Origin of the sequence: Gilliamella sp. wkB171 (genome assembly GCF_001693755.1) — a bacterium.
Taxonomy (GTDB): Bacteria; Pseudomonadota; Gammaproteobacteria; order Enterobacterales; family Orbaceae; genus Gilliamella; species Gilliamella apicola_F.
Genome location: NZ_LYST01000043.1, coordinates 403700 through 634385, shown reverse-complemented (window position 1 = coordinate 634385; position 230686 = coordinate 403700). Strand labels below are relative to the sequence as shown.

199 protein-coding genes, 6 tRNA genes, 3 other RNA genes and 4 pseudogenes (1 of these 212 only partly in view) are annotated in these 230686 nt (G+C 35.6%); 107 read left to right on the top strand and 105 right to left on the bottom strand.

The genetic code is table 11. The features are described 5' to 3' along the window. The first annotated feature begins 206 nt into the window (after window positions 1-206). The 3 genes from A9G03_RS08940 to argA all read left to right on the top strand — a co-directional run bounded on the left by A9G03_RS08940 (window position 207) and on the right by argA (window position 4455). Window positions 207-1406, top strand: a complete 1200-nt coding sequence (locus A9G03_RS08940) for an MFS transporter (protein WP_065798976.1) — start codon at window positions 207-209, stop codon at window positions 1404-1406. Window positions 1407-1489: 83 nt separating this feature from the next. Further along, window positions 1490-2785, top strand: coding sequence for an MFS transporter (locus tag A9G03_RS08935; protein WP_065798975.1), 1296 nt, complete (start codon window positions 1490-1492; stop codon window positions 2783-2785). Window positions 2786-3126: 341 nt separating this feature from the next. Beyond that, window positions 3127-4455, top strand: coding sequence for an amino-acid N-acetyltransferase (gene argA / locus A9G03_RS08930; RefSeq protein ID WP_065798974.1), 1329 nt, complete (start codon window positions 3127-3129; stop codon window positions 4453-4455). Window positions 4456-5283: 828 nt separating this feature from the next. Here the strand turns inward: argA and mutH are convergent. The 3 genes from mutH to A9G03_RS08915 form a co-directional block, all read right to left on the bottom strand. Next, window positions 5284-5952 (bottom strand): DNA mismatch repair endonuclease MutH, encoded by a 669-nt coding sequence (gene mutH / locus A9G03_RS08925; RefSeq protein ID WP_065633988.1) that lies wholly within the window; start codon window positions 5950-5952, stop codon window positions 5284-5286. A gap of 73 nt (window positions 5953-6025) precedes the next feature. Continuing rightward, the gene (locus A9G03_RS08920) at window positions 6026-6574 is read right to left on the bottom strand and encodes an NADPH-dependent FMN reductase (RefSeq protein WP_065633989.1); all 549 of its coding nucleotides are present in this window, start codon (window positions 6572-6574) and stop codon (window positions 6026-6028) included. A gap of 87 nt (window positions 6575-6661) precedes the next feature. Continuing rightward, window positions 6662-7207 (bottom strand): Dps family protein, encoded by a 546-nt coding sequence (locus A9G03_RS08915; RefSeq protein WP_065633990.1) that lies wholly within the window; start codon window positions 7205-7207, stop codon window positions 6662-6664. A 267-nt stretch (window positions 7208-7474) separates the two neighbouring features. Between A9G03_RS08915 and srlA the strand changes: the two genes are divergently transcribed. From srlA to srlR, 6 genes are all read left to right on the top strand, one after another. Further along, window positions 7475-8023 carry a PTS glucitol/sorbitol transporter subunit IIC gene (gene srlA, locus A9G03_RS08910; protein ID WP_065633991.1) on the top strand — a complete coding sequence of 183 codons (549 nt, stop codon included), beginning with the start codon at window positions 7475-7477 and terminating at the stop codon, window positions 8021-8023. Window positions 8024-8055: 32 nt separating this feature from the next. Continuing rightward, window positions 8056-9063: a PTS glucitol/sorbitol transporter subunit IIB gene (srlE, locus tag A9G03_RS08905; RefSeq protein WP_065798973.1), complete on the top strand. Its 1008-nt coding sequence runs from the start codon at window positions 8056-8058 to the stop codon at window positions 9061-9063. Window positions 9064-9151: 88 nt separating this feature from the next. After that, a complete protein-coding gene (srlB, locus tag A9G03_RS08900) occupies window positions 9152-9520 on the top strand; it encodes a PTS glucitol/sorbitol transporter subunit IIA (RefSeq protein ID WP_065798972.1) in 369 nt (122 codons plus the stop codon). An 11-nt stretch (window positions 9521-9531) separates the two neighbouring features. Continuing rightward, window positions 9532-10311, top strand: a complete 780-nt coding sequence (srlD, locus tag A9G03_RS08895; protein ID WP_065633994.1) for a sorbitol-6-phosphate dehydrogenase — start codon at window positions 9532-9534, stop codon at window positions 10309-10311. A gap of 73 nt (window positions 10312-10384) precedes the next feature. After that, window positions 10385-10750: a transcriptional regulator GutM gene (locus A9G03_RS08890; RefSeq protein WP_065633995.1), complete on the top strand. Its 366-nt coding sequence runs from the start codon at window positions 10385-10387 to the stop codon at window positions 10748-10750. A gap of 99 nt (window positions 10751-10849) precedes the next feature. Next, the gene (gene srlR / locus A9G03_RS08885) at window positions 10850-11629 is read left to right on the top strand and encodes a glucitol operon DNA-binding transcriptional repressor SrlR (RefSeq protein ID WP_065633996.1); all 780 of its coding nucleotides are present in this window, start codon (window positions 10850-10852) and stop codon (window positions 11627-11629) included. 285 nt (window positions 11630-11914) lie between these two features. Here the strand turns inward: srlR and serA are convergent, their stop codons facing one another. Together serA and rpiA are read right to left on the bottom strand one after the other, a co-directional pair. Further along, entirely contained in the window at window positions 11915-13156 is a 1242-nt protein-coding gene (serA, locus tag A9G03_RS08880; RefSeq protein ID WP_065633997.1) for a phosphoglycerate dehydrogenase, read from the bottom strand. A gap of 86 nt (window positions 13157-13242) precedes the next feature. Next, window positions 13243-13908 (bottom strand): ribose-5-phosphate isomerase RpiA, encoded by a 666-nt coding sequence (gene rpiA, locus A9G03_RS08875; protein ID WP_065633998.1) that lies wholly within the window; start codon window positions 13906-13908, stop codon window positions 13243-13245. Window positions 13909-14115: 207 nt separating this feature from the next. Between rpiA and A9G03_RS08870 the strand changes: the two genes are divergently transcribed. The 4 genes from A9G03_RS08870 (at window position 14116) to A9G03_RS08855 (ending at window position 17210) form a co-directional block, all read left to right on the top strand. Next, window positions 14116-15021 (top strand): LysR family transcriptional regulator ArgP, encoded by a 906-nt coding sequence (locus tag A9G03_RS08870; protein ID WP_065633999.1) that lies wholly within the window; start codon window positions 14116-14118, stop codon window positions 15019-15021. An 81-nt stretch (window positions 15022-15102) separates the two neighbouring features. Then, complete coding sequence (gene hemE, locus A9G03_RS08865) at window positions 15103-16176, top strand: uroporphyrinogen decarboxylase (protein ID WP_065634000.1); 1074 nt, start codon at window positions 15103-15105, stop codon at window positions 16174-16176. Next, window positions 16169-16762 carry a YjaG family protein gene (locus A9G03_RS08860; RefSeq protein WP_065798971.1) on the top strand — a complete coding sequence of 198 codons (594 nt, stop codon included), beginning with the start codon at window positions 16169-16171 and terminating at the stop codon, window positions 16760-16762. The genes hemE and A9G03_RS08860 overlap by 8 nt, the downstream gene beginning before the upstream one ends. Window positions 16763-16937: 175 nt before the next feature. Next, window positions 16938-17210 carry an HU family DNA-binding protein gene (locus A9G03_RS08855; RefSeq protein ID WP_065634002.1) on the top strand — a complete coding sequence of 91 codons (273 nt, stop codon included), beginning with the start codon at window positions 16938-16940 and terminating at the stop codon, window positions 17208-17210. Window positions 17211-17356: 146 nt separating this feature from the next. Here the strand turns inward: A9G03_RS08855 and ybaK are convergent, their stop codons facing one another. The 4 genes from ybaK to glyQ form a co-directional block, all read right to left on the bottom strand. After that, on the bottom strand, window positions 17357-17842 hold the full coding sequence (ybaK, locus tag A9G03_RS08850; protein ID WP_065634003.1) for a Cys-tRNA(Pro) deacylase: 486 nt from the start codon (window positions 17840-17842) through the stop codon (window positions 17357-17359). A gap of 100 nt (window positions 17843-17942) precedes the next feature. After that, window positions 17943-18752: a hypothetical protein gene (locus A9G03_RS08845; protein WP_065634004.1), complete on the bottom strand. Its 810-nt coding sequence runs from the start codon at window positions 18750-18752 to the stop codon at window positions 17943-17945. 66 nt (window positions 18753-18818) lie between these two features. Continuing rightward, window positions 18819-20891 carry a glycine--tRNA ligase subunit beta gene (gene glyS, locus A9G03_RS08840; RefSeq protein WP_065798970.1) on the bottom strand — a complete coding sequence of 691 codons (2073 nt, stop codon included), beginning with the start codon at window positions 20889-20891 and terminating at the stop codon, window positions 18819-18821. Window positions 20892-20900: 9 nt separating this feature from the next. Next, window positions 20901-21833, bottom strand: coding sequence for a glycine--tRNA ligase subunit alpha (gene glyQ / locus A9G03_RS08835; RefSeq protein WP_065634006.1), 933 nt, complete (start codon window positions 21831-21833; stop codon window positions 20901-20903). 209 nt (window positions 21834-22042) lie between these two features. Between glyQ and envC the strand changes: the two genes are divergently transcribed. Next, on the top strand, window positions 22043-23254 hold the full coding sequence (envC, locus tag A9G03_RS08830; protein ID WP_143425839.1) for a murein hydrolase activator EnvC: 1212 nt from the start codon (window positions 22043-22045) through the stop codon (window positions 23252-23254). After that, window positions 23254-24075: a divergent polysaccharide deacetylase family protein gene (locus A9G03_RS08825; RefSeq protein ID WP_065798968.1), complete on the top strand. Its 822-nt coding sequence runs from the start codon at window positions 23254-23256 to the stop codon at window positions 24073-24075. Before envC ends, A9G03_RS08825 begins: the two co-directional genes overlap by 1 nt. On the opposite strand, the gene rapZ is transcribed toward A9G03_RS08825, so the two are convergent. The 4 genes from rapZ to dsbB all read right to left on the bottom strand — a co-directional run bounded on the left by rapZ (window position 24076) and on the right by dsbB (window position 26941). Further along, window positions 24076-24924, bottom strand: a complete 849-nt coding sequence (rapZ, locus tag A9G03_RS08820; protein ID WP_065634009.1) for an RNase adapter RapZ — start codon at window positions 24922-24924, stop codon at window positions 24076-24078. It abuts the gene before it with no gap. Between the two features lie 84 nt (window positions 24925-25008). Beyond that, window positions 25009-25605, bottom strand: coding sequence for an XTP/dITP diphosphatase (locus A9G03_RS08815; protein WP_065634010.1), 597 nt, complete (start codon window positions 25603-25605; stop codon window positions 25009-25011). Between the two features lie 67 nt (window positions 25606-25672). Beyond that, entirely contained in the window at window positions 25673-26329 is a 657-nt protein-coding gene (rluA, locus tag A9G03_RS08810; protein ID WP_065634011.1) for a bifunctional tRNA pseudouridine(32) synthase/23S rRNA pseudouridine(746) synthase RluA, read from the bottom strand. Between the two features lie 78 nt (window positions 26330-26407). After that, window positions 26408-26941 (bottom strand): disulfide bond formation protein DsbB, encoded by a 534-nt coding sequence (gene dsbB / locus A9G03_RS08805; RefSeq protein WP_065798967.1) that lies wholly within the window; start codon window positions 26939-26941, stop codon window positions 26408-26410. A 149-nt stretch (window positions 26942-27090) separates the two neighbouring features. Between dsbB and rluC the strand changes: the two genes are divergently transcribed. Together rluC and A9G03_RS08795 are read left to right on the top strand one after the other, a co-directional pair. Continuing rightward, a complete protein-coding gene (rluC, locus tag A9G03_RS08800; RefSeq protein WP_065798966.1) occupies window positions 27091-28074 on the top strand; it encodes a 23S rRNA pseudouridine(955/2504/2580) synthase RluC in 984 nt (327 codons plus the stop codon). Window positions 28075-28098: 24 nt separating this feature from the next. Further along, window positions 28099-28761 (top strand): histidine phosphatase family protein, encoded by a 663-nt coding sequence (locus A9G03_RS08795; protein WP_065634014.1) that lies wholly within the window; start codon window positions 28099-28101, stop codon window positions 28759-28761. A gap of 81 nt (window positions 28762-28842) precedes the next feature. Here the strand turns inward: A9G03_RS08795 and A9G03_RS08790 are convergent, their stop codons facing one another. Beyond that, window positions 28843-30300: a beta-barrel assembly-enhancing protease gene (locus A9G03_RS08790; RefSeq protein ID WP_065798965.1), complete on the bottom strand. Its 1458-nt coding sequence runs from the start codon at window positions 30298-30300 to the stop codon at window positions 28843-28845. A gap of 752 nt (window positions 30301-31052) precedes the next feature. After that, the gene (proS, locus tag A9G03_RS08785; protein WP_065798964.1) at window positions 31053-32774 is read right to left on the bottom strand and encodes a proline--tRNA ligase; all 1722 of its coding nucleotides are present in this window, start codon (window positions 32772-32774) and stop codon (window positions 31053-31055) included. A gap of 356 nt (window positions 32775-33130) precedes the next feature. Between proS and A9G03_RS08780 the strand changes: the two genes are divergently transcribed. Together A9G03_RS08780 and A9G03_RS08775 are read left to right on the top strand one after the other, a co-directional pair. After that, the gene (locus tag A9G03_RS08780) at window positions 33131-34435 is read left to right on the top strand and encodes a serine/threonine transporter (RefSeq protein WP_065798963.1); all 1305 of its coding nucleotides are present in this window, start codon (window positions 33131-33133) and stop codon (window positions 34433-34435) included. Between the two features lie 254 nt (window positions 34436-34689). Continuing rightward, window positions 34690-36057: an L-serine ammonia-lyase gene (locus A9G03_RS08775; RefSeq protein ID WP_065634018.1), complete on the top strand. Its 1368-nt coding sequence runs from the start codon at window positions 34690-34692 to the stop codon at window positions 36055-36057. A 72-nt stretch (window positions 36058-36129) separates the two neighbouring features. On the opposite strand, the gene A9G03_RS08770 is transcribed toward A9G03_RS08775, so the two are convergent. The 6 genes from A9G03_RS08770 to xerD all read right to left on the bottom strand — a co-directional run bounded on the left by A9G03_RS08770 (window position 36130) and on the right by xerD (window position 43080). Next, complete coding sequence (locus tag A9G03_RS08770; RefSeq protein ID WP_065634019.1) at window positions 36130-36489, bottom strand: helix-turn-helix domain-containing protein; 360 nt, start codon at window positions 36487-36489, stop codon at window positions 36130-36132. Between the two features lie 55 nt (window positions 36490-36544). Further along, on the bottom strand, window positions 36545-38029 hold the full coding sequence (locus A9G03_RS08765) for an NAD(P)H-hydrate dehydratase (protein ID WP_065798962.1): 1485 nt from the start codon (window positions 38027-38029) through the stop codon (window positions 36545-36547). A gap of 76 nt (window positions 38030-38105) precedes the next feature. Then, window positions 38106-39500, bottom strand: a complete 1395-nt coding sequence (mpl, locus tag A9G03_RS08760) for a UDP-N-acetylmuramate:L-alanyl-gamma-D-glutamyl-meso-diaminopimelate ligase (protein ID WP_065798961.1) — start codon at window positions 39498-39500, stop codon at window positions 38106-38108. Window positions 39501-39623: 123 nt separating this feature from the next. Continuing rightward, window positions 39624-41360 carry a single-stranded-DNA-specific exonuclease RecJ gene (gene recJ / locus A9G03_RS08755; protein WP_065798960.1) on the bottom strand — a complete coding sequence of 579 codons (1737 nt, stop codon included), beginning with the start codon at window positions 41358-41360 and terminating at the stop codon, window positions 39624-39626. Window positions 41361-41442: 82 nt separating this feature from the next. Beyond that, window positions 41443-42141 (bottom strand): bifunctional protein-disulfide isomerase/oxidoreductase DsbC, encoded by a 699-nt coding sequence (dsbC, locus tag A9G03_RS08750; RefSeq protein WP_065634023.1) that lies wholly within the window; start codon window positions 42139-42141, stop codon window positions 41443-41445. 24 nt (window positions 42142-42165) lie between these two features. Then, window positions 42166-43080: a site-specific tyrosine recombinase XerD gene (xerD, locus tag A9G03_RS08745; protein WP_065634024.1), complete on the bottom strand. Its 915-nt coding sequence runs from the start codon at window positions 43078-43080 to the stop codon at window positions 42166-42168. A gap of 243 nt (window positions 43081-43323) precedes the next feature. On the opposite strand from xerD, the gene A9G03_RS08740 reads away from it, so the two are divergent. Further along, window positions 43324-43950: a Pr6Pr family membrane protein gene (locus A9G03_RS08740; RefSeq protein ID WP_065634025.1), complete on the top strand. Its 627-nt coding sequence runs from the start codon at window positions 43324-43326 to the stop codon at window positions 43948-43950. After that, window positions 43947-44597: a glutaredoxin 2 gene (grxB, locus tag A9G03_RS08735; RefSeq protein ID WP_065798959.1), complete on the top strand. Its 651-nt coding sequence runs from the start codon at window positions 43947-43949 to the stop codon at window positions 44595-44597. The genes A9G03_RS08740 and grxB overlap by 4 nt, the downstream gene beginning before the upstream one ends. 130 nt (window positions 44598-44727) lie before the next feature. Here the strand turns inward: grxB and A9G03_RS08730 are convergent, their stop codons facing one another. After that, window positions 44728-45762, bottom strand: coding sequence for a tagatose 1,6-diphosphate aldolase (locus A9G03_RS08730; protein ID WP_176700959.1), 1035 nt, complete (start codon window positions 45760-45762; stop codon window positions 44728-44730). 290 nt (window positions 45763-46052) lie between these two features. On the opposite strand from A9G03_RS08730, the gene A9G03_RS08725 reads away from it, so the two are divergent. The 3 genes from A9G03_RS08725 to A9G03_RS08715 all read left to right on the top strand — a co-directional run bounded on the left by A9G03_RS08725 (window position 46053) and on the right by A9G03_RS08715 (window position 50296). Further along, window positions 46053-47372: an MFS transporter gene (locus A9G03_RS08725; RefSeq protein ID WP_065798958.1), complete on the top strand. Its 1320-nt coding sequence runs from the start codon at window positions 46053-46055 to the stop codon at window positions 47370-47372. Window positions 47373-47645: 273 nt separating this feature from the next. Continuing rightward, window positions 47646-48680, top strand: coding sequence for an alcohol dehydrogenase AdhP (gene adhP, locus A9G03_RS08720; RefSeq protein WP_065798957.1), 1035 nt, complete (start codon window positions 47646-47648; stop codon window positions 48678-48680). A 167-nt stretch (window positions 48681-48847) separates the two neighbouring features. Then, window positions 48848-50296, top strand: a complete 1449-nt coding sequence (locus tag A9G03_RS08715) for an APC family permease (protein WP_081297499.1) — start codon at window positions 48848-48850, stop codon at window positions 50294-50296. Window positions 50297-50420: 124 nt separating this feature from the next. Here the strand turns inward: A9G03_RS08715 and rimL are convergent, their stop codons facing one another. The 4 genes from rimL to A9G03_RS08695 form a co-directional block, all read right to left on the bottom strand. Further along, entirely contained in the window at window positions 50421-50972 is a 552-nt protein-coding gene (gene rimL, locus A9G03_RS08710) for a 50S ribosomal protein L7/L12-serine acetyltransferase (RefSeq protein ID WP_065798956.1), read from the bottom strand. Window positions 50973-51218: 246 nt separating this feature from the next. Further along, window positions 51219-52586 (bottom strand): PTS ascorbate transporter subunit IIC, encoded by a 1368-nt coding sequence (locus A9G03_RS08705; protein ID WP_065798955.1) that lies wholly within the window; start codon window positions 52584-52586, stop codon window positions 51219-51221. A 20-nt stretch (window positions 52587-52606) separates the two neighbouring features. Next, complete coding sequence (locus A9G03_RS08700) at window positions 52607-52879, bottom strand: PTS sugar transporter subunit IIB (RefSeq protein ID WP_065634032.1); 273 nt, start codon at window positions 52877-52879, stop codon at window positions 52607-52609. Window positions 52880-52909: 30 nt separating this feature from the next. After that, window positions 52910-53353, bottom strand: coding sequence for a PTS sugar transporter subunit IIA (locus tag A9G03_RS08695; protein ID WP_065634033.1), 444 nt, complete (start codon window positions 53351-53353; stop codon window positions 52910-52912). Window positions 53354-53635: 282 nt separating this feature from the next. Here A9G03_RS08695 and A9G03_RS08690 point away from each other — a divergent pair, with 282 nt between their 5' ends. Beyond that, window positions 53636-54667 (top strand): LacI family DNA-binding transcriptional regulator, encoded by a 1032-nt coding sequence (locus tag A9G03_RS08690; RefSeq protein ID WP_065798954.1) that lies wholly within the window; start codon window positions 53636-53638, stop codon window positions 54665-54667. Window positions 54668-54688: 21 nt separating this feature from the next. Here the strand turns inward: A9G03_RS08690 and A9G03_RS08685 are convergent. The 4 genes from A9G03_RS08685 to tgt all read right to left on the bottom strand — a co-directional run bounded on the left by A9G03_RS08685 (window position 54689) and on the right by tgt (window position 56307). Next, a non-coding RNA gene (locus A9G03_RS08685) (RtT sRNA) lies at window positions 54689-54813 on the bottom strand. A gap of 41 nt (window positions 54814-54854) precedes the next feature. Beyond that, a non-coding RNA gene (locus A9G03_RS08680) (RtT sRNA) lies at window positions 54855-54979 on the bottom strand. A gap of 41 nt (window positions 54980-55020) precedes the next feature. Then, window positions 55021-55097 (bottom strand) — tRNA-Pro (locus tag A9G03_RS08675). A 73-nt stretch (window positions 55098-55170) separates the two neighbouring features. Further along, window positions 55171-56307, bottom strand: a complete 1137-nt coding sequence (tgt, locus tag A9G03_RS08670; RefSeq protein ID WP_065798953.1) for a tRNA guanosine(34) transglycosylase Tgt — start codon at window positions 56305-56307, stop codon at window positions 55171-55173. A gap of 140 nt (window positions 56308-56447) precedes the next feature. Here tgt and A9G03_RS08665 point away from each other — a divergent pair, with 140 nt between their 5' ends. After that, the gene (locus A9G03_RS08665) at window positions 56448-57134 is read left to right on the top strand and encodes a M48 family metalloprotease (protein WP_065798952.1); all 687 of its coding nucleotides are present in this window, start codon (window positions 56448-56450) and stop codon (window positions 57132-57134) included. 86 nt (window positions 57135-57220) lie between these two features. Here the strand turns inward: A9G03_RS08665 and queA are convergent, their stop codons facing one another. Then, on the bottom strand, window positions 57221-58258 hold the full coding sequence (gene queA, locus A9G03_RS08660) for a tRNA preQ1(34) S-adenosylmethionine ribosyltransferase-isomerase QueA (protein WP_065798951.1): 1038 nt from the start codon (window positions 58256-58258) through the stop codon (window positions 57221-57223). Between the two features lie 190 nt (window positions 58259-58448). Here queA and A9G03_RS08655 point away from each other — a divergent pair, with 190 nt between their 5' ends. Continuing rightward, window positions 58449-59210 carry a M48 family metallopeptidase gene (locus tag A9G03_RS08655; RefSeq protein ID WP_065798950.1) on the top strand — a complete coding sequence of 254 codons (762 nt, stop codon included), beginning with the start codon at window positions 58449-58451 and terminating at the stop codon, window positions 59208-59210. A gap of 497 nt (window positions 59211-59707) precedes the next feature. Here A9G03_RS08655 and A9G03_RS08650 read toward each other — a convergent pair whose 3' ends face one another. After that, window positions 59708-60922: a pyridoxal phosphate-dependent aminotransferase gene (locus A9G03_RS08650; protein WP_065798949.1), complete on the bottom strand. Its 1215-nt coding sequence runs from the start codon at window positions 60920-60922 to the stop codon at window positions 59708-59710. 144 nt (window positions 60923-61066) lie between these two features. Between A9G03_RS08650 and A9G03_RS08645 the strand changes: the two genes are divergently transcribed. The 13 genes from A9G03_RS08645 to nusG all read left to right on the top strand — a co-directional run bounded on the left by A9G03_RS08645 (window position 61067) and on the right by nusG (window position 71704). Further along, a complete protein-coding gene (locus A9G03_RS08645; RefSeq protein ID WP_065634040.1) occupies window positions 61067-61336 on the top strand; it encodes an ACT domain-containing protein in 270 nt (89 codons plus the stop codon). Between the two features lie 36 nt (window positions 61337-61372). Further along, entirely contained in the window at window positions 61373-62728 is a 1356-nt protein-coding gene (locus A9G03_RS08640) for a PFL family protein (protein ID WP_065634041.1), read from the top strand. An 832-nt stretch (window positions 62729-63560) separates the two neighbouring features. Beyond that, complete coding sequence (locus A9G03_RS08630; RefSeq protein ID WP_065798947.1) at window positions 63561-64127, top strand: hypothetical protein; 567 nt, start codon at window positions 63561-63563, stop codon at window positions 64125-64127. Window positions 64128-64215: 88 nt separating this feature from the next. Next, window positions 64216-64791 (top strand): hypothetical protein, encoded by a 576-nt coding sequence (locus tag A9G03_RS08625; RefSeq protein ID WP_065798946.1) that lies wholly within the window; start codon window positions 64216-64218, stop codon window positions 64789-64791. Window positions 64792-64902: 111 nt separating this feature from the next. Further along, entirely contained in the window at window positions 64903-65706 is an 804-nt protein-coding gene (gene tcdA / locus A9G03_RS08620) for a tRNA cyclic N6-threonylcarbamoyladenosine(37) synthase TcdA (protein ID WP_065634045.1), read from the top strand. 289 nt (window positions 65707-65995) lie between these two features. Further along, entirely contained in the window at window positions 65996-68695 is a 2700-nt protein-coding gene (gene adhE, locus A9G03_RS08615; RefSeq protein ID WP_065798945.1) for a bifunctional acetaldehyde-CoA/alcohol dehydrogenase, read from the top strand. A 153-nt stretch (window positions 68696-68848) separates the two neighbouring features. Continuing rightward, window positions 68849-68924, top strand: a tRNA-Thr gene (locus A9G03_RS08610). Window positions 68925-68957: 33 nt separating this feature from the next. Beyond that, window positions 68958-69042: transfer RNA gene (locus A9G03_RS08605), tRNA-Tyr, on the top strand. A 56-nt stretch (window positions 69043-69098) separates the two neighbouring features. Next, a tRNA-Gly gene (locus A9G03_RS08600) sits at window positions 69099-69173 on the top strand. A gap of 3 nt (window positions 69174-69176) precedes the next feature. After that, a tRNA-Thr gene (locus A9G03_RS08595) sits at window positions 69177-69252 on the top strand. 183 nt (window positions 69253-69435) lie between these two features. After that, complete coding sequence (gene tuf / locus A9G03_RS08590; RefSeq protein WP_065633263.1) at window positions 69436-70620, top strand: elongation factor Tu; 1185 nt, start codon at window positions 69436-69438, stop codon at window positions 70618-70620. A gap of 135 nt (window positions 70621-70755) precedes the next feature. Further along, window positions 70756-71157 (top strand): preprotein translocase subunit SecE, encoded by a 402-nt coding sequence (gene secE / locus A9G03_RS08585; RefSeq protein WP_065633262.1) that lies wholly within the window; start codon window positions 70756-70758, stop codon window positions 71155-71157. A 1-nt stretch (window position 71158) separates the two neighbouring features. Then, window positions 71159-71704 carry a transcription termination/antitermination protein NusG gene (gene nusG / locus A9G03_RS08580; protein WP_065633261.1) on the top strand — a complete coding sequence of 182 codons (546 nt, stop codon included), beginning with the start codon at window positions 71159-71161 and terminating at the stop codon, window positions 71702-71704. 1575 nt (window positions 71705-73279) lie between these two features. On the opposite strand, the gene A9G03_RS08575 is transcribed toward nusG, so the two are convergent. After that, on the bottom strand, window positions 73280-75205 hold the full coding sequence (locus tag A9G03_RS08575) for an ABC transporter ATP-binding protein (RefSeq protein WP_065798944.1): 1926 nt from the start codon (window positions 75203-75205) through the stop codon (window positions 73280-73282). An 84-nt stretch (window positions 75206-75289) separates the two neighbouring features. On the opposite strand from A9G03_RS08575, the gene A9G03_RS12460 reads away from it, so the two are divergent. Next, the gene (locus A9G03_RS12460) at window positions 75290-75391 is read left to right on the top strand and encodes a sugar diacid recognition domain-containing protein (RefSeq protein ID WP_218056795.1); all 102 of its coding nucleotides are present in this window, start codon (window positions 75290-75292) and stop codon (window positions 75389-75391) included. A 65-nt stretch (window positions 75392-75456) separates the two neighbouring features. Here A9G03_RS12460 and A9G03_RS08570 read toward each other — a convergent pair whose 3' ends face one another. Beyond that, complete coding sequence (locus A9G03_RS08570; protein ID WP_065633259.1) at window positions 75457-77463, bottom strand: OPT family oligopeptide transporter; 2007 nt, start codon at window positions 77461-77463, stop codon at window positions 75457-75459. Between the two features lie 237 nt (window positions 77464-77700). On the opposite strand from A9G03_RS08570, the gene mazG reads away from it, so the two are divergent. From mazG to A9G03_RS08555, 3 genes are all read left to right on the top strand, one after another. After that, window positions 77701-78507: a nucleoside triphosphate pyrophosphohydrolase gene (mazG, locus tag A9G03_RS08565; RefSeq protein WP_065633258.1), complete on the top strand. Its 807-nt coding sequence runs from the start codon at window positions 77701-77703 to the stop codon at window positions 78505-78507. Beyond that, the gene (locus A9G03_RS08560) at window positions 78500-78940 is read left to right on the top strand and encodes a hypothetical protein (protein ID WP_065633257.1); all 441 of its coding nucleotides are present in this window, start codon (window positions 78500-78502) and stop codon (window positions 78938-78940) included. Before mazG ends, A9G03_RS08560 begins: the two co-directional genes overlap by 8 nt. A 97-nt stretch (window positions 78941-79037) precedes the next feature. Further along, window positions 79038-79730, top strand: a complete 693-nt coding sequence (locus A9G03_RS08555) for a glutathione S-transferase family protein (protein WP_065798943.1) — start codon at window positions 79038-79040, stop codon at window positions 79728-79730. A 79-nt stretch (window positions 79731-79809) separates the two neighbouring features. Here A9G03_RS08555 and A9G03_RS08550 read toward each other — a convergent pair whose 3' ends face one another. Together A9G03_RS08550 and gltB are read right to left on the bottom strand one after the other, a co-directional pair. Then, the gene (locus tag A9G03_RS08550; RefSeq protein ID WP_065633255.1) at window positions 79810-81222 is read right to left on the bottom strand and encodes an FAD-dependent oxidoreductase; all 1413 of its coding nucleotides are present in this window, start codon (window positions 81220-81222) and stop codon (window positions 79810-79812) included. 13 nt (window positions 81223-81235) lie between these two features. Next, a complete protein-coding gene (gene gltB / locus A9G03_RS08545; RefSeq protein ID WP_065798942.1) occupies window positions 81236-85693 on the bottom strand; it encodes a glutamate synthase large subunit in 4458 nt (1485 codons plus the stop codon). Window positions 85694-86072: 379 nt separating this feature from the next. On the opposite strand from gltB, the gene A9G03_RS08540 reads away from it, so the two are divergent. Then, complete coding sequence (locus tag A9G03_RS08540; RefSeq protein ID WP_065798941.1) at window positions 86073-87254, top strand: NAD(P)/FAD-dependent oxidoreductase; 1182 nt, start codon at window positions 86073-86075, stop codon at window positions 87252-87254. Between the two features lie 14 nt (window positions 87255-87268). On the opposite strand, the gene A9G03_RS08535 is transcribed toward A9G03_RS08540, so the two are convergent. Beyond that, complete coding sequence (locus A9G03_RS08535) at window positions 87269-88705, bottom strand: sigma-54 interaction domain-containing protein (protein WP_065633709.1); 1437 nt, start codon at window positions 88703-88705, stop codon at window positions 87269-87271. 256 nt (window positions 88706-88961) lie between these two features. Here A9G03_RS08535 and A9G03_RS08530 point away from each other — a divergent pair, with 256 nt between their 5' ends. Genes A9G03_RS08530 through A9G03_RS08515 form a run of 4 tightly spaced genes read left to right on the top strand, consistent with a single transcriptional unit; the run spans window position 88962 to window position 94401 of the window. Continuing rightward, complete coding sequence (locus A9G03_RS08530; RefSeq protein ID WP_065798940.1) at window positions 88962-90359, top strand: diaminopimelate decarboxylase family protein; 1398 nt, start codon at window positions 88962-88964, stop codon at window positions 90357-90359. Window positions 90360-90414: 55 nt separating this feature from the next. After that, a complete protein-coding gene (locus tag A9G03_RS08525; RefSeq protein WP_065633707.1) occupies window positions 90415-91827 on the top strand; it encodes an APC family permease in 1413 nt (470 codons plus the stop codon). A 17-nt stretch (window positions 91828-91844) separates the two neighbouring features. Continuing rightward, window positions 91845-92951, top strand: coding sequence for an alanine/ornithine racemase family PLP-dependent enzyme (locus A9G03_RS08520; RefSeq protein ID WP_065633706.1), 1107 nt, complete (start codon window positions 91845-91847; stop codon window positions 92949-92951). A 55-nt stretch (window positions 92952-93006) separates the two neighbouring features. Further along, window positions 93007-94401, top strand: coding sequence for an amino acid permease (locus A9G03_RS08515; protein WP_065798939.1), 1395 nt, complete (start codon window positions 93007-93009; stop codon window positions 94399-94401). A 134-nt stretch (window positions 94402-94535) separates the two neighbouring features. Here the strand turns inward: A9G03_RS08515 and A9G03_RS08510 are convergent, their stop codons facing one another. The 5 genes from A9G03_RS08510 to rpsP form a co-directional block, all read right to left on the bottom strand. After that, window positions 94536-95138, bottom strand: coding sequence for a MarC family protein (locus A9G03_RS08510; RefSeq protein ID WP_065633704.1), 603 nt, complete (start codon window positions 95136-95138; stop codon window positions 94536-94538). 164 nt (window positions 95139-95302) lie between these two features. Next, entirely contained in the window at window positions 95303-95653 is a 351-nt protein-coding gene (gene rplS / locus A9G03_RS08505; protein ID WP_065633703.1) for a 50S ribosomal protein L19, read from the bottom strand. Window positions 95654-95684: 31 nt separating this feature from the next. Next, the gene (gene trmD, locus A9G03_RS08500) at window positions 95685-96437 is read right to left on the bottom strand and encodes a tRNA (guanosine(37)-N1)-methyltransferase TrmD (RefSeq protein ID WP_065633702.1); all 753 of its coding nucleotides are present in this window, start codon (window positions 96435-96437) and stop codon (window positions 95685-95687) included. A 16-nt stretch (window positions 96438-96453) separates the two neighbouring features. Next, window positions 96454-96984 (bottom strand): ribosome maturation factor RimM, encoded by a 531-nt coding sequence (gene rimM, locus A9G03_RS08495; protein ID WP_141671527.1) that lies wholly within the window; start codon window positions 96982-96984, stop codon window positions 96454-96456. 24 nt (window positions 96985-97008) lie between these two features. After that, a complete protein-coding gene (rpsP, locus tag A9G03_RS08490) occupies window positions 97009-97257 on the bottom strand; it encodes a 30S ribosomal protein S16 (RefSeq protein ID WP_025314644.1) in 249 nt (82 codons plus the stop codon). A 429-nt stretch (window positions 97258-97686) separates the two neighbouring features. On the opposite strand from rpsP, the gene A9G03_RS08485 reads away from it, so the two are divergent. Further along, the gene (locus A9G03_RS08485; protein WP_065798938.1) at window positions 97687-97938 is read left to right on the top strand and encodes a hypothetical protein; all 252 of its coding nucleotides are present in this window, start codon (window positions 97687-97689) and stop codon (window positions 97936-97938) included. A gap of 267 nt (window positions 97939-98205) precedes the next feature. Here the strand turns inward: A9G03_RS08485 and A9G03_RS08480 are convergent, their stop codons facing one another. The 8 genes and pseudogenes from A9G03_RS08480 to aas form a co-directional block, all read right to left on the bottom strand. Then, window positions 98206-98580 (bottom strand): DUF956 family protein, encoded by a 375-nt coding sequence (locus A9G03_RS08480; RefSeq protein ID WP_065633699.1) that lies wholly within the window; start codon window positions 98578-98580, stop codon window positions 98206-98208. A 148-nt stretch (window positions 98581-98728) separates the two neighbouring features. Beyond that, window positions 98729-99640 (bottom strand): PTS system mannose/fructose/sorbose family transporter subunit IID, encoded by a 912-nt coding sequence (locus A9G03_RS08475; RefSeq protein ID WP_065633698.1) that lies wholly within the window; start codon window positions 99638-99640, stop codon window positions 98729-98731. A 16-nt stretch (window positions 99641-99656) separates the two neighbouring features. Further along, window positions 99657-100457 carry a PTS mannose/fructose/sorbose transporter subunit IIC gene (locus A9G03_RS08470; RefSeq protein WP_065633697.1) on the bottom strand — a complete coding sequence of 267 codons (801 nt, stop codon included), beginning with the start codon at window positions 100455-100457 and terminating at the stop codon, window positions 99657-99659. 20 nt (window positions 100458-100477) lie between these two features. Then, window positions 100478-101026 (bottom strand): annotated as a pseudogene (locus tag A9G03_RS12870) (PTS system mannose/fructose/N-acetylgalactosamine-transporter subunit IIB); the annotation flags it as partial. A gap of 47 nt (window positions 101027-101073) precedes the next feature. Beyond that, window positions 101074-101446, bottom strand: a pseudogene (locus tag A9G03_RS12865) (PTS sugar transporter subunit IIA); the annotation flags it as partial. Between the two features lie 846 nt (window positions 101447-102292). Continuing rightward, on the bottom strand, window positions 102293-103204 hold the full coding sequence (gene murQ, locus A9G03_RS08460; RefSeq protein WP_065798937.1) for an N-acetylmuramic acid 6-phosphate etherase: 912 nt from the start codon (window positions 103202-103204) through the stop codon (window positions 102293-102295). Continuing rightward, complete coding sequence (gene lplT / locus A9G03_RS08455) at window positions 103191-104399, bottom strand: lysophospholipid transporter LplT (protein ID WP_218056832.1); 1209 nt, start codon at window positions 104397-104399, stop codon at window positions 103191-103193. The genes murQ and lplT overlap by 14 nt, the downstream gene beginning before the upstream one ends. Further along, a complete protein-coding gene (gene aas, locus A9G03_RS08450; RefSeq protein ID WP_065798936.1) occupies window positions 104392-106533 on the bottom strand; it encodes a bifunctional acyl-ACP--phospholipid O-acyltransferase/long-chain-fatty-acid--ACP ligase in 2142 nt (713 codons plus the stop codon). Before aas ends, lplT begins: the two co-directional genes overlap by 8 nt. 194 nt (window positions 106534-106727) lie before the next feature. On the opposite strand from aas, the gene A9G03_RS08445 reads away from it, so the two are divergent. Beyond that, window positions 106728-107702 carry an ornithine cyclodeaminase family protein gene (locus tag A9G03_RS08445; protein WP_065798935.1) on the top strand — a complete coding sequence of 325 codons (975 nt, stop codon included), beginning with the start codon at window positions 106728-106730 and terminating at the stop codon, window positions 107700-107702. Between the two features lie 69 nt (window positions 107703-107771). On the opposite strand, the gene gpsA is transcribed toward A9G03_RS08445, so the two are convergent. Genes gpsA through A9G03_RS08430 form a run of 3 tightly spaced genes read right to left on the bottom strand, consistent with a single transcriptional unit; the run spans window position 107772 to window position 109773 of the window. Further along, complete coding sequence (gpsA, locus tag A9G03_RS08440; protein WP_065798934.1) at window positions 107772-108785, bottom strand: NAD(P)H-dependent glycerol-3-phosphate dehydrogenase; 1014 nt, start codon at window positions 108783-108785, stop codon at window positions 107772-107774. Between the two features lie 44 nt (window positions 108786-108829). Beyond that, complete coding sequence (gene secB, locus A9G03_RS08435; protein WP_065633692.1) at window positions 108830-109303, bottom strand: protein-export chaperone SecB; 474 nt, start codon at window positions 109301-109303, stop codon at window positions 108830-108832. 29 nt (window positions 109304-109332) lie between these two features. Continuing rightward, window positions 109333-109773 (bottom strand): rhodanese-like domain-containing protein, encoded by a 441-nt coding sequence (locus tag A9G03_RS08430; protein WP_065798933.1) that lies wholly within the window; start codon window positions 109771-109773, stop codon window positions 109333-109335. Window positions 109774-110503: 730 nt separating this feature from the next. Here A9G03_RS08430 and glnA point away from each other — a divergent pair. The 12 genes from glnA to fruA all read left to right on the top strand — a co-directional run bounded on the left by glnA (window position 110504) and on the right by fruA (window position 125522). Then, complete coding sequence (gene glnA, locus A9G03_RS08425; RefSeq protein ID WP_065633690.1) at window positions 110504-111913, top strand: glutamate--ammonia ligase; 1410 nt, start codon at window positions 110504-110506, stop codon at window positions 111911-111913. 73 nt (window positions 111914-111986) lie between these two features. Continuing rightward, complete coding sequence (gene glnL, locus A9G03_RS08420) at window positions 111987-113036, top strand: nitrogen regulation protein NR(II) (RefSeq protein WP_065633689.1); 1050 nt, start codon at window positions 111987-111989, stop codon at window positions 113034-113036. Between the two features lie 11 nt (window positions 113037-113047). Further along, window positions 113048-114508 carry a nitrogen regulation protein NR(I) gene (gene glnG / locus A9G03_RS08415; RefSeq protein ID WP_065798932.1) on the top strand — a complete coding sequence of 487 codons (1461 nt, stop codon included), beginning with the start codon at window positions 113048-113050 and terminating at the stop codon, window positions 114506-114508. Window positions 114509-115151: 643 nt separating this feature from the next. Continuing rightward, the gene (locus A9G03_RS08410; RefSeq protein ID WP_065798931.1) at window positions 115152-116351 is read left to right on the top strand and encodes a hypothetical protein; all 1200 of its coding nucleotides are present in this window, start codon (window positions 115152-115154) and stop codon (window positions 116349-116351) included. A 265-nt stretch (window positions 116352-116616) separates the two neighbouring features. Continuing rightward, window positions 116617-117573: a siderophore ABC transporter substrate-binding protein gene (locus A9G03_RS08405; protein WP_065633686.1), complete on the top strand. Its 957-nt coding sequence runs from the start codon at window positions 116617-116619 to the stop codon at window positions 117571-117573. Window positions 117574-117584: 11 nt separating this feature from the next. Continuing rightward, window positions 117585-118541, top strand: a complete 957-nt coding sequence (locus tag A9G03_RS08400; protein WP_065798995.1) for an ABC transporter permease — start codon at window positions 117585-117587, stop codon at window positions 118539-118541. Further along, window positions 118531-119502: an iron chelate uptake ABC transporter family permease subunit gene (locus A9G03_RS08395; protein ID WP_065798930.1), complete on the top strand. Its 972-nt coding sequence runs from the start codon at window positions 118531-118533 to the stop codon at window positions 119500-119502. Before A9G03_RS08400 ends, A9G03_RS08395 begins: the two co-directional genes overlap by 11 nt. Continuing rightward, window positions 119499-120254, top strand: a complete 756-nt coding sequence (locus tag A9G03_RS08390; protein WP_065633683.1) for an iron ABC transporter ATP-binding protein — start codon at window positions 119499-119501, stop codon at window positions 120252-120254. Before A9G03_RS08395 ends, A9G03_RS08390 begins: the two co-directional genes overlap by 4 nt. Before the next feature lie 167 nt (window positions 120255-120421). Next, window positions 120422-121450, top strand: coding sequence for a catabolite repressor/activator (gene cra / locus A9G03_RS08385; RefSeq protein ID WP_065798929.1), 1029 nt, complete (start codon window positions 120422-120424; stop codon window positions 121448-121450). 186 nt (window positions 121451-121636) lie between these two features. Beyond that, the gene (gene fruB / locus A9G03_RS08380) at window positions 121637-122839 is read left to right on the top strand and encodes a fused PTS fructose transporter subunit IIA/HPr protein (RefSeq protein WP_065798928.1); all 1203 of its coding nucleotides are present in this window, start codon (window positions 121637-121639) and stop codon (window positions 122837-122839) included. Beyond that, the gene (gene fruK, locus A9G03_RS08375; RefSeq protein WP_065798927.1) at window positions 122839-123774 is read left to right on the top strand and encodes a 1-phosphofructokinase; all 936 of its coding nucleotides are present in this window, start codon (window positions 122839-122841) and stop codon (window positions 123772-123774) included. The genes fruB and fruK overlap by 1 nt, the downstream gene beginning before the upstream one ends. A gap of 8 nt (window positions 123775-123782) precedes the next feature. Further along, on the top strand, window positions 123783-125522 hold the full coding sequence (gene fruA, locus A9G03_RS08370) for a PTS fructose transporter subunit IIBC (protein WP_065798926.1): 1740 nt from the start codon (window positions 123783-123785) through the stop codon (window positions 125520-125522). Window positions 125523-125586: 64 nt separating this feature from the next. On the opposite strand, the gene A9G03_RS08365 is transcribed toward fruA, so the two are convergent. Continuing rightward, on the bottom strand, window positions 125587-126159 hold the full coding sequence (locus A9G03_RS08365; protein WP_065633678.1) for a TIGR00730 family Rossman fold protein: 573 nt from the start codon (window positions 126157-126159) through the stop codon (window positions 125587-125589). Between the two features lie 149 nt (window positions 126160-126308). Here A9G03_RS08365 and A9G03_RS08360 point away from each other — a divergent pair. Beyond that, window positions 126309-126384, top strand: a tRNA-Asn gene (locus A9G03_RS08360). 488 nt (window positions 126385-126872) lie between these two features. Further along, the gene (locus A9G03_RS08355) at window positions 126873-127610 is read left to right on the top strand and encodes a carbonic anhydrase (protein WP_065633677.1); all 738 of its coding nucleotides are present in this window, start codon (window positions 126873-126875) and stop codon (window positions 127608-127610) included. Between the two features lie 122 nt (window positions 127611-127732). On the opposite strand, the gene A9G03_RS08350 is transcribed toward A9G03_RS08355, so the two are convergent. Then, window positions 127733-128056 carry a hypothetical protein gene (locus A9G03_RS08350; RefSeq protein ID WP_065798925.1) on the bottom strand — a complete coding sequence of 108 codons (324 nt, stop codon included), beginning with the start codon at window positions 128054-128056 and terminating at the stop codon, window positions 127733-127735. Between the two features lie 270 nt (window positions 128057-128326). On the opposite strand from A9G03_RS08350, the gene A9G03_RS12565 reads away from it, so the two are divergent. Then, window positions 128327-128497 (top strand): hypothetical protein, encoded by a 171-nt coding sequence (locus A9G03_RS12565; protein ID WP_179854751.1) that lies wholly within the window; start codon window positions 128327-128329, stop codon window positions 128495-128497. A 184-nt stretch (window positions 128498-128681) separates the two neighbouring features. Here the strand turns inward: A9G03_RS12565 and A9G03_RS08345 are convergent, their stop codons facing one another. The 4 genes and pseudogenes from A9G03_RS08345 to A9G03_RS08330 all read right to left on the bottom strand — a co-directional run bounded on the left by A9G03_RS08345 (window position 128682) and on the right by A9G03_RS08330 (window position 132868). Further along, window positions 128682-129386 carry a hypothetical protein gene (locus A9G03_RS08345; protein WP_065798924.1) on the bottom strand — a complete coding sequence of 235 codons (705 nt, stop codon included), beginning with the start codon at window positions 129384-129386 and terminating at the stop codon, window positions 128682-128684. A gap of 798 nt (window positions 129387-130184) precedes the next feature. Next, window positions 130185-131305 (bottom strand): annotated as a pseudogene (locus A9G03_RS12860) (tyrosine-type recombinase/integrase). Between the two features lie 153 nt (window positions 131306-131458). Beyond that, window positions 131459-131823, bottom strand: a transfer-messenger RNA (tmRNA) gene (ssrA, locus tag A9G03_RS08335). 64 nt (window positions 131824-131887) lie between these two features. Continuing rightward, entirely contained in the window at window positions 131888-132868 is a 981-nt protein-coding gene (locus A9G03_RS08330) for a 2-hydroxyacid dehydrogenase (protein ID WP_065798923.1), read from the bottom strand. A gap of 854 nt (window positions 132869-133722) precedes the next feature. Here A9G03_RS08330 and A9G03_RS08325 point away from each other — a divergent pair. Then, on the top strand, window positions 133723-134619 hold the full coding sequence (locus tag A9G03_RS08325) for a DMT family transporter (protein ID WP_065798922.1): 897 nt from the start codon (window positions 133723-133725) through the stop codon (window positions 134617-134619). A 50-nt stretch (window positions 134620-134669) separates the two neighbouring features. Here A9G03_RS08325 and A9G03_RS08320 read toward each other — a convergent pair whose 3' ends face one another. Together A9G03_RS08320 and mprF are read right to left on the bottom strand one after the other, a co-directional pair. Further along, entirely contained in the window at window positions 134670-135941 is a 1272-nt protein-coding gene (locus A9G03_RS08320; protein ID WP_065633112.1) for a virulence factor family protein, read from the bottom strand. A gap of 1 nt (window position 135942) precedes the next feature. Beyond that, window positions 135943-138591, bottom strand: a complete 2649-nt coding sequence (gene mprF, locus A9G03_RS08315) for a bifunctional lysylphosphatidylglycerol flippase/synthetase MprF (protein WP_065798921.1) — start codon at window positions 138589-138591, stop codon at window positions 135943-135945. Window positions 138592-138902: 311 nt separating this feature from the next. On the opposite strand from mprF, the gene A9G03_RS08310 reads away from it, so the two are divergent. The 4 genes from A9G03_RS08310 to A9G03_RS08295 all read left to right on the top strand — a co-directional run bounded on the left by A9G03_RS08310 (window position 138903) and on the right by A9G03_RS08295 (window position 143448). After that, window positions 138903-140405: a hypothetical protein gene (locus tag A9G03_RS08310; protein WP_143425838.1), complete on the top strand. Its 1503-nt coding sequence runs from the start codon at window positions 138903-138905 to the stop codon at window positions 140403-140405. A gap of 61 nt (window positions 140406-140466) precedes the next feature. After that, a complete protein-coding gene (locus tag A9G03_RS08305) occupies window positions 140467-141864 on the top strand; it encodes a hypothetical protein (protein WP_143425837.1) in 1398 nt (465 codons plus the stop codon). A 21-nt stretch (window positions 141865-141885) separates the two neighbouring features. Further along, window positions 141886-142560 (top strand): HD domain-containing protein, encoded by a 675-nt coding sequence (locus A9G03_RS08300; protein ID WP_218056778.1) that lies wholly within the window; start codon window positions 141886-141888, stop codon window positions 142558-142560. Window positions 142561-142605: 45 nt separating this feature from the next. Then, window positions 142606-143448, top strand: coding sequence for an aldo/keto reductase (locus A9G03_RS08295; RefSeq protein WP_065798918.1), 843 nt, complete (start codon window positions 142606-142608; stop codon window positions 143446-143448). Window positions 143449-143489: 41 nt separating this feature from the next. Here the strand turns inward: A9G03_RS08295 and A9G03_RS08290 are convergent, their stop codons facing one another. The 8 genes from A9G03_RS08290 to A9G03_RS08255 all read right to left on the bottom strand — a co-directional run bounded on the left by A9G03_RS08290 (window position 143490) and on the right by A9G03_RS08255 (window position 156735). Continuing rightward, window positions 143490-144413: an AEC family transporter gene (locus A9G03_RS08290; RefSeq protein ID WP_065798917.1), complete on the bottom strand. Its 924-nt coding sequence runs from the start codon at window positions 144411-144413 to the stop codon at window positions 143490-143492. A 24-nt stretch (window positions 144414-144437) separates the two neighbouring features. After that, the gene (gene glnD / locus A9G03_RS08285; RefSeq protein WP_065798916.1) at window positions 144438-147092 is read right to left on the bottom strand and encodes a bifunctional uridylyltransferase/uridylyl-removing protein GlnD; all 2655 of its coding nucleotides are present in this window, start codon (window positions 147090-147092) and stop codon (window positions 144438-144440) included. A 166-nt stretch (window positions 147093-147258) separates the two neighbouring features. Then, window positions 147259-147957 carry a hypothetical protein gene (locus A9G03_RS08280; RefSeq protein ID WP_065798915.1) on the bottom strand — a complete coding sequence of 233 codons (699 nt, stop codon included), beginning with the start codon at window positions 147955-147957 and terminating at the stop codon, window positions 147259-147261. A gap of 196 nt (window positions 147958-148153) precedes the next feature. Then, entirely contained in the window at window positions 148154-149284 is a 1131-nt protein-coding gene (gene nrdB, locus A9G03_RS08275) for a class Ia ribonucleoside-diphosphate reductase subunit beta (RefSeq protein ID WP_065633143.1), read from the bottom strand. Between the two features lie 144 nt (window positions 149285-149428). Then, window positions 149429-151714, bottom strand: coding sequence for a class 1a ribonucleoside-diphosphate reductase subunit alpha (nrdA, locus tag A9G03_RS08270; RefSeq protein WP_065633120.1), 2286 nt, complete (start codon window positions 151712-151714; stop codon window positions 149429-149431). Window positions 151715-152005: 291 nt separating this feature from the next. Next, window positions 152006-153427 carry a hypothetical protein gene (locus tag A9G03_RS08265; RefSeq protein WP_065798914.1) on the bottom strand — a complete coding sequence of 474 codons (1422 nt, stop codon included), beginning with the start codon at window positions 153425-153427 and terminating at the stop codon, window positions 152006-152008. A 361-nt stretch (window positions 153428-153788) separates the two neighbouring features. Next, window positions 153789-155183: a hypothetical protein gene (locus tag A9G03_RS08260; RefSeq protein ID WP_143425836.1), complete on the bottom strand. Its 1395-nt coding sequence runs from the start codon at window positions 155181-155183 to the stop codon at window positions 153789-153791. Window positions 155184-155394: 211 nt separating this feature from the next. Further along, window positions 155395-156735 carry a replication-associated recombination protein A gene (locus tag A9G03_RS08255; protein ID WP_065798912.1) on the bottom strand — a complete coding sequence of 447 codons (1341 nt, stop codon included), beginning with the start codon at window positions 156733-156735 and terminating at the stop codon, window positions 155395-155397. Between the two features lie 173 nt (window positions 156736-156908). Here A9G03_RS08255 and lolA point away from each other — a divergent pair, with 173 nt between their 5' ends. Continuing rightward, a complete protein-coding gene (gene lolA / locus A9G03_RS08250) occupies window positions 156909-157502 on the top strand; it encodes an outer membrane lipoprotein chaperone LolA (RefSeq protein ID WP_065633124.1) in 594 nt (197 codons plus the stop codon). Between the two features lie 123 nt (window positions 157503-157625). On the opposite strand, the gene exuR is transcribed toward lolA, so the two are convergent. Next, window positions 157626-158405, bottom strand: a complete 780-nt coding sequence (gene exuR, locus A9G03_RS08245) for a transcriptional regulator ExuR (protein WP_065633125.1) — start codon at window positions 158403-158405, stop codon at window positions 157626-157628. A 664-nt stretch (window positions 158406-159069) separates the two neighbouring features. Here exuR and uxaC (A9G03_RS08240) point away from each other — a divergent pair. The 8 genes from uxaC (A9G03_RS08240) to A9G03_RS08205 all read left to right on the top strand — a co-directional run bounded on the left by uxaC (A9G03_RS08240) (window position 159070) and on the right by A9G03_RS08205 (window position 170781). Beyond that, the gene (gene uxaC, locus A9G03_RS08240; RefSeq protein WP_065798911.1) at window positions 159070-160482 is read left to right on the top strand and encodes a glucuronate isomerase; all 1413 of its coding nucleotides are present in this window, start codon (window positions 159070-159072) and stop codon (window positions 160480-160482) included. A gap of 48 nt (window positions 160483-160530) precedes the next feature. Further along, the gene (locus tag A9G03_RS08235) at window positions 160531-161994 is read left to right on the top strand and encodes a tagaturonate reductase (protein ID WP_065798910.1); all 1464 of its coding nucleotides are present in this window, start codon (window positions 160531-160533) and stop codon (window positions 161992-161994) included. A gap of 13 nt (window positions 161995-162007) precedes the next feature. Further along, window positions 162008-163507 (top strand): UxaA family hydrolase, encoded by a 1500-nt coding sequence (locus A9G03_RS08230; protein WP_065798994.1) that lies wholly within the window; start codon window positions 162008-162010, stop codon window positions 163505-163507. Between the two features lie 96 nt (window positions 163508-163603). Beyond that, window positions 163604-165133: an MFS transporter gene (locus A9G03_RS08225; RefSeq protein ID WP_065633128.1), complete on the top strand. Its 1530-nt coding sequence runs from the start codon at window positions 163604-163606 to the stop codon at window positions 165131-165133. Window positions 165134-165241: 108 nt separating this feature from the next. Further along, window positions 165242-166564 (top strand): glycoside hydrolase family 28 protein, encoded by a 1323-nt coding sequence (locus A9G03_RS08220; protein ID WP_065798909.1) that lies wholly within the window; start codon window positions 165242-165244, stop codon window positions 166562-166564. Between the two features lie 772 nt (window positions 166565-167336). Continuing rightward, a complete protein-coding gene (locus A9G03_RS08215; RefSeq protein ID WP_065798908.1) occupies window positions 167337-168572 on the top strand; it encodes an oligosaccharide MFS transporter in 1236 nt (411 codons plus the stop codon). A gap of 75 nt (window positions 168573-168647) precedes the next feature. Beyond that, window positions 168648-169766: a glycoside hydrolase family 172 protein gene (locus A9G03_RS08210; RefSeq protein ID WP_065798907.1), complete on the top strand. Its 1119-nt coding sequence runs from the start codon at window positions 168648-168650 to the stop codon at window positions 169764-169766. Window positions 169767-169782: 16 nt separating this feature from the next. After that, entirely contained in the window at window positions 169783-170781 is a 999-nt protein-coding gene (locus A9G03_RS08205; RefSeq protein ID WP_065798906.1) for a substrate-binding domain-containing protein, read from the top strand. A gap of 28 nt (window positions 170782-170809) precedes the next feature. Here A9G03_RS08205 and smpB read toward each other — a convergent pair whose 3' ends face one another. After that, the gene (smpB, locus tag A9G03_RS08200; RefSeq protein WP_065798905.1) at window positions 170810-171292 is read right to left on the bottom strand and encodes an SsrA-binding protein SmpB; all 483 of its coding nucleotides are present in this window, start codon (window positions 171290-171292) and stop codon (window positions 170810-170812) included. A 33-nt stretch (window positions 171293-171325) separates the two neighbouring features. Here smpB and A9G03_RS08195 point away from each other — a divergent pair, with 33 nt between their 5' ends. Genes A9G03_RS08195 through A9G03_RS08175 form a run of 5 tightly spaced genes read left to right on the top strand, consistent with a single transcriptional unit; the run spans window position 171326 to window position 173244 of the window. Continuing rightward, window positions 171326-171787 (top strand): type II toxin-antitoxin system RatA family toxin, encoded by a 462-nt coding sequence (locus A9G03_RS08195; RefSeq protein WP_081297433.1) that lies wholly within the window; start codon window positions 171326-171328, stop codon window positions 171785-171787. A 1-nt stretch (window position 171788) separates the two neighbouring features. Then, on the top strand, window positions 171789-172061 hold the full coding sequence (locus A9G03_RS08190; protein ID WP_081297434.1) for an RnfH family protein: 273 nt from the start codon (window positions 171789-171791) through the stop codon (window positions 172059-172061). A gap of 24 nt (window positions 172062-172085) precedes the next feature. Next, window positions 172086-172520, top strand: a complete 435-nt coding sequence (gene zur, locus A9G03_RS08185; RefSeq protein WP_065633135.1) for a zinc uptake transcriptional repressor Zur — start codon at window positions 172086-172088, stop codon at window positions 172518-172520. Then, window positions 172508-172864, top strand: coding sequence for an EamA family transporter (locus A9G03_RS08180; RefSeq protein ID WP_065798904.1), 357 nt, complete (start codon window positions 172508-172510; stop codon window positions 172862-172864). The genes zur and A9G03_RS08180 overlap by 13 nt, the downstream gene beginning before the upstream one ends. Beyond that, the gene (locus A9G03_RS08175) at window positions 172864-173244 is read left to right on the top strand and encodes a DMT family transporter (protein WP_065633137.1); all 381 of its coding nucleotides are present in this window, start codon (window positions 172864-172866) and stop codon (window positions 173242-173244) included. Before A9G03_RS08180 ends, A9G03_RS08175 begins: the two co-directional genes overlap by 1 nt. 194 nt (window positions 173245-173438) lie before the next feature. On the opposite strand, the gene A9G03_RS08170 is transcribed toward A9G03_RS08175, so the two are convergent. The 9 genes from A9G03_RS08170 to A9G03_RS08130 all read right to left on the bottom strand — a co-directional run bounded on the left by A9G03_RS08170 (window position 173439) and on the right by A9G03_RS08130 (window position 180979). Then, window positions 173439-173654, bottom strand: a complete 216-nt coding sequence (locus tag A9G03_RS08170; protein ID WP_065633138.1) for a DUF4177 domain-containing protein — start codon at window positions 173652-173654, stop codon at window positions 173439-173441. Window positions 173655-173855: 201 nt separating this feature from the next. Continuing rightward, window positions 173856-174260, bottom strand: a complete 405-nt coding sequence (mutT, locus tag A9G03_RS08165) for an 8-oxo-dGTP diphosphatase MutT (protein ID WP_065633139.1) — start codon at window positions 174258-174260, stop codon at window positions 173856-173858. A gap of 117 nt (window positions 174261-174377) precedes the next feature. Continuing rightward, window positions 174378-177101, bottom strand: a complete 2724-nt coding sequence (gene secA / locus A9G03_RS08160) for a preprotein translocase subunit SecA (RefSeq protein ID WP_065798903.1) — start codon at window positions 177099-177101, stop codon at window positions 174378-174380. An 81-nt stretch (window positions 177102-177182) separates the two neighbouring features. Beyond that, window positions 177183-177527 carry a hypothetical protein gene (locus A9G03_RS08155; RefSeq protein ID WP_065798902.1) on the bottom strand — a complete coding sequence of 115 codons (345 nt, stop codon included), beginning with the start codon at window positions 177525-177527 and terminating at the stop codon, window positions 177183-177185. Between the two features lie 223 nt (window positions 177528-177750). Continuing rightward, window positions 177751-178290, bottom strand: a complete 540-nt coding sequence (hxlB, locus tag A9G03_RS08150; RefSeq protein ID WP_065798901.1) for a 6-phospho-3-hexuloisomerase — start codon at window positions 178288-178290, stop codon at window positions 177751-177753. A 40-nt stretch (window positions 178291-178330) separates the two neighbouring features. Further along, window positions 178331-178786 carry a PTS sugar transporter subunit IIA gene (locus tag A9G03_RS08145; protein ID WP_065798900.1) on the bottom strand — a complete coding sequence of 152 codons (456 nt, stop codon included), beginning with the start codon at window positions 178784-178786 and terminating at the stop codon, window positions 178331-178333. A 4-nt stretch (window positions 178787-178790) separates the two neighbouring features. After that, window positions 178791-179075, bottom strand: coding sequence for a PTS sugar transporter subunit IIB (locus A9G03_RS08140; protein WP_065798899.1), 285 nt, complete (start codon window positions 179073-179075; stop codon window positions 178791-178793). After that, complete coding sequence (locus A9G03_RS08135; protein ID WP_065798898.1) at window positions 179072-180439, bottom strand: PTS galactitol transporter subunit IIC; 1368 nt, start codon at window positions 180437-180439, stop codon at window positions 179072-179074. The genes A9G03_RS08140 and A9G03_RS08135 overlap by 4 nt, the downstream gene beginning before the upstream one ends. 18 nt (window positions 180440-180457) lie before the next feature. Beyond that, window positions 180458-180979, bottom strand: a complete 522-nt coding sequence (locus A9G03_RS08130) for an RpiB/LacA/LacB family sugar-phosphate isomerase (RefSeq protein ID WP_065798897.1) — start codon at window positions 180977-180979, stop codon at window positions 180458-180460. A 292-nt stretch (window positions 180980-181271) separates the two neighbouring features. Here A9G03_RS08130 and A9G03_RS08125 point away from each other — a divergent pair, with 292 nt between their 5' ends. Then, window positions 181272-182030, top strand: coding sequence for a DeoR/GlpR family DNA-binding transcription regulator (locus tag A9G03_RS08125; RefSeq protein ID WP_065798896.1), 759 nt, complete (start codon window positions 181272-181274; stop codon window positions 182028-182030). A 190-nt stretch (window positions 182031-182220) separates the two neighbouring features. On the opposite strand, the gene A9G03_RS08120 is transcribed toward A9G03_RS08125, so the two are convergent. Both A9G03_RS08120 and A9G03_RS12455 read right to left on the bottom strand, forming a co-directional pair. Next, a complete protein-coding gene (locus A9G03_RS08120; protein WP_082209423.1) occupies window positions 182221-183774 on the bottom strand; it encodes a multicopper oxidase family protein in 1554 nt (517 codons plus the stop codon). Between the two features lie 136 nt (window positions 183775-183910). After that, a complete protein-coding gene (locus A9G03_RS12455) occupies window positions 183911-184285 on the bottom strand; it encodes a hypothetical protein (RefSeq protein WP_143425835.1) in 375 nt (124 codons plus the stop codon). A 256-nt stretch (window positions 184286-184541) separates the two neighbouring features. On the opposite strand from A9G03_RS12455, the gene A9G03_RS08115 reads away from it, so the two are divergent. Further along, window positions 184542-185606 (top strand): MJ1255/VC2487 family glycosyltransferase, encoded by a 1065-nt coding sequence (locus tag A9G03_RS08115; protein ID WP_065798895.1) that lies wholly within the window; start codon window positions 184542-184544, stop codon window positions 185604-185606. A gap of 10 nt (window positions 185607-185616) precedes the next feature. Next, the gene (folA, locus tag A9G03_RS08110) at window positions 185617-186114 is read left to right on the top strand and encodes a type 3 dihydrofolate reductase (RefSeq protein WP_065634708.1); all 498 of its coding nucleotides are present in this window, start codon (window positions 185617-185619) and stop codon (window positions 186112-186114) included. 50 nt (window positions 186115-186164) lie between these two features. Here the strand turns inward: folA and relA are convergent, their stop codons facing one another. The 11 genes from relA to trmB form a co-directional block, all read right to left on the bottom strand. After that, window positions 186165-188408 (bottom strand): GTP diphosphokinase, encoded by a 2244-nt coding sequence (gene relA / locus A9G03_RS08105; protein ID WP_065634709.1) that lies wholly within the window; start codon window positions 188406-188408, stop codon window positions 186165-186167. Window positions 188409-188418: 10 nt separating this feature from the next. Then, window positions 188419-189747 carry a 23S rRNA (uracil(1939)-C(5))-methyltransferase RlmD gene (gene rlmD, locus A9G03_RS08100; protein WP_065798894.1) on the bottom strand — a complete coding sequence of 443 codons (1329 nt, stop codon included), beginning with the start codon at window positions 189745-189747 and terminating at the stop codon, window positions 188419-188421. 15 nt (window positions 189748-189762) lie between these two features. Further along, the gene (gene coaD / locus A9G03_RS08095) at window positions 189763-190251 is read right to left on the bottom strand and encodes a pantetheine-phosphate adenylyltransferase (protein ID WP_065634711.1); all 489 of its coding nucleotides are present in this window, start codon (window positions 190249-190251) and stop codon (window positions 189763-189765) included. A gap of 240 nt (window positions 190252-190491) precedes the next feature. Further along, window positions 190492-191490 carry a galactose-1-epimerase gene (galM, locus tag A9G03_RS08090; protein WP_065798893.1) on the bottom strand — a complete coding sequence of 333 codons (999 nt, stop codon included), beginning with the start codon at window positions 191488-191490 and terminating at the stop codon, window positions 190492-190494. After that, window positions 191481-192638 (bottom strand): galactokinase, encoded by a 1158-nt coding sequence (gene galK / locus A9G03_RS08085; protein WP_065798892.1) that lies wholly within the window; start codon window positions 192636-192638, stop codon window positions 191481-191483. Before galK ends, galM begins: the two co-directional genes overlap by 10 nt. Next, the gene (gene galT / locus A9G03_RS08080; RefSeq protein ID WP_065798891.1) at window positions 192639-193688 is read right to left on the bottom strand and encodes a galactose-1-phosphate uridylyltransferase; all 1050 of its coding nucleotides are present in this window, start codon (window positions 193686-193688) and stop codon (window positions 192639-192641) included. Window positions 193689-193732: 44 nt separating this feature from the next. Then, window positions 193733-194749, bottom strand: a complete 1017-nt coding sequence (gene galE / locus A9G03_RS08075; protein ID WP_065798890.1) for a UDP-glucose 4-epimerase GalE — start codon at window positions 194747-194749, stop codon at window positions 193733-193735. A 9-nt stretch (window positions 194750-194758) separates the two neighbouring features. Further along, complete coding sequence (locus A9G03_RS08070) at window positions 194759-196066, bottom strand: MFS transporter (protein WP_065798889.1); 1308 nt, start codon at window positions 196064-196066, stop codon at window positions 194759-194761. Window positions 196067-196763: 697 nt separating this feature from the next. After that, entirely contained in the window at window positions 196764-197915 is a 1152-nt protein-coding gene (locus tag A9G03_RS08065) for a histidine-type phosphatase (protein WP_065798888.1), read from the bottom strand. Further along, window positions 197912-198637: an oxygen-insensitive NADPH nitroreductase gene (nfsA, locus tag A9G03_RS08060; protein WP_065798887.1), complete on the bottom strand. Its 726-nt coding sequence runs from the start codon at window positions 198635-198637 to the stop codon at window positions 197912-197914. The genes A9G03_RS08065 and nfsA overlap by 4 nt, the downstream gene beginning before the upstream one ends. An 18-nt stretch (window positions 198638-198655) precedes the next feature. Next, window positions 198656-199360: a tRNA (guanosine(46)-N7)-methyltransferase TrmB gene (gene trmB / locus A9G03_RS08055; protein WP_442903112.1), complete on the bottom strand. Its 705-nt coding sequence runs from the start codon at window positions 199358-199360 to the stop codon at window positions 198656-198658. 266 nt (window positions 199361-199626) lie between these two features. Here trmB and A9G03_RS08050 point away from each other — a divergent pair, with 266 nt between their 5' ends. After that, the gene (locus A9G03_RS08050; protein ID WP_065634720.1) at window positions 199627-200574 is read left to right on the top strand and encodes a ribose-phosphate pyrophosphokinase; all 948 of its coding nucleotides are present in this window, start codon (window positions 199627-199629) and stop codon (window positions 200572-200574) included. A 77-nt stretch (window positions 200575-200651) separates the two neighbouring features. Then, window positions 200652-201236, top strand: a complete 585-nt coding sequence (gene pth / locus A9G03_RS08045; RefSeq protein ID WP_065798885.1) for an aminoacyl-tRNA hydrolase — start codon at window positions 200652-200654, stop codon at window positions 201234-201236. A gap of 89 nt (window positions 201237-201325) precedes the next feature. On the opposite strand, the gene A9G03_RS08040 is transcribed toward pth, so the two are convergent. Then, entirely contained in the window at window positions 201326-201757 is a 432-nt protein-coding gene (locus A9G03_RS08040) for a DUF3597 domain-containing protein (RefSeq protein WP_065634722.1), read from the bottom strand. A gap of 425 nt (window positions 201758-202182) precedes the next feature. Here A9G03_RS08040 and A9G03_RS08035 point away from each other — a divergent pair, with 425 nt between their 5' ends. Then, on the top strand, window positions 202183-203448 hold the full coding sequence (locus A9G03_RS08035; protein WP_065798884.1) for an MFS transporter: 1266 nt from the start codon (window positions 202183-202185) through the stop codon (window positions 203446-203448). 162 nt (window positions 203449-203610) lie between these two features. On the opposite strand, the gene uxuA is transcribed toward A9G03_RS08035, so the two are convergent. Together uxuA and A9G03_RS08025 are read right to left on the bottom strand one after the other, a co-directional pair. Beyond that, a complete protein-coding gene (gene uxuA, locus A9G03_RS08030; RefSeq protein WP_065798883.1) occupies window positions 203611-204792 on the bottom strand; it encodes a mannonate dehydratase in 1182 nt (393 codons plus the stop codon). A gap of 78 nt (window positions 204793-204870) precedes the next feature. Beyond that, complete coding sequence (locus A9G03_RS08025; protein WP_065634725.1) at window positions 204871-205632, bottom strand: FCD domain-containing protein; 762 nt, start codon at window positions 205630-205632, stop codon at window positions 204871-204873. A 276-nt stretch (window positions 205633-205908) separates the two neighbouring features. Here A9G03_RS08025 and A9G03_RS08020 point away from each other — a divergent pair, with 276 nt between their 5' ends. From A9G03_RS08020 to rpmE, 8 genes are all read left to right on the top strand, one after another. Beyond that, the gene (locus A9G03_RS08020) at window positions 205909-207378 is read left to right on the top strand and encodes a mannitol dehydrogenase family protein (RefSeq protein ID WP_065798882.1); all 1470 of its coding nucleotides are present in this window, start codon (window positions 205909-205911) and stop codon (window positions 207376-207378) included. 15 nt (window positions 207379-207393) lie between these two features. Continuing rightward, window positions 207394-208812 (top strand): glucuronate isomerase, encoded by a 1419-nt coding sequence (gene uxaC / locus A9G03_RS08015; RefSeq protein WP_065798881.1) that lies wholly within the window; start codon window positions 207394-207396, stop codon window positions 208810-208812. A 96-nt stretch (window positions 208813-208908) separates the two neighbouring features. Then, on the top strand, window positions 208909-211284 hold the full coding sequence (locus A9G03_RS08010; protein WP_065798880.1) for a glycoside hydrolase family 31 protein: 2376 nt from the start codon (window positions 208909-208911) through the stop codon (window positions 211282-211284). A gap of 394 nt (window positions 211285-211678) precedes the next feature. Beyond that, entirely contained in the window at window positions 211679-212140 is a 462-nt protein-coding gene (locus tag A9G03_RS08005; protein ID WP_065634729.1) for a DUF721 domain-containing protein, read from the top strand. A gap of 58 nt (window positions 212141-212198) precedes the next feature. After that, window positions 212199-212603, top strand: coding sequence for a YhcB family protein (locus tag A9G03_RS08000; RefSeq protein ID WP_065634730.1), 405 nt, complete (start codon window positions 212199-212201; stop codon window positions 212601-212603). Window positions 212604-212683: 80 nt separating this feature from the next. Then, window positions 212684-214060 (top strand): Do family serine endopeptidase, encoded by a 1377-nt coding sequence (locus tag A9G03_RS07995; protein WP_065634731.1) that lies wholly within the window; start codon window positions 212684-212686, stop codon window positions 214058-214060. Window positions 214061-214174: 114 nt separating this feature from the next. Then, the gene (degS, locus tag A9G03_RS07990) at window positions 214175-215227 is read left to right on the top strand and encodes an outer membrane-stress sensor serine endopeptidase DegS (protein ID WP_065634732.1); all 1053 of its coding nucleotides are present in this window, start codon (window positions 214175-214177) and stop codon (window positions 215225-215227) included. A 137-nt stretch (window positions 215228-215364) separates the two neighbouring features. Beyond that, on the top strand, window positions 215365-215580 hold the full coding sequence (rpmE, locus tag A9G03_RS07985) for a 50S ribosomal protein L31 (RefSeq protein ID WP_065634733.1): 216 nt from the start codon (window positions 215365-215367) through the stop codon (window positions 215578-215580). 73 nt (window positions 215581-215653) lie between these two features. On the opposite strand, the gene metJ is transcribed toward rpmE, so the two are convergent. Next, the gene (gene metJ / locus A9G03_RS07980; RefSeq protein WP_065634734.1) at window positions 215654-215971 is read right to left on the bottom strand and encodes a met regulon transcriptional regulator MetJ; all 318 of its coding nucleotides are present in this window, start codon (window positions 215969-215971) and stop codon (window positions 215654-215656) included. 172 nt (window positions 215972-216143) lie between these two features. Here metJ and metB point away from each other — a divergent pair, with 172 nt between their 5' ends. Then, entirely contained in the window at window positions 216144-217310 is a 1167-nt protein-coding gene (gene metB, locus A9G03_RS07975) for a cystathionine gamma-synthase (RefSeq protein WP_065634735.1), read from the top strand. 84 nt (window positions 217311-217394) lie between these two features. Here the strand turns inward: metB and citX are convergent, their stop codons facing one another. The 7 genes and pseudogenes from citX to A9G03_RS07940 all read right to left on the bottom strand — a co-directional run. Then, window positions 217395-217949 (bottom strand): citrate lyase holo-[acyl-carrier protein] synthase, encoded by a 555-nt coding sequence (citX, locus tag A9G03_RS07970; protein WP_065634736.1) that lies wholly within the window; start codon window positions 217947-217949, stop codon window positions 217395-217397. 47 nt (window positions 217950-217996) lie between these two features. Next, the gene (citF, locus tag A9G03_RS07965; protein ID WP_065634737.1) at window positions 217997-219526 is read right to left on the bottom strand and encodes a citrate lyase subunit alpha; all 1530 of its coding nucleotides are present in this window, start codon (window positions 219524-219526) and stop codon (window positions 217997-217999) included. Between the two features lie 12 nt (window positions 219527-219538). Further along, the gene (gene citE, locus A9G03_RS07960) at window positions 219539-220426 is read right to left on the bottom strand and encodes a citrate (pro-3S)-lyase subunit beta (RefSeq protein ID WP_065634738.1); all 888 of its coding nucleotides are present in this window, start codon (window positions 220424-220426) and stop codon (window positions 219539-219541) included. Further along, window positions 220423-220713 (bottom strand): citrate lyase acyl carrier protein, encoded by a 291-nt coding sequence (gene citD, locus A9G03_RS07955; RefSeq protein ID WP_065798879.1) that lies wholly within the window; start codon window positions 220711-220713, stop codon window positions 220423-220425. The genes citE and citD overlap by 4 nt, the downstream gene beginning before the upstream one ends. Window positions 220714-220734: 21 nt before the next feature. Further along, on the bottom strand, window positions 220735-221769 hold the full coding sequence (gene citC / locus A9G03_RS07950) for a [citrate (pro-3S)-lyase] ligase (protein WP_065798878.1): 1035 nt from the start codon (window positions 221767-221769) through the stop codon (window positions 220735-220737). 4 nt (window positions 221770-221773) lie between these two features. After that, window positions 221774-222619 carry a fumarylacetoacetate hydrolase family protein gene (locus A9G03_RS07945; protein ID WP_065634741.1) on the bottom strand — a complete coding sequence of 282 codons (846 nt, stop codon included), beginning with the start codon at window positions 222617-222619 and terminating at the stop codon, window positions 221774-221776. Between the two features lie 95 nt (window positions 222620-222714). Further along, window positions 222715-224004, bottom strand: a pseudogene (locus A9G03_RS07940) (2-hydroxycarboxylate transporter family protein); the annotation flags it as partial. A gap of 282 nt (window positions 224005-224286) precedes the next feature. Between A9G03_RS07940 and A9G03_RS07935 the strand changes: the two are divergent. From A9G03_RS07935 to A9G03_RS07905, 7 genes are all read left to right on the top strand, one after another. After that, window positions 224287-225879, top strand: a complete 1593-nt coding sequence (locus tag A9G03_RS07935) for an ATP-binding protein (RefSeq protein ID WP_065798992.1) — start codon at window positions 224287-224289, stop codon at window positions 225877-225879. A gap of 10 nt (window positions 225880-225889) precedes the next feature. Continuing rightward, entirely contained in the window at window positions 225890-226591 is a 702-nt protein-coding gene (locus A9G03_RS07930; protein ID WP_065634742.1) for a response regulator, read from the top strand. Window positions 226592-226759: 168 nt separating this feature from the next. Then, window positions 226760-227731, top strand: coding sequence for a glutathione S-transferase family protein (locus tag A9G03_RS07925; RefSeq protein WP_065798877.1), 972 nt, complete (start codon window positions 226760-226762; stop codon window positions 227729-227731). Window positions 227732-227752: 21 nt separating this feature from the next. Next, window positions 227753-228493 (top strand): amino acid ABC transporter permease, encoded by a 741-nt coding sequence (locus A9G03_RS07920; RefSeq protein ID WP_065798876.1) that lies wholly within the window; start codon window positions 227753-227755, stop codon window positions 228491-228493. Beyond that, the gene (locus A9G03_RS07915; protein ID WP_065798875.1) at window positions 228490-229248 is read left to right on the top strand and encodes an amino acid ABC transporter ATP-binding protein; all 759 of its coding nucleotides are present in this window, start codon (window positions 228490-228492) and stop codon (window positions 229246-229248) included. Before A9G03_RS07920 ends, A9G03_RS07915 begins: the two co-directional genes overlap by 4 nt. Window positions 229249-229266: 18 nt before the next feature. After that, on the top strand, window positions 229267-229692 hold the full coding sequence (locus tag A9G03_RS07910) for a GNAT family N-acetyltransferase (RefSeq protein ID WP_065634746.1): 426 nt from the start codon (window positions 229267-229269) through the stop codon (window positions 229690-229692). Between the two features lie 45 nt (window positions 229693-229737). Next, complete coding sequence (locus A9G03_RS07905) at window positions 229738-230559, top strand: transporter substrate-binding domain-containing protein (protein WP_065798874.1); 822 nt, start codon at window positions 229738-229740, stop codon at window positions 230557-230559. Window positions 230560-230591: 32 nt separating this feature from the next. On the opposite strand, the gene A9G03_RS12450 is transcribed toward A9G03_RS07905, so the two are convergent. Further along, window positions 230592-230686 carry the 3' end of a GyrI-like domain-containing protein gene (locus tag A9G03_RS12450; RefSeq protein WP_143425834.1) on the bottom strand. 127 nt of this gene lie beyond the right edge of the window, so the window shows 95 of its 222 coding nt (coding positions 128-222); its start codon lies off the right edge, out of view; its stop codon occupies window positions 230592-230594.

The following is a 230686-nucleotide window of genomic DNA, read 5'->3' as shown; positions in this document are numbered from 1 at the left end:
ATTTTTTATTAAAAGTTATCGGATTTTTACTAATTTATCTGCCTCATCTATTGGTTTTTTTAACCATCATATAGTCGGTAAAGTAATATCAGTAAAATATTCTTAATAAATTAATAGTTATCGCTTTTAGATTAATATTAATACTTGTATATTGAATTCGATTAACAGTTTAGTTTTAAATATATTTCAAATATGGAGTACGACAAATGGATACGTTAAAAGTCAATTCTTATGGAATTGTCGGGTCTATTTACGCTAATTATATCATTCAAAGTATTGCGCTAATTGTGATTATGCAATTTTCCGTTGATCTTACAAAACAGCTTAACACTGATCTTATTGGATTAGGCTATGTTGCTTCAGGTATAGGTATTGGCAAAATCTTTTTAATGTTTGTTGGTGGAATACTTTCAGATAAATTTGGTCGTAAGCTTTTTATTTTCCTCGGTATGGCGTGTTACGCGGTTTTCTTTATTGGTATGATATTTTGTACCAACATTCATCTCGCTTTTTGTCTGGCCATTGCAGTTGGGGCAGGTAACTCTTTTTTAGACACAGGTTCAATGCCTGCATTGACTGAATGCTTTCCAAGTTCTGCCGGTTCAGCAAGTGTGTTAATAAAAGCGTTTATTTCTATTGGGACTTTAGTACTTCCTTTTATTGTTACTTTTTTTGACACCAATAAAATTTGGTATGGTAGGGCTTTTCTTGGCTTTACTGCTTATTTAGTAATAAATGGCATATTATTATTACCTAAAAAATTTCCTCACAAAGATACTTCAATTAAAGGTGGACAAGGCTCAGAGAACTATTTCAAAAGCCATCCTAAATTTGCATTTGAAGGCATTTTATTGATCATTATGGGATTTACTACAACAGCAACATTTGTCATTATTTTGCAATGGTTGCCAACTATCGCAACTGAAGGCGTAAATATGAGCGACCTTGATGCTAAACAATTAATTAGCTATTACAGTACCGCATCGATTATATCGGTATTTGTGACTGCTTTTGTCGTTAAACATTTTTTGAAACCTATCTTTTGCATCATAATATTACCCGCATTATCAGCTATTGTTCTGATTATTTTTTATTTTAATATTTCACCTGTTATGTGCGTTATTGCAGCAATTGGTATGGGATTTACCGCAGCCGGTGGTGTACTTCAATTAACTTTAGTGGTAATGCAACAAATGTTTCCAAGCCGTAAAGGCCTTGCTGTTGGTTGTATGTATACTTTTAGTGGATTATCGTTTGTGGTTATTCCATTGATTGTGCCAAAACTCGCAATGATTGATGTTAGTTATGCAATTTTGATTGATTTTTTTATTGCGTCATTAAGTTTAATCTTAGGTTCAATTGTTTTTTACCGATTTAAAAAAGTGATTGATATTACAAAAATATAATGGCTGATTTAAGTATTTGTGTTCAAGATTAAATTAAAACAAAATTAAAAAAATACCTTTTTGATATATATAGGAATTCAGGAATGAAAAACCGATATTGGGGCACAGCGAGTTGTTTATATATCAACTACTTTGTGCATGGAATGGGCGCGATTATTTTGGGATTAAATATTGATTATTTAGCTGCTCAATTTAATCCACAATCTGCTTACCTGTTTACTTTAAATAAAGAGGTACTCACTCCAGTACAATTAAATTTGATCAGCGAAGCAAAGCAAAGTGTTTACAACGTGATGATGGGATTGGGTATAGGCCGATTATTAGTATTATTTATTATGGGATCTTTATCCGACAGACTTGGTCGTAAACCCTTCATTGTTTTAGGTGGACTGTTTTATATCGGTTTTCTACTAGGAATTTTAGTTAGCCCGAGTGTACAAATTGCCTTTATGTTTGCTATTTTAGGTGGCATTGCAAATTCAACACTTGATGCCGGTACTTATCCAGCACTTATGGAAGCTTTTCCTAAATCACCGGGCTCAGCATCTATTTTAATTAAAGCAGCTATTGCAGCAGGTCAATCCTTGTTGCCTATACTTGTCGGCATGATTATGGCTAACCAAGTATATTATGGTTGGTCATTCATTTTTTGTTGCGTTATTTTAGCGTTAAATGCATTGATAGTGTTTAAGATGCCTTTTCCAAACCACAAACTCACGCCGGAGCAAGAGCTAGAGAATTTAGAAAAAAATGAAAAAACAACGCCTGTTTTAAAGCAAAAGGCTAATTTTTGGATAGAAGGTATCTGTTTTATTATTATTGGTTTCACTTCAACCGCGACCTTTTATCTGGTTTCGTCTTGTTTAAAAGATTTTTCACAAACAGTTGCGGGTATGGATTCTTCGGGTGCGGTACAAACTTTTTCTTCTTATGGTATTGGGACATTAGCCAGTGTATTTTTAACTTCACTTTTAGTGAAAAGTTTAATTAAACCTGTGTATATTGTTGTGTTTTATCCACTACTTTCAACTATCATGTTGATAGTAATGTATTTTAACCCAACCCCTGCATTATGTATGATCGGTGGTTTTGTACTTGGTTTTACTGCGGCAGGCGGCGTTTTACAACTTGCACTCACCACCATGGCTGAATTTTTTCCATCAGGAAAGGGTAAAGTGCTGGGTATATTTTTTACTTCTTCAAGTATTGCAACAGCTATAATCCCGTTTTTAATTGGCTGGGTATCAACTAATTTTGGTTTACGTTATGTTATGTTGAGTGATGCAATAATAGCGGGTATTGGTACTATATTGGCTATTATTGTATTAATGCGTTACCGAACTGTTTTTAACGTATCACATACAATTACGGATAAATAACTAAAAAGTTACTCAATCAAAAAAATAATTTATAGATCATTTCATAAACTTATTGGGTTGTCTGTCTAATAATCATAAAACATTATAGGTCATGCTTAAAATAAGCATGCCTATTTGATGCTATGGTTTAAAGTTCAAGTTTATCACTGCATTTGTTGTCAACATGGTTGGTCTTAGTGATTATTGTTAAATACAATTATGATCAATTTATGTTTGTTGATTTTTATTTGTCTAATTTTTAACTTTTAATCGATTTCGAAAATATTACTTGCCATTAAATCAAAAATAAATAAAATTACAACAAATGTGAATAAATATTCATTTTGATAATGGTGGTTAAGATGAAAGAGAGAACAACTGAATTAGTCGAAGGATTAAGACATTCAGTACCTTATATCAATGCTCATCATGGAAAGACATTTGTAATTTTATTAACAGGCGCGGTATTAAAAAGTAATAATTATTCAAGTATTATTAGTGATATCGGTTTGCTTTACAGTCTTGGAATAAAACTGGTCATTGTTAATGGTGCACGTAATCAAATTGACGAATCACTTAAACATCATAATATTGAACCTAAATATCATAAGAATACTCGAATTACTGATGCCAACACGCTAGATATTGTTAAACAAGTCACAGGGTTGTTGCAGCTCAATATTACAGCCAGTCTATCAATGTGCTTAAATAATACGCCATTACAAGGTGCGCATATTAATGTGGTAAGTGGCAATTTTGTTATTGCTCAGCCACTTGGTGTTGATGATGGTATTGATTATTGCCATACAGGCAAAATTCGCCGAATTAACTATGAAGCGATAGACGAACAATTAAATCGCGGTTCAATTGTATTACTCGGACCTGTTGGGGTATCGGTAACAGGGGAAAGTTTTAATTTATCTTCAGAAGATGTTGCAGCCGAAGTTGCAATACGTTTGAAAGCCGATAAATTAATTAGTTTTTGCGCTGAGCAAGGTGTGCTTGACGAACAGGGTAAAGTAATTACAGATCTTTTTCCTATTGATGCTGATAACTATGTTAATCAAAAAGAACAGCATGGAAAGCCGCTTTCCAGCGAAGCTCGATTTTTACGGGCAGCATCGAAAGCTTGTCGCAATGGCGTAAGACGAAGTCATTTAGTCAGTTATTTAGTCGATGGCGCAATTTTGCAAGAACTATTCTCGCGTGATGGCATTGGTACACAAGTGGCAATGCAACATTCTGAACAAATTCGCACAGCAACAATCAACGATATTGGTGGTATTTTAGAACTTATTCGCCCACTTGAAGAACAAGGCATTTTAGTTAAACGGTCACGAGAACAGTTAGAGATGGAAATTGATAAATTTACTATTATTCAACGTGATAATATGACTATTGGTTGTGCTGCACTTTACCCATACCCCGAAGAAAAAATGGGCGAAATGGCTTGTGTTGCCATCCATCCGCAGTATCGAAATTCATCGCGCGGCGATCTGTTGATCGAAAAAATTGCTGAAAGTGCCAATAATCTAGGATTAGAGAAAATTTTTGTACTCACTACCCGGAGTATTCATTGGTTTAGAGAAAAAGGTTTTAATCCAGCTGAAGTTGATGATTTACCGATCAAAAAGAAACAACTGTACAATTATCAACGAAACTCAAAAATATTAATGTTCAATATCAAATAAGTTAATTCACTATAAATCGATTTTTTAGTTGGTAATTTGCCTAATCATTAGATGTATTTGAGTTATCAGCTTAATAAAACTGATAACTCTTTTACTGTTACTTAAATAATTTAACTAATAATTTTGTGGGTAATGATAAGTTTGTACAATCCGTTTTTGGCAAAACTTTTTTCTTTAATGCCTGATAAAGCAAAAAATGGTAAAACCAGCACCGTAAAATACACAATGGCAAACCACAAACCACAAACCACAAACCACAAATCACAGCAGCAATAATGTGCCTTTAACATTAGTAGTAAAATTACCAAATATGGACGCTGTTTTATCTGTTATAAATAAAATTTGCCATGCTTTTATGCAGCATATTGGTACGGTAGTAAAAACAGCAACGAAGCCAAGAATTTTAGTAAAAAGCACACAATACAGCAAACAGTAGCTTGTTACTAAAAAAGACAATTAAAGTGATAGCTGCAACACGTTTTGAGGTAATAATTTAAACAAATTCTTTAAATGTTAGAATATTTTTTAGTGAAAATAACAATGCCTTACTTAGCAATAGATAACTTTTCAGCATTACTGTTGATAGTTCTAAGGAAAAAATCAGACAAGTATTATGCTTAAAAATATCCTTAGTCTGTTTTTTATTGCCACAATTGATCAAACAACCTCACTTATGTAAAAAATAAAGTGTAGCTTAAATAACAAGGTGAACAGATTTTGAAAAAATAGATCGGATTTGTTTGATAATAAACAATATCAATTATATTGTTAACACTAAGTTCATGAGGATTGATTACTACATGGTATTGAAATAACTGAGTAGTAATATTATTTAATTGCGTTATTTAAAATTTGCCAAGTAAATGACTTTTTTAAATAAAAACCGCGAGGACGAGTTAAAATAATTTGACCACTTTCACCAATTGCTTCTGTTAATGCGCGACCGTTAGCTGCTTTGGGACGAATTTGTAAATAGGTTCCATAGTGAGCTGTAATTTTTTCAACTTGGCCAAGCGTAATCATATCCATCAGTTCTTGCCAATCTTGCTTGAGCTGTTGTTCTTGTTGGAGGGATGGCGTCCACAAAATAGGGCGTCCAACTTTTCGATCTGCCAGTGTAATAGTTCTTTCACCTTGTATTGGGATCCACAGTACCTTAGTCAATTTATATTTGACATGACTTGTTTCCCAAATGACCCCGTGGTTTGCCATCAACGGGGCTACACTAACAAAAGTGGTTTCTAAAGGTTTCCCTTGGTTATCAATGGGAATGGTTTTGAGTTCAATGCCTAAACTAGCAAAATCCCGTTCGGCCTTACTACCTGCGTTTGCCCCCAAAAAAGTTTCAATTAGATTGCCTACCCAACCTTTTTGTTTAGTAAGATCTTGTGGCATTGGCATATTTAAATATTTTGCGATATCAGCAAAAGTATAACCTGCTGCTAATTCAGCTCGTTGTAATAATTCTTGTTCACTATTTGGGAAAAATATTGGCATGTAAAGGAATTAACTTAATGGCAAAATATTCACAGTCAATTATATTGGCTGTGAATACGGAAATAAAGGGCTATTAATTGAGTTTTTCAACCCAAGTTGCATAGCTATTAATGATTAGAGAAAGAAACTCTTTAGTTTTTGCAGTTATATTGCCGTTTTCATCGAATGATGAATTGATATTACCAATATAAGCTTCGGGTTGTTGTAGTGTCGGCATATCTAAAAATACTAATGATTGGCGTAGTTGATGATTTGCACCAAAACCACCGATAGCACCTTGTGAAACAGAAACAACCGCGGCTGGTTTTTTCGACCAAACGCTTTTACCGTAAGGACGCGATCCCACATCTAAAGCATTTTTAATAACAGCTGGTAAGCCTCGATTATACTCAGGTGTGACAAAAATTACCCCTTGGCATGCTGCGATTTCTTGACGAAAACGGGTGTAAGATGAAGGTGGTGTATCGGTGTCAATATCTTCATTATATAAAGGCAAATCACCGATAGAAATTAGTTGTAATGAGAGTGATGAAGGTGCAATTTCTTGAAATATTTTTGCTACTTTTAAGTTAAAAGAATCCTTGCGTAAACTACCTACTAAAACCGCAATTTTTTTACTCATTTTCTATTCTCCCTAATATCTTATAAAATTAAGAGACACAGTTTGTGTCTCTTAATTTTTGTTATTTATTATGAATTATAACAAATATTAATGACCTGAAGAGTCCATTTTACGACCTGTTTCAAATAAGAACCAAGCACGTCTTTCAGTTTGATCGATCCACTCTTCGATTAAGCTTGCTGTAGCGGTATCATTATATTTATCGCAAATATCGTGTGCTTCACGCATACGAGATGTAAGTTTAATATTATCTTGACAAAGTTCAGCAAGCATATCTGATGGTTCAACAAAATCAGCATCGTTATCAGAAATACTTTGTAATTTTGAAATATGACCGATTGAACGAAGGGTGGTTCCACCTAATTTACGCACACGTTCAGCAATAGGGTCAGTCATTGCAAATAATTCTTCACCATGATCATCTAACATTAAGTGATAATCACGAAAATGAGGGCCACTTACATGCCAATGGAAGTTTTTAGTTTTTAAATATAAAGCAAATACATCAGCTAATACTGAATTCATAGCACTAGAAATATCTTTTGATGCTTTTTCACCTAAATCAGTAGGGAATAAAATTGCTGCTTGTTGAAGTTTTTTGGCGCTTTTAGTAGAGTTAGTCGTTTTAGCCATAACACATTCTCCTCAGTTAAATAATAAATAAATTTGTAATATAAAATTACGCCAACTCAGCGTTAATGTCCAATGAAAATCAACTATTTTTAGCTATTACTGCTATTTCAGCAAACTATTACTTTTATCTTGTTTTTATGTTATCCATTTTTTTTGAAACATTTTCTTTCATTTTAAAAGAAAATGTTTCAAATTGTGATCTATATAAAAGTTTTTTCTTTTAATGTTGTTAATATGTCGACAAAGTTTAACTTAATAGGAGGCAATATGATTGACGCTATTTCATTTGGTGCTGAATGGTTTATAGGGCTATTCCAAGAGGGAGGTAAAGTATTAGTAGGAATGGTAACAGGAATCTTACCATTATTAATCTCTTTACTGGTTGTGATGAATGCAGTAATTAAATTTATTGGGCAAGATCGTATAGAGCGCCTAGCACAAGCTTGTGCTGGTAATCCAATTTCTCGCTACTTACTACTACCATTAATTGGAACCTTTGTTTTTTGTAATCCGATGACATTAAGTTTAGGGCGTTTTATGCCAGAGTATTACAAGCCAAGTTATTATGCCGCTTCTTCTTATAGCTGCCACTCTATGAATGGACTTTTTCCACATGTTAATCCAGGTGAGTTGTTTGTCTATTTAGGTATTGCTGCTGGACTAACAACGTTGAATCTTCCATTAGGTCCTTTAGCAGTAAGTTATTTTCTTGTTGGTTTGGTTACAAACTTCTTTCGAGGTTGGATTACCGATTTTTGTACTGCCGTTTTTGAAAGAAAAATGGGGATTAAATTGGATAGAGAAGTGCATCTATAACATTCATCTATCAAGATAAAGAGGAGACGAAAATGGCTAAATTTATTCGAATAGAAAAAGGTGAAGCAGGTTGGGGTGGCCCTTTGGAATTACCTGTAATCGAAGGAAAAAAGATTGTCTATATTGCAGCAGGAACAAGACCGGCTATCGTTGATACTTTAGTTAAACTAACGGGTTGGGAAGCAATTGATGGTTTTAAGGAAGGTGAGCCAGCAAAAGACGAAATAGGTGTTGCAGTAATTGACTGTGGCGGTACGTTACGTTGTGGTATTTACCCAAAAAATCGTGTCCCTACGATTAATATTCATGCTACAGGTAAATCGGGACCCTTGGCTCAATATATTGTTGAAGATATTTATGTTTCTGCGGTAAAGCCTAATAACATTAAATTAATCGATAAGGACTCACAGACAGCTAAAGAGAGTTCTGTCATGCAAACGCAGCAAGCTAAAGCTAATAAAGATTCCGAGTTTAAACACTATGACAGTAGTAAAAAAATTACTGAACAGAGCGATGGTTTACTGGCCAAAATCGGCATAGGAATGGGATCGGGAGTGGCCGTTTTTTTCCAAGCTGGTCGTGATACTATCGACACTGTCCTTAAAACGATTTTACCTTTTATGGCTTTTGTATCAGCTTTAATCGGTATCATTATTGCATCAGGATTAGGTGATTTTATTGCTCATGGTTTGGTTCCTTTAGCCAATAACCCCATTGGGTTAGTCATTTTAGCTTTAATTTGCTCATTCCCATTGCTTTCTCCATTTTTAGGTCCCGGAGCCGTTATTGCACAAGTCATTGGTACCTTAGTTGGTGTACAAATTGGACTCGGCAACATTCCGCCGCATCTAGCTTTGCCGGCGCTTTTTGCAATTAATGCACAAGCTGCATGTGATTTTATTCCTGTTGGTTTATCACTTGCCGAAGCTAAACAAGATACGGTTAGAGTTGGCGTACCATCTGTTTTAGTTAGTCGATTTTTAACAGGTGCCCCAACCGTGCTTATTGCTTGGGCGGTATCGTTATTTATCTATCAATAAGTTGTGGGAAAAGCTAGATACTTAAGCTGTTATCTTTTGTCTGGTTTGAAATTAATAAACGCACATTAAAAAAGAAAGAAGGTTAATAATGTCAAAGGTTATTTATCATTCAACTATTAATCAAATTGGTGACTTTGCGCAAGAGACTTTAGCTGATGGGATGCTAATATTATTCAAACAAGGCGCACCAGCAGATTTAGCTGATTACTGTTTTATTCATAATCATGATGATTTAAAGCAGGAACTAGCCGTAGGGCAATCATTACAATTAGGTAACCATGTTTATCAAATCACCTCTGTTGGTGATGTTGCTAGCGTTAATTTTCGTGAATTAGGTCATATTACATTAAGGTTTGATGGTAATCAGCAAGCGGAGTTGCCAGGTACAGTGCATGTACAAGGTAAACTGCCAATTCAACTTAATGTAAATGATGAAATTAAAATTTTAAGTAATTAAGGAATATAAAAATGAAACAAGTCGCGGTCATTATAGGTGGTGGGCAAACACTCGGTGAATTTTTATGTCATGGTATTGCTGATGCTGGTTACCAAGTTGTTGTCGCTGATTTAAATATAGATAATGCTAATAACGTTGCTCAAGCAATTAATCAAAAACATGGTTTAGGTACTGCTAAAGGTTTTGGTGTCGATGCGACCAACGAAGAAAGTGTTATCCAATTAGCTCAAGATGTTAATAGTTGCTTTAAACGTCTTGATTTGATGGTTTACAGTGCAGGTATTGCCAGAGCGGCACCAATTACCAATTTTGCATTAAATGATTTTCAATTGTCAGTAAATGTTAATCTCACCGGTTATTTTTTATGTGCGCGGGAATTTGCAAAACTAATGATTGAACATAAAACAGCAGGGCGAATTATACAAATCAATTCCAAATCAGGTAAAGTTGGGAGCAAACATAATTCAGGATATAGTGCAGCTAAATTTGGTGGTGTTGGCTTAACTCAATCTTTGGCACTGGATCTTGCTGATCATGGCATTACTGTTAACTCATTAATGTTAGGTAATTTGCTTAAATCGCCAATGTTCCAATCGCTAATTCCACAATATGCTAAAAAATTAGGCATTCCAGAGAATCAGGTCGAGCAAGTATATATTGATAAAGTACCACTTAAACGGGGGTGTGATTATCAAGATGTGCTCAATGTTCTGCTATTTTATGCAAGTGACAAAGCCTCTTATTGTACAGGACAATCAATTAACATTACTGGCGGTCAAGTAATGTTCTAGTTAAAATAAAGTGCGAAAGCAAGTTTAATGCTTTTGCACTCTGTTTAACTCAATCAATACTGGAAAAGCGCATATGAATATGACAACCACTTTTATTATTGTTGCTTTAATTGCTTGGTGTATTCAAATTGTATTTAGTTGGTTGCAAATTCGCCGTTTTAATCAAGCTTTTTTAGCTTTAAAAAAAGGGACGTATTTAGGCATTGGTCGAAGTAAAACCAAACGTTTTAAACCAAGGGTTTTAATTGCGGTATCTTTAGACAAAAATCAGGTCGTGATTGATTCAGTACGAATGAAAGGTATTACAGTTTTTGCTTTACCTAAACCCATTCCACAATTACATGGGATGTTGGTATCAAATATTATTCCAGAAAAAATATTTCCCTATGATCTTGCCTCGCAAAGCGCGCTTACTATCGCATTAACAACAAATAAATAACTTTTATTTTGAAAAGTATTTTCTTTCATAATGAAGTATAATATTTTTTAAATTAAATTTATTTTATTGGTTAACAATGATAAGTGGTGGTAATTGGGTATGAAAGTAAAGCAACGGCAAACAGCTATTTTAGAATATCTACAAAATCACGGGCAAGTCAGTGTTGATGAATTAGTCGCTCACTTTAAAACAACGGGTACAACTATTCGTAAAGACCTTACACAACTAAATGAAAGTGGATTAGTTCTGCGTACTTATGGTGGGGCTATGTTAAATAGGGAAATTGGTGATAGGGCGATTGATCATAAAACTTATATAAATACTGCGCAAAAAAAAGCGATAGCTAAAGAAGCGGCAAAATTGATCCATGAAGGTGATTCGATTATTTTTGATGCAGGTAGTACCGTTGCCCAGATGATTCCAATGCTTGCCCGATTCAATAATCTTACTATTATGACCAATAGTTTACATATGGTTAATGAATTAGTTGCTAATGATAACGACCAAACCATAATATTAACCGGGGGCACTTTCCGGCGAAAATCGGCATCATTTCATAATAATAATGCCTCAGCAATTGCAGCCTTTGAATCTTACACTTTTGATAAACTTTTTATGGGTGCTGATGGTGTAGATTTAGTTGGTGGTGTAACGACATTTAATGAAAGTTATCATGGCAGCGTTGCCATGAGTAAAGCTGCCGCTAAATTAATTTTGTTAGCAGATTCTTCAAAGTTTGGGCGGCGTAGCCCTAATGTTGTATGTGATTTAAGTGCTGTTGATACTATTATCACTGATGATAACTTAGATGATAAATACTATGATGCATTAGTTGAGCGCAACATTAACGTTATCAAAGTAAAAGTAATGGATAACTAATTTGCCACACAACCATAACCAACAAATAACGTTATTTTATTAAGATAACTTTTTAAAATTGCATCACCTATTAGTAGTCATTAAAACTACATTTTATATTTAATGGGAAGAGTTTTTTTACACAGCTTTACAAGCTACTTAATTTAGCCAAAAAAGAATCATGTTGTCGTTATTTTAGATCAGGCTAATTTAATTGATTAAGGGGATTTGAAATTCATCAATCCCCTTTATACTACAAAATAGACTATATCTTATTATAAACACGTTATTAGTCTATTTAGTTATTTAAAAGAGTAATCTTGCTCTAATTGTGCCCGGTACACTTTTGAGTTTAACTAATAATTCTTCAGCTTTATTTTGTTCTACTCTTTCAATATCAATAACAACATAACCAATTTTGGGATCGGTTTGTAAATACTGAGCCGAAATATTTAATCCTTGTTCTGCAAATAATGTATTAATTGCTGTCAATACGCCGGGTTGGTTATTGTGTATGTTGATAAAACGGCTAGATCCTTTTGCCGGAATCGGTAATGATGCTTCAGGAAAATTTACGGCAGACAAGGTAGCACCTGTATCGGAGTATTTAGCCAGTTTTGTTGCAACTTCAATACCAATGTTTTCTTGTGCTTCAGTGGTTGAACCACCAATATGAGGCGTTATGATGACATTATCAAATTTACACAAGGGTGATTCAAATGGATCACTATTGGTAGCCGGTTCAGTTGGAAACACATCAATAGCCGCACCACTTAATTTATGACTTTGTAGTGCTTGAGTTAATGCATCAAGATCGATAACTTTACCACGAGAAGCATTGATAAGAATGGCGTCGGGCTTCATCATATCAATTTCACTTTGACTAATCATATTAATTGTTGTTGAATTTTCGGGCACATGTAAGCTGACAATATCACTTAATTGCAACAACTCCTTCATGGTTGAAATTTGTTTGGCATTACCTAATGGTAATTTAGTTTCAATATCGTAAAAATAGACGTTCATCCCTAAAGATTCAGCTAAAACGCTTAATTGACTGCCAATATGACCATAACCAATGATGCCTAAATTTTTACCACGAGCTTCATGAGAACCAGTTGCAATCTTATTCCATTTTCCTTGATGTGCTTTAGCATTGGCTTCTGGCACACGGCGAAGTAATAAAATTGCCTCGGCTAATACCAGCTCAGCAACGGATCGAGTATTAGAAAATGGTGCATTAAATACCGGAATACCTTTAACGGCAGCTGTATCAAGATCCACTTGGTTAGTACCAATACAGAAACAACCAATTCCGGCAAGTTTTGGTGCTGCATCTATGATGTCTTTGGTTAAATGCGTTCTTGATCGGATCCCAATAAAACGCGCATCTTTTATTGCTTGTTGAAGTTCCGATGGCGATAGCGCACCTTTATGATATTCAATGTTGGTAAAGCCAGCAGCTTTTAATGTGTCAATTGCACTTTGGTGGACACCTTCGAGTAATAAAAATTTATTATCATCTTTGCTTAATGCCTGAACAACCATTTTTTCCTCTCTTTATTTAAGCATATCTATTGCTGCTTATTGTTATATTATTATTTTTTAAATTAACGTATTTAGCTAAGCGATAACTAATAGCTCGGTTTAATTTCTTTTACACCTGAACGGGTTCCAACCAGTGCTACATTAGCCCCTTTGTTAGCAAATAGACCTACTGTTACAACGCCAGCAATATTATTAATTCGATTTTCTAATTCCATTGGTTTTGCAATAATAAGATCATGAACATCTAAGATAACATTGCCATTATCAGTGATTACACCCTGACGATAAATTGGTTTACCGCCGAGCTTAAATAGTTCACGTGCAACATAAGAACGCGCCATGGGGATTACTTCTACCGGTAATGGAAATTTGCCAAGCACATCGACAACTTTTGATTCATCAACAATACACACAAATTGTTTGGATAATGCTGAGACAATTTTTTCACGCGTTAATGCGGCCCCTCCACCTTTTATCATCTGCAACTGATGATTAATTTCGTCGGCACCATCTACATATACATCTAAGCTATCAACTTCATTACAATCCAATACGGGAATCCCATAATCTTTTAATTTTTGGGTTGATGCTTCTGAGCTAGAAACCGTTCCTTTAATCTGATCCTTTATTGTTGCTAAAGCATCAATAAAATATGATGCAGTTGAACCTGTGCCTACACCAACTAATGAATCGGGTTTGACAAATTTTAACGCTGCAAAGCCGACGGCTTTTTTTAATTCATCCTGTGTCATGGTATCACCGTATTTAGAATATAATTTTCTCGAAAAAATAAAATTTTAAAAGCAAAATGATTGAAGATATGGCATAGTAACCAATTGGAAAGCAAAAATCATTAGTATTTTTTAGAAAATATTTTAAGTTTTAGATCTATTTAAAACTTTGCAAATTAAAATAGCTTGTTTTTTTCAAGCAATGAGCAAATTATTAATAAAGAGATTATGAAGCGTCCAGATTATAGAGCATTACAAGCCTTAGATGCAGTAATAAAAGAGCGGGGATTTGAGAGAGCGGCAGATAAATTGTGTATCACACAACCTGCGGTGTCACAACGTATCAAACAGTTAGAAAGCTTTTTTGGTCAACAACTATTAGTTAGAACAATTCCCCCAAAGGCAACTAAACAAGGGGAACATCTGTTAGGATTATTGCATCAGGTCGAATTGTTAGAACAACAATGGTTAGGCGATAATGAACAAAATACCACGCCTTTGTCATTGTCTATTGCAATTAATGCAGATTCTTTGGCTACATGGGTGTTACCGGCTTTAAAACCAGTTTTAGATAAAAATATTCTTCGATTTGATATACAAATTAAAGATGAAGAGCATACTTTAGAGCTGTTACGTTTAGGTACGGTCGTTGCTGCAATTAGTATTCAAGCTAATCCCTTACCTGGCTGTTTATCTGATTTACTGGGTGCTCTCGACTATATTTTTGTCGCTTCGCCTGATTTTGCCAAAAAATACTTTCCAAATGGTGTGACACGATCATCTTTACTCAAAGCACCTGCTGTTGCTTTTGACCATTTAGATGATATGCATCAAGCTTTTTTACAGGAAAATTTTAACTTAACACCGGGTAGTGTAATTTGTCATATTACCAGTTCATCTGAAGCGTTTGTACAACTTGCTAAACAAGGTTCAGCCTGTTGTATGATTCCTATGTTACAAGTTGAACAAGAGTTAAAAAATGGTGAATTAGTTAACTTAACAGAAGGCCTGTATCAAAGACGTATGCTTTATTGGCATCGTTTTGCGCCAGAAAGTAGTGTAATGCAAAATATTTCTGAGACTTTAATTCGTTATGCTAAGCTCACATTATCACAACCTCAAGATCACAAATAAACGCAATGATTTTTTACTGATACGTAATGTTAACCTTGAATTGCTTGACATAATATAATAGTTACTTAAAGAGCGGATATTATGAGCCAATTAAAAAATGATCGTTATTTACGCGCATTACAGTGTCTACCTGTTGATTATACGCCTGTTTGGATGATGCGTCAGGCTGGACGCTATTTACCTGAGTATAGACAGTTACGTGCAAAGGCGGGTAATTTTATGACTATGTGCCAAACACCAGAACTGGCATGTGAAGCGACTTTACAACCCTTAAAGCGTTTTGATCTTGATGCGGCTATTATTTTTTCTGATATATTGACCATACCTGATGCAATGGGATTAGGTTTGTATTTTGAGGCGGGTGAAGGTCCAAAATTTAGTCAAACAATATCGAGTTTGTCAGATATTGAGCAGTTACCCATTCCCGACCCAAATGATTCATTAAGATATGTGATGGATGCAATCAGCCTAACCAAAAAGGAACTTAATGGTAAAGTTCCGTTAATTGGATTTTCGGGTAGCCCATGGACATTAGCAACTTATATGATTGAAGGGGGAAGTAGTAAAACCTTTACTAAAATAAAAAAAATGCTGTATAGCAAACCCAAAGTTTTACATTTACTTCTTGAAAAGCTCGCTGAAAGCATCGCGTTATATTTAAATGCTCAAATAGAAGCGGGCGCTCAATCACTCATGATATTTGATACTTGGGGTGGCGTTTTAAGCCATCAATGTTATCAAACGTTTTCACTGCATTATATGCAGTTAATTTTATCAAAATTAAAACGAGGTCATAAAACTCAAGCTATTTCTTCCTATGTGCCAGTCACACTTTTTACCAAAGGTGGTGGGTTATGGTTAGATAGTATTGTGAATACAGGATGTGATGCAATTGGTGTTGATTGGACTGTAAATTTGAGCCATATTGCCCAAAAAGGACACATTGCGGTACAAGGCAATTTAGATCCATCTGTGTTGTATGCCGGAAAGTTAACAATAGAATCGAATGTTGAAGCTGTTCTTAATGAATTTGGATTCCATAATGGTCATATTTTTAATTTAGGGCATGGTATTCACCAAGATATTCCAGTAGAGCATGTACAATATTTAATTGAGGCTGTACACGAGCGGTCTAAAAGGTTTCATTATGATTAAAAATCCAGTTCAGTTAAGAGTTGAAAAATTAGCACCATGGCAACAATATTTATTTATGGTTTGCTTATGTGAACGAATGTACCCAAATTATGTCTATTATACCAAGCAACAGCATAACGAAGATGATGCTAAAAGCTATAAAAACATTCTTGATTTAATGTGGGAGTCATTATTAGTTGAGAAAGTTAAAATTAATTTTGATTTACAATTGGAAAAATTAGAAGCGATTATTCCCACTGTGAATGAAGATAGCGCTTATATGATCTATCCTGCGATTGATGCTTGTCAGGCCTTAAGTGAGCTTATACATGCTCATTTAACGGGTGATATTGCCGAACATACAGCAAAAGTTAGTAGTATATCGGCAACCACAGTAGCTGAATTCGAAATGACAAAATTAGATACTTATCTTTCCAAAGATGAACAGTTAAATTTACCGGGTGTGGTTGAAGAATTTGATTTGCAATGGGAAATATTTCGATTATTGCGCGAAGAATCTCATGACAAAATTGATCTAATAAAGGGTTTAAAAGAGGATATTAGGGCGGCTCAAATAAGCAATATTGGTGTTTTTTTGAGCAATTAAGCTGCTGAATGCCCTATTTTTTTATTTTTTACTAAATTTTTCTTTAACATTGGATGAATATAGACTACATTTAACATCAATGTAATCTAAACATTGTTTACAGGGGCAAAGTCGGTTATTGACATTGCTTATAATGTTAACTTTAACAATAAAATAATTATGTAAGGATATCTCCATGAATAAAACAGAACTTGTAGATGCGATTGCTAGCAAAGCGGATATTACTAAGGTTGCAGCTAAAACTGCATTAGAAGCAACTTTAGCAGCTATTACTGAATCATTAAAAGCTGGTGATCCAGTGCAATTAGTTGGTTTTGGTACATTCAAAGTTAATCATCGAAATGCTCGTATCGGCCGTAACCCTAAAACAGGTAAAGAAATCAAAATTGCTGCTGGCAAAGTACCTGCGTTCGTATCAGGTAAAAGCTTGAAAGAAGCAATTAAATAATTTTTTTTCTGTCGATATTTACTTGACAGAATATTTTAGACCTTAAGGTAGTACCTTAAGGTCTTTCTATTTTCCAATCATTCTAATTTCAAGTTTTAACTCACCGTATAAATATTAAAATAACCCAACATAATTTGATCAGCAAATTAGGCTTTAATTTCAACCAATTGTGCATGTAATGCATTAACAAGATCTTGTGGTTTAATTTCGATTTCGAGACCTCGTTTACCGCCAGATATCAACATTGAACTAAGATCATTAGCGCTAAGATCAATCAGTGTGGTGAGTTGTTTTTTTTGCCCTAATGGACTGATTCCTCCTACCAAATACCCCGTGATTTTTTGCGCTAAATGGGCATCGGCTAACTCTATTTTTTTACAATTTAATGCTTTTGCAGCTTTTTTTAGATCCAAATGGTTATCAACAGGTACGACACAAACTGCTAATGTTTTATCATTTCCATTTAAAGTTACGACTAAAGTTTTAAATATCTGGTTAGATGTAATGTGTAAACTTGGATCGAGTTTATTCGCTGCTTCTTGACCATAATGGGTCTGATTAGGATCATGATCATATTGATGAATTTTGAATGGAATTTTCAATTTTTTTAGTTGGTCAATTGCCGGCGTCATAGTGTTTCCCAAGCGAATTAGATAATAGAAATGATTATCTAATTTTAATCACTCTATTCGCATTTGTTAATAGAGTGATTAAGAATAAGCGTAAATAATGTTAGATAGTTAAATTATTATTTTGCTCAGGTGTGTTATGTGATAGTTGCTCATTCTTTGACAGAATATTGAGACGATAGAAGAAACAAATACAAAAAATACTTGTGAGTATTTGCAAAGTTGAGCTGATGATATTTATTACAAGGTTATTAAGTGCACTATCGACAATAGAAAAGATAATTGATACCGTGCAATAAATTAAAACCATTGGAACGGTTAATCGCCAATAAGATATGGCATATTTATGACTTTCTACAAAATTTTGAATAAACGTTTTTGTTGAAGGTGCAATAATTGAACCTTGAAAATAATAAGAAACTGTCACTATCAGTAATATTGCGGCAATGATTAATACACCAAACAAAAACGTTACCATTTTAGCGGGTAGGATAAATTGCAACATCATAAATATAAATGTTAAAAATATCATTGCAAACAGAATTATAAATAAATAAGTTAGGTAAAAGCATATGATATTGAGTGCATTTGGTAACATTCGAGATAAGATAAGATTAAAATCGAATTTATCGTTGATTGAATAGTTATAAACAACAGCAAGTAGTATCGCTTGCATGATGAAAGTGATGACCAAACTAATTAACGCAGGTTTTAATACATACATTAATAATTGATCGACTGTCATAGTCGTGCTCGATAATTGTTTAAACATTTGTGGATCAATTAAATAACTACTGATACATGTTGTGATTAAACTGACGATAAAACTGATGATAACGAGTTGTAAAAAACGGTTTTTGACAAAATTAGTTGTTTGATTAAATACTTGAGAAAAAGATACTTCGGTTTGCATGTCTCGTTCCTACTAATAAGGTGGTAACCTAATTGGTTACCACTATAGTGATAAATAAATTACAAATTACGATTGTAGTAATGAAATATCCGCAACTTTTAAAAATAAATTTTGCAATTTTTTCAGCAATGCTAACCGATTAAGTTTAATTTTTTCATCATCTGCCATGACCATGGTTGAGGCAAAAAATGCATCAACAGGAGCTTTAAGTGCAGACAATTCTACTAAAGCTTGTTGATAACGACCTTGAGTAAAATAAGGTGCTAATTTATCGGTTAATACTGCTACTTGCATAGCAAGTTCACCTTCTGCTCCCGCTTCAAGTAGTGAGGCATTCACCGCATCAGGTATCACCAATTCTGTTTTAGAGAGGATATTTGATACCCGCTTGTTAGCTTCAGCAAGCGAAGAGGCTTCTGGCAGTGTTCTAAAATGTGTCACGGCTTTAATGCGCGCATCAAAATCAGCAGGCTTGGTTGGATTAAGTGCGAGTACTGCTTGTATGGTATCAATGGTAAAACCTTGCTCCTGATACCAGGCTCGGAATCGACCTTGCATAAAGCTGACAATATCTTCCACTACCTGTTTATTGTTGAGTTTGTCACCATATAATGAAACGGCAAAATTTGATAATTCGACAAGATCGAGCGGTAAGTTATTCTCAACAATAATACGCAAAACGCCAATTGCAGCGCGGCGTAAAGCAAAAGGGTCTTTATCACCTTTAGGATGTTGCCCTATACCAAAAATACCGGCTAATGTATCCATTTTTTCGGCAATTGATACCGCACTTGATACATTAGTGCTTGGCAATTCATCCCCAGCAAAACGTGGTTTGTATTGCTCTTCAATCGCGGTAGCAACTTCAATGCTTTCACCATCTTTTAGCGCTAAATAACGACCCATTATCCCTTGTGTTTCGGGAAATTCAAAAACAGTATTGGTGACTAAATCGCATTTAGTGAGTTTACCTGCACGTTTAGCTTGTTCGACATTAGCCCCAATTTTGTCGGCTATAAAACCCGCTAATGACTCAATTCGTAATGATTTGTCTTTGACTGTTCCAAGCTGTTGTTGGAATAACACCGTTTCTAAACGAGGTAGACGATCTTCCAAGCGTTGTTTTAAATCTGTTTTGTAAAAAAATTCAGCATCGGCTAAGCGTGGTCGTACTACTTTTTCATTACCTGAAATGACTACTTGCGGATCTTTTGATTCGATATTGGCAACAAAAATAAAATTCGGTAATAATTTTCCTTGTTTATCATAAACAGGAAAATATTTTTGATCGCCTTTCATGGTATAAACTAGTGATTCAGCTGGTACATCTAAAAATCTTTCTTCAAATTTAGCCGTTAAAACAACAGGCCATTCAACCAATGAAGAGACTTCTTCTAACAAGCTTTCGGTTAAATCAGCTTTACCATTTAATTTTGCAGCGGCTTGCTCTGCTTGTTGTTTAATAATTGATTTTCGTTTGTCATAATCGGCAATAACTTTACCACGCTGCTCCAAAATTTCTGGATATTGGTCGGCATTATCAATGGTGAATTCCTGTTCACCCATAAAACGATGCCCACGAATGATGCGGTTTGACTCAATGTCTAAAATTGTGCCCGGTACTAGCTCATCACCATATAACATCGTTACCGTATGACTCGGGCGAATAAATTCAACTTGTCGAGCTGCCCAGCGCATTGGTTTTGGAATAGGTAATTTGCTTAGCGCGCCTTTAACCATATCACACAATAGGTTAACAACAGGTTGGCCTTTTTGGTTTTGGGTATAAGATAACCATTCACCTTTATCTGTTTGAATACGCTCGGCTTGGTCAACAGTAATACCACAACCACGAGCCCAGCCTTCAGCTGCTTTAGTTGGTTTACCATTAGCATCAAATGCTGCACTAACAGCCGGTCCCCGTTTAATAATTTGGCTATCTGGTTGAGTGTCATTTAAATTTAAAACTTTTAATGCTAAGCGGCGCGGTGAGGCATACCAAAGTACTTCGCCATGTTCTAACTTGGCATTGTCCAGTTGCTCAATAAAATTTGCCGCAAAACTTTCAGCTAAAGTGCGGAGTGATTTTGGTGGTAGCTCTTCGGTACCAATTTCCACTAAAAATGTTTTTTGCATAATATTAAAATCCTACTTTGATGCACTTTGATTTGACGGTGAATTTTGGCACATTGGAAAACCAAGCGCTTCACGTGATGCATAATATGCTTCAGCAACCATTTTGGTTAATGTTCGAATGCGCAATATATAACGTTGCCGCTCAGTTACTGAAATAGCTTTACGCGCATCAAGTAAATTGAAACAGTGCGCAGCTTTTAAAATACGCTCGTAAGCAGGTAGTGGCAGCGGTTTTTCTAATTCAAGCAACATTTTTGCTTCTTTTTCATGTTGTTCAAAGCAATAAAATAGAAAATCAATATTGGCATATTCAAAATTATACGTTGATTGCTCAACTTCATTTTGATGGAATACATCACCATAAGTGGTTTTACCAAATGCGCCATCACTCCAAACCAAATCATACACACTATCGACACCTTGAATATACATCGCAAGGCGTTCTAAACCATAAGTGATCTCACCAGTGACGGGTTTACACTCAAGACCACCCACTTGTTGGAAATAGGTAAATTGAGTCACTTCCATCCCATTTAACCATACTTCCCAACCAAGTCCCCAAGCACCTAATGTAGGGTTTTCCCAGTTGTCCTCAACAAAACGAATATCATTAACGGTTGGATCGAGTCCTAACTCTTTTAATGAACCCAGATAGAGCTCTTGAATGTTGTCTGGAGAGGGTTTTAAGATAACTTGAAATTGATAGTAGTGTTGTAACCTATTAGGGTTTTCACCATAGCGTCCATCAGTTGGACGGCGAGATGGCTGAACGTAAGCAGCATTAATGGGTTCAGGTCCAAGAGCGCGTAAACACGTCATCGGGTGTGAAGTACCTGCCCCAACTTCCATATCCAATGGCTGAATCACCGTACAACCTTGATTAGCCCAGTAATCTTGTAACGTTAGTATTAACCCTTGAAAGGTTTTGACATTAAACTTTTGCATGATGTTATCTTTATGGTTGAATTGATTGTTCGATAATTTAAATAGTGTTGTATTTTATACTTTTTATTGGAGCTTGTGAAATGCCTAATTACTATCTGTTGCAATTACTCTCAATGCTTATCTAAATAGTTTTGGTTTTGCATCTTTATGCATTTCTAGGTATAGTGTTTTATCCCTTTTGCTTGGTTATCAATACTTATCATAATGCCATGGCTATTTATCGATATTTTCTAACGTTTATTTTTATTGGACTTACACAAGTTAATGTTTTGTATGCTGCTGATGATAATCAACAGTTACAGACTTTGCGTCGTTCAATTCAAGAACAAGAAAATCGTTTGGCTGAGCAAAAAAAAGAGCGAAACCAGTTAGTTAATGATCTTAAACAGCAAGAAACAGAAATTGCAAAATTATTAACTTCAATTGAGAAAAACGATTTAACTTTAAAAAAAATCGATAGTGAAATTAATCGGTTAATTAAACAAATTGAACAATTAAATATTAAGCAACAACAACAGCGAGATGCGTTATCTAAACAACTTGAAAGCGCATTTAAATTAGGGAAAACAACAGGGTTATCGCTGATTTTTGCCAGTGAACAAAGTGAGCGTAATGAACGGCTGATTAATTATTATGGTTATATTAATCAAGCTAGACAGCAACTGATTAACGAACTTCGTGAAACGCAATTACAGTTAAACGAAAAAAAATTAACGTTACAAAATAAACAAATTTCACAGCAAGCATTACAAACCAAACAGAAACAAGAACAAGTTGGCCTTGAAAAAAACCGTCAAGATCGACAAAAAACCATTACTTCGCTCGAATCATCTATGCAGGTCAATCAACAAAAATTGGCTCAATTGCACGAAAATGAAGCCAAGTTACAAGCAAAAATTGCTCAAGCTGAAAAAGAGAGTCGACGATTAGCTGAAGAAGAAGCAAGACAGGCAAAACATATTGAGCAGAAACAAAAAAATACCAACTACACTTTAAATTCTGATGAACGGGCATTAATGGCACGTGTGAGTGGTATAGGTAAACCACAACACCAATTTAATTGGCCGGTCACCGGTCCAGTCGTACATCGATTTGGCGAGTCACTGCAAGGTGAACTGTATTGGAAAGGTATGGTAATTAATGCGAAGGATGGTACCCAAGTTAAGGCAATCGCTGATGGTCGAGTGATACTGGCTAGTTGGTTGCAAGGTTATGGTTTTGTGGTTGCACTAGAGCATGGTAAAGGCGATATGAGTTTATATGGTTACAACCAACGTGTTTTAGTCGATGTCGGCGATAAAATCTCCACTGGACAAGCCATTGCTTTAGTTGGTTCAAGTGGTGGTCAAAATAGTTCAGGACTCTATTTTGAGATTCGCCGAGATGGTAAAGCGTTAGATCCTAAAGGTTGGTTAAAATAGTGCATCGTTCAATCATTTACATACTTATAAGTCTATTATTTTTTAATTCAAGCCTTACTTTTGCGGCACAATTAGCTCTGGTTATTGATGATTTTGGTTATCGGCAACATAATGAAGAGCAAATTATAGCATTATCAACCAATATAACAGTTGCTGTTTTACCCCATTCACCTAATGCAAAACGTATCGCTAATATGGCTCATGAACATGGGAATGATGTGATTATACACTTACCCATGGCACCAATGGGTAAGCAGCCACTTGAAAAAGATACGTTGTTTCCCACTATGAGCGAAACTGAGGTTAATCGCATTGTGAATAATGCTATTGCGCGTGTACCTCATGCTATTGGTGTTAATAATCATATGGGCAGTTTAATGACATCCAATCTTAATGGCATGCAATATGTTATGAAAGCACTCAGCCCACATTCTATGTTTTTTTTAGATAGTAAAACGATTGGAAAAACAGCCGTCAAAACAGCAGCGAGCGCCTATAATATCCCTGTAGTTGTGCGCGATGTATTTTTAGATGATCAGCAAAATGAACATGCTATTAGCCAGCAATTTGAATTAGCTATTCAAGTTGCTCGTAAAAAAGGGGTTGCCATTGCCATTGGTCATCCTCATCCACAGACACTCAATGTATTGAAAAATAGATTAGCGCAATTGCCTTCAGATATAACATTAATCAAAGTCAGTCAGCTTGTTACACCGCAACCTGAACCAATAAAGCCAAAAGCAACGTTAAAAGATATTATAGACAGATACAAACAGCGCTGCGATCAAGTTTGGCATTTTTATCATACCGAAAACGAATAATTATTTTTTTTCTAAGGTTCGGTGCCGAATTTGTACTTGCTTATTTTGTGCTTTAAAAAATTCAGCCAGCTGTTCAGCAATAAAAACAGAGCGATGTTGGCCTCCGGTACAACCAATAGCAATGGTTAAATAGCTACGATTATTTTTTTCTAACATCGGTAACCATTGCTGTAAATAACTGGCGGTTTGATAGATAAAATTAGTCACTTCATCATGCTGAAATAGATATTTTTTTACTGGCTCATCTAATCCAGTTAGGGGACGTAGTGCAATATCCCAATGGGGATTGGGTAAAAAGCGGACATCAAAAACAAAATCGGCATCGACCGGCAAACCATGTTTAAAACCAAAGGATTCAAAGATCATGGTTAATTCACGTTCTTTTTTACCTAAAATGCGTGTTCGTAAAATGTCTGATAGTTGATGCACTGAAAGATTATCAGTATTGATGACCAAACTTGCATTTGATTTTAATGATTCTAAATATTTTTCTTCAAGATCGATTGCTTCTTCAAGTGAGTATTTTTGATTGGTTAAGGGATGGATTCGTCTGGTTTCGCTATAACGACGAATTAGGGTATTGCGGCTACAGTCAAAGAAGATAATCTCGGGTGTGACAGAGTTTGGCAATTGTTGCAAAATGTCGCGGTTAAAATCAAAATTTGGCGGTAAATTGCGAATATCAATGCTAACGGCAACGGGGGTATTATTGTTCTTTAATGAATCGGCTAATTGTGGCAATAGCACAACAGGGATGTTATCCACACAATAAAAACCCATATCTTCTAGTGCACGTAGTGCAATCGATTTCCCTGAACCTGAACGGCCACTAACAATCATGAGAATCACAATGTTAACTCCAATATGCTAATTAACTTAAGTATATACCGTTTACTCAACAAGATGCAATTTCATATATCGATGATATTGCGATTAATATTCGGATTTTATTTTAGTAATTAACTGTTTTAATGCTTGACCACGATGTGAAATCTGGCTTTTATGCTCTTTGCTAAGTTGGGCTGCTGTGCAATCTAACTCTGGTATATAAAAAAGTGGATCATAGCCAAAGCCGCCTTCTCCTTGTTCTTGATTTAGGATTAATCCATGCCATTTGCCTAAACAAATAATTGGCGTTGGATCGTTATCATGGCGCATAAAAACCAAGGCACAATAAAAATAGGCAGTGCGCTTTTCTGCTGGAACATTGTGTAGTTGTGAAAGTAATTTTTGATTATTTAATTTATCGTTACCATGGCAACCCGCATAACGTGCAGAATAAATACCTGGCGCACCATTAAGGGCATCAACCACTAAACCTGAATCATCTGCAATAGCGGGTAGTCCTGTTAATTTTGCGGTATGCCTTGCTTTTAAAATGGCATTTTCGATAAAAGTTAAACCTGTTTCATCGACATCGGGAACATTAAATTCTTTTTGTGCCACAATATTAAAGCCAGCATCGGCTAAAAGTGTTTGCAATTCATTGACTTTGCCTTGATTATTGGTTGCTAAAACAATTTTTTGCATCTTTAATTCCTTACCATAAAATTATGTTGATAACTATCGTTAACCGTTGTTCGATTTATAAGTTTCGTTAAAAATCGGGATCGCAGTTAAAGGTCATACTTTCACCTGTCTTGGGGTGGAGAATTGTTAACGATTGCGCATGGAGTAACAATCTTTTAGACCGAGAAAAGGCTTCAGGGTGTGCATAAAATTTATCACCTAAAATAGGATGTCCCAGTGCTTGCATATGCACGCGTAATTGGTGTGATCGACCAGTAAAAGGCGATAAGCTAACCCGAGTTGTGTTATCAGGGTTTCTTGAAATGACTTGATATAACGTCAGTGCAGGCTTGCCATTTTCTAAATCGACCATTTGTCGTGGACGGTTTGGCCAATCACAAATCAACGGTAATTCAACTTGACCGCTATCATCTTTAAGATGTCCATAAACTACGGCAATATAATTTTTTTTGGGGATTCGTTCTCGAAATTGCTTTTTTATTTCTCGATCGGCAAGTTTAGATAAAGCGGCAACCATAATGCCACTGGTTGCCATATCTAATCGATGAACGGACTCGACGTAGCTAAATTTTTGCTGTAAACGATGAATAATACTATCGATAAATTGAGGTTTGTTGCCCGACACCGATAAAATACCGGGTTGTTTATTGACAACAACAATATGATCATCTTGGTATAAGATAGAGAGCCAAGGGTCAATAGGAGGATGATATTCCAAAAGCATTTATGTATGACAATTTATAAGATAAAATTGCCACACATTCTAACAAACTCAACAAAAAGTGCCAGTTTTATAGCACGCCTAATTTTTCCATAAGGTATTTTTGTTTACTGCAAAAAATTGGGCAATAAACACGAATAATCCAACTATAAAATAGCAAGCAAAAATAATAATCATCCATTGTGACATTTCAATGGTTAAAAAAGACCAAATTTTATCTGCACACGAGCCGTAAGCATTAAACAGGCCTGGTATCCATTCGTTTAAAGGTAGCCATGATGGAAACTGAACATTAATAGCGCAAGTGTCACTAAAGTTTGGTTCGAATTGTAAATGGGCGTGAAATGTTGCTAAGTTAAAGCCTTTATATGCACTAATTAACCAAACAGCGATCCCCATTATTCTAAAAATAAAATTATTCGGTGCAATTAAGCCAATAATACTGGCTAACATGATGCCAAAAATGGCGCAACGTTGATAAATACACAGTGTGCAAGGCGCTAGTCCTAAGCTGTGTTGAAAATAAAGTGCAGTTAATTCGAAAATAATGGTTGAGAGGAAGAGTAAAAACCAAGCAAACCTTGCGCGAGAGTATTGATTAAGTAACGATAACATACTGTTTTATTCCTCCATATTCGGCTATAATTAGCTATCTTTAATTATATCGAAAATAATCTGTCTTCATTTTTAATTAGTGGTAGTGTAGTTTATTTTCGAATAATGTAAACGACTTTTATTTATTGATGGCGGATTAATCATTTCTTATGGATTCAAACGTTCCACAAACAAAATTACAGGTCTCATTTGTTATCATCACAGAAGAAAATGCGACGCAGCGAATTGATAACTTTCTTATCACACATTTGAAAGGCGTACCTAAAAGTATGATTTATCGCATACTGAGGAAAGGTGAAGTGCGTGTTAATAAAAAACGCATTAAACCCGAGTATAAGCTCAGTATTGGAGATGAAATTCGTATACCGCCTATTCGCGTAGCAGAAAAAACCTCACCTGAAATCTCAACTAAATTAAATAAAGTTGCCGATTTAGAAAAAGCCATTATTTATGAAGATGACGTGATATTAGCCATTAATAAACCCTCGGGTATTGCTGTTCATGGCGGTAGTGGTCTAAGTTTTGGGGTCATTGAAGGACTTCGAGCATTAAGACCTGAAGCAAAATTTCTGGAATTGGTTCATCGAATCGATCGCGAAACATCAGGCGTGTTACTCATTGCTAAAAAACGTTCAGCATTAAAAGCACTGCATGAACAACTGCGCCTAAAACAGATGAAAAAGAACTATTTAGCATTAGTAAAAGGTGATTGGCCTTCTGAATGCAAAGTTATACAGGCACCGTTACTTAAAAATGTTTTGAAAAGTGGCGAACGAGTGGTTAAAGTCGATAAGGAAGGTAAACCTTCAGAGACACGTTTTAAAGTTGAAGAGAGATTTAATTTTGCAACGTTGATTAAAGCCAGTCCTGTTACTGGCCGTACACATCAGATTCGTGTACATACTCAATATGCCAATCATCCTATTGCATTTGATGATCGTTATGGTGATAGCCAATTTGATATGTTATTTGCCAATACTAAACTTAATCGATTATTTTTGCATGCAGCCAATGTGACATTTATTCATCCTAAAACGTTACAAGATATGCAGTTAAGCGCACCAATGGATGATAAATTACAAGCATGCTTAAGTTATCTTAGAACAGAAAAGCATCATCAAACCGAATTTTAAATTGAAAAAAACGAGTGAGGACGAATGAAAGATCTTAATTTATACTTAATTAGACATGGCCAAACCGAGTGGAATATTAAAGATCAGATGCAAGGATCGCAAAATTCACCGTTAACAGAACAAGGTATTTTGGGCGCGAAGATTACTGGACAATATTTAAAGCATATTCCTTTTATGCAAGCTTATTCAAGCCCACAGCTACGAGCTAAAGAAACACGTGATTATATCGTTCACGAAAATGATAATAAAATTCCAACTTTTGAATTAGCAGATTTATGTGAGATGGATTTTGGTCTTTGGGAAGGAAAATCTGTCCCTTATTTGAAAAAAGAAGTGCCTGAATTTAATACTTATCTAACCGATCCAGCTAACTTTGATGCTTCTGTTAATCACGGTGAAAATTATCTTGATACACTGGTAAGGATGAAACGTGCACTGCATACGATTACTCAAAATGCCAGTGAAGATAAAGGTAATATTTTAGTTGTTTCGCATGGCACCGTGTTACGTTTATTACTTTGTGTATTAAATGGTGGTGATTGGCGTTTACATCGGGATGAAGACTATTTTCCACGGATGTTAAATACCAGTGTTAGTGTAGTAAATTATCAGCAGCAAGATGGTCAATCAGAAGGCAAATTTACGGTTAAATATTATAATAATGTTGATCATTTAGCTGATAAATAATCAGCAATTTGACCCATTTTTATTTCTCGACTAATGCTTTTTATAACGTTAGTCGAGAAATATTGAGCCAGATTAGTAAACTTATCTATTTTTACTATAAGGGGCGTAACGTTTTTGAAGTTGTTGTAACTGATTTATTCTGGCATCAATCTTCGATATCATCGTTTGATCGCCATTAGTTTGTTTTTTGGCATTTTGCAGTAATTGAATAGATTGTTGAAATTGCCCCTCTAATGCAACAAGTTCAGCTCTTGCACTCATTTCTTTTGCCCTTGAGTTTAATCCACCATAAGCTGTAATTAGTAGATCCCAACCATTTGTATCATCACTATGATCAAAGGTATAGCGGTGTAATAAGCTAACCGCTTGTTGATAATTACGATTTTTGACGTAAGCGTTAGCCAAGTTTAATTGTAATGCTGAACTATCTGGGGATTTTTTTAAAGCAGTTTGTAACCGATTAATCGCTGCTGCATTATTATTCATGTCTAGATCAATATCTGTCATTAAATCGATATACCACAGATTATTTGGATCATTATCTAGTAATGGTTGAAGTTGTTGTTTGGCTTTTTGGTAATTGTTATTACGATAATCAAACAGAGCATTAGCATAAACTAAAGCAATCTTACTTTGTTCATTATTCAGCTTTTTGTAATCTTCAATTAATAATTTACCGGTATTTTGATTATTAGTTATTAAAATAGCCAAACGTGCTTTTGCTAAATAGTAGTTTAGAGAGGGAGGTAGCTCTTTTTTACTATATTGCATAGAACGGCTACGAATATCAGATAAACGACTATTTGGTAGTGGGTGAGTGAGTAAAATCTCAGGTGGTTTACTGCTAAAACGTGTTTGATCAGCTAATTTTTGTAAAAATTCAGATGAAGCATAAGGATCAAATCCTGCCTTAGCCAATGTTCTAAGCCCAACGCGATCGGCTTCTTGTTCATTAGCCTGTGTAAAACTGATTGTGTTTTGTGCAGAACCTGCCATCGTACTTGTCATCGCGGCCATTCCAGCATCAGGATTCGCCAGCGTAAGTAGTAATGAGCCTAATGCTGCGCCCCAAACATAAGGACTATTACGGTTTTGGTTTTCCATTGCTCTGGCTAAGTGACGTTGAGTCACATGGCCGATTTCGTGCGCCATAACTGAAGCTAATTGACTTTCATTATCAGTATCTAAAATCAGTTTAGAATGAATCACCACATTACCGCCAAAAAAGGCAAACGCATTTAAGACATCACTGCGCATAATATAAAAATGAAAAGGTGTTTGGACTGATTCCGCTTTTGACACAAGTTTTTTACCTAAATCATTAATATATTGATTGAGCACAGGATCATTGATAATAGGGGCATCGGCTCGGAGCAAACGCATATAATAATCACCCATTTCCATCTCTTGACCGATGCTTAAGGTTGATGCAGCAGCGGTTCCCATATCTGGCAGGTTAATGTTATCAGCAAAAACTAACGGAGAGTTTTGCAACAATAATGAGGTAGTGAGAGCTAATGCGATTGCTTTTTTTAACATTATATAGACCACTTAAATTAACAATTAGATTGCCTTATTTTAGCTGAAAAAAAACGCAATATCACTGTCAATTTTAATTCAATACGAATATTGAAAAGAGATTAACTCACGCGTGTAATTACTTACTTAGGGAAAGCTATTTTAAACTAATTTACTGAAAAATTATTGAAATGCTGCTTGGCGAATATTTTCAATATCAACTGTTTTATATACTTAATAATATTCGGGTACACATTATAGTGATGACCGAATTCAGGCTGAATTAATTGATTAATAGCTTCAGATTTAGCCCAATTGAAAAACTACACGGTATATGTAGCAAGGGTCACACCAGTTCGTTTACTACCATGCCAATAATGAACTAATATTGGTTTGGTGATTGTTTAAAGGCTTTAAGTATTACAATCATTTTTTCGTCGGTAATATGACTAGTCCGTATCTTAATCCAAACTTCGGTAAGATCGGTATTATTCAAGCTATCCCGATCACTATGCAATACACGCAAGTTAATTATGGTTTTAAAACCTAGCTTATTCAGATATTGTATCTGCTTTATAGTCGGCTGTTTTGATCGACAAATATCATTGCAATTTGATAAAAATTATTGGGTTATTGTGAGTGAGGTTTCACTTTGTATTGATAACGTTAGAAAACACAACAATAATATAACCCTATTTTTTAAAACTCAAACAATAAGAGTGATTAAGTGTTGTGCTTTCTTTAACATTATTAAGATTAAATCAGCAATGGTTTTATGCTTTACTTTGACGATTTTTGATAAATTCAACAATATCGTCAATTTTTATCATTTGCTTATCACCACCACTGCGATGTTTATATTCCACTTCACCATTTTCAAGATTGCGTTCACCAATAACAATAGTATGTGGAATACCAATCAACTCTGCATCGGCAAACATCACACCTGGTCGCTCTTTACGATCGTCAAATAAAACTTCAATGCCAGAGGCTTGTAAATCAGCATACAGTTTCTCTGCTGTTGCTTGTACTTTTTCTGATTTATGCATGTTCATTGGGATGATGACCACGCTAAATGGCGCTATAGCTTCTGGCCATACAATACCTCGATCATCATGGCATTGTTCGATTGCTGCTGCAACAATTCGGCTAACCCCAATACCATAACAGCCCATAATCATTACGTGGTTTTGTCCATCTTCGCCTTGGACTGTTGCTTTCATTGCTTCTGAATACTTCGTACCAAGTTGGAAAATATGCCCAACTTCGATACCACGTTTAATCTGTAATGTCCCTTTACCATCAGGGCTAATATCGCCTTCCACCACATTACGGATATCTTCGACTCTTGGTAATGCAACATCGCGCTCCCAATTGATATTAACGTAATGTTTATGGTCGATATTCGCACCGGCACTAAAGTCACTCATTATTGCTACATCACGGTCAATAATGATTGGCATATTAAGATTAACAGGACCTAATGAACCAGGCCCAGCATTGACAATTGCTCGAATTTCCTCTTCAGTTGCAAATTCAAGCGGTGATGCCACAATATCAATTTTTTCCGCTTTGATTTCGTTCAACGTGTGATCACCACGAACTAATAAAGCAACAAGTTGGTGCCCACTCTCTTTCGTCGCCTTAACCATGAGTGTTTTGACTGTTTTCTCAATTGGTAAATTAAATTGTGCAACTAACTCATCAATCGTTTTTGCATTAGGTGTATCAATGAGTTCCATCACCTTAGTTGGTGCTAAGCGGCTTTGCGTTGGTGCTAATGCCTGTGCCATCTCAATATTAGCGGCGTAATCAGATTCAGTAGAAAAGACAATATCATCTTCACCACTATCGGCTAATACTTGGAATTCGTGAGACCAGTTACCACCAATTGAGCCTGTATCGGCACGCACCGCTCTAAAGTTTAATCCGGCACGAGTAAATACTGCACTATAGGCTTTATACATATCATCATACGTTTCTTGTAATGATTCTTGTGAGGTATGAAACGAGTAGGCATCTTTCATAATAAATTCACGCGAGCGCATTACACCAAAGCGAGGTCGCACTTCATCACGAAATTTGGTTTGAATTTGGTAAAGATTAAGTGGTAATTGTTTGTATGAGCTGACTTCATTACGTAACAAATCAGTGATGACTTCTTCATGAGTTGGACCTAAAACAAAGTCACGATTACCACGGTCTTTTATCCGTAATAATTCAGGACCATATTGTTCCCAACGTCCACTCTCTTGCCAAATATCAGCAGGTTGAACAACTGGCATTAATACTTCAATTGCACCTGCTTTATTCATCTCTTCGCGAACAATATTTTCGACTTTTTTGAGTACACGATAACCAGTGGGTAACCAAGTATACAATCCTGCGGCAACTTTACGAATCATGCCGGCACGTAACATTAATTGATGGCTTATCACTTCAGCATCTGCTGGAGTCTCTTTTAATGTAGAAAGAAGATATTTACTGGTTCGCATACATTTATCCTGAAAAATAATTTATCTATAAATATAATAAAAATGTTAGCTAGTTTAGCAGTACAGCGCGTAACACTAAAGCAATTTTATTGTTATTTTTTAGCATCGGCGTAATTAGCCTAAAGAGTTTAAGTAAACAAACTGACCAATTTAGTCACTGACAATAATAATTTTTACGTATTTTGTATCAAAATTGATACTTTATTAATTTTTCGGCTGGCTAGGTATCAAAAGAGATATCTTTATCTTATTGATTATATTTAATTTTTTGTTAATTTGTGTGATGTAGATCACTTTAGTAACGTTTTTAAATTGATATCATACGCACAAATTTTTAGGTATAGGAGAATATTAATATGGATAATGCCATAGCCAATAGAAAAGCTAGTGAGGTAAAAAATGAGGCAAAATTACCCAAGTGGCGTAAAAGTGATACGTTATGGATGCTAAGTCTGTATGGAACAGCAATAGGTGCTGGCGTACTGTTTTTACCGATAAACGCAGGTGTTGGGGGATTAATTCCATTATTAGTAATGTTAGTGCTTGCCTTTCCGATGACATTTTTTGCCCATCAAGCGTTATGTCGATTTGTTTTATCGGGTAAAAAACCTGAAGGGGATATTACAGTTGTTGTAGAAGAGGCATTTGGACGAACTGCCGGTAACTTTATCACAGTGCTCTATTTTTTTGCTATCTACCCCATTTTATTGGTTTACAGTGTTGGGATCACCAATACCGTTGATAGCTTTATGGTACATCAATTAGGCATGGCATCGATACCTAGGGCGTTATTATCCTTTATATTAGTCGCTTTTTTAATGTCGATTGTTCACTTTGGTGAAGAGCTGATTGTCAAAGTGATGTCGATTTTGGTGTTTCCGTTTATTGCTGTTCTGATGATTTTAGCGCTATTTCTAATTCCGGAATGGAATGGTGAGGTTTTTTCTAACGTTTCACTCACTAGTGCTGGCAGTGAAGGAAGTCAAAGTATTTTAATGACGCTGTGGTTGGTTATTCCGGTTATGGTGTTTGCATTTAATCACTCTCCTATTATCTCTTCTTTAGCTGTCGCTAAACGCAAAGAGTATGGCGATGTTTATGCTGAACAAAAATGCTCTAGAATTATTGCCGCAAGTAATATAATGATGGTCGCTACTGTCATGTTTTTTGTGTTTAGTTGTGCACTATGTTTGACCCCTGCTGAGTTATTGGATGCAAAAGCACAAAATATTTCGACATTATCTTATTTGGCAAACCGATTTAATTCACCTGTGATTGAGTATATTGGTCCTCCAATTGCTTTTATTGCAATGGCTAAATCATTTTTAGGGCACTATTTAGGGGGGAAAGAGGGCTTTAATGGGGTGGTGAATAAATTGCTACGTAGCTGTGATAAAACAATTTCACCAGCAAAATTAGATAAAATTGCCATTGGTTTTATGTTTATCACTGCTTGGGGAATAGCAACACTTAATCCAAGTATTTTAGGTTTAATTGAATCATTGGGTGGACCAATTTTAGCGATACTTTTATTTTTAATGCCGATGTATGCAATTCACAAATTACCAGCATTGGCTAAGTATCGAGGCAAATTAAGCAATGTGTTTATTGTCATTATGGGATTGATTGCTATTTCAGCTGCTATTTATAATTTGCTTTAAGCTTGAATTTATCCGTTATGATGACCATCTAAAGGAAAAATCCGCTTAGGTTAATAGGCGGATAAATATTTTTCGAGTTGATAACAGTTATGTGTTTAATCAGTCTTGATTTTCATTTTAAGTATTGGGCGCGCTGCCCTAATTGTTGATTGTTAAACGTTTAATACAGATGTTTATTATCTAATTTGATTGAGTAATCTATAAAGTATTTATCAATGTGGCTTAGTTACATTGAGTTTTGAAAAGGGAAAAATATGAGTTCGGTATTTGAAATATTTAAAATCGGTATTGGGCCGTCAAGTTCACATACAGTCGGACCAATGCGAGCCGGAAAAGCATTTGTCGATGAGCTGATAAGTAAAGGGTTGATGCCGTCTGTGACAAAAATTGTAGCGGACGTTTATGGTTCATTATCATTAACCGGTAAGGGGCATCAAACAGATATTGCCATTATTATGGGACTGGCAGGTGAAAAACCCGATACCGTAAATATTGATAACATACCGATATTTATTGAAAAAATCAGCCAGACTAATCGATTGCCGATTTATAACAATCGTTATGAAATTGATTTTCCGCTAGCTGAGTGTATGATTTTCCACTCTAAGTTTTTACCATTGCATGAAAATGGTATGACACTCAGCGCTTATCATGGCGATGATTTGCTGTTGCAAAAAACTTATTACTCTGTTGGCGGTGGCAAAATTGTTGAAGAAGCACAATTTGGTCAACAAGATCAAAATCCAGTTTTATTGCCTTACCCATTCTCGACTGCTGCGCAGCTATTAAAATCGTGTGAAGATAATTCGTTATCTATTTCCAGTATTATGATGAAAAACGAGCTGGAATTGCACTCTTATGAAGAGATTGAAAACTATTTTCATCATGTCGGGCAAACCATTTTAGATTGTATAAAACGGGGAATGAATACCGAGGGGCTATTACCGGGTCCACTTAAAGTGCCACGTCGTGCGTTTTCGTTATACCGTCAATTATCGACCACTAAAGATAATATTATTAGCGATCCTATGGTGATTATTGATTGGGTCAATATGTTTGCCTTAGCGGTGAGTGAAGAGAATGCTGCTGGTGGACGGGTGGTAACAGCACCAACTAATGGCGCATGTGGGATTATTCCTGCGGTTCTTGCCTATTATGATAAGTTTATTAATCCTGTTACGCCTGAAATCTCAATGCGTTTCTTTTTAACTTGTGGAGCAATAGGGCAACTTTACCAAAAAAATGCCTCGATATCGGGGGCAGAAGTGGGCTGCCAAGGTGAAGTGGGTGTTGCTTGTTCAATGGCTGCTGCGGGCCTTGCCGAGCTTTTAGGTGGAAATCCACAGCAAGTTTGTATGGCAGCTGAGATTGCTATGGAACATAATTTAGGTTTGACTTGCGATCCGGTTGCAGGGCAAGTACAAGTGCCGTGTATTGAGCGTAATGCAATTGCCTCTGTTAAAGCAATTAATGCGACTCGAATGGCGTTAAGGCGCACAACAGTTGCCAAAGTGTCGCTTGATAAGGTGATTGAAACAATGTATGAAACCGGTAAAGACATGAATGCTAAATATCGTGAAACATCACGAGGCGGGCTGGCAATTACCGTTTACTGTAATTAATTAGCTATTAATTGCGATGAATTAATCCTTCAATTTGCCGACTAGTCATTTGGCGAATTGAAGCGATCAAATTTAATATTTCCAGCGCATAGTATTCGCCTTGGAACGTAAAAAGTCATTATTAACTAGCATATCGACTTTTTCACTTTTTATTGAACGTAACTTCCTTTTTCGTTTGGCTTGATCGGTTGATGTGTTATGCATTAGTTCATTATAGGCAAGTAAATTATTGAGTTGATCAAGTTCGTCTAATCCTCGTAGTACATTTATTAGTGTATGTAAAGTAATGGATTCACCATTTTCTATGCGTTTAATTGTTGCTATGCCGAGTTCAGATTTTTGAGCAAGTTCTTGTTGAGATAAATTTTTTTCAATTCTTGCTAATTTAATTCTGCGACATAACATTGCAACAATTTCTGTTGTTTGATTCATGCGTGATCCTCAATATAAACATAATGCATTGAGTTTTGAGCCTATTGTATCGGGGTTAATTGGGTAGTATATGCGTTAAACCTTCGATGATATCAGAAGCTAATAAACTGTATTTATTTAATTTTTCAGCTGCCTTGTTACCAGCCAAACCATGCAAGTAAACACTTACTGGGGCTGCTTGAGCCGCGGGTAAGTGACCGGCAATGAGTCCAGCTATAATACCAGTTAACACATCACCTGATCCAGCAGTTGCCATACCATTATTGCCTGATTGATTAATATAGGTTGGTTTGTTAGGGTGGGCAACGACGGTCTTAGCATCTTTAAGTACACAAATGACGTTGTGGTGTTGCGAAAATGCTTTTGCTGTTGCGATTAAATTATTTTTAATCTTATCGATAGATAGCTTTGTTAGGTTCGCCATTTCACCTAAATGTGGTGTAAGAATAATGGTTGATTTTGCCTTCTCAAGTAATGACAAATCTTGCGATAAAACATTAAGCCCGTCAGCATCAATAATTATTGGCACGGTTGCATGGTGAACGACATAAGATAAAATCTGATAGGTATCATCAGATATCCCCATACCGGGACCGATAACAATTACTGATGCCCAATTTATCCATGTTTCAAGCTCAGTAAAATTAACTTGATTAGGTGTAAAAGGTGATAATAAAGCTTCGGGGAGTTGGGATAATAAAATACTGCTATTACAAATTGGTGTGTAAATACGTACTAACCCAGCACCAGCTCGATAGGCGGCCTTAGCCGAAAAGTAAGCGGCACCGGACATGTTTTTCGAGCCGGCTATCGTCAATACTTTACCATAAGAGCCTTTATGGGAGTCATTTGCTCGCACAGGTAACAAGTTATCCAGATCATTTTGCTCAAAGGTATAATGTGCTGTTGGTTTGTCTGCATAAATGCCAATATCGGCAATGGTTATTTTGCCGGCTAGTTCAATGCCGGGATAAAAAGATAATCCAAGCTTAGTATAGGCAAACGTTACTGTCTGTTTTGCGTTTACCGCAGCACCTAATATTTTACCGGTATTTGCACACACGCCGGAAGGTATATCAATAGCGAGTATATCGCCATGACTTTGATTAATTAGCTCAATCGCTCGCACAAAATCACCGCTAACATCTCGATTAAGGCCAATACCAAAAATGGCATCCACAACGGTTGTATAAGATGAAAGTGAATCGGGTAACGATGTTAAGATAGGGATTTGATAGTGCTGAGCTATTTTGATTTGTTGTAATGTTTCGGTCGAAGCATTATCACAATTACCCACTAAATAGATAACAACATCAATTTGTTGTAATTTGAGTAGCCGAGCAACGGCAATACCGTCTCCGCCATTATTACCATAACCACATATGAGCGCAACTTTGTTTAAATCAAATTCACCAGATTTAAGTTGTTCGATAACAGCAAGGGCAGCGCGTTCCATAAGCACCAATGAGGGTAAGCCCACATCCGAAGTTGTATAAGTATCAAATTGTTTCATTTCAGATGAGGTGACCAAGTATTGCATACTGCCTCCGTCTTGCCTTTAAAAATAGCCACATTATGTGGCTAAATTATTGTGATGGGTTAATCTAATTTATGTTTTAGATTAATAATTGTTCTTCTTGCTGATCTTTGAGTTGCTGCCTTTCTAAACTTTCTAGAATTTTTTTATGGATGCCACTAAAACCACCATTGCTCATAATCAAAATTGCATCTGTAGGTTTAGCTGATTTGATGATCATCTCAACTAATAGATCGATATCCCCAGACCAATGTGCAGGCTGAATACAGGCATCAACCACATCAGCAACTAGCCAAGGTAAATGTTCAGGTTGGAAGATGAAAATTTCGTCAGCACGTCCTAGCGAAGGCGCTAATTCATCTTTTGATACACCCAATTTCATGGTATTTGACCGAGGTTCAAGTACGGCTAATATTCGGCGATTAGCACCAATTTTGCTGCGTAATGCTTCTAATGTAGCCAATATTGCTGTTGGATGATGAGCAAAATCATCATATATTTCGATATTATTGACTTCTCCATAAAGCTCTAAGCGTCTTTTAGCGTTAACAAAAGTGCTTAATGCCTTGCATGCATCAGCAGGCGTAATCCCGACATTATGCGCAGCTGCAATCGCCATTAATGCATTATGCATATTATGTTCGCCAACTAGGGAATATTGCACTTCCCCCACTTTTTGATTATTAAAATAAACCGCAAAATGACTTGCATCATTATTAATGCGCTGTGCAAGCCAGCCATTTTCAGATTCAGTAAACGTTTGTTCACTCCAACAGCCTTTAGCGAGTACTTGTTTTAAATTGACATCGTCTTGTGGTGAAATGATAAGCCCTTTACTAGGTACTAAGCGCACTAAATGATGAAATTGTTTTTGAATTGCACTAAGATCATCAAAAATATCGGCATGATCAAATTCTAAGTTATTCATTATCAAAGTTTTCGGGCAATAATGCATAAATTTAGAACGTTTATCAAAAAAAGAACAATCATATTCATCGGCTTCAATAACAAAAAAATTGCCTTCCCCGAGCCTTGCTGATACATCAAAATTACCCGGTACACCACCAATAACAAAGCCTTGATTATAACCTTGCTTTTCTAAAATCCAGTTAACCATACCTGCTGTTGTTGTTTTACCATGAGTACCGGCAACGGCTATGACCCAACGGTTGCATAAAACGTTATCGTGTAGCCATTGTGGCGCAGAAATATAGGGAATATTGTTATCAAGAATATATTCAATACAAGGATTTCCCCTTGATAAAGCGTTACCAATAATAACTAAATCTGGTGTAGGAGTGAGTTGTGCTGGGTCGTACCCTTCAATAATCTCTATATTTTCTTTTTGTAAGAGAGTACTCATGGGTGGGTAAACATTTTTGTCTGAACCAGTAACTTTATGGCCTAGTGATCGGGCTATCAAAGCAATGCCTGCCATAAATGTGCCACAAATCCCTAGAATATGAATACGCATTTTTAATCCTTAACTTTTATAAAAATATATCGATAATAATAACTGTTTATCACTATAGTCGTTTTGAATGGTAATGAGATTTAACACCGACATGTGCCGGTTATTATAGACGATTTTAAATAGTTATGCGATAGGCCATAAATATCGAATCATCAACTTTGCCGCCTGATTACCTCGAAAATCATCTACAACTAAATGGTAAACGATTTTGGCTTTTTTTATCGATTGATCCGGCCATTGTTGTAAATCAGCATTAAATAATATACCTTCTATTAGACTCCCCCCATTTTGGGGTTCTAACACTAATCTAAGGTGTTTTTCTGCAAATAGGCGTTGTTGATGGATAATAAATTCACCATCAAAAATAGGTTCATCAAATCCCTCACCCCAAGGTCCACCTTCTTTTAATTGTAAAGCCATTGCATAATTAAAATCTTGTTCATCGACTTCACCATCAGTTTCAATTGTTGGTTGCAATACCTCTTCACTTAATTTGTCATTTAATAGCGCTTCAAAATTGTCTCTAAATAGCTCGATGTCTTGTTCAAGAATCGTTAAACCAACCGCCATTGCATGACCGCCAAAACTGACGATTAAGTTCGGGTGCTTTTGATCCAGTTCATCAAGTACATCACGTAAGTGAACACCTGGGATAGATCTTCCTGAACCTTTTAAATGACCATCTTGGGTTGAAGCAAAGGAGATAACTGGACGGTAATATTTGTCTTTTAATCGCGCCGATAAAATACCGATAATACCTTGATGCCACTGTGGATGGTAAACGACAATAGCATTTGGAATAGATGTGTCTTGTTTTTCAAGCTGCTGAATATATGCTAATGCTTCTTTGTGCATTGTTTGTTCAATTAGCTTACGGTCGGTATTGAGTATATCAAGATCCGTTGCTTGCTGAACTGCTAGGTCAAAATCATCACAGAGCAATAGTTCAACACCTAGTGCCATATTATCCATTCTTCCTGCTGCATTGAGTCTTGGTGCAACATAGTAGGCTAAATCAATCGCAGTAAAAGATACTGCTTCTTTTCTTGCTATATGTAACAACGCTTTGATTCCATCACAGCAATAGCCGGATCGTATTCTATTCATGCCTTGGTGCACTAGTATTCGATTATTATGGTCAAGTTTGACAACGTCAGCAATGGTACCTAGAGCGACTAAATCTAATAGATTGGCGATATTGTACTCGGTTAGATGATTATTAATGAACCAATTTTCTTTGCGTAATTTAGCTCTTAATGCCAGCATAAAGTAAAATGCAACACCGACGCCAGCAAGATGTTTAGATGGAAAAGTGCAATTAGGTAAATTGGGATTAATTATTGCATCTGCAATAGGTAACTGTTCGGGGCATAAATGGTGATCGGTAATAATCACTGTTAAGTTAGCTTGTTTGGCAAATTTTACCGCTTCTACTGCGGCAATACCGTTATCAACAGTGATAATGAGATCTGCATGTCTTGACATTGCTTTTTCAACAACACCTATACTCAAGCCATAGCCATCTTCAAAACGATCTGGAATGATATAATCGACAAATTGGCAGCCCATTTTTCTCAGTGCAGTAACCGTTAATGCGGTACTGGTAGCGCCATCGGTATCAAAATCGCCAACAACGATGATACGTTGATTATTCTTCATTGCTGAATAAATAATTTCAACAGCGGTGGTTGTTCCATCTAATTTATCATAATTGCACAAATTACGCGTAGAATAGTCTAGCTCTTGCATTGATTTGATATCTCGCGCGGCATAAATCCGTTGCAATAATGGCGGAATATCTTGTGAGAATTCGGGAAGCGTTTGTGGTAATTGTCGATGTATTATTCTATTTTTATTCATATTTAAAATGTTAGCGCAAAAGCGCTAACACAAGTTGTTATAGTGGTTAGTTCGAATATTAATTGTTGTGATGAACGACTACTTATTTAACAGATTTTTTATTCAAAATATCAAGTAATTTATCAGCTGGGACATAACCTGACACCAGTTGACCATCAGCTAAAACAATAGCTGGGGTTCCACTAATACCAAGTTGCTTACCAACATTAAATTGTTGAGTAACATAAGGTACCATACTGCTAGCGGGTGAAATCGCATTACCTTTATAAGCATTATCAAAAGCAGCTTTACGATCAGCAACGCTCCAGATTGATTGCATGTTTTTGCCCACTTCGCTATCCGCTCCAGCTCGTGGGAACGCAAAATAGTGGACTGAAATGCCTGCATCTAAATATTTATCAATATTTTCATGCAGTAATTTACAATAATGACAAGTATAGTCAGTAAAGACTGAAATAACATATTTTTCGTTTGGCGCTTTATAAACAATCGCATCTTTTTCAATAGATTTGATTAATTTAACATTATTACTATTAGCAATGTTAACCGGTTCGTTACCTTCTAAGTTATAGAAAGGACCTTGCGTTAAATATTTACCATCATCAGAGACATAAAAAATACCATCAGGTGTATTAACACTTTTTAGTCCTTTTACAGGGCTGTCGGCAATTTTTAAGTCTTTTTCAGTATAACCTAATTTACCGAGTGTTTTGGCAATATCAGCATTACTTGCCAGTACTGATGTTGAAATTAATGCTAAACCTAAAACTAATTTTTTCATTCAATTATCCTTATTTTTTAAGCATTATGCTCGGGGATGATGCTTACTGTGTAACTGTTTTAATCTTTCTGTTGCCACATGGGTATAGATTTGCGTTGTTGATAAGCTACTATGACCAAGTAACATTTGCACAACCCGCAAGTCCGCGCCATGGTTAAGCAAATGTGTTGCAAACGCATGTCGTAGTACATGGGGTGACAGTGCTTCAATATTAATGCCGGTTAGTATGGCATAATATTTGATTCGATGCCAGAATGTCTGTCGTGTCATTTTTTTACCTAATCGGCTAGGAAACAGCACATCAATCGGTCCAGATTTTAAAAGATCATTACGGGCGTATTTGAAATAGTATTCAAGCCAATAAATGGCTTCTTCCCCCAGTGGCACTAAGCGTTCTTTATTACCTTTACCAATTACCCTTATCACCCCCTGCCGCAAACTGACATCACTGATTTCTAAATTGACTAATTCACTAACCCGTAATCCAGTTGCATAAAGCACTTCTAGCATAGCTTTATCACGTAGTTCGATAGGATCATCAGTACTGGGTGATTCAAGCAACGCCTCGACTTGTGATTCGGTTAAATCTTTAGGTAGTTTTTTGGGTAATTTTGGTGAAGACAAAACGGCAGAGGGATCATCTGTGCGATAATTTTCTTGATATAAATATTGAAAAAAACGTTTAGTTGCACTTAACAAACGTGCCGAGCTACTGGCTTTATAACCATCTTGCACGCGCTGCATTAAAAAATTCTGTAAATTAATGGTCTGTGCGCTTAGCATTGTGACATTTTGTTGCTGTAATGAGTGGCTAAGTGCAAACAAATCGAGTTTGTAAGATTCTATTGTGTTTTCTGCTAGGTTACGCTCTAGCCATAATGAATCTAAAAACTGTTCAATTAACACTTTACTTTGTGTCGCAATACTTTTATCTGACATTCATGGTCATCTCTATATACAATTTATTTTAGCTATTATATACCAACTCGCTGCTCATTGCAGTTTAGACCAAGTAATGGCATGTAAATGGAAGTATTTTGTTAAATTCATTGGGTAATGGCTTTTTTAAGTCGATTTATGCAAACTTAATGATAATAAGTCAATTAACACATGATTCTCTTTTGTATTTTGAATAATATCTGATATATATTTGCATTAATATTTTACTTTGTGATGATGTGTATGTTAAAACGCACTGTACCTCTTTTTATTGGGCTATATGCTTTTTTTGTTATTGGTATTGAAACTTATCTATACTGGCAAGCTCAACTTCAACCTTGGCAACCAGCGACACCAGTTGGTCGAATCATTTTTTATTATAGTTTTTTTACTGTGTTATCGAATTTGATGTTGGCGGTGAGTTGTTTGTGGCTATTTTTTAATCCTAGTTGCCATCGTTCTAGCTTTAAAATTATTCGGTTAAATGGGCTAGTAGGCGTGATAATCACTTCTATCGTTTATAACTTAATGTTACGCGCTATTCATAAACCGCCGAATGATTTATTAAAATTCACCAATGAAAGTTTACATGTTGTCATACCGTTACTGGGTGTTTTGAGTTGGTTAATTTGGGGACCGTTTCGACGTATTAATTTTCGAGTGATAATGGGTTCATTAGTCTGTATGTTAGTTTATGGCATATATATTTTTGTCAGAGGATACTATACTAATTTATATCCTTATCCTTTTATTAATGTTGTGAAAATAGGCTATCCGAAAGCGTTGTTTGCTGTCGGTATGGTTTTTTTATTGTTTTTAGGTTCAGCCTTATTTTTATGGGTAGTTGATTGTTTGAGGAGAAAAACATGAAGCTGTATATTTATGAACATTGTCCTTTTTGCGCCAGAGCAAGAATGATTTTTGGTTTAAAACACATACCAGTTAAATTAGAAGTATTTTTGAGTGATGATAACAAATCACCTGAAAGTATGATTGGTGAAAAAATGGTGCCAATTTTACAAAAAGATGATGGTAGTTATATGCCTGAAAGTTTAGATATTGTTGATTATATTGATAATAATTATGGCGATAGCCCTATATTGATTGGACCTAAATCAGCGAAAATTGCCGAGATAATAAAAAACATACAGCAGTATGATTATAAATTAGAGTGTCCGCGTTATATCAAACTGGGTTTAGCTGAGTTTGCTACACAAAGTGCAATTGATAGTTTTGTCGCGAGTAAAGCTCAAAAGATGGGATCATTCGATGAGTGTTTAGCGCAAACAAGTTCTCTGGTTTTAGCTGTTTCTAAGTTGCTTGAACAACTAGATCCTTTGATTGTTTCACCACAAGCGTGTAATGGTCAATTGTCTTTAGATGATATTTGTCTATTTCCAGTATTACGTAATTTAACCTGTGTAAAAGATCTATCTTTTCCACCAAAAACGTTGGCTTATGTAACGGCAATGGCTAAATTGAGTCAGGTTGATCTATTTTTTGATCGCGCAATTTAATCAATCACTGAGTTAGTACGATAGCATGGAAGAGATTTAACGAGGGGTTGAAGAATATATCTATCAACTTTGTTCTTTCATTAATTCACTCATCACCTTTAGGTGATGAGTGTTAATTTATTGATTTAAATTAGTCACCTAATTTTAGATCAATTACTTCAATACTGTCTTTACCACCATAGATATCATACCAAGGTGTAGCATATTGTTTTAAAATCTTATTAAGGTGCTCAACATTTTCACGACCAGTTTGATCTAACCAGCGTTTTAAACCCTCTTTACCGTCTTTAGCATAAGCAGCAACGCCTTCAAACCATGTTGCACGACCACCTAAAATACCACTATATTTAGCGCCATTCTCACCAGCAAAAATTAATTCTTGATGGAAAGTTTTTGTTGGTACGCCCGCACTTAAATAGATAAATGGACGAGTTGCCGCATCGCTAGCTTGTTTAAAATAATCGGCAGCTTGTTTTTGAGTATAGACAACCACGTTGTTATCATTAAATCCTTCTACATTTTTAAACAAGACGGGTACTTCAACTTTAAGTACATCAATGAAATATTGGTTTTTAGTGAATTCTTTAATAGTGTTAATCACTTTTTGTGGTTTTATTTTGGCAAACTCAGGACTTTTATCATCGGTCACGACATTATCATAGACAATTGGTTCGACAAATAATGGAATATCGGCAGCTCTGGCTTCTGTACCAACACGTTCTAGAAACGCATGTTTTTTCTCTAAAATATCTTTAGGATCATCGGGATTATAATAAACTAATACTTTTGCTGCATCAGCCCCTTTTTTCAATAATCGTTGTAGAGAGTCTTCAGGTAAAACATCAGGTAAACGGCCTGGCGTGTTTGCATCATAACCGGTTTTCTCATAAGAAATGATTAATCCTGCATCCTTATTTTTTTTAGCCATACCTTTAAAGCCATATTCTTCATCTAACAAAATTGCACTCACATATTTTGTTAATTCTTGTGAAACAAGTTCTTTAAATTCATAGACCATTTCAACATTATAACGATCTTTACCAACAGCCGCTTCCATCATTTTTACCATTGAACCACGTTGGTCGATTGCTAGTGCCGCAATAACGCCATCTTGGTTTGATAACTGTTGCATGCGAGTGAATTTTCCACGAGAAATACGTTTTATACCCATTTTATAACTCTCCATTTAAAAAGATTTTATGATTGTAGTTTCTTTTCGCGACGATTTATTAATCATTTAGTGCTAGTTTAGATTATATACACAATTTAATAAATTGCAGTTAATTATCATCATTTTATCAGGGTAATAAAAGAGCAATATGCACAAGTTAGTTTTAAGCGTTATACAATGTAAATTGGCGTATTATTTGATATTTTTCTTCCAAAAAAATTGTGTTGAGGTATATTAGTACACAATAATAGACTATGTGTAAAATATACTTTACAGGGATAATCATGTCATACGCACAAAATGCGACGCCAAATCGTACTTTAAACAATCAAGACTATAAAACATTGGCCTTATCAGCACTAGGTGGTGCATTAGAGTTTTATGATTTTATTATATTTGTCTTTTTTTCCATTATTATTAGTCATCTTTTTTTTCCGGATGATATGCCAGCATGGTTAAGTCAGGTGCAAACATTTGGGATTTTTGCGGCAGGCTATTTAATTCGTCCATTTGGTGGCATTGTTATGGCGCATTTTGGCGATTTATTTGGACGCAAACGAATGTTTACGTTAAGCATTCTTTTAATGGCATTACCTACACTATTCATTGGTTGTTTACCGACTTATACTAATATTGGCATTTTAGCGCCTATTTTGTTATTAATTATGCGACTGTGCCAAGGTCTTGCAGTGGGCGGTGAAGTACCCGGTGCTTGGACGTTTGTTGCTGAACATGTCCCCAATAATAAAATTGGCTTAGCTTGTGGAATATTAACTAGTGGTTTAAGTTTGGGGATTTTACTTGGCTCGCTGGTTTCAACTGTAATGAATAAATGCATTTCACCCGAACAAATGAGTGATTGGGGTTGGCGAATTCCATTTATTATTGGCGGGATATTTGGTTTAATCGCCATGTATTTACGTCGTTGGTTGAAAGAAACGCCGATTTTTCTGGAAATACAAAAACGAAAACAACAAGAATTAGCAAAAAAAATTCCAGTTATAACAGTATTAACTCAGTACTTACCTCAAACTATTTTATCTATGCTGCTTACTTGGGTATTATCGGCAGGTATTATGGTTATTATGTTAATGACCCCAATTTTATTGCAAAAGCAGTTTGGATTTTCAGCTATTGATGCATTGCAAGGTAATATACTCGCTATTATTGGACTAATCATTAGTTGCACTTTTTATGGCATGATGATGGACAGATTTGCTATGGGTAAAGTGTTATTTATTGGCTGTCTTATTGCTGTCGCTATAATTTCAATTTTCTATTTTTCATTAGATAACCCTCATCTTTTATTAATCACTTATCCTTTAGCTGGTTTTGGTGTTGGTATTGTTGGCTCGTTTGCTTATTTTATGGTTAAAGTGTTTCCTGCTGAAATTCGTTATAGTGGTGTTTCATTTTCGTTTAATATGGCTTATGCAATCGCTGGGGGATTAACACCTTTGTTTATATCGTTCTTTAGCGATTTTGTTAGCAAAATGGCGCCCGCGATTTATGTGGTAGGGCTGTTTGGGCTAGGTGCGTTAATTGGCTTGTATTTATCCATAAAAAATAATAGCCAAAAATATATCGTTAAAGATATTGCTTAATATTCATTTTTTTTAATCACGAAAATTAGAGGATCAATAAACACAGTTTTGTTCCTCTTTTTTATCAAGTTATCCATTTATTCATCTACTCACGTTAACGGCTTTATTTTATCATTTTTTAATTTAGTTTGGTTTGATGGCAATCTTTTATAAAAATCATTTAATAATCCTATTCTTTTGAAAATTTGTGAAATTAATCAAATTTTTAGAAAAAATTTAGTTTAAAATGAAAATCATTACATCTTAAACTTAAAACTTTTCTAGGAGAATATAATGAAAGCAGCCGTTATTAGACAAGAGTGTGATGGGCAAGTTGACATCAAAGATATTTCTCTTCGCCCTTTAGAAGCTGGTGAGGCTTTAGTCGATGTTGAATATTGTGGGCTTTGTCATACCGATATTCATGTTGCATCGGGTGATTTTGGGAAAAAACCGGGGCGGGTTATTGGTCATGAGGGAGTTGGGATTGTGACTAAAATTGCGCCTGATGTAAAAAGTTTAAAAATAGGCGATCGCGTGAGTATAGCATGGTTCCATGCCGGTTGTGGTACATGTGAATATTGTATTTCAGGTAACGAAACATTTTGTCGCCATGCGCTTAACTCGGGTTATAGTGTCGATGGTGGAATGGCTGAACAATGTATTGTTAAAGCTGATTATGCCGTTAAAGTCCCCGATGGGCTTGATCCTGCTCAAGCCACTAGTGTCACCTGTGCCGGTGTTACCACTTATAAAGGTATTAAAGTTGCAGACACAAAACCAGGTCAATGGTTGGCAGTGTTTGGCATTGGTGGGTTAGGCACGCTTGCTATTGAGTATGGAAAGAAAGTTTTTAATAACAAAGTTGTCGCAATTAGTAACAGTGACAGTCAGTTAGAGTTATGTAAAACATTAGGGGCTGATTTGGTTGTTAACCCGAAAAAAGTTGATGATGTGGGTGCTTATATTAAAGAACATACTGATGGAGGTGTTCATGGTGCAGTGGTGACTTCAGTGACCAAAATAGGATTTAATCAAGCAATTAATTCTGTGCGCCCATTAGGTCGAGTTGTCGCGTTAGGCTTACCTTCTGAAACCATGGATTTAAGTATTCCCAAAACAGTATTAGATGGTATACAAGTATTAGGTTCGCTTGTTGGTACACGCGAGGATCTTGCTGAAGCATTCCGTTTTAGTGCTGAAGGTAAAGTGGTTCCTATTGTCGAGAAAAGACCGCTCGAAGATATCAATGAGATGATCGAAGAAATGAAAGCAGGTAAAATTCGCGGTCGAATGGTGGTTGATATGAAAATGAAAAAGAAAAACTAATATTCATTTTACCAATTAATAAAAAAGTTAGTGTTTAGCTAACTTTTTTATTACCTTGATTTTTATGCCTTTCTAATTTTTTGAAATTAATCTTTCTTGTGTTTTATAAATAAATCCCTAATATAAACCCATTTTGTAGATGTATTTTTATATTCAAGGGAACAGTTATGTCAGAACATAATCTAGAAAGTAAATTAAGAAAAGATCTTGGTTTAGTTTCTGCATTGTCGTTAGTTGTAGGAATGGTATTAGGGGCGGGCGCTTTTATGAAACCGCCAGCCGTATTAGCCGTAGCCGGCGATTATAATTATGCGCTGCTAGCTTGGATAATTGGTGGTATTTTTTCTATTTGTGGGGGATTAACGCTGTGTGAATTGGGGGTTATGTTTCCAAAAACAGGTGGCATGCTCGTTTATTTAGAAAAAATCTATGGCCCTAAAATTGCTCATCTTTATGGTTGGATGATAACAGTGTTATTTGCGCCTTCTTTAGTTGGTGCATTAGTTGGTTATTTTAGTTCAGTTTTTTGTTTGTTATTCAATATAGATGATAATTATCGTATGGCGGTGAGCGCTGGGGTATTAGGTTTTATCGCATTTATTAATGCAATCGGTGTTAAACAAGCGGGGTATCTACAAACGCTAGCTACAGTTTGTAAATTAATTCCAATATTACTTTTAGCTGTATTTGGATTATGGAAAGGCAATGGTCAAGTTGCCTTATTTGGGGCTAGTGGACAGGGTATTGAAACTTTCGCGCCTTTTGCTGTAGCTATTTTGGCGACCTTGTTTGCTTATGACGGTTGGGCACAAGTTGCTTCGGTTGCTGGTGAAATTCATAATCCGGCAAAAGTTTTACCTAAAGCAATTATTTTAGGCATCATATTTTTAGTCATTGTTTATGCTTGTATAAATATAGCACTGTTTAAAATATTTCCAGTTCAAGAAATGGTCACTCTTGGTCATGATGCTTCGGCTGTTGCCTCACAACGAATGTTTGGTCATTTAGGTGGGAATTTAGTGGCAGTAGGCATAATGGTATCAATTTTGGGTGGGATTAATGGTTATATTATGACATTATCTCGTACTATTTTTAGTATGGCTGAACGAGGCACTATTATTGGCGCTCGTTATCTTAGTACACTTGATGAAGATAGTCGTTCACCAGTTAATGCGATCTCGGTATTAGTGGTGTTTGCTTTTTTATATTCAATCTTGCTTGATGCAGATCGTCTATCTGAGATATCCATGTTTTCAATATGGGTTTTTTATTTGCTGACGTTTATTGGGGTGATTATAGCGCGAAAAAAATATGCAGATATACCGCGTTCTTATAAAGTTATTGCTTATCCGATAGTTCCAATTATGGCGATCATTGGTGCAATTTATGTTATTTATGGCATGTTGGTTTATCAAACGTTTAATGGCATAGCATCAATAGTACTTACTCTACTTGGGTTACCTTTATACTATTATTATCATAGCAAAAATAAAAGTAGAGAGCTTTCCCTTGGTGAGATGAAAAAATATCGAACAAAAACACAATACATCATCGCTATAGCAACTTTATTTGTTGTAGTGCTGTTAGCAATTTGTGGTTATATCATCAATAAATAATTATTGCATGAGTTCATATTAAACGAACAGACTATTACTTGATCAACACCGGCAATTGCCGGTTATTTTCTTAAAATGATAATGGTTGAGTTTTCAGTTTTACAGACAGATGTTAATTGCTGTTTTACATATAAGTTGAAATCAGTCCATAAATGTTTTGGTCGTGATAAATCCCATTTAAGTATTCAGCTTGTTTTAATCTTCCTTCCCAACTAAAACCACAACGGTTTGCTACAGCGTTGCTTTTTACATTACTAACAGCACATTTAATAACAAACCGTTTAATAATTTTTTGTGATGCATAGTAGTTGGTAAGCGCTTGGATTGCTTGAGTCATAACACCTTTACCTTGTGCTCGGCTATCAAGCCAATATCCAATATAAGCTGTTTTATTGCTAGTATCGATTTGATTGAAAGACAATATACCGACAGCCTTATCATTTTGTATAATGACATAGGTTTTACTCTGATTTTGTTGATGTTTTAACCAGCACTCTTGTAAAAATTTAGCTGTATCTAATTCGTTTATCACAAATTTAGGCCATGCCATAAATTGGCTAAAATAGTTTCGATTGAAATCAATGACATTATATAGTTCTTTGGCATAACTGTTATTAGCAGTTTTTAGTATTATATGTGGATTTACCAAAATGCTATCAGTTTGGCTATTAGTCATTATTTGTTCCTTATTTCTTATAAATATATTGTCTGTGTCATTATTCTAACCGTCAAACATTCAAGACAAATATAGCTTATTGATAGTAAAAAAAGCTTATCATGGTGCTTTGTGCATAGCCGAATGTAAGGTAATAGTGATTAACTATAAGCGATAGATTATTAGTAAGTCTATAATGTACCGATAAAAAAATACCAGACTATGGCTTAGTCTGGTATAGCTTTTTAATAAAATAAAGCATATTGGTTATGCTTTATCGTTTTTGCTGTTTTTAGGTTTTATCGTATAGTTGAAAATAACGAGTAAAGCGAAGATGACTACAATAATTGCCATTATCACATCTTTATTAAACCATTTTGCCATATTACCGAGGATAATACCGACACCACAAAAATCGACGTCAGAAAACGTAGTATTTGAAAAACCAAGTGAACCTAAAACTGGTAATAACATCACAGGTAAGAATGTTACCAGTAATCCATTGGCAAATGCACCAAGCATGGCACCGCGACGGCCGCCCATTGCATTACCAAATACCCCAGCAGTTGCCCCACAGAAGAAATGCGGTACAACGCCTGGTAGAATTAATACTAAGTCTAATTGTCCAAGTACAAATAGTCCGACTAATCCACCTAAAAAACTACATAAAAATCCGATTAATACTGCATTTGGTGCATATGGAAATACGACAGGGCAATCTAAAGCAGGTTTAGCATTCGGGACTAATTTTTCAGAAAAACCAGTAAATGCAGGGACAATCTCAGCTAGAATTAAGCGTACACCTTGTAGGATGATAAATACACCTGCGGCAAAAGTAATGGCTTCTATAATTGCATAAACTAGATAGTTATCACCTTTACTTAAAGTCGTTTCGACGTAGTTAGGACCTGCAAAGATAGCAAGAATTAAATAGATAATCATCATAGTTAATGAGATTGAAATTGAACTGTCACGTAAAAAGCTTAGATTTTTAGGTAGATTCATCTCTTCGGTTGAACGAGATCCTTTACCAACTGCCATTCCAAGCCAACCAGCTAAAACGTAACCTAATGTACCAAAGTGACCAAAAGCGACATCATCATTACCGGTTATTTTACGCATTTGCGGTTGTGCAAGTGCAGGGAAAAAGGCCATAATTAAGCCAAGCACTAATGAACCAGTAAAGACTAATTGCCATCCCTCAAACCCCGCTACTGTTAATATTATACTTATCATACAAGCCATATAAAAAGTATGATGACCAGTTAAAAAGATGAACTTTAAACGAGTAAAACGCGCAACAATGATATTTGCAACCATACCAAATGCCATAATTAACGCTGTTGCTGCGCCATACTCATTAAGTGCCATTGAAACAATAGCTTCGTTATTCGGAATAATACCCTGTAATTTAAACGCTTGTTCAAACATCATGCCTAATGGGGTAATAGCACTAATGAGTACGGTTGCACCACCACTTAATACTAAAAAACCTAAAATAGTTTTAATGGTACCTTTAACCGTGTCAGCAAAGGATTTACGCTGAGCAATAAGCCCAACCATGGCAATAAGTCCAACTAATATTGAAGGTACTTTTAAAATATCAACAATAAACTTTACTATTTCTTGTATCATAGCAAGTCCTCATAATATCATTAATGTTTAGCGAAATGTTCAACGAGTTTTGCTTCTAAATCGTTGATATCGATAATATTATTTAAAATAACTAATTTGTCAGCTGGAATGCCAGAGCTTGCCGCTAAATCCTTGGTCATGACAAATAAATCCGCCTGATCTGGGGTTGCTGAAGCAAGATCTGCATGGGTAACTTCAGCATCAACATTTAATTTTTTCAGCACTTTTTTGATATTCATTTCAACCATAAAACTACTACCAAGACCTGAACCGCAAACTGCCATAATTTTCATTTTATTTATCCCTTCATTTTGTTATTAAAGTTAATAGTGTTTAACTACAGCCAAGATTTCATCGCGTTGTTTTGCTTGAAAAATTGTCTGCATATCTTTTGATTCGCCAAATAGCGCGGCTAATTGGGTTAACATTTCAATATGACTGGTACTATCACTCGCGGCTAATAAAGTAATTAAATAGACTGGATCATTTTCTTGCGAATTAAAATTAACGCCTTGTTTAACTAATAGCATTGATAGACCTAATTGATTCACCCCTTGCTCTGGTCTAGCATGTGGCATAGCAATACCTGGTGCTAAAACATAGTAAGGTCCAATGGATTGGTGTAGTTGAAAAATAGCTTGGATATAACTAGGTGAAATGGCATTACTTTCTAATAATGGCTTAGCACAAAGTTGTATTGCTTCTTTCCAATCATCAACGGAATCGACAATATTAACTGTCTGGTTAGTTAACCATTTATCTAACATTTTTCCTCCATTAAAATCGATACCTTAAGTATTTTTTTATAAACTAACATATTGGGAAATAATAAAAATTAAAAAATAATAGAAATGTGATAGCGCTATCAAAGTTAATTAAAATTTTATTGATTTTGTGATTTAGATAACATTTTCAACTAAACATTCATAAAATTATCATTTAGACAGATTACTATGTATATTATTTGGGCTTGTGTCCTCTTTTTTGTTAGCAAGTATGTTATAAGTCGTGTGGTTAACAGCTTTGATAATATTCAATTGGGATAAGAAATGCAGGATATAAAAAAACGTAGGAGTACGGGACAAATAACATTATTTGATGTAGCTAAACATGCAGGTGTTGGTGCTATGACTGTATCACGAGCGCTGCGAACACCTGAAAGGGTGTCTGATAAGCTACGCCAAAAAATTCAATTATCTGTTCAAATGCTAGGGTATAAACCCAATGTGGCGGCTAGCTTGTTAGCATCAGCATCCGATAATCAAGTCATTGCAGTTGTTACTGACCAAATCTATGATCATTCTACACGTATTTTACTTAATACCTTACAAATTCAATTAGCCAAGCAGGGATATATCACATTAATCATTGAAGCTTGCCATTACTACAATCGTGAATCACAATTATTAGAAACCTTATATAATCATAATCTTAAAGCGATTGTGCTATTTTATCTTGACAATGATGCGTTAATTAATCGAATGATTAACAATAAAGCCGTACCAATAGTTAACATCGGTCAACAAATTGATGAATTAGACAATGCCCATATTGGCTTGGATGATAGCCTTGCGATGTATATATTAACTGAACACGTTATAAAAAAAGGTTATCGTCATATTGGTTTACTTTGTGCGAATCAACAATATCAACTATTTCAACAACGTTTACATGGTTGGCATAAAGCCATGCTAGCTTATCATTTACCAACACATCGCATCATCAATGCAGCTAAACCGGCTAACTTTACTACCGGTAGTGAATTATTACCCGATATGCTACTAAATTGGCCAGAACTTGATGCGCTAATTTGTACAACCGATGAATTAGCTTGTGGAGTATTGTATGAGTGCCAACGTCGACACATTCGTGTGCCTTATCAATTAGCAGTGAGTGGATTTGGTAATAATGAATTTAGTCAAGTCAGCTTTCCAACTTTAACAACAGTGGCTTTACCATCAAAGCAAATTGGTCAATACACCGCTGCTGTGTTGTTAAATCGATTAAATAAACAGCTAGAGTGTTTGAAGCCTGATTTATCAACATTAGTACCCGTGATTCAATCAAGGGCAAGTTTATAGGATTGATGATCATGAAAAAATTGATCAGTGAAAGAGGATGACTCGCATTTTATGCTCGCCCTTCGGGTCGTTGCTAAAGCAACGTTGTCTCGCTACGCTCGGCTCGAACCTCCGTCGGTTCTCATCCTTTAAGCTGAAGCGGATAATAAAAAAGCCCACTCAATGAGCAGGCTTTTTTATTTAAAATTGGTCGGCGAGAGAGGATGACTCGCATTTTATGCTCGCCCTTCGGGTCGTTGCTAAAGCAACGTTGTCTCGCTACGCTCGGCTCGAACCTCCATCGGTTCCCATCCTTTAAGTTGAAGCGGATAATAAAAAAGCCTACTCAATGAGCAGGCTTTTTTATTTAAAATTGGTCGGCGAGAGAGGATTCGAACCTCCGACCCACTGGTCCCAAACCAGTTGCGCTACCAAGCTGCGCTACTCGCCGTTAGGTAGCGCATAATACTTTGCTAACCATAAACTGTCAATAGTTACATTAAAAAATTATGCGCTTTGCTTAATTATATAGAGAAAGGTGCTGGTGTTTTGCCAATACGTTGATAAAATTCGGTAACAAATTTTTCATAACGTTTGTTAGCAACTGCTTCTCGAATTTCAGCCATTAGGCGTTGGTAGTAACGCAAATTGTGAATAGTATTTAAACGAGCGCCTAGAATCTCACCACATTTATCTAAATGATGAAGATAAGATTTGGTGTAATTTTTACACGTGTAACAATCACAATGTGGATCAAGTGGTGTTGTATCATCTTTATATTTAGCATTACGGATTTTTATCACACCATTAGTCACAAATAGATGACCATTACGGGCATTACGTGTTGGCATGACGCAATCGAACATATCAATACCACGACGAACGCCTTCAACTAAATCTTCTGGTTTACCCACACCCATTAAATAGCGAGGTTTATCAGCAGGTAGTTGTGGACAAGTACCTTCTAAAATTCGATGCATGTCGGCTTTTGGCTCGCCAACGGCTAATCCGCCGACTGCATATCCGTCAAAACCAATTTCGGTTAATCCTTTAATTGAAATGTCTCGCAATTCTTGATGGATGCCACCTTGGACAATACCAAACAAAGCATTTTTATTACCGAGTTCATCAAAGCGTTGTCGGCTCCGTTTTGCCCAGCGTAAAGACATTTCCATCGATTTTTTGACATAGTCCCACTCTGCTGGAAAAGGGGCACATTCATCAAAAATCATGACAATATCTGAACCAAGATCATATTGGATTTCCATCGAAATTTCCGGCGAAAGAAAAATAGAATCGCCATTAATTGGATTGCGAAAATAGACACCTTCTTCTTTAATTTTACGAATATCACCAAGGCTAAATACTTGAAATCCGCCTGAGTCAGTTAGAATCGGACCTGGCCACTGCATAAAATCATGTAAGTCGCCATGTTTTCGCATAATTGCTTGTCCCGGTCTTAACCATAAATGGAAAGTATTTCCTAATAGGATTTGTGCGCCGGTTGCAGCGACTTCTTCGGGAGTCATACCTTTGACGGTACCATAAGTACCCACCGGCATAAATGCTGGTGTTTCAACTGTATATTCGACGCCACGGCGATCGAACTTCATTCGTCCACGGCGAGCTAAGCCGTCGGTATTATCTAATTCAAATTTCATTTTTTTTGTTAACCTCTTGCGACCAAATAAACAGTTTGGCGCGAATTATTGATATAATACGTAATTGTATTATGATTTTTCGGCGCCTAGTTTAGCGTGGCTAGCCGTAATAGACAATATTTAGAAGGTTTTTGACGTTTGTGAAAAGTTTTTTATCGTTATTTTGGCTCGTTTATGTATCGCTATTTTGTTTGATAGGTTGTCAAAGTCACAATAAAAGTACCTTAAAATTAATTTCTGCTGATGTAGCTAGTCGATTATCGTCTTCTGATATTATGGCAATGAGCCAGCTTGCTTGTATGGAAATGGATGAAAAAGCAGTAATTCCTGCTAGTTATCATAAACTAAGTCAACGATTAAATAGAGTCGCCTTAACATTACCACAAACGATTAATCATATTAAATTGAATTATAAAGTCTATCTTGATACTGAGCCAAATGCATGGTCCACAGCCAATGGTTGTATTCGTATAAATAGTGGTTTAATAAAACTTTTAAATGATGCTGAATTACAAGCAGTTATTGCGCATGAACAGGGCCATATTGCTTTACAGCATTTTGTTAGTTCATTTCAACAAGCTTCTTACATCGAACTTGCTGACAAAGTGAATGAAATTGTTATCTTCCAAAAAGAAGATGTTGCTCAGCAACATGAAATAGAGGCAGATAATTATGCTTTTGACTTATTAGTTAACCAAAACATTGATCCTATTGGTTTAGTTGATATGTTATCTAAAATGCCTATTCATGCTGTAAAAGATCCAGTTTCACATCCTTCAAATTTAAAGCGTATCAATAATATTTTAGATAGGATGAGTGGCAAGTAACTTTGATAACTTGTTTAGTTAAAAAAGACCTGCCTAATTTTGATATTCAATTGGCAATAGGTAAAAGATTGAAATAATCTTAACTGTTATTGTTGATTTTGTTTAGTAATGAACATAGCATCGCCATAACTAAAAAAACGATATTGCTGTTTGACGGCTTCTTGATAAGCATTCATTGTATTTTGATAACCAGCAAACGCAGAAACCAGCATAATTAATGTTGATTCAGGTAAATGAAAATTAGTAATTAAGCTATCGATAACATTAAAGTGATAACCAGGATAGATAAATATTTGAGTGTCATTAAAAAACGGTGCAATTTTACCGGTTTTTTGTGCCGCGCTTTCCAGTGCTCTAACCGAGGTTGTTCCAACTGCTATGACTTTATTGCCTCTTGCTTTACAAGCTAAAACAGCGTCAACTACTGATTGCGGGACTTGTGCATACTCAGCGTGCATCACATGTGATTCTATATTTTCTACTCTAACTGGTTGAAATGTGCCGGCACCTACATGTAAGGTTACAAAAGCCATCTCAATACCTTTTTGTTTTAATTTTTCTAATAAAGGTTGATCAAAATGCAATCCGGCAGTCGGGGCGGCAACTGCTCCCGGAATTTTACTATAAACGGTTTGATAAACTTCACGATCATGGCTGTCATCGGGTCTATCTATATAAGGCGGTAATGGGATATGACCAATTTTATTTAAGATTGTCAGCACATCATCAGGAAATTGTAGTTCAAATAGACTATCGTGCCGAGCGAGCATAATTACATTAACAGATGCATCTTCGCCTAATGTTAATTCAGCGCCTTCTTTCGGTGATTTTGATGCTTTTATGTGGGCTAGCGCGCGATTATTATCTAACAATCGTTCAATTAAGATTTCAATTTTACCGCCAGAGGCTTTTTTACCATAAACCCGAGCAGGAATTACTCGGGTATTATTAAAAACCAGTAAATCGCCAGGATTAATTTTATCAATAATATCGGAAAAGACGCCATGTTCTATCTGACCTGTCACACCATCAAGCGATAATAAACGGCATGCACTTCTTGTTTCTGACGGGTGCTTGGCTATAAGTTCTTTGGGAAGAGTGAAGTCAAAATCAGATAATTGCATAATTATATACCTCAAAAAAATGACCCAATAGTCTAAGCTTCCTGATATAGGTAAGCAAGTAATTCTTTTTTCTAGTATAAAACAAACAATTATTTATTGATTATTCTTCAAGTTAGTTTAAAATTTTTGGAATCTAACTAAAAATTAGATAAAAGTTGATTATTAATAATATAAGGAAAGGAAAAAGAGTATGAAGAAGCATCAAAAAACATTATTAGCTACGTTACCTTTGGTTGCAGCAATGTCTCTAGTTGGTTGTAACATCAACCCAAATGATGCAGTTAATTTGGGGATGAAAGGCCTTAAAGCGGTAACTTTAAGTGATAATGATGTTAAGCAATTAAGTCAAGAAGCTTGTGCTCAAATGGATGCTCAATCAAAAATTGCACCGGCTAATAGTACTTATACTAAACGACTCAATAAAATTGCTAAAGCGCTTGGTAATAATGTTGAGGGTACACCAGTTAATTATAAAGTTTATTTAACTAAAGATGTTAATGCGTGGGCAATGGCAAATGGTTGTGTGCGCGTTTATAGTGGTCTAATGGACTTGATGAACGATAATGAAGTTGAAGGCGTACTTGGGCATGAATTAGGTCACGTTGCTTTAGGTCATAGTAAAAAAGCAATGCAAGTGGCTTATACTACTGAAATTGCTCGTGATGCCGCTGCAGCATCAGGAAACAGTGTAGTTTCATCAATTTCTCAATCTCAATTAGGTGATTTAGCTGCAAAAGTTATCAATTCACAATTTTCACAAAAACAAGAAACAGCTGCAGATGACTACTCTTTTGATTTCTTAGTGAAAAGAAAGATTAATCCAGCAGGACTTGCTACTGCATTTGATAAATTAGCTGCTCAAGGTGATAGTTCTTCAATTTTAAGTACACACCCATCTTCAAAAGATCGTGCAGAAAATATTCGTGCAAAACTTGCAGGAATCAAAAAGTAAATTTGAGTTATTTATCAAAAAAAGCGCTTTTCAAAGCGCTTTTTTTATAATACGTTGAGTTAAAAACTCAACTTTAGCGCCTTATTCTGACAAAATCTGCTGGTAGTTATTACTATATGTCATCATTCTATTTTAAATATTCTTCTAGCCACTAATTCAAACAATTAGAATTTTATTATTCGCGGCGAGCTGATAAGTTTAGAAAAGCTGATTTATTGGCGTTAGCATAAATTGGCTGTAAATATTGGCATCTTTTATTAAATAATCTTGTTGAGCAAGTGTCAGTACAACTGGTGTAACGGGATTTGAGACGATAAGTTTAATTGGTTTAATAACCGGTTATAGATAAATTTAATTAGTGATAATTTTATGTAGATTAAAATTTATTAATAAACGATTTTAAGTTAATTAAATATGAATTTAGTGTTTTTGTTTATCCCCCCCTCTAATTCTCAAGCAGTAAAAAGAGGGGGGAAAATCCTAAAATAGATAATTTTTTATTGTTTATAACTAGATAAGAATTTAGCAAATCGTCCAATAGCATCTTCAAGCTGACCAGTATGAGGTAAAGCCACAATTCTAACATGATCGGGTTTATGCCAGTTAAATCCAGTTCCTTGCACTAACAATACTTTTTCTTGTAATAAAAAGTCTAACACTAATTTTTGATCATTATGGATATTGAATTTTTGTTGATCAAGTTTTGGAAATAAGTATAAAGCACCTTGTGGTTTAGTACACGAAACACCGGGTATATCATTAAGTAAACGCCATGCCAACATGCACTGGTCATAAAGTCGACCACCTGGAACAATAAACTCATTAATACTTTGATATCCGCCAAGCGCACCTTGAATAGCATGTTGTAATGGTACATTAGCACATAGTCGCATTGAAGCGAGCATATTTAAGCCTTCAATATAGCCTTTTACATGTTGTTTAGGACCACAAAGCGCCATCCAACCTTGTCTAAAGCCTGCAACACGGTAAGTTTTTGATAAGCCGCTCATTGTGACAACAAATAAATCAGGGGCTAATGCAGCAATAGAATAGTGGACTGCATCATCATATAAAATTTTATCATAAATTTCGTCAGCAAAAATGATCAAATTATTTTGACGGGCAATTTCGGCAATTTCTAGTAATACTTCTTTGCTATAAACCGCACCTGTTGGATTATTTGGATTGATGATAACAATCCCTTTTGTTTTAGGTGTGATTTTTTGTTTGATATCTTCTAAATCGGGTGACCAATTGGCTTCTTCATCACATAAATAGTGAATGGCATTTCCACCAGATAGACTAATTGCAGCTGTCCATAATGGATAATCTGGCATAGGTACTAGCACTTCATCGCCACTATTTAGTAAGGCTTGCATCGATTGTACGATTAATTCTGATACACCATTACCAATATAGATATCCTCGACATCAATATTTGTAATCCCTCTTGCTTGATAATGTTGCATAACTGCTTTACGGGCTGAGTAAAGACCTTTGGAATCACAATATCCTTGCGAAGTTGGTAGATTACGAATTACATCAACAAGGAGCTCATCAGGCGCATTAAAACCAAATGGGGCAGGATTTCCAATATTGAGTTTAAGAATCGTTTGTCCTTCTTCTTCTAGACGTTTGGCATGATCGAGAATAGGTCCTCTAATATCATAACAAACATGATCCAATTTATTTGATTTTTGAAAATTTACCATATTGCAGCCCTTTCAATTTAATGTAATCGTCTTTATTATTTCTAAAAAAACAATCTACTCCTATTTCGATAATTTTTGAAGATGTTATTATAATCAACGCTATAAATATTTTTTAACTGTGTAAAAATTGTGCTGGAGAGTGTTATGAAAACCATTTTAACGGTTATCGGTAAAGATCAAACAGGGATTATTGCAGGTATTAGTCAAAAGCTTTATGAATTGGACATTAATATTTTAGATGTAAGCCAAACTATTATGGATGAATACTTTACCATGATTATGTTGTTAGATTTATCTAAAATCAAAGTGAGCTTTGATGAGGTAAAAACTGCATTAATTCAATCGGGTGAAAAACTGAAAGTTAAAGTCAATATTCAACGTGAAGAAATCTTTGATGCTATGCATCGCCTATAATCTAAATTTGATACTCATTACTGAAGGATAGTACTAATGGAAACAAAACAGATCCTCGAAACCATTAAAATGATAGAGGAAGAGAAGCTTGATATCCGCACAATAACCATGGGTATTTCCCTACTAGATTGCATTGATAGTGATGGTGAAAAAGCCCGTCAAAAGATCTTTGAAAAAATTACTCGTCTTGCCAAAAATTTAGTTAAAGTTGGCGATGAGATCACTTCAGAATTTGGTATCCCCATTATCAATAAACGCATCTCTGTTACACCTATATCGTTAATTGCAGGTGCAAGTGACGATAAAGATTATGTTGAGTTTGCAAAAACGCTTGATGCGGCAGCTAAAGCTGTTGGCGTTAACTTTATTGGTGGGTTTTCGGCTTTAGTGCAAAAAGGTTACCATAAAGGCGATGAAATTTTAATTAACTCTATTCCGCAAGCATTAGCTCAAACAGAACGTGTATGTTCTTCGGTTAATGTAGGCTCAACTCAAACTGGCATCAATATGGATGCAGTTAAGCAGATGGGACAAATTATCAAACAAGCAGCTAGTTTAACTGCAAATAATAGTAGTATGGCTTGTGCAAAATTAGTGGTTTTTGCAAATGCGGTTGAAGATAACCCATTTATGGCAGGGGCTTTTCATGGTGTTGGTGAGGCTGATTGCGTTATTAATGTTGGCGTCAGTGGCCCAGGTGTGGTTAAACGTGCACTTGAAAAAGTAAAAGGACAATCTTTTGATGTCGTTGCCGAAACAATCAAAAAAACCGCTTTTAAAATTACCCGCATGGGACAACTTGTTGGTAAAGAAGCTTCTGAGCGTTTAGGCGTAAAATTTGGGATTGTTGATTTATCATTAGCGCCAACACCGGCTATTGGTGATTCTGTTGCTCATATCTTAGAAGAAATGGGATTGGAAGTTGTTGGTACACATGGCACTACAGCAGCACTCGCTATGCTTAATGATGCTGTTAAAAAAGGCGGTGTTATGGCTTGTGGTCATGTTGGTGGTTTAAGTGGTGCATTTATTCCGGTTTCTGAAGATGCTGGTATGATAGATGCAGTTAATAATGGCGCACTGAATTTAGAGAAACTCGAAGCAATGACGTGTGTTTGTTCGGTAGGACTTGATATGATTGCGATTCCAGGTGATACGCCAGCCGAAACTATTTCGGCAATCATTGCTGATGAGGCTGCAATTGGTGTTATCAACCATAAAACGACCGCTGTCAGAATTATTCCGGCTGTTGGATTAAAGGTTGGCGATAATATCGAATTTGGTGGTTTACTTGGCCATGCTCCCGTTATGCCGGTTAATAAATATAGTTCATGCGATTTTATTAATCGTGGCGGCCGTATTCCTGCGCCAATTCACTCTTTCAAAAACTAAGCGATTATTTTGTGATGCCTTGTATATCTAAAAATACAAGGTATCACATAACTTTCTGTCTATTATTCCCATCTGATAATCTAAAACGCGATTTTCTTGTTCTTTTTTTATGGTTATCCCTATGATGAGCAATCACATGGATACTATTTGGTAACAAATCAATTAGCCTTATTTTTTCTTCCCTAAAATCAGATATATAAAAAAATAATTTGATTTAATTTAGATGGTAATCAGTAAAGCCTGCGTTTGGCAATTTGCTATCACAATATGCAAGATGAGATGGGAGATAAATCGAACCACCAACTATTTTTTGACGATTTCATTGTGTTAGATGAACGCGTCGACAATGCCGATCAATTTTTTGATTTTACATTTCCTATTTTAAAACTAGAAGGCTATGTGTAAGACTCCTTTTTACTCGTTATTAAGCAACGAGAATCGTTATATTCAACCACACTACTGACTGACCTTATGTTGTGGCTATGCCATATACCGATATCAAACATCTGATTAAACCTTTTATTTTTTAGCCGGGTTAAAGCACCAATTGAATGGTGTGAAATGGCAAATGATATATTTTTGATTTCTCAACATAGGGAGAAAGATTTCAATTTTCAAATTGGTAAAAGCAATGATGGTATTCTTGTAAAGAAGTTTAGGAAATTTATGCATTTCAGTATAAAAACAAAAATAAAGTTAACTAATAAAACGGCTAATTTTACGTTAGATGCTTTCGTTTAATGATAATGAATAATCAATTGTTTACAGACTCAAAAAGTTTATAATCAGCATAAAGGTGAGGCTGTTAAACAAACAAATAGGATGGTTTTGTATGAAAAGATTTTTAATTATTATTACAGCATGCTTTGTATTAAACATATCATTTAATCAAGTATTAAGTGCACCTCAATCAGATAAAACTTTTATTCTTCGCTCCGATAAAGCATTGCCATCCATTCAAGTATCTGAGCAAAAAAATTTTTTCAATGTGAATTTTAAGAAAGTAAAAACAGATAGAACAGAAAAAACACAGCAATCCAATGAAAGACAGATCCTGCTTTATAGTAATGATGTAGATAATGCTCGGATTTTTATTCTGTATGAAGCTGTCACTAATGAACAAGATGCGATGACAGTTTTTTTAACGCAACTAAAACTACGCAGTAATGAAAATCCGGAAATTAAATCTTACAAAAATGTGAAATATGTTGAAGGTATTGATTCCAAAGTAAATGGGCGCTATATCTATACTCAACAATTTGACCAAGCAAAAGGCTTTGTTGTAATAAAGGCTTTAATGTATAACATTGATGCAAAAAATAGTGATTTTTACCAAACAATAAATCCAATTCAAACCACCAAACTAATAGATGAATTAATCAAATTTTCTAAACCATAACAAAGAGTTGAAAATCAGCAAGTAAGTAAAGTCGTAGTAAAATTTTATTATTTTATCGTGTTTTTACTTAGCTCATAAAGGAAACAAAATGAAAAAAGTTATAATCAGTTTTATCTCAATATTATTGTTTGGTTGTGGGACCTTAGAAAATAATTATCAACCTAGCAACTATGGTCCGATGTTAACGGTAATTAATCAAAAATTACCAACTTATGATTTACCCCAAAAATTAGATTTCCACAATAAAACCTATTATATATATAATCAAAGTTGTGATAGTGGTTCAGGTAATCCTAATGATAAGCGTGCAATTATGTACATGCAAGATCCTAAATCAGCAACCTATTATGAAGATTATTTCATCATTATGGATGATGTTGTTGCCAATGCTCAAGATGCTCAAAAACTCTTCAAATTGCAAATCGCAATGCGTTCATCTGATCCAAAAGTCACTCAAGAAGGTAACGTTTCTTATGCTGTAGGAACTGATGAAAAAAATGGTATAGGTTATTTAATTGTCAGTACTTATGATGAATCAACCCATTTGGCTCGTAATCGTTTTTATCTCATTCTACTTAATGAAAAAAATGACCATTTAGTAAAATATATGCAAACCCATACTAAACAAATGGTACAAGAGATATTGAAATTAGGACGTAAATAGTTAATTTACCAGTCTAATACTGATAACTTCAATCACAAGAATAGCAGCGTTAGTTGCGTTAATCGTTATGCACTGCTAGTATTGCAAAATTTCGATATAACAATGGTGATTATGCGTAACACATTTTCTGATAGTTACTTTCAACGTTTTAGCGGAATTGCGCGGTTATATGGTGAATCTGCATTAGCTTCTTTTGCTCGTGCCCATATCTGCGTGATAGGCATAGGTGGGGTAGGTTCTTGGGTGGCTGAATCGCTAGCGCGTAGTGGTGTGGGTCAAATTACATTGATTGATATGGATGATGTATGTGTCACCAATACCAATCGTCAAATTCATGCCTTAACAACAACTATCGGCAAAGCCAAGACAGCGGTAATGGCTGATAGAATTTTGCAGATCAATCCTGAATGCATTGTCAATGAGATCGATGATTTTATTAATGTTGATAATGTCAGCGACTATTTAGGAAGCAAACAGTTACCACGTTATGATTATATCATTGATGCAATTGATAGTGTCCGTGATAAAGCTGCGGTATTGGCTTATTGTAAACGCCAGAAGTTAAAGGTGATCACAATTGGTGGAGCTGGTGGTCAAAAAGATCCTACCCAAATTAGGATCGTCGATTTAGCCAAAACGATTCAAGATCCGTTAGCGGCTAAGTTACGCGAACGCTTAAAAAACGATTATAAACTCAATAAAGACAGTAAAGGTAAATATTCAATTCCTTGCGTTTTCTCAACCGAACAACTCACTTATCCGACTAAAAATGGTCAAATTTGCTTTACCAAAAGTGATGCCGACGGCGCGAAAAAAATGGATTGTGCATCGGGTTTTGGTGCAATTACAACCGTTACAGCAACCTTTGGTTTTGTTGCAGTTAGTTATGTGTTAAATAAATTATCTAAAATATAATTACAAAACCATCTATCTTATTAATATTAAACATTAATTGTTAACTCATGACCATTTTGTCTAAAAATGGTTTTTTCATCAAAAAAATAACCAATATTTGTTGTTATTTATCCTGTTAATCACTTTCATTTTGTCTGTTATATTTATTTTTTGTGCAATATTATTGTATAAAGTAAAAAACTGATTTAGGATAACGACAATTTCGTTTAGTTGTTATGCTGAAGCATTTAAAATTCAAGGAAGAAGCCAAACGATCCAGATTTATTTTTTTAATTTCAAGGAGAAATCTATGGCAGTAACCAACATGAATGAGTTAAATGAGTTAATGGCCCGTGTTAAAAAAGCACAGGAAACTTATTCAACTTATACTCAAGAGCAAGTCGACAAAATCTTCGTCGCAGCCGCTACAGCAGCTGCAGCAGCTAGAATCCCACTAGCTCAACAAGCTGTAGAAGAATCAGGCATGGGAATAGTAGAAGATAAAGTCATTAAAAATTTATTTGCTGCTGAGTACATTCTAAATAAATACCGACATGATAAAACGTGTGGTGTTGTTGCAGAAAATGAACCATACGGAACAATAACCTTAGCTGAACCTTTAGGTATTATTTGTGGTATCGTTCCAACAACCAACCCTACTTCTACCGCAATTTTCAAATCTTTAATCAGCTTAAAAACTCGTAACGCCATTGTTTTTTCTCCACATCCTAGAGCTAAAAAATCAACTATTGAAGCTGCTCGCATTGTACTCGATGCTGCTATTAAAGCAGGCGCACCAAAAGATATTATTGGCTGGATTGATGAACCTTCTATTGAATTATCGAATGCATTAATGCATCACGATGATGTTGCTGCTATTTTAGCAACCGGTGGTCCAGGTATGGTTAAAGCGGCTTACAGCTCAGGTAAACCAGCACTAGGTGTTGGGGCAGGTAATACGCCAGTTATTATTGATGAAACGGCTGATTTAAAACGTGCTGTTGCCTCTGTACTTATGTCTAAAACGTTTGATAACGGCATGATTTGTGCATCTGAACAAGCGATTGTTGTTGTTGATTCTGTGTACGATGAAGTTAAACGTTTATTAACACAATATGGTGCATATGTTTTAAATGCTAAAGAAACTAAAGCGGTTCAAAGCATTATTTTAAATGATAAAGGTGCTTTAAATGCTAACATTGTTGGTCAACCAGCAACCAAAATTGCTGAAATGGCTGGTTTTAAAGCCCCTGCAGGTGCAAAAGTCCTTGTCGGTGAAGTGACTAAAGTTGATTTGTCAGAACCTTTTGCGCACGAAAAACTTTCACCAACATTGGCTATGTTCAAAGCAAAAGATTTTAATGAAGCTGTAGAAAAAGCCGAAAAATTAGTTGAAATGGGTGGTATGGGTCATACCTCTGTTCTTTATACTGATCAAGATAGTAATCGTGAGCGAATTGCTTATTTTGGCAGCAAAATGAAAACGTGTCGTATCTTAATTAACCAACCAGCTGCACATGGTGGTATTGGTGATTTATATAACTTTGATTTAGCACCATCTTTAACATTGGGTTGTGGTTCTTGGGGTGGTAACTCGGTATCTGAAAATGTTGGACCGAAACACTTAATCAACAAGAAAACCATCGCTAAGAGAGCAGAAAATATGTTATGGCATAAATTACCAAGTTCTATTTATTTTAAACGTGGCTCACTTCCTGTTGCTTTAAATGAAGTCATTGAGCAAGGAGCAAAACGCGTCTTTTTAGTAACTGATAAATTTTTATTTAATAACGGTTATTCAAAACAAATTACTGATCAACTAGAAGCACAAGGTGTAATTTGTGAAACCTTCTTTGATGTTGAAGCTGATCCAACGTTAAGTATTGTTCGTAAAGGAACACAATCAATGACTGACTTCCAACCCGATACTGTTATTGCTTTGGGTGGTGGTTCGCCAATGGATGCGGCTAAAATCATGTGGGTACTTTATGAACACCCAGAAACAAAATTTGATGAATTAGCGTTGCGTTTTATGGATATTCGTAAACGTACTTGTCACTTCCCTAACATGGGTAAAAAAGCTAAATTAATTTGTGTAGCAACTACATCGGGTACGGGTTCTGAAGTAACACCATTTGCCGTGGTAACAGATGATGCAACTGGGCAAAAATATCCATTAGCCGATTATGCTATTACGCCTAACATGGCAATTGTGGATGCTAATTTAGTAATGAACATGCCAAAATCACTTTGTGCTGCGGGTGGTTATGATGCGGTAACTCATGCGTTAGAAGCTTATGTGTCTATCATGGCGAGTGAGTTTTCTGATGGTCAAGCATTACAAGCATTAAGTTTGTTAAAAACTTATTTACCTGCAAGTTATAAAGATGGTGCTAAAAACCCTGTTGCGCGTGAAAAAGTGCATAGTGCGGCAACATTAGCTGGTGTTGCTTTTGCTCAAGCATTTTTAGGTGTTTGTCACTCAATGGCGCATAAAATTGGCGCTGCTTTCCATATTCCGCATGGTTTTGCTAATGCAATGCTTATTAGTAATGTAGTGCGATTTAATGCAACCGATAAACCAACTAAACAAGGTACGTTTAGCCAATACGGTTATCCTAAAGCGGTAAGTCGTTATGCAGAAATTGCAGACCATTTAGGATTAACATCCGCAAGTGATAAAGATGAGAAGAAAGTTGAAAAACTGATCGCTTGGTTAGATCAACTTAGAATAGAGCTTGATATACCGTTTTCTATTAAAGAATTTGGTGTAGATGAAAAAGCATTTTTATCGCAAGTTGATCAACTTGCTGTGGATGCCTTTGATGACCAATGTACTGGAGCAAACCCGCGTTATCCTTTAATTGCTGAATTAAAACAAATTCTACTTGATACTTATTATGGACGTCCATATCAAGATAAAGGTGACATCAGCGAGGATGTTGCAATGCATACTGCCGCTAAAGGTGTAGCAGTTGAATCAAAGAAAAAAGTCGCTAAAAAGAAATAATTTAAAATATTATTTTTGATTAAATAAAAACCTGAAATAGCTTAAATTTCAGGTTTTTTTTATGTTTTTGATTTTTTTTTAAGCAAACAAAATAAAATTTGATTTTTTTGCTTGCAAGCTTAAATGTTCTAGTCCATAATGCGCAGCACTTAGGCCGGCTTAGCTCAGTAGGTAGAGCAACTGACTTGTAATCAGTAGGTCGCCAGTTCGATTCCGGCAGCCGGCACCATTTTCCTAAGTAAACAAAATTATAAAGATTCGGGGTGGGGTTCCCGAGCGGCCAAAGGGAGCAGACTGTAAATCTGCCGTGTCACACTTCGAAGGTTCGAATCCTTCCCCCACCACCACATATCTAATATTAGCAATAGCTAATTGAAGCATTTAGGTAGCCGAGTTTGAACATGCGGGCATCGTATAATGGCTATTACCTCAGCCTTCCAAGCTGATGATGCGGGTTCGATTCCCGCTGCCCGCTCCAATTGCTGATATAGCTCAGTTGGTAGAGCGCACCCTTGGTAAGGGTGAGGTCGGCAGTTCAAATCTGCCTATCAGCACCATTCTTGTTAATCTCCTAAACTTCTAAAAATATCGAATTTGACTGCTTTAAAGCTTGTCACTCGATGGCTTTATCTGTTATCATTCAGAGCTAATTTTAAGTTAGTATTATATTGATATTAAATATGATACTTGGTTAATGTGGTGATTCACCACCGATTTGTATTACATTTGAGGGACGATAAATGTCTAAAGAAAAATTTGAACGTACAAAACCCCACGTTAACGTTGGTACAATCGGCCACGTTGACCATGGTAAAACAACTTTAACTGCTGCAATTACGTCTGTACTTGCTAAAAAATACGGCGGTCAAGCTCGTGCATTCGATCAAATCGATAACGCACCAGAAGAAAAAGCACGTGGTATTACCATCAATACTTCACACGTTGAATACGATACACCAACTCGTCACTACGCACACGTAGACTGTCCGGGCCATGCTGACTATGTTAAAAACATGATCACTGGTGCAGCACAAATGGACGGCGCTATCTTAGTAGTAGCAGCAACTGATGGTCCTATGCCACAAACTCGTGAGCACATCCTTTTAGGACGTCAAGTAGGTGTTCCTTACATCATCGTATTCTTAAACAAATGTGATATGGTTGATGATGAAGAATTATTAGAATTAGTTGAAATGGAAGTACGTGAACTTCTATCTCAATACGATTTCCCAGGTGATGACACACCAGTTATTCGTGGTTCAGCGTTAAAAGCGTTAGAAGGCGATGCAGCATGGGAAGACAAAATTGTTGAATTAGCTGAAGCTTTAGATACTTATATTCCAGAGCCAGAGCGTGATATTGACAAACCATTCCTACTTCCAATTGAAGACGTATTCTCAATTTCAGGACGTGGTACAGTAGTAACAGGTCGTGTAGAGCGCGGTGTAATCAAAGTTGGTGAAGAAGTTGAAATCGTTGGTATCAAACCGACTACAAAAACAACTTGTACTGGTGTTGAAATGTTCCGTAAATTACTTGACGAAGGTCGAGCAGGTGAAAACGTAGGTGTGTTACTACGTGGTACTAAACGTGAAGAAATCGAACGTGGTCAAGTATTAGCTAAACCAGGTTCAATCACACCACATACAGACTTTGAATCAGAAGTTTATATTTTAAGTAAAGAAGAAGGCGGACGTCATACTCCATTCTTCAAAGGTTACCGTCCACAGTTCTACTTCCGTACAACTGACGTAACAGGTACTATCGAGTTACCAGAAGGTGTAGAAATGGTAATGCCAGGCGATAATATCAAAATGACAGTATCATTAATTCACCCAATTGCGATGGCAGAAGGTTTACGTTTTGCGATTCGTGAAGGTGGCCGTACTGTTGGTGCGGGTGTTGTTGCTAAAGTTATTAAATAATTTTATACACTAGCGACAATAAGAAGGGTGTCGTTTGATACCCTTTCTTATCTAGTCTGTTTAGCAAAATGTTTTTCTTTAAAGAGCATTTTGGAAAATAGATATTATTATAAATAACATAATCATAGGTTTTATATGCTAGTAAGTAACGAGAGTCAAGATACAAACACGAATCTAGACAAATTCAAATGGGGTTTAGTTCTAGTACTGATTGCGTTTATTGTCTGGGGGAATTTCTATTTTGCTGGACCTAATGATATATATCAACCAAATACTATTGTACGAATTATTGCGGTTGTTGTAATTTCGTTGTTAACTTTATTTATTGCCTTTACAACAAATAAAGGTAAGGCATTTTATGTGTTTTTACAAGAATCTAGAAAAGAGCTAAGAAAGGTAGTTTGGCCAACACGTAAAGAGACCGTACAAACAACTTTACTCATTGCTGCAATTACTGTGATTGTAGGCTTAGCACTTTGGGGAATGGATTCTTTATTCCGTTCAATAGTCTTTTATTTAACATCAATAGGACGTTAATATGAGCGAAGCACAACAAAAACGTTGGTATGTCATTCAAGCTTACTCAGGTTATGAAGCGCGTGTTGCACAATCATTACGTGAATATATCAAATTACATAATATGGAAGACGCATTTGGCGAAGTATTAGTTCCTACAGAAGAAGTCGTTGAGATGAAAAGTGGTCAACGCCGTAAGAGTGAACGTAAATTCTTCCCAGGTTACGTACTAGTTGAAATGATAATGAACGATGCGACTTGGCATTTGGTCAAAAGTGTACCAAGAACTATGGGCTTTATTGGTGGTACATCGGATAGACCAGCACCGATTAGTCAACGTGAAGTTGATGCAATTATGAACCGCTTACAACAAGTCGGTGACAAACCTCGTCCTAAAACACTGTTTGAACCAGGTGAGCTTGTGCGTGTTAATGAAGGACCATTTGCTGACTTTAATGGTGTGGTTGAAGAAGTTGATTACGAAAAAAGTCGCCTAAAAGTTTCAGTTTCTATTTTTGGTCGTTCAACACCTGTTGAACTTGATTTTAGCCAAGTAGAAAAAAGCTAATTTATTTGAATATTTTTAATTCAATGACAACAAAAATCACAGAAATTATTCTGTGATTTTTTTTATGCAAAAAATCTGCCTTAAAAATAACAATTACTATTTTTTATTCGCTATTTAAATGTAATGACCTAGATAGCCTTATTTGGATCAACGTCAATGTTTTACCCTTTCGATAAAATGATAGGATAAACATAAAGGTGAATTTGTTCATCACCGACAGAAATGATTTGTATTGCATTTTAGTTTTTTGTCTATTTTTACTTCATTAGTATATTTCTTCTTGCTACTCTCCTCATTAAGTATCTTCGCTTAAAAGTATTTTTATAGCTCATAATGGTGTAATTAACTTTATGTTTTAAATCAAATCTTTCATTTTGATGCTATTTATACATTATTTTGTATGATATTTACAGTAACAAACTTATGGTTTTGTTATTCCCGTATGGGCTATGCAATAATATTTTTTGGTTTGAAATGATGATGATACATAAGTTTGCTGGCTTTTAGGGAATGGAAGGTGATTGCTTTGTCATTGGAACAATGATAATAATTACCCTATTAGTATGTGCTTTATACTCAGCTCTGGCTATATTTTTGACGATGTTTACGAAAAGAGAAAATTGATACGGCTGCAATTTATTGATATTTTGTCAAAGATCTATTTATTCGAGTTATTTTTAACGCAATTTTATTAGGTGTTGCTGTTGGAGTTAATGCAACATTTGGGGATAATCTATGCACCGCATAGCGCTAGAATATGCTAAGCATATAATGGTTATAGGTCGAATTTTTTATTATCAATTATAATTCTGACTGTTGTTGTTAGACTTTGTGTTACGTTGATGAAGGGAATGTTCTGGTTATGTTACCGAATTTACAACCAACTATTTAGGTTTATCAAAAACTAATTTTATCGATGTGCAAAGAATTTCCCTGAGCATTATAATAATGGTTATATTTCAATTTTTGGTTATAAGCTAAAATGCCAAGATTAAATCAAATTTAAATCAACACGCTGTATTGTTGGCATTAGACTAGAAACTATTGAGCTGATAACCCAAAAAGCTGAAGATTGCCAAAAATATCGTGTCGAAAATGTAGCGTATATGCGGACTCAGTACAAGATTTCAGTTAACTGGTATGATCAAATCTTACTTTTATACGTTAATTTCATTTAATTTAAAGCCAAAATACGGCGATGAATTTTATCTAAAAATTCATCCCGACGGGATATTGGTATTAGATGAATAAATTATCTTTACAAATTCAATAAATTACTCTTAGCGATAAAATTTAGTTTGTTTAACTCTTTCTATTTTTTACTAAGGTTAAAGTATAAGACCTCTTTTCATAAGGCGATCTTATCTGATCTTTTACATCATTTGTATTTGCATTGGTTGCTTTAGTAAACAGCAACCAAGCAAGGATATATTTGTGTGTGATGTTGCTCATTAAATATTTTTTTAAAAATATTTAAAATTAGCCATTTACAAAAAAATTCGTTTTAACTTGGCTCTTTATTGAAGAATATTATGCTATAGGTTAATTAGCAAAAATAAACCTGGAAAAACAATATTAATCTTCATAATTAAAATCTTCTAGTTGCTGCTGTAAATCTAACCATTTCATTTCTGATTCTTCTTGATCACCTTTAAGTTGGCTCTGTTTCAGTAATAATTCCGTTAATTGTGATTTATTTTCTGTTTCGTAAATAGTTGGATCAGCTAATTGTTCTTCAATTGCTTTTAATTGTTTTGTCAGTTGTTCAAGAACTTGCTCTTCTTTTTGCAACAATTTTTTAATTGGCTGCATTTGCGCTCTTAATTCCGCTTCACGGCGTTTTTGTTCTTTGCGCTCTTGCGAGGAGATATTTTGGACACTATCTTTTTTAGCCGCATCTTGATCGGGTTCAGGTTGATTTTCAGCTTTCTGTTCTTCAGCAAGCCATTTTTGGTAGTCATCAAGATCGCCATTAAATGGTTCGACTTTATGATTGTGGACTAAATAAAACTCATCAGTTGTTGAACGTAATAGATGACGATCATGTGATACAACAACTAAAGCTCCTTCAAAATCAATAAGCGCCTCGGTTAATGCCTGACGCATATCTAAATCTAAATGGTTAGTTGGTTCATCAAGTAACAGTAAATTGGGTTTTTGCCAAACAATTAGTGCTAACACTAATCGCGCTTTTTCACCGCCTGAAAATGTTTTTACAGGCTCATTGACTTTATCACCATGAAAATCAAAACCACCTAAATAGTTACGCAGTTCTTGTTCTGTTATTTTAGGATCAGCAAGTTTGGTTAGATGCCAAAGTGGCGATTCATCACCTCGCAAATACTCTAACTGATGCTGAGCAAAATAGCCTAATTGAACACCTTTGGCTAAATTAATATGGCCTTCTTTAGGTTGTAGTTCGCCCGCTAATAATTTAATTAAGGTCGACTTACCCGCTCCATTGCGTCCTAATAAACCAATTCTTGAGCCTGGCACAAGATTCAATTTAATTTTTTCAAGGACAATTTTATCTCCATAGCCGGCAACCACTTTATCCATCATCAATAATGGACTTGGTAAAAATTCAGAAGGTTTAAAATTAAAATGGAAAGGATTATCCACATGCGCTGGCGCTATCAGTTCCATTTTTTCTAGCATTTTAATTCGACTTTGCGCTTGTTTCGCTTTGGTTGCTTTAGCTCTAAAACGGTCGATGTAACTTTGCAAATGAGCGACTTTAAGTTGTTGGCTTTCGTATAATGATTGTTGTTGAGCCAATTTTGCTGAGCGCTGTGTTTCAAATGATGAATAATTGCCTGTGTATTCAAATAATTTCTTTTGTTCGATATGAATAATTTTATTCACTAAAGGATCTAAAAAATCTCGGTCATGTGAGATTAAAATTAGTGTACCTTGGTAATTACTTAACCACTTTTCAAGCCAAATTACAGCATCTAAATCAAGGTGGTTGGTCGGTTCGTCCAGTAGCAGTAAATCAGAACGACACATTAACGCTTGCGCCAAATTTAGTCGCATTCGCCAACCGCCCGAATAGGATTTAACCGGCAACAGAAGTTGTTCGTTAGAAAATCCTAAACCATGTAATAGTGTTGCAGCTCTTGCCTGTATTGACCAAGCATCAATGGTATCGAGTTTTTCATGAATAATTGCAATTTGTTCACCATTATTTTCTTGATTAGCAATGGCTAATTTCTGTTCTAATTGGCGATACTCTCGATCCCCATCAATAGCATACTCAATAGCAGGCACATCTAAAGCGGGTGTTTCTTGATTAACCCAAGCTAGTTGCCATTGTGCAGGAATGCTCAAGCTACCACCATCTGCTTGAATTTCACCTTTGATTAGCGAAAATAAGGTGGATTTTCCACAACCATTTTTACCAACTAATCCCACTTTTTGTTTAGGATTAATAGTGGCTGAAGCATTATCTAATAGGAGATTTACACCTCGGCGAATTTGGATAGAATCAAAAACAATCATGATATTGCGATCTATTATTCAAAATAAAATGAGCTATCCTAGCAAAAATTGAAGTTCAAGTAAAATCAAAATAGGATGACCAAGATGGCAATGAGTCCTTATAATCTAACGGCTAAAATTGCACAACAACTTGTTGATAGAACCATGAAAATCATTGATTGTAATATTAATATGATGGATGCGTAGGTAAGGTTTTCAGATAAATGAAAGCCCTTTATGATTGCTAAAGGGCTTAACGTTGTTCAGTTCTATTATGATTGTTTGATTGCTGTTAATGATCGACGAATAAAGTACAAACAGATCGCCACAAATACCGCTAATCCCAAATATTGTGGTAATGTACCTAAGTCAGCTGATATAGCCAATGGTGTATCACTACCGCCACTGGCAATACTGATAACAATCACTATAGCTAATAACACACCAACTAAACTTTCACCTACAATTAATCCCGAAGCAATTAACGCTGCTTTACTATCAACTTTTTTATATTGTGCTTCAGGATCTAAATTTTGTTTTTTTGCTTTAGCATAAGCGCCACGCTTAATTAACCACGATAGTATGGTGCCCACGAAGATTGGCATAGTAATGGTCGGTGGTAAATAGATACCTAAGCCAACCGCTAATGCAGGTAAACGGAAGCGACATTTTGATTTTGCTAAAATTAAATCAATGATGATAATCATTGTACCGACCGCCAAGCCGATTAAAATCATGGTCCAATCAAGTTGATGAGAGAATATCCCTTTGGCAATAGTTGTTATTAAGGTTGCTTGCGGTGCAGCTAACACTTGTGAATGATCCATATCTGCTCGTGGTAATGCCCCGGTAAAACCATATGCGTTATAGAGAATCTCAAGAATAGGTGCGATAACAATAGCACCAACCACACAACCAATGAGTAAAGCAACCTGTTGTTTCCAAGGGGTTGCTTTAACAAGATAGCCTGTTTTAAGATCTTGTAAATTATCATTAGAAATACAAGCAACGGCTAAAACTGAACTGGTAGTAAATAGCGCTAAAGCAGTCGCAAAATTGGATCCTTCAACGGATGCTAACATACCATTGGCTTCACCTAAACCTAATAAGATGAGCGAAATTACAATAGCTGCGACAATGGCAATGCCTGATATTGGACTTGCGGATGAGCCAACTAGTCCAGCCATGTAACCACAAGCGGCAGCAACTAAAAAGCCCATAATAAAAGCAAATAGAACTGCACAAAATACTAATGCCCATGCAACGCCTGTTGATAACCCACTGCCAGAAATAAATGAATAAAAAGTCACGATTAAGATAATTAGCATCCCACCCATTATCAAAAAGATTGATTTAGGCGAGAGATCGCGATCTGTTTCGGCGATATCATTCGCTGAAACATCAGAACGTAAAGTGCTGAATGATATTTTTAAACCTTCAATAACTGGTTTGATTAATGTTAATAATGTCCATATTGCAGCAATTGCAATAGTACCAGCACCAATGTAGCGAATGTCTTTTGCCCAAAGTCCCATAGCAATTTTAGATAAAGGCTCATTAGTATCATAATCGGTTATAAGACTTAAAATAGGAATACCAAATCCCCAACCAATAATTGTCCCAACTAACACAGCAATACCGGAAATAATACCAATTAAATAACCTGCGCTAAGTAAAGCTAATGAAAAACCCATTGGTAATTGAAAGATTGATTTACCACCGGTAAACCAATAAGAGATACTTTCAGATAGTAATCGAAAACCATTAGTACAAACACTGACTACAGAAGCGATGACGCCACCGACTAAAATATCTTTTAGGCCTTCATTGGTATCGTTATCCCCTGATTTTGAGCCAGCTTTTAAAATTTCCGCAGCAGCGATCCCTTCGGGGTATGGTAGTGTGCTTTTTACTACCATAACATGACGCAATGGGATTGAAAATAATACGCCCAACATTCCTCCAGCAGCACATATGGCAAAGGTTTGTAAAAACGGAAAACCTTGCCAGTAACCAATCATTAGTAATCCCGGTAACACAAAGATAATTGAAGACAGAGTACCCGCTGCTGATGCTTGGGTTTGCACCATATTATTTTCTAAAATGGTTGAGCCAGAAAAAAGCCTCAATATTGCCATAGAAATAACGGCTGCCGGAATAGCAGAAGAAAATGTTAATCCAACTTTTAAACCTAAATAGACATTAGATGCAGTAAAAATAATCGTTATAAAGGCACCTAGAATAGTGCCTCTTAATGTAAGTTCACGTAAGTTATTCATTTTTATTAATGTAATTGATTTAGCATACCGACATTATATACTGAAATTCACTTTATTTGTTGTTTATCTTTTTTTGTTTGTCTTATTTGGATTTTTTTTGCTTGTTAAATTATTTTTAGTGTAATTGTGCTTGAATTTATTATGAATAATTTGAGTAGTAATAGGTTAGTAATATTAAAAAAATAACTGTTTTATTGTGAATATATTACAATATGTGCTTAGGTCAATTTAATTGAGATATCTACCGTGAATGGATTAAAGCGTCTACAAGCTATTACAAAGCAACTTCGTGATCCGATTAATGGTTGTGAATGGGATCGCGTACAAACTTTTACCTCATTAAAGCCTTATACTTTAGAAGAAACTTACGAAGTTTTAGAGGCTATCGATCAACAAGATATGCAAGAACTGAAAAATGAATTAGGCGATCTGTTATTTCAAATTGTTTTTTATGCTGATTTGGCTGACGAGCAAAAGGCGTTTAATTTTGATGATATTTGCAATGCGGTTGCTGATAAATTAGTTCGTCGTCATCCACATATCTTTTCAGATAATCCTGCTGCAAAACTAAATTGGGAGCAGCTCAAACAACAAGAGCGTAATGAGCGAGCGCAGTTCTCGATACTCGATGATATTCCTAATTCTCTTCCTGCTTTGATGAGAGCTGAGAAAATCCAAAAACGCTGTGCATCTGTTGGTTTTGATTGGTTAGCGTTGCAGCCTGTCTTAGATAAAGTAAAAGAAGAGCTAATTGAAGTCGAGCAAGAGCTAAATAAATCAACACTTGAACAAGACAAAATTGAAGAAGAATTAGGCGATTTGATTTTTGCAACGGTTAATTTAGCGCGTCATTTGAAAGTTAAATCGGAACTTTGCGCGCAAAAAGCAAATAACAAGTTTGTTCGTCGATTTAAACAAGTGGAATCGCTATTAAAACAAAAAAATCTGGCTTTAGTTGATGCAACACTTGAACAAATGGAAGACGCGTGGCAAAGTGTTAAGCAATTAGAAAAATCAAATAGCGAAGTAAATAAAAATGACTGAACAAAAAAACGAACTGTATCAAGAAATAGAAGCATGGGCACAAAATGCGATATTACATAGTCCAACATGGAGCATTAATCAGCTTGATTACTCTGAAAAGAGCATCACTGTTGTTGAAATGATTATCAGCGAAATTGCCGAAAAAAACTTTAGTATTCCTGAAGAACAATTAAATATGATTGCTCAAGAGTATGGATGTTACCTATTACTCACCGCACATAAAATATATGGTGGCGAGTTTTATTATAATGAAGAGTTCGAACAACCTATGCTGATTTGCTGTGAACCCGATGCAATGATTGTGCTAATGACCTGGAATAAAGTGAAAGGGCGTTTATTGGGTGATAAAACTGATCATATTGCTTATTTCCTTGATGAATTTGGTAAAGCGACCTTCCAACCTGAAAAAGGCACACATGTGGTTTACTTATAACTTCGTAGAAAGTGAGATAAGGTTGTTGATGTAAAGATTAAGTGAGATTAGCACTTAACACTTTTTAAAGTTAATATTTATTGTAGGGTGGTTGGAAATGTATTACACACTTTATATCGGCAATAAAAACTACTCTACATGGTCTATGCGGCCTTGGGTGGTGATGAAATATTTTGATATTCCCTTTGCTGAAAAATTGGTTAAATTTGATAGTTTTGATGAAGATTCCCTATTTAAAACTACGATATCATCCATTTCAAAATTTGGAACTGTTCCGATACTTGTTGATAACGATCTTGTTATTACCGATTCTTTAGCGATTTGTGAATACTTAGCTGAACAGCATCGCAATTTAGCGCTATGGCCGACAGATATAAAACGTAGAGCAATGGCTCGTAGCTTAGTTGCAAAAATGCATTCGGGATTTCAAGCGATTCGAAATTATTTACCCATGAATATCGAGGCTGAATTGCCAGAAGTTGGGCAGATAATTTTACGTGATCACCCCGAAGTAAAAAAAGAGCTCTTGTTCTTAGATGATTTATTAACGTCTTTTTTATCTTCTAACAAATTAAATGATCGCTATTTATTTGGTGATTTTAGTATAGCTGATGGATTTTATGCACCTTTATGCTTAAGATTAAAAAATTATCATATTCAGACAAGCTCAACTTTAGCTAATTACATTGAAACGATTTGTCATACTAAAGGTATTCAAGCGTGGATAAATGAGGCGTTAAAAGAACACAGCTTTGTCACTATGGATGAACCTTATCGGTTACACCGATAATTAAAGATTTTGCTAAAAAATAACCCCACTTAACATTGCGTAAGTGGGGTTAATCTTTGGATTTAATCTAAAAACGCAATCACACTTCTAAATAATCTAAAATTCCTTCTGCTGCTTTACGTCCTTCGCTAATGGCGGTGACGACTAAGTCAGAGCCTCGTACTGCATCGCCGCCGGCAAAGATTTTTGCATTAGTCGTTTGATACCCTTTAACCTCTGGGGCAATAATGCGACCTTGCTTATCTAAATCAACGCCATGTTCTGTAAGCCAAGGCATTGAGTGCGGCTTAAAACCAAATGCCATTACCACTGCATCGGCAGGTAAAATAAATTCAGACCCTTCAATAATAACTGGTGAGCGGCGGCCTTTAGCATCTGGTTCACCTAATTCAGTCCTGACCATTTTCACGCCGGTAACGTGCCCAGTATTATTAATTTCTATACTTAATGGCTGTACATTAAATTGAAATTGTACTCCTTCCTCTTTGGCGTTTTTGACTTCGCGTTTAGAACCGGGCATATTGGCTTCATCACGACGATAGGCACAAGTCACGTCAGTTGCACCTTGGCGAATTGAAGTGCGGACACAGTCCATCGCTGTATCCCCCCCACCTAATACAACTACACGTTTATTTTTCATGTCGATGTATGGGGTATCTTTGGTTTGTTCATGATGCATTATGTGCTTAGTATTGGCGATCAAAAATGGTAACGCATCATAAACGCCGTTAGCATCTTCATTTTCGAGTCCTGCGCGCATTGATTGATAGGTACCTGTTCCAATAAAAACAGCATCGAACTCATTGAGTAACTCAGATAATTGAACTGTTTTTCCTACTTCGGTATTTAGACGAAACTCAACTCCCATCTCGGTAAAAATTTTACGACGGTTGATTAATACTTCCTTATCCAATTTAAATGCAGGAATACCAAAGGTTAATAGCCCACCAATTTCAGGATGACGATCAAAAACTACCGGTGTTACACCATTACGTACTAAAACATCAGCGCAAGCAAGTCCTGCAGGACCCGCACCAATAATGGCGACTTTTAATCCCGTTTTTTCAACATTAGTTAAGTTAGGTTTCCATCCCATTTTAAAGGCTTCATCGGTAATATAGCGTTCGATATTACCGATAGTAACAGCGCCAAACTCTGCGTTTAAGGTGCATGATCCTTCACAAAGTCGATCTTGAGGACAAACACGGCCACAAACTTCCGGTAAACTATTAGTTTGGTGAGAGAGTTCAACTGCTTCTAAAATTTTACCTTCATTAACTAATTTTAGCCAATTCGGAATATAGTTATGCACAGGGCAACGCCATTCACAATAGGGGTTACCACAAGCCAAACAGCGATCGGCTTGGGCTTGAGATTGCGCAGGGGAAAATCCTTCGTAAATTTCAACAAATTCTATTTTACGAATATTCAACGGTTTTTTTGGCGGATCGACACGTTGTAAATCGATAAACTGATAAACATTTTGACTCATTTTCGTGCTCTCCTTACTGTGCTTGAACGCGTAGTTCTGCTGATGAACGACTACGATGACCAAGCAGCGCTTTTACATCGCTCGATTTAGGTTTAACTAAAACAAATTGTTTAGCAAAATCCTGCCAATTAGCTAAAATTTCTTCAGCGCGTGATGAGTGAGTAAGTTGAGCATGCTCCATGATTAATCCTCGTAAGTGCTCTTCATGTATTGAATAATCAGCAACATTTAGCATTTCGACTAACTCTTTATTGATACGTTTATGAAAATCGCCATCAGCATCCAAAATATAGGCAAATCCACCAGTCATACCGGCACCAAAGTTAACCCCTGTTTTACCAAGTACGCATACAATACCGCCTGTCATATATTCACAGCCATTATCACCAATGCCTTCAACAACACTAATAGCACCAGAATTACGTACGGCAAAACGTTCACCGGCACGACCTGCGGCAAATAATTTACCGCCAGTTGCACCATATAAACAGGTATTACCGGCAATGGTTGCTTCATGGCTTAAAAATGCCGAACCTTGTGGGGGGCGAATGACTATACGTCCGCCAGCCATGCCTTTACCAACATAGTCATTAGCATCACCTGTAAGGGTTAAATCCACACCACCGGCATTCCATACTCCAAAGCTTTGACCGGCTGTACCATTAAAGTTAAGGTTGATAGGATCAGTCACTAAACCTTGATCGCCATATTTTTTAGCAATATAGCCGGATAAACTTGCTCCAACTGAACGATCGGTATTTTGAATTTCAAAATAGAAACTTTTGCTTTGACGATTATCCACCGCTTCTTGTGCTTGGGTTATGATCGCTTTATTAAGTAGCCCTTTGTCAAAAGGTTTATTATCCTCAATACAATATACCGGTTTACCTTCAAGCGGTGTGGCTGTTTTAAGTAATCCTGATAAATCAAGTTTTTGTTGTTTAGCTGTTATGCCATCGAGTTCTAACAGCAAATCAGTACGACCAATTAAGTCGATGATGCGACTAACACCTAGTTCAGCCATAACTTCACGCGTATCACGAGCAATAAAGCGGAAATAATTCATCGCTTTTTCTGGTAATCCATGATAGTGCTCACTTCGTAATTTCTCATCTTGAGTAGCAACGCCGGTTGCACAATTATTAAGATGGCAAATACGTAAATATTTACAGCCTAAGGCAACCATTGGCCCAGTTCCAAAGCCAAAACTTTCCGCCCCTAAAATAGCGGCTTTTACAATATCAACACCAGTTTTAAGACCGCCGTCAACTTGTAGGCGTATTTTGTGACGTAAACCATTGGCAACAAGCGATTGTTGCGTTTCAACCAGACCTAATTCCCATGGCGAGCCGGCATATTTCACAGATGTTAATGGACTGGCTCCGGTACCACCATCGTAACCCGAAATAGTGATTAAATCGGCATAAGCTTTAGCAACCCCTGTTGCAATTGTTCCAACACCCGGTTCCGAAACTAATTTAACCGAAATCATTGCAGTTGGATTGATCTGTTTCAGGTCAAAAATAAGTTGTGCCAAATCTTCAATTGAATAAATATCGTGGTGAGGAGGTGGTGAAATTAATGTCACCCCCGGCACAGAAAAACGTAATTTTGCAATATAAGGGGTGACTTTATCACCCGGCAATTGACCACCTTCACCCGGTTTTGCACCTTGCGCCACTTTAATTTGAATCACATCCGCACTCATTAAATAACCAGGTGTAACGCCAAAGCGGCCTGAAGCCACTTGTTTGATGCGTGAAACTTTTATACTGTTATAACGAGCAGGATCTTCGCCGCCTTCCCCAGAGTTTGAAAAACCACCTAACGTATTCATTGCGGTTGCAAGAGATTCATGCGCTTCAGGACTTAACGCGCCAATTGACATCGCCGCGGAATCAAAACGTTTAAATAAAGCCTCTTCAGGTTCGACTTCATTAAGTGCAATAGCCCCACTTTCTGGTGGATTAAGTTTTAATAAATCACGCAATGTAGCAACTGGTCGATTATTGACGATATCGGCATAACGCTTATACTCTTCATAACTGCCATTATTTACAGCTTTTTGTAATGACTGCACCACATCTGGATTATAAGCGTGGTATTCGCCACCATGTACAAATTTGAGTAACCCACCTTGTTCTAATGGTTTACGGCGTAACCACGCTTTTTTGGATAGGTTAAATTGGTCTTGAGCAAAATCATCAAAATTAGCACCACTAATTCGGCTTGTAACGCCTTGGAAACAAAGTTCTACCACATCCTTATGTAAGCCAACTGCTTCAAACAGTTTAGAGCAACGGTAAGAGGCGACTGTCGAAATGCCCATCTTGGACATGATTTTATATAAACCTTTATTAATCCCGTTACGATAATTAAGTATGGCTTCACGGTAGGTTTTATTAATCGTACCTTTATCGACCATTTGCGCTAAAGTTTCATACGCTAAATATGGATAGATTGCAGTTGCACCAAAGCCTAGTAAGACAGCAAACTGATGTGGATCTCGACAGCTTGCAGTTTCAACAATAATATTGGCATCGCAACGTAAATTTTTCTCAACTAAACGTTGTTGCACAGCACCAACAGCCATTGGCGCAGGAATGGGTAGGCGATCGGCTGCAATATTTTTATCTGATAGAATCAGCAATACTGTGCCATTTTTTACTTTGGCTTCAGCATCACCACAAAGCTGTTCAATTGCATCACGTAAGCTACCATCAATTTCATAGGTAATATCAAGCGTTTCTGATTTATAGTATTTTGACTCTAACGTCGTTAATTGCTGAAAATCTGAATACACTAAAACTGGATATTTAAATGCCACACGATGCGCTTGTCCTTCCGCTTCGGCAAACACATTCATTTCACGGCCAATACTGGTAGAAAGTGACATAACGTGCGCTTCACGCAATGGATCGATTGGTGGATTGGTTACTTGCGCAAATTTTTGGCGGAAGTAATCATAAATTAAGCGTGGACGGCTTGATAATACCGCAAATGGCGTATCATCGCCCATCGAGCCTGTTGCTTCTTGACCATTTTCACCTAAAACGCGAATGCATTGATCAAGTTCTTCATTGCTATAACCAAATTGTTTTTGGTAAGTCGCCAGTAACGTATCATCATAATCACGAGAGCCGATATCATCATCAGGAAGATCTTCAACTGGAATCAGACGTTTTACATTCTTAGCCATCCACTCTTTGTATGGGTGACGTTTTTGTAAATCGTTATCAGTTTCAGACGATTGTAAAATTCGACCTTCTTCGGTATCAATCACCAGTAATTCGCCCGGACCGACGCGCCCTTTAGTTATCACTTCATCTGGTTGATAATCCCAAATACCAATTTCCGATGCGCAGGTGATGAGTTTGTCTGTGGTAATAACATAACGAGCAGGGCGTAGACCGTTACGATCTAAGTTACAAGCAGCATAACGACCATCCGACATAACAATGCCTGCTGGACCATCCCATGGTTCCATATGCATAGAGTTAAAATCAAAAAAGGCACGCAGATCTTCATTCATATCTGGATTGTTTTGCCATGCAGGTGGAACAAGTAAACGCATTGCACGTACTATATCCATCCCACCAACAAGGAATAATTCAAGCATATTATCAAGTGAACTTGAATCCGAACCCGTTACATTCACAAACGGTGCGGCATTTTGTAAGTCAGGTATAAGTGGCGTTTTAAATTTGTAAGATCGCGCTTTGGCCCATTGGCGATTGCCCTCAATAGTATTAATTTCACCATTGTGGGCTAAATGTCTAAATGGCTGGGCAAGTGGCCAACGCGGTACAGTATTGGTTGAAAAACGTTGATGGAATAAACAGATTGCTGTTTCCATACGAATATCTGCCAAATCTAAATAGAATCGAGGTAAATCTTTAGGCATGCAAAGGCCTTTATAGATATTGACCTGATTTGAAAAACTACAGACATAAAACGTATCATCTTGCACACGCTTTTCTATGCGACGCCTAACCATATATAAACGACGCTCTAAATCAATTTTTGTCCAACCCGCAGGCGCATTAACAAAGACTTGTTCAATTCTTGGTAGTGATGACAGGGCAATTTCACCTAACACACTTTTATCAATTGGCACTTCGCGCCAACCTAAAATTGATAAAGTTTCATCCGCTAACTCTTCTTCAACAATTTCACGACTAGCTTGAGCTTCGGCTTCATCTTGGCTTAAAAATAGCATGCCTACAGCATAATTTGTTGCTAAACGCCATCCGGCATCTTCAGCTACAAGCCTAAAAAATCGATCGGGTTTTTGCATTAAAAGCCCACAGCCATCGCCCGTTTTACCATCGGATAAAATGGCACCACGGTGCTGCATTCTTGCAAGTCCGTGAATTGCTGTACGCACCACCTTGTGACTTGGTTGCCCTTCAATATGGGCTATCAAACCAAATCCGCAGTTATCTTTTTCATGATGCTGATTATATAACATATCATTGCCTCTAAATCATCGCTTTTATATTTTGTGAAGGTATAGGCATTAATCCCATAATGGCTAAGAAATTAAAGAAAAAAGGTATTTTGGTCAAATAAATATTACTTATAAGTCAATCTTTTAATAAGGTCTATCTGAGTTATTAATGAAGCTAATAATTGATTTGTAGCTTATTGATTATTAAGATAATAATTAAGTATATGGCTGTTATTTTCAAAAAAAATTATATAATTAATATCAATGATAATTGTTATTTTTGTAAATAAGTTTAACTAGATTTAGATGTTTAAGTATGAAATTATGCTAATATTTAATATCTAGGATGGATAAATTAATATTGTTATAATCTATTATCTTTATTTTCAATAATTCAACTATGCAAACCAAAATAACAATTGTCGGTGCTGGTGCTGCAGGGCTTTTTTGTGCGGGATTACTTGGTCAAAAAGGCTTTGATGTAACAGTCATTGATAATGGTAAAAAATTAGGACGTAAAATATTAATGTCTGGTGGTGGTAAATGTAATTTTACTAATCTCGATGTTGAGGCAAAACATTATATATCGCAAAATCGGCACTTTTGTAAATCTGCATTAAAACGATTTTCCCAATGGGATTTTATCCAACTCGTTAATCAATATCATATTGCCTATCATGAAAAGGATCATGGTCAGTTATTTTGTGATAATTCAGCTCAAGATATTGTTGATATGCTTATTCAAGAGTGTCAGAAAGGGCAAGTTAAGTTTATGTTAAAAACACAACTCGAAGATGTGGAGGCTGAACAGCAAGGATTTAAGTTATCTACTTCTCAAGGCTTTGTTGATACTGATAAACTAATTATTGCAACCGGTGGACAGTCGATGCCAGCACTAGGTATGACTGCTATTGGGTATAAAATTGCCGAAAAATTTTCGATTCCTGTTGTGCCAGTCAAAGCGGGGCTTGTGCCATTTACGTTACATAAGCCTTTGTTGGATGTGTTATCCTCGTTATCAGGAATTGCTGTTTTAGTTGAAGTATCTAATGAACGAATCAGTTTTAAAGAGAATCTACTCTTTACTCATCGTGGATTGTCAGGACCAGCGATTCTACAAATTTCTAGCTATTGGCAAGTAGGAGAGGAAATCACTATTAATCTTTTACCGGATTTAGAGTTTGAATCGGCATTTAAGCCTTTATTGGAAAGCAATCGTAATCAAAGTTTAAAAAACTGTTTAGCACAAATTCTACCTAAAAGATTGGTTGACGTATTAATACAACTTAATTTCATTTCTGACACTATTGTTAAGCAGCTTAATCCAAAACAACAGTTTGAATTGTATAAAAACTTAACTCAGTGGCGCATTATTCCAAATGGTACTGAAGGGTATCGAACAGCCGAAGTGACCTTAGGCGGTGTGAGTTGTGATGCACTTTCATCTAAAACAATGGCAGCCAATACCCAACCAAACCTGTATTTTATCGGCGAAGTTGTCGATGTTGCTGGTTGGCTAGGTGGATATAATTTTCAGTGGGCTTGGAGTAGCGCTTTTGCTTGCGCACAGAGCTTTAATTGATTTTATATTGTTATCTAACTATCGATAACACCCATTTGAATATGATATTTTTTGACTTTATATTGTAAAGTTGTACGGGAAATATTCAATAATTTAGCCGCAGTGATAATTTTGCCATTGGCTTGATTTAATGCATCAATAATTAATTGACGTTCATAATTTTCCACTTGTTCAGTTAAATTATTGCCGTTAGGTGGGGTAGTTGGATTATTTTTGTCGGGTTGATTATTTGTTTCAACTACGGCATATGGGCTGTTAATATCAAATAATTCTTCATCTAAGGTTATTTGTTGTAATTCGCCCGGTTCACTTTGTAATACCATACTTCGTACAATTGCATTCTCTAGCATTCTTACATTGCCAGGCCATGGTGCTGACATTAACTGTTTAAGTGCATGTTCACTAATACCACTAATAATAACGTTAAAATCATTTTTATGTTTATCGATAAAATAACGCGCCAAAACCGGAATATCTTCTGTTCTTTCTCGTAAAGCGGGTAATTTAATTAAACCAACATTTAAGCGATAAAAAAGATCGCTGCGCATTTTACCACTTTGTAACAGTTCCGCTGGGGATTCATTCATCGCTGCTACAATACGAACATCTGAATGTATCTCTTTATTACCCCCTAATTGCCAATAGGTTTTTTCTTGAAGAAATCGTAATAATTTGCTTTGCATATCTAAAGGCATAGCATTAAGTTCATCTAGAAATAGTGTGCCTCCATTGGCGAGTTCTAAATAGCCTTGTCTATTTTCAGCACCAGTAAATGCCCCTTTAACGGTTCCAAACAAAGTACTTTCGATAAGCGTTGTCGGTAATGCACTACAATTAAGTGAAATAAAAGCCTTATCACGGCGATGGCTGGTTTGATGAATTAATCGAGCAAATAATTCTTTGCCCGTGCCTGTTTCACCTACAATCAGTACAGGAACGTCGTTTCGACCTAAAATATTAGTTTGATCGATAACATCCTGCATTTTATTCGAAACAAAAACAATTTCAGGTAAAGGTTGTTCTTTATTTTGATACAGTTTTCTATTGAGTGTGAAGACTTGATCTTGAAGTTGCCTTACATCAGATAAATTGCGGCCTATTTCTACCGCACCAATAATCTCTTTTTTACTGTTGTAAAGTGGTACTGTAGTATGTAAATAATCAACAAGTTTACCTAAATGATTATAGTAAGATTGGTAATTATCTTGATATTCTTTACCTTGTTGTAATGCTTGCAACATTGTACTATCTTCTTTTTTCAAATTAGGATAAACTTTAAGCAATGGTTTACCAATAGCTTGTTCTTCTGAGTAACCATCAAGTTCTGCGCTTTCCTGATTGTAATAAATATATTTACCTTCTTTATCAATAATGGCCATTGGCTGATGCATTAAATCAAAAAAATGTTTAAATAGTTCTAATGCTTTTAATAATTCAGGATCGATTATCATGATATCCGTACCTTTGAAATTAGGATTATTTGCTAAATATAACTAGCTTTAGTTTGTTCAACCATCACTAATAATGACAAATATTCGTCATAAAAACATATTTTTTACTAAATGACTAATATTATTTCTATGTCTATATATTTAATTTATTGATTTTTATGTTTTTTTAAGTTGGCATGCTGATTGCATTACCTGAGAAAAGCTTTTTTTCTTATTCATTGTGTACTTTTTTATGTACTAATTAACTGGAGGTCATATGTCTGACACAATTATGTCTAATTATAACAAAATACGCACCAATCTTATAACCAAAGATCGTCGTTTTAGTGCGGAAGGTAGCAAACTTTGTTTTGATGGCATTGATTTAGTCGATTTAGCCAAAAAATATCCAACTCCTTTTTATGTGTTTTCTGAAAAAGAAATTGATCGTAACGTTCAAGAAATTAAAGATGCATTTAAGGCACATCCAAATACCAAAATTTTCTATGCATCTAAAACTTGTTCAGTTATGGGCGTACTCAAAGCGATTAAAGATGCTGGTATTTATGCTGAAGCTAATTCGATGTTTGAAGTGCGTAAATGTTTGGAAATTGGTTTTCCAGGAAGCCAAATTGTTTTCAACGGTGTGGTTAAAAAACCTGTTGATTTAGAATTTGCTATCAAAAATGATCTTTATATTATTAATGTTGATAGCTTATATGAACTTGATATTATTGATGAAATTTCACAGCGTTTGAAAAAAGTAGCAAACGTGTGTGTGCGTGTTGAGCCAAATGTACCTTCTGCAACTCATGCAGAGTTAGTTACTGCTTATCATGCTAAATCAGGTATCGACCTTGAACAAGCTGAAGAAACTTGTCGTCGTATTCTTGAAATGCCTTATGTACATCTTCGTGGTTTGCATATGCATGTTGGCGATCAGGTACCTGAAGCAGAGCCTTTTGCTAAAGCAACGAAAGTATTAGTTGATGAATCACGTCGTTTAGAAGAAGTACTTGGCATTAAATTTGATTTAATCAATGTTGGTGGTGGTATTCCTGTTCCATACAAATATGATGAAGAAAATGGTAACCCATTAGAAGACAACATGTACGCAGGTATTACAGCACAAGATTTTGCTGATGCGGTAATCAGTGAAGTGCATAAATGGCGTAAAGATGTTGAAATTTGTATTGAACCAGGACGTAAAGTAACAAGTTCAGCTGCAGTATTGTTAACCGAAGTAGCTTGTGAAAAACGTAAGACTAATTACGATTTAGACGGTAACATCGAAGAGCATGTTGAATGGAAATTTGTTGATGCAGGTTATAGTGTTCTTTCTGATAGTCAACATTTTGATTGGTTCTTCTATGTTTTCAATGCTTCAAGAATCAACGAAGCACATGATGAATACATCAAATTAGCAGGACCATTATGTGATGGTGGCGACTATTATCATGTAGGGGTTAAAGGTGAAGAATTTTTAATGCCAAAAGATACTCAAATTGGTGATATTGTCGCTTTCCTTGATGCGGGTGCTTATACCATCGAAAGTCAAACTGTTTATAACAATCGCCCACGTACTGCTGTTGTTATGATTGATAAAGAAGGCAAAGATCGATTGATTCGCCGTGAGGACACTTACGAAGATATGGTTGGATACGACGTGTATTAATCATGATTTATCTGGGGCACATCGTGCTCCAGATATTATAATGTGAGGTTATTTTATGAGTGATTCTAAAGGTTCAAGTTTACTTGGTATTAAAGACATTGTGTTTATGAATGTCATTGCAATATTAAGTTTACGTCAAATTCCTAATGTGGCGCCTTATGGGGCATCAGCAATGGTGCTTTGGTTACTTGCTGCATTTTGTTTGTTTTTCCCATTAGCGATGGTATGTGGTGAGCTTTCCACAGGCTGGCCAAAAGATGGTGGGATCTTTGTGTGGGTAAAAGAAGCGTTTGGTAAACGTATTGGTTGGATTGTTGTTGTTTGCTTCTTATTTTCTTGTGTGCTGTTTTTCCCACTTATGTTGCAATTTGGTTTTACCGCAATTGGCTATATGTTTAGTGCCGATTTGGCGCAAAATCAGGTGTTTATTGGTGTAGGATCGATGGTGGTATTCTGGATTTTGACACTGATGAATATTCGCGGTATGCAGTGGACCAAAATTATCAATAGTGTGAGTGCATGGCTTGGGGTATTTATTCCTGCTGCAATTATTGTGTTATTAGCTATTGTTTGGTTATTAACCGGTCACCCGATGGCAACTGATTATAGTCATGTTAGTGATTGGATCCCTGATTTAAGCAGTTGGGATACCATCGTGTTTTTATCTAGTATGATGTTTGCTTTTGCTGGTCTTGAAGTGGCACCAATGATTGCAGGACGTACACGCGATCCACAACGAGACTTCCCTAAAGCGATGGCGGTATCGGCAATTGTAATTGTTGGTATTTACATGATAGGTACTTGGGCAATTAATACTTTATTACCTGCGGCTGATACTGATATTGTTGCTGGCGTAATGCAAGCGATGGAAGCGGCGGCTAAAGAGTTACATATGCCTTGGTTATTACCGGTTATGGCAATTTGTTTATTCTTTGGTGCATTAGGTCAAATTAACTCATGGTTAGTTGGTCCTATTTATATGTTACAAGAAGCATCTAAAGAAGATAATTTGCTTGGTGAACGTATTGGTCGTTTACATCCTGTATATCAAACACCAGCATTTGCTTTAGTTATCCAAGCAATAATTGTAACGGTACTTTGTTTCTCAACGTTTGTATCACCAAGTATTGCAGCAGCTTATTGGATGTTAACCGCATTAACAACCATTTGTTACTTTATCCCTTACTTAGTGATGTTTATTGCTTACTATCGTTTACGTATTACTCAACCAGATGTACCACGTAGCTTTAAGATACCAGGTAAAGTATTACCAATTGTTTTACCAGGTTTAGGATTCTTATCTACGCTATTTGCGGTGATCTTAGTCTTTATTCCACCTGCACAAATTGATATGGGTGGTTATGTTGAGTATATTGCGAAAATTGTTGGTGGTGCAGTGCTTGCAATTGTCCTAGCTGAATGGATATATTACCGAGCACAAAAACGTAATCGTTTGCAACAACAATAATATAGAGGAGTAAGAGTATGTACAAACCTATATTGGAAATTGATTTGCGCAAATTAAGGAATAATGCGCGAGTCGAAAAAGAGATACTTGCTAAGCACGGCATTGAAGTGATGGCGGTCAATAAAGTCTTTGATGGTTGTGTTGAAACCGCCAAAGCGGTGCTTGATGGTGGTATTGATGTAATTGCCGAGTCAAGAACTTACAATCTAAAAAAACTTAAAGACGCGTTAAATTGCAAAACGTGTTTATTACGTAGTCCTTGTTTGAGTGAAATCAGTGATGTCGTTAAATATGCTGACATTAGCTTAAACAGTGAAAAACAAGTTATCCAAGCACTTTCTGATGAAGCGGTTAAACAGCAGAAAATTCATCAGGTTTTATTAATGGTGGATATGGGTGATTTACGTGAAGGTATTTGGTTTGAACATGTTGATGATATCATCGATACTGTCAAACTTATCTTATCGTTACCTGGTGTTGAACTTTACGGTCTTGGAACAAACTTCAATTGCTATGGTACGGTTTTACCGACTGTAAAAAATGGAGTAGACTTTTTACAAATTGCGCGTAAAGTAGAGCAAGCTTGTAACATTAAGATCAAATATTTATCAGCGGGTAACTGTACGAGTTATCATTTACTTGATAAAGGTGTTTGGCCTGAAGGCTTAAATCACATCAGAATTGGTGGTTTACATGAGTTTGGTATTGAGTATGTGGATATGAAGTATTTAGACGAATTCCATCACTCAAATAAACCTGTCGATAAAGCATGCAGTAATTTGTATAAATTGTATGCGCAAATTATTGAACTCAATAGTAAACCAACTGTTCCTGTTGGTGAGTTAGGTGTAGATGCGTTTTTAAATAGTAAAACCTTTGTTGATCATGGTACGCGTAAACGCGCACTCCTCGCTTTTGGACGTCAAGATGTACCGTCTGAAAACTGTGTACCGATTAATGATAGTATTACTGTTTTAGGACAGACCAGTGATCATACTATTGTCGATATTGAAGATGTTACTGAAACATTGCGTGTTGGCGATATCATTGGTTTTGAACTTGATTACACAGCCTTACTTATGGCTTGCCAAACAAATGGTGTAGAAAAACGTTTTATTTATTAATTCGTGTTAGCTGCTGGTTACGCCAGCAGCTGTTATTAATTATTAGGCGGTTTACATGGCAACATCAGAATCACAAGAAAGCCCTTATCCCAGTAGTTTAAAGAAAAATCTAAAAAATCGTCACTTATTGATGATTTCGTTAGGGGGATCAATCGGTACGGGATTATTTATTGGTATTGCCGCACCGCTTAGTACAGTAGGCCCATTAGGTACTATTATTGCTTATTTAATGGCTGGCAGTATTATGCTTGCTACTATGTTATGTTTAGGTGAGCTTTCTTGTGCTTTTCCCCATGCAGGTTCTTTTCAACATTATGCATTAATGTTTATTCCGAACCCAATTTGGAGTTATACCATTGGTTGGTTATATTGGTTAAGTTGGGTGCTGTCGATGGCAGCTGATTTGACTGCTGCTGCTATGATAGCCCATCAAGTTTTTCCTGCGATTCCTATTTATCTTTTTAGTCTTTTAATCCTTACAGTTATCACTTGTGTGCATTTAACTTCTGTTCGTGCATTTGGTGAAAGTGAATATTGGTTTTCAACCATTAAAGTCTTGGCGATTATTGCGTTTATTTGTATTGGCATTTATTTGTTATGTCAAGAATATAACCAAACCCACGTTTTACCAACACTTAAGACAGAACATGGCTGGTTTCCAAATGGTTTTTTATCGATTTTTGTCTGTATGACCATTGTAACTTATTCGTTTCAAGGTGTTGAGTTAATTGGTAATGCTGCTGGTGAAGCGCAATCACCACAAGCGGTATTACCAAAAATTATTACCGGTGTTGCTTTTCGTATCATTTTGTTTTACGTGTTAGCGATTGCGGTATTAGCACTGGTTTATCCTTATGGCACAGAACATACCGAGATCAGCCCTTTTATATGGGTATTTAATAAGGCAGGTATTAGCTTTGCCTCTTATGGCATGCTGTTTGTTATTTTTTGTGCTGCCATTTCAGCTGCAAATTCAGCAATTTATGCTAGTTCAAGAATGTTATGGTCTATGGCTCAAGATAACTTAGCGCCAAAATATTTTTCAGATGTGAATAAACGAGGTGTGCCAACTAAAGGGATTTTATTTATTGCACTTATTGCATTAGTATCCTTATTTTCTAAATATATTGCTGCTGAAAAACTTTATATCTATTTAGTTGCAGGTACTGGACAAGTCGGTTGTTTTGCTTGGATTGTTATAGCCTGGTGTCAGTACCGTTTTCGTAAAGGTGTCAATACTGGTCAGTACCCTAAAGAGATGATTAAATTCAGATCGCCTTTATTTCCTTGGTTAGCCATTATATCAATTATTGCAAATACAGTGATTATTATGGGCGTTTGGTTTGATGAGTCAGGTTACTTTATTTTATTATCTGAAGTAGTATTAATTGTTATTATTCTTATTTCTTACTTTTTCTATAAAAAACGTAATCCCGAAAAAAGTCGTTAATCGGTACTTTTTATGTAATCGAGTCAATAAACATATTGTCTTGATTACATAGGATTGATTATTAGTAACAAACTCTATTATTGTTGAAACAAAACCGAATCACGTTTTATTAATTATATCTCAATTTGTCTGTACTATTTTAGAAAAGCAGCTACACCAGTAAAAACAACTTGTGCCGCAATAGCGGATATAAGTAATCCAGTTAATTTTGATAAAATTGATATACCGGTATTTTTTAGCACTTTAGCGATTGTTTTAGCACATAGCAACATGGCATAAATACCGCTTGAGGCAATCAATAGCGAAAGGGCACCAATCAGATTTTGCATACCTACGGAACTTGTCCCCATAACAATAATCGTACCGATCGAGGCGGGACCCATACATAAAGGTATTGCAAGAGGAACCACACTAATATCATCATCATCAGTATGAATTTTATTTTTTTCAGGTGAATCATTCATCAACGAAACCGCTGTAATAAATAGTAATGCGCCGGAGCCAATTCTAAAAGCATCGAGTGTAAAACCAAACACACTAAACATGGCATTACCAAAAAAGAATAACACAATACCAATGATAAAAACGGCACACGATGTTTTAAGTGCAGTTTTTCGGCGTTGTTGTTCATCATATTGTTTTGTGCCACTTAAAAATGCGCTCAAAACTGCTGGTGGTGTCATTAATGCGAACAATTTTATAGTTGTTGCAAGAATTTCAAAAAGATAGTCACCCATAGCATAACCTTCAAAAGAATAATAAAATTTGCTTTAACTTTGTCAACGCTAGATAGTTGGCAGGAAACAGTATGTTTTAAATATAAAAACGGTCACCGTAAAGGTGACCATCATTAGACAGATATATTTTATATTGTTTTTTTAAATCATTAACCAATAAAGAATTAGTTAAGGCGCTCTTTAATACGAGCCGCTTTACCACGAAGTTCGCGTAAGTAGTAAAGTTTAGCTTGACGTACTTGACCACGACGTTTCACAGTAATTGAATCAACAATTGGTGAGTGAGTTTGGAATACTCGTTCAACACCTTCGCCATTCGAAATTTTACGTACTGTAAATGCAGAATGTAAACCACGATTGCGAATTGCAATAACCACACCTTCATAAGCTTGAAGACGTTTTTTGTTACCTTCAACAACCCATACTTTTACTTCAATCGTATCACCTGGGCGAAAAGACGGGATGTCTTTTTTCATTTGTTCTTGTTCTAATTGCTGAATAATTGCATTTTTCATAATGTTATCTCTTACTAGTTATACTGAAATTTTAGTTGCTTTGTTTATCACGGTATTCTTGTTGAAATTCAGTGAGTAAACATTGCTCTTCATCAGTCAGAGCTAGATTTTCAAGAAGATCTTCTCTTCTCAACCAAGTTCGTCCTAGTGATTGTTTCAATCGCCAGCGACGAATCGCTTCATGGTGACCAGACATTAACACATCGGGCACCGCCATTCCATCTAACACCTCTGGTCTGGTATAGTGTGGACAATCAAGTAAACCGTTAGCAAAAGAGTCTTCTTCTGCTGATGATTCATGATTCAACACGCCAGGAATAAATCTTGCTAGAGCATCAATCATGGTCATTGCCGGTAATTCACCGCCACTTAACACGTAATCCCCAATTGACCATTCTTCATCAATTTCGGTTTGGATAACGCGTTCATCTATACCTTCGTATCGACCACAAATCAAAATCAATTTTTGATATTGTGACAACTCGCAAACACCTTGTTGGTTTAATTTGCGCCCTTGCGGGGAAAGATAGATTACTTTTGTATCTTCACCTGCTACTGCTTTCGCTGCATGAATGGCATCTCTAAGTGGTTGTACCATCATTAACATGCCGGGACCGCCACCATAAGGTCTGTCATCGACAGTCTTATGCTTATCATGCGCAAAATCGCGCGGGTTCCAATAATCTACTGTTAACAGTCCATTTTTTACGGCTCGACCAGTTACACCATAACAGGTAATAGCTTGGAACATTTCGGGAAAAAGGCTAATTACGCCAATCCACATATTCTTACCTTACCAATTAAAATGCTGGATCCCAATCGACCACAATCATTTTTGTTGTTAAATCAACTTGTTTAATAAATTGTTCTTCAACAAAAGGAATTAAACGTTCTGTTGCTCCAAATGCATCTTTTAGATTTGCTTTAACAACCAACACATCATTAGAACCGGTTTCCATTAAATCAGTGACCTGACCTAAGTCATAACCATTAATTGTTTTTACTCGGCAACCAATCAGATCTTTCCAATAAAAATCACCATTATTAAGTTCTGGTAATTTTTCTGCATCGACAAATACTTCGGCATTAGTTAATGCATTGGCTTGATCACGATCGTCAACACCTTTGAGTTTCACAATCATGTCTTGATTATGGGGTTTAAAGCTTTCTACGATTACTTCTTGCCATTGCCCAGCACGCTGAATATACCAAGGTGTGTAATCAAAAATACTATCTGGAAATTCTGTAAACGAAAAAATCCTGAGCCATCCACGAATGCCGTAGCTTGAACCAAGTTTACCCACAACAATTAGATTCTCAGTATTCATCATTACAATTACTATTAGTTACTAATATTAAGCAGCTTTTTGTGCTTGTTTGATCAATGTGTTAACACGATCAGAAACGGTTGCACCTAAACCTACCCAATGATTTACGCGATCAAGATCTAAACGTAATTCTTCTGCTTTACCTTGTGCAATTGGATTAAAAAAGCCAACGCGCTCAATAAAACGACCATCACGTGGGTTACGGCTATCAGTGACAACTACTTGATAAAAAGGGCGCTTTTTAGAGCCACCACGAGCTAAACGAATAGTTACCATAACATCCTCTTAAATTAAAAAATAATCTTTATCTTGCCCAACATGGACAAAATCAAAGCCCCGAAATTATACTCTTTCTGGCAAAAAGTGCAATGGCTGTTTATGGCTGATAAAAGGTAATACATTTATTAACCAATATCTATAAATAATCAATCTCACCAATAATAATTACTGGGATTGATTCGGTTCAAAAAACAATCATTAACAGGCGTTTTAATCTATATCTTTACCCATTAATGCCGTACTTAGCCCTTTTCCATGCATATCAAGCGCTAAAGAGTAAGTTATGCCACGGGTGATTGCACAATTTTTATACTTCCAAATAGCTGATAACTGTTTGACGAGCTGTCATTCAATTAGCGTTGAGTCCATGGCAATAATCTCTTTGACAGCTGTACGAGCACATCACTCATGACGGTAACATGATCTTTGGCTATTTGTTTAAACGTTACTTGCGAAAAATCGGCAACTCGTTCTGTAATGACAATATTAGCAGGAATACCGACTTTAAAAGATATTCATACAGATTTATTGATTTCAGGTGAGTTTCATTTGATTTACCACAAAGATAATGTTCTTGAGCAGAAACAATCGGTTGAATTAAAGGAGTTAGAAAGGCATAACTTTATTGTTTTTTTAAAAGGTATAGTTATTTGTATTTATACCGAACAATTGACGTAGCTATATCATTCAATATGCTATAGAAGTTAGGCTGTAGACATTTATGATAGGTTAGTATTACAACTGGGTTAACCTTATTTCAATTTGAACATGACAATATTGCGATAATCTTATTTGAAGGCATCTCGCTCAAAAGAGCAGTTTATCTGATTAAGCAAAGAGATCGACAATTACTAAAATCAGCTTAAAAATTTTATCAATTTATTAGGAATAATAACATGATAAATTAATATATTAATTTATTTGTGTATTTTACTTAATATTGTCTTAATTTTTTGTTTTTTTCTTAAAGAAAGCTCGTTTTAACACGTCAAAAAAACCTAATGAACGCACCATTTTTGGTCCATCAATATAAACTCGAATGGCTCTAAGTACTTGTTTAGGTTGTTTAGAAGCAAAAGTAAAAGTACCATCTTTTTTGGTTTGAATTGAATAACGTGGAATCCATTTACCACCAAATAGTACCGATGCAATAACAAAATCGACTTCATTCCAAGGGATTTGAATATATTTGCGCGGGTCATGCTGATGATAAAACTCAAAAGCTTTGTCTCCGATTATGATATTGCCATATTCAGTTAAACCAGTAAATGCTGTTGCTTTTACCGTTAAATCAATCTTCGTGTTTAATGATTGAACCATCTATTGTGTTCCCAAGCTGGACTTGAATTAGTGATGATATCCTTTTCATCATCGTTATGTGATGAAAAGGATAGTTTGATTATTAAGAAATTGTTGCTTTAAACTAAAACGGTATATTTTAAAAATACGTTGGTTAAAACATTATCTTTTATAAAAGACCAATAACGTGGCCAATAATACCTACAACAAATAATCCAAGGATAATGATAATAGGTGAGACTTTTTTACGTAGTAACCACATACATAAAAATGTTAAAAGTAATGGTACAAGTCCTGGTATTAATTGATCCAAGTTATTTTGCAAGGTAGTAACTTTTTCTTGTGTCAAAGATAATCCAGCTTGCATTTGTTGCAATGCTTTTTGAATGCCTTCCGCACCAGCTGGTAAAGCATTCCAATCAATAAATGCACCATTATCTAATTTTACAGTTGAAACGACTGGTTGGAATTTTATTGATACCCACCTTTGTACCAAAGCTGCTAGTACAAACATCCCTAAAATAGACGCACCTTTCGTAATTTTTTGGAGTAAACCACCAGATAAATTATCGGTAATTTTTGAGCCAGTACGATAACCAAATTCTTGGGTATACCACATAAAGCTCCAACGAATAATGTTCCAAAGTAAAAAGAATAGAATTGGTCCCATAATGTTACCACTAAGTGCAAGTGAAGCTCCAAGCGCACCAAGCATCGGTCTTACTGTAAACCAGAATACTGGATCACCCACACCAGCTAATGGTCCCATCATCCCGACTTTTACACCTTGGATAGCAACATCATCAACCGCAGCCCCGTTGGCTCGCTCTTCTTCTAGCGCAAGCGTTACTCCTAGCACAGGTGATGCTAAATAGGGGTGAGTGTTAAAAAACTCTAAGTGACGTTTTAATGCAGCAGAACGATCTTCTTTGCTGGTATATAATTTTTTGATAGCTGGGATCATTGAGTAAACCCAACCACCATTTTGCATACGTTCATAATTCCAAGAACCTTGGAGGAAAGTCGAACGCCAAGCAACCGCTAAACGATCTTTTTTGCTTAATTGAATTCTATCAGTCATTTTTTTCTCCAAGTTCCTAGTAATCATTTAAAATGTCGTCAAGTGGATCGCCTTTATCGCCACCATTTGAAGAGTTTCCGCGTTCAGAAAGGCTAAGATAGATTAACGCCAAGGCAATACCAAGCGCACCTAGTGCAATTAAGGTTAATTGTGATATCGCTGCAACTACAAAGCCAATAATGAAAAATGGCCATACTTCGCGGTTTGCCATCATATTAATGACCATGGCATAACCAACCGCAACAACCATTCCTCCGCCTATTGCCATACCTGTTGTTAACCATTCTGGCATCGCTTCTAATGCGCCTTTTACCGTTTCAGCAGGGATAAATAAAAGAGCTGCTGCTGGGATTGCGATTCTTAGACCTTGCAAGCAGATACCCAAAATTTGCAATAATTCTATTTTACGAATATTTGCTTCTTCTGCTGCGGCATCCATCATATGGACTAATGGCACAGCAATGGTTCGCACAATCATAGTTAAGAATAATCCAGCAACAGCAAGTGGAATCGCAACTGCAATTGCGGTCGAAACACCAGCGACACCTTGTCCACCTAAAACTAAAATGATGGATGAAGCCACTGCGGCTAATGCTGCATCAGGTGCAACTGCTGCCCCAATGTTTGCCCAACCTAATGCAATCATTTGTAATGATCCGCCTAATACAATACCCGCTTCTAAATTTCCGGTCACAAGTCCAATTAATGAACAAGCAACCAAAGGTTGATGAAATTGAAACTGATCTAAAATCCCTTCCATACCCGCTAGAAAGGCAATAACTATCACCAAAATGATAGCAATAATTGATAATGTCATAATATAACCTCTTAAATAAACTAATTCTTTTGCTCAGCTAATTCTTGTTTCGCTTTCTTTAATAATTCATCCATATTATCGTTAGAATCATTAGGCACTTTACGAACGTCAAATTTGACGTTTTTAGCTTTTAACTTTTCAAAGGTTTCAACGTCTTGTGCATTCATTGATAACACTTTATTAACCATTACTTTACCCACAGAATGTGCCATCGAACCAACATTGACAACATTGATATCAACACCACCTTCGATAGTTCTTAGTACATCTTCAGGATTTTCAAATAGCAATAAAGCTTTGGTATTACCAAAACGAGGATCACGCGAAACTTCAATAATTTTTTTGATAGGCACGACGTTTGCTTTCACGCCAGGAGGCGCCGCTTCTTCAATCAGTTTTTTTCTTAACTGATCCTTCGCAACTGAATCTGATACGACAATAATACGAGTCGGATTGGTTGATTTTGTCCAAGAAGTGGCGACTTGACCATGTAATAAGCGAGAATCGATACGAGCTAGAACAATTTTCATCTTTCCATCACCGACAACTGTTCCTTCAGGAATAGCGGCAGAGGGTTTAGATGTTTGTGTTTTGGCAGGTTCAACCGTTGCGCGAATGCCTTCTTTGGCGGATTCTAAAATTGCTGAGGCAATTTCTTTAGCTGTTTCCATCGAAAAGCGTGATGAGTAAGCTTCAATTAACATAGGTAAGTTTAAACCAGCTACAATCGCCCAATTACTATGTTCACCACATAAATTATTTGCTTGATTGAAAGGTGTTCCGCCCCATAAATCCACTAAAAAAAGCACTTCATCTTGATTATCGAATGTTGCTATTGCAGCAAGCATTCGCTCTTTTAAACTTTCAGGACTGTCACTTGGATGCAAGGTAACCGCTTTAACGTTTTCCTGCTCACCAAATATCATCGTTCCTGATTGTAGAATCCCTTCTGCAAACTCACCATGAGTTGCAAGAATAATTCCTACCATACACGCTCCTCCAAATATTTATCTCATTGGATAATAAAAAATTACTTTAAATGGGCTCCAAAAACTAGTTTGGTTTAGTTAAGTCATATGTAAAAACATTGAACATAAATACTCTGCTTATAAAAAATATGGGGTACATAGTTGTTTGTAAAACAAATGTTTATATTCCTAATTTTTATATAATTAACTGTTAAATCATAACATTTATTAATAAGTTAAGTATAGATAATCTATTTTTTTATAGAAGAATTTTATCTATTTTTAAAGAATCATTTATTCTAGTTACGAAATTTTTGCTAATTATTGATCATCCATTTAATAATGGATACTGTTATTTTAATTATTTGTGATAATAAGTGTTGAAGCTATTTAGGTGGGTATTATTATTTTATCGATTGATTATTAAGATAGTGGCTTAGTAATAACGAATTAACGCAAAATTAATTATAAGTTATTCAATCCATAGTAAGGGATTTTGATATTGATCAATAAGTTGTTGACTGAAACCTCTACCGTTTTAGACTTCTGAGATAATTTTCTTCAAAAGCTAATTGATTGTTCTTTGTCCATTTCGTTAGGTATGTTTCGCTAACATGCAAATCAATATCGTTGCTGTTTTTGATTTTAAGGATTTTTTTATCACTCAACTTTAGATCACATCAAACAATGTCAAAGATAACTGATGTGATCTATACGTTAAATTAGATTGTCTTAGTTTTTTGATTTACCGAATTAAACTTTAAAAATTAAATTAAGGTTACTTTAGTCAAATGCACTATTTGCTATTTTTTAAAAAATACATATGAACTAAACATCATCTTTTTTAGAGTTATTTTCATCGTTATTTTATAAACCATGATCTTTTAGCGCACTACGAATAAATCCATTATTTTCTGATAAGATTTTTTTTGCTTGCATAAAAGATAGGTTACCTAAAATCATTAAAATAGCCGTTTTACAGTGTCGATTACTTTGTTGTAATGCTAAAGTCGCTGTTTGTCGGTCACAATCGGTTGCTTGCATAACAATTGATATTTGGCGCTCAATCAGTTTAGCATTGGTTGCTTCAACATCTACCATTAAATTACCGTAAACTTTGCCAATTTTAATCATACTTGCTGTGGTTAACATATTTAGTACAAGTTTTTGTGCTGTGCCCGCTTTCATTCTTGATGAACCGGTGATCACTTCCGCACCAACAATGGGGGTGATAGCGATATCGGCTAATTCAAGCATTGGAGCTTTGGGATTGCAACATAAGCTTACAACTTTGCACCCCAGTGATTTAGCAAAGTGCATGGCACCAAGAACATAAGGTGTGCGCCCACTAGCTGCAATTCCGACTAAAACATCGTTTGCTGATAAATTGATCTTGGTTAAATCATGTTCAGCTAATTGTGGATTGTCTTCAGCATTTTCAACAGCATGAAAGATTGCCTGCTGGCCACCAGCGATTAAGCCGATAACCAGTTCAGGCGGTGTGCCATAAGTTGGTGGGCATTCACTGGCATCTAAAATACCTAAACGCCCCGATGTGCCAGCACCAATGTAAATTAATCTACCTTGATTTAACAAAGCGTGACTAATTAACTCTACTGCTTGAGCTATGTTGCTTAATTCTTGCTCTACTGCTAAGGCAACTTTTTTATCTTCATTATTGATAATTTTGAGAATTTCTAATGTGGAGCAGCTATCAATTTGTTCACTATCTGGATTACGGCTCTCGGTTAACATTGAAGATAAATTAATGTTTTGCATGTTTTCTTAATCCTAGCCATAGAAAGAATATTACTAGTGTAAATAAACAACCAAAGCCTACACCAATAGCAATAACAGGGAGGTTGAGCGCAACAGCTAAGGTATAAAGCCCTAACATGATCATCATTGCACTATATTCGCTTAAGTTTTGGATTGATATGACACTACCTGCACCAACTAAATCTTTGCCCATTTTTTGAATTAAAGCATTAAGTGGCACTAAGAAGAATCCACCTAGTGCACCAATGATAACTAATAAAATATAGGATGAAATAATATGGCTTTGCAATGTAAAAACTATAACGGCTATGCCCATCATGATTCCAGCAGGAATACAACGTAATGTTTTATCGATCGAAATAAACACGCTAGCTAAACCAGCACCAATTACAATACCGATGGCAACAATGGCATTAAGATTGGTCGGGGTTGAATTGTCAACAATACCTAAAACCACAGGCACCCAGCTAATCAATAAAAAACGTAATGTAATGCCTGCTCCCCAAAATAGGCTGGTGCCTAATAACGTATATAGCGCTTGTTTATTACTGAAGATGATTTTCACTGTGTGGGTAAAATCTTTTACCATACTGGTAAATTTCCAGTGAATATCTTTTCTTGCAGCCGGTAACTTGGGAATAAATATGTTAGCAATTACGGCGAGTGCATACATTAAAACGCAAGTAAGTAAGGATGCACTGACATTCATATCGGCAATATGCCCACCAGCCAAAGAACCTAGCAAAATTGCTGCAATTGTTGATGCTTCAATTAAACCATTTGCTTTTATTAACTTATCGCCCGATGTTAGCTCGCCTAAAATACCATATTTTGCTGGAGAGTAACCAGCAGCGCCTATACCCACTAAAAAATAACCGATAAATGGACTAATATTTAAGCAGATACTTGCGGCACCAATTAATTTTAGACCATTGGCTATCATCATCGCTTTGCCTTTGGACATACTATCGGCAAATTGGCCTACAAAAGGTGAAAGAATTATAAAAGGAACAACAAAGCTAATTTGTAATACTGACTGGCTCCATTGTGGGTAATGCAAATTTTTAATATAAGCAAGGATAGCAAAAAAGATCGCATTATCCGCAAATGCTGAAAAAAACTGCGCTAGCATGGTTGCCACCATGCCTTTGCTTAATAGTGAATATTGTTTCATAGTAGATTCTGACTTATTCATCGGCCATTTTTCTTAGCGTAATAAAATCGATTTTACCTGTGCCAAGTAATGGTAACTCTTTAACAACCCGAATATCTCGCGGTATGGCTAGTGTTGGTATACCAAGTTCTTGAGCGGCTTGATTGAGTAATTCTCGATTAATATTAGACGATGTGGTAAACAGTACGATTGCTTCGCCTTTAGACGAGTCTGTTTTTACCGTTGCACCATTCATCGAATCGGGATCGACTTTTTTGGCTAGAGCTTCAACACTTTCTAATGACACCATTTCACCGGCAATCTTAGCAAATCGTTTTAAGCGTCCTTTAATCGTGACAAAACCTTCGTTATCAATAGCAACAATATCGCCAGTATCATACCAGCCTTTTTCGGTCTTGCCGTTTTCATCTGTGGCTACAGGGGGCTCAAGCTTACCTGGATTTTCAACACGCAAGTAGCCTTTCATGACATTAGGCCCTTTTAGTTGTAATTCGCCACCATCGGTAATCCCTGATATAGGAATTATTCGTGAAATCATACCAGGCAATAACCGTCCAACTGTGCCAGCTTTAAAGGCCATAGGCACATTAAGAGCAACAACCGGTGCACATTCGGTCACACCATAACCTTCTAAAATACGAATACCATATTTATCTTTCCATTGTTCTCGAACAGAATCGGGTAGTTTTTCGGCACCGGCAACTACGTAACGTAAGCGCATAAAATCATAAGGGTGAGCATATCGCGCATAGTTAGCTAAGAATGTTGGTGTACCAAATAAAACAGTACAATTTTGGTCATAGATAATTTCGGGTACCATACGGTAGTGTAATGGATTTGGATATAAAAAGGTTCGACTGCCCGAAAACAGCGGTAAAAATAGACCAGCAGTAATGCCAAAAGCATGAAACAGTGGTAAGGCTGACATAAAACGGTCTGCTGGTGTTGGATCGATAACTGTTCGAATTTGCTCTACATTGGCAATCAAACTATTATGGCTATGAACCACACCTTTAGGATTACCTTCAGAGCCGGAAGTAAAGAGTACTAAAGCTTCATCATCGCTAGATTGACGACGCTGAACCAAACGTGGAATATATTGATGAATTAAAATATATAATTTATCACTGAAATTTAAGCTTTTACGTAAATCTTCAAGGAAATACCATTTAACACCCTTGACTTCTTCAAGCAAGTAATCAAGCTTCCCTTTTTTGATGAATTTTCGAGAAGTAATAATGGTTTTAATTTCAGCCGCTGTTACCGCACAAGTTATGCCTTTAGTACCCGCTGTATAATTAAGCATTGCTGGAATTCTGTTTTTAACCGATAAACCAAAAATAGTTGCAACAGTAATTGTAGCGTTTGGTAATAACAGACCGACTCGTTCTTTTCTTTTGGTAATTTTAGCAATGATGCAGCTAACACCAATGATTTGTTTAAGAAGGTTTCGGTATGAAGCTTCCGATGTTGTCGGGTCTTGCACCATTCGTGATTTAACCCCGTATTTTACTTGTGCTTCAAGTAAAGCTTCGAATAGTGTCAATTTAGGGCGACTTGCCATACGGGCATTCATCATAATTTCATGCAGTTTTTCACCTGCTATGTAACGCCTGTCTCTGGCTTTTGGCGCATTTGGCATTGGAATAGAGGTCGGCTCAAGAACATGAATAGTTATCTTTGGAAACAAATGCCGTTTGAATAATCCTTTTAAACGACTGGTTAGGGTAAATTCTGCTCCTTCAATCCAAACAGGTACGATAGTCGCTTTAGAACGAGCCGCAACAAAAGCCGCACCGTCATAAATTTTCATTAACGAACCTGTTATTGTGATTCGGCCTTCAGGGAAAATAACAATTGGACGACCTTTTTCAATTTCACGAACTAATCGTTTTATTGCCATAGGACTGATAGGATCCATTGGCACAAAATCAACATAATGCTTTGCTAAACGTACCAACCAATGGTCTATATAGCCTGCATAAATAGCAAAGACAGGTTTTACTGGTAAAAAAACACCGATTAAAACGCCATCGAGAAAGGAAACATGATTAGGCGTGATAAGAAGCCTATCTTGTTTTAAATTATCTAGATTGCCATGAACTTTAACATGAAATAAAATCTTAAGGAAAAATTTTAGTATTTTAAATAACATCTGATTTCTCAATTGTCGTGCAAAATTACACTTTGTCATAATAGTGAAAAAGTAAGCAATATACAAGATAAGCAATTTATCCTGTTATTTGAATTAAAACAAAACATTATTATAAAGGCCATTGGGGTTACTGAATAATTAGACAATTGATGTTGGTCAAAAAAATAAGCATTAAAAAATGGACTGGAGATAAAATGTTAATATTAACGGCTAATGAGATTAAAAAAGTTTATACCATGCAAGATGCGATCGCAGCAGATAAGCAAGCTTTGAAAATTTATACTGAGGGTAACAGTGAGGTTCCATTACGGATTAATTTTGATATGCAAAAAGGTCAAAGCTTATTTATGCCTGCACATATAAAAGGTAGCGATATTGTCGGCATTAAAATTGTGTCAGTCTTTCCTGATAACCCAGCCTTAGGCAAGCCATCAGTACCGGCACAAGTATTATTGCTTGATCCACAAACTGGTGAAGTTTGTGCCATGTTAGATGGTACTTATGTTACTCAACTTCGAACTGGCGCGGTACAAGGAGCGGCAACAGATTTATTAGCGCGTAAAGATGCTCGTCGAGCGGTATTAATTGGTACGGGAGGGCAAGCTGTATCTCAGTTGGAAGCGATGCTTACTGTTCGTCCACTAACGGATGTGGCCATTTTTGATATTGATAGTGAAAAAGCTAAACAGTTCACAGAAGAGATGAAAAGTCGTTTTGAACATTTCTCTACTAACTTTTATTACTCACAAGACTTGGATCAAGATATTAGTCGAGCCGATATTATTACTTCTGTGACGACTTCAAAAGTAGCAACGTTTAATGGCGAGAACGTTAAACCAGGTACTCATATTAATGGTGTTGGTGCTTATACGCCAGAAATGCATGAAATTCCAAGTGATATCGTGAAAAAATCGTCTATTCGTGTTCTTGATACTAAAGAAGGTGTTTTTGCTGAAGCTGGCGATATCATCGATCCGATCAATCAAAAGTTAGTATCTAAAGATGATTTTTTAGAATTAGGCAATCTAGTGATGAATTCTACGCTATGTCGTGAAAATGATCAGCAAATTACGTTATTTAAAACCGTTGGTACCGCAGTGCTAGATGTTTACGTTGGCTATGATATTTATTTAAAAGCTAAACAAAAAGGAATCGGCTTAACAATATAAAATAGGGCAATAGCCCTATTTTTTGACATAATTTTTTAAGTAAGCAATAACCTTTTATCGATATAGAGCTTAACTTTTTAATTCTTCTTTTTGCGAACGCCCAAGTAATGCCATTGCCGCTTGTTTTGGATCTTTATGTTCATATAGAACTTGATAAATTTGTTCTGTAATTGGCATATCGACGTGATAGTTTTTAGCTAATAACCATACTTCTTTGGTATTTTTATATCCTTCAACAACTTGAGCGATAGTTTTTTGTGCTTCTTCAATGGTTTTATTTTGACCTAATAATATACCAAAACGACGATTACGTGATTGATTATCAGTACAAGTTAACACCAGATCGCCAAGCCCAGCCATGCCCATAAAGGTAGCAGGGTCGGCGCCAAGTTTAGCACCTAATCGCATCATTTCAGCGAGCCCTCGGGTAATTAGCGCTGTTCGGGCATTGGCACCAAAACCCAGCCCATCGGATAGACCTGCACCAATAGCAATAACATTTTTGACAGCGCCCCCCAGTTGTACGCCAATAAAATCTTTACTGCTATAAACTCGAAAACTTTTACTACAGTGAAATAAATTCTGTAACTCTGTTAAAAACAAATCATCGGTTGATGCAACGGTTACCGCAGTAGGTAAACCTGATGCGACTTCTTTAGCAAAGGTCGGACCAGAAATAACTGCTAAAGGAATTTCATTGCCTAGAATTTCCCTTGCTACATCTTGTAATAAGCGTCCTGTGTCGGCTTCTAAACCTTTTGTCGCCCAAACGATTTTTGAATCTTTGCGTAAAAAAGGTTTAATTTGCTTTAGAACACTAGCAAAAGCGTGACTAGGAACTACAATAAGTAGGATGGGGGCAGCATTAACAGCGGTTTGTAAATCCGTTTCAACCTGTAACTCAGGTGGGAAAGCAATATCTGGTAAAAATTGCTTATTTTGCCTATCGTGCTGCAAAATAGTCATTTTATCAGGGTTATGACCCCATAATAGTGTTGGATGACCATTACGAGCCAGCAATATTGCTAAAGAGGTTCCATAGGAACCTGCTCCAATGACTGTTACTACAGCACTTTTTTTCATAAATAATCCAATAAACTGATTAAAAATTTATTGCCAAACAACCACTATTGTAGTGTTTCAGCAGAATTAGCTTCAGCTTGTTGTTGAAGATAATTAAGGAATAGTGCATCAAAATTTACTGGCTCTAAATTGAGTTGAGGGAATGTACCTTTGGTCACTAAACTTGACACGACTTCACGAGCATAAGGGAATAAGATATTTGGACAATAAGCCCCAACGCAGTGTTGGATTTGGTTTTCGTCAAAGCCAATTAATGAAAAAATACCGGCTTGAGTAACTTCACATATATACACAACTTCATCTTGTGACTTCACTGTTACTGTGACGCGCAAAGCAACTTCATACACGCTTTCATTCAAAATTTGAGATGATGAATTAAGCTCAATATTCATGTCTGGTTGCCATTGTTTTGTAAAAATTTCTGGCACATTATTGGTTTCGAACGAAACATCTTTAGTATAAATACGTTGAATTGCAAATTGTGTTTCTGCTTGTTGTGTATTGTTTTGTTCAGTCATGATAAAACCTTATTTATTTTTAAATTATATTATTTTCTAACTAATGGTAAATTTTCGCCATTCCATCCAGCAATGCCATCTTTTAGGGCATAAACATGTAAAAAACCTTGTTTTACAAGAATTTCACCAATATTCGTTGATGATAAACCATTTTCATCAATTAAAATAATGAGATCCTCTTTGAATTTATCAATGGTTTTGGCGCTCGCATTTTTAATATCAATCGGCAAAACATTATGAGATTCAGTCACATGCCCTTTTTTAAAGCTATCAGCCGAGCGAATATCAACAATGACGGCATTTTGTTTATTGATCATATTGATTGCTTGGGCATTATTAATGATCTTAACTTTCGATAATTTGCTTTTAATTGTTAATACAATGATTGCAATAAATAACACAATCCAACCGAGTGAAAGTAAAAGGTGATTTTTTACAAAAGGAATAATTTCGAGTGTAATAAAGTCCATACTTATGTGATTACCTGATTTTTTCGATATAAGCTACGATTATAGCGATATTATGCGGTGAAATATAGTACCATTATGTGAAAACATTATTTAATGTCATGATGATTATTCGATTTTAAGTTAAAAATAGATAACTTTAGACAGAGTTATATTGATAATCGGCTCCTTAATTGATTAATGTTTTTCTAATTTAGTAATGTCAATTCCAATCAAATATTTTTCAAATAAAGCTGAGGAATCTTAATTAGCTTTTCCTATTTTTGTACATAATGGTGACCAATTCTTCTAGTTTGTTTCAATATTAACCATCAAACAACCAACATATAAAACTTACTTTTTCTATTACTCAAATAACACTGAGCAAAACAAAAAATTATTATTTAATTATCATTAGGTATTGAAAAGTGCTGAAGTAAAGTTTAAACAGAATATCTGTATGCACCAAAACTGAAAAGTTTATAAAAGCTGCAACTGTATATGACTTATTTTATATTGGCTCTAGTTTAAGCTTTTGTGATCTTTAATTAGGTCGCAATGATTTGTTTTGGTGCATTACTTTGGTGCTTATTGCTTTATTTTGGTGCGATAATAATATTTGTGTTATTATCAGGTTAGCTTATTGACCACTTGAGCGTGGTTAAAAAATGGCATCATATTTGCATAACTGTAAACAACTTGGCAAAAATGCCTTTTAAACTGAACAATTATTTGTCCTTAATGGAGAAGATACATGTCTACACAAAAAGTTTTAACACTAATTAAAGAAAACGATGTTAAGTTTGTTGATTTACGTTTTACCGACACAAAAGGTAAAGAACAACACGTAACAATTCCTGTTAGCCAAATTGATGCTGATTTCTTTGAAGATGGTAAGATGTTTGACGGTTCATCAATTGCAGGTTGGAAAGGTATTAATGAATCAGACATGGTATTAATGCCAGATGCATCAAGTGCGGTAATTGATCCATTTTTTGAAGATGTTACATTGAATTTGCGTTGTGATGTTTTAGAGCCAGCGACATTACAAGGTTATGATCGTGACCCTCGTTCAATTGCTAAACGTGCTGAAGAGTTTTTAAAATCATCAGGTATTGCTGATACGGTTATTTTTGGACCAGAACCAGAATTTTTCTTATTTGATGATGTGCGTTTTGGTACGCCAATGTCTGGTAGCTTTGTACATATTGATGATATCGAAGCAGCTTGGAACTCAGGTACTAAATATGAAGAAGGCAATAAAGGCCATCGTCCAGCAGTTAAAGGTGGTTACTTCCCACTTCCTCCTGTTGATTCTTCACAAGATATTCGTTCTGAAATGTGTTTAATTATGGAGCAATTAGGTTTAGTTGTTGAAGCGCATCACCATGAAGTGGCAACAGCAGGTCAAAACGAAATTGCTTGCCGTTTCAATACATTAACTAAAAAAGCCGATGAAGTGCAAATTTATAAGTATGTAGTACAAAATGTTGCTCATGCTTATGGCAAAACAGCAACATTTATGCCTAAACCGATGTTTGGTGATAATGGTTCAGGTATGCACTGCCACCAATCATTAGCCAAAGATGGGGTAAACTTATTTGCAGGCGATAAATATGCGGGCCTATCTGAAATGGCGCTATATTATATCGGTGGTATCATTAAACATGCTAAAGCAATTAATGCGTTTACCAACCCTGCAACTAACTCGTATAAACGTTTAGTCCCAGGTTATGAAGCACCAGTGATGCTTGCTTACTCAGCACGTAACCGCTCTGCGTCAATTCGTATTCCTGTTGTGACTAGCCCTAAAGCACGTCGTATTGAAGTTCGCTTCCCAGATCCAGCTGGTAACCCATACTTGTCATTTGCGGCACAGTTAATGGCTGGTTTAGATGGTATTATCAATAAAATTCATCCGGGCGATGCGATGGATAAAAACTTATACGATCTACCACCAGAAGAGTCTAAATTAATTCCACAAGTGGCTGGCTCACTTGAAGAAGCACTTAATGCTTTAGATGCTGATCGTGAGTTCTTAACTCGTGGTAACGTATTTACTAATGACACTATCGATGCTTATATTGATTTAAAACGTCAAGATGTTGATCGTGTTCGTATGACTCCACATCCTGTTGAATTTGAGTTGTACTATAGTTTATAAGTTATTTTCGATTTAACTTAAATCTTCCACCGCTAATCAGCGGTGGTTTTTAGCGAGGGCGGGAATTCAAACGATGACATTTGATAATGAATCTGATGCGAATCTTGTTCTCGATTCAATAATCACAAGTATTTTATTGCTCGATAAAAATCTTCATATTCTTTATGCCAATACGGCAGCTCAGCAATTATTATCGCAAAGCACAAAAAAATTATTAGAGAGTTATTTGCCTGATTTATTGAGTTATTATTCATTAGATTTTGAACTCATGTTAAGTGCGTTAGAACAAAATCAAGGTTTTACGGATAATGAAGTGAATTTAGTGATTAATAATGAATTGCATATTTTATCATTAACGGCACAATTATTAGCAAATGGACGCATTCTTATTGAAATGGCTCCATTAAATAACCATAAGCGCCTTAGCCAAGAGCAATTACAACAAGCTCAACAAAGTGCAGCTCGAGAATTAGTTCGTGGACTTGCTCATGAGATTAAAAATCCATTAGGCGGTCTGCGTGGTGCGGCTCAATTATTATCTCGGGAATTACCCAAAAATGAGCTACAAGATTATACACAAATTATTATTGAGCAAGCCGATAGGCTCAGAAATTTGGTTGATAGATTATTAGGCCCTCAGCAGCGGTTACAGCAAAAAGAACAAAATATTCACAAAGCAATAGAACGAATCTATGCTTTACTCTGTTTAGAAAAGCCTATTAATATTCAAATTTTACGTGATTATGATCCAAGTTTACCTGATTTAATTCATGATTCTGAACAGATAGAACAAGTGATTTTAAATATTGTCCGTAATGCATTGCAGGCTATAGGAACAAAAGCAGGAACAATAACGATAAGAACAAGAACGGCCTTTCAGGTGACTTTACATGGACAGCGCTATCGACTTTGTGCCCGCATTGATATCGAAGACAATGGACCTGGCGTACCGGTTCACATACAAGATACCTTGTTTTATCCAATGGTGAGTGGTTATGAAGGAGGAACAGGAATTGGACTTTCGATTGCACATAATATAGTCGATCAGCATCATGGAAAAATTGAATTTAATAGTTGGCCTGGACATACTGAATTTTCTGTCTATTTGCCAATTAAACAATGAGGTAAATTAAAATGAATGTTTGGATTGTTGATGATGATAGTTCAATTCGATGGGTATTAGAAAAAGCGCTAACCAATGCTCACTTTAACTGCGTTACTTTCGCGAATGGTCAAGAAGTGATTGATGCGTTAGATACGCATGTGCAAAAACCTGCTGTATTGATCTCGGACATCAAAATGCCAGGACTTGATGGGTTAACCTTATTACATTATGTGAAGGAACAAATACCTAATTTACCTGTAATTATCATGACAGCCCATTCGGATCTTGATGCAGCCGTCAATGCTTATCAAAAAGGTGCTTATGACTATATTCCTAAACCATTTGATGTGGATGAAGTCATTCAATTAGTTGAACGCGCAATTTTACAAACGCAAACAAACAAGACAAGTCAAACCACAACAGCAAAAGCCTCAACCGGCATTATTGGTGAAGCACCCGCGATGCAAGAGGTTTTTCGTATTATTGGGCGATTATCTAAATCATCGATTAGTGTTTTAATTAATGGTGAATCAGGAACAGGTAAAGAGTTAGTTGCTAAGGCGTTACACATTCATAGCCCGCGTTCACAATCGCCTTTTATTGCTCTTAATATGGCTGCAATTCCTAAAGATTTGATTGAATCCGAACTTTTTGGGCATGAAAAGGGCGCTTTTACTGGTGCGGCTCAAATCAGACATGGTCGATTTGAACAAGCTAATGGTGGAACCCTATTTTTGGATGAAATTGGGGATATGCCATTGGATGTACAAACGCGTTTATTACGCGTACTTGCAGATGGACAATTTTATCGTATTGGTGGTTATTCACCAGTAAAAGTCGATGTACGGATTATTGCGGCAACGCATCAAGATTTACAAGCGCGCGTACAAGAAGGTAAATTTAGGGAAGATCTTTTTCATCGTTTAAATGTTATTCGTATTTTATTACCACCGTTACGAGATAGAGCACAAGATATTCCAAAACTTGCTGAGCACTTTTTACATACAACTGCAAAAGAATTAGGTGTTGAAAGTAAAATTTTTAGTCCTGAAGCTTTAAAAATCTTATGTATGTCAAAATGGCCTGGGAATGTTAGGCAGCTTGAGAATACCTGTCGTTGGGTTACTGTTATGTCCTCCAGTAAAGAAATACTGGTACAGGATTTGCCACCTGAACTACTACAAATGTCTATGCCTAAAAATTCAATAGAGTGTGAACCCCGCTCTCAACCATTTCATCAACCAGAACCTGAAATGAATTGGCAAAATTTACTTGAAGATTGGGCTAAACAAGCACTAATTGCAGGCAAAACAGGTATATTAACCGAAGCAGTAAACGATGTTGAACGTATTTTATTAAATTGTGCGTTAAACTTTACGCGTGGTCATAAACAAGATGCCGCCCATTTATTAGGATGGGGACGTAACACATTAACAAGGAAGTTGAAAGAATTATCAGATGATACACAAAATAAATTAGATGAGCTTTGATCATTAATTAAATAAGTTAGTTTGATTACTTTTGAATTGAAGTTTTTAAACTAACTCAATCGAAGTTTAATTAATTAGCAGCTTTTCAATTCTTAACAAAAAATTTGTATATTTATTTCTGATTTTCTCTCATTATTAATTAAAACCATAATTAACATTTTTCTATTTTTAGAGCAATGTTATTCATCTAATATGATTTTGGTTTTTATTCTTTTATTAAAAAACAAGAAATAACTTTTCGCATAAAAAAACGAATTTATGTAGAAATATGTAGAAATATGTTGACATTTGGGAAGGGAAACATATATAATGTTTAAAACGCAAAACGCAAAACGCAAAACCTGTAAAACCCTATTTATCGTTAGATAAATCGTTATATTTAAGTTTATTATTTCACTCTAATCATTTTCGCTCTTCAATTAACTTTTTATTCTCCTTTTTAAAAGGAAAAAAAGCTCTTTTTAATCAGAAAATATTTAATTCAGTTTCTTTTTATTTAAAATTTATTGGTATCATTTTAGGATTAATCACTGCTAATTCAGCTAATTCGTTAACTGCCACCACTTCAGCTGCAATTCATGGCAATGCACCATATTTAACTTTTGATAATGGAGCCACTAGCAGAAATAAAACAGATCCGCTTTTGAATATTACGCTTTACGATGGCCGAAGTTATAGCATCAAAGATAGTTTATCGACAAAAAGCAACCCAATTCGGCTTCCTGCTGGAGGCGAAAAATTAAAAAATATTAAAACTCAACTTCCTTTAAATAAACTGAAAATCAGCTTGTTAGATCTAATTTCAAGTAAGGGTTATTGGAAAGATAATGATGGTGATAAGTTGTATACTGTTTCTGGCAATTTAACGTTAACTGTTAAAAGCGCTGATGGTGAAATGGTAAATAACCCTGAGCAGCTTTTGAACGATGCTTGTAATTCTCCCTATCAACTCAGTTTAACCAGTGATAGCGGCGTTTTATCAACTCGCTATGGCTTGCCAAATTCTTCTAATTTTATTGGCAATCAAGCAGTTTACTATCTTATCCCTAATAAAGTGACTACTCCTTATTTTTGCTTTGCTCGACCTAATTTAAAGTATAATGATAGCGATCCTTTTCCAAATTTTACATCTATGTCGGGACCAACAAGTGAATGGGATGGTACTAAAGGATTTAAACTTCAAACCTTATATCAACCTTCTACCAATTTTCCAGCCACAGCATCAAAAGGACTGTATTTTTATTTAACGGTAGCAGGGGCATTATCAAGTGAATTAAGCTATAGTAAATCGCCACAAAACTCTGGGATTAGCTTAAATATTACTACAGATAATATTAAACAAATCAATGTTGCTAAAGTAGAATTTCAAGGACCAGGTAATGGTTCAAGTGCTGCAGAAGCTGCAACTGCAAAAGATCCAACTACTTTTACAATTTATTCAGATAAGAATAAAAAAAATATGATATACCGTTTCACAATAAGTAAATGGTTTATAGCAAAACCGGGTTATATTGACTATCCTTCGGCTAAATCCTACTGTGAAAATTTAGGTTACAAAATAGCTAGTATTATTGAATTAACTAATGCAAATGGTTGGGAATGGCAAGGTGGTTTGCCTAATCAGCCAAATAATTACCAGCGTAGAATTGGCCGAACTTTATTTGCTGAATGGGGATTTACTGATAAGAATTATTATACAAATAGTGATCTAGAGTATGGTGATTATTGGACTGGGCAAATATACGACAATCTGAATGAGCCTTATCTTGTCCATTCAGATACCGGTGATGTATATCATGGTTATCTTGGTGGTAATAAACAGCGAGTTGCTTGCGTTAACTGATAGCTTTAACACAAATTTAGTATGAAAATTATTTCCTCACAGCCAATTATAACGGTGTGGGGAGTCGCATTAATAACATTGTCATCTTCACTGGATAAAATGCATTTATTCGATTGTTATATTTCTAATCTACCTAAAACATCAATTCTTTTATTCTATTAAAGTTAATTGAATAGCTTTATTTTTTTAGTTACAATCTAATGAAAATGATAATTGTTATATTTATCATTTCTTTTTTTATCAAGAATGATGATTAGGAGCCAAAATGTATTCACGTATCAAATTTAAGTTTATAGTGTTGTTAACAGCACTATTTGTGTTAGCGGGATGTGATGATAATAAAAAAAATGAGCAAAGTTCGGTTAATAAAATAACCATTGAGCATGCACAAGGTAAAACCGATGTACCTGAAAACCCTAAAAAGGTGGTCGTTTTTAATATTGCAACCCTCGATATTATGGATGCATTGAATATTTCTGTCTCAGCCGTACCTCAATCTGATGTGCATTATCCTGATTTTTTATCGAAATATAGTGATAAAAGTTATACTAATGTGGGGACTTTATTTGAACCAAACTATGAAGTTTTAAGTTCAATGGCGCCTGATGTTATTATTGCTGGTGGTCGTGCGAACGATGTTTATAATAAATTGAATGATATTGCTCCAACTATTTCTCTTGATATTGATCCAAATAACTTTTTGGCAAGTTTAACACAACGAACTGAACAATTAGGAACGTTGTTTAATAAACAAGACCAAGCTAAAAAGCTTTTAGCTGATTTTAATCAAAAAATTGAACAACTAAAACCAAAAACAAATACCGCTGGAAGTGCACTCGTCATTATGGTTAATGGTGGCAAAATGTCAGCATATGGACCAAAATCTCGCTTTGGTTTTATCTTTGATATATTAGGTTTTAAACCTGCCACAACATTCCAAGAAGCAGGGCGTCATGGTAACGCAGTTACCTCTGAGTTTATTTTAAGTGTTAATCCACAGTGGCTATTTGTTCTAGATAGAGATAATGCTATTGGAAATAAAGAAGCGCAATCAGCTCAACAAGTTTTAAATAACGATTTAATTCAAAAAACAGATGCATGGCAAAATAATCATATTGTCTATTTAGATTCAACCTCAATGTATATTGCTGGTGGTATTCAAACTTATAGCCACTTAATGGATCAAATAAGCGAAGCTTTACAAAAAACATCAGCTAATTAATCAAATATATGGTGAAGTCGTTTTATTTTATTACAGGCATTTTCGTTTTGTTGATAATGTCTGTAATAAGTTTATTTATTGGGGCAGGGAATGTCACGCTATCCGATCTTTGGATAGATAGTACCATGCGAGAGATTTTTTTTGTTAGCCGCGTTCCTAGAACCGTTGCTTTATTATTTGCAGGTAGTGCCATGAGTGTTGCCGGTTTAATAATGCAATTGTTAACCCAAAATCGATTTGTTGAACCTACTTTAGTTGGCACTACTCAATCAGCCAGTCTTGGTTTATTAATCATGATGGTTCTTGCACCAAGTGCAAGTGTTATGACTAAAATGGTTGTTGCTAGCTTATTTGCTATGGCGGGTACAATGATTTTTATGGCGATTTCCCGAAAAATCATTTTCAAATCAGCATTGATGGTGCCGCTTATTGGTATTATGTTGGGGGCAGTCATTAGCGCGATTACGACATTTTTTGCTATGTATTTTGATTTATTACAATCGCTTGGTGGCTGGGAATCAGGCGACTTTTCAGGTATTTTACGGGGCCGTTATGAATTATTATGGTTAGTCGGCGGTTTGACATTGCTTGCTTGCTGGAGTGCCGATCAATTTACCGTTGCAGGTTTGGGGCGTGACTTCTCAGTTAATGTAGGTCTTAATTATCGTCGAGTCATGTTGACGGGGCTTATTGTTATTGCATTAATTGGTGGTATTGTTGTTGTGGTCGTTGGCGTTTTACCTTTTTTAGGATTGATTGTGCCAAACATTGTCAGTTTATTATTTGGTGATAACGTTCGTAAAACTATACCTTGGATCTGTTTATTTGGCAGTGGATTAGTATTAATTTGCGACATTATTGGTCGGCTAATTCGTTATCCATTTGAAATTCCCGTGAGTGTTATTCTTGGCGTAGTTGGCGCTATTATTTTCTTAATATTATTGAGTCGAAGACGCCATGTCAGTTAATCAAAAACGTTATACAATAAGTCAAAAAAGAGTATTTTTGTTATTTATTCTGTCTTTAATTTGTATAAGTTGTTTTATGACTTTAAACCTTAAAGGCAATATTAGTTATATATTGATGCACCGAACTTGGATTGTGCTAACCATGATTCTGGTTGCTTTTGCTGCATCGACTTCTACCTTACTTTTTCAAACCGTTACCAATAATCGAATTTTAACTCCATCAATTATGGGATTTGAATCTTTGTTTGTATTAATCCAAACGGTTGTGATCTTTTTTATTGATACACAAGGTATTCCCTATATTGGGATTATTGGTAAATTTGTATTTGAATCATTATTATTAATTTTATTTTCTCTTTTTTTATACCGTGGTTTATTCACTAAACTCAAACAAAATCTACATTTAGTTTTATTAATTGGTATTATTTTAGGTACGTTGTTCCGTAGCTTTTCTAACTTACTGCAACGTTTAATGACGCCAACAGAATTTGCTGTGTTACAAAGTCGAATTTTTGCAACCTTCACCCGTGCTGAACCTGTCTTGATTATCTTTTCATTAATAATAGCCTCTGTGATTGGTGTATTTTTGTGGAAAATGCGATTTCGATTCGATGTGCTTGCTTTAGGTCGGGATAATGCCATTAATTTAGGTATCGATTATCAAAAGAGCGTAACAATAATTTTATTACTGGTTTCAGTTTTAGTCGCAATATCGACGGCATTAGTTGGACCGTTTACTTTTTTAGGTCTATTGATTGCTAATCTTGCTTATAGTATTAGCGGATCAAGTCAACATCGTTATCTACTGCCTACCGCTTTTTTATTGGGTATTATTTTTTTGGTCGGTGGGCAAATGTTTTTAGAGCGTGTGTTAAATATGGTTGGCGCTTTATCTATCGTGATTGAATTTATTGGTGGTTCTTTGTTTATTTTCTTATTATTGAAAAAGGTTCCAATGTGATTGAAATTGAGAATGTTTGTAAAAGCTATCAAACTATACCTGTATTAAAAAATGTCAATGCGACTATTTCGCAAGGTGGGATTACGGCAATTATTGGACCAAATGGTGCTGGTAAATCAACGCTTTTATCGATTATCAGTCGACTGTTATTGGCTGATGAAGGTATCGTTAAAATTCAAAATATGGATGTTGTTAATACACCAAGTGATAAACTTGCGACCTATTTATCTGTTTTAAGACAAGAAAATCGGTTTACCAGTCGGTTAACTGTTTTTGAACTTGTGGGCTTCGGGCGTTATCCTTATACCAAAGGGCGCTTAAATGCTGATGATTATAAGCATATTAATCAAGCTCTAGATTTTTTAAATCTAACCGAATATAAAGACCGTTTTATTGATGAATTATCCGGTGGTCAGCGCCAGCGTGCTTATGTGGCTATGATTCTTTGCCAAGATACCGAATATGTCTTACTTGATGAACCACTCAATAATTTAGACATGAAACATGCGGTTGCTATGATGAAACAATTACGTCGAGCGGCAGATGAACTCGGTAAAACCATCGTTATTGTCATTCACGATATTAATTTTGCATCCGTTTATTCAGACTATATTTTGGCGATGAAAAATGGCGAGCTTGTTTATCAAGGTAATCCAAAGCAAATTATGAATTCACAACTTTTAGAGGATATATTTGATACCCCGATTAAAATTGAGAATGTCCAAAATCAAAATATTGCGATTTATTATTAATTTATTTTTTATGCTTGATATCGAATATAAACGAATTCAAATTTTAACCAGTTAAACAATGATTGTTCCTGCATTAACACTGTTAAGCATCAGATAAAACAATTAAGGTTTACAATTTCTCTTTATTCATGTTTAATTGCCAACAATATGTTTGCTGAGACTATATTATGAAATTAGACGAAATTGCTTTGTTAGCGGGTGTGTCTCGAACTACAGCTAGCTATGTAATTAATGGAAAAGCAAAAAAATATCGTGTTAGTGATAGAACGATTGAAAAAGTCTTAGCGGTAGTTAAAGAGCATAACTATCAACCAAATCAAGTCGCAGCAGGACTAAGAGCCGGTAAAACACGCACAATAGGTATTATTATTCCTGATTTGGAAAATAGTAGTTATACAACAATTGCCAATTACTTAGAGCAATTAGCGCGTAAAAATGGATATCAATTATTACTTTCATGTTCTGAAGATAAACCAAGTATAGAACAAGAATGCGTAAGGCATCTTCAGCAGCGGCGAGTTGATGCTTTAGTGATATCTTCATCGTTTGTTTCTCCTCAAGATTATAGGTTTTATGATGGTTGGCAAAATAACCAAATTCCATTATTTGCCTTAGATAGAACATTATCCAATAATCAATTTAGAAATATCGTTGGATCTGATAAACAAGATGCCAAAACGTTAGGTTCCACGTTTAGTCAATTTGTTGATGGAACTGTTGTTTATATTGGGGCTTTGCCTAATTTATCGGTTAGTCAATTACGCCTTGAGGGATTTGAATCAATTGCTGCAAACCAGTTTAATAAAGTTGATTTTTTATATGCAAATAATTATAGTCGCTGTGACGCCGAAATTGTATTTAGTCGTTGGTTAGAAACGCATGATATACCCGATGGTATTTTCACTACCTCCTTTTCATTATTACAAGGGGCGATTGACTCGATCTTAAAAAAATTTGGCTATCTACCCAATCAACTGACGATTGCTACTTTTGGTGATCATGAACTGCTTGATTTTTTACCATGTAGGGTGATATCACTTGCTCAAGATCATCAAGAAGTTTCACAAGTTGTTATCGCATTATTAATGGAAAGCTTGCGTGAACAAAGTTATAAGCCCGGCACAACCATTATTCCAAGGCGGTTGCTATATAGGGGAAGCTTGGGTAGAGCCTGTCTGAGCGATTATAAAAAATAGCTTTTTAAATTTTAATCAAAAATTGGATCTAGATCACATATTAATTATTAATAGAAATAATTTATTTGATAAATATTTTAATTGTATTCATCATTGCTGAAACGATTCAATATAATTCAATTAAGGATTTAGAATTGTTGAGTTATTTTAGCAAACCCAACATTTTAACCCAGAGGTATTTATTCTATGTTTCATTTAGTTAAAGAAAATATTCATTTAAATGAACAAGCGACTAACAAGCAAGAAGCAATAAAAAAAATTGCCGCAGCATTAACGAGTGCAGGTTTTGTTGAAGATGGATATGTGAACGGTATGCTAGAGCGAGAAGAGCAAGCTGCAACCTATCTGGGTATTGGTATCGCGATTCCTCATGGCACCACAAAAACTCGCCATTTAGTGAAAAAAACAGGTGTACAGGTATTTTGTTTTCCTAATGGCGTTGAATGGGGGGATGATGGTGAAAAAGCGTACTTGGCTATTGGTATTGCGGCAAGCTCTGATGAGCACTTAGAATTACTTCGCCAGTTGACACATGTTCTTGGTGAAGATGGCGTCGAAGATAAAATTAAAAAAATTCAAACAGCGGATGAAGCAATTGCTATTTTAACCGACAAAGTAGAACAAGAAGATAGCAAATTTACCATTCATCAAGATTCAGTCTTATTAGATATTCAAGCAGATAGCCTAGCAACCCTACAAGCATTGAATGCTTCGCGTTTAAAACAGCACAATGCAGTGAATGCTAATTTTATTGCCGATGTGCTTGATAATAAACCTAATTATTTAGGCAATGGGATTTGGTTAAGTGATAGTAAAAATGGTAATTTAAAAAATGCGATTGCCATTAGTCGTACAGTTAGTCATCTGAGTGAAGATAGTAAACCTGTAAAATTGCTTATAACAATGTCAGTTGTAGATGATTCAGTTGCAGAGGTTGTGCATAACATCGCATCGTTGATTTTTAGACAAAAATTAAACCAACTTTTAACAGCAAATGTCGAACAATTAAGTCAGTTACTTATTTCTGGTTCTGATATCAATAATTCTGAGCATATTGAATCGACCCTTACTCCTGCTCAATCTAATGCAGCCGAATCAAATGATAATGAATTAAGTCGTGAATTTGTTATTCATAATGAAAATGGCCTGCATACCCGCCCATCATCTGTATTAGTTAAATTGGTAAAAGAATTCAATAGTAAAATAACGGTTGCCAATTTAGATGGTAAAGGTGAGCCTGTAAGTGCAACTAGCTTAATGAAGATTGTTGCTCTAGGTGCTAAAAAAGGCAGTCGTCTTAAATTTACTGCTGTTGGACAAGATGCTGAGCAAGCGCTCGAAGCCATAGGTCAAGCCATTGCTAGCGGATTAGGTGAGGGAACTGAATAATGACTTATCGTGTTGCAACAATTACATTAAATCCCGCTTATGATCTATTAGGTTTTTGTCCTAAAGTTGAACTTGGTGATGTTAATTTAGTGCAGACAAATGCACTACTTGCTGCTGGTAAAGGGATTAATGTTGCCAAAGTACTATCAGATCTGGATGTTAAGTTAACGGTAGGTGGTTTTTTAGGTAAAGAAAATCGTGATGGTTTTAACTTGCTGTTTAAATCACTAAATGTCGTTGATAAGTTTCAAACCATTGATGGGCGCACCCGTATTAATGTTAAATTAACGGAAGAAAATAGCGAAGTTACCGACCTAAATTTTTCTGGTTTTACGATTAGTGATCAAGATTGGCAGACTTTCGTTACCGATTCATTAGAATGGTTAAAAGATATAGATATGGTTGCCATTAGTGGTAGTTTACCTGCTGGCGTATCTCTGGAAAAGTTTACAGAATGGATGAAGCAAGTTAAAGCAATTTGCCCTAAAGTGGTTTTTGATAGTAGCCGTGATGCTTTAGTAGCAGGTCTTAAAGCCAACCCTTGGTTAATTAAACCAAATGATAAGGAACTTGAAATGTGGGTTGGTCGAAAGTTATCTACGCTTACTGACATCAAAACAGCTGCTTTACAAATTATCGATAGTGGTATTGAAAATGTGGTCATCTCACTTGGCAGCAAAGGTGCATTATGGGTAACAAAAAATGAAGCGTGGATTGCTAAACCCCCAAAATGCCAAGTTGTTAGTACTGTCGGCGCAGGTGACTCAATGGTTGCTGGATTAATGTATGGTCTTATGACCAATCAATCAATTAAAGATACGTTAGTGTTTGCATCAAGTGTTGCAGCGCTATCTGTTGAACAAGCAGGCGTAGGTATTTCTGATCGTCAAGCTGTAACTAATATGCTCGGCAAAATTGAAATTAACGCTGGATAGGAGTATTCATGAATATATATATTGTTGAAGGTAGTAATACAGGTCCAGTAAATGGACGATTAGCTAAAGCTGAACTTATTTTAGCTGCTAATGCTTTAAATTTAAATGTAGTTGAAAACGCAGCAAATGCCGATGTGATTGTTGCAGTGGGTACAGGATCAATTGCTGATACATCAGTGATGGGTAAAAAAGTTTATGTTGTAGAAGATATCGATGATGTTTTTGCCAATCCGAAACAAATAGTAAACGATGCGCCAAATAAAGCAAAAGTTTATGAACAAACTGCGATAACAGCTTCAGCTTCTGCTACAGGTATCAAACGTATTGTTGCTGTGACTGCTTGCCCAACAGGTGTGGCTCACACATTTATGGCAGCCGAAGCCATTGAAGAAGAAGCAAAAAAACGCGGCTGGTGGTGTAAAGTTGAAACACGTGGATCAGTTGGCGTGGGGAATGAATTAACACCTGAAGAAGTTGCTTCTGCTGATGTCGTTATTGCTGCATGTGATATTGATGTTGATTTAAGCAAATTTGCTGGTAAAAAATTATATCGTACTAAAACTGGCCCTGCTCTTAAAAAGACCGCTCAAGAATTAGATAAAGCATTTGAAGAAGCAACAATTTATCAACCTACAACCAATACCTCATCAGCTAAATCAAGTAATGAGAAAAAGAGCGTTTATAAACATCTATTAACGGGTGTGTCTTACATGTTGCCAATGGTGGTTGCAGGTGGTTTGATCATTGCGCTTTCTTTTGCTTTTGGTCAGTTCCAAGAAGTATTAAAAACAGTTACTGTACTTGAAAATGGCGTAGAAGTTGTTAAACAAACTCTTGTAAATGAGCTTGTTGGAGAACCTCATTTAAAACAAATTGGTGATTTAGCATTCTCACTAATGGTTCCATTGCTTGCTGGTTATATTGCTTACTCAATTGCTGATAGACCAGGGCTTGCTCCTGGCCTAGTTGGTGGTTTACTTGCAGTTTCAACTGGTGCCGGATTCTTAGGTGGTATTATTATTGGTTATTTTGCTGGTTATTTAGCCTTGTTAATTACTCGATATTTACCACTACCAAAAACGCTTGAAGCATTAAAACCTATTCTAATTGTGCCTTTACTTGCAACTTTAATTACAGGTCTTGTTATGCAATTTGTTGTTGGTACGCCAATCGCATGGTTAATGAAAACTATTACTGTATGGCTAAATACCATGAATGGTGCTAATGCTATTATGTTAGGTGCATTATTAGGTGGCATGATGTGTACAGACATGGGTGGACCAATTAATAAAGTTGCTTATGCTTTTGGTACTGGTATGATTTCTTCACAAGTTTATGCACCTATGGCTGCAGTAATGGCAGGAGGTATGGTTCCTCCATTAGCGATGGGATTAGCTACTTTAATCGCCCGTAAAAAATTTGCTAAAGCAGAACAAGAAAGTGGTAAAGCGTCTTTAGTTTTAGGTTTATGCTTCATCTCTGAAGGGGCAATTCCTTTTGCAGCGCGTGATCCGTTACGTGTTATCCCTTGTTGTATTGTTGGTGGTGCAATCACTGGTGGTATGGCATTGGCATTTGGTTCAACGTTAATGACGCCACATGGTGGGTTATTTGCGTTAGCAATCCCAGGCGTTGTTAAACCCGTTGGCGGTTATTTATTGTCAATCTTAGTCGGCTCTGTCATTGCTGGTGTAGTTTATGCGGTTATTAAAAAACCGGAAGTCGTTGCCGAAGAAGTTACACAGTAATTATTTTTATACTTACAAAAAACGCCATTATAAAATGGCGTTTTTGCTTTTTAATGAATAATAATTACTTTTTCACCCAACGCTGTAGGTCTTTAGCAATAAAATCATCCATTTTTTGTAATATATTTGTTGCATCATCTGATACGATTAATGTGTTATAAAAACTTTCTCGAATAAACCCATCTTGTACTGCATGCTTTAAAAAGTTCAGCAGAGGTTGCCAAAATTGGCTATTGAATAGTGCAACGGGTTTTTCATGGTAGCCTATTTGCATCGCTGTCCAAACTTCAAAAATTTCTTCTAATGTGCCCGTTCCACCTGGCATCGCAATAAAACCATCAGCTAGTTCAGCAAGCCTTGCTTTGCGTTGATGCATATTTTGAACAACTTCTAACTGAGTAATGCCATGATGCGCAGTTTCGGCTTTAACTAAACGTTCAGGAATAACACCAATAACTTCACCACCATTAGCTAATACGGCATTAGCAATAATCCCCATTAACCCTTTATTGCCACCACCATAAATTAATCGCCTATTTTGTTTGGCAATGGTTTGACCAAGTTGTTCAGCTGCAACACGATATTCAGCACGATTGCCTTCACTAGCACCACAAAAAACACAAATATTCTTTTTCATAAACGTTTATTTTACCTATCTTGTCATTTTTAACTTATTTTAGCATAGACATAGACAAATTTGCTTACAAGCTGAGCAATTGATTTTATTTAGTGTTTTAACGATTGACATAAACGTAATAGATGGTTAATATTTTGTCCATCAAGTGTTCCTCCATAGTTCAGTCGGTAGAACGGCGGACTGTTAATCCGTATGTCACAGGTTCAAGTCCTGTTGGAGGAGCCAAATTCAGTTTCTAAGAACCTGCATTGAGCAGGTTTTTTTATGTCTTATTATCTATGATGGATTTTTGGTCTGTGATTAGCCTTATAAGATTGCTTATCTTGTTATCACTTAGTTACTTTTTCAAAATTATCTAAAGTAATAATATAAATTCAAATTGTTACTCACTTTATAACACTTTCCACAAAAATTACTCCAGTTTTATTATTTACTTCTATTAATCCTATTCGCATTGACTAGAATATTATGAATAAAATTAAAATTTCTATTCTTTATTGATTCCCTGATAATGTTAAGTTTAGCTATGATGAGTATGAACTTCATTCATGCTATAAAGAAGATTGATGTCAAATTAACAACTTAATTTTTAAAAATGTCAAAGATTTTTTTTATAAAAAAACAAAAAAGTCTTATTGGTATATTCTAGAAAGGTAATTTTTTGAGGCGTATAATTTGAGACCCGTTAATCAACGTTCTAGTGAAAAATCAAGATGAAACTTAACATAATCATGGCAGCTTTAATGGTAACGAGTTTATCATGTGCTGCTGCAGAACATTCTTCACATTGGGGGTATGAAGGTGAAGATAAACCTGAAAATTGGGGTAAACTATCACCAGAATTTTCAACTTGTGAAAATGGCAAAAACCAATCACCTATCAACATTGAACACGTGTTCAAAACTCATCATGATAAACTTAAACTGGTATTCAAACCAGGTAAGCAAGAAATTATCAATAATGGTCACACTATTCAAGTTAATGTTGGTGAAGGTAATACTTTACAAATCGATAACGAAGTTTTCACCCTACAACAATTCCACTTTCATGCGCCAAGTGAAAATGAAATTAAAGGCAAACAGTTCCCAATGGAAGCACATTTTGTCTATAAAAATAAGAATGGTGAGTTAGCTGTGGTTGCACTTATGTTTAATAAGGGAAAAACAAATCCAGAATTAGCAAAAGCCTGGCAACAAATACCAACCGAAGTTGAAGCGACGGCAACGCTTACTCAGCCTGTTGATATAAAAGCTCTATTACCAAATAGGTTAGATTTTTATCGCTTTAGTGGTTCATTGACAACTCCTCCATGTACAGAAGGGGTAAGATGGATTGTGTTAGAACAAGAAAGCAGCGTATCGACTGAGCAAATCGAAAAATTCCACTCAATCATGCATCATGATAACAATCGACCAGTCCAACCATTAAATGGAAGGGTAATTGTTGATTAATGTCCAAATGGCTCTATCAAATGTATTTAGATAGAGCCTATTTTAACAAATTTTTTTTCGATTCTATTATAAATAAACTTGTTAATTTTTTTTCATAATCGAAATTTAAAACCAGAAATTACTTATAAATGCTTTGCAACCTCTCGGGCAACATCTAAAGCAATCTGATCCCAAGCATATTCAACAACAGAAGTCATATTTGCATCTTTTACACCACTATCATTTTGCTTGGTTGAAAACTCTTTAGTCCACGTTTTACCTGATAATTCAAATGTGAGATTTAAATATACACTAGCATTATCAATATTCGTCATGCCATAAGTGAATTTAGTTTTGGCATGATTAACAATTAGTCTACGAACAATATAATTTATATCAGATATGCTGATTTGGTTTAAACTTCTTTGGATTAATTTAGAAAAATTGGAAACAAAAAATAATCCCATAGATTAGGCCTTTTTATCTTGCCAAGTTGAAAGGTTAAAAGATTGATTTTGAAATTTTGACGGTGTAAAAATTTGACTGGTGGGTGATGTCCATTTGAAAAGTTGCAGACTTTTACCTACCCCCCATAAAAATAAAATTTTATAAAAAAGTGTTCACGGTGTTTACAATTTCTTTTAACCCTATTCTAAAAGGCTTTAGGCGGTGAACACTTTAGGATTTTCTATATAATGGTCATTACCTTGTAATTATAATAATATTCGGTAATTACCATGTTAACACCAAAAGAAAAAAGATCATCACAATACCAAATGCGATTAATCGAAGAATTTCGGCAACAGTTAGAAGAAGCTATAAAAGATGGTGATACTAGCTTGGCTACTTGGATTAAAAGAGTTTTAAGCAAAAAATTACAATCACGAGGAATCACACCTAAAGCATAATAATTAAGTTTCTTGTGGTTTCTTTTTATAGGCTCAAGAAACCTACTTTTTAAATTCAACCCCATGAAAGAGGGTATGATCGCTAGTTGTCTTCATTATGAAGATAGCTGGCTTTTATGATTAAATTGGTATCCATTTATTAAATATTTTTTTGCTGGATACTTGTTTGGATACCTATCAAATTCTAACAAATGCGATTAATGGTTTTAAGAATATCCAAAGCACTACTATCATATTCCACTAGTTTCTCAATTTTTGAATCTGTAATCTCGTTATCAAATATATATTGATAAGACAAAGAATAGGTATCTTTAAAATTACTTTCACCAATATTACTATTTAAAGTAATAATATTTTTCTCTACTATATCAATTTGATTAAAACATTTAGATATTTCATCTCCACGATTAATTTTCTCTAAATCTATTTCGTAATCTGCTAAAGATATTTTTACATTACAAGCTGAACCACCACTATTTTTAATATTAAGTTTTATTATAGCGAGAGAAATATTATCTTTTTCCATAGATAAGCTTAAATTGACAAATAGTTGCGGGGCATTTAATACATCCAACTGTCTTCTGTTGATTTCCACCATGTGTTTATATTCTTCAACAGTATTTTTTAGTTCTTCTGCTTGAAGCTCTAAAGCTTTAGTATTTTGTTGTAATTCTTGTTTTTGGAGCATATAGCCCAGTATGAGCCAAAATAAAGCTACAGTCCCAAAAGTACCCCCTAAAAAATCCCCCCAATCATTGAACTTCATTTCGTTTACATAATTAAACGCATCAGGACTATATAACCAAATACAACCTAAAATAACTGAAAACAATAAAGCAGTTATAACGATACTTACAATAATAATACTATCTTTCTCTTTTGTGTTCATTTTCTTATACTCCTATCAAGCTTCTGCATTATCGACTGTTCAACCGACATAATTAATCTAGTGTTTTGCATGCCATTAAAATAAAGATTTACCTTTTTCTTTTCTGTTTGTTCCATTCTCTTTTTTTATGAACTGACAAAATTTTAATTCTAATCAGTCTAGATGTAGTTATATTGATTAAAAGTATTATTAGTAAAAACACCTCATGCAATCAAAATAATTACATTGCTTCTAACGTGTCGAAAAACTCTTCAAGCCAAGTAGTGAGGGGGTAGTAAATTTCTACAACTTTTTGTCTTCTAAACCGCTCATCCTCATTTTTATGCAAAACCGCGAATTGAAATAATTTTTTACTATCAATGAATGTGCTGACTTTTTAGCAGATTGCAATTTTAATACCTCTAATAGTAACCATGATCAACCTTAAAATCACTTATTTTTAACATCATGATTAATATATATTTTAATTTTAGCAAGAAATAGAGGTTATAGAATTATTTCTATATTTCAATTGGTTAATCATAGGATCAAGATTATATTTAAATGTGAATAGTAGTGAACACCAAAATATATATATAATAAGTATATAATATATTGATATATATTAATTAATTTTAAAAGGTGAATACCAGTGAATACTTTTAATGAAAAGTTTAGAATAATGGGGGGGTAAGTATAAAAAAAACAGTTTAATAACTGGTATATGTTAAGGGTGATATTTGAAAAAGTCCCCTCACATTTGAGGAGTGGATCTTATTAATAATTGAAAGAGTAACCCAAATATGGGGCACGATATAGTTAATGATTAACTAACTTTAAATTGCGGTTACCTGATAGAGAGACATTTCCTTGGCTTGCTTGCTCTACAAAGTCACCCTACCAATCAAGCATAATGCGCCGTTGTTCTAAATAAGTAGCGCGGTTATAGGCTCGTCTTACGCTATTAGTATCGACGTGAGCAAGTGCCGCTTCAATAATATTAGGGTCAAAGCCCTGCTCGTTCAATACAGTACTTGCTAAAGCCCTTAATCCATGTGCGACTAACTTGTCTTTGTATCCCATTCGTTTTATTACCATGTTAGCGGTTTGGCTATTCATTGGGGTGCTATAGGGCGGTTTCATACTTGGAAATATATGCTCTCTATGCTCACTTATAGGCTTCATGATTGATAATATCGCCATAGCTTGTTTATTGAGCGTAATAGTATGTTCTCGTCTCATTTTCATTTTTTCAGCAGGAATAATCCATAAGCAATTATCAAAATCAATTTCCTGCCATTTAGCCCCTACTGCTTCATTTGGACGCGTCATAGTTAATAATTGCCATTCAATTACACAGCGCGTCTGTAATTCGATTCTAGCCATAGCAAGAGATTGCATAAATTCCGGTAAATCCTGTGCATTAATCGTTGGCATTTGCCCTTAATGGCTCCATTGTTTTTATAAAGTCTTTGGCTTTTAATTTAAAAATAGGCTTGTCACCAATATAAGGGAATAGATGTAGTTCTAATGATTTCTACGTTCTTTTTAGTGTACTTTCTGTTAGTCCTTTACCACTTTTGACCTTAAACCACTCCGAAGCAATCTTCTTAAATGTACTGGTGATTTCTTCATGCTTACGCTGTTCTTGTTCTGCTTTATACTCTTGGGGATCTATGCCTTGCTTAATTAATTCACGTGCTTCGTCGCGTTGCTTTCGCGCTTGCTGTAGTGAAACTTCGAAATAACTACCAAAACTGATTAATGAACGGATTTTATTTATAGGACGATAATAGTTAAACCGCCATATTTTAGAGCCGTTAGATTTAATTAAAAGATATAATCCGTTACCGACAGATAAAAGAGTAATCCTTATTCTGTGGCTTGGCTGTTTTTATTTGAGTGTCCGTTAATGGAGAAGTTATACGATTTTTAGTTATATGTTATCCGTATAACTAATCATATAACTAAAAAATGTGGCTGTAAATGTATCTTGCTGATACTTACGGAATACTAAAATAGCCTTTAAGGCTTATTAGTACTGGATTTGGTGTGTTTTAGTGGGTTTAAAAGAATCTTACGAAATAGTGAATTGGTGGAGCTGGCGGGAGTTGAACCCGCGTCCGAAATCTCTACATCCTTGGTACTACATGCGTAGTTTGTCTTTAAATTTCGCCTACCTGCTGCGGACAAACACGCTACCGATAGACTAGCTTGATTAAGTTTAATGCTTCCGCCCCAAGCAAGGCTTCCACACGATCTCGTTTGGGTTTGACTCCTCTTTATCCCCGTCCTACGAGCGGAGGCTAGGGAGAGAAGGCTCTATGCAGGTTATTAAGCTGCTAGTGCGTAGTTTTCGTCGTTTGCGACTATTTTTTTGCGGTTTATTTACGAGGCCTACCGCACCTCGGCATGCACCTTGGGTTTCGCAAATCCCGTCGAATCCAGAATCAGCCCCAATTGTGAATTGTTAATGTAAACAATATCGGGGCATTATAGGTCAATTCAATAGGGAATACAAGTTAACCAACTTCGGGGTTTACCCAGTTTTCGGTTGGTTTTTCATCTTTTAATGCGGCAATAATATTATCGACTGCACACTTTGCCATTGCGTAGCGAGTTTCAACCGTTGCTGATCCTACATGTGGTGATAATAAAACATTATCAAGCTGCATGAGTGGTGAAGTTGTTGGTAGGGGTTCGACTTCAAATACATCAAGGCCAGCAGCTTTGATCGTTTTATTTTTTAATGCTTCAATTAATGCTTGCTCATCTACAATTGCTCCTCTCGCACCATTAATTAATATGGCTGATGGCTTCATTAAAGCTAATTTTTGTTTAGTGATGAGTCGTTTGGTTTGGTCGGTTAATGGCAGAATAATCACCACAAAATCTGCTTGGCTAAGCACACCATCAAGTTCTAGGCGCTTAGCTTGATAAGCTTGTTCTACATCGGGATGGGCTGAGCGGTTATAGTAAATGACATTCATATCAAAGCCACAGTGTGCGCGCTTAGCAATCGCTTTACCAATTCGACCCATCCCTAAAATACCAATGGTTTTACCATAAATATCCGTACCGAAATATTCAGGTGTAATGCTCTTGGTCCATTTTCCATCATGAATTAGATTGGACAACTCCACCGTTCGGCGTGCGGTCGCCATTAATAGTGTAAAAATAAGGTCAGCGGTGCTTTCAGTCAATACTTTAGGGGTATTCATTAATCGAACACCATGCTTTTTTAAAGCACAAAGATCATAATTATCGTAACCAACCGAAATTGTTGCTGCCGCTTTTAATTTTGGCGTTTGGGTTAAAAATTCATCGTCAATGCGTGTCGGCATATTTGAACCTATCATACCGTCGGCACTCGCTAATGCTTGAATAAAAGCTTTTGTATCGGTATTAGGATTACGTTCAAATAGCGTGAGATTAAAAGCTTGCGCTAATCTAGCTTGTTGATCAGCAGGAATTTTACTGAATAATACGACATTCTTTTTCATAAACTCTCCTTACGTGCTGCTTGAATTGTTTTAGTCAGTATATCGCTAGTCACTTTTATTGTGCAATTGATTGAGTTAAAAAGATAATTTGTAAAGAATTTTAATCTTAGATATGTGTTTGAGCAAAAAATGGTTTTGCATTCACATTTTATTTTGAATAATAACCAAATGCAGCTTGATTAAAAAATAGATGAGGTATAGTAATTATATTGAAGTATTAATAAGTAACAGGCAAGCAAAGCAGTTAAATAGTTAATACCAAAATAAGTAATCGATAATCGTTCAAAAAATAGAATAAATGACGTTAAGAATTTATATCACCAGCTACTATGAAAATAATCTGATTGATTTACTACTGATCATAATAACGCTGTGAAGTTGTTGTTGATAAAAAAATAAGATTATTTGACTTATCTTTGTATTAACACAAAAATTTTTTAAAAAAAATTAAAATAATATTTATTATAAATCAGTATGATATGAATTTATTTCATAAAAAACTAAAATTATTTGAAATTAAATTGAACTTTTTGTTGTTTAGCTTGTCTATATCTACAGATTACATTTTTTCATTTTTTGCCCTCCACTCGAGTTTTCGGGTGGATTTTTTTTATCTGTTGTTTTTATCACACGATCTTTTCAAATTTTAGCTTCTCATTTATTGTTACTATTAAATTACAGTAAAAAATTGCGCTTCACTAGGTAGGAAGATAATATTCTCTATGGATATTGAAATGGTATTGTTTTTTCTGTTACCAAGTCCTGCCCGCTAATACTTAATTATAAAGTGACCAAACTTAAGATAATCATGTACACTTTGATAGCTTTTTATTGATATAAGTAGAGAGATTTTTATGTTCGTTACCAAAAAAACACAAGGACACTTAATTGCCTTGATGACAATCTTTATTTGGGGAAGTACGTTTATTGCAACAAAAGTATTATTGGTCAATTTTAAACCCATTGAAATTTTGTTTTATCGATTTTGTCTTGGCTATGTCATGCTTTGGGTTTTAGCACCGCGTTTATTAGTTTGGCAGGGTATTAAGCGAGAATTAATGTTTTTATGCGCTGGATTTTGTGGTGTAACATGTTACTTTCTATGTGAAAACATAGCGTTAACTTATACCAATGCCTCGAATGTTGGGGTTATCACTACCTTAGCTCCCGTATTTACTGCTCTGTTATCAATATTCTTTTTAAAAACAGAAAGACCGCCTCGACGTTTTTATATTGGTTGTTTGTTTGCTATTTTGGGGGTTGGATTGATTAGCTTTAATGGTAAATATGTGCTTTCTCTTAATCCTTTAGGTGATATTCTTGCTGTTGCAGCTTGTTTATTTTGGGCTTGTTATTCTATATTAACCAAAAAAAGCAGTAATTTGGGTTACAATACCATTTTATTGACTAGGCGTTTTTTCTTTTATGGTTTACTCCTGATGTTACCGGCTTTATCTATTTTTGACTTTAAGTTTGGGTTAGAAAGGTTTAGCCAAATGACTAATTTACTCAATATAATATTTTTAGGTGTTGGTGCATCAGCGATTTGTTTTGTATCTTGGAATTATGCAGTGAAATTAGTTGGCGCTGTTAAAATTAGTATTTATCTGTATCTATTGCCGATTTTGACCATTCTTGCTGCGGTTATTATTTTACATGAACCGTTTACTTTTATTGCTGCATTTGGCACCTTAGTGACACTTATTGGTGTGTTATTGTCTGAAGGTAGAATAAAAATTAAAAAGCGATGATTTAACTTTAGGGGTTATATTTAAAGGGGCCTTTGCCCCTTTATTGTTAATTATTGTACTCGCTTATCGATAGCGTCCATAATGATTTGACCAAGATGTTCATAATTCTCATCAAAATGGTGACCACCAGGCAATTGGAATGCTTCACCTTTCATTTCTGGCTGTAGGCAACCGGTATCCTCTTTTTCTTCTTCTCCATAGATGCAAAATAGTTTATTGGCTGGAATCCGCGCAACTTCTGGTGCGGTTTTCATTTCGTCACCTGATTGCCCGAGCCAACCGCTTACTTCAATTTCAAAATTAGCATCTTTTGAAAAAGCTATCATAATTAGCGCTTGGACACTTTTTTGATCTTGCGGTGATAGTCGGTTATAGAGTGCAGGTAAAATATCCCCACCAAAAGAGTAGCCAGCTAAAACGAATTGAGTTGTTCCCCATTTGTCTCGGTACTGTTGCATTAAATAGCTCAAATCTTTAGCGCTACGTTCAACTGAACGATGCTGCCAGAAAAGTTTTAATGCATCAACGCCAACTACCGCATATCCATGCAAAGCCATATATTCTGCCGAAATTTTATCAAGATCACGCCAACCACCATCACCAGAATAATAAAGTGTAATGGTTTTAGGGTGGATCTCTTTACTTCTGGCAGGTAATTCTATAACAGGTAGTTGTTCATGCTCACCAAATAAAATAGATGATAAGTGTAAACTCAGTAGTTCAGTTGGCGTAGCTTGGTATTCACCAATTGATGTTGTGACATGGATATTTTTTTGTTCCCGGGGGAAAACAGCAACATCATCATCCGGTGGATTATTCCAAATGACTTGCCAACTACCATGGCTGGCTTGCGTCGGTAATGGTGCATCACAATCTTTGTGATCTAAGGTAAATTCAATTGATAATGCTTTGGCATCATCACTTTGTTGTTCTGTTAGCCATCTATAAGCAAAGGCTGCACCTTCTTCCATGCCTGCGACAGCAAAATTTTTCTCTTTGAGAATTTTTTTTGCTTGTTTAAAACGTGCTTGCTGCTCACTACAACTGGCAGAGGGTTTTAATTCAAACTGGACAAGTTTGGCGCCCATTTTTTCTGACAAGTCTAATAATTGTTGTTCAGTAAAATGATTTTTAGGCGTGGCAACAATAATTGCGGCTGCTTCAGCCGAGCGTTTTGGTGCTGCTGATAGGATGGAATACTCATTATTGATTGTTACGGTCTTAACTGATGCACTTTCTTGGTTTTTTATAAAATACCAGCCAAGTATAATCAGTATTAATAGCGTAATAAATAATAAAGCATAGCGTATAAATTTTTTCATATTAACTATTTTTATTCTTTTTTAAACCTGAGATACCACCAGAAATAAGCATAGTCGTATCGATCAAAGCAACTAATGGATCGAGCCCAGCAGGAACAGCCATATAACGTGGCTCCCAATGCGTTGCAAACTTTTCTTTAAAGCGACGTAAACCTTGAAAGTTATAAAAACGTCCACCTCGTCTAAATACTAGTGCACCTAGCCTTTGAATTAATGGGGCACCGCGTCGCCTTTGCATACCAGCCAATGGTACCATGCCTAGGCTAAAGTACTTAAACCCTCTTTCTTGATAATGCAAAATTAAGCCTACCATTAAAAATTCCATCGTTAATTTGGGAATATCTTGTATTACCCGCATTAAATCGATACTGGCCGAATAATGTTGATCGGTCTCAAGTAAATTAACAAAAGCAATGATGCGTCCTTGGTATTCAATTACTGCTATCGTAAAATTATCCAAATATTCTTTAGAAAAAGACCCTAATGAAAATCTTTTTTCCTTTGAGTGCTTATTTTTAAGCCAAGCATCTGAAACCGCTTTTAGTTCATCAAGCGGCGCAGTTCCAGGTGGGTAAAATTTTAGGGATAGTCCATCACGTTGCCCTCGATTCCAAGTATAGCGAAGATCTTTATAACCTTTTGATGTTAAATCAAATATTTTTAAATTGACTAATGCTTCTTCACCAAGTTTTACTGTACGTAAACCAATATCCATATAAAAAGGTAAATTAGCTGCTTTGACTTGATAAAAAACTGGGCGAAGATGGTGTTCATCACACAGATCACGAAATGACCAAATTAAGTCAGCTCTATCAGCAATATCACCAATCGGATCAAATAACGCAACCATGCTTCGACCACGTCTTGCATACATAATAAAGGCGGTTTGTTCTTGGTTGAACAGCAGTGATTTATCGCCACTCATCGCTAAGCCACCTTCAGGCTGTTTTGAATTTAAAACGATCTGATAAGCTTTATTGAGTTGTTCTGTTTCTGGTTTAGCTAATATTGGTAACGCTGGTCTAAATAACCAGATTAACATAATCGAACTTAACAAAATAAAACTGCCTAAGGCTGCACGTAATGCTCGTGGTACTCGGCTATCTAATTCAAACTGCCACCATAGATCTTGGCTATAGGGGACATCTTGATAAATAAATAAAATAAGCCAAACAAAAAGCGCAATCAGACAAAAACAAATGGCAAAAGATTTGAAAGAAAAGGGGATAACACTAAGTCGACTTTTTCGATAAAAAGCATGCCTAAAATTAATGAGTAATATTGCAATAACTAATAAAGTTATGGCTTCTATCCAATGTAGACCTCTTAACACCGAGCAGAGGCTACCAATCAAGAGTAAAATAACGGTAATTCCCCACGCTGAATAAAGACGTCGGCGTAAACCCATTGCGAGTAATAAACATAAAACGCCAATCAAACTCGCACTTAAATGAGCTATATTGATAATTTTATTCGGAATAAATTCATCAACAAAACGATGATTAAAACCAGGAATGATGCTAGAAAACATCATCACTACACCGGCAAAAAATACCGCAGCAGCCATGATAGAGGCCGCAATTCCCGTTTCAGTTTGCTTGACTTGTGATGAAGTTAAATAATGCTTTCCTTCATTGATTAACAGCAAAATACCGGCAGGGATAAGCGGGATTAAAATATAAATAATACGATAAATGACTAATGCTACAGTTAAAGATGCTGCACCAATTTGAGATGAAAATGCGGCGAGCATAATTGCTTCAAATACGCCTACTCCCCCAGGAACATGACTTAATACACCAGCAACTAATGCCAGAATGTAAATCATAATAAAGGTAATAAAATTTGGATGCGAAGGTAGTAGAAAGTAAAGAATCGCCCCTGCTAAGACAGCATCAAAGAAGGTAATAATAAATTGGCTTGAAGCCAAACGTAAGTTAGGTAAACGAATAGACCATCTTGCGATTTTAAATAAGCGAGTATCTTTATTAGGCTTTTCCGATAAACGATTGCAGTATAAGAAAATAAATAATCCAATATAAAAACAAAATAGCATGCTTGCTATTAGTATCACGCCATTTTCGGATAAGTGTAAAGCAACCATAGCATTATGTGGATGAATTAACGCTGCCGCCGCTGCCAGTAATGGTAGAGTAAAGCCTAAAGAGAGTGTAACAAAAATTGACATTCTTGCCACATCAATCGTTGTTAGTCCATATTTGAAGTATAAACGACAACGAACAGCGCCCCCTGACAACGCCGATAAACCTATTGCATTACCAATAGCTGAAGCACAAATTCCACCTAAAACAATAATGGAAGGCTTTAGCTTTACGCCTGCATAACGCGCGGCTGACCATTCATAGCAAATTAACATTAAATAGCTACCAATAGCCGATAAACAAGCAAATAAAATAGCTTGCGGTGAAAGGTTGTGAACGGCTAATTTTAAGTCATCAAGATTAATTTCTTTTAATAGATGCCAGCAAACAATCAAAGCAATAAAAAAGATGGATAATCCAAATAATAAAGCTAGGAATTGGCGATAGCGAGTGAAGTATTCTATCAATTGCCAAGGCAAAACTTTACGCGCTGATATTTTCACGTGAGCAACTCCGATATTTGCTTTATAAATTTTTGATTTGCGCATTCTACCTTTCAAGTTTGTTGAAAACAATCATCCCAAAATAAAAAAAATATAAAAAAAACATTAATTATTACTGAGCAACTATTTTAATTGATTATTTTTATTTAGTTGATATTAGTTTTTAATAAAAATATTTATGGGTTAATAAATATTACTTTTGGGATAATATGTATTGATTTATAGTTATTTTACTTTTAACCTTAGTTGCACTTTATATAAAGTAATTTAAGCGTTATCACTGATAGTTTATTCGTAAAAAAGCATAAAGTTGTTGTTTGGTTGTTATCAATAATTATTTAATAAGTTGTTTTATTATGAAAACAGAGATAGGTAATCTAAATAGACTTCGAGCGCCAAGTAGGCAACGTTTTACTAAAAAAAAATATTGTGGTTTGTTCATTCCTATTATTTTTTATTTATTGCGAACAATAAGGACTCGATTTTATTTAATTCGACTATCCATAGTGCTGTTTTTTTTGGGTTTATTCAGTTTTAATGTTTTTAGTGCATTACCCGTAGTTCAAGCTGTTAAGACTGTAAATACCATACAAGGTTCGGCTCCCTATCTTACTTTTGATGGTGGTAAAAGCCGTGCTTATACCACTTATGATTTATTCGTCATTACTTTACCTGACGGCAGAGAATTTAATTACTCAAATAACGTTTCCTCCACCACTAATCCGATTCAATTAACCGGTGCACCAACCAAAGTTAAAGATATTAAAACGATCATCCCTTACAATCAAACAGCAGATAGCTCAGATCAAAACAAGGATATCACTGCTCAACAAAGCATGACCGATGTGCTCAACTCTGGTCCTTATTGGTTTGATGTCGATGGTGATGGTGAAATAACGGCGACCGGTCATTTTCAATTGATTGTAAAAAATGCCAATAACCAAGTGCTTAGTTTGGATGATGAATTAAACGATTGTGAAGCGCCTTATAGCTTTAGGCTAATGCATGATGGGAGTGATGTCACCACTAAATATGGCGATCCTAACCATTTTTCATTGAACTACACTGATATGATTTACTACCTGAATCCGGCACCGGGTGCTTGCTCTTTATCGGCAAAACCCAATTTATTCCTCAGCGATACCCATAAAACTTGGTCAGGTTCGAATTATTCAGGACCGCAAGGCATGTGGGATGATGCCAAAGGATTCAGACAACAATCTTTTGATAATCCAGAATTGAACTTTCCAACTATGGCCGCTAATGGGCTATTGTTTACCATGGATTTAGCTGATTCAGCCAGTAATATGAGCTTTACTAAAATACCTGCCGATTCCGGCATTGACTTAGAGATTACCAGCAAAGGTAATCAAGCAAAAATCACTTTAACCGGTCCTGCTGACGGCGCCAGTTTGCAAGATGCAAGTAAAGCAGCAGTTGCCACCACCTTTATTCTTTATGCCGATAAGGCGAAAACCCAAAAGCTATATAGTTTTACCATTAAAAAATGGTTTATTGCTAAAAAAACTCGTCCGGAAAATTTTGATGAAGCAGCAAAACAGTATTGTCGTGATTTAGGTTATCAATTACCGACAGTATCACAATTGACCAATGCCAATTCAAAAGATTCTTCGAGTTATTGGGATGGTGGTTTGGCCGGGCAAGGCAATAATTATCAACGCCGTATTGGTGGTGGATTGTTTGCTGAGTGGGGCGAAATTCATCTAAATTCTTATCCGCAAGCTGACATTTACCCAAATGAAATTTACTTGACTAGCAATGATTTGCAAGTTTATTCAAATATGGGACAAATTCAAAAAAGGGGATATGGTAGTCTGGTTTGTATCAGTCCTAATTAACGTATTGCGACAATTAGTGATGAAACCATATGTATTGTTTAAAATAACTCGGTTGATTGAAATGTGTGACTTAGCAGCGATAAAATCAAGTTTAGCTTTATTGATATCAAAAATGATAATAGCTTGTCTTGGCATTGTTTGTTACAGTGTGAATGCGGGTTTACCTTATGTTGAAGCGGTCGAAACAACAAATACCATACAAGGTTCGGCTCCTTATATCTCTTTCGATGGCGGTAAAACGCGCTCATTTTATACCGATAATCTTTTATTAATCACTTTACCTGATGGACGAAAATTTACAAAAGCGACCAACACTTCATCAAAGCAAGTACCCATACAATTAAATGGGGAATCGATCAAAGCCAACGATTTTAAAACCTTAATTCCTGAAAACCAAGCATCCGTTTCTTTAACTGAGGTGTTTGCGACTAACGGTTTTTGGTTTGATCAAGATGGTGATGGTGATATCACAGCAACAGGGGATCTTATATTATCAATTCAAGATGCCAACGGTATCCCTATCGCATTGGATAAAGAGTTAAGTGATTGTTATGCGCCTTATAGTTTTACCTTGAATCATATGAATGGCACATTATCTACTAAATATGGTCAGCCAAATACGGTTGCATTTGACGCAAATAGTACCACTTACTATTTTTCTCCGCCTAATGGTGCCTGTACTTATTCAGCGGAGCCAAATTTATCAGTCAATGACAGCAAAGGCAACAGTTGGGGCGGAACGGACTATTCAGGACCAGAAAATCAATGGGATGATGCTAAAGGTTTTAAACGGCAATCTTTAACGCATCCAGAATTAAATTTTCCAACTATGGGTGAGAATGGTTTATTTTTTTATCTGAATTTACTTGATAGTTCACCATCGGATATGAGCTTTGATAAAATACCCACTGATTCAGCAATTAATTTAACCATCACGGGTAATGGTTCTAAAGCCAAAATTCAATTAACTGGGCCGACAAGTAGCGCTGATGCAGCACAAGCAGCCAAAGCTGCTATTGCTACGACATTCATCTTATATAAAGATAAAGCTAAAACCAATAAAATTTATGCTTTTACTATACAAAAATGGTTTATTGTTCAGGCTGAAAATACCAGTATGCTTTTTGAACAAGCAAAACAATATTGTGATAATTTGGGTTATCAAATACCGACTTTACCTCAATTAACAAATGCAAATTATAATTCAATTTGGACTGGTGGATTACCTGGGTTAGGTCGTCACTATCAACGCCGGATCGATGGAGGACTGTTTTCTCAATGGGGCGAGACAAACAACTATTATTATCCTGAAAGCCATTTTATTTCCGGCGCTGTTTATTGGAGCGCAAATAGCTTCCAAGAGGGTGGTAAAACTTATTATTTGCAAGTTCACTCTAACATAGGGATGATTGATTATTGGACAGATAAAGCTAAAGTTGCTTGTATTAGTCCTAATTAAGCAAAATAAAAAAAGGTTTAAATGATGAAAGATTCACCGCTAACTAAACATCAACAACGTGCTATGCAAGCCGTAAAAATTTTTGTAGAACAAAAGCTTGCCCATGATTTTTCAGGCCATGATATGGCACATATTGAACGCGTAGTTAAATTGGCACAAAAAATCTTACTCAATGAACCCAATGCTAATTATTTTATTGTTGTTTTAAGTGCTTATTTACATGATGTAATTGATGAAAAAGTAGTGTCTAATGTGGAATTAGCGGTTGATGAATTACGTTGTTTCCTAACGTTACAGGACCTTACGGAAATCGAAATTACTGCTATTTTTTCTATTATCGAAAATATGTCTTACCGGAAAAACCTGAGTGATAAAAAGCCATTATCCCTTGAAGGTAAGATTGTACAAGATGCCGATCGACTTGATGCCATTGGCGCAATAGGAATAGGGCGTACATTCTATTATGGTGGTAATAAACATAACATCATGCATGATCCTACCATTTTGCCAAGAATACCGATGACTGAAGAGAGTTATAAACAACCGAATACAGTAATTAATCATTTCTATGAGAAACTTTTTTTACTTAAAGGTATGATGAATACGCAAACTGCTAAAAACATTGCTGAACAGCGACATGATTTTTTAGTTCAGTTTGTTAATCAGTTTGAAAAAGAGTGGAGGGGTGATGACTAACTGTACCGCTGTTTAATGTGTTAAATAGTATGGGAGAGGTTTGTGATGACGATAACTAGCGATAATAAAATTACTCTAAGTAATAATGTAGTAATGCCACAACTTGGTCTTGGTACTTTTAAATTAACTGAATTTGATCAAATATCTCAAGCAATTAATACGGCTATTAAAGTTGGCTATCGTTCTTTTGATACCGCGCAACTTTACCAAAACGAAAAACAAATCGGTCAGGCGATTAAACAATGTGGTATCGATCGTAGTGAATTATTTATTACTTCAAAAGTGAGCAATGCCAATCAAGGTTACAAAAAAACGTTAGCAAGTTTTGAACAATCGTTAAAGGATTTACAACTTGATTATCTTGATCTGTTTTTAGTGCATTGGCCGCTTCATCATACTTTTTTTGAAACTTGGCGAGCAATTGAAAAGCTTTATGAGGAAAAACGTGTTCGAGCCATTGGTGTGTGTAATTTTCATATCTCACATTTAGAGTTACTGGCTAGTCAAGCAAATATTCAGCCGATGATTAATCAAATAGAAATTCATCCCTACTTAACACAAATAGACTTAGTGCGCTACTTGCGTAAGCAAAATATTGCAATTGAAGCATGGTCACCACTTGCTCACAATAAAATACTCAATGAACCGGTATTAGTTGCAATAGGCGATCGTTATAATAAGTCTTTATCACAAGTTGCCTTACGTTGGCACCTACAAAATGGTTATATTGTGATCCCAAAGTCAGCGCATCCGGATCGGATTGCTGAAAATATTAATATTTTTGATTTTGAACTTACCTCTGACGAGATGAGAAAAATTAATTGCTTAAATCAAAAATTACGCACGGGACCTAATCCTGATGATGTGTATAACAATAATGGTTTTTAATTTATGCAGATATGCGCTTTTTAAAAGTAAAAAACTATTTGTTAAAAAGGTACGGGCGCGCCTACCAGCCATAATACAGTCGGTAATGTGATTAAACTTAATAATGTACTGACTAGGGTTGCACTTGAAACTAATTCAGGATGCGTATCAAATTGTACTGACATTAAAGTGGTATTAGCGGCACTGGGCATTGCGGCTAACACAATGAGTACCTGTTTATAAACCGGTGAAATAGGCATAAAGTAGACTAAACAACAAGCGACAAGTGGTGAGATAACCATACGGGTTAATAGCGAAAATGAAAGTTTAGGGTAATCGAGTTGTTTAATCCGAATTTTAGCTAATTGCATACCTAAAATTATCATAATAATCACAATTGATGAATCACCAATCATACCAATGGATGTCATAATGGATTTTGACAAAGGAATGTGGCACAACTGGAAAATAATCCCCAAAAAAGCACCATAAGCAACAGGCATGCGAATGACTTTATTGATGACATCTTTTTGACTGACAATATCGCTACGAGCACTGCCTTTTGCTGCATAGTAGATACCAACGGTACTCATCACAAATTGTTGCAATACCATCATAATAACGCCAAGATCGAAGCCTACTGTGCTAAAAAAAACCAGTAATACCGGTGTACCATAATTACCATTATTCATAAAACAAGAACTCAGAATCATGGCGCAACGTTCTTTGACTGAATAACGCATGATCAACGACCAAATTGAGACAACACTAACTAATAAGAAACAAAGACCAAAAATATAGACAATATAAAATAGATAGTCTGTGGTTAAGGTGTGAGTATAAAACGTTTTGAATGATAAAAAAGGAGAAAGCACATAAAGCGACATTTTAGATAAATTTGCTACATCAAATTTTAGTGCTTTTTGTGCAATAAATCCAACGACAAAAATACAGAAGATTGGAAATAAAATAATAAAAAATTGCATAAACGGTATCTTCAAATTGGTTAATTAATTCATCGAATCAATAGTATTTACTATCGAATCTCGTAATATATTACAAGTATTATCATCAAGTGCATTGTTGTGTTTATCTTTTAAAATAAATAAATCTTCAATATGTTCACCGATAGTTGCGATTTTAGCACTACTTAATGATAACTCTAGTTTTGCAAATACTTCACCAACACAGGCAAGTAATCCCGGCCTATCTAATGCAATTAGCTCCATATAAGTCTGGCTTTCATTAAAGGCAGATAAAAAATTGACTTGAGTGGGCACTGAAAATGAACGCAATCGTTGCTTAGGCGGTTTTATTGTTACGCCTTTATAAACCGGTTGCTGTAAAGCTTTTTCAAGTGATTTTATAATACTGTAATGCCTGTCTGGTTGTAATGTTTGCCCATTTGGTTCTAATACAATAAATGTATCAAGGGCAAAACCTTTCTTATTGGTAATAATTAATGCATCATGAATGCTCAGATTATGATTATTTAAAATATTGCAAACAGTGGCAAATAGGTAAGGTCGATCTGGTGAGTAAATAACTATCTCGCTGCCACCATGGTACGGATCAGGGTTGATCGCTACAAATGTTTGAGTTAAATCATGCTGCAATAGCATTTGCGCATGCCAAACAATCTGTTCAGTAGTATAGCGCAGAAAATAGTCAACACGGTAATCTTGCCACAAATTTTTGATTTTTTGTTCATCGTAATGTTGTTTGAGCAAGGTTTCGAATGCTTCATGTTTATGTTGGCGAGCAATACTTCGTTGTTCAGGGATATGATGAGCTCCTGAATCGAATGATCGTTTTGCGGTTAAATACAGTTCACGCATTAAACTTTGCTTCCAACTGTTCCAAAGTGTTTCGTTAGTTGCGCACACATCGGCAACGGTTAAACATAATAAATATTGTAAACGGCGCTCACTTTTAACAATTTGAATAAATTCATTAATAACCGCAGGATCTTGTAAATCACGACTTTGGGCCGTGACTGACATAAGTAAATGATAGCGAACTAGCCACACAATTAAGTCGGTATCTTTTGGCTCAAGTTTATGTAGTTGGCAAAACTTTTCAACCAGTTTTGCCCCTATTTCAGAATGATCACCATGGTGACCTTTACCGATATCATGGAATAATCCAGTAATAACTAATAATTCAGGTTTTGATAGTTTGGCAAAAACGTTTGAACTGTTCGGGTGTTTTTCTTTACTGGCTTGAGTTTTAAAACTATCAAGTTCAAGTAGCAAGCGGATAGTATGTTCATCAACTGTATAGGCATGGAATAGATCAAATTGCATCATACCTGCAATGTGCTTCCAACCAGGAATATAGACAGTCAAAATACCATATTGATGCATCAGTAATATAGCCTTTTTAATTGCATCTGGGTGTTTGATAATTTTTAAAAATAATGATCTTGCCTTTTCATCTTCACATAGCAAGGTTGTTAATTGTCGCCGCGCTGAACGTAATTGCCTAATTGTATTTGAGTATAGCCCTGTGATTTGAGGATTTAGTAAGATGGTATAAAAAAGCTGTATAATCATGACAGGATCTTGTTTGAACAGATTATTGTCTTTTACATCAATCAAGTCATCTCTTGCCTGAAAATATTCATCAATACTATAGGTTTTACTTTGAGCATTAAGTTCAAGTATCGATTCATCAAACAGTTGTAATAACATCTGATTAAGTTCGGTAATATTATGTGCAACACGATAATAATCATGCATCATTTTTTCAACAGGCGTATTACCTTGACCTTGGTATCCGAGCAGATTAGCAATACTGAGCTGGCGATCAAACAGCAAGCGATTGTCATAACGGTTAATCACGCTATGCAGGGCAAAGCGCATACGCCAAAGGAACTTGCGACAGGTTTTAAACTCTTCAATATCTTCAGGCGTTAAATAATTAAAATCAGCTATTTTTTTTAAAAACTCACCACCAAAATGACGAACAGCAATCCATTGAATAATTTGCATATCGCGCAAACCGCCTGGGCTATTTTTTAAATCCGGTTCAAGATTATAGCTGGTACTATGATATTGCCGATGTCGTTCTTGTTGTTCTTTAACTTTAGCCTGATAGAAAGCTGCTGAAGGCCAAATTTTATGACTAAAAATCTGTTTTTGCAGCTCTTTTAATAATGAAGCGTTACCACATATTAATCTCGATTCAATTAAATTGGTCATAATGGTGATATCGTTTTTAGCTTCTTGCAGACACGTTTTTAATGTTCTAACACTATGACCAATATCTAAATGTAAATCCCATAGCAAGCGAACTAAATCGCCAATTCGTTTTTCAAGATCTTTTGACAGTGCACTATCACTTAATATTAAAATATCGATATCTGATAGAGGATGAAGTTCTGCACGACCATATCCACCTACGGCAATTAAGGATAGGCGGTTTTGCTTAAACAGTGAAGACACTTGTTCTGGAATTTGGTAGTACTGCCAGAGTCTTTTGAGCAAATCATCAATAAATTGACTCCGTAAATGCACCAATATATCAATATCGACATTTTGTTTAAATTGGCTAACAGACCAGTTCTGAAATTCTTCAAGTTGCTGTTTTATATAGTGAGTATTTATTTGCTCATCGTTAAAATTAAGCGGTGAGATTGGATAATAAAGATTTGCTTGAGTCATAGCGATTATATCAAATCAAAACAATTTAATGCTAATATCCTTACCCGATTTTAGATAACTGTCAAGCAACGGTTTATTGATATAATTATTGACATAGTTAATGTATAAAAAGGAACAAGCGTTTGTTCCTTTGGTGAATGGAAATGTGGGTTGGCGCATTTGATGATTATTTTGTTTGTGTATTAAAGTTACTAAGCATTTTATACTTTATGTACTGGTTAGTCGCTTCTAACACTTCAATAACCGCACCTTTATAACGTATAATTTTGGAACTAGACAAGTCATATTCGGCATTATTCGCAAAAGCAGGTCTTGCCATGTTATTGCTAAACTCGCGATATCCTATATTAATTTTATTTCCAATTTTTCCTGTATAAATTAATATTTGTTGGAATTGGTTTTCACCTGTTATGCTAACTTTCTTGAATTGATATTGTTTATCATAGTTACAAAAGTCAGTGCCAGTGGGGAAAGACAAACAAACTTCATTTTTATTATTATCTTTTCTAACGCGAATTCCAATAACTGGCAATGAGTTGGTATAACTTTTGACTATTGATTTTCCATCGATACTTTTTGAATCGAAAAATAGATAGGTTTTATCTTCACCTAATTTTGGATAGTCACCAGCATCAATAATGAAAGATTGTATAGTTCGAGTAATATCTGTTTTAGAACTAAAAGAAATAGTATCGACTAATTTTATATTTCCCTGGCGAATCATGTCATCACCAATATAGGTTGTTGTAACTGTATTGAGTTCTGGAAAACTGATTTGAGATGTTTCAGGTACATAGTTATATTTAATATCACTTACACATCCAAATAATGTAAAAGACATTGCAGCTATAATTATTTTTTTCATTAGATTTCCTTTTCCTTTTTTAGTTCTTTCATATAGTAAGCAAATTTAGTAATAGATCAATATAGCAATCAATTTTTATAAAAAAACAGATTAGTTATTTATTTTTTTCAAGTTACTGTTGATTTTGAGGTATATAACAAAAAAGGAACAAGCGTTTGTTCCTTTGGTGAATGGAAATGTGGGTTGGCGCATTTGATTATAATGAGAAATCACTTAAATCATCTTCATTAATTTCTGAGTCAATTTGTCCCACTAGGTAAGAACTCATTTCCGCTTCTTGTGGGGCAACTTGGACATTGTCAGACACTAGCCAGTTATTAATCCAAGGAATTGGATTGGATTTAACTTCGTACGGTAATTTTAGACCAACAGCTTGCATACGAATATTGGTGATATATTCAACATATTGGCATAAAATGTCTTTATTTAATCCAATCATTGATCCACCTTCAAATAGGTATTCGGCCCACTCTTTTTCTTGATTGGCCGCTTGCAAGAATAAATCATAACAATCTTGTTCGCACTCTTTGGCAATTTCTGCCATTTCGGGGTCATCTTCGCCGCTACGTAATGTATTTATCATGAATTGAGTACCGGTTAAGTGAAGGGCTTCATCACGTGCAATAAGTTTGATTATTTTTGCATTACCTTCCATCAATTCGCGTTCAGCAAAGGCAAATGAACACGCGAAGCTGACATAAAAACGAATGGCTTCAAGCGCATTAACGCTCATTAAGCATAAGTAGAGCCGTCTTTTGAGTTCGCGCAGATCAATAGTAATGGTTCGACCGTTAACGTTATGCTTGCCTTCACCCAATAAATTATAGTAGCTGGCATAGCTGATAAGGTCATCGTAATAACCAGCAATATCGCCTGCTCGTTTTTGAATTTCTTTATTGGTGACAATATCATCAAATACGACAGAGGGATCGTTAACAATATTACGAATAATGTGTGTGTATGAACGTGAATGTATCGTTTCAGAAAATGACCATGTTTCAACCCAAGTTTCGAGTTCAGGAATAGAAATAAGTGGCAGTAAAGCAACGTTAGGGCTACGTCCTTGAATTGAATCGAGTAGAGTTTGATATTTCAAGTTACTGATAAAAATATGCTTTTCGTGTTCAGGTAACGCTGCATAATCGATACGATCTTGTGAAATATCGACTTCCTCTGGACGCCAGAAGAAAGAGAGTTGTTTTTCGATCAGTTTTTCAAACATTTCATATTTTTGCTGATCATAACGGGCAACATTAACAGGTTGGCCGAGAAACATTGGCTCTTTAAGTTGGTCATTATGTACATGCGAAAAGGTACTGTAATTCATACTCATAAAAGAACTCCTAACGGTTTTTTGTTGCTTTTACCGCGACCTTTCGCGACAGCAAAAGACGAGGAAGAATTTTTAGAGAAAGGTTTGACTTTCTCTAAAACTATTTTTCTATATTACTGCGTAATGATTGAATATTGTTTAAATTTTGCAAGCTCCGCCTTCACATCCATCATCACTTGCTGTTAGCGCTATATCACCTTGAATATCTTCGGCACCATCACGTGTATTATGATAATAGAGTGTTTTTACCCCAAATTTATAGGCTGTTAATAAATCTGCTAATAGCTGTTTCATTGGTACTTTGTCATTAGGGAATTTTGTCGGATCGTAATTAGTATTAGCTGAAATAGATTGATCAATAAATTTCTGCATAATACCAACTAAGTGTAAATAACCGGTATTATTAGGTATTTGCCAAAGTAATTCGTAGAAGTTTTTTAAGTCGTTATAGTCCGGTACTACTTGCTTTAAAATGCCATCCTTTGACGCTTTAACACTAATGTAACCACGAGGGGGTTCAATACCATTGGTGGCATTAGAAATTTGTGACGAAGTTTCAGAGGGCATTAATGCTGATAATGTGGAGTTGCGTAATCCATAAGTTTTAATTGATTCACGCAGTGATTCCCAATCATAATGTAAGGGTTCTTTAGTAATACTATCCAAATCTTTTTTATAGGTATCGATTGGCAAAATCCCTTGAGAATAGGTTGTTTCATTAAATAACGGACATGCACCTTTTTCTTTCGCTAAATTATTTGATGCCTTAAGCAGATAGTATTGCATGGCTTCGAAAGTTCGATGAGTTAAGTTATTGGCGCTACCGTCGGAATATTTAACACCGTGTTTAGCTAAATAATAAGCATAATTGATGACACCAATACCTAATGTACGACGATTGATTGATGAATTTCGAGCGGCAGGTACAGGGTAATCTTGATAATCAAGCAGAGAATCAAGAGCACGTACGGTAAGATCAGCTAACTCTTCAAAGTCATCAAGTGATTCTATTTTACCTAAATTAAATGCAGATAAAGTGCAAAGCGCAATTTCACCATTTTCATCATTAATATTATAAAGTGGTTTTGTTGGCAAAGCGATTTCCATACATAAATTGGATTGATGCACTGGAGCTTGTTCAGGATTGAATGGGCTATGAGTATTACAATGATCGACATTTTGAATATAAATACGGCCAGTAGATGCGCGTTCTTGCATCAAAAGTGAAAATAACTCGACAGCTTTTACTATACGTTTGCGAATATTCACATCTTGTTCATATTGTTGATAAAGAGATTCAAATTTATCTTGATCAGCAAAAAAAGCATCGTAGAGTCCAGGTACATCAGATGGGCTAAAGAGTGTTATATTTTCATTTTTGATAAGGCGTTGATACATTAATTTATTAATTTGTACGCCATAATCTAAATGACGAACGCGATTTTCTTCAACCCCTCGGTTGTTACGTAAAACAAGTAAACTTTCAACTTCTAGATGCCAAATTGGATAAAATACTGTAGCTGCACCGCCTCGTACGCCACCTTGGGAACAAGATTTAACTGCTGTTTGAAAATATTTATAAAATGGAATACAACCCGTATGGAATGCTTCACCACCGCGAATTGAACTGCCTAATGCACGAATACGACCCGCATTGACGCCAATCCCTGCTCGCTGAGAAACATATTTAACAATGGCACTTGCTGTTGCATTAATTGAATCTAAACTGTCATCACATTCAATTAAAACACAAGAACTAAATTGTCGTGTAGGGGTACGAACACCAGCCATAATTGGTGTTGGCAGTGAAATCTTGAACGTTGATACTGCATCGTAAAAGCGTTTAATATAATTTAGACGTGTATCTTTAGGGTAATTGGCAAAAAGACAAGCGGCAACTAATATATATAAAAATTGAGCGCTTTCATATATTTCACCTGTTACACGATTTTGTACTAAGTATTTACCTTCGAGTTGTTTTACCGCTGCATAAGAAAAATTCATATCACGCCAATGATCGATAATCTTATCCATTGCTTCGAACTCTTCTTGCGTATAATCTTCAAGTAAGTGTTTATCGTAACGTTTAGTGTCGACTAACTTTTTGACATGTTCATAAAGTGGCGGCGGCGTAAACTGATTATAGGCTTTCTTACGTAAGTGGAAAATGGCTAATCGAGCAGCTAAATATTGATAGTCAGGGGTTTCTTGCGAAATAAGATCAGCAGCAGCCCTTATAATTGTTTCGTGAATATCGGAAGTACGAATGCCGTCATAGAATTGAATATGTGATCGCAATTCAACTTGTGATACTGAAACATTGTCTAATCCTTCGGCTGCCCAAGTGATGACTTTGTGAATTTTATCTAGATTTATGGGTTCTTGTTTACCATTTCGCTTTGTTACGAGTATTGATTTATTCATTTTTTTATCCAGTTTTATCCCGTATTTCAGTGAAGGTTATGATAATTGATATTTGTCAAAATATACAATATATAGTACCTATTAATCATTTTATTACTATATGTAGTGTATTTATTAAGCGATAATTAAAATTTTTTAGTTAAAATCAACTATAATGATGCAAAAAAGGAGAGGCGTAGTTATAAAACTATATTAGCGAAAAAGGGAGGTAAGCGCATAAAAACATGCAATTATCGGAATGATAAGATCTACCTATGAATAAGTAGATCTATTTAAAGGTTAAGTATAATTCTACCATTCTTGACCTGGAGGTATAGAAACACATACACCATTTTTATCTTCATTTTCGTTTGCACGGCAATGATATTTAGCATTATAAGTGTGCATATCACAAAATGTACCAGGTTGATGTGTATGAGCATCAATTGCCTCTGGATCCCATACATACCAGCGACTAAAAATATTAGATTGATTTTTAGCCGGTCCATATGAACCAGGATATTTATCTTGACTAGGGTCACCCCATTCACCAAATAAAGAACCAATTTCACGAGTATAGTCAGAGGAACCTGCTCTATTACCATAAGGCGCATTACTTAATTCTTTGGGTTCAGTTATGCGATAGTTACCTGGCTTATTTCTACATTCGGCGGCTACCGCTTCGGCAGTGTCTCTGACGCCGATTACATTGCCTTTACTATCTTGAGCTTGTTTCCAAGCTTCATACCATTTTTTTATTTTGAATCCATATCGTATTGATTTATGAGTGTTTTTATTTTTCCCCTCTATAATAATTGTAAATCCATCAGACCCCAACGCTTCGACATATTGCCAAGCTTGTTTTGAATCTCTAGCTATTGGTGTATTTAAATAGACAGTAACTATATCATTATTATGGGTAATTGTTGCAAGTTCACTCCCTTGTTTTACAGACCAATCATAGTTATTAGCAAGTCCATTTTGAGCCAAAAGTAAGTCAAACTTAGCACCATAAAAACCCGTAGTTGGAAAGTTTTTGTCTAAATCTACATTTGATTGAATTAAAAAACCAAAATTTTTATTCCATTGATTTTTAGCACTATTAGCGGCTGTAGATGGGGTTAGTTCGGGTTTTGCGTAACAAAATCCAGTATCTTCTAAAACAGTATACATTTTCGATGGTTGCGTAATAAATGTATCATTAGGATATTCATTATCATCGGGTATACCAAACTTTGAGAAAAGAAGTAAGTCTGCTGTCAGTTTTACTTTATAAGGGCTGTACATTCCTTTTTGTGATAAGGAACAAAAAGTATCTGTTGCTGTAGGTATAAATTCAACTAATTGATTTTTAGCATTGGTATAATACCAAGTCATATTGATTTTATCTTTAGCACTTAAAAAATCGAGTTGATCCCCATCGTTATCATAATATTGGTTTTCGTTAGGTTGTTTTATTGGTGCTATTTTAAATTTATCTTTGAATGGATAACTTGTTTGCAGGGGAATAGTATCGACTTCGCTACCGTAGTAATTGAGATCATCTACATTTAAACCGAAAAGATCAAGATCATCGATATTATTTTCTATTTCGGTAGACAACGATGGACGCATGCCATGAATGATTTGCACTGTTTGTGACGTTAAATAAGCATAGCCTATTGGTGAAAATTGTAATAACAGTAATAATTTACAAATTACTTTTGCTAGTGTTTTAACATTTAATTGATTCACTTTAATATCCCTTTCCATCACTAATTATCTTTACTTAAAATTAATTCATTGTTTTTTATAATTTTATTTTTGTAATTTTATTGATAATGCTAATAAATTTTTATCATGTTCAATAAATCAGCTGGGATAATTATAGTTTAAATAATAGGTTTAGTCGATCAATAAGATCGTAATGATCGTTAATTCCTTAGATTGACGCATTATTATTCAATAATGAGTTAAAAAATAGTTATATAATTAATAAGTTAGTGTAATTAAGAAAAAAGCCTCACAGTTAAAAATATGTTATTAAGAGGGGGGGATTGTTATAAAAAGTTATTTGTTTAGTGATAAAAAGGAAGGAAGTTATTTGATACCAGTATTAATTGGTATCACTTTCAGGAACAGCTGTACATACCCCAGCTTTTCTATCGGTTTCAGCGGAACAGTGATATATGGCATTGTAGGTATGTAAGTCACAATAAGCCTTTTTATTAGGGTCGTACAACCAAATTCTTTTGTATAACGTTGATTGCGTTGTAGCTGGAGCCCAAGAGTTAGGGTAAGCGGTTTGTGATGGATCGCCCCATTCACCAAGTAATGTCCCAATTTCTCGAGTGAACACCACTCTAGTACCAACTACTTTAGATGTGGCATTACTGACTTCATCAGGGTAGCTGATCCGATAATGTCCATCTAAAGTTTTACAACCTTTGGCTATATTTGGTGCGGTGTCAATGGTTGCTTTAGGCATACCAATATTGGTTTTATTATAACCTGAAAACCATTTAGTTAAAGTAAACACATAGTTAAGATTATAGTTTGTCGTTTTATTGTGACCTTGGACAATAACTTTATAACCCGTACCAGATCCGATAACGTACTGCCAAGCTTTACCTGTATCTTTAGCATTATCAGTATCAAATGCGACAGTAATTTTATTTAAACTTGGGTTTAATTTTAAGGTTGTCAGCTCACTGCCTTGTACAATTTTCCAATCATAATTACTGGCAAGTTCTTGTTGATTGAGTAACAAATCAAATTGTGCGCCATAAAAACCCGTTGTGGGAAAGTTTTTGTCAGATTCGCTAACGGACTGAGTCAAAAAGCCATTTTTTTTATCCCATTGATTGGCAGCACTAGCGGTTGCCGCTGTAGGTAATAATACGGGTTTAGCATAACACACGCCGGCTTCTTTCAATATTGAATAAGTTTTACCAGGATGAGCAGAAATAAGTTCGTTAGGATATTCGTTAGCATCGGGATCACCAAACTTTGAAAATAGAAGTAAATCAGCCGCTAATTTAACTTTATAGGGACCCACGATTTTACTTTGCGCTAATGAACAAAAAGTATCGGTCGTTTTTGGGGTGAATTGCACTAATTTATTTTGCGCATTGGTATAGTACCAACTCATTGCAATATCATTAGCCGTACTTAAAAAATCAAGCTGATCACCATCTAGATCAATATATTGGTTGCTATCAGGTTGTTTAATATTTGCAACTTTAAATTTATTGATAAATGGGTAACTTAGGACAAGGGGTATTTTATCGACTTCTTCATCGCCATAATAATCTAATCCCTCAAAATTTAATCCAAATAGTGGTAAATCATCGATATGTTTTTCGATGTCTGAGGATAAAGATGGATGGTTGCCATGAACGGTTTTAACTGTTTGTGCGATTAAAAATGCATACGATAGTGGAGAAAACGGTAATAAAAGAACTAAAAAGAAAATTACGTTGAACTGGTGTTTATTCATTAAACTGATCACTGCTATATTCCTTATATTACTTTTATTATATCTATTGTTGTAAAAATATATTGGTAAATCGAAAATAACGAGCGGCGCGGATTATATCTAACGCAATAAAAGTTGTCTATTAATAAATTGTAATTAATAAATAATACCTTTTTTATCGGACCAATTTTAGGATGCAAGGTAAGAATAGCTTGACTAAAAAAGCGAAACTCGATTAAGAAGATTAATTTTTTGGCGTCTTATAACGTTGATTTGGACTAGCTTGATTTTGTGCTTCTAACCAGGCAAGTTTCTCAGCATAATTTTTTTCAGCACCACGTTGTGTTGGATGGTAATATTTGTTGTCGGCCATTTCTGGTGGAAAGTAATTTTCACCAGCAGCATAGGCATTTGGTTCATCATGTGCATAACGATATTGTGCACCATAACCTAAATTTTTCATTAAACTGGTTGGCGCATTGCGTAGATGTTCAGGGACGTCATAATCGGGTTTTGATGTTGCATCTTTCATGGCTTGGTTAAATGCAAGATAAACAGCATTACTTTTTGGCGCACAAGCAAGGTAAACAATAGCTTGTGCAATTGCGCGTTCTCCTTCTGCTGGGCCAACGCGTGTAAAACAATCCCAAGCGGCAAGTGCAACTTGCATGGCTCTCGGATCGGCATTACCGACATCTTCCGAGGCAATAGCTAATAATCGTCGAGCAACATAAAGTGGATCACCACCAGCGGTAATAATTCTTGCATACCAATAAAGTGCAGCATCGGGTGATGAGCCTCGAATCGATTTATGCACGGCCGAAATAAGATCATAATAACGATCACCTTGATTATCAAATCTGGCACTTCTTTCACCTATCACTTCTTTAAGTAATTCTGGTGTTAGTGCCTGGCCATCAGACATATCGACTAATAATTCAAGTGTATTAAGTGCACGCCTAGCATCGCCACCTACAAATTCGGCAATCTGTTTTTTCGTTTCATCCGGTAAAATAATATTTCGATTGCCATATCCGCGCTCCGGATCGTCCATGGCTTGTTGTAAAATCAGCTCTATATCATTATTGGTCAAGGATTTTAGCAAATAAACTCTTGCTCTTGATAGTAATGCAGAATTTAATTCAAATGAGGGATTTTCTGTGGTTGCACCAATAAAAGTTACGGTGCCATTTTCCACATAAGGTAAAAAAGCATCTTGCTGGCTTTTATTAAAACGATGTACTTCATCGACAAATAAAATTGTACGAATCCCAGCTTGCTGATTAATTTTGGCGCGCTCAATCGCTTCTCGGATATCTTTAATGCCTGACGTTACAGCGGATATTCTTTCAACTTTGGCATTGGCATGATGAGCGATAATTTCGGCTAACGTTGTTTTGCCTGTACCGGGTGGGCCCCACAAAATCATGGAGTGTAAATTACCTGCTTTGATAGCTTTAGGTAATGGTTTATCTTCGCCAAGTAACTGAGATTGCCCGATATACTCCGATAAATCCCTAGGACGCATCCTAGCCGCTAACGGTTTAAATTCATCAGTACTAAACTCAAAAGATAGGCTAGGCATAGTAAATATCTATCCAAATTTATAAAATTGGAGCTATTATATACTGCTTATTGGTTAAGTTAAAAATAAAAGAAAATATCTTTCTTAGCTAATTGAAAAACGTTAATATTTTAAAACAATTTTGGTCTCAAAATTAATTTAAATACTGCCAAATAAAAATAAAAGGATTAGGCATGAAAAAGATTTTAGTGTTAATAGGGCTATTGGTTAGTGTATCGGCATGGGCCGGCGATAAAGAAGTACTGCAACAACGTTTAGATAAAATAGATGGCTTTTATGCGCGGTTTTCTCAAGATGTGAAAACCGCTGATAATCAAGTAGTACAACAAGGTAAAGGTGATTTGTGGGTAACAAGACCTTATTACTTTAATTGGACAATGAATGAACCAGATGAAACATCTATTATTTCAGATGGAAAAAATATGTGGGTCTATACCCCAGCGGTTCAGCAAGTAAGTGTGATGGATTTAAAAAAGGCTGTTGATAACAGATTAATGTTACTTATTACAGATAGCCATAATCCTATTTGGAATGCGTATAATGTCACACGAAAGCAAGACTCATTTACATTAAAACCAACAGATGGGACAAATCAAGACTTTGTTATCTCAGTGTTACCAACAGGAATGATTTCTAGCTTTACGATTATTGAAGAAGATGGACAGCGCAGTTTTTATGACTTGTCGCGTCAAACACTTGGTAAAGTTTCATTAGAAAAGTTTCAGTTTACTCCACCTGCTGGTGTTACTATTGATGACCAACGATAATAATTTAAAGTAATAAAAAAATAATGACAGATAACAAGCTGGCGAAATGCGTCAGCTTGTTGCTATGTGTATTTTCATTTGATTGGTGTTAATAATTATTCTGAACGTTAATGAGGTAGCGGATTATTCATAATCTTCTTCATTAATACTCACAACAGGATTATCAGAAAAAAGATAGTGATCACGTTTAGTCTCAAAATCTTCACTTGCTGCGTCAAATAGCATTTTTTTGGTGTTTTCTAAATGTTGCCACATAGCTAATTTAGCCGCTTTAGGATCGCGATTGATCAACGCTTCTAAAATTTTATCGTGCTCTTCCCACCAGCTTTCAATGTCTTGCTGTTTAACATGTTCGTGAAGCTTTTTCCATAAAGGATTTAAGGTTCTTTGTTGCCATGCTTCTTGCACAATGGTTATCAGTGCCGTGTTACGCGTTATCATGGCAATTTGGGTATGGAATTTTAAATCCCAATTAGAATCACGATAATGGTCTTCTTTTTTGGCATTATGCTGAATTTCTAATAAATTGACGATATCATCTTTAGTGATTTGTGTGGCGGCAAATTCTGCGATATTGCTTTCTATTAGTTGACGCGCTTGCAGCAATTCAAAAGGTCCAGTTGTTGCAAAATTCAAACCCACAGGAGAATCAATAGGATTAGATTGCATACTGTTAGCTATAACATGAATACCTGACCCTTTTCGAGCATCAACAAACCCTTCAACTTCCAGCATTATAATGGCTTCTCTAACTACTGAACGGCTTACTTTTAGCTCTTCACAAATTAATCTTTCCGAAGGTAATTTGCTACCCACTGGGTAAATACCTTTAATTATGCGGTTTTTTAATTCAGTTGCGATAATTTGGTAAAGCCTTTGATATTCGTTTTGTTCTTGGGTCATGATGACTTTGATATAGCTCCTTAATTAATCATCATCTTAAAATAACATCTAATTGATTGGAGTTAAATAAGATTGTTTTATTTTTTTCACATAGAACACGAACCATTAAGGTTGGCAGACAGATAAAAATCCTATCAGATATTCTTATGTTTAAATTATGTGATGTATGTCAACTTTTTAAGTTATCAGACATGTTATTATGCGGCACATTATATTGGGCGTGGTGATATGGATAAAACAATAGCAATCTGCGTTGATATGTGATCGCTTTAATAACGATAAGAATGATACTTGGTCATCTAACACGTAATTTGATAGCTGTTGGCATACCAGTTTTAAAAGCCATGATGGATATGACAACGCAAAACTATTGTTATGTTGTTGCTGTGTATTTGGCTTGTTAAATCGTTATCTAACTGTAAACGGATTAACCGATAGAGTAGTTTGGCTTCATGCTAGTACTATCTTTACTTTAATTGTTGGTGCGCTAGCCAATAACATTGGTTTTATTAAGCCATTCGTTATTTTAAGTTAACTTCATTTTTTAGCCACTGTTGCAATTGAGTTAATTTTAAAGGCACCATCAATAAATATAACGAATAAATTGATCTGATTACACACGATTTTATGTCATCAGATAATTAATTATTATTGGGAGAATAAAATGCGTTTTTTAACTGAAAATTTTTTACTAGATACCGAGTTTTCTCGTCAGCTTTATCATGATTATGCGGCTGATCAACCCATTTTTGACTATCATTGCCATTTACCACCGGAACAAATTGCAAAAGATTATCAGTTTAAAAACTTATATGACATCTGGCTTAAAGGTGATCATTACAAATGGCGCGCTATGCGTACTAATGGTGTTGCTGAAAAATTCTGTACAGGAACAGATGTCAGTGATTTCGAAAAATTCAAAGCCTGGGCTGAAACTGTGCCCCATACTATTGGTAATCCTTTATATCATTGGACTCACTTAGAATTACGTCGACCATTTGGTATTGATAACATTTTATTGTCCCCATCAACGGCTGAAACTATTTGGAACAAATGCAATGCAATGCTCGAAACTAAAGGGTTTTCTGCACGTAGCATTATGAAAAAAATGAATGTCAAAATGGTAGGGACAACCGATGATCCTATTGATGATTTAATCCACCATAAAACCATTGCCCAAGATAGTTCATTTGATATTAAAGTTCTACCAAGTTGGCGCCCAGATAAAGCATTTAATATTGATTCTGAGTTTTTTGTAGCTTATATCGAAAAATTATCTGCTGTCGCTGATGTGGCTATTACTAATTTCCAACAACTTTGCCAAGCATTATCAAAACGAATGGATCACTTTGCTGCACATGGTTGTAAATTTTCGGATCATGCATTAGATGTAGTTGTTTATGAAGAAGCAAGTGAGAAAGAGCTCGATGCTATCTTAGCCAAGCGGTTAGCAGGTGCAATGTTAAGTGCCAAAGAAACAGCACAATTCAAAACTGCAGTCATAATCTTTTTGGGTAGTGAATATAACAAACGTGAATGGGTACAACAGTACCACATTGGTGCGTTACGGAATAACAACTCAAAAATGTTTAAGTTAATGGGACCGGATGTTGGATTTGATTCAATTAACGATTCACCTATTGCGCAGCCGCTTTCTCGATTATTAGATGCGCAAGCTAAGCAAAATGCACTACCTAAAACAATACTTTATTGTTTAAACCCGTCTGATAACGAAATTTTAGGCACCATGATAGGTAATTTCCAAGGTGAAGGTGTCCGCGGCAAAATGCAATTTGGTTCTGGGTGGTGGTTTAATGATCAAAAAGACGGCATGATTCGCCAAATGACACAGCTTGCACAGCTCGGTTTATTAAGTCGTTTTGTGGGTATGTTAACCGATAGCCGTAGCTTCCTTTCGTATACTCGTCATGAATATTTTAGACGTATTTTATGTCGAATGATTGGTCGTTGGGTAGAAGATGGTGAAGCGCCACGTGATATCGAGCTATTAGGTCAAATGGTTAAAAATATTAGTTTTGATAATGCGAAAAACTATTTTGGCATTGAACTAAGCTAAGAAGTATTAAGTCGTTGTAATTAGATTAATTAAAGAAGAGTTAGAGTAATGAAAACACTAAACAGAAATGATTTTCCGGGTGCAAAATATACGACACGTGTTGTTCAATTTGGCGAAGGTAATTTTTTACGTGCTTTTTTAGATTGGCAATTAGATATCCTAAATGAAAAAACAGATCTTGATGCTGGCGTAGTCATTGTCCGTCCACTAAATACTGATTTTCCACCTGCATTAAGTATCCAAGATGGGCTATATACCACATTGATTCGTGGTTTAAACGAAAAAAACGAAGCAGTAAAAGAGTTTAGAATGATTCGCTCAGTGAATAATGAGATAAATGTCTATACTCAATACGATGAATATCTTGAATTAGCAAAAGATCCGAATATCCAATTTATTTTTTCGAATACAACAGAAGCCGGCATTAGTTATGTTGAGGGGGATAAATTAACCGATCGCCCTGCGGCTAGCTATCCAGCTAAATTAACCGCTTTTTTATATGAAAGATTTACTCACTTTGCGGGCAGTAAAGCGAGTGGTTTAATTATTATTCCGTGTGAACTGATTGATTACAATGGTGATGCACTTAAAAAACTTGTATTAAAGTATGCTAAACAATGGAACTTGTCTGACAAATTTATTGCATGGATCGAAAATGACAATTTATTCTGTTCTACACTGGTCGATAGGATTGTACCGGGTTACCCAAAAGCACAAATTACTGAGCTTGAGGCACAATTAGGTTATAAAGATAACTTTATTGATTCTGCTGAATATTTCTATCTCTTTGTTATTCAAGGACCGCAATGGTTAGCTGAAAAATTATGCTTAGATAAATGCAATATGAATATCAAAATTGTTGATGATATCAAGCCGTATAAAGAGCGTAAAGTCGCTATTTTAAATGGTGCCCATACAGCTTTAGTGCCAGTTGCTTATCTATCAGGGATTGATACGGTAGGTGAATCAATGAATGATCCACAAATCTTATCATATATTAAAGAGACTATTTTTGATGAAATTATCCCTGTTTTAGATTTACCACATCAAGAGTTAGTGGATTTTGCCCAGTCTGTGATCAGCCGTTTTAAAAACCCATTTATTGAACATCAATTAATGTCGATAGCTTTAAACAGCATGACTAAATTTAAAACTCGTATTCTTCCACAATTAATCGCTTATCAAAAAGAAAAAGGTGTTTTACCAACACATTTAGTTTTCTCATTTGCCGCACTTATGGCTTTTTATCGTGGAGTGAGAAACAACCAAACCTATCCATTACAAGATGATGCTATTTGGTTGGAACGTTTTCATGCTGGTTGGACGAATATAGCCGAAGGTAAACAAACTATAGATCAACTTGTACACACGATATTAAGCGATAAAGCACATTGGGAACATGATTTATTAACTATTCCGCAATTAGCACAAACCATAACGCAATATTTAACGGTCATTACCAAGGATGGTATGCGTCAAGCAATTGAAAAATGCGTTGTGAGTAGCAAATAAAATGAGCGATGTAATGATTAAATTTATAAAAATAAATAATAAAGATAATGTTGCGGTGGCGTTATCTGATTTAGAAGCACATGAAGAAAATGTTATTGTTGATGGTCATACAATTGATTTAAAACAACCAGTCAAACAAGGGCATAAATTTGCCCTTCACGATATAGCGCAAGGTGAAAATATTATTAAGTATGGTTTGCCGATAGGCCATGCAACTTGTGCAATTAAAGCCGGTGAGCATATTCATTCACACAATTTAAAAACCAATTTAAGTGATATTGATGATTATAAATATCATCCTCAGTTAGCAACTAATGACTCTTTACATGCCATACCAGATAAAGAAATCAATATTTATCGTCGTAAAAATGGTGAGGTTGGTATTCGTAATGAGTTATGGATTATTCCAACTGTAACTTGTATTAATGGTATTGCTCAGCAAATTGTTAAACAATTTTGTGCAGAATTAAACAATCAATTAGAAATTGATGGGATTACCGTTCTTGAACATCCTTATGGGTGTTCGCAACTCGGGCAAGACCATAAAAATACTAAAATTATTTTACAAGATTTAGTCAAACATCCTAATGCAGGTGCTGTGCTGGTTATTGGATTAGGTTGTGAAAATAATCAAATTTCGGAATTTAAAGCCGATTTGGGTGACTATGATGCGTCACGAGTGCGATTTCTTGTTGCTCAGCAAGAAGAGGATGAAATTGAAGCCGCATTGGTTCTTTTAAGAGAACTTTACGCTGCCATGAAAAACGATAAACGTGAAGCCGGTCGTTTGAGTGAATTAAAATTTGGGTTAGAGTGCGGTGGATCGGATGGTTTTTCAGGTATTACCGCAAACCCAATGCTAGGTCTTTTTTCTGATTATGTGATTGAACATGGTGGCACTAGTGTGCTCACTGAGGTACCAGAAATGTTTGGCGCTGAAAATATCTTAATGTCGCATTGCATTGATGAATCGACTTTCGATAAAACAGTTCATATGATTAATGATTTTAAACAATATTTTATTTCGAATAATCAACCCATCTACGAAAACCCTTCCCCCGGGAATAAAGCTGGCGGCATTACCACATTAGAGGAAAAATCACTCGGTTGTACCCAAAAAGCAGGGGGCAGTAAAGTGATTGATGTACTTAAATATGGACAAATGTTAACCAAGCATGGTTTGAATTTACTTAGTGCTCCAGGGAATGATGCTGTTGCCACTGGCGCTTTATCAGCAGCTGGTTGTCACATGGTGTTATTTACCACTGGTCGAGGAACGCCTTATGGTGGCATTGTGCCAACCGTCAAAATTGCAACTAATACACAATTAGCAGAGAAAAAGGTGAATTGGATTGATTTCAATGCCGGAAAATTAATTCAAGGCATTTCAATGAAAACAGTATTAACAGAATTTATTGATTACATCGTACAGGTAGCTAATGGACAACAAACTTGTAATGAAAAAAATAATTTCAAAAATTTAGCCATCCTTAAAAGTGGCGTAACCCTCTAAGAATAAATTTTTATTCAATGATAAATCATGTCGTTAAGTCCTTGTGGACTTAATGCTAGGGGCCCGTTTTTTTTATAAATAATATAGGTATCATTCATGACGAATAAAAAAGAGAGAAAAATTACATGGTTAGTAAGATTCTCGTATGGAAGTGGTAATTTAATTGGCAGTGGCGCTTTAGCAATTAGTGGGGCTTGGCTGCTTTATTTTTATACAACTTTTTGTGGTTTAAGTGTCGTTCAAGCAGCATTAATTTTTTCTATTGCAACTTACTTGGATGTGATTCTTAATCCATTAATGGGATTTATTACTGACAACTTTTACCAAACAAAAATAGGACAACGTTTTGGGCGTCGCCGATTCTTTATTTTAATTGGCATACCTTTAATGCTCATCTATCCAATGTTATGGATTGATGGTATGGGGTTTTGGTATTACTTAATAACTTACATCTTATTTGAAATCATCTATACCAGTATTATGATCCCATTTAATACCTTACCAGTTGAAATGACATCTAACTTTTCACAGCGGACTTATTTGACTGGTTCAAAAGCAATGTTTGGTAAAGTGGCTAACTTTTTAGGTGCTGCTATACCGGGCATCTATTTTTACTATTATAGTAAAGATTCAGCAACGCCTTTCTTATTAACGGGGATCACTTACGCAGCGATTATGATCGTCGCGTTGATTTTACTGTATTGTAATAGTTGGGAAAAACCTAAAGAAGAAGTAAAAGATGAATCTGTACATAGCTTTTTTGAAGCTATTAAAAAGCTTATTATCGACATCTTATCAACATTTCGTATTAAAACTTTTAGAACGCATTTAGGCATGTATCTATTTGGATTTGGTGCTGAATGGTTATTTACCGCAGTATTTACCTATTTCATTGTGTTTAGTTTAGGTGAACCTCGCTCATTTGTCGCTTCAATGAACTCGTTAAGTAGTATTTGCCAGCTAGTTTCGACAGCCTTTTTTATGATGTATTGTGCAAAAAAAGGCTTTAAAAAACCGTTTATTATTGCATTACTCATCGTAATTTCATCGATGATTGGTTATGTCGGTATTTATTATCTTAACTTGCCAAATATCACTTGGATTGTTGTGGGTATTACCATCTGGTTTGGTCTAGGTACGGGAGGTGTATATTATATTCCATGGAGTGTATACGTATTTTTGGCTGATGTTGATGAAGTGGTAACTAATCGACGTCGTGAAGGGGTTTATGCTGGCGCAATGACTATGGCGGGTAAATTAGTTCGCGCTTCAATTGTATTTGTACTTGGTATTATTTTAAGCGCATATGGTTTTGAATCAAAATCTCATGTTCAGCCACAAAGTGCAATTGATGCCATTAATGGCATTATTTTGTATGGTGTTGTTGGAATGGCACTTATTGGTGCTTTCTTCGCTTGGAGAATGAAGCTTGATCATGCAACGCATTCAATCATCATTAATGAAGTCGCTCGTATTCGCGGTGGTGGAAAAATGGCTGATGTTACGCCAGAAACTAAAAAAGTGGTTGAAGAATTATCAGGGGTTGCTTATGAAAATTGCTTTGGCAATAACAACATTGGTTTTAAATCCAAAAAAGACCCAAGCAAAATAACAATCATTGAATAAATATCTAGGATTAGCCAGTAATGCTAGTCCTGATTTTAGCCATATATCGTGAACTATTCGCTATCAGATTAGTGGATAGTTCACAAAGTAACACGTAAAGGATAAAAAATGACGACTGTTTCAGTTAAAGATTTTGGTGCAATTGGTGATGGCACTACGATTAATACCTTAGCTTTTGCAAAAGCGATACAACATATTGAACAACAAGGTGGAGGAACCTTAATTGTTCCAGTTGGTACCTATTTTACCGGCGCTATTAAACTTTGTAGTAATCTGACATTAGTGATTGAACAAGGTGCAACTTTATTGTTTTCCGATGATGCTAAAGATTACCCCGTGGTCAATTCGCGTTGGGAAGGGGTAAAACAAGATGTGTATATGCCATGTATATATGGTCATAATATTGAGAACGTAATAATCACCGGCGGTGGAAAAATCGATGGTAATGGCCAAAAATGGTGGCACACTTTTCGCAATGATCGCACTAATTTGAAATACCCTAGACCTTATTTGATCGGATTTGATTTTTGTGAGCGTATCACGATTGAAAAACTATTTTTAACACAATCACCAAGTTGGACGGTGCATCCAATGGAATCAAACGATGTGGTGGTTGATAACATCTCGATTCTTAATCCCGCTGATTCACCAAATACGGATGGTATCAACCCAGAATCTTGCCGTAATGTGAGAATTTCTAATTGTTATATTGATGTTGGTGATGATTGTATTGCAATTAAAGCAGGTACAGAAGAGACTGTTGATAAAAGCCCTTGTGAAAACATTTTAATTACTAACTGTAATATGATTCATGGGCATGGTGCAGTGGTATTAGGGAGTGAAATGAGTGGGTGTATTCGTAATGTGACCATTACGAACTGCGTATTTCAAAAAACCGACCGCGGTGTAAGGTTTAAAACCCGTCGTGGTCGAGGCGGTGCAATTTCAGATATCACCTTTAGTAACATCGTTATGGATGAGGTGTTATCGGCATTTGTGATGAACTATTATTACTATTGTGGTCCTAAAGGTAATGATCCCATTGTCTGGAATAAAGCAGCATTACCAGTTAATGAACAAACACCCGCATGTCATAATATTAGTTTTTCCAACATTATTGCTAAAAATGTGCGTGCTTATGCTGGTTTTTTATATGGTATACCTGAATCGCCAATTGCCAATATTTCATTTGATAATATTCGCGTATCGATGCAAATTGATGCGCAAGCAGGCGAAGTTGACATGTTTAAAGATGTCAAACCAGAGGCAGGTAAGGGCTTTTTTATTGAAAATGTCGACACCATTTTATTTAACAATGTTATTGTTGATAATGTTATTAGCGATCCACTTAGTATCAAAAACAGTACAGGTGTGCATGTTAATCAATCATTTGTTAAACAAGACGGTAAATTATTGCCGCTTCAAGCTTAACGGGTTTTATCAAAATAACCGCGAGAATGCGGTTATTTTTAATTAATTTTTATTTCGTTACTGGTTTGAATCTGTCGATTTTATCAAAAGTTTTATCACTATTTAGAGATATTATTGCTAATAATAGAACAAAAAAATCTGGATAATTTTCTTACAAGGCTGTTGTTTATTATCAATCTTGAATAAAAACAACATATAATGTTGATAAATATTGCATAATGATGCAGTTAATTGGCTAATCAGTGTTACCTTCAAACTAATCTTTTTTGTGTAAACAATCAATGGCTAGGTTTAGGTTAAATATTGTACTTTTAAGGCTACTTCACTTGTCACTTGGTAGTGTTACCATTAAATGGAGCTAGTCACTATTATTATATCCATCAAAGCGAACTTTAAAGGCTGAGAATGCGTTATTTTCGTTTTAAATCCCTCTACAACTATCATATCCCGAAAAAGCATGCTTAATCCTATTTTGTAAAATAGTTTTAGGTTATTTAACAATCCGTTGCAAATGACGAACTTTCATCAAAATGCGCAACAAAATTCATATACTAAAAATATGTCACGTTACTGGTTATATCGTTAGATGATAGTTGGGGTAATTGTTCAGTTTTTTTTCATCCTTTTAATTTTTCACCTCTGATTTATTGCATTTTGTTTGTGGCAACAAAATAACTTTGATGTTGATCACATTTATCTAATAAACCTTTTAAAGCTAAATTTTTAGCTATTCATACTCAATTTCAGTTGTTCACTTTTTAAAGGATAAATTATGACAAATGCCTTCTATCGAAAGCCAACTTATTGGTTCGCTTCATGTTATAGCTTTATGTACTATGCAGCAGGGAGTTTTGTTTTTTCTTTTTATGCAATATGGTTAAGCAAGGAGATTGGTTTAACGGCTAAACAAACCGGAATTATTTATTCGTTTAATTACTTTATCTCCTTGATCATTATGATTATCTATGGTGTTTATCAAGATAAATTAGTATTAAAAAAACATTTAATTTGGTTTCAAAGCATCATAATTACCTGCGCGGCGCCCGCTTTAATTTATGTCTATGAGCCGCTATTACGGCATAGTTTTTACTTTGGTGTTATTTTTGGTAGCTTCTTTTTAGGTTTTGGTTGGGTTGCTGGCATGGGACTGATTGACTCTTATTGCGAAAAGATCAGTCGAGCTTTTAATTTTGAATTTGGTCAATGTCGCACTTGGGGATGTATTGCTTATGCTGTAGGTACTTTTATTGCTGGCATCTTAATTAGTATTAACCCGCATCTTAATTTTTGGGCGGCATCAGTAGTGGGCATTTGCTTTATGATACTCAACCTTAATTTCAAACCGGATTTAAGCAAATCATCGGCAGCAGTCTTTCAAAAGAAAGATAAGTTAAGTTTTAATGAGATTGTTTCAGTGTTTGCGCTTAAGAAGTTTTGGATATTTGTGATTTATGTGCTTGGCACTTATAGCCTTTATAATATTTACGATCAACAGTTATTTCCGGTTTACTTTACCCAGCAATTTAATGATGTAAATGATGGCTATCGTTTATACGGCATATTAAATTCATTCCAAGTATTTTTAGAAGCAGCCGTGATGTTTTGTGTACCATTTGTGGTTAATCGTGTTGGTGCGAAAAATGCCCTTATTTTTGCCGCTTTTATTTCAGCATCTCGAATCTTTTTAACCGGTCATGTCGAGAGTATTGCCATTATTTCAGTAATTAAACTGATGCACTGTTTAGAAATTTCAACCATTTTAGTATCAGTATTTAAATATATTGATAACAACTTTAACGCGCGTTTGTCGGCAACGGTATTTTTAATTGGTTACCAGGTCGCAGGTTCGGTTGGGGTGATATTGTTTTCTACCTATGTTGGGCAAGTTTATGATACTGCTGGTGCAGCAACCACCTTTAATAATTTAGGGCTAGTCGTGTTAGGTTTCATGATTTTTGCCATGCTGTTCTTAAGCCGTGACAAAAAGGTCAAATCATCAGAGAAGTAAGCTAGTTAAGATTCATAACACGTTTTTAATTTGGCTAAACAAATTACATTTAATAAAACATATTAAGGATTCAAAATGAATATATTCAATTCAGTTACGCAGTTTCACTTTGAACAAACCAGAACTATTTCGCCCGAAAATATGACTGGCGAAAAAGGCAAATCATGTATGAAGGCCAGCGCTTTAGGGCCGAGTCGAAAAGGGCAAGGCTGTATCTCAATCCCTGCCGGTAAAAAGATGACCATAGCCGAAATAACGGGTCCTGCCGAAATTCGCCATATGTGGTTTACTTTAACTGATAGAACACATCGCGGAAGCTTTGTACTTCGTGATGTGGTTATACGCATTTATTGGGATGATGAAACCGTACCATCAGTTGAAAGTCCAATTGGTGACTTTTTCTGTAATGGTTTTGGTGCAAGATGTGACATCAACTCAATGCCAATTGTTGTTAATCCAACAGGTGGCTTTAATTGTTATTTTAGAATGCCTTTTAATAAAAAAGCACGCATTGAAATTGAAAATGAGCATGAGGCTGATTTGCAACATTTCTTTTTTACAGTGAACTATGCGTTAATGCCAAAACCATTTGAAGCGCCGCTTTATTTTCATGCGCAATGGCGCCGACAACGCATTACTCAATATGCCCAAGATTATGTCATTTTAGATAATGTTCAAGGACAGGGTTATTATGTAGGTACCTACTTAGCCTTAACAGCGTTAGAGCGTTATTGGTGGGGAGAAGGGGAGTTTAAATTCTATCTTGATGATGATAGCGATTATCCAACACAACATTCAACCGGTTCTGAAGACTATTTTGGTGGCGCTTGGGCATTTCATAATCGTGATAGCCAAGGACGCCCAAAAGCGAAGTGTTTTCAAACACTGTTTATGGGTTACCCTTATCAAACCAATCGTGATGCAACACGTGATTTTTTCCAGACAGGTGATGCAAATCCTGTACATGGCTTTGGCGATGATGGTTTGCCGATGCATGGTTTATATCGTTGGCATTTACCTGATCCGGTGGCATTTCACAAAAATATCAAGTTAGCCTTTCAACAAATTGGTAACGATGATATAAGATTGTATGAACGTTGTGATGATATCGCAAGTGTAGCTTATTGGTATCAAAATCCATCGGCAAATCACAATCCTGCGTTCCCTAATAAACAGCAGCGTACTCCACGTTAAAAATAAGGTAATGTGTATGGCGAGTAATAAATTAAAGCTCAATGATATTGCTCGTTTGGCTGGTGTGTCGGCAACGACCGTCAGCCATATTTTTAATAAACGAGATAAAAAATATCGAATTTCCCCGCAAACTCGGCAGCGGGTATTAGCGATTGCTCAGCAATACAGTGATCAATCTCATATTCGTCAATATTTAATTAAAGCGAATAGCACAAATACCATTGGCGTTGTTGTGCCGGATATGTCTAATTCATTTTTTTCGATGTTTTTACACCATTTAGAAGCCTCGTTTAGACAAAAAAATATCCAACTCTTAATCACTTGTAGTCATTATAATCCCGAGGTCGAAATTAAAGTGGCGCAAAATTTGGTCGAACGTTGCGTTGATGCGATGATTGTTGTGACATCTTTAGATAGTGATGATTTTTATGTAAACATTAACCAACAGACTCCCGTTCTGTTTTTTGATCGTTATTTAAAGGATACCAAACTTCCTTTTATCACCAGTGAATCTGTAAAGTCAGTTGCTGATTTGATAATTCCTTATGCTAAACAACTAGAAGAGTTTTATTTTATTGGATGTGATATACAACTAACCTCGATTCATGCAAGACTTGAAGGATTTAAGCAAGGGCTGAAAACTGCGGGATTAAAGTTCAAACACGATTGGTTAGTCTGTGATGACTATTGTCAAAATAAAGGGTATCAGTTAATCAAAGGTGTTCATGAAAAATTAGGACGGTTACCTAAAGCTATTTTTACGCCTTCATGCAATTTATTGCAAGAGGTACTGAGTTATTTGGTCGAGATCAAAATAGATCCTAATCAAATTTGTTTATGCTCTTATGATTATAATATCTATCTTGACTACTGTTATTACCCAACAGATGCGATTGCTCAAGACTTTCAAACCATGGCACATACTTGTGTTGAGGTCATCGATCGGCTGATTAACTTTAAAGAACTAAAACATCATGCCTTTTTTATTGAGCCAAAAATTATTCGCCACCGTTAGCCTAGCCATTTTTTTATGAGCTAGACTATTAACGATTGGCGTTTTTCATAATTCGCGCTTTATCAACCTGCCATTGGCGTTCTTTAATGTCGGTACGTTTATCGTATTCTTTTTTACCTTTGGCTAAACCAATTTTTACTTTAGCCCAGGCATTTTTCCAATATAAAGAGAGGGCCACAACGGTATAACCTTGACGGTTTATTTGACCAAACAGAGAGTTCAACTCACGCTGATTAAGCAGCAATTTACGTGTACGCATCGGATCGCATACTACATGCGATGATGCAACTGATAATGGCGTAATTGTTGCACCAAATAACCATGCTTCACCATCTTTGAGTAAAACGTAACTATCACTAATGTTAGCTTTACCTGCGCGCAGGGATTTTACTTCCCAACCTTGTAGGGATAATCCCGCCTCAATTTCCTCTTCAATAAAGTACTCATGGCGTGCGCGTTTATTTAATGCAATTGTTGCCGAACCCGGCTTGTGTGATTTTTTCTTAGTCATAATGTGCGATATTATAGAGTTACGTGATACTATATGCCAATAATTTTATTTTTTTATTTTATTCTTATGGCACACGTTTTTCACGAAGTTATCGAGCCTTATTCAATTGAGCAAATGTTTGCATTGGTTAATGATATTGCTCGTTACCCAGAATTTGTTCCTGATTGTATCGCAACTGGCATTATTAGCAAACAAGATAATAAGTTAACGGCATTTATTGAAGTTGAAAAGTTAGGCTTTAAAAAATCTTTTACTACTGTAAATCAGATTAATGAGCCGCATTTAATTGAGATGAAATTACTGCAAGGCCCTTTTAAACACCTGTCTGGCAGATGGCAATTTACTCCAGTGAGTGATACTCACAGTAAAATCAGTTTTAGTTTAGATTTTGAGTTTAAAAATAAGCTACTTGATATTGCTTTTACCCCGGTGTTTAAAGAAGTTATGACTAACATGGTCAATGCATTTTCAACACGAGCAAGGCAGATTTATTAGTATGATAAATATTCAAGTTGTTTATGCTTTACCTAATAATGCAACCGTCATTAATTTAGAAGTTAGTGCACAAACGAATGTATTGCAAGCAATAACAAAATCCAATATCTTATCGTTATGTCAAATTACTTTAGATGAGCATCTAGTTGGTATTTACGGTAAGCGCTGTGATTTTAATACGTTAGTTAATGATGGTGATCGCATCGAAATTTATCGTCCATTAATTAATGATCCTAAAGAGATAAGACGAAAAAAAGCAGCACGTAATAAATAATAATCAAAAGTGAAGGGAAACCGAATGCACAATCTGCTAATTGAAAAGATTGAAATGTTATGCAAAAAACGCGGTATAAAACTGACAACACAGCGGCGTACTGTTTTACATATCATGTTAAAAGCAAATAAAGCGATGAGTGCATATGATTTGTTAGATCTATTGAAAGTTAGTGAACCACAAGCAAAACCACCGACAATTTATCGTGCACTTGAGTTTTTACTCGAACAAGGTTTTATTCACAAAGTTGAATCATCTAACAGTTATATTGTATGCCCGCATTTTCATGATCCAGAGCATATTTCAATTTTATTTATTTGTGATAAATGTAAACAAATTATAGAAAAGCATTCAGAAGATATTGAAACACAGCTCAAGCTACTAGCACTGCAAAGTCAGTTTTTAATAAAACATAGTGTGCTTGAAATACATGGAATTTGTCAGCCATGTCAGCCTTAATTATTACGCTTTGGTTAGTTAATCTAGTTTGTGATACTGTCGGACAAATTGCCTTTAAATATGCTGCCATAACGTCAAAACATCAACAAGGTTTACACTATTGGCAAAAATTGTTTGGTAATTTTTGGCTTTGGTTAGGTTTTGCTACCTATTTTGTTGGCTTTATTTTTTGGTTAGCTTTTTTAAGTGAAGTCCCCTTGTCGCAAGGTATTTTATTAGGATCGTTTAACATCATTACGGTTATGATTGCTGGGCGAGTTTTATTTAAAGAGCATCTAACCGCCTTTCGTCTTATTGGTATATTCTTTATTACTTTCGGCGTGATATTAGTGGGGATAACCTAATGAAAAAATTTTATATCATTGGTTTTATTTTGTTACTATTTTTTGATACTTTTGGGCAAACCAGCTTTAAATTAACGGCATTAGCTGCACTCCCCTTTGAGGCTAATTTTAATTGGTTGATTCGTATTTTTAGTCATGGTTGGGCTTATTTAGTTATTTTAGGCTATACAGGTGCTTTTATGACATGGATGATATTATTAAAAAAAGCACCGGTTGGTCCTGCATTTGCGGCTTCTCATTTACAAGTTGTAACGGTAATGCTTGTTTCGATCGTGGCTTTTAATGAGCAAATTACAACCACTCGCTTACTTGGCGCGTTATGTATCATTATAGGTATTGTTTTTTTGGCATTAGCCGAACAACGATTACAGTGTAAATAATCGATTTTGATGTTTGATTTTCAAAGTCGAATCTAAATTATAAATAGTGAGTGATATTTTGTCTTTAAATTGACGTTTAGTTTTGGATATAAACTGCCTTGGATCAAATAAAAAACTTAAATAACCAGTTTTAACCCTAAGTTCAATTCTATATTGCTCATACAGTTTTTTTAAACTGTATGAATATTGGTTATTTATATGCGATCTTTTTCCATCACAATTAGATAGGCTTCACGTTTCCAAAGTAAAAATAGGCGTCTCATATCTTTTTCCATTGTCACCACACGCCAACCTTGTCTTGCATTTTGATTTAAAAAATCAGAGAATTTTTCAGCATTAGAATTTGCTGCACCAAAAAGTAAAGATGATAAAGCACCTTCTTGATAAATAACAACTTTATATTCTTTCATTGTATTCATTTCCTTTTCATATTTTAGAAATAGTGTTCTTATTGATAAGTAATATCAATAAGGAAAGCAGTATATTATAAGTTAAGTTTTAAAACAAAGTTAAAACAGCAATATTTGAGTTAATATTATGTTTCTTATTAAAAAATGGGAAGATATACGTTTGAAAATCAAACGTATAAAAGGATATTCTTAAAAAATATGCTAAATTTGTTTATCTAAATTTTTTAGCATTTCGATAATCGGTCGATTAGCATCGGGAAATTCATCCGCATTGAGATCTTCTTGATCAATCCAACGGCTCGGTTGCCCTTCTTTGGCAAAAGGTACGCCATCCCACTCTTCAACTAAATAAGCATGGATAGTAATATCGCGATCATCGTAACTATGCTGAACTGTTTTTAAGAATTGCGCATGATGAATATGAATGTCGACTTCTTCAGCGATCTCGCGTTGCAAGGTTTGAAAAGGTGTTTCAGCAACTTCGACTTTTCCACCCGGAAACTCCCAAAAACCAGCAAGATGCGAGTCTTCACCTCGTTGAGTGATAAAGATTTGACAATCTTGTGAACGTATAATACCTACAGCAATTTCAGTATGTTTTTTCATAATCCTGTCTGTCTATCTATGAGTCAACTTGGGGAAAGAGATCCTTTCCCACCTGTTAAATGCCGAGTGTTATCGGCAATTTATTTGATAATGTTTTGATGATACTAAATTTTTATCTTAGTGAACAGCACCATGACAGTGTTTATATTTTTTTCCTGAGCCACATGGACAAGGATCATTACGCCCAACTTTCGCTTGCGCTCGGACTACTGGTTGCGTCGATGAGGTTTCAGGTTGATCTCCATCAATACTAGTAACAGATTCATGGCTCGTTTTCTGTTTTTCCATGAGCTTTTCCATTTCAGCTAAGCGTTGTCGTTCAGCTTCATCAACTTCCTCTTGTGATCGGATTTGAACACGACTCAGTACACCAATAACATCATATTTTAACGATTCTAACATGCTTGCAAACATATTAAATGATTCACGTTTATACTCTTGTTTAGGATCTTTTTGCGCATAACCACGTAAATGTATACCTTGGCGTAAATAATCCATTGCGGCTAAATGTTCTTTCCATAAAGTGTCAAGTGTTTGTAACATTACACTTTTTTCAAAGTGTCTAAATGCTTCAGAGCCAGCACTGTTTTCTTTTTCAAGATAGGTCTCTTTTGCGATTTGTAAAATGCGTTCACGTAATGTTTCTTCATGCAGATTTGCTTCTTCATCTAACCATTTAGCAATCGGTAAATCTAAAGCAAAATCGGTTTTTAATGCTGATTCTAGTCCAGGTACATCCCACATCTCTTCAATTGATTGAGGTGGAATATATTGATCAATTAGCGCATTAAATACATCATCACGAATAGAATCAATGGTATCTTTAATATCGCTATTATCGAGTAGTTCATTTCGTTGGCGATAAATTGCTTTACGTTGATCGTTGGCAACATCATCAAATTCAAGTAGTTGTTTACGTATATCAAAGTTACGGCTTTCAACTTTCTTTTGCGCATTTGCAATAGCTTTAGTAACCCAAGGATGTTCAATGGCTTCGCCTTCTTTCATACCCAGTTTACGCATCATGTTACCAACACGCTCTGAGGCGAAAATTCGCATTAATGGGTCTTCAAGTGATAGATAAAAGCGTGAAGCACCAGGGTCACCTTGACGACCAGCACGACCACGTAATTGGTTATCAATACGACGAGATTCGTGACGCTCTGTCCCTAAAATGTAAAGGCCACCAAGTGCTATTACCTCTTCGTGCTTGGTTTGCCATGCTTGTTTGGCTTTTTCGATATCTTCAGGGGTTGGATTTTCAAGTTTAGCGACTTCATTTTGCCAGTTACCGCCAAGCATAATATCGGTACCGCGCCCCGCCATATTGGTGGCAATTGTCACGGCACCTTTACTACCTGCTTCAGCGATAATTTCGGCTTCTTGTGCATGGAATTTAGCATTTAATACATTATGTTTGATACCCGCTTTTTTAAATGCTTGAGAGACAAGTTCTGATTTCTCGATAGAAGCCGTACCAACTAACACAGGCTGACCACGTTTTACACACTCTTGTACATCAGCCACGATCGCGTCGATTTTTTCTTTTTCGGTCATATAGACTAAATCAGATTGGTCTTTACGGACCATTGGGCGATTTGTTGGAATAACAATGGTATCAAGACCATAGATTTGATTAAATTCGAATGCTTCGGTATCCGCTGTCCCTGTCATCCCTGCTAATTTTTCATATAGTCGGAAATAGTTTTGGAAAGTGATAGATGCCAAAGTTTGGTTTTCATTTTGAATTTTAACATGTTCTTTGGCTTCTACTGCTTGGTGTAACCCATCAGACCAGCGGCGTCCATCCATAGTACGACCAGTATGTTCATCGACAATAATGATTTCGTTATCGCGAACAATATAATCCACATCTTTATGGAATAGGTGATGGGCTCGAAGAGCTGCGTTGACATGATGCATTAACACAATATTGCTTGGGGCATATAGTGACTCGTCACTTTTCATAATACCTTGTTTAATTAGTAACTCTTCAACTTTAATTAAACCGCGTTCAGTGAGGTTGACTTGACGTGTTTTTTCGTCAATAGAAAAGTCACCATCACCTTGAAATTGATCAGAATCTTCTTTTTCTTGGCGAACCAAGTATGGAATAATTTTATCGATACTGACATATCTATCAGAGCTGTCTTCGGCTTGTCCAGATATGATTAATGGTGTTCTTGCTTCATCAATTAAAATCGAGTCTACTTCGTCGACTAAGGCATAATGTAGTGGGCGTTGTACTCGCGATTCTTTCGTAAACACCATATTATCGCGCAGGTAATCAAAGCCATATTCGTTATTAGTACCATAAGTGATATCGGCATTATAAGCATCGCGTTTCATTTGCGGTGGCATGTTAGGTAGATTAATACCGACAGTTAAACCTAGAAATTCAAATAGTGGGCGATTGTTTTCAGCATCACGTTGGGCTAAGTAATCATTAACCGTGACGACATGAACCCCTTTGCCTGTTAACGCATTTAAATAGGCAGGTAAGGTTGCGGTTAAGGTTTTACCTTCACCTGTACGCATTTCAGCAATACAGCGTTCATTTAATACCATACCCCCAATTAGCTGCACATCAAAATGACGCATTCCAAAAACGCGTTTACTCGCTTCACGAACGACCGCAAAAGCTTCTTCTAAAATATCATCTAATTTGGTGCCATCAGCAATTTTTTGTTTAAATTCTGCTGTTTTTGCTTTTAGCTCATCATCCGTTAATGCTTCCATTTGTGGTTCTAAAGCATTGATTCTTTCTACGCGTTTACGCATTGTTTTTAGTACACGTTCATTACGGCTACCGAATACTTTGGTTAATAATTTTAATAGCATGATCTTCTCTTATTTTTTTAATAGGATTAATAAGGTTTTATATCTAAATAAGGCAACTTAATTTCAGTAAGTTATCGATTTTTAAACAGTAGCTTCAGGACCAGCTCTAATGCCGTTGTAGGGGGTTAATCGGATGACAATATTGGGACTGACATCATAATTATTTAATGAAATGGTTTGTTTATCATCATGTTGTTTTTGCACCAACAACAGTGATTGTATATGCGTTTTTATTGGCGTTTGATGATCTTGCACTATTGCGGTAATAGCTATAATACCGACTTGAGACACCGATAGCTGAGCAGGTAATGCATTTTCTTGATATAGACCAAACCCAGCAGCAATCACACCTAATAATAAGTGCGATAAGGCAGTTTTGATAATAAAGCGTTTGTGGAGTTGTTTACAATAGCTAATCACAGTCATAGTGGCAACATTCTAGCATTTTTTCTCAAAATTAAAACAATTATTACAACAGGATAGTTTGTTATTATGTGAATTTTTGTTGTTAAACAAATAAATTTTATCATCAATTATTGTAAATGGTGTCAGTTAGTAAAAGATAAGACATTGTTAATTGGGTATTGGTGTAAAATCCACTGATCAAATAACAAAGGATGAGTGGATTTTATTAATCTTATTGTGGGCGTCACTCTAAACTGGCATGTCGATGTGCCATGTCGGTATTACTCTCTTTTTGCGCATTACTCATCGTCAGAATCACGGTGTCAAAAATAATCAATAACAATTGCTCGAAAAGGCTACCTAATGGTTGTTGACTCATTTTTGATTGTGAAAATTTAGTTCCGGATTGTAACATAATATCTGGCGTTTGAATTTTGGCTAAAGTTGAATTTGGCGAAGCGCAGATAATATCAAGATCAATACCTTGTTTAATGGCTGATTCAGCCATCATATTAACTGTATTGGTTTCGCCAGAGGCTGATGCAACAATAAGTAAATCGCCTTTTTGTACTGCTGGGGTGGTGGTTTCACCAACTACAAAAGCGCACAATCCAAGTTGCATTAATCGCATGGCAAAGGCTTTTAGCATCAAACCTGAGCGCCCAGTGCCATACACAAAAATGCGTTGGTGCTGTTTGATTTTTGCGATCAAATTTGTGATGTTTTGATCTGTTAATGTTTGTATTGAATGATTGAGTTCATCAATAATTAATTGTGATTGCATGGTGTTGACTCCTGTTAAGCAATAGTTTTTCCTTATTCATTCAAGGATTAAGTTGTTGGTTGACTAATTGCTGAACTTGGCTACAACTTAACTTTTGACAATTTATCGCAAAATTTTCGTCCTGAAAGAGCGCAAATAACCGTTGTAGTATTGATAAATGCTGATCACTGGTAGAAAAAGCCAAATTGAAGATCAATTGGCAAGTTACCATTAAATCAGCATCTTCCATTCGTCCAAATACCACACCTTGAGTGGAACGCACAATACTGATGGCATCTTCTTTAACCAGTTGATAATTGGCATGTGGTATAGCAATGCCAAGGTTATTACTCATCAATAACCCCGTTGGGTACTCTTTTTCGCGATCAATACAAGCTGTAATATAGTCAGGTTGAATATAACCTTTTTCTAAAAGGTAAGAGCCCGAACTATTTATTGCTCTTTGATAAGTTTGAATATCGTTATCCAAATCATGAACTAAAATATGCATAGTCATCCTCTTATTCTGTTAGTGCTTTTTTTACTGCATCAAAAATTGCATCTTCCCCGATGCCTGTTAATAAGCCTGCTCCAACAATGACTGGCGTGGTTATTGCTGGATTGTCGATTTTGGTTGAGGAAACAACCAAATCATAGCTATTAAAAGTATCGGTGTTACATGCCATTAAGGATGATTTATCAACTTGAGCTGCAATGTGCTGTTCTTTTAAATAGTCTTGTAAAATCGAAACCATAATTGATGATGAAGCGATGCCATTTCCACATACAACTAATACTTTTTTCATTTTGAAACCTCTCTATTTTCGTCTGAATTGTGTTGTTTTTTCTTAATTAAGTAACCCACAGATAGTAAAATCAAACCGATTAAGACATAGCCAAATATACCAATATGACTGGTTGCAGCGAACAGACCGGTAAATGGGTTAGCCGACGGATTTAATGATGTATACATGACTGAAGCATCGGGATTGCTGCCAAATTCTTGAAATACTTGATTAGTGGCAGGTGTCATCCATGAAGCAATATATAATCCACCACCGAATAAAAATATCGATGTTACCCAAGTACGAATGATGTTGCCTTGAAACACTGGTACCATACAGGCGATAAAGAATACAAATTGAGAAAGATCACCTAATGGCATGACTTTATTACCTGGTAAGATGACCGCTAAAATAACGATGATAGGAATTAGCAATAGTGCAGGGGCGATAACAGCAGGATTACCAACAATTAATGCTGTATCCATACCTACGGTAATGTCACGATTTGGAAAGCGTTTCACTAATTTTTTACGAGCCACATTAGATAGAGGTACTAAACCTTCCATCATGATAGAGGTCATTCTCGGTAATAGTAGCATTACTGCTGCAAGGTACATGCCGAGTTGTAAGCTATTAATGACAGTATGATAAGGGCTAGTCCATGTGTATCCACAAAAACCAAGTAATACGCCAATAATGAAACCTACAATTGTTGGATCGCCTAGTACACCAAAGCGTTTTTGGATAGTTTCGGCGGTGATGCTGAGATTTCTAAAACCCGGTATTCGATCATAAATCCAGTTAAATGGATAAGCAAAAATGAGATAAGTATTGGCTACAGGGTGAGAGATCGATACACCTTCCGGTAAATTAAAAAATTTTTCGTTATTTCTTGCGCCAAGATCGGCAGCAATGAGTGCCCACACGTGAAACAATCCTGCGGTTAATACACCATATAAAAAACTGCCTGAATAAACACCTACAATGGCACCCATAGAAGCGTTTTGGTGTAAATTAAATACATCCACATTAACACAATCGGTGATCTTCATAATTAGCAGTAACACATTTACAGCTACACACAATGGAATAATAATTGGTCCCATACTTGACCCAAATCCCATCACCGCTGTGGCAGCACCACCAACATCAATCGCACTGAGTGAGGAACCGGTACTTTCCGCAAGTCCGGTTACTGCCGGTGACATTTTATCTAACATAAATTTAATGGTCATACTTAATGCAATAAAGCCAATACCCACTTTCATTGCTGATGAAATACATTCAGAAATAGGTCTGCCAAGTGCAGCCATTAGGATAAGAAAGATGATAGGGATGAATATGAAGTTCCCTAGATCATTGATAAATTGAGTGATAAATTCCATAAGAGACTCCTTGATTATTTATTCATCCGCTCTAAAACCCATGTTCCATGCAACATGATCTGGTTTGACTAATAAGGCATTGTCATTGCGTTCGGCTTCGAGTAGATTTTTTTTCGAATTTTCGCGTGCAGTAGCAAAATTGAATGGTTCGTCATACCATGCATCCAACACCATTTTTAGATATTCAAGACCATTAACCCGACAACCAAGTCCGATGATTTGCGCATTGTTACTTAATCGAGCCCGTTTAGCAGAGTAGGGATTAGTGACTGCGGTTGCTCGGATGCCCCAATGTTTGTTGGCTTGACAAGTAAAACCAATTCCTGTGCCACAGATATAAATACCTAATCGACACACATCCTTTTGTATCAGTATTGACATTTCATCCGCCAATTTAGCGAAAGTGTTGATACCATCTTCTTTCACCTTTATTGGGTCATAAACCACTTCGGCGTTTTTTTCATCAATTAAGTATTGTTTAATCGCTTGTTTATAGCTAAATCCAAGATCGTCACAGGCAATAGCAATTTTTGTTTTCATTATTTTTCCTCTTTTATTTAATTAATAGCCAATTTTATAATTGGTTTTTATTGGTAAGTCAATGTGATCTTTGTCACAAAAATAATAAGATATTGATATTTATAATAATAAAAACCAATTTAAACCAATCTCTGTGTAGGTGTTAATTATTGAAAATATTGATATCTATTGAGAAGCATTTAAGATAAATGAAGGAATAAAATAGACTTTGTTGTAGAATATTGTTAATAATTCAGTATGATGAGTGCCGAAATGATTAATATCCACTTTAAAATGGTTGAGGTTGTTAGTTATGCAGCTAATGAATGAACGCAGAGAATTAATTTTAGAAGAGTTGATTACGGCAGGAACGGTCTATGTCAGCGAGTTAGCTCGTAAATATCAAGTTACTTACGAAACAATTCGTAAAGATTTATCTCAATTAGAAAAAAAAGGATTTTTAGTGAAATGCCATGGTGGTGCAACGCTTAAAAAAGGTGCAATTGAAAATCCTTTTCAGATTCGAGAAAAAGAAAATGCCAGTTTTAAAAAGAGTATTGCGCAAAAAGCATTAACACTGCTCCCAGAAAATTGTTCTATGATTATTGGAACGGGTAGTTCAGCGTTAGAATTAGCTAAGTTATTAGTGTATCGTTCTGGTTTTAAAATTTTTACTGATTCATTACCTGTTGCTAACACGCTTATTTCATCACAAAACCAAGTTGTTTTATTTGGGGGTGAACTGCGTGATAAAAGCTCATCAGTTTTTGGTGGTTGGACCGTGTCAATGATTAATGAAATACAGGTAGATGCTTGTTTTTTAGGTACTGATGGCTTTAGTAATTTGAGCGGTCCTTCTAGCCCATCTTCTTCTGATGCTTATGTTGATAAAGCGATCATTGCTCATTCGGATAAAAAATATATTTTAGGTGATTACACTAAATTCAGTCGCAAAAGTTTATATAAAATTTGCGAATGGCAAGAGATTACCGCATTGATTACTAATGATATGGCTGATCCTTTGCTAGTTGCAAAATTAGAGAAGCAAACGCAAGTCATTTTATGTGAGTAATAGTCAACGTTAATTAGTCTGTTATATACTCGATATTGTCTATTTTGTTACCGTAATCATTGAAATTATTTTTATATTTAAGGGATTTATTCGTTGTGGATTGTTGATTTATCTTAATCGAAATAAAATCTCCCTCTTAATCTTAATAGTCTGTATTTAGAAAATTAAGAAAAGAGGGAGGATAAATCGATTATTTCACCATCAATTGCCCCATCATACCCAATGTTTCGTGTTCGATGATATGGCAATGATACATGCGTAATCCCGGCATGTTTTGTTGAATTTTCACAACAAGTGTTTCGTGCGGACGTAAATTGGTGGTATCTTTTAACGCAACAAATTCAGGCGTTGTTTTAGTACCATTTAATTCACGAGACTGCACAATAAATTGTGCACCATGTATATGGAAATTGTGATCCATATGTGAGTTGTTAACAATTGTCCACTCTTCAACGTCATGAAGTTTACTTTCTAAGTCAATTCGTGACATATCATGCTGTTTGCCATTAATTAAAAACAACATACCACCTCGAGGCTCATTTTTATTCATTACTTCGGTATATTCAAGCGACTTTTTGGCGACTGCTTCACCTAAAGTTGGTATTTGTTTTAGCTTAGCCGGTAAAACTACACTGGCTGTTTGGGTTAATTGGAATTGTGAAAGAATGATATTTTGCTCTGGTGGTACATTACCCATTTTACCCCGATCGTATCCTATATTTTCTAAGTAAAGGCTGGCTGTTTTTTTCGGAACTATGACCACTTCAGCGCGTTCAGCTGGGGTAAGTAGTAAGGGGGTATTAAGTTGGTGAGGTGCAGCAATTAGGCCACCGTCCGTACCCACTAAATAAACATCACAATCCGGTACCGAAAGGTTTAAGTATCGACCTGAACACGCATTCCAGATTCTGACTCGTGTTGCACCTTCTACTTTTATATTTGGGCGGTAAGCGCCATTGATTAACACAAATTGTCCTTCTCGACCATTCATCCAGTCTGTCATCGAATTTTCGGCAATTTCACCTTTTTCTGTTAATTTTAAGTCGGAAAAGAACCAATGTTGTTCAGGTAGTGAAGCTAATGGATCGTTTTTACTGCGGACAATAAATGTACCGGCTAAACCACGATAGACTTGTTCAGCAACCGTGTTGTGTCCATGTGGATGATACCAATAGGTTCCAGCCGTACCTTCAGGGATGGTAAATTCATAAATTCGACTACCGCCTGCAGGAATGGCATCTTGTGGATTACCGTCTTGATCTGAAGGTATAAGCAAACCATGCCAGTGAACGGTCGTCGGTTGTAAAAGATCATTTTTAACGGTTATTTTGACATGATCACCTTCAAACACTTCAATTTTTGGACCGGGAACCATGCCATTATAAGCCCAAAATTCTGTGGTTATGTCGGGTGTTAAAGCTATTTTTACCGGTTTCAAATGTAACGTTGCTTCAAAGACGCCTGCTTGGTTACTGGTATTTTTTAAATTGGTGAGCTCAGGTAAATTTTTACCCTGTGTCAATGCTGAAGTCGATAACAGTTTTTGTGGCATTGTATTATTCATATTCATATTCATATTCATGTTCATATGATCGTGCATATTCCCCTCCGTATTACAGTTATCAGAATTAACTTCACACACGTTTTCAGACATAGATGCGTGATTCATTTTGGCGATAGCTTTAGTGGCAAACAATCCGCCTAAGGCGGCAGTAAAACTGATGATAAAATTTCGACGTTTCATAATATTCCTTTAAAATATAATTAGTTAAATAAAATAACCATTTATTCAATACAACTTGATAAAAAGCCTCACATAAGGTGCTTTTTATTGCGTTATTGACTGTGAATTACTTACTTCTTATGTTCGATAAATACTATTAAGCAATTTTGGGTGGTTTTAACTCAGGAATACTTTCTTTATACACAGGTACAAATGTTATTGGCCGGTACTGTTTACTTTTAATGGCATAATCAAAGGAAAAAAAATAGTTAGTAACAAGTGAGCTACATGTTGGACAGTGGTTTAGTTGTTGATATTTGTTTGGGATTGATGAGTTAGGATTGGATTGAGTCGTATTATGGTGACGCTTGCTTTCTTTTACGTTAAATGCCGTTTGATATGCCAAGTTACAACGCGTAGAAGATTGGAAATAATTTTTAGACAAATGCCATGTAGAAACACTCAGCAAAAATAAAAGTATTGCAGATAATGCAATAATATTATAAGCCTTATTGTTGATTCTTAATGACATATTCTATCTCACTATTCATCTAACAAAATTTCTGTTTATTTTACCGAAAAAAGTAGTAAATTTATACTTTTTTAAAATTTTTAACTTTACATGCTTTAATTCAAATTGTTTATTTAATCATTGATAAGTGACTGGTTAACGACTGCCGAGTAAAATATAGTCTAATTATCGGGTATTTTGATATAAAATAAGAAAGATAAATGTTTACTGTTCTGCTATTATATTAACCTAACTTTAAAACGATAAATCATACGATATGAAAATTCTCTTTGGTGTTCAAGGAACAGGAAATGGCCACGTCAGTCGTTGTAGAACATTAGCACATGCGCTTAAAAAAGCAGGGGCTGATGTTGATTATATTTTCAGTGGACGTGATCCTAAAGACTATTTTGATATGCAGGTTTTTGGTAATTATAAAACCTATCGTGGTGTTTCGTTTGCGACGTTAAATGGTAAGATTAATTTTCGCAAAACCGTACAACGGATTCGTGCATTTCGTTTAATTAAAGATGTGCGTGAACTCGATTTATCGAAATATGATTGTATTATCAGTGATTTTGAGCCAGTCAGTGCTTGGGCCGCGCATTATCAACATCGTGATTGTTTAGGGATAAGTAATCAGGCGGTGTGTCAATATCTTAAACCTAAAGAATATGGACTAATAGCCAATGTGATTATGAAATATTATGCACCAGTGACTAAACCCATTGGTTTACATTGGTTTCATTTTGGACATAAATTGATACCACCAATGATTGACTCATTTGAGGTTGCCTCAAGTGAAAATGGCAATATCGTTGTTTACTTGCCATTTGAAGCATTAGATGAAATTACTGTGTTATTGCAGCAGTTCCCAAATTATCCATTTATCTGTTTCCATCCGGATATTAAACAAGTCGAACAGAAAGGTAATATTCTTTTTCAACCACTCGGTCGCGATAGTTTTACGCACTCGTTAGTCAGTTGTTCAGGAATCATTGCAAACACTGGCTTTGCATTAATTTCAGAAGCGTTAGTTTTGGGTAAAAAGATTTTAACTAAACCGGTATCGGGGCAATTTGAACAGATCTATAATGCTCAGTGTTTACAAGCGTTAGATATGGCAACAGTGATGGAAAGTTTGAATAATATCAAACTTAAATATTGGCTTAGTTTGCCTTCTCCTAAACCAATCATCTATCCAGATGTTGCAACCGAACTTGCTAATTGGATCGTTTCAGGGCAAAAAGAGCCTTTACTTTCGTTAAGTGAACGGCTTTGGAGTCAAACGATATTTCCTGAAAATGTCAATCAGAAGATAAAATCCTTAGGATATGTGTAAAGGTATAAAAATGATTTTAAGCATTATTGTTGCTATGGCAAAAGATCGTGTCATTGGTCTTAACAATCAAATGCCGTGGCATTTACCGGCAGATTTGGCTTGGTTTAAGAAAAACACATTACATAAACCCGTTATTATGGGACGCAAGACTTTTGAGTCTATTGGTCGTCCTTTACCCAATAGACATAATATTATTATTAGTCGACAAGCTCAGTTAGAACATGATTCTGAAAATGTAAGTTGGGTAAAATCAATTGACGAAGCATTATCTATAGCTAAAGATCAGCTTGCCGATGAAGTATTTATTATTGGTGGCGGTAATATCTATCAGCAAGTTTTACCTTTCATCGATCGGTTATATTTAACACATATTGATGCCTATTTAAAGGGTGATACCTATTTCCCCGATTATTTGGTTCGGCAATGGCAACAAGTTTATTGTCAAAATTGCTTTGCTGATGAAAAAAATCCTTATCATTATCAATTTGAGATTTTAGAAAAAGTTTAACTATCGGTAAATTGCCACAGCATTAATTGATGTGGCAATTAAATCAAGGGTTATCCTTGAAAACGTTTTGCTTCAACAACATCGGGTAATTGCTTAATCTTATTTAGCACACGATTAAGTGAGTCGTGATCGAAAATCTGTAAATCCATGTCAATTGTCGCTAATTGCTGCTTAGTATCACTGCGACTTGATACACCTAACACGTTGACTTTTTCGTTAGCAACAATAGTGGTAATATCGCGTAATAAACCACTTCTATCATTGGCTACAATTCTAACAATCATGGTATAGCTTGATTGCGTATTTTCACTCCACGCTGCACTCGTTATGCGTTCTGGAGCATGATTTTTTAACTCTTGCAATTGTTCGCAATCAGCTCGATGTATTGAAATGCCTCGACCTTGAGTGACAAAACCAACAATAGGATCACCAGGAATAGGGCGACAACAATTAGCAATGGTATACATTAAATTACCTACGCCTTCAATGATGATTTCACCGCCTTTTGTTGTATTTTTGGCTTGAGAGGTCGATTTTTGTGAAATTTGCTTTAATACTGCTTCGTCTTCTTCTTCCGCTGTTGGCTTATTAAATTGCGCGTTAATAAAGTTCACCAGTTGGTTAATTCTGATGTCACCACTGCCAATACCCGCTAAAACTTCATCAAATGAATGGGCGTTATATTTTGCGATAAGAATTTTTTCAACGTTTTTGATACTAATATTCAGCGGTTCTAATTCATTTTCAAGTATCTGTTGACCCGCTGCAATATTTTTATCACGATCTTGTTTTTTGAACCAAGCTTGAATTTTGGCACGTGCACGGCTGCTATTGACAAAGCCTGTATTAGGATTTAACCAATCACGACTTGGATTAGGTTGTTTTTGCGTAATGACTTCAACTTGATCGCCAATTTTTAACATATAAGTAAATGGGACAATTCGGCCATTTACTTTGGCACCAATACATCTGTGGCCGACATCGCTGTGAATATGATAAGCAAAATCAAGTGGTGTTGAACCCGCTGGCAAATCAACCACATCACCTTTAGGTGTAAATACATAAACCCTATCATCAAAAATTTGGCTTCTTACTGCTTCTTGGATTTCACCACTTTCTGACATCTCTTTTTGCCAAGTTAATAGTTGGCGTAACCAAGAAATGCGCTGATCATAAGCCGTCATTTTGTCAGTAGTGCCTTCTTTATACTTCCAATGTGCGGCAATACCTAGTTCAGCATCATTATGCATTTGTTCGGTACGAATTTGAATTTCGATAGTTTTATCTTGTGGGCCATAAACAACCGTATGAATAGATTGATAGCCATTGGGTTTGGGATTTGCTACGTAATCGTCAAATTCTTTAGCAATGTGTTTGTAATGACTATGTACAATACCCAGTGCGTTATAACAATCTTCAACACGATCGCAAATAATTCGTACTGCTCGAATATCATACAGTTCTTCAAACTGTAAATGCTTACGCTCCATTTTTCGCCAAATGCTATAAATATGTTTTGGACGACCATAAACTTCGGCATGGATATGATCTTGATTCATCAAATCCTGTAAATTTTTAACAAATTTATTGATATATAATTCTCGGTCTAATCGCTTTTCTTGTAATTTTGTTGCGATCATGCGGTATTGGTCAGGATATAAATACCGGAAGCAAAAATCCTCTAATTCCCATTTTAATTGCCCAATACCTAATCGGTTGGCGAGTGGGGCATAAATATTAAAGCACTCTTTAGCGGCAAGGACTTGCTCTTCTTTAGGTGCATTCATTAAATTGCGTAAGTAAGTGATACGCTCAGCGATTTTGATTACAACGCTACGAAAATCATTGACCATCGCCAGTAACATACGCCTGATACTATCGATTTGTTCTGTTGTCGCATTACCATTACGAATTGCACGTAGTTGTCGCAAGTCTTTCATTCGGATGATGCTTGAAATAATATGGGTAATTTCGCGGTCAAAATCTTCCGGAATATCTTCACGACGGATAATCTTAGATTCTAAGAAAGGTAGCAATAACGCAGCACTTAAACTGTTAACATCCATACTTAAGGTTGATAAAATTTCAACCATTTCAATGGCACTTTTGAAACAATATAGCTGCTCAGGTGCGCCCGCACTATTTTCAAAACAGAAATCCCAAACATCTTTAAATTTTTCAAAAGACTGCGGGTTAGTTAATAACAGTTCTTTTTTTGCCCACTGTTCGACATCAAACTGAGCGAGAGAATAGTGTTCTTCGCTCTGTTGGTGTGCTCCTCTAATAGATACCATAATTATGATCCTACTTCGTTAACAGCAACATTGATTCAATGTGCTTGGTTTGTGGAAACATATCTAAAATTGCGACTTGAGCAATCTTGTATCCTTTAGCAATAAATTGCTTACAATCTCTGGCTAATGTAGCAGGATTGCACGAAATATAAACGATCTTTTTAGGTGATATTTTTACAATTTGAGCGGTAGTATTAAAAGCACCAGCTCTAGCAGGATCCAATAAAACCTTATCAAATTGTAAATCATTCCATGTTGAGAATTGCTGCTCATCCTCTAAATTACTGGTTAAAAATTGGGTATCTGCACGTATTTCATTGCGATTTAATTTGGCGTTGAATTGTGCTTTTTCAACCAGTGCTTTAACACCTTCGATCCCTGTGACCGATTTACTTAATGTTGCCATCGGCAATGAAAAATTACCCATTCCACAAAATAGATCTAAAACGTTGTCCGTTGGTTCTAATGTTAGCCACTCAAGTGCTTGGTTAATCATCTTTTGATTAATTTTACTGTTTACTTGAATAAAATCTAGAGGGCTAAAGGTTAATTTTAACTTATTGATTTGATAATAATGTTGATTATCACCTGAGATATGAACGAGTTTATCGCCATGCAAATAGAGTGAAATGTTATGTTCTTGCGCGAATTGTCGTAATAATTTGGTATCTTGCTCATCCATTGGGCTAATATGTCTCAATACAACAATTACCCCACTATCTACCGAGATTAATTCAATATGACCTAGTGATTTTTTTTGTTTAATATTAGTTAAGCAGTGTTGTAATGGAATCAGTAAGTTATTTAACTTATCAACTAAAACAGGGCAATTTTTAATAGTAATTATCTGATTTGATTCTGCTTGTCTAAAACCAACAAAAAGTACGCCTTTGATCAGGTTGATAGATAATCTGGCTCTTCTGCGATAAGCGTAAGGTTGATCTGCAATAATAATAGGGGCATCGTTAAGCACATTATCTAATGTTGCGCCACTCTCTTTTTTTAACAAGTTGATTAATGCTTGATATTTGGCTTGTTGTTGCAAATGTGGTGATATGTGTTGTAAGTCACAACCACCACATTTTTGATAATATTGGCATGGCGGCTTAAGGCGATCTTGGCTTTGGTTATGATATTTAATGACGGTTGCTTTGGCATAATTTTTTTTATCTTCCGTAAGTTGAATATCAACCGTTTCATTAGGTAGCGCAGATTTAACGAAAATTGTTTTGCCATTATGATTTGCTACCCCTTGACCGAAGGCATCTAACGTTGAGACTGTTACAGTCAATTTTTGGGGAATAAATTTCTTTTTAGGTGGAGTGTAAAAATTAACCATATTAACTTACTTAAATTATGTCAATCGCTTTAAAAGTTCCGTTTTAACGTGTAAAGGGACTAAGTTTGAAATATCGCCACCATGAAAAGCAACATCTTTTACAATTGTTGATGAAATAAATCCCATTGCTATAGATGGCATTAAAAATATCGTGTCTAAATCAGGTTTTAGTGCGCGGTTCATTTCGGCCAGTTGCCTTTCGTATTCAAAGTCATGCGTGGTTCTTACGCCACGGACAACCACGGTCGCATTATGTTTTTGGGCAAAATCTGCCATTAAATTATCAAAGCCAATGACTTCAACATTGAGTAAATGCTCAATGGCGCTAGACGCTAAATTGACGCGTTCATCTAATGCAAAAAGCGTTTTTTTACTAGGATTTTGTGCAACAGCAATAATTAAACGTGGAAATAATTGCGACGCTCGGGTAATAAGATCAATATGACCATTGGTGATCGGGTCAAAAGTACCAGGAAAAATAGCGGTTAAGGTTTTACTTTTCATGTTCAGGTTATCCATTAGGACATATTAAAAAATATCATACCTAATTTTATGCCAGATTGTTAGTTTAAGCTGGTAAAAACATATTGGTTTTATTTTGGTGTATATGGCGCACCTTAGTTTTTCTATATTTAATGGTATACCAAAATTGGTGAAAAGAGTAAAGTTGCTTTTTCCTTAATTGATTAATTATGGGTAAAAATTAAGTATTGCCGTAATGTGCTTTAATCAAATAAGTCGTTTTTACGTGGTGATAAATTGATAGGTTGTATGGTGATGATACACTTCATTGGGTTGCAAATAACAACTTGGTTGTGGCCATTTAGGATGATGCGGGCTATCAGGTAAAAATTGCGCTTCTAATGCAATACCCGCAAAGTTGCTATATACATCATTATGACGATTAGGCGTATTTTGTAGAAAATTGCCAGTATAGACTTGTAATGCAGGTTTAGTGGTTTTGATATTCATTAAAACTTTTTTATCGGATGATATTAATTGTGCGGCAATAGCTTTGGTCTTATCTAATAAATAAGCATGATCATAGCCGCCAGTCATTTGCCGTTCGGGACTCTCGAGCAGTCTATCAGACAATTGTTTTGCTTGCCGTAAATCCATGTCATATTGACCAACATCAGCTAAGTTATGATAAGGAATCCCTGCGCGATTAACCGGTAAATAGAAATTCGCATTAACTTTTAATGTATGTGCAAGGACACTATTACTCAACTCACCATCAAGATTAAAATAAGCATGATTAGTTAAGTTTACTGGTGTAGTTTTGTTAGTTGTTGCCTGAAAATCGATAATGACTTCATTTTCATTAGTTAAATAATAAGTCACAATTACCTTCAGCTCACCGGGAAAGCCTTGATCGCCATCAGACGATATTAAATTAAATGTCACTTTCTGAGCTGATTGATATTCAATATTCCAAATTTTCTTATCAAATCCGCATTGCCCACCATGGAGTAGGTTTACCCCTTGGTTGGCGGTGAGCAAATAGTGTTGGCCATTGATATCGATAGTTGCATTAGCAATACGATTTGCATAACGTCCAATAGTCGCACCCAGATAAGCATCTTGGTGTTGATATTGGTTTAATGATTGACAACCCAGCAGTATTTCGCGATGCTTGCTTGCAATGGGTATTAAGCATGATAACCAAGTTGCCCCCCAATTAGAGACCTTAATGGTCATTCCTTGCAAATTAGTTAATGTAATAATCTGTTTTATTGGCATAAAACATGGGCTCCTTCGCTAGGTTCACAAACATAAATTGTTTCTTTAATACCAAACTTTTTAAAATAATTGTCATTAACGATTGTTTTAACACTGTTTACTTTATCTTTTGCCACTAGTGCAACTACGCAGCCGCCAAAGCCTCCTCCAGTCATGCGAACGCCACCTTGTTCACCAATTACATCATGAATAATTTCGACAAGATAGTCGATAGCAGCAACAGTAATTTCAAAATCATCACGCATTGAACGATGACTGGCTGCCATTAATGTAGATAATAATTTATAATCTTTAGCTTCAAGTGCCTTTGCCGCTTGGAGTGTACGTTCATTTTCGGTAATGACATGGCGTGCACGTTTAAATACTGTAGGATCTAAGGTGGTTTTGATTTTTTCAAGATCAGCTAACGATGCATCACGTAATGCCTTTACACCTAGTGCTTTTGCAGCCGCTTCGCATTGTTTACGACGAGTATTATATTCACTATCAACTAATCCTCGTTTAATATTAGAATTGATAATGACAACAGCAAAATCCTTGGGCATTTTGACCGCTTTGGTTGTCAGTGAACGACAATCAATTAATAATGCATGCTGAGCTTGTCCTAGTGCTGAAATTAATTGATCCATAATGCCACAATTACAACCGACAAATTGGTTTTCGGCTTCTTGACCAATTAAGGCTAATTTTGTGCCATCAAAAGGTAACTGATAAAGTACTTGCAACATTTTACCGACGGCAACTTCAAGCGATGCTGACGAGCTTAAACCTGCACCTTGGGGGACATTACCACTAATGACAAAATCAACACCGTGGATAGCATTTGTATAGTTTTTAAGATGTTTTATCACACCACGCACATAGTTAGCCCATTGGTAATCAGGATGTTTTTCAATAGACGAATCAAGAGAAAATTGGTCTTGTTGATTATCATAATCGACAGCAATAACACGTATAATATTATCTGAACGTTTGTGACAACTTATCACTGTTTGATAATTAATTGCGCAGGGTAAAACAAAACCATCGTTGTAATCGGTGTGTTCACCAATTAAGTTCACGCGCCCTGGCGCTTGTATAAAGGTATCGGGTTTGTAACCGAATTGGCTTTCAAATACTTGTGTCGTGCTATCAATTAATGCTTTCATTTACTTATCCTTTTGCTCTTTATAATGCACATCACTCACGTTGCGAAGTTTTTCGGCAGCTTGTTCGGGGGTTAAATCTCGTTGCACTTCGGCGAACATTTCGTAACCAACCATGAATTTTTTTACCGTAGCTGAACGCAACAAAGGTGGATAAAAATGCGCATGTAGTTGCCAATAATCATTGTTATCACCTTCAAATGGTGCGCCGTGCCAACCCATTGAATAAGGGAAAGAACAATGAAATAAATTATCGTAGCGGCTTGTTAGTTTTTTAAGCGCAATAGCTAAATCTATTCGCTGGTCATTATTTAACTGTGTTAATTGCGCAATATGTGTTTTGGGTAATAATAGTGTTTCAAATGGCCACACGGCCCAAAAAGGGACAACGGCAAGCCAATGTTCTGTTTCTACCACAATTCGTTCACGCAAAGTTAACTCTTTTTGCACATAATCGACTAATAAATTTCGGTGATATTTTTCAAAATAATGACGCATATTGAGATCTTCACACGCAACTTCATTTGGAATAAAACTATTGGCCCAAATTTGCCCATGTGGATGTGGATTAGAGCAACCCATTGCCGCACCTTTGTTTTCAAATATCTGTACCCAAGGATAATCTTGGCTCAGTTCTTGTAATTGACTTATCCAAGTTTTAATTACGCCTTCAATAGCAGTTAAATTGAGTTCGGGTAGGGTTTTACTGTGATCGGGTGAAAAACAGATAACGCGGCTAGTACCTTTAGCACTTTGAATCTGGAATAACGGATCTTGGCTTTGCGGCGATTCTGGCGTATCTACCATTAATGCGGCAAAATCATTAGTAAAAACATAGGTTCCAGTATAGTTAGGATTAATATCACCCGTTACTCGTTTATTTCCAGGGCATAAAAAGCAGTTTGGATCGTAATAGGGTTTTTGTTCTTGATTTATCGTTTCTTGTTGACCTTGCCAAGGTCGTTTGGCTCGATGTGGCGAGACAAGCACCCATTGATTAGTCAATGGGTTATAACGACGATGAGGGTGATCGACAGGATTAAAAATAGCCATTTTCGCCTCTTTTATCTTTCTTTTTATGATTGATACTCTAGGGTTTAATCGGGATAGCCTTGTGGATTATGTGATTGCCAATTCCACGAATCTTTTACCATATCATCAAGTGTTAATTTGGTTTTCCAACCTAGAATTTGTTCTGCTTTTTTTGCATCAGCCCAAAATGCGGGTAAATCGCCAGCACGTTTAGGAGCAAAGTGCCAATTAAGTGGTTTGCCAGAGGCTTTTTCAAAAGCTTTAATAACTTCTAATACACTATAGCCAATACCTGAACCTAAATTATAAATATGTACGCCAGCTTTATTCTGGTCAGCTTTAAGTGCAGCGATATGTCCATCAGCTAAATCGACCACGTGAATAAAGTCACGAACACAAGTGCCATCTTTTGTCGGGTAGTCATTACCAAAAACAGCAAGTGACTCACGTTTTCCTACTGCAACTTGAGTAATATAAGGCATTAGGTTATTGGGGATACCGAGTGGATCTTCACCCATTAATCCGCTTGGATGTGCACCAACAGGATTAAAGTAACGTAATAAAGTTAATGACCAGTCTGGTTCCGCAACAGCTAAATCCATCATACATTGTTCAACCATTAATTTACTTTTTCCATACGGGCTACTTGGTAAACCTTGTGGTAATGTTTCAACATAGGGAACTGGTGCGAGTTCGCCATATACGGTTGCAGATGAGCTAAATATTAACTGTTTTACACCTGCAGCTCGCATTGCTTTCATTAACACAATACTGCCATAGACATTGTTTTCATAATATTCAAGCGGTTTGTATACTGATTCCCCCACAGCTTTTAGTCCAGCAAAATGGATAACAGCTTGGATATCATGCTCAGCAAATATTTTTTCTAACAATTGTTGGTCACAAATGTCACCGTGATAAAAACTAACACCATGCCCGGTAATTTGTTTAATTCTTTCTAACACTGAAGCTTTGCTGTTGAATAAGTTATCAATGACAATCGGTGTGTAACCTGATTGAATTAATTGTACACATGTATGACTTCCAATATACCCGCAACCACCTGTTACTAATATTTTCATGTTAAAACCTTAATCTAAAGTTATATTTTTATTGAGTTCTTGTTGATCTTTATTTTGTTCACCGTTTAGGTTTTTAAAGATATCCCAAGGACCGCGTCCAGATAAAGTGAATGACGAAATCAGTGTAAAACTTAATGCGATCGCGCCAAGGACTAAATAGGTGCCTTCGTAGCCAATTTTAACATACATTAGACCTGCAAAGGTGGACATAAACATAATAGAGAGTTGTTTTGCAAAACAAAATGCAATTAAATAAACGGTTGCTGATAATCGAATAGGAAAGTGTTTAGTAATATATTTAAATGCCCCAACCAATAATAACGGCGCTTCGAACATATGTAATGTTTTTAAAATAACAACTTCAATTGCGTTAGTTGCAAATGCCGAACCGGTTATACGAATCGACATAATAGCCCCAGCAATTAATAAAGTATTTTTACTACCGATCTTCATGACAATAATTGGTGCAAAAAACATGACAGTTGCATTTAAAAATTCACCAAGCGTTGTGACATAACCAAACGCTTCACGACCCACTTGTTCGCTTTTAAAAAATGAAGTGAAAAAGTTAGCAAATTGCTGATCAAATACATCATAAGTACAGGCAACACCGATAATATAGAGCATAAAATACCATGTTTTACTCATGCTAAGTAAGTTAAAGGCAAGTTTTAAATTGAACGGTTCGGGTTTATTAAGTCCCATTTGTTCAACAACTTCGGTAGTTGTTGTTTTGGCTGGATCGGCTATTTTAACTAAAAACAATAATATAATTGCAAAACCTGAACATAACCAGTAAACCGCATTGATATCTTTTGAAATCATAATACCAACAAATGAAGCACAAATTGCCCAACCAAAACAACCAAACATACGGCATCGACCAAATTCAAATCCACTTCGTCGACTGATTTTTTCAACCAATGCTTCTATTGATGGTGAGCCACAATTGAATGCCACACTCAGATAAAGTCCCCCAACTATAGCACCTAAAGTAACATTAAATTGGAGTAGCGGTCCTAATACAAAAATAAAAAAGGGGCCAAATAGAACTAATAATAATGTGATAATCCACAGTAGATGTTTTTTTAATCCTAGTTTATCCGAGATTAATCCAAAAAAAGGCTGAAAAAGAAGCGCAAATAATGAAATAAACGAAAACACATATCCTGTTTCGGCTTGATCTAACCCATTCATTTTTAACCATACAGGAAAAAATGGCGAATAGGCCCCCATAATGAAAAAATAAAGGAAAAAGTAAAGCGTAAATACCCAGTAATTTTTATTGTAAAGCGATGAGGTTATTTTTTGATTCATAATCAACTTCCTTTGCTAATCTTTCAATGATTACGTAATTTGCATATCGTTTACATTAAAAGTAAGTACAAAAAGCTATCTGTTTTTAAGGATAATATCATCTTATTTTTTCCAAAAAAGTGATCTAGATAACATTTTATGAAATCGATTACATTATTTTATAAATTAGTTACATTACATCATTAAGTTTTTTTGAATGTTGTATTAATGCTAAATCTGAGTTTATACATGCTGTTATTTATAGAAAAATAGTGGCTATTTTCATTAAACTGAATTTTTTCAACTAGGATAAAATTAGTTATGAATTAAAATTGTGCTTTTATGATATCGGTTACATTTTTTAAAACAGGTTAATTAAGATAAAGATCTTTATCAAGTCAAAAATTGAGTGATTTTAAAAAATATGAACCATAACTAAATCAAAAATAGATTATTTATTATTAGTTTTTAGGTATGTCATTTTAGACAATTGATAAAAAATTTTTGATGGAAATTATAAATAATCTGTTGAGTTAGCTAATATAATATGTAATTTTTAATTAGTTATGTTTGTGTATGTATTTTACTGTGTGATTTTATAAAGTTTATCAATAGAACAATTAATATAACTATCAATGCTAAAGTTAACGATAGCTAGATAAAACCCGTTCCGCCAATTTTTGGCGGAATAGGCACTAAGGTTATTTATACTTTAGCATTAAACATGAATACGTTTTTCAAAATCGCTCCAATCATAAAAACCATCAGAGTTGAGCGATGCATTTTTAAGTTTTAGTTGAAAATGTTCAGGTGGATTATTGATATCGATCGCTTGCCCTGTATAAAGTTGTTCAAAACTTTGATAAACATATTCAGCTTTAAAATAATGCTTGCCTGTTAGCGAGTGTTTGAAGCGTTGAAAAATTACTTTACCACCAATAGGAGTGGTTTCATATTGATGAGGTAGTTGATACTCTTCAAAATCTAAAGCGCCTAATAGTGATGCGATTGTACTATCATGACCGACTAATAAATTGACCGTATATTGTTGCTGCATTAGATCATCAATCATATTGATCAATTTGGCTGCTGCGCGTGTAGCGAGTGTTTTGGTGTGGCAAATTAAGTTAATGTACTGATTACGAATCTGCACAATTTGTTGCCACTGCTCTAAGCTATCAATTTTACCCCATGCAATTTGATTTTTAGGAAACGCTGAATAATATTGCAATAAAAAAGAATCAACGACACTAATGCCAACGGCTAAGGCTCCCAATAATGCTGGCTCTTCATTCTTTTTGAAATAGAGTTCTAATGGGATATCGGCTAATTCACACTGATATTGTTTGTATAGCTCAGATTGTTTGTAATTGAGTATATCTGACAAAATTTGATAAGCCGGCGCTAAGTTTTTAAAAATTGATTGTGCCTTATCTGCTTGCTCAATATCATGTAAAACGGCTTGCTTAAATTGTTCTGAATCTTCTTCTAAACTTGGGTCGAAAATTGGATCCATTCTTTCAATAGGATATTTATGATTGATAGTTATATCACAACCTGCATAGGCGCCGGCTACAATGAACTGCGCTGTCGCAACGGTTCTTTGTAAACTATTGGCATAGACAAATAAGTCATGACTATTATTGGTTATTTTGATATTGTGTTTTTCTAACCATTGTGACAGGTAGTGACCAAAATAGACTTCTAATGCTCCTCCTCTGGTTGTTAGATAACCATAAGGATGGTCCCATTTGGGCCATTGATAAGGAGTAGCTTGATCAATAAATTCTAGGGTATTTTGTAAAGCTGTACGAATACCATGACGACTTAGTATAACAACTTTTTCCAATTGGTAATGCGAGTTACTCATTTTGTGATCCAACCTTGCTTATGTAGATAATCTAAAATAAAACTTCGTTGCCCATTTATAATCGTTTCGGCAATTTTATCACTCCAACCACCTGTTTTTTGATGGGTACTACGGTGGTTGTAATAATCATTCATTTGTGTATCGTATTGTGCCAATAGAGTTTTATCTATTGGTTGATATTGATTTTCGAAAAATACCAAAGGCTTAGGAAGTCTTGGCTTTATTTCAGGGTGTTGGTCTGGATAGCCAATGCATAACCCAAAAAGAGGCAAAACATATTTAGGGATGGCTAATAATTCCGTAACTTTATCAATATTATTACGTAAGCCACCAATATAAACTATGCCTAAGCCTAAAGATTCAGCTGCAATCACTGCATTTTGTGCCATGAGCGCAGTTTCAATGCAGCCAACTAAAAGTTGTTCTGCTCTTTCAAGGGGTATTGTTGGATCAATTTGAAAATGTCGATTAAAATCAGCGCAAAATACCCAAAATTCGGGTGCTTGTTTAACATAGCACTGATCACCTGTGTAGTGAGCAAGTTTTTCACGTTTGTTACTATCAGTAATACGAATTATAGTTGCGCATTGTAAAAAATTAGAGCTTGAAGCCGATTGTGCAGCCGTAACAATTGTATCGATTTGCGCTTGGGTTAAGGGAATGGATTTATAAGCACGAATTGAACGGTGCTGACAAATTAAATCAATTGTTTGGTTTTGCATAATGGCTCCTTTATATAACTATTTTTTCATGAACTGTAAGTCCCAAACCCCGTGCCCTAAATTTTGACCTCTTTTTTCAAACTTAGTAATTGGCCTATCTTCTGGTCTGGGAATATAATCACCTGTTGATGATAAATTCTTAAAACCTTCCGCTTGAGTTAATACTTCAAGCATATGTTCGGCATAATGTTGCCAATCGGTAGCGAGATGTAAAATACCACCAATTTTTAATTTTTTTTGTATTAATTGCACAAATTCAGGTTGAATAATTCTACGTTTATTATGTCTAGCTTTATGCCAAGGATCGGGAAAATAAATTTGCACTTTATCAAGCGAGTCATCAGCTATCATATTATTCAAGACTTCAACGGCATCATGACACATGACTTTTAGGTTAGATAATTGGTTTTCTTCGATCGCCATTAAACAAGCACCCACTCCAGGTTTGTGCACTTCAATTCCCAAAAAATCTTTAGAAGGCGCATTTTTGGCCATCTCAACCAATGATGCCCCCATACCAAAACCAATTTCTAATACGAAGGGTCTTTTGTTATTTGAACCTATAGTAACGTTTGGATTATAGTCAATACCAAATGAAGGCCATAAATTCTCTAATGCTTGTTGCTGACCTTTAGTTAAACGACCTTGTCGTAATACAAAACTTCGAATAGTTCGTTTTGATTTTATATCTTCACTGTTATTTATCATGGATTGTTCATTCATCACGTTGTCTATTTTTGTGTCGCTGTTTGCCAAATTTGTTTACTCATTAAGGTTTATAATAAGAAAGTAGTTTAACTGATTTTTGATTCACTTCAAGAAAACATATTGTTGATATGTTTTTCTATTTATTATTGTGATACATATAAAAAATTTTGAATAAATTTTTATAATGTGGTTGAGCATACTCTGTAAATGATTATATAATTATCACCCCGATTTAACCGATTACGTATAAGTAATCATTATAACATGCTTGAGGATTTCTCGTGCCTGATATGAAGCTTTTTGCTGGTAATGCTACACCAGAGCTGGCAAAACGTATAGCTAATCGTCTTTATACTTCTCTAGGTGATATTGTTGTTAGTCGTTTTAGCGATGGAGAAGTAAATGTACAAATTAACGAAAACGTCCGTGGTGAAGATGTTTTTATTATTCAATCAACTTGTGCGCCTACCAATGATAACTTAATGGAATTATTAGTCATGATCGATGCAATGCGTCGAGCATCTGCTGGTCGTATCACAGCGGTTATTCCTTATTTTGGTTATGCAAGGCAAGATCGTCGTGTACGTTCAGCGCGAGTGCCTATTACAGCTAAAGTTGTTGCTGACTTTTTATCAACAGTTGGTGTTGATAGGGTATTAACCGTTGATCTTCATGCAGAGCAAATTCAAGGTTTTTTTGATGTACCTGTAGATAACGTATTTGGTAGCCCAGTTATTTTAGAAGATATGTTACAACGCGAGTTTGAACGTCCGATTGTCGTATCGCCTGATATTGGTGGTGTGGTACGTGCTCGAGCGATTGCAAAACTTTTAAATGATACTGATATGGCAATTATCGATAAGCGTCGTCAACGCGCTAATGAAGCGGAAGTGATGAATATCATCGGTGATGTTGCTGATAGAGATTGTATTTTAGTTGATGATATGATTGATACAGCCGGTACACTTTGTAAAGCGGCGGATGCATTAAAAGCGCGTGGTGCTAAAAGCGTTTATGCTTATGCAACGCATCCAATTTTTTCAGGTAAAGCCGTCACTAATATTAAAAATTCTGCCATTGATGAAATAGTTGTTTGTGACACCATTCCGTTAACTGCTGAAGTAAAAGCATTAAAAAATGTACGTCAATTAACACTATCTGGGATGCTTGCTGAAGCTATTCGTCGTATTAGTAACGAAGAGTCAATTTCAGCGATGTTCCATCAATAATTTATTTTATTATTGAACGACAAGCCCCTTTATATTGGGGCTTTTTTCTAAAAAAAATCAGTAAAAATCGCAATATTATGACAACGATAAAACTTATTGTAGGACTTGCCAATCCTGGAAATGAATATGCCGCAACTCGCCATAATGCAGGTGCATGGTTTGTTGATCTTTTAGCTGAACGATATCATCAATCTTTAAAAAATGAAGCTAAATTTTTTGGCTATACAGCTAGAATAAACATTGCCGGTCATGACGTGAGATTATTAGTTCCTACTACGTTTATGAATTTAAGTGGTAAAGCGGTACAGGCACTAGCAACCTTTTATCAAATTAAACCAGAAGAAATTTTAGTTGCTCATGATGAACTGGATCTTAACCCGGGTATTGCTAAATTTAAATTTGGTGGAAGCCATGGCGGCCATAATGGTTTAAAAGATATTGCCAGCAAATTAGGTAATAATTTAAATTTCTATCGTCTTAGAATTGGTATTGGTCATCCTGGTGACAAAAATAAAGTTGTCGGTTATGTGTTAAATAAACCCTCTAAACCCGAACAAGAACTCATTGATAAGGCGATAGAAGAATCAGTACGATCAGTTGAGATTTTATTATCAGATGGCATTGAAAGTGCAATGAATCACTTACATGCATTTAAAGGCTGAAAGGGTGGTTATTAAACTTATTATAGTGATAAATTTTATTGGATGATAATCCACCTAGCATCAGGTGGATTGTGTTGAATCAAACAACATTAAGAAAAAAGATGAGTAACATCTCCCCCTTTTTCGGCGATTTTTTTCATCACTTCTTTGATTAACCACATATTCATCGATGCGGTATCATCGGTACTGCCTGGGTAGTTAAGTTCTTTTGCCAAATTTTTTCGTGCTTCTAAACTATTATCGATACCTAATAATTTCAATAAATCAACAATGGATGTTTTCCAATTAAGTTTTTCAGGATATTTGTTCGCTAAATTCTCTAATATAGACATAACATCAGTCTGAGAGACTTGTTTGGCTTGGTCTGAATTTTGTTGTGTTTCTGTTTGAATGCCAGAGGCGGCGTTTTTAGCAGCATCTGTCATACTATTTACTTTGTCTTTGACTGTATTGTCAACATTTGCTGCTGCTGCTTGTGCGCTTGGAAATATTTTAGAAAAAATATTATTTAAAATACCCATATTACATCCTCCTATGTTTAAACTGCTTTAAAAAACTGCTTAACGATATAGATGTAGATAATATCCTTTTCAGTATACCTGTTTGAAAGTAACACTGTCAAAAAGATAAATATTTACTGCTTTTATCTTTCAAAATTAGGCTACCAATTTTGGTCTCTATGTCTATTTTTCAAAGCGATCTTTATTCGAACTTTGATAAATTAATTTATTGAATAACTTGTATAAGTTAGTTTTAAGACAAATGATATAAAGATATTTTTAGGATTATTTATTATACCAATTCTATATAAAATGTGATCGGTATCCCAATTTCAAACAAATTTGGCATACGATGTAGTAAATTAGTTGTAATATTTGGTTTACCAATATGTAGTGTGACATAAATTTTTTATGTTAGAAATTTAAATTACAACTAGAGGTATATTATGAGTTCCATTTTTAAATCAGGAGGATACGTCCGTTGGGTGATGATTATTTTATTTGCAACGGGTGTGATTCTTAATTATGTCGATCGTAATGCACTAGGTATTATGGCTCAAGAAATTATACGTGATTTAAATATAACACCTAAAGAGTACTCGTATATTACTGGTGCTTTTCAACTAGCTTATACCCTTTTTCAACCTATTGTAGGCTGGTTTATTGATGTAATCGGATTACGAGTCGGTTTTGCGATAATGGTCATCATTTGGTCTATTATGTGCATACTTCATGCTGGTGCAGGCACTTGGTTTCAATTAGCGATTTTACGTTTTTTTATGGGTGGTGCTGAATCTGTTGTTGCCCCAGCCAATGCTAAAGTTGTCAGTTTATGGTTTCCTAAAAAAGAACGCGCTATTGCTAATGGTTGGAGTATGGTTGGATTTTCATTGGGCGCCATGATTGCACCTCCTCTTATTTATGCGATACACCAATTTGGTGGTTGGCAGTTAGCGTTCCTAATTCCAGGTTCTGTAGGGTTAATTTGGGCAGGAATATGGCTTTACTTTTTCAGTGAACCATCGAAAAGTCGGTCTATTAGTGAAGCAGAAAGAAAATATATTTTATCCGATCAAGATGACACAGAGAGCCAACAAAACAAAAACATCTGGCAAGCGATTAAAAAAGTGATTTTGCAAAAAAAATTCTATGGTATTGCTATTCCAGCTTTTCTAGCTGAACCAGCTTGGGCGGCAGTGAATTTTTGGGTTCCTTACTATTTATTAACTGAACGCGGTATGCAATTAAAAGAGATGGCAATGTTTGTTTGGATTCCTTTCCTTGCTGCCGATTTTGGTGGTTTATCCTCTGGTTATTTTTCGCGTATGCTCAATAAACGTTTTAATTTATCTCGTGTTAATTCGGCTTGTATAACTTATCTTGGTGCTGCTTTTTTTATGTTATCGATGGCGTTTGCAAGTTTAACACAAAGCCCATATGCCGCCATTGCTTTAATTGCTATAGGTGCATGGGGACATCAGATGTTATCTGCCATGCTTACTATTCAAGTGATTGAAAACTTTGATGGTAAAGAAGTATCAACAGTAAATGGTTTGCGTGGTAGCTCGGCTTGGATTGCTAGTTTCTTATTTACGATCATTGTTGGTCAGTTTGTTGCAACAATCGGCTTTAAACCCTTTTTTATTACTATGGGCTTTTTAGATATTATTGGGGCAATTATTATGTGTTCACTGTTGTATCAGCGTAAGTAAAAGGATTAATACCAAAATTATTATATTAGATATGCAATAATGAAGTACATCCTAACATAAATACAAAAGGGCGTTTAACGCTCTTTTTTATTTTTGGTTATCAATAATAATAAAAAAGCCCATTATCAGGGCTTTATTTTTGATTGTGTTGACAACGGAGTTTTATTCAAAAAATGCACGTTTAATTGCGTATTCTACGCCGCGAATTTCGGCTAATCCTCTTAAACGACCAATGGCAGAATAACCCGGATTCGTTTTCTTTTTCAGATCATCTAACATTTGGTGTCCATGATCGGGGCGAACGGGAATGGCACGTTTAATTCCCGCTTTTTTACGTCGCTGTTCTTCGCTAACCAGAGCTTTAATGACTGCATACATGTCAACATCACCAGCAAGATGATCTCCTTCATGGAAAGACAAAGGATTTTCTTCTCGGACTGTTGCACGTAAATGAATAAAATGAACACGGTCAGCAAATTTTTCAGCCATTTTGGCTAAATCGTTATCTTGACGAACACCATAGGATCCAGTACAGAAGCAAAAACCATTATGAATGCTGTCTACGGTATCTTTAATCCATTGCATATCTTCAATAGTTGAAACAATGCGCGGTAACCCTAGAATAGGGCGTGGTGGATCATCAGGATGTACGGTTAAGACTACACCGACTTCTTCTGCGACAGGTACGATGTTTTTCAGGAAATAGGCGTAATTTTCACGCAGTTTATTTTTATCAATACCATCATAAGTGGCAAGGTGGGCTCTAAATTGATCAAGAGAGTAACCTTCTTCCGCTCCAGGTAAACCCGCAATAATATTAGCAACAAGCTTGTCTTTATCTACTTGTGTCATTTTTTCAAAATATGTTTTTGCGCTGTCAATATCCTCTTTTGAATAATCGTTTTCTGCATTAGGTCTTTTTAAAAGATGAATATCAAATGCAGCAAAAGCAACTTGGTCAAAACGAAGTGCTTTAGAACCATCAGGTAAGGTGTAAGCAAGATCAGTTCGAGTCCAGTCTAAAACAGGCATGAAGTTATAACAAATAGTATCAATACCACAGGCGGCTAAATTACGAATTGATTGCTGATAATTGGCAATATGTTGTTCAACATTACCAGTGTGTGTTTTTATCTCTTCATGAATGGGAATACTTTCAACAACTGACCAAGTTAACCCTTTTTCTTCAATCATGTTTTTGCGTTTTTGAATCTCTTCAATCGGCCACACTTCACCATTAGGGATATGGTGTAAAGCTGTCACAATTCCTGTTGCCCCAGCTTGCCTAATGTCATCTAATGATACTGGATCGCTAGGACCAAACCAACGCATTGTTTGTTCCATCTAAATTCTCCTTAAATTTTTAGCTTACTTAAATTTCAATAGCTAAAAGATCGATAAATGACGTTGGTTTTATGTTGTTCATTGGTTAACAATGTTAACAGGAATAGAATCAAATAAATAACCATCAAAATTTGGATCTTCACTATCAGAAACGGTCATCAATGTTTGTTTAACATTTTCTAAATGTTGCCACATTGCATGGCGCGCAGCCATCGCATCTTTTATTTGCAAAGCTTGTAAAATTTTTTCATGGTCATCAAGCCATTTTTTTCGATAACTGTGATCAGTGATGCGACTATGCAATTGATTCCACATTTTACTTGCTGATCGTCTTTGCCATAAATCCTGTAATAAACCTTCAAGTACTGAGTTTTTAGTCGCTTTGGCGATCGTGATATGAAACAATTCATCGGCACTGTAATCATCAATTAATCCTTGCTCTAACATTTGTCGTTCTTGTTCCAAGATTGATCTCAGCTCAATGATATCGGATTTGACTATTTGTGATGCGGCAAAAGCGGCAATATTACTTTCAATTAATTGTCTTGCTTGCAATAATTCAAATGGTCCAAAATCTTCCTCTTCAATTTTTTTATCTTTTTCGGATAAGATTTCATCTGGTAAACCAATTACATAAACGCCCGATCCTTTTTTAACTGTCACTAAATTTTCCAGTTCTAACATAATTAGTGCTTCACGTACTACCGTTCTACTCACACTAAATGCTTCGGCAATGTCTCGTTCAGGTGGTAGTCTATCACCTAACTTATAAGTCCCACTTTTCAATAATAATTTTAGCTCATTACCAATTTCTTGATATAGCCGATTAACCGTAAGCATTATCTATAAATCCCCATTCTTACATCGATTTACTGTAATTATACGCTAAATATTATCAGTACCAGAAGTTGTTTATAAAATAATGGGCGCTAATTTTATAATTGGAATACCAATTTTGGTGTTCATTATAAATATTTTGTTATCTTCGACTATAAAATAAACCAAAAAACGTGATTTTAATCACAAAAAATAAAAAATATAGATGAAAAATTTATTAACAAGTGAAAATATGTTTAACCAATATTATTGGTAAACAATTATCTATGGTAGAAAACAATGTTAAATTTATTAGGTGTACCTTCATCAATTCACAATAAACCTTCTTATAACAGAGATAACATGATCGCACGTATTGTCCATTTAGGGTTTGGTGCTTTTCATCGCGCGCATCAAGCTCTATTTACCGATCGATTATTGAATCGAGGTAAGAGTGACTGGGGTATTTGCGAAGTTAATATTGTGGGCGGTGAACAATTAATTGATGATATTCGCAAGCAAGATCATCTTTATACAGTTTTAGAAAAAGGCGCAACGACTAAAGAAGCATTCATTATTGGCAGTGTAAAAGAATCATTGTTAGCGACGAGTGATGGTATTGATACGATTTTGGAAAAGATGGCTGATCCTATTGTTGAGATTGTATCATTAACAGTCACAGAAAAAGGCTATTGCATGTTACCCGGTGGTTCAGGTTTAGATTTGAATAATGCGCTGATTAAGGCTGATTTGGCTAATCCATCTAAGCCAATGTCGGCTCCGGGGGTGATTGTTGAAGCGCTTTATCGAAGAATGCAGCGAGGATTAAGGTCATTTACCGCACTATCTTGTGACAATATTCCAGAGAATGGATTGGTATTGAAAAAAGCGATTTTAGGTTTAGCTAATGCTCGTGATACTCAGTTAGCTTCGTGGATTGAGGCAAATACTACTTTTCCTTGTACGATGGTTGATCGCATTGTACCGGCTGCAACATCTGAAACGTTGACGGAAATTGAACATGCTTTGGGTGGAATGTTTGATCCATGTGGTATTGCTTGTGAACCGTTTATCCAATGGGTGATTGAAGATAATTTTGTGACGAATCGACCTAATTGGAATGAAGTCGGTGCAGAATTTGTTGATGATGTCGTTCCTTATGAAGAGATGAAACTCAGAATGTTAAACGGCAGTCATTCATTTTTAGCTTATTTAGGTTATTTAGCGGGTTATAAACATATTAATGATTGTATGAATGATGTGAATTACAAAAAAGCAACATTACATCTGATGCTGAAACAGCAAGCGCCGACACTTCATGTTCCTTCTCATGTTAATTTACAGCACTATGCGAATAAACTGATTGAAAGATTTAGCAATCCATCTCTTAAACATAAAACGTGGCAAATTGCTATGGATGGTACCCAAAAATTACCACAACGCTTGCTTGATTCAATCCGTTGGCATATTAGTCATCATTCTGATTTTTCATTACTGGCTTTAGGTGTGGCAGGTTGGATGCGTTATGTTGGGGGCGTTGATGATAATAATCAGGCTATTGATGTTCGCGATCCAATGTTAAATGAGCTTAATAACTTAGTTAAATCCAGTCCAGACGGACTTGAAAGAGTTGATGCTTTGCTTAGCCTTAATGCTGTGTTTGGAACCGATTTACCAAAAAACGCATTATTTAAACAAAAGGTGAGTGAGTATTATCTTTCTTTGATGCATAAAGGCGCAAAACAAACAATCAATGATTTAATAATCTAATTTGGATAAGACAGCATGAAAAGTTTTTTAGATGATAATTTTTTATTACAGACTGATGCAGCACAAAGGCTTTATTTTGATTATGCTCAAGATCAACCTATCTATGACTATCACTGCCATCTTTCACCAAAAGAAATCGCGGAAAATAAAAATTTTCGTAATTTAGCTGAAATCTGGTTAGCAGGAGATCATTACAAATGGCGAGTACTACGTACTGCGGGTATTAATGAAAATCTAATAACAGGTAATGCTACTGATTATGATAAATATCTAACTTGGGCAAAAGTTGTGCCATTGACGCTAGGTAACCCAATTTATCATTGGACTCATTTAGAACTAAAACGCCCATTTGGTATAAAAAATATTCTTCTTAATGAAAACACCGCCGAAAGAATTTGGTTGCAAGCAAACGAGCTGTTGGCGACAAAAGAATTTTCTACCCAAGGCATTTTAAAGCAAATGCAGGTAAAAGCGGTAGGCACAACTGATGATCCAATTGATTCTCTTGAATATCATAAAAAAATTAGTTTGGATAATGCGTTGGAAACTAAAGTTCGCCCAAGTTGGCGACCTGATAAAGTGTTTAAAATTGAGTTATCCGGATTTACAGATTATATCGCTCAACTGGGTGTAGCTGCTGATATTGAAATTAATAGTTTTGAGAAACTGCGTTGTGCTTTGATAAAAAGGTTAGATCATTTTGAACAACATGGTTGTCAAGCAGCTGATCATGGTATCGAAATATTGCGTTATGCCGATATTCCTCCTGAAAAACAGCTTGATCACATTCTAACAAAGCGTTTAATGAATCAATCTTTATCCGAAGTAGAAATAGCCCAATTTAGTACCGCTATTCTTGTGTGGTTAGGTAAGCAATATCATCAGCGTAACTGGGTTATGCAATTACATTTAGGCGCGTTACGAAATAATAGTCAACGAATGTTTAAAATACTTGGGCCCGATGCTGGCTTTGATTCTATTGGTGATAGGCCAATAGCTGAACCTTTATCCTCGCTGCTTGGTTTATTAGATTTGACCGATCAATTACCTAAAACCATTTTGTATTGTTTAAACCCACGTGATAACGAAGTGATAGCTACTATGGTGGGCAATTTCCAAGGCTCGGATATGGCGGGTAAAATCCAATTTGGTTCGGGGTGGTGGTTTAACGATCAAAAAGATGGTATGCAGCGTCAATTGATGCAGCTTTCTCAAATGGGGTTATTAAGTCAATTTGTGGGAATGTTAACTGATTCTCGTAGTTTTTTATCTTTTACAAGGCATGAATACTTTAGGCGAATTTTATGCAATATGATTGGTGATTGGATGGAAAATGGTGAAATCCCTGCGGATTTTGATTTGGTTGGGAATATGGTTAGGAATATCTGTTTTGATAATGCTCATCGTTATTTTCAAACTAAAATCCATAAATAATATGCCAATGTAACGCTATACGCAAAGCTTTATGTGTTTGACTAACTGTGTTGTTAAATGTTTTAAATAAATTGATACCAATTAAGAGGTTGTCTAATGAAAACGTTAAAAAAATGGATATTTAAAAAAGAGCAAAATAATTGTATTGAACTTTTAGTGGATGAGAAATACAACTTTTGCTTATACGTGTTAGAAGAAAGAATGTTCCGAGTCTTAATTAAGCGACCGGATAGTTTATCATTAGACAGAACTTGGAGTATTGCGCCGAATGGTGATGTGCCATTAGAGGGACGCGATAGATTAAGTAACGAAGGTTTTTCACTACCAACATATCAATTATCACATTCAGATAATCAAATAACAGTTAGCACACAACATTTACGCGTGACAATTAAGCAACCACTGTCGTTAATGTGGGAGTATAAGAACAAAAATCAACAATGGGAGCTTCTGGTTGAAGATAGAAGTACCAGTGCATATCTAATAAACCCGCATGGTGATGGTATTGCACATTACCAACGAAGGTATCAAGATGAACAATACTATGGTTTGGGTGATAAAGCTGGGGATCTTAATCGTGCAGGTCGTCGCTTTGAAATGCGTAATCTTGATGCAATGGGGTATAATGCTAAAGATACCGATCCACTTTATAAGCATATTCCATTTACCATTACGCACCGTAATCAAGTCAGTTTTGGACTGTTTTATGATAATTTAAGTAGTTGTTGGATCGATTTAGGAACAGAACACGATAATTATCACTTGCCATATCGTCGTTATCAGGCTGAAGCGGGTGACATCGATTTTTATATCTTTTTAGGTCCTAAAATTATCGATGTGACGAAATCTTTCATTAAACTGACGGGTAAAATTTTTTTTGGTCCTAAATGGAGTCTAGGGTATAGTGGTTCAACAATGTTCTATACCGATGCCCCTAACGCTCAAGAACAAATGCAAAATTTTATTGATTTGTGTAAAGAGCATGGTATCGCTTGCGATTCATTTCAACTCTCTTCGGGATATACATCAATTAATGGTAAACGTTATGTGTTCAATTGGAATCATGATAAATTCCCCGATCCAAAAGCGTTTACACAATCTTACCATGCTGCGGGTTTGAAAATTGCAGCCAATATTAAACCTTGTTTGTTACAAGATCATCCTAAATATAAAGAAGTGGCTGATAAAGGACTATTTATTAAAGATTCGGAAATTGATGCTCCTGAACGCTCAATGTTTTGGGATGATGAAGGCTCTCACTTAGATTTCACCAATCCACAAGCCTATAATTGGTGGAAACAAAACGTTACTGAGCAGCTTTTAGAGATGGGAATTGACGCGACATGGAATGATAATAATGAGTTTGAAGTGTGGGATGGTGAAGCTCGTTGTCATGGCTTTGGTCAGCAGATTGCGATAAAACATATTCGTCCAGTTATGCCTTTACTTATGTCTAGAGCTTCAATGGAAGCACAACAAAGCTATAATCCAACTATTCGTCCTTATTTAATTTCTCGTTCAGGTTGTGCGGGTATTCAACGCTATGTGCAAACATGGTCGGGGGATAATCGTACCAATTGGCAGACGCTGAAATACAATATACGCATGGGCTTAGGCATGAGTTTGTCCGGTCTATATAATGTCGGGCATGATGTCGGTGGTTTTTCGGGTGATAAACCGGATGCAGAATTATTTGTACGTTGGGTACAAAACGGCATTATGCACCCGCGTTTTACCATTCATTCTTGGAATGATGATCATACCGTCAATGAACCATGGATGTATCAAGAAGTTACGCCGATTATTCGCGATACAATCTGCCTTCGATATCAATTATTACCTTATTTTTATAATTTACTCTGGGAAGCCCATCAACATGATGAACCAATGTTAAGACCAACATTTTTAGATCATGAACATGATTTACAGACGTTTGTTGAAACTGATGATTTTATGATTGGTCAGGATTTATTAGTGGCAAGTATTGTTGAACCGGGTCAACGTCAGCGAGTCGTTTATTTACCTGACAATCAGGTTGGTTGGTATTGTTATCATTCTCATCAGTGGTTTAGTGGTAAACAGTCAATCACTTTACCCGCGCCATTAGAATCATTTCCATTGTTAGTTAAAGCGGGTTCGATTATTCCTGTTTCAAAACGCCTAGCTTATGTGAATCATAAACTCGATGATTATCGAGAGTTTAAAGTTTTCCCAGCTAAAGGTATTCATACATCTCAAGGTTGTTTTTTTGAAGATGATGGTGAAAGTTATGCTTATCAAAATGGTGTTGGGTTATGGATCAATTGGCAGTTAGTTTCGACTAATGATCGAATAGATCTTCGTTTGAAAGCCAATGGAAGTTATATTCCAGCTTGGCAAGAGCTGGTCATTACCTTACCAAAAGGAGAATTGCGTAAACTTTATATTAACGGTGAGCCAGTAAATAAGGTTAATTTAAGTGCAATAAGCTAATGTACTTACTTACACTACGCTTTATAACAAAACGTTTTAAAGTGTATAAATAATTAGTATTTAAATATGAATTAAAAGATAAATTTTCAATTTATTGGTGCTTTTATTAGGATTAATAACATTTGATTTTACTTTTTTGTATCAACTATTTAATGTCACTGATGCAAGAGTATTATGATTCTGGAATAAGAAAAATTCAGAACACAAATTTTAATCTTGATAAAAGTCACCTTATTTTGAAATTTATTTTCTATTATGTCTTAATGAAGATTTAAAAAACTGTAAATCCATTTTTATAGCAGGACATTTATTATGAAATAAGGTAAATTATTTACTGTTGTATTTTATATACAAAGTTAATGTGACATTAAAAATGTAAGGATAAACATAATAGATGCGTTATAACCAGCCACAAATATTACCGTCAATTTTGTCACAACAATCTTGGTTATCTGAGATAAAAGAAAGAACATTTGCATTGGCTAAATTAGCGGATGTGATTAATGAGTTATTGCCTTCTCCATTACAACAGCATTATAGAATTGCGAATTATCGCCAAGGTGTGCTAATTTTAGAGGTGAGTTCAGCTAATTGGTTAACTCGATTAAAATATGAGCAAAATCATTTACTATCGGGTATACGTAAAAAAGTTTTACCGTCTTTATCTTCTATCCAATTTAAAATTAATCCCGACCTGTTAGTTGGTTCATCAATAATGAGTGACAATGCATTGAAAAGTGCCAGTGCAAGCCGCATATTAACTACTCAGAGTGCAACATACTTGTATAGTTTGGCGGAAAGTGCGCCCGATAAATTAAAAAAACAATTGATTAAACTTGCTAACCATGCAAAATAAGTAAAACAATTGAACGATAATGTATATACTAGAACAAAATAAATACAAGGAGTGAAATATGGATAAACAGATGATGATTTATCTGGCGATTGGTGTAGTAATTGGTTTTATTATCGGGTTTATTTTAACTAATATGTTTAGTAGAAAAGGCCGTGAGTTTGCAAAAGTAAAACGTGAACTTGAACGTACACAAGAAGAGCTTAAAACACAAAAACAGACTATTGTTAAACACTTCTCACACAGTGCAGAAATATTAGATAATATGGCTAAAGAGTTTCGTCGCCTTTATCAACATATGGCTGAAAATTCAGGTAAATTCTCGTCTGATGATGATATCACTGCTATCGCTTTAGATATGAATAAAGATCCGGATATTAAAACAGAAATCACACTTGAAAAACAACCTAAAGACTATTCTGATAACCCTTCTGGTTTATTTAAAACAGACGAAAATAAATCTTAACTAGTTCTAACTCTTTTCGCCAGTGTTATCTGGCGAAACATTAATGTAAAAAAATCAATTGTTAAAAACGAGAGTGTTTTATGATTAATAATTCTTTACGAAAACCAAAAAAATTATTCAGTGCAATTGCATTAACGTTAGGTATGGTCTTATCAGGGTTACCCAATGCCTATGCTACTCTCCCTGCCATTTCAACGGGAGATAACGCATCACAACCTAGTTTAGCGCCTATGCTTGAAACGGTATTACCTTCTGTCGTTAGTATTAAGGTAGAAGGAACAGCACAAATGCAAACTAATATTCCGGAAGAATTTAGACGATTTTTTGGTTATCCAGATAGCCAATCAAGATCTTTTACCGGTCAAGGATCGGGCGTGATTATTGATGCAGATAAAGGCTATATTGTCACCAATAATCATGTAATTGATAATGCCGATACTATTACTGTGGTATTAAATGATGGTCATGAATATAAAGCAAAATTAATTGGTAAAGATCCACAAAGTGATATTGCCTTATTGAAGGTTGAAGATGCTAAAAAATTAATTGCCATTAAATTAGCTGATTCAGATAAAATGCGCGTAGGTGATTTTGTGGTCGCCATTGGTAATCCATTTGGAATTGGTCAAACTGTTACTTCCGGGATTATTTCAGCCTTAGCGCGTAGTGGGCTAAATATGAATGGTTTTGAAAACTTCATTCAAACCGATGCTTCAATTAATCGTGGTAATTCAGGCGGTGCATTAGTGAATTTAAACGGCGAATTAGTTGGCATTAATACAGCAATTATTGCACCTAGTGGTGGCAATGTTGGTATAGGGTTTGCGATTCCAAGTAATATGGTAAAAAACTTGACGTCTCAACTTATCGAATACGGTGAAGTTAAACGTGGCGTACTTGGCATTAAAGGTAATGAGTTAACTTCAGATATCGCCAAAGCTTTTGACCTTGATGTGCAAAAGGGAGCTTTTGTAAGTGAAGTGATTGATGATTCAGCCGCTAAAGATGCAGGTATAAAATCTGGTGATGTCATTATATCAATGGATGGCAAACCAGTTGATAGTTTTGCGGAATTACGCGCTAAAATTGCCACTACTGGCGCAGGTCGAACCGTAAAATTAGGTTTGATTCGTGATGGTAAAGAGATGACAGTAGATGTTAAACTAAAAAATAGTGATGAATCTTCAACTGAAGCTAAATCATTACATCCTGCTCTTGAAGGTGCAACATTAAGCAATGGTGATGTTAAAGGTAAAAAAGGGGTATTAATCGAAAGTATTGCTAAAAATTCGCCAGCATCACGATTAAGTTTACAAGAGGGCGACCTTATTACTGGTGTAAATAAAGAAAGAATCAATAATATTGCTGATTTACGTAAAATTATTGATAGTAAACCATCTGCTATTGCTTTAAATATTGTGCGTGGTGATAGCCAGCTTTATCTTATTTTACGCTAATTAACGCGTTAGCTACATTTCGCCGATAATATTATCGGCGAAAACTTAAATTCTAACCTATCATTAGTTATGATAAAATCATCACTATTCATTCTTATCTAGATACCTCTAATAATGCTCAAAAAATTTTTATGGCCAATGTTGATTGGTGCGGTTTTAGCGATTGTATTATTAATTATTTTTCCATCCTTGCGTAATGGAACTCAGTCAAATTTTCCAAGATCGATTTTTAATAATGATCCGATGAGTTATTCAGATGCGGTAAAAGTTGCTGCGCCAGCGGTAGTTAATATTTATAGTCGCTCTATTAATTCTTTGCCCAAACAACCTCAAGATAGTGCAATTACGCCATTGGGTTCGGGTGTAATCATGAGCGACCATGGTTATATTATTACCAATTATCATGTGGTTGATGGTGCAGAACAAATTATTGTCGCTTTACAAGATGGTCGAATATTTGAAGCTTTATCGGTTGGTACTGATAAACTTGTTGATATTGCGGTATTAAAGATTGAAGCAAGTAATATTCCAACTATACCTATTAATCCTAATCGCGAACCTAAAATAGGTGATGTGGTTCTCGCCATTGGTAATCCCTATAATATTGGGCAAACGATCACCCAAGGTATTATTAGTGCGACAGGTCGTGATGGATTAAGTCCTTATCGAAGACAAAACTTTATTCAAACAGATGCATCAATTAACCATGGTAATTCAGGGGGAGCATTAGTTAATAGTAAAGGTGAATTAGTCGGTATTAATACCTTAACATTTGCTAAAAATCTAGGTAATGAAGTGCCTGAAGGTATCGGTTTTGCTATTCCTACCGCCTTAGCGGTTAAAATTATGAATAAATTAATTCAAGACGGTAAAGTGATTAGGGGCTATATCGGTATTGATGGGTTAGAGTTTGCCCCGACTCAAAATCCGAGTGATCCACCGGTTGTATTAGGCATTTTGGTGACTAATGCGGAAGGGCCGTCATTACAAGCGGGTGTTCAAGCTAATGATATTTTGATTATGGTCGATAATAAACCGGTCAAATCCATTGTTGAAACGATGGATAGAATTGCAGAGTTGAAACCGGGTACAACAATCCCCATTATTGTATTACGCAATGGAGAAAGAATTGAACTTCAAGTGACAATAGGTCAATTACCAGTTTAACTATTTTGTTACTTGATTATAGCCACTATTGGGCGTATAATTTGCGCCCTTATCATGTTTTTTTAACACTCGTATGGTGTTTAGATTTTGCTTTTAGCCATCTATATAGCGATACGAACAAACTTTAGAGGTTTATTATGAAAGAAGGTATCCATCCTCAATATACAGCTATTACAGCAACTTGTTCATGCGGTAATGTGATTAAAACACATTCAACTATTGGTCACGATATTCATCTTGACGTATGTGGTGAGTGCCATCCATTCTACACTGGTAAACAACGTGATGTTGCAACTGGTGGACGTGTAGATAAATTCAAACAACGTTTTGCTATGGTTGGCGGCAAAAAATAAGATTGTAATGAATCATTATCAAAAAAGGCGCTTAATGCGCCTTTTTGTTTTTACTATGCTTTGAAATTTCATTTTATTCATCGATTAAGTTAGGATCAATGCCTAAATTGCGCATAATTTTTTGAGCTTGCATTGGAATAACATCTTCACGATCTTTTTGTAAATCCTCATCACAAGGTAGAGGTTGACCAGTGTAGGCATGCAAAAAGGCTTCACATAATAATTCACTATTTGTGGCATGGCGTAAATTATTTACCTGTCGGCGAGTACGTTCATCAGTTAATATTTTTAGGACTTTTAACGGAATTGACACTGTAATTTTTTTTACTTGCTCACTTTTCTTACCATGCTCTGCATAAGGGCTTATATATTCGCCATTCCATTCCATCATTGTTCACCAGTATTACATTACAATTAATGTGGATAATTTTATCGTTTTTTTTTAATAACTGCAATCTACACATCGAGACAGTTAGACGTCTAGACATGTTGACGGCTTTATTTATTGTGCTATTCTTATACAAAAGGTATCTAATAATAAATAAACGTTTTAGGATGATATTATGGCTAGCCAATCAAAAAATTTAAGCCAAGGAACAATTGCTGTTCGTGGTGGATTAAATACTGATGATCAATATGGAAGTGTTGTCCCTGTGATTACCCCTTCAACTTGTTACCGCTATCAAGAGTTCGCTACACCAAGACAATTTGATTACGCGCGCAAATCTAATCCAAGTCGGCGATTAGTAGAACAAACTGTTGCTAAGTTAGAAGGTGGGGCTGATGCAATTTTGACTAATTGTGGTATGTCAGCTATTCATTTGGTTAGTGTTGCATTATTAACGCCCAATGATTTAGTTGTGGCACCTCACGATTGTTATGGTGGGAGTTATCGCCTTTTTAATAGTTTAAGTGAGCGAGGTTATTTTAAAGCTAAATTTGTCGATCAATCCGATCCTATCGCATTAAAACAAGCATTGAGTTTAGGGCCTAAATTAGTTTTAATCGAATCTCCGAGTAACCCATTATTACGCGTGGTGGATATTCAAGACATTACTCGTCAAGCGCATGAAGCCGGCGCTATTGTTTTGGTTGATAATACTTTTATGACGCCTATCTTACAAAAACCTTTAGAACTTGGTGCCGACATTGTCACCCATTCTTGCACTAAATTTTTAAATGGTCATTCTGATTTATTGGCAGGAATTTTGGTGTTTAAAGATCAACAACTTGCAACAGATGTGTTATGGTGGGCAAACAATATTGGTACCTTGACTTCATCATTTGATAGTTACCTGTTATTGCGTGGTTTACGTACTTTAGCTGCTCGAGTGAAATTACAACAAGATAATGCGCAAAAAGTAGTGGAATTCTTAGTTAATCATCCTAAAGTAGCAAAAGTTTATCATCCATCATTACCTTCAAATCTTGGACATGAAATAGCTAAAAAACAACAAAAAGGCTTCGGTTCATTGCTAAGTTTTGAACTTGCAGGTCAAGCAGATGTTATGCCAAAATTCTTAAAAGCTCTTAATATTTTTACTTTAGCGCAATCATTAGGCGGTGTAGAAAGTTTAATTTGCCATCCTGCAACGATGACGCATTCTGGAATAAGTGCAGAAGCGCGTAAAACTGCTGGTATTTCAGACCAGTTATTGCGTATTTCAGTAGGGTTAGAAGAAGTAGATGATTTATTAGCTGATTTACAGCAAGCATTATCGGTTATTTAAACTATTTTTTAGATGATATGGGGATGATGACAAATTATTATTTTCATTATTCCCATTGCGATTAATAGCGCTAAGTTTGGTGACTTAAGTCGCTAAATTAAAATAGTCATTCGTCATTTTTTCGATAGCTGCAAGCATGTCATCAACAGTATGTTTTCTGCTTCGACCACATACCTTAGCCATATCTTGACATACCAAACATTGTCTGGATTGATATCCTAATTGCGTACGTGAAACACTTTGCTCAGTTTTCGCATCAATAACATCGATATCCCATAATCGACCTAATGGATGATTGTTTTCAATTTCGATACAAAGCTGTTTTAATTGATCACTTGGGCATTTGACTGAAATTATTGCTTCATAGCCTGTTAACTCACAGAATTGCTCTTCATGCATAATTTGAAGCGTATTTTTTGCTAATAAGTGGTGAATAGCAGTTATCGCCTCTTTAAACAATACGTTAGCACCAGTACTATTTTTTATTGGGCCTGGAATGACTAAACTAAGCGAAATAAGTGGAAAAGGGTAACACTTAATTGCGTTACGTTGATGCTCGACTCGCTGTTCTTTAGCCAACAACATCTGTTCAAGGCAAACTGGTGTGCCGTCATCGAATTTCAATAATATATTATTCATAATAAAAAAGCATGGCACAGTTAAATGCCATGCTATCAAGTGATAAATTAATCTTTAACTTGACGAACAACATCAATGACTGAACCATCACGGAAGTGAACAATACCCACAATTTTATCTTCAAATTCAATTGGTTTTGGTTCACCCGTTAATGAAACAGCACGTTGATATAGCTCTTCAATGCTCATCACTGGTAAATTTGCTGCTTTTAAACGTTCTGCTATTTCAGGACGAGCAGGATTAACCGCAATACCATGATCGGTCACAAGTACATCAACACTTTCACCTGGCGTTACAATCGTGGTGACTTTTTTAATGACTGTAGGAATACGGCTACGGATCAATGGTGCAACAATAATGGTTAAGTTTGCACCGGCTGCTGTATCACAGTGACCACCTGACGCGCCACGCATAACGCCATCAGAACCGGTTAAAACATTAACGTTATAATCAAGGTCAATTTCTAGTGCACTTAGGATAACAATATCTAATTCATCAACACTTGCACCTTTAGATGCAGGGTTAGCATAGACATTTGTTGATACTTCAATATGATCTTTATTTCTACCTAAAGATTGACCGGCTGCGCCATCAAAGCTTTGTGTATCTAATAAACGTTTTACTAATCCTTTTTCATGCAAATCAACAATACTTGCTGTGATACCACCTAATGCAAATGATGCAGTGATATTTTTAGCGCGCATACGATTTTCTAAAAATCGCGTTGCCGCGGTTGAAGAAGCACCAGAACCGGTTTGGATAGAAAATCCATCTTTAAAATAACCTGAATACTCAATTACATCAGCTGCGTAACGTGCAATCATAAGCTCACGTGGATTGCTGGTAATACGCGCAGCCCCTACGCTAATTTTAGTTGGGTCACCAACCTCATCAACTTTCACAATATAGTCAACTTGATCTTGGCGAATAGATGCAGGATGGTTAGGATAACCAACGATATCTTCAGTAAGTAATACCACTTTTTTAGCAAATTGGGCATCAACCATGGCATAACCTAGCGCACCACATTGTGATTTACCTGATACACCATTAGCATTACCTTGCTCATCAGCAGTTGAAACAGCTAAAAATGCGATATCAATATTAATTTCACCACTTTGGATAAGTTTTACTCGTCCACCATGTGAATGGATATGGACAGGATTTTCCATTAAACCATGTGAAATTGCATCAGCCAATTTACCTCGTAAACCAGACGTATAAATTTTGGTGATCACGCCTGACTCAATATGTGGAATTAGTGCTGAGTTACAGCTTAACAATGAGCTTGAAGCTAATGTTAAGTTTTTGATACCTAACTTACTAATTGTCTCGACAACTTTGTTAATAACCTTATCACCTTCACGAAATGCGTGATGGAAAGAGATGGTCATGCCGTCACGTAATTCACATTTGTGTATTGCTTGTTCAATAGAATCACATAATTTTCGTGTGTATTTAGACTCATCTTTTAAATAGGGAGTGGTCGTATTTGCGTCAATAAATGGCGTAATATTCTTGAGATCGGGATGCTGTTTAAGCAAATCATCAATTTTTTTGTTTATAGAAGTAGTCATTTTGTCATCCTATCAAAGTTCTTTACGTACACCGGAATATTTTGCTAACTCAATAACTTTTCTAGCGCGTTCAATAATCGGTGCATCAATCATTTTGCCATTTAGAGAAATAACGCCTAGGCCTTTTCTTTCTCCTTCTTCTGCTGCTTCAACCACTTTTTTAGCATTTTCAACATCAGCAGCTGTTGGCGCATATGCATTATGTAGTAATTCGATTTGTCTTGGATTAATCAGTGATTTACCGTTATAACCTAGTTTTTTAATTAGGCTAACTTCTTTTAAGAAACCTTCATCGTCATTAACATTGGAATAAACCACATCAAAGGCATCAATTTTTGCCACACGTGCTGCATGTAAAACTGCACAGCGAGCATAAAACAGTTCGGTACCATCACCACGCTCAGTTTGCATGTCAACCAAATAGTCAAATGCAGCTAGCGCAATACCGATTAAACGAGGAGAAGATTTAGCAATAGAAACAGCATTAACCACACCTTGTGCAGATTCGATTGCTGCCATTAACTTAGTACTACCAACTTCACGACCACACTCTTTTTCAATTCGTTCAACGTGTGCTTCAAGTTCATGAATATCGTCTGCTGAGTTTGTCATTGGTAAACGAACCACTTCAACACCGGCACGTACCACAGCTTCAAGATCTTTTAAACCAAATGGCGTATCTAACGCATTAATTCTTACAACCGTTTCGATACCATGTTCTTTATAAACAGGTAGTAATAATGTTTGTGCAACTAATAAGCGAGCCGAATCTTTTTCTTTAATTGAAACCGCATCTTCAAGGTCAAACATGATTGAATCTGGTTTATATACGAAAGAAGTTGATAACATTGCTGCATTTGCGCCCGGAAGAAATAACATACTTCGACGTAATCTTTTCATAGTAATTTACTCCAATCTAAGTTTTCTTCGTCAGCGCCGCGTAATACTGCACATTGAATTCTTGCTTTAATCGCGCAATCTAGCGCACCTTTATCATCGATAATTATCATGCCATCGGTTACATTCAGATCACGTAATGTTTGATCGACAACAGCACGAATTTGATCGCCGAATTGTTTATTAACATCGCTATTAATAACAATTTCTATCCCTGTATTTGGCATAACTTTGACTAACAAATCACTCGATTCGAGAGTCCCAGCCATGGCTTCTTTTTGTATTTTCATTTTTTTACCTTTTAAAATGTATTAAATTTTAAATTTATCCAAATTAGCTGAAAGATAGTCCCAAGTTGTTGTTGGAACTAACTGTTTTATTTGTTCATATTGCCCCGATGCTAATAATTTTCTAACTAATGATGCTGATATAATCGTATCGCCTTCGGTTTTTCGCTCAATTTCAACAACAGTAATTGGCGATGAATGGCTAACCGTATTGTCCATAAGCCAATAGCGCATAGCTTCATTATAGGCTTTAGTTACCTCATCATTCGGTTCAGTTCCGACGAAGCGGTAGCTGATATTTAGCGCTGGGGCGATATAATTTCGAAAAATAAGTAGGTCGATTCCCATATAAGCGTAATTTATCTTTGCTTTATCTTTTAAAAAATAAGTAGGGAATGTTGCTCTTGAAATAATATAAGGTGAACTTGCATGGACTGTCACATTCTTGAACTGCTTAGTTCCTTCTTGTACTAACTTTATTCGAGTTTCAAATGAAAATAATGAGGCATTTTCATTGACAACAAAAACATGCAACCAGTCACATTGATTTGCCGCATATTCGACAAGATACTGGTGACCTTTGGTAAAAGGGTTCGCATTCATCACAATGCTACCAATCTTTTTACCTTCTTTTTGTAGGCTACTGAGTTGTTTACAGTACTGTTGAATACCAACAGGGGTGTTTTCCATCAGTACAACAAGATTTGTTATTTCAACAATAGGATAGAAACCGCATCCTTTAAAAAAATCAATATTTTCAGGTTTTGTATATAAAAATAGATGAAAATAGCCCTGTTCGTTGGCATATTTTATAGTGTGATCCATTAAGGTTAAATTAAGCTGATTACCTCGATATTCTGGATCAATAGCAACACATTTGATGATGTCACGGTCCATACCTGCACAAGCAATAATTTTACTGTTAATTTTTGCTACTGTAAAAATGGTCACTTGAGAGTCTAAGTCAAGATCTGATAACGCGAGTAACTGTTTTATCGCTTGATAATCTTGTTCCGACTTCGAAATATCAATAACTTCATAATCAGCTAAATCATACATAATGTTACCTTTTTTCTGCAACAACAGTGTTAATTAGACGTCCGATTTTAGTAATTTCTACTTCTATTTTATCACCATCTTGCATAAATACAGGTGGATGACGTTTTTTACCCACTCCACCCGGTGATCCTGTTAGGATAACATCGCCTGGTGATAAATGTGTAAAGGTACTGATATATGCAATTAATTCAGGTACAGTATGGACCAAATTAGAAATTGAGTCATGCTGCATTTGTTGACCATTTAGATATGTGGTCAGTGATAATACAGTCGGATCTGGGATTTCATCAGTGGTTGTTAAGTTTGGACCAAATGCGCCAGTACTTGGCCAATTTTTACCTGCTGTAAACCAAGTATATTGCCAATCACGAATAGAGCCATCCATGTAACAACTGTAACCTGCTACGTGTGATAAAGCATCTTCTTGCTTAATTCTAAAACCAAATTTACCAATAACAATGGCTAATTCACCTTCGTAATCTAACTCATTTGTAATAGCAGGTTTAATAATATTGGTTTTATGACCAGTTTGTGAATCAGGAAAACGAACAAATAATGTCGGCGCAGAACTGGTTTCATTAAATTCTGCTCGTTTTTCTGCATAATTCATTCCTACACATAAAATTTTGTTAGGATTAGGAATGACTGGTAAATAAGTAATGTCTTGTTCATCAATGTCACATGGTGCGTCAAGAAAGGTTTTGGCAATAGATAATCCTTCTTTGTCTGCAAGTAATGATTTTAAGTCGACGTATTTATCGTCTAATTTTTTTCTTAAATCAATAATGCCATTTTCAGTGAGAAGACCAAAACTTGCTCGATCAGAGACAAGATAACTGACAAGCTTCATGAAAACTCCTTAAAAGCTGTTTATGTTGATTGTAAATACAAAATAAAAATGAACAACCTTAGTATAAACCAAGGTTGCTCTTAAATATGTTAAAACTATACTAAGAAATTGCCGAGAATGAGTAATGATACTGATACATTGATCGCACCACCGATACGGGTAGCAATTTGAGCAAATGGCATTAATTCCATACGTTCAGCGGCAGTTAAGATAGCAACGTCACCTGTTCCACCTTGACCACTTTGACAACATGAGATTACTGCTGCATCAACCGGATACATACCTAATTTTTTAGCTACAAAGAATCCAGTGGTAACTAAACTAACAACAGTACACACAATAACTGTCAAGTTTACTAACGTAAAGGCTGATACAATTTTATCCCAAGGTGTGATTGCGACACCTACAGCAAATAAGATTGGGTAGGTAACAGAGGTTTGGAAGAACTTGTAAACCACTTGTGAACCACTTAAAACTTTTGGTGAAACACCTGATACTAATTTTACAAGAACTGCAGCAAATAACATACCTACTGGTGCAGGGATACCTGTTACTTTATGGCCAATCATACCAACCATGTAAAGAATAGCGGCTAATAATACACCTGAAGCAAAAGTTGTTACATCAATAACTGAATCAGCTTTAGTTGTTTTACTGCCAGCAATATCGTTTTCATCCGCTGGTAATAAACGACCATTACCGGTTAAATGTGGATACGCTTTACCAATACGGTTAAGAACACCACCACAAATAATACCTGTTAAACCACCTAACATAACAATTGGTAATACTCGGCCAAGTGCTTCACCTTGTTCCATACCTAAAATTGCAGCATAGCCAATTGAAAGTGGAATTGCACCTTCACCAACGCCACCCGCCATGATAGGTAATACTAAGAAGAAGAATGTTTCAAACGGTGTTAAACCAAGTAGATAACCTACACCTACACCGACAAGCATTCCGACAATCTCACCGCAAACCATTGGGCCAAAGATTTTTAAGAAACCTTGAATAAGGGTTTTCTTATCCATGTTCATGATACTACCAACGATGATACAACAAATGTATAAATAAAGAATGTGAGTATCTTTATAGAACTTCGTTGTCGCTTCAACAACCGGTTTAGGTAGAATGCCATAATAGACTAAAGCAGACGGAATAAAGGTTGCACAAATTGCAGCTGCACCCATTTTACCAACGATTGGCAAACGTTTACCAATTTCGCCACATAAAAAACCAAAAAAGGCACAAGTAACGACCATCACTACGATTTCACTTGGTAGTTTGCCTGTTACTAAAACTTCAGCGAAAATTAAGATACCAGCTATAATAAATAGCGGTAAAGGAATCACACCAATTTTATAATTATCCATAAGTTTCCACCATCCGTATGGCCAAAACTTTTGCGTGTTACATTCGCTTTGTATGTTATCTTTAACCGTTTCATTCTGCTTTTTTTCAACTGAATTGAAATCCACCATATTTTTTTTATCTCCAAAATATTTTTGCTTTGTTTGAATGGCGCATATAGTGACAAAATATTAATACTATTTTTGTGATATAAATCATAAATTGACAGTGGTTTTTATGGTTTTAAAGGCTCTATGTTTTTTAATCATGTGTTAAACTCACCATTAGCGATATTAAATAGACAATTAAGTATAAAAATGCGAAAACGTATTCATCTATCATTTACAACAAAATTATTTTTCTCTCTTTTAATTTTTTCATTAATTATTTTAGCTTTACTACAAAGCTATATATGGAATTTGACAGAAACTTCGCTGTATCGAAGTTTAGGCGAAAAAGCACAAATACAAGCCAAGGAACTGGCTGTTATACCGAGTTTAATCAAGTATGTTGAAGAAAGAGATACCGATAAAATAGCACAATTAATTTCGGATATTTATGAGCAAAGCGACGCAAGCTATATTGTAATAGGCGATGCTCAGGCCTATCGTTTATATCATACCGCAAATAGTGCATTAAATTCCCCTATGGTTGGTGGCGATAATCACGAAGTGTTAAGTGGTAATAGTAGTGTTACTATAAGCCAAGGCTCACTCGGTTTAGCCCTGCGCGGAAAAGCACCAATTATTGATAAGGGTAAAGTTATTGGTATTGTTTCGGTTGGTTATATGATTGATGACATTCATGTCTTACATGTTAATCAATTTATCCCTATTATCATTTTTTGTTCACTCCTATTTTTGGCATTGTTTATTTTTTCATTTTGCTTTTCTAAATCCATTAAAAAGCAGATGTTCAATTTAGAACCAAACGAAATTGCATTACTGGTTAAAAGTCAAAAATCGATTATGGAGTCAATTTTTGAAGGCATTATCGCAATTGATCTTAACTACAAAATAATCAATATCAATCAATCGGCGAGAAGTATGTTAAACTTTAATAATCATGATGATGATTTGCTTAATCGCAATCTACGTGATTTTATTCAATCTAATGATTTTATTTATGGTAGCGATAATCAAAATCAAGATATCCATGATTATATTTGTTATTTTAACGAAACGAGCGTGATTGCTAATAGGATTAGAATTATTGTTGATGATAAAATTCAAGGTTGGGTAATCACTTTTCGCAACTTCAATGATATTAATGTATTGAGTATGCAATTAACCCAAGTTACCCAGTATGTTGATAATTTAAGGGCAATTAGGCATGAACATCTAAACTGGATGGCAACGTTATCTGGTTTAATTTATATGAAGCGTTATGATGAGGCACAGTCATTTATCGCTTTACATTCAGCTGATAATCAAAATAATTTAGATTTCATTACCCAGCATTTTAAAATAGCCGCTATTTGTGGATTATTAATTGGTAAATATTCAAAATCACATGAAATTGGTTTGAACTTAATATTTGACCCGGCGTGTCAATTAAATGCATTACCTACTTCAATATCTGAAACTGAATTTATGTCTATATTGGGTAATCTACTTGATAATGCATTTAATGCGTGTTTAAAAAACGATAATGGTGATAAATCCATTTATTTATATATAAGTGATGCTACAGACGAAATTGTCATTGAAGTAAGCGATCAAGGTTGTGGGGTAGAAGAAGAGCTTCGAGACTCTATCTTTGAACCGGGCGTTACTTCACAAGATAGTAAAGAACATGGTATTGGTTTACACCTTGTGTCAACCTACATAAAAAAGGCAAATGGTTATATTACATTTGGAGATAATCAGCCTTACGGAACAATTTTTTCCGTTTTTATACCAAAAAAATAGAGGTTAAAGTATGCAAGAAAATAAAGAAGATGCTATTAAAGTTCTCATTGTTGAAGATGAGCCTATTTTGGCAGAATTAAATGCTGATTTTATTCAGCGAGATACAAAAGTAAAAGTCGTTGGTATTGCTTCCAATTTAGAGGAAGCAAAAAAGATGGTAGAAAAATTAAAACCCACTTTAATTTTATTAGATAACTATCTGCCTGATGGTAAAGGTATTGAATTATTTGAATATATTATTAATAACAACCTAAATTGCTATGTTATTTTTATTACCGCAGCTAGCGATATGGATACCTGTAGTAAAGCCATTAGATATGGAGCATTCGATTATTTAATTAAACCGGTGTCTTACCAACGTTTAAAACACTCTTTAGCACGTTTCGAACTGTTCTTATATCGTCAAAGCTTACAAAAACATGTCAATCAGCGAAGAATTGATGAACTGTTCAACCTACAAACCAAAGATTTTGTTGATATTAATCGTCATTCAAAAGGGATAGAGGAAATTACCTTGCAAAAGGTTAAAGATCTTTTTATGCATACTGATACCCCTCAAACCGTTGATGAAATTGTTGAAAAAGCAAAAATCAGTAAAACTACAGCTAGACGCTATTTAGAGTATTGTGTTCAAACTAAAGTATTAACTGTCGAACTTAATCATGGAAAGATAGGCCGCCCTGAAAGATTGTACAAACGTCTAGGTAAATAGTTATTGTTGTTAGGTTAATTATTTGCTCAGACACCATCTTCTATATAATTGATAATTATATAAATATGCTTATTTGTTATTTTATCCATTAATTTTTTGATGTTAGATTGATTTTATCCAAGGGTTGGATTGTTTGAAATTAACGCATCAAAAAATAGGAGTAAGCATATGGCCATTGCGATAGGAAAAGTTGTTACTACCGAAAATAATGAAATTAACCAAGACGGTGCTTTTGTTCGTCAAACAAATCGTTTTGATACCCCATTTGGAAATAAACCGGGCATGTTACCGGTTGAGGCTGGTCGTTATCGTTTAATTTGGGCAGCGATTTGCCCTTGGGCACATCGGCAGATGATTGTTATCAAATTATTAGGTTTGGAAAATGTGATCAGTGTTGGTAAAGTTGCGCCAATTCGTACTGAGCATGGTTGGGAATTTTCACTCGATCCTAATGGTGTTGACCCAGTGTTAGGCATCCGTTATTTGCCAGAAATATACGCTATAACCGATCCTGAATATAATGGAAGAGCCACTGTTCCGACCGTTGTCGATGTAAAAACCGGCAAAGTTGTCAACAACGACTATTTTAAATTAACCAACTATTGGGAAACCGCATTCAAACCTTTCCATAAAGCGGGTGCACCCGATCTCTATCCTGAACATTTACGTACTGAAATTGATGAATTAAATGATGTGATTTTTCATGAAGTAAATAATGGTGTTTATAAAGCTGGATTTGCTCGCTCACAAAAAGCTTATGAACACGCTTATCATCTTGTTTTTAATCGGTTAGATGAACTAGAAAAACGGCTAAGTAAGTCTCGATATCTTTTTGGCGATCACATTACCGATTCGGATATTCGCTTATACGTCACATTAGCGCGTTTTGATGTGGCTTATTATGCTGCTTTTAACACAAATCGTAATCGAATTATTGATTTTCCTAATTTATGGGCTTATGCCCGAGATCTTTATCAAATCCCCGCTTTTGGTGAAACAACCGATTTTGAATCAATTAAAAAAGGGTACTTTTTAGGTAATAATGCCCATAATCCTTATAATATTTTGCCCTTAGGACCAGATGTAAGTCATTGGCATACTCCTCATAACAGAGATAAACAATTTCGTACTCATCAATAATTGATTATTGGGATAATACGCATGCCAAATATATTAGATTTCGGATTGATATTTACTCAAATACCTACGTTACTGGCTTATTTGCCAGTCACGTTATTTATTACCTTTTTTTCAATGCTGCTTGGCGTAATGTTTGGGTTAGTGATTGCCATTGTTAAAATGAATAAAATTCCTGTTCTTTCGCCACTAGCATCGGTTTTTGTTTCATTCATTCGAGGAACGCCTTTACTTGTTCAGCTTTATTTAAGCTTTTATGGGATCCCAATTGTTCTGCGTTATATCAACTATTTTTATCATACTGATTTTAATATTAATAGTGTACCTCCAATGCTATTTGTACTCGTTGCCTTTTCTTTTAATGAAGCTGCTTATAATTCCGAGACTATACGAGCCGCGTTACAATCGGTCAGTAAAGGTCAGATTGAGGCGGCACAATCGTTAGGGATGAGTTATAGCCAATTGTTACGACGAATTGTTATTCCTGAAGCGTTTATTGTGGCATTACCAAATCTTGGTAATGCTTTTATCGGCTTGCTTAAAGGAACCTCGTTAGCCTTTGTCTGTTCAGTCACTGAAATGACAGGTCGCGGTAAAACCTTAGCAGGACACAGTTATCGTTATTTTGAGGTTTATATTTCTTTAGCGCTTATTTATTGGGCTTTAACCATTATTATTGAATTAATCATTAAGTATATGGAAAACCGGTTAACGATTTCTGACAGTGTGAATACGCCCAGTTATCGCCGAGGAAAATTATTATGATTAAGGTACAGGACTTAACGTTATCTTTTCAGGATAATCTTATTTTAGATCATCTTAATTTTGCCATAAAACCGCATGAAGTCGTTGCCATTATCGGTGCATCGGGTGCAGGTAAATCCACCTTATTACGCTGTTTAAATTTACTTGAAAAACCCCAGCAAGGTAACATCCAAATTGATAATTTTGGCTTGGATGTTAGCCGCATTAAACAACGCGATATTGTTCAGTTTCGCCAAAAGTCAGCTATGGTATTTCAACAATTTAATCTTTTTCATCAAAAAAATGCCTTAGAAAATGTGATGGAGGGTTTGATTATTGTAAAAAAATTGCCAAAGGATAAAGCACGTAAAATTGCGCATGAAAAGCTTGTTCAAGTCGGGCTTGAGGGACGAATGTACCACTATCCAAAACAGCTATCTGGTGGACAACAACAGCGAGTAGCGATTGCCAGAGCATTAGCGATGGACCCTAAAGTGTTACTGCTTGATGAACCCACTTCAGCGCTCGATCCTGAGTTAGTCGGCGAAGTATTATCGACCATCAAATTAGCGGCACAATCAGGGATTACGATGATCCTTGTCTCGCACGAAATGAGCTTTGTGCATGAAGTGGCTAGTCGAGTGCTGTTTTTAGATAAAGGACAAATTATTGAGGATGGTTCACCTAAGCAGGTATTTACTAATCCGACCCAACCACGAACCAAATCTTTTTTAGCGAGATATTACAGTGCAATGCAAATGGATTATGAAATCTAATCAGTTTAAGAGGTATCAATGAGTATAAAGATTCAACAACATTGTGAAAATATTAATTGGCAAGATGTCGCCGATTTATTGGCTTTTTATGGACTTAGTTCATTCGATGCAACAACGCAAGAGCAAGTGTTTAAAAACAGTTATGGTGTAATTTTTCTACTGGAACAAGATCGCGTTGTAGGCGTTGGTCGTACATTATCCGATGGTATTTGTCAGGCGGCGATTTATAACATTGCATTAGCTAAACACTTGCACGGGCAACAATATGGTCGCTTAATTGTTGAAAAACTAGTTGAGCAGGTACAGCATTGCAATATCATTCTTTATACTCATCCACAAACAGTAGAATTTTATAAAAACTTAGGGTTTGATTTAATGAAAACAGGTATGGCTCGATATCAAGCCGATCATCGAATTGAAATGAAAAATATGGGTTTTATTTAAGTTTAACTCAATAATGCTCATTTAAAATGAAAGGAGAATTACGGTATGAATTATAAAAAATGGTATGGATTTGTCATATTAGCCGCGTTGTTTTTGTCTGGTTGTGATAACCAAAATAAAGATTCACAATCCACTACAAAACAAAAAATTATTATTGGGACTTCAGGATCACCAAGCCCTTTTACGACAGTCGATGAAAAAGGGGAATTGGTGGGTTATGATATTGATGTGGTGAAAGCCATATTTAGCGAGTTACCTCAATATGAAATTAGTTTTGAAGTGACAGAATTCTCATCTGTTCTAGCTGGACTTGACTCTCAGCGTTATCAAGTTGGTGCCAATAATTATGCTATGAATGAAAAGCGCAAAGAAAAATATTTCTATTCCGATCCAATTTTTAGAAATCAGTATGTTATTGCTGTGGCTAAAAGTAACAATAACATTAATCGCTTTTCTGATCTTCAAGGAAAATCAACTGAAGTAACACCAGGACTTAATTATGCGACTGCATTAGAAACCTACAATGAACAAAATCCCAATAATCCTGTTAAAATTGTTTATAGTGAAGCCGATTTACTACCTGTGTTGCAACATGTTGAGAGTGGTCAATACGACTTTCAATTAATAGATAACGTGATGCTATCGCAATATATCAATGAGCATAAACTCAATCTCAAAACGATAGAATTAAGTAAAGAAGATGGTGATCGTATTGGTTCTCCATTTAGTTATTTGTTAATTAGTAAAGGCGCAAGTGGTGAGCGATTAACTCAAGATATTAACCAAGGTATACAAAAAATTATCAATAATGGCAAACTAACGACAATAAGCCAACACTATTTTGGTGCTGATTACTCACCTAAATAAGCTTTGTTCTCTTAAATAACCGAGTTTATTTGTCATGCTAATGGTAAGTAAACATCGGTTATCATCTCTGATGCTGGAACAGTTAATCCTACATTTATGTAATGAAAAATCGGTGGATAACTGCCTA

Excerpts from the sequence above, each read along its gene's own strand:
- A9G03_RS08940 (WP_065798976.1), top strand. The coding sequence starts at position 207 with ATGGATACGTTAAAAGTCAATTCTTATGGAATTGTCGGGTCTATTTAC.
- A9G03_RS08935 (WP_065798975.1), top strand. The coding sequence starts at position 1,490 with ATGAAAAACCGATATTGGGGCACAGCGAGTTGTTTATATATCAACTAC.
- argA (WP_065798974.1), top strand. The coding sequence starts at position 3,127 with ATGAAAGAGAGAACAACTGAATTAGTCGAAGGATTAAGACATTCAGTA.
- mutH (WP_065633988.1), bottom strand. The coding sequence starts at position 5,952 with ATGCCAATATTTTTCCCAAATAGTGAACAAGAATTATTACAACGAGCT.
- A9G03_RS08920 (WP_065633989.1), bottom strand. The coding sequence starts at position 6,574 with ATGAGTAAAAAAATTGCGGTTTTAGTAGGTAGTTTACGCAAGGATTCT.
- A9G03_RS08915 (WP_065633990.1), bottom strand. The coding sequence starts at position 7,207 with ATGGCTAAAACGACTAACTCTACTAAAAGCGCCAAAAAACTTCAACAA.
- srlA (WP_065633991.1), top strand. The coding sequence starts at position 7,475 with ATGATTGACGCTATTTCATTTGGTGCTGAATGGTTTATAGGGCTATTC.
- srlE (WP_065798973.1), top strand. The coding sequence starts at position 8,056 with ATGGCTAAATTTATTCGAATAGAAAAAGGTGAAGCAGGTTGGGGTGGC.
- srlB (WP_065798972.1), top strand. The coding sequence starts at position 9,152 with ATGTCAAAGGTTATTTATCATTCAACTATTAATCAAATTGGTGACTTT.
- srlD (WP_065633994.1), top strand. The coding sequence starts at position 9,532 with ATGAAACAAGTCGCGGTCATTATAGGTGGTGGGCAAACACTCGGTGAA.
- A9G03_RS08890 (WP_065633995.1), top strand. The coding sequence starts at position 10,385 with ATGAATATGACAACCACTTTTATTATTGTTGCTTTAATTGCTTGGTGT.
- srlR (WP_065633996.1), top strand. The coding sequence starts at position 10,850 with ATGAAAGTAAAGCAACGGCAAACAGCTATTTTAGAATATCTACAAAAT.
- serA (WP_065633997.1), bottom strand. The coding sequence starts at position 13,156 with ATGGTTGTTCAGGCATTAAGCAAAGATGATAATAAATTTTTATTACTC.
- rpiA (WP_065633998.1), bottom strand. The coding sequence starts at position 13,908 with ATGACACAGGATGAATTAAAAAAAGCCGTCGGCTTTGCAGCGTTAAAA.
- A9G03_RS08870 (WP_065633999.1), top strand. The coding sequence starts at position 14,116 with ATGAAGCGTCCAGATTATAGAGCATTACAAGCCTTAGATGCAGTAATA.
- hemE (WP_065634000.1), top strand. The coding sequence starts at position 15,103 with ATGAGCCAATTAAAAAATGATCGTTATTTACGCGCATTACAGTGTCTA.
- A9G03_RS08860 (WP_065798971.1), top strand. The coding sequence starts at position 16,169 with ATGATTAAAAATCCAGTTCAGTTAAGAGTTGAAAAATTAGCACCATGG.
- A9G03_RS08855 (WP_065634002.1), top strand. The coding sequence starts at position 16,938 with ATGAATAAAACAGAACTTGTAGATGCGATTGCTAGCAAAGCGGATATT.
- ybaK (WP_065634003.1), bottom strand. The coding sequence starts at position 17,842 with ATGACGCCGGCAATTGACCAACTAAAAAAATTGAAAATTCCATTCAAA.
- A9G03_RS08845 (WP_065634004.1), bottom strand. The coding sequence starts at position 18,752 with ATGCAAACCGAAGTATCTTTTTCTCAAGTATTTAATCAAACAACTAAT.
- glyQ (WP_065634006.1), bottom strand. The coding sequence starts at position 21,833 with ATGCAAAAGTTTAATGTCAAAACCTTTCAAGGGTTAATACTAACGTTA.
- envC (WP_143425839.1), top strand. The coding sequence starts at position 22,043 with ATGGCTATTTATCGATATTTTCTAACGTTTATTTTTATTGGACTTACA.
- A9G03_RS08815 (WP_065634010.1), bottom strand. The coding sequence starts at position 25,605 with ATGCAAAAAATTGTTTTAGCAACCAATAATCAAGGCAAAGTCAATGAA.
- rluA (WP_065634011.1), bottom strand. The coding sequence starts at position 26,329 with ATGCTTTTGGAATATCATCCTCCTATTGACCCTTGGCTCTCTATCTTA.
- dsbB (WP_065798967.1), bottom strand. The coding sequence starts at position 26,941 with ATGTTATCGTTACTTAATCAATACTCTCGCGCAAGGTTTGCTTGGTTT.
- rluC (WP_065798966.1), top strand. The coding sequence starts at position 27,091 with ATGGATTCAAACGTTCCACAAACAAAATTACAGGTCTCATTTGTTATC.
- A9G03_RS08795 (WP_065634014.1), top strand. The coding sequence starts at position 28,099 with ATGAAAGATCTTAATTTATACTTAATTAGACATGGCCAAACCGAGTGG.
- A9G03_RS08790 (WP_065798965.1), bottom strand. The coding sequence starts at position 30,300 with ATGTTAAAAAAAGCAATCGCATTAGCTCTCACTACCTCATTATTGTTG.
- proS (WP_065798964.1), bottom strand. The coding sequence starts at position 32,774 with ATGCGAACCAGTAAATATCTTCTTTCTACATTAAAAGAGACTCCAGCA.
- A9G03_RS08780 (WP_065798963.1), top strand. The coding sequence starts at position 33,131 with ATGGATAATGCCATAGCCAATAGAAAAGCTAGTGAGGTAAAAAATGAG.
- A9G03_RS08775 (WP_065634018.1), top strand. The coding sequence starts at position 34,690 with ATGAGTTCGGTATTTGAAATATTTAAAATCGGTATTGGGCCGTCAAGT.
- A9G03_RS08770 (WP_065634019.1), bottom strand. The coding sequence starts at position 36,489 with ATGAATCAAACAACAGAAATTGTTGCAATGTTATGTCGCAGAATTAAA.
- A9G03_RS08765 (WP_065798962.1), bottom strand. The coding sequence starts at position 38,029 with ATGCAATACTTGGTCACCTCATCTGAAATGAAACAATTTGATACTTAT.
- mpl (WP_065798961.1), bottom strand. The coding sequence starts at position 39,500 with ATGCGTATTCATATTCTAGGGATTTGTGGCACATTTATGGCAGGCATT.
- recJ (WP_065798960.1), bottom strand. The coding sequence starts at position 41,360 with ATGAATAAAAATAGAATAATACATCGACAATTACCACAAACGCTTCCC.
- dsbC (WP_065634023.1), bottom strand. The coding sequence starts at position 42,141 with ATGAAAAAATTAGTTTTAGGTTTAGCATTAATTTCAACATCAGTACTG.
- xerD (WP_065634024.1), bottom strand. The coding sequence starts at position 43,080 with ATGTCAGATAAAAGTATTGCGACACAAAGTAAAGTGTTAATTGAACAG.
- A9G03_RS08740 (WP_065634025.1), top strand. The coding sequence starts at position 43,324 with ATGTTAAAACGCACTGTACCTCTTTTTATTGGGCTATATGCTTTTTTT.
- grxB (WP_065798959.1), top strand. The coding sequence starts at position 43,947 with ATGAAGCTGTATATTTATGAACATTGTCCTTTTTGCGCCAGAGCAAGA.
- A9G03_RS08725 (WP_065798958.1), top strand. The coding sequence starts at position 46,053 with ATGTCATACGCACAAAATGCGACGCCAAATCGTACTTTAAACAATCAA.
- adhP (WP_065798957.1), top strand. The coding sequence starts at position 47,646 with ATGAAAGCAGCCGTTATTAGACAAGAGTGTGATGGGCAAGTTGACATC.
- A9G03_RS08715 (WP_081297499.1), top strand. The coding sequence starts at position 48,848 with ATGTCAGAACATAATCTAGAAAGTAAATTAAGAAAAGATCTTGGTTTA.
- rimL (WP_065798956.1), bottom strand. The coding sequence starts at position 50,972 with ATGACTAATAGCCAAACTGATAGCATTTTGGTAAATCCACATATAATA.
- A9G03_RS08705 (WP_065798955.1), bottom strand. The coding sequence starts at position 52,586 with ATGATACAAGAAATAGTAAAGTTTATTGTTGATATTTTAAAAGTACCT.
- A9G03_RS08700 (WP_065634032.1), bottom strand. The coding sequence starts at position 52,879 with ATGAAAATTATGGCAGTTTGCGGTTCAGGTCTTGGTAGTAGTTTTATG.
- A9G03_RS08695 (WP_065634033.1), bottom strand. The coding sequence starts at position 53,353 with ATGTTAGATAAATGGTTAACTAACCAGACAGTTAATATTGTCGATTCC.
- A9G03_RS08690 (WP_065798954.1), top strand. The coding sequence starts at position 53,636 with ATGCAGGATATAAAAAAACGTAGGAGTACGGGACAAATAACATTATTT.
- tgt (WP_065798953.1), bottom strand. The coding sequence starts at position 56,307 with ATGAAATTTGAATTAGATAATACCGACGGCTTAGCTCGCCGTGGACGA.
- queA (WP_065798951.1), bottom strand. The coding sequence starts at position 58,258 with ATGCAATTATCTGATTTTGACTTCACTCTTCCCAAAGAACTTATAGCC.
- A9G03_RS08655 (WP_065798950.1), top strand. The coding sequence starts at position 58,449 with ATGAAGAAGCATCAAAAAACATTATTAGCTACGTTACCTTTGGTTGCA.
- A9G03_RS08650 (WP_065798949.1), bottom strand. The coding sequence starts at position 60,922 with ATGGTAAATTTTCAAAAATCAAATAAATTGGATCATGTTTGTTATGAT.
- A9G03_RS08645 (WP_065634040.1), top strand. The coding sequence starts at position 61,067 with ATGAAAACCATTTTAACGGTTATCGGTAAAGATCAAACAGGGATTATT.
- A9G03_RS08640 (WP_065634041.1), top strand. The coding sequence starts at position 61,373 with ATGGAAACAAAACAGATCCTCGAAACCATTAAAATGATAGAGGAAGAG.
- A9G03_RS08630 (WP_065798947.1), top strand. The coding sequence starts at position 63,561 with ATGAAAAGATTTTTAATTATTATTACAGCATGCTTTGTATTAAACATA.
- A9G03_RS08625 (WP_065798946.1), top strand. The coding sequence starts at position 64,216 with ATGAAAAAAGTTATAATCAGTTTTATCTCAATATTATTGTTTGGTTGT.
- tcdA (WP_065634045.1), top strand. The coding sequence starts at position 64,903 with ATGCGTAACACATTTTCTGATAGTTACTTTCAACGTTTTAGCGGAATT.
- adhE (WP_065798945.1), top strand. The coding sequence starts at position 65,996 with ATGGCAGTAACCAACATGAATGAGTTAAATGAGTTAATGGCCCGTGTT.
- tuf (WP_065633263.1), top strand. The coding sequence starts at position 69,436 with ATGTCTAAAGAAAAATTTGAACGTACAAAACCCCACGTTAACGTTGGT.
- secE (WP_065633262.1), top strand. The coding sequence starts at position 70,756 with ATGCTAGTAAGTAACGAGAGTCAAGATACAAACACGAATCTAGACAAA.
- nusG (WP_065633261.1), top strand. The coding sequence starts at position 71,159 with ATGAGCGAAGCACAACAAAAACGTTGGTATGTCATTCAAGCTTACTCA.
- A9G03_RS08575 (WP_065798944.1), bottom strand. The coding sequence starts at position 75,205 with ATGATTGTTTTTGATTCTATCCAAATTCGCCGAGGTGTAAATCTCCTA.
- A9G03_RS12460 (WP_218056795.1), top strand. The coding sequence starts at position 75,290 with ATGGCAATGAGTCCTTATAATCTAACGGCTAAAATTGCACAACAACTT.
- A9G03_RS08570 (WP_065633259.1), bottom strand. The coding sequence starts at position 77,463 with ATGAATAACTTACGTGAACTTACATTAAGAGGCACTATTCTAGGTGCC.
- A9G03_RS08560 (WP_065633257.1), top strand. The coding sequence starts at position 78,500 with ATGACTGAACAAAAAAACGAACTGTATCAAGAAATAGAAGCATGGGCA.
- A9G03_RS08555 (WP_065798943.1), top strand. The coding sequence starts at position 79,038 with ATGTATTACACACTTTATATCGGCAATAAAAACTACTCTACATGGTCT.
- A9G03_RS08550 (WP_065633255.1), bottom strand. The coding sequence starts at position 81,222 with ATGAGTCAAAATGTTTATCAGTTTATCGATTTACAACGTGTCGATCCG.
- gltB (WP_065798942.1), bottom strand. The coding sequence starts at position 85,693 with ATGTTATATAATCAGCATCATGAAAAAGATAACTGCGGATTTGGTTTG.
- A9G03_RS08540 (WP_065798941.1), top strand. The coding sequence starts at position 86,073 with ATGCAAACCAAAATAACAATTGTCGGTGCTGGTGCTGCAGGGCTTTTT.
- A9G03_RS08535 (WP_065633709.1), bottom strand. The coding sequence starts at position 88,705 with ATGATAATCGATCCTGAATTATTAAAAGCATTAGAACTATTTAAACAT.
- A9G03_RS08530 (WP_065798940.1), top strand. The coding sequence starts at position 88,962 with ATGTCTGACACAATTATGTCTAATTATAACAAAATACGCACCAATCTT.
- A9G03_RS08525 (WP_065633707.1), top strand. The coding sequence starts at position 90,415 with ATGAGTGATTCTAAAGGTTCAAGTTTACTTGGTATTAAAGACATTGTG.
- A9G03_RS08520 (WP_065633706.1), top strand. The coding sequence starts at position 91,845 with ATGTACAAACCTATATTGGAAATTGATTTGCGCAAATTAAGGAATAAT.
- A9G03_RS08515 (WP_065798939.1), top strand. The coding sequence starts at position 93,007 with ATGGCAACATCAGAATCACAAGAAAGCCCTTATCCCAGTAGTTTAAAG.
- A9G03_RS08510 (WP_065633704.1), bottom strand. The coding sequence starts at position 95,138 with ATGGGTGACTATCTTTTTGAAATTCTTGCAACAACTATAAAATTGTTC.
- rplS (WP_065633703.1), bottom strand. The coding sequence starts at position 95,653 with ATGAAAAATGCAATTATTCAGCAATTAGAACAAGAACAAATGAAAAAA.
- trmD (WP_065633702.1), bottom strand. The coding sequence starts at position 96,437 with ATGTGGATTGGCGTAATTAGCCTTTTTCCCGAAATGTTCCAAGCTATT.
- rimM (WP_141671527.1), bottom strand. The coding sequence starts at position 96,984 with ATGATGAATACTGAGAATCTAATTGTTGTGGGTAAACTTGGTTCAAGC.
- rpsP (WP_025314644.1), bottom strand. The coding sequence starts at position 97,257 with ATGGTAACTATTCGTTTAGCTCGTGGTGGCTCTAAAAAGCGCCCTTTT.
- A9G03_RS08480 (WP_065633699.1), bottom strand. The coding sequence starts at position 98,580 with ATGGTTCAATCATTAAACACGAAGATTGATTTAACGGTAAAAGCAACA.
- A9G03_RS08475 (WP_065633698.1), bottom strand. The coding sequence starts at position 99,640 with ATGACTGATAGAATTCAATTAAGCAAAAAAGATCGTTTAGCGGTTGCT.
- A9G03_RS08470 (WP_065633697.1), bottom strand. The coding sequence starts at position 100,457 with ATGACATTATCAATTATTGCTATCATTTTGGTGATAGTTATTGCCTTT.
- murQ (WP_065798937.1), bottom strand. The coding sequence starts at position 103,204 with ATGCAAAACATTAATTTATCTTCAATGTTAACCGAGAGCCGTAATCCA.
- lplT (WP_218056832.1), bottom strand. The coding sequence starts at position 104,399 with ATGAATAAGTCAGAATCTACTATGAAACAATATTCACTATTAAGCAAA.
- aas (WP_065798936.1), bottom strand. The coding sequence starts at position 106,533 with ATGTTATTTAAAATACTAAAATTTTTCCTTAAGATTTTATTTCATGTT.
- A9G03_RS08445 (WP_065798935.1), top strand. The coding sequence starts at position 106,728 with ATGTTAATATTAACGGCTAATGAGATTAAAAAAGTTTATACCATGCAA.
- gpsA (WP_065798934.1), bottom strand. The coding sequence starts at position 108,785 with ATGAAAAAAAGTGCTGTAGTAACAGTCATTGGAGCAGGTTCCTATGGA.
- secB (WP_065633692.1), bottom strand. The coding sequence starts at position 109,303 with ATGACTGAACAAAACAATACACAACAAGCAGAAACACAATTTGCAATT.
- A9G03_RS08430 (WP_065798933.1), bottom strand. The coding sequence starts at position 109,773 with ATGGACTTTATTACACTCGAAATTATTCCTTTTGTAAAAAATCACCTT.
- glnA (WP_065633690.1), top strand. The coding sequence starts at position 110,504 with ATGTCTACACAAAAAGTTTTAACACTAATTAAAGAAAACGATGTTAAG.
- glnL (WP_065633689.1), top strand. The coding sequence starts at position 111,987 with ATGACATTTGATAATGAATCTGATGCGAATCTTGTTCTCGATTCAATA.
- glnG (WP_065798932.1), top strand. The coding sequence starts at position 113,048 with ATGAATGTTTGGATTGTTGATGATGATAGTTCAATTCGATGGGTATTA.
- A9G03_RS08405 (WP_065633686.1), top strand. The coding sequence starts at position 116,617 with ATGTATTCACGTATCAAATTTAAGTTTATAGTGTTGTTAACAGCACTA.
- A9G03_RS08395 (WP_065798930.1), top strand. The coding sequence starts at position 118,531 with ATGTCAGTTAATCAAAAACGTTATACAATAAGTCAAAAAAGAGTATTT.
- cra (WP_065798929.1), top strand. The coding sequence starts at position 120,422 with ATGAAATTAGACGAAATTGCTTTGTTAGCGGGTGTGTCTCGAACTACA.
- fruB (WP_065798928.1), top strand. The coding sequence starts at position 121,637 with ATGTTTCATTTAGTTAAAGAAAATATTCATTTAAATGAACAAGCGACT.
- fruK (WP_065798927.1), top strand. The coding sequence starts at position 122,839 with ATGACTTATCGTGTTGCAACAATTACATTAAATCCCGCTTATGATCTA.
- fruA (WP_065798926.1), top strand. The coding sequence starts at position 123,783 with ATGAATATATATATTGTTGAAGGTAGTAATACAGGTCCAGTAAATGGA.
- A9G03_RS08365 (WP_065633678.1), bottom strand. The coding sequence starts at position 126,159 with ATGAAAAAGAATATTTGTGTTTTTTGTGGTGCTAGTGAAGGCAATCGT.
- A9G03_RS08355 (WP_065633677.1), top strand. The coding sequence starts at position 126,873 with ATGAAACTTAACATAATCATGGCAGCTTTAATGGTAACGAGTTTATCA.
- A9G03_RS08350 (WP_065798925.1), bottom strand. The coding sequence starts at position 128,056 with ATGGGATTATTTTTTGTTTCCAATTTTTCTAAATTAATCCAAAGAAGT.
- A9G03_RS12565 (WP_179854751.1), top strand. The coding sequence starts at position 128,327 with ATGTTAACACCAAAAGAAAAAAGATCATCACAATACCAAATGCGATTA.
- A9G03_RS08345 (WP_065798924.1), bottom strand. The coding sequence starts at position 129,386 with ATGAACACAAAAGAGAAAGATAGTATTATTATTGTAAGTATCGTTATA.
- A9G03_RS08330 (WP_065798923.1), bottom strand. The coding sequence starts at position 132,868 with ATGAAAAAGAATGTCGTATTATTCAGTAAAATTCCTGCTGATCAACAA.
- A9G03_RS08325 (WP_065798922.1), top strand. The coding sequence starts at position 133,723 with ATGTTCGTTACCAAAAAAACACAAGGACACTTAATTGCCTTGATGACA.
- A9G03_RS08320 (WP_065633112.1), bottom strand. The coding sequence starts at position 135,941 with ATGAAAAAATTTATACGCTATGCTTTATTATTTATTACGCTATTAATA.
- mprF (WP_065798921.1), bottom strand. The coding sequence starts at position 138,591 with ATGCGCAAATCAAAAATTTATAAAGCAAATATCGGAGTTGCTCACGTG.
- A9G03_RS08310 (WP_143425838.1), top strand. The coding sequence starts at position 138,903 with ATGAAAACAGAGATAGGTAATCTAAATAGACTTCGAGCGCCAAGTAGG.
- A9G03_RS08305 (WP_143425837.1), top strand. The coding sequence starts at position 140,467 with ATGTGTGACTTAGCAGCGATAAAATCAAGTTTAGCTTTATTGATATCA.
- A9G03_RS08300 (WP_218056778.1), top strand. The coding sequence starts at position 141,886 with ATGATGAAAGATTCACCGCTAACTAAACATCAACAACGTGCTATGCAA.
- A9G03_RS08295 (WP_065798918.1), top strand. The coding sequence starts at position 142,606 with ATGACGATAACTAGCGATAATAAAATTACTCTAAGTAATAATGTAGTA.
- A9G03_RS08290 (WP_065798917.1), bottom strand. The coding sequence starts at position 144,413 with ATGCAATTTTTTATTATTTTATTTCCAATCTTCTGTATTTTTGTCGTT.
- glnD (WP_065798916.1), bottom strand. The coding sequence starts at position 147,092 with ATGACTCAAGCAAATCTTTATTATCCAATCTCACCGCTTAATTTTAAC.
- A9G03_RS08280 (WP_065798915.1), bottom strand. The coding sequence starts at position 147,957 with ATGAAAAAAATAATTATAGCTGCAATGTCTTTTACATTATTTGGATGT.
- nrdB (WP_065633143.1), bottom strand. The coding sequence starts at position 149,284 with ATGAATTACAGTACCTTTTCGCATGTACATAATGACCAACTTAAAGAG.
- nrdA (WP_065633120.1), bottom strand. The coding sequence starts at position 151,714 with ATGAATAAATCAATACTCGTAACAAAGCGAAATGGTAAACAAGAACCC.
- A9G03_RS08255 (WP_065798912.1), bottom strand. The coding sequence starts at position 156,735 with ATGCCTAGCCTATCTTTTGAGTTTAGTACTGATGAATTTAAACCGTTA.
- lolA (WP_065633124.1), top strand. The coding sequence starts at position 156,909 with ATGAAAAAGATTTTAGTGTTAATAGGGCTATTGGTTAGTGTATCGGCA.
- exuR (WP_065633125.1), bottom strand. The coding sequence starts at position 158,405 with ATGACCCAAGAACAAAACGAATATCAAAGGCTTTACCAAATTATCGCA.
- uxaC (WP_065798911.1), top strand. The coding sequence starts at position 159,070 with ATGCGTTTTTTAACTGAAAATTTTTTACTAGATACCGAGTTTTCTCGT.
- A9G03_RS08235 (WP_065798910.1), top strand. The coding sequence starts at position 160,531 with ATGAAAACACTAAACAGAAATGATTTTCCGGGTGCAAAATATACGACA.
- A9G03_RS08230 (WP_065798994.1), top strand. The coding sequence starts at position 162,008 with ATGATTAAATTTATAAAAATAAATAATAAAGATAATGTTGCGGTGGCG.
- A9G03_RS08225 (WP_065633128.1), top strand. The coding sequence starts at position 163,604 with ATGACGAATAAAAAAGAGAGAAAAATTACATGGTTAGTAAGATTCTCG.
- A9G03_RS08220 (WP_065798909.1), top strand. The coding sequence starts at position 165,242 with ATGACGACTGTTTCAGTTAAAGATTTTGGTGCAATTGGTGATGGCACT.
- A9G03_RS08215 (WP_065798908.1), top strand. The coding sequence starts at position 167,337 with ATGACAAATGCCTTCTATCGAAAGCCAACTTATTGGTTCGCTTCATGT.
- A9G03_RS08210 (WP_065798907.1), top strand. The coding sequence starts at position 168,648 with ATGAATATATTCAATTCAGTTACGCAGTTTCACTTTGAACAAACCAGA.
- A9G03_RS08205 (WP_065798906.1), top strand. The coding sequence starts at position 169,783 with ATGGCGAGTAATAAATTAAAGCTCAATGATATTGCTCGTTTGGCTGGT.
- smpB (WP_065798905.1), bottom strand. The coding sequence starts at position 171,292 with ATGACTAAGAAAAAATCACACAAGCCGGGTTCGGCAACAATTGCATTA.
- A9G03_RS08195 (WP_081297433.1), top strand. The coding sequence starts at position 171,326 with ATGCCAATAATTTTATTTTTTTATTTTATTCTTATGGCACACGTTTTT.
- A9G03_RS08190 (WP_081297434.1), top strand. The coding sequence starts at position 171,789 with ATGATAAATATTCAAGTTGTTTATGCTTTACCTAATAATGCAACCGTC.
- zur (WP_065633135.1), top strand. The coding sequence starts at position 172,086 with ATGCACAATCTGCTAATTGAAAAGATTGAAATGTTATGCAAAAAACGC.
- A9G03_RS08180 (WP_065798904.1), top strand. The coding sequence starts at position 172,508 with ATGTCAGCCTTAATTATTACGCTTTGGTTAGTTAATCTAGTTTGTGAT.
- A9G03_RS08175 (WP_065633137.1), top strand. The coding sequence starts at position 172,864 with ATGAAAAAATTTTATATCATTGGTTTTATTTTGTTACTATTTTTTGAT.
- A9G03_RS08170 (WP_065633138.1), bottom strand. The coding sequence starts at position 173,654 with ATGAAAGAATATAAAGTTGTTATTTATCAAGAAGGTGCTTTATCATCT.
- mutT (WP_065633139.1), bottom strand. The coding sequence starts at position 174,260 with ATGAAAAAACATACTGAAATTGCTGTAGGTATTATACGTTCACAAGAT.
- secA (WP_065798903.1), bottom strand. The coding sequence starts at position 177,101 with ATGCTATTAAAATTATTAACCAAAGTATTCGGTAGCCGTAATGAACGT.
- A9G03_RS08155 (WP_065798902.1), bottom strand. The coding sequence starts at position 177,527 with ATGACTGTGATTAGCTATTGTAAACAACTCCACAAACGCTTTATTATC.
- hxlB (WP_065798901.1), bottom strand. The coding sequence starts at position 178,290 with ATGCAATCACAATTAATTATTGATGAACTCAATCATTCAATACAAACA.
- A9G03_RS08145 (WP_065798900.1), bottom strand. The coding sequence starts at position 178,786 with ATGACTATGCATATTTTAGTTCATGATTTGGATAACGATATTCAAACT.
- A9G03_RS08140 (WP_065798899.1), bottom strand. The coding sequence starts at position 179,075 with ATGAAAAAAGTATTAGTTGTATGTGGAAATGGCATCGCTTCATCATCA.
- A9G03_RS08135 (WP_065798898.1), bottom strand. The coding sequence starts at position 180,439 with ATGGAATTTATCACTCAATTTATCAATGATCTAGGGAACTTCATATTC.
- A9G03_RS08130 (WP_065798897.1), bottom strand. The coding sequence starts at position 180,979 with ATGAAAACAAAAATTGCTATTGCCTGTGACGATCTTGGATTTAGCTAT.
- A9G03_RS08125 (WP_065798896.1), top strand. The coding sequence starts at position 181,272 with ATGCAGCTAATGAATGAACGCAGAGAATTAATTTTAGAAGAGTTGATT.
- A9G03_RS08120 (WP_082209423.1), bottom strand. The coding sequence starts at position 183,774 with ATGAAACGTCGAAATTTTATCATCAGTTTTACTGCCGCCTTAGGCGGA.
- A9G03_RS12455 (WP_143425835.1), bottom strand. The coding sequence starts at position 184,285 with ATGTCATTAAGAATCAACAATAAGGCTTATAATATTATTGCATTATCT.
- A9G03_RS08115 (WP_065798895.1), top strand. The coding sequence starts at position 184,542 with ATGAAAATTCTCTTTGGTGTTCAAGGAACAGGAAATGGCCACGTCAGT.
- folA (WP_065634708.1), top strand. The coding sequence starts at position 185,617 with ATGATTTTAAGCATTATTGTTGCTATGGCAAAAGATCGTGTCATTGGT.
- relA (WP_065634709.1), bottom strand. The coding sequence starts at position 188,408 with ATGGTATCTATTAGAGGAGCACACCAACAGAGCGAAGAACACTATTCT.
- rlmD (WP_065798894.1), bottom strand. The coding sequence starts at position 189,747 with ATGGTTAATTTTTACACTCCACCTAAAAAGAAATTTATTCCCCAAAAA.
- coaD (WP_065634711.1), bottom strand. The coding sequence starts at position 190,251 with ATGAAAAGTAAAACCTTAACCGCTATTTTTCCTGGTACTTTTGACCCG.
- galM (WP_065798893.1), bottom strand. The coding sequence starts at position 191,490 with ATGCCAATAAAACAGATTATTACATTAACTAATTTGCAAGGAATGACC.
- galK (WP_065798892.1), bottom strand. The coding sequence starts at position 192,638 with ATGAAAGCATTAATTGATAGCACGACACAAGTATTTGAAAGCCAATTC.
- galT (WP_065798891.1), bottom strand. The coding sequence starts at position 193,688 with ATGGCTATTTTTAATCCTGTCGATCACCCTCATCGTCGTTATAACCCA.
- galE (WP_065798890.1), bottom strand. The coding sequence starts at position 194,749 with ATGAAAATATTAGTAACAGGTGGTTGCGGGTATATTGGAAGTCATACA.
- A9G03_RS08070 (WP_065798889.1), bottom strand. The coding sequence starts at position 196,066 with ATGAATCAAAAAATAACCTCATCGCTTTACAATAAAAATTACTGGGTA.
- A9G03_RS08065 (WP_065798888.1), bottom strand. The coding sequence starts at position 197,915 with ATGAGTAACTCGCATTACCAATTGGAAAAAGTTGTTATACTAAGTCGT.
- nfsA (WP_065798887.1), bottom strand. The coding sequence starts at position 198,637 with ATGCAAAACCAAACAATTGATTTAATTTGTCAGCACCGTTCAATTCGT.
- trmB (WP_442903112.1), bottom strand. The coding sequence starts at position 199,360 with ATGAATGAACAATCCATGATAAATAACAGTGAAGATATAAAATCAAAA.
- pth (WP_065798885.1), top strand. The coding sequence starts at position 200,652 with ATGACAACGATAAAACTTATTGTAGGACTTGCCAATCCTGGAAATGAA.
- A9G03_RS08040 (WP_065634722.1), bottom strand. The coding sequence starts at position 201,757 with ATGGGTATTTTAAATAATATTTTTTCTAAAATATTTCCAAGCGCACAA.
- A9G03_RS08035 (WP_065798884.1), top strand. The coding sequence starts at position 202,183 with ATGAGTTCCATTTTTAAATCAGGAGGATACGTCCGTTGGGTGATGATT.
- uxuA (WP_065798883.1), bottom strand. The coding sequence starts at position 204,792 with ATGGAACAAACAATGCGTTGGTTTGGTCCTAGCGATCCAGTATCATTA.
- A9G03_RS08025 (WP_065634725.1), bottom strand. The coding sequence starts at position 205,632 with ATGCTTACGGTTAATCGGCTATATCAAGAAATTGGTAATGAGCTAAAA.
- A9G03_RS08020 (WP_065798882.1), top strand. The coding sequence starts at position 205,909 with ATGTTAAATTTATTAGGTGTACCTTCATCAATTCACAATAAACCTTCT.
- uxaC (WP_065798881.1), top strand. The coding sequence starts at position 207,394 with ATGAAAAGTTTTTTAGATGATAATTTTTTATTACAGACTGATGCAGCA.
- A9G03_RS08010 (WP_065798880.1), top strand. The coding sequence starts at position 208,909 with ATGAAAACGTTAAAAAAATGGATATTTAAAAAAGAGCAAAATAATTGT.
- A9G03_RS08005 (WP_065634729.1), top strand. The coding sequence starts at position 211,679 with ATGCGTTATAACCAGCCACAAATATTACCGTCAATTTTGTCACAACAA.
- A9G03_RS08000 (WP_065634730.1), top strand. The coding sequence starts at position 212,199 with ATGGATAAACAGATGATGATTTATCTGGCGATTGGTGTAGTAATTGGT.
- A9G03_RS07995 (WP_065634731.1), top strand. The coding sequence starts at position 212,684 with ATGATTAATAATTCTTTACGAAAACCAAAAAAATTATTCAGTGCAATT.
- degS (WP_065634732.1), top strand. The coding sequence starts at position 214,175 with ATGCTCAAAAAATTTTTATGGCCAATGTTGATTGGTGCGGTTTTAGCG.
- rpmE (WP_065634733.1), top strand. The coding sequence starts at position 215,365 with ATGAAAGAAGGTATCCATCCTCAATATACAGCTATTACAGCAACTTGT.
- metJ (WP_065634734.1), bottom strand. The coding sequence starts at position 215,971 with ATGATGGAATGGAATGGCGAATATATAAGCCCTTATGCAGAGCATGGT.
- metB (WP_065634735.1), top strand. The coding sequence starts at position 216,144 with ATGGCTAGCCAATCAAAAAATTTAAGCCAAGGAACAATTGCTGTTCGT.
- citX (WP_065634736.1), bottom strand. The coding sequence starts at position 217,949 with ATGAATAATATATTATTGAAATTCGATGACGGCACACCAGTTTGCCTT.
- citF (WP_065634737.1), bottom strand. The coding sequence starts at position 219,526 with ATGACTACTTCTATAAACAAAAAAATTGATGATTTGCTTAAACAGCAT.
- citE (WP_065634738.1), bottom strand. The coding sequence starts at position 220,426 with ATGAAAAGATTACGTCGAAGTATGTTATTTCTTCCGGGCGCAAATGCA.
- citD (WP_065798879.1), bottom strand. The coding sequence starts at position 220,713 with ATGAAAATACAAAAAGAAGCCATGGCTGGGACTCTCGAATCGAGTGAT.
- citC (WP_065798878.1), bottom strand. The coding sequence starts at position 221,769 with ATGTATGATTTAGCTGATTATGAAGTTATTGATATTTCGAAGTCGGAA.
- A9G03_RS07945 (WP_065634741.1), bottom strand. The coding sequence starts at position 222,619 with ATGAAGCTTGTCAGTTATCTTGTCTCTGATCGAGCAAGTTTTGGTCTT.
- A9G03_RS07935 (WP_065798992.1), top strand. The coding sequence starts at position 224,287 with ATGCGAAAACGTATTCATCTATCATTTACAACAAAATTATTTTTCTCT.
- A9G03_RS07930 (WP_065634742.1), top strand. The coding sequence starts at position 225,890 with ATGCAAGAAAATAAAGAAGATGCTATTAAAGTTCTCATTGTTGAAGAT.
- A9G03_RS07925 (WP_065798877.1), top strand. The coding sequence starts at position 226,760 with ATGGCCATTGCGATAGGAAAAGTTGTTACTACCGAAAATAATGAAATT.
- A9G03_RS07920 (WP_065798876.1), top strand. The coding sequence starts at position 227,753 with ATGCCAAATATATTAGATTTCGGATTGATATTTACTCAAATACCTACG.
- A9G03_RS07915 (WP_065798875.1), top strand. The coding sequence starts at position 228,490 with ATGATTAAGGTACAGGACTTAACGTTATCTTTTCAGGATAATCTTATT.
- A9G03_RS07910 (WP_065634746.1), top strand. The coding sequence starts at position 229,267 with ATGAGTATAAAGATTCAACAACATTGTGAAAATATTAATTGGCAAGAT.
- A9G03_RS07905 (WP_065798874.1), top strand. The coding sequence starts at position 229,738 with ATGAATTATAAAAAATGGTATGGATTTGTCATATTAGCCGCGTTGTTT.